We start from the raw sequence: 227,915 nt of genomic DNA on the forward strand, positions 1-227,915 counted from the left end.
ATCGATGAAGGTTTTCGCAGGCAACTCGAACCGGCTCCTGGCCGAAGCGATCTGCAATTATCTCAACCTGCCCCTGGGCAAAGCGACCGTCAGACGGTTTGCTGACCAGGAAATCTTCGTGGAAATTCAGGAAAACGTGCGCGGCGAGGACGTTTTCGTCGTCCAGTCGACATCGTTTCCAACCAACGACCACCTGATGGAACTGCTGATCATGATCGACGCCATGCGCCGGTCCTCGGCCCGCCGCATCACCGCCGTCATTCCCTATTTCGGCTATGCCCGCCAGGACCGCAAACCCGGTCCGCGCACGCCGATCTCTGCCAAGCTGGTCGCCAACCTCATCACCGAGGCCGGCGCCGACCGCGTGCTGACGCTCGACCTGCATGCCGGCCAGATCCAGGGCTTCTTCGACATCCCGACTGACAACCTCTACGCCGTGCCGATCCTGGCGCGCGACGTGAAGGAAAACTACGATTTGAAGAACGTCATGGTCGTATCGCCGGATGTCGGCGGCGTGGTGCGTGCGCGGGCACTTGCCAAGCGTCTCGACTGTCAACTGGCGATCGTCGACAAGCGCCGCGAACGCGCCGGCGAGTCCGAGGTCATGAACGTCATCGGTGACGTCACCGGCAAGGACTGTTTGCTCATCGACGACATCGTCGATTCCGGCGGCACGCTCTGCAATGCCGCCGAGGCGCTGCTCAAGAACGGCGCGACCAGCGTCACCGCCTATATCACCCACGGCGTGCTTTCCGGCGGCGCGGTTGCCCGCGTCACCTCGTCGAAGCTGAAGGAACTGGTGATCACCGATTCCATCCAGCCGACGACGGCAGTGCAATCGGCCCACAACATCCGCGTCATCTCGACCGCCAGCCTGATTGGCGAAGCGATCAACCGCACCAGCCAGGAAGAATCGGTTTCCAGCCTGTTCGATTGAAACAGTGCGGTATTTCATGCTGTCGGCAGATGCCGCGAAACACCGTTATTCGATGATCGGTAAAGATGGCGCCGCTTCACGCGGCGCATGGCCGGACAGCCGCGGATCATCGGCGACCTCGACGCGTCGCTCATAGGGCAGGAAGCCGGAGCGTATGTAGAAGGGCAGAGCCTGCGGGCTGTCCAGCGTGCAAGTGTGCAGCCAGAACCGCCGGATCGGGTGGCGCCAGGCATTTTCAATGGCGCGGTTCATCAACCAGCGGCCGGCCCCGGTGCCGATCAGGGCTGCGGACACGCCGAAGAACACCAGCTCGCACTCGCCGTCCTTGCGGAAGTCAAGCTCCAGCAGCCCTTCCGAGACGCCGCCGACCTCCAGAACGTAAAGCTCGACCTGCGGCGCGTGGATATTGGAAGCAAGTTCGTCGTCCGACATGGCGAGGCGAGAGAACCAGAGCCATTCGGCGCCGAGCTTCCGATAGAGTGCGCGGTAAGCGTCGAGGGCCAGTTTCTCCTGCCGGACCAGTTCCCATGGGCCCGCAACCTCCGCCCGCCGCTTCGGCTGCTCGACTATTTGCAACGATGTGACGATGGCAACGATCTTGTGCGCCGGAACGTCGTGATAGCCGTCTTCGAGCATGAGGGATTTTTCTTTCGGTCCTTGTCGGTCGTTCAAACACCACGGTTTAACAACGGTTTTTTAAGGCATTGTTTGAACAAGCTTATTTACCGTGCCCTTGTTGCCATCATGCACATCCTGGCCGTGCCGTCCAGACCGCCAGCCGGGATGAATATAGCCTAGCGCGAGCGCTCAAAGGATCATTGACGCAGGGGAATGGCGCAGGCTTCGCCGCCGGAAAACAGGCGGGAGCGCGTGAGGAACCGCCGCTCGCGGCCGTTGTCAAGCGAGAACATGCCGCCCCTGCCCGGAACGACATCGATGATCAGTTGGGTGTGTTTCCAGACCTCGAACTGGCTGGCGCTGATATAGACGGGAACGCCGCCGATCTCACCGAGCTTCACGTCATTGTCGCCGACGATGTAGTCGTCTGCCGGGTAACACATGGGCGACGAGCCATCGCAGCAGCCACCGGACTGGTGGAACAGGAGATGCGGATGATCCTGCTGGATTTCCTTGATGAAGGCGAGCGCCGCGTCGGTGGCGAGAACGCGCGGCTGGCCCTTGGTCGTGTCGGTCATGGTCGTTCCTTCCGGACCGGCTGAAATTGACGGCGGACTCGAGCAAACTCCCTCCCCTTGTGGGGAGGGTTGGGGAGGGGTCTTCTCTTCTTAACAAGGAACCCCTCCCCTCCGCTTCGCTGCAACCTCCCCCTTCAAGGGGGAGGTAAAACCTCAGAAGAAACCCAGCGCCTTCGGGCTGTAGCTCACCAGCATGTTCTTGGTCTGCTGGTAGTGATCGAGCATCATCTTGTGGGTTTCGCGGCCAATGCCGGACTGCTTGTAGCCGCCAAAGGCCGCGTGGGCCGGATAGGCGTGGTAACAGTTGGTCCAGACGCGGCCGGCCTGGATGTTGCGGCCGAAATTGTAGCAGCGATTGGCATCGCGGCTCCACACGCCCGCGCCGAGGCCGTAGAGCGTGTCATTGGCGATCTCGAGCGCTTCGGCATCATCCTTGAAGGTGGTGACGGACACGACGGGTCCGAAGATTTCCTCCTGGAAGATGCGCATCTTGTTGTGCCCCTTGAACACCGTCGGCTTGACGTAGAAACCGCCGGCGAGCTCGCCTTCGAGCGTATTGCGCTCGCCGCCGATCAGCACCTCGGCGCCTTCCTGGCGGCCGATGTCCAGATAGGACATGATCTTTTCCAGCTGTTCGCTCGAAGCCTGGGCGCCGATCATCGTTGCCATATCGAGCGGGTTACCCTGCTTGATTGCCGCGACCCGTTTGACCGCCTTTTCCATGAAGCGATCATAGATCTTCTCATGCACCAGCGCGCGGCTCGGGCATGTGCAAACCTCGCCCTGGTTAAGCGCGAACATCGCAAAGCCTTCCAGCGCCTTGTCGAGATAGTCGTCGTCCTCGGCCATGACGTCGGCAAAGAAGATGTTCGGCGACTTGCCGCCCAGTTCCAGCGTCACCGGAATGAGGTTCTGGCTGGCATACTGCATGATCAGCCGGCCGGTCGATGTCTCGCCGGTGAAGGCCACCTTGTTGATGCGCGGGTTGGTGGCGAGCGGCTTGCCGGCTTCGAGGCCAAAGCCGTTGACGATGTTGAGCACGCCCGGCGGCAGCAGGTCGCCCACCAGTTCGATCCAGACGAGGATCGAGGCTGGCGTCTGCTCGGCGGGCTTCAGCACGACGCAGTTGCCGGCGGCAAGCGCGGGTGCAAGCTTCCACGCAGCCATCAGGATCGGGAAGTTCCAGGGAATGATCTGGCCGACAACGCCGAGCGGTTCATGGAAGTGGTAGGCGATGGTGTCGTGGTCGATCTCGCCGATCGAGCCTTCCTGGGCGCGGACGCAAGACGCGAAGTAGCGGAAATGATCGATGGCGAGCGGCATGTCGGCTGCCATGGTCTCGCGCAGCGGCTTGCCGTTGTCCCAAGTCTCGGCCTTTGCCAGAAGCTCGATATTGTCTTCCATGCGCTGGGCGATCTTCATCAGGATATTGGCGCGCTCCGTCGTCGACGTGCGCCCCCACTTGCCCTTGGCGGCATGAGCGGCGTCGAGCGCCAGCTCGATATCGGCGGCTTCGGAGCGCGCGATCTGGCAGAGCACGCCGCCGGTGACCGGGGTGGTGTTGTCGAAATAGCGGCCGCTCACCGGTTCGCGCCATTCGCCACCGATGAAGTTGCCGTATTTTTCCTTGAACGGGTTTTCGACGATTTTCTGATGCAGCATGTGATTTCTCCTCCTGAAACAGATCCAACAATCTGCTGGGAGGAAAGGTGCGCCAGAACAGGTCAGGCAGATAGAGCGGCAGTGCACGCCGGAGCGGGCGAGTGTCTCAGATGTGCGACACCGAGATTACACGAAACATGCTGCAGCGCGGCAACGACGCCGGACTGGCATCCGGCCGGTCAATTGATCGAGAGCTTTTTCATTTTCCGGTAGAGCGTTGCCCGGCTGATGCCGAGCGTATCAGCAGCCAGGGAGACGTTGCCGTTGCTGCGCGACAGGACACGGCGAAGCGCGGCGCGTTCGGCATCGAAAAGATCCTCGCCCTGCCCCACCGGCGCTTCATCGAGAACGTCGGCGGCTGGTACACCGGCGGCAATGCGCCGGTCATCGAGATTGAGCCGGAGACGCGCCGCTCGGGTCGCGCCAAGCACGAGGTCATCCCGGTCGATGGCGAGCAGCGCCGGGCTGCTCTTGCCGTCGGCAGGGACCAGAAGGATGCGGGCGCCGTTGAAGGCGCGTCGAAAGAGATTGGCCTCGATCCGGGCGGCGGCATCGCGCACCGCCTGCGACATAAGCACCATCGCCATTTCGCCGGCGTCCTCCCGACAGGTGGAGATATCGATGGCGGCAGCGATCCGGCCGCAATGATCGCGGATCGGCGCGGTCGAACAGATGAGGCCCGTGTTGCAACTGAGGAAATGCTGGTCGCGCTGGATGACGACGGCGCGCTCGTCGGCGATCGCCGTGCCGATGCCGTTGGTGCCGACGCTCGCCTCGCTCCAGACGGTGCCGGACCAGAGGCCGAGCCCGCGAAAATCCTTGTCGTCGCCCGCTGCCCCCCGCCGCTCGAGTGCAACGCCGCTGCCGTCCGTGAGCAGCAGGCAACAGCCTGCCTTGCCGATCGTTGAAAACAGTCGGTCAAGTTCACCTTGTGCCTCTTCGATCAGATGCCCGGACTTTTCCCGCGCCGCGCGAAATTCACGCTCCGACAGCCGCAGCGGCGAACGGGCTTCCTCCGGAGAAAGGCCATGCACGGTCAGGCAGCGGCGCCAGGATGCCGCCACAGGCGAACTGGCGGCTGCCGACGCATGCTGTGCGACGGCGTGAACATGATCCGAATGATTCATCGGCTCTCCTCCCTGAGGGCTGACGCTGATGCAACTATAGGCATATTCGGCAAGACGTCCACCTCGACAAAGGTCAAAGGCAAAACGGACGCAATCTCATTCGGCCGCTACGCCCGTGGCATGCTATTGCGTGAACATGACGATGTGATAGGCAGCCTTGCTGTCTTCATCCAACCCGTCATGGTTTCCCGCGCAATGCTTCGTGAATTCTCGCTCAAGAGCCTTTTCATGGGCCTGCTCACCGCTTTCGTCGGTTTCGCCAGTTCCTTTGCCGTCGTCCTGCACGGGCTGACAGGGGTCGGCGCAACGGAGGCGCAGGCAGCGTCAGGGTTGATGGCGCTGTCGGTGTCGATGGGACTGTGCGCGATCGTGCTCAGCGTCGCGACCCGGCTGCCGGTCAGCATCGCCTGGTCGACGCCGGGTGCGGCGCTGCTTGCCAGTTCCGGCGCGGTGGCAGGCGGCTTCAACACGGCCGTCGGCGGCTTCCTGATCTGCGGCGTGCTGATCATTCTCGCCGGCCTGTGGAAACCGCTCGGCCGCGCGGTCGCGGCAATTCCTGCACCGCTGGCGAATGCCATGCTTGCCGGAGTCTTGATCGGGCTCTGCTTCGCGCCGGTCAAGGCGGTCGCCTTCAATCCGTTGTTGGGGCTGCCGATCGTTCTCACATGGGTGATCGTCGGCAGCGTCAACCGGCTGTTTGCGGTCCCCGCGGCTCTTCTCGCATTCGCTCTGGTGCTCGCCTTCGGCATCGATATGCCGGTCGACGCGATGGCGCGAGTTTCGGCGACGCTCATCCCGCATGTCGAATGGGTAAGCCCGCGCTTTACCCTCGCCGGCCTCGTCAGCATCGCGCTGCCGCTGTTCATCGTCACCATGGCCTCGCAGAACATTCCGGGCATCACCGTGCTCAAGGTCAACGGCTACGAACCGCAACCCGGGCCGCTCTTCACGACGACAGGCATCTTTTCCATCCTGAGCGCGCCCTTCGGCGGCCATGCGGTCAATCTCGCTGCGATCACGGCGGCGATGTGCGCGGGCGAGGATGCGCATCACGACCCGTCCCGCCGCTACTGGTCGGCAATCGTCGCCGGTGCGGGTTATGTCGTCTTCGGCCTCTTGGCCGCGTCCGTCACCGCCTTTGTCAGCCTGGCGCCGCCGATCCTCATCCAGGCTGTCGCAGGTCTCGCCCTCATCAATGCTTTTGCCGGCTCCGCAATGGCAGCCTTGAAGGAACAGGATAGCCGCGAAGCCGCAGCCGTCACATTTCTGGTAACTGCATCCGGGGTCAGCTTTGCAGGGATTTCGGGTGCCTTCTGGGGGCTGCTGGCCGGCGGTCTCATGCTCGCACTCGCCCGGTTCACCCGTTCGCGCGGACGCTAACGGGGCGGTCAGGCCGCCGCTGCGGAACGATCCCGAACCAGCATTTCTTCCGCATTCCCGGAGGCGGCCAGAACGACGGGAGCGCTGTTGACCACATGCTCGATCTGGCCGATCGGCATCGGCTTGCCGAACAGATAGCCCTGCACCTGGAGGCAGCCTTCACTGCGGAGAAACTCCATGTGTTCTTCGCTCTCGACGCCTTCGGCGAGGACCGGAATATCGAGGCTTTGCGCGAGGATGATGGTGGAGCGCACGATCGCCGCCGAATGCCGATTGCTCGTCACCCCATTGATGAAGGCACGGTCGATCTTGATCTTGTCGAACGGAAAGTTCTGCAGGGTTGAGAGCGACGAGTAACCCGTACCGTAGTCGTCCATGGCAATCTTGACGCCAAGCCCTTTCAGGCGACTGATGATATTCAGCGCGTGTTGCTGGTCGGCAATAATCCCCGACTCCGTGATTTCAAGCTCAAGGCGAGATGCATCGAGACCGGTCTCGACAAGAATTTCGCCGACGCGGGCCGGGAAGTTGGCATCGGCAAGCTGAGCCGGCGCAACATTGACGGCAATCTTGATCGGATTTGCCCACGACGACGCCTGCCGGCAGGCCGTCAGCAGCACCCAGTCTCCCAGTTGGTGAATGAAACCGTTCTTCTCGGCGACCGGAATAAACTCCGCGGGCGGCACCATGCCGCGCGCCGGATGATGCCAGCGCAACAGAACCTCGAACCCGATGACATCCCGGGTCAGCGAATTGTTCTGGTACTGATAATAGAGTTCGAATTCGTTGCGCTCGATACCCAGGCGCATATCCATGGCGAGAACACTGCGGTTGCGGGCGGCGTCGTCCATCGAAGGCTCATAGACCCGTATGGAATTCGACCCGGCTGCCTTGGCGCGATACATCGCAAGATCCGCCTGGGCGAGAAGTTCCTCCTGATTGCGGGCATCGACCGGAAACCGCGAAATGCCGACGCTGGTCCCGACCAAAAGGGTCCTGCCCTGCCACTCGACCGGCTTGACGATTTCGGCGATCAACCGTGAAGCAAAAGCCTTGACCTCCTGCTTCACGAAGACATTGGACGTGAGAGCGATGAACTCGTCACCGCCGATGCGGGCAATGAATTCACCCTCGCCCAGAACCTTGGACATGCGCTCGGCGATCGTGCGCAGTACGGCATCGCCTGCCGCATGCCCGTGCACGTCGTTGACATCCTTGAACCGGTCGAGATCGAACGAAAGCACCGCGACGCCGGCCGTATCGTCCTTCTGGCGCCGGATGACGTCATCGAGATGCTCGCCGAAAGCGACGCGGTTCGGCAGGCCGCTCAATGGGTCATGGAGCGACAGATGCCGGAAACGCTCCGCCGCCAGATTGCTGGAATGCAGATCGATGATATAGGTCGAGGCGCCGAGACCGAGCATCAGGCAGATCATCGCGAGAACCATGGCGAGCAGCAGGTTGTCGGGGATGAAAGCGGCGGACGGCTGGACCATCGGATCGGGAAGGACCGTCAATGCGGTCATGCCGGTGAAATGCGTGCTGACGATCGCAAGGATCAGGGCAAGCGCGCCGCCGTATTTGCAGAAGCGCGTTACCGGACGGGCGATCCGGCTGGCGGCGATGGCACCGAAACCCATGCCGAGAATAATCGACGCCAGATAAAAGCCGAAGTCCCATTCCATGCGGCCGGAGATCTGATAGGCCGCCATCCCCATATAGTGCATGATGGCGATGCCTGCTCCCAGGATGGCGCCGCCGAGTTCGATGGTCGGGCCGGTCTTGCGCATCGCGGTCACGAACAGGCCGAGCGTGGTAATGCCGATCGCGGCGCCCAGCGAAGACAATGTCAGGATCGGCTCATAGGCATGCCGCAGCAACGACCTGTAGCTCAGCATCGCAATGAAATGGGTCGTCCAGATGGTCGAGCCGCCGATGACCCCGCTCATGAACAGCCAGTTCAGCTTCTGCACGCCGGCGGTGCGCCTGACACGCGCATAGAGCCGCATCGTCAGTACGGAACCAAGAACGCACACCAGAGCGGCAAGCGCGAGCAAGCCGTAGTCATGATCGACTACGACACACGAAAGAATCTTGAGCATCGGACACCTGTTTTAAGCGTGGCCGCACCCTGTCAGGTAAACACTAAGAGAGATTAACGTGGTACGGACTTGCTCGGAGCACGGTTATCAAGCCCTAAACGATGTCGCACGCGGCGTGCGCAAGAGAAGGTAGGGCCCCTTTCACGCGGGTTTTTCCGCAAAACTCGCTCTTGCTTGCATTTCACAGCGTTCTCGGTTATGGACGCGCGTCCGCGCAGACACCCTTGGAGGCAAACGCGGATGAGGCGGTCAAAGGCCTCGGTTCATCCTGTCTTTTACAGACAAGCGGATGAGCTCTCCAAAAACACCAGAAAGGTACTGCCATGAGCCACGCATCCTACGAGCTCAAGGCCGAAACGCGCGAACGGGTTGGTAAGGGGTCCTCCCGTGAACTTCGCCGCAACGGTCTTATTCCTGCTGTCATCTACGGTGACAAGCAGACACCGATTTCCATCGCCCTCTCCACGAAGGAAGTCACCCAGAGAATTCACGCCGGTGGTTTCATGACCACGATCGCCACGATCGACGTTGGCGGCGAGAAGATCCGCGTCCTGCCGAAGGACTACCAGCTGGATCCGGTCCGTGACTTCACCATGCATGTCGACTTCCTGCGCGTTACCAAGGACTCGACGGTCACCGTCGAAATTCCGGTTCACTTCGTCAACGAAGAAAAGTCCCCGGGCCTCAAGGTCGGCGGCGTACTGAACATCGTTCGCCACGAAGTCGAACTGGTGGTTTCCGCCAGCGACATTCCGGAATTCCTGACGGCCGATCTTTCCGGCCTGAAGCTCGGCGACGGCATCCACATCTCGGACATCAAGCTGCCGAAGGGCGCGACTCCGGTCATCACCGACCGCGACTTCACGATCGCCACCATTGCCACCCCGGCCGGCGGCGTATCGGAAGCAGAAGAAGCCGAAACCGCATCCGAGTAATCGGCGCTTTCAAAGCTCGATCGACGACCCGCCCCATTTCCCATGGGGCGGGTTTTTTGTTGCTCGCCATCAGCGGCACCATTTTTAACCCGCACTACAACTAAAACTTTTTATCCTGCGATTTCAGTAACATTTAAGACTTTCATGATGTGTTGTCGTCGGGGGATTATTCCGGCTTCAGTGTACGAGAATCCTAATGGGACGCGAGACTAGCAGCACGATCGGGTGCATCCGATGATGCATTCTGTCGAGAACCGATTTATTGCCATTGTCTGTGGCGCGATGCTTATGTTCGTCGCCCCTCTCATCGTGCTTTTCCTGACCCTGTCATCGGAGCGCGTCGCCCGCGAACGGCTGCAAAACACGCAGATCCTCCTGGAGGCCGGCGCCCAGGCACTTGGCAAGCCCCTTTGGGATTTCGATGGCGACGGGGCGGAGCAGATCGCAAAATCTCTGAGCGCCAACGCCGACGTCCTCTGCGTTCACATCAAGGATAGCTCCGGAACCATCTCCGTACACATTCCCCCTGTACCCATCGATGCGAACGTGCCGCACAAGACCCTCGCAAAGGAGATCCTCTACCATTCGCAGGATGGCCAAAGATTGGTCGGCACCGTGGAAATCTGGGTCGCAGCGCCCGGCCTGCTGTCGCGCTTCAGCAAGGACGAGCTCACCGTCTTTGCCATTCTGGTCGTCGCCGTCGGCGTGGTTTTCGCCTCAGCCATCCTCGGAAACCGTATCACCGTGATCCGGCCGCTGATGCGCCTGACAGCCGCCATCGAAGCGACCCGGCGGCTCGGTTCGCGCCACCACGTGGACTGGACATCGGACGACGAAATGGGCACGCTCGCCCATAACTTCAACGAGATGCAGAGCAGGCTGGAGCGCGAGGAGACCGAGCTGAAGCTGGCGCACGATCGAGCGACCGACATCTATAACCTCACGCCCTCGATGCTGTTTTCGCTCGATACGGCCAATTGCATCACCGCCGTCAGCGACTACTGGCTGATGGCCACCGGCTATGGCCGCGATCAGGTGATCGGACGCACCTTCACCGATTTCGTCGACGAACACTGGCACGAGACCTACCGCGCACGTCGCAGCAACGGCAACGCAACGCATGCCAATATCTGCGAAGTCACCGTCCCGTTCATCAAGGCCAACGGCGAAACGATGACGGTGCTCATTCTGGAGATGAAGAGTGCCACCTGCGACGACCATGGCGGCCTCTCCCTGTCCGTGATGACCGACGTCACGGAGCTCAAGCAGGCCGAAAGCCGCAACCATGCGCAAGCAATCACCGATCACCTGACCGGCCTGCTCAATCGCCAGGGCTTCGAAGCAGCACTCGACGATGCCATCCGCAATGCCGACGAGACCACAACGGAACTGGCCTGCATCTTCATCGATCTCGACCGTTTCAAGTGGATCAACGACAATTTCGGCCATGCCGCCGGCGATGAGGTGCTGCGCCAGGTCGTCGCCCGCATCCGCACGACACTGCGGCCGGACGACACCATGTCGCGCCTCGGCGGCGACGAATTCGCCATTCTGGTCAATGCAGAGCGAGTCGAAGCCTTGGCAAGCGAGATCGGCGACCGCATCTGTGCCAGTCTGCACGAGCCGATCCTCGTCCAAGGGGCGGAGCTTTCGGTGAGCGCCAGCATCGGCATCGCGCTTTATCCTGTTCACGCGGCCAACGCCGCAGAACTGCTCCTGAAATCCGACATGGCTATGTATGCCCGCAAGCGCGACGGCAAGAACGGCATGCTCGTCTTCGACATCAGCATGCTAGACAGTGCCCGCGAACGCCACGAGATGGAGCAGAACATCGAGGCCGGTTTGAAGGAAGACTGGTTCGAAGCTTACCTGCAGCCGATTGTCAGCCTTTCCGACGGCCGCATCGCGGGCTTCGAAGCGCTGATGCGCCTGCACCATCCGGAAAAGGGGATCCTGCCGCCAGCCAAGATCATCGGCATTGCCGAGGAAACCGGCTCGATTGCCCGCATCGGCGAACGCGTGCTGGAAAAGGCGGTCAGCCATCTTGCGCGGCTGACCCAGCTCGAAGGAACGGAGGCGACCTATCTGGCCGTCAACTTCTCGCCGCCGCAGTTCGTGGAGACATTGCCGCACAAACTCGCAGCGTTGCTCCTGAAACACCACATCTCCCCTGCCCGGATCGTCATCGAGATCACCGAAGCCGTACTGATGCTTGACAATCCGGACGTCCATGCCGTGTTGAAGCAACTGAGCGAATTCGGCTGCCGCATCGCGCTCGATGACTTCGGAACGGGCTATTCGTCGCTCAGCTACCTCAACCGCTTCCCCGTCGATATCGTCAAGGTCGACCAATCTTTTACCCGGTCGCTGACGACGGGGACCGCCGATATCCGCCGCAAGAGCCGGATGCTGATCAAGGGCATCCGCACCATTTCCCATCAGATGGGTTGCACCGTCGTTGCCGAGGGTATCGAGACGAAGGAGCAGTGGGAGCTGCTGAGCAAGCTCGGCCTCGACTACGGTCAGGGTTATCTTTTCAGCCGGCCGATGCCGATCGAAAATATGTTACTGATGCTGGAAATGGAATCAGAAGCGAAGGCTACCAACCGCGCATGACGAAAATGAGAGAGAAACAGATATGAGACAATTCGCCTTCGCGCTCGTTTTTCTCCTGTCAGGCACGGCGCAGGCCGAGACGCTCAAACTGCTGACCGAGGAATATCCGCCTTATAATTTCAGCGAAAACGGTGCGGTCAAAGGAGCGTCGGTCGAGCAGGCAGAACTGATCATGAAGGCGCTCGACACGGAATATTCCCTCGAGATTCTTCCTTGGGCGCGTGCGCTGTCGCTGACGGAAAACCAGCCTTGGACCTGCCTGTTTACCACCGGCCATGACGACGAGCGCGACAAGCGTTTCAAATGGGTGGAGCCCCTGCTTGCCGATCATATGGTGATGGTGCGCAAGGCCGGGTCCGGCGTCAATCCGGCCAATATCGAGGAAGCCAAACGCTTCACCGTCGGCACCCAGCGCGAGGATTTTTCTGCCAACTATCTGAAAAAGAACAACTTCCCCAAGATCGATCTCGCCGCCGACATGGAGACGACGGAGAAGAAGCTTCTGAGCGGCCGCATCGACTTGATGATGACGTCCAAAAAGACCTTCGAGACCATGCGCGATCAAGGTCAGCCGCTTGAATCCGCCCTCGTGCTCGAGGGAAAACTATACGGCCTTGCCTGCAATCTCGCCCTGCCGGACAAACTCATTGCCAAGATGCAGGCAGAACTCGACACATTGATTGCCAACGGCACCCAGGACCGCATTTTCGCCAAATACGGCCTGCGATCGGACCAATAGCGGATCGCAGGCGGCACGGCGCCAGATGGGAAATAACGGGTTGTCTGTGCTAAACAGTTGACTTCCGTGCTCCGACGCGGTGCAAGACGGCTCTGTCCGACTGGTAGAGATATATCCATGCTGATTTTCGCAGGTCTCGGTAATCCCGGCCCCCAATATGCCGGCCACCGCCACAATATCGGTTTCATGGCCGTCGACGCGATCCAGCGGCACCATGGTTTTTCGCCCTGGTCGAAGAAGTTCAGGGCACTGGTCTCGGAAGGCGAGATCGGCGGCGAGCGTGTGCTTTTGATGAAGCCGCAAACCTTCATGAACCTGTCGGGCGAGGCGGTCGGTGAAGCCATGCGGTTCTACAAGCTTGAGCCGAAGGACATTCTGGCGATCTACGACGAGCTCGACCTCTTGCCCGGCAAAGCCCGCATCAAGACGGCGGGCGGTCACGGCGGCCACAACGGCATCAAGTCGCTCGACGCCCATTGCGGCAAAGACTATCGCCGCCTGCGGCTCGGCATCGGCCATCCCGGCTCGAAGGAACAGGTGCACAACCACGTGCTCGGCGACTTCGCCAAAGCCGATCGCGTCTGGCTGGAACCGTTGCTCGAGGCTCTCGCGGACAATGCTGCAATGTTGGTCAAAGGCGAGGATTCGCAGCTTCTGAACAAGCTGGCGCTCGCCACCGGCAGCAAACCGGAGCCCGAGCCGGCACCATCGAAACCGGCGGGAAAATCCCACATCCATCAGGCCCGCAACAGCGCACAGCCGAAGAAGTTGCCGACAACCGGACCGATGGCAGATATGCTGAAGAAACTGTTTGGCGACAAGGGGGACTAGCTTGTGCCGGCTGGTGACTTCGCCATCCGCCCGGCCATGGAGAACGACCTACAGCTGCTGCTTGCGCTCTACCGGCATCTCCATCCGGATGATCCGGAGATGGACCCGAACCTTTCCATCGAGCAGTTCGCCGAGATGCTGGCCCATCCCGGTATGACCGTCTTCGTCGGTCTCTCGGGCGAGATGATCAGTTCCACCGTGACCCTGATCGTCATTCCCAACCTTACCCGCGGCGGCAAGCCCTACGCGCTCATCGAAAACGTCGTCACTGACGCTCGATTTCGCAAGCGCGGCCACGCTGGCGCGCTGATCCGGCATGCCTTCGAATACGCCTGGCAAGCAGGCTGCTACAAGGTGATGCTTCTGACCGGCTCGCAGGACCCTGCAACGTTGAAATTCTATGAGGGCTGCGGCCTCGTGCAAGACAAGACCGGCTTCCAGATCAGGCGGCCGGCCTGCATCTGAGGCGCGAACGGATCACTCCTCCGGTTCCGTCGTGAACATCAGCGGGAAGCCCGCCTGCTTGCCGAGATCGGTCGCTTCCTTGGCCTTCGTCTCGGCGATGTCGCGGGCGCAGACGACGATGACGCAGACGCCGAGCTTATGGGCGGTCATCATCATCCGGTAGCCAGTCTCCTCGCTCATCCGAAACACGGCTTTCAGCACCATGATGACAAATTCGCGCGGCGTGTAGTCGTCGTTGAGAAGAATGACCTTATAAAGCTTCGGCCTTGCCAGCCTCGGCTTGGTCTTCGTTTTCGGTGTGAGTGCTGTATCGTTGTCCGCCATCGGGAATCCGCCCTTTAACTACAGGGAATGGAGGAGCGACCATTTTGCATAGCGAAGGGCTTTGAAGCAAGGCACACCACTTTGCCGCTTACCCTATAAAGCCTTCAAAATCGGACTTAGGCTTGACCTAGAGCCTAGTTTCCGCAAAAGGCACTGCAACAGAATTCGATCGGACAGGTTTCAAGGCCATGGGTTTCAAATGCGGTATCGTCGGACTGCCGAATGTCGGCAAGTCCACTCTCTTCAATGCGCTCACCAAGACCGCGCAAGCGCAGGCGGCCAACTATCCGTTCTGCACCATCGAGCCGAACACCGGCGAAGTGGCGGTGCCCGATCCGCGGATGCGCGCGCTTGCCGATATCGCCAAGTCGAAGGAACTGATCCCGACGCGCATTTCCTTCGTCGATATCGCCGGCCTCGTGCGCGGCGCCTCGAAGGGCGAAGGCCTCGGCAACAAGTTTCTCGCCAATATCCGCGAGGTCGATGCGACCGTACATGTGCTGCGCTGCTTCGAGGATGACGATGTCACCCATGTGGAAGGCCGCATCAACCCGGTCGGTGATGCCGAGACGATCGAGACCGAGCTTATGCTCGCCGATCTCGAAAGCCTCGAGCGCCGCACCGAGCAGACCCGCAAGCGCGCCGCCTCCAAGGACAAGGAATCGATGACGCTGCTGCCGGTCATGGACGCGGCCCTGAAGCTGCTTCAGGACGGCAAGCCGGTCCGCACGCTGCTGTCGACGCTGGATGCCGAAGAAAAGATAATCCTGCAGGGACTGAACCTTCTGACCGCCCACCCGGTACTCTACGTCTGCAACGTCGCCGAGGGCGACGCCGTCTCCGGCAACGCCCACACCAAGGCGGTCGAGGAAATGGCAAAGGCACAGGGCGCCGAAACCGTCGTTATTTCGGCTGCGATCGAATCCGAAGTCGCGCAGTTACCGGAAGAGGAAGCCAAGGAATTCCTCGAGGCGCTCGGCCTTCATGAAGCGGGTCTCGACCGACTGATCCGCGCCGGCTACAAGCTGCTCGACCTCATCACCTATTTCACCGTCGGCCCGAAGGAAACCCGGGCGTGGACAATCGAGCGCGGCACGAAGGCACCGGGTGCGGCCGGCGTCATTCACTCGGACTTCGAGCGCGGCTTCATCCGCGCCAACACAATCGCCTATGACGACTACATCGCCTTCAACGGCGAAACCGGCGCCAAGGAAGCCGGCAAGGCGCGCGACGAAGGCAAGGAATATGTCGTCCAGGACGGCGACGTGATCCACTTCCGCTTCAACACCTGATTCTTCGAAAACTCCTTCGCCGGCCATCGGAGACGCTTGCCGTCACCATGGCCGGCTGTATGTTGCCGGAAGACATATTTTGAGGAGTTTTTTCGATGCGCCTGATTCCCGCACTTCTGCTCTCCACCGCGCTCGTTACGCAACCGGTGCTGGCCGCGGAGATTACCCATGCGGGCGCCCAGCAGCTCGAGCAGAAATTCACCTCCTACCTGCCGGACAGCCTGGCGAAATCCGGCCTGGTCAAGGTTCGGCCGGGCACCACGGAGTATGAAGTCACTTTCGATCCGACAGTGCTTTTGAAGGATGTAGATCCGAAGACCTTCAGCATTTCCGGTTTGAAACCCTTTCTGTCGCTGATCCAGCCACTGGAGGACGGATTGTGGAAATTCTCCCAATCGGCAGATCTCGATGTGAAGGGGCAATTCACCGCCGGAACCGAGAAGACGGATTTCAGCTACAAGATCAATGCCTTCCGCATGGACGGCATCTACGATCCCGATATTCTGTATTTCAGGTCCGCGGAAATGACGGCCGACGGCATCTTCATGACCTCAAACTCCCCCATGCAGTCGGTCGAGGCGCGTTTCGGCACGATGAAGTCGATCATCGACAGCAAGCGGGCAACAGCCGATACCATCGATGTCCGCTCCAACGCGGCGATGGGTTCCTTCGCGGAGACCGTCATCGATCCGGCCAAAACACGCATTGATCTTTCTGCGGACAGCGTCACCGTTGACGCCGCTCTGAACGGCTTGGCTTACAGACCGCTTCAAGACATGATCTTTTTCGTGCTCGACAACGTCAAAACGAACACGATTGCCCCTGAGAAGCAGGCTCAGTTCAAGGAACTTTTCCGCGCGAACCTGCCAATGTTCGATGCATTGCTGGAATCCATCGACGTGGCAAACTTCAAGGTCGCCACTCCCACCGGTACCTTCGGCGCGGAGACCTTGCGCTACACAATCAATTCGAACGGCCTGAAAGATGGTGCAAAAGCCGGCCTCGGTATCGTCCTCGACAAGCCGTCCGTTCCACCAGGCGTCGTGCCGCAGGCCTTCATCGCGGCACTGCCGGAGACGATTACTTTTCGCGCCTCCTTCGAGAACCTCAACCTTGCAAGCGGGATCGGCTACTTCCTGGACCATGCCGATTTCAACGCCGAAAAACCCCTGACAGACGAGCAATCAGCCGCGGCTGGCCGTATCTTCCTTCCGGGCGGTGCGTTGACGATGAGATATGAGGACGTTTCTGCCCGCTCGTCGGTTTACGATATCAGCCTCTCAGGCACCACGACGCTCTACCCTGAACAGAAGGGGCGCCAAAACACCGACGTCACAGTCTACGCAAGGGATTTCGACAAGACGATTTCCTATCTGCAGCAGAATGCCCAGGCCGTTCCGCAGTTTGGGCAAGCGGCGTTTGTGCTTCTGATGGTCAAGGGGTTCGCCAAGACCGAATCCGATGGACGGCAGATGTGGAACGTCGTGGTCGATGAAAGCGGCAAGATGAAAATCAACGGCCAGGAACTGGCGATGCCGCACTGACATCGGTGACCTCCCCGCAGTTTCCAGCGACAAACCGGGATGCTAAGACGCTCCGGTAGGAGGACTTCTGCCCATGCTTCATTTCGAGGATTTTCCGGCCGGAACACGGTTCGAGTTCAAACCGGTGGCGGTCGAGGCCGAGGATATCGTCGCCTTTGCCGCCGAGTTCGATCCGCAGCCGATGCATCTGTCGGAGGAGGCCGGCAAGGCGAGCATTCTCGGCGGGCTTGCAGCCTCCGGCTGGCACACGAGCGCCATCATGATGCGCATGCTTTGCGACAGCTATATTCACCAGACGGCATCCGAAGGGTCGCCGGGCGTCAACAGCATGGAGTGGAAGAAGCCGGTGCTCGCCGGCGACACGCTGTCGGGCACCTGCACGGTCATCGAGGCGCGGACATCCCGTTCCCGACCCGAGATTGGCATCGTGCAGTTGCGGGGCGAGGTCATCAATCAGCGGGGAGAGACGGTAGCGATATGCGAGTATGCCAATATGATCCGCTGCAAACCTGCAGGAAGCGACGCATGAGGCTCTCTGACGTTCACCCCGGAGGTACAAAGGCGACGATCGGCAGCGTGGCCTTCACCGCCGAAGACATCATCCGTTTCGCCGAAAAATTCGACCCGCAACCGTTCCATCTCGATGAGGAAGCGGCGCGGCAATCACTCTTCGGCGGCCTCTGCGCCTCCGGCTGGCACACCTGCGCTGGCTGGATGAAATGTTTCGTGCCGTATTGGCTGGGCGAAATGAAACGGCTGGCGGCTGAGGGGATAGAGCCGCCGAAGCTCGGCCCCTCGCCCGGTTTCCGGGACATGCGCTGGCTGCGGCCGGTCTTTGCCGGCGATGTGATCACCTATTCCGTCACCTTCGTTGCGGCCAAGGATCTGGAGTCGCGGTCGGGATGGCGGATCAACACCATCCTGTGCGAAGGTGAGAACCAGAACGGCGAGGCCGTGATCCGGTTCGAAAGCAAAGTGATCGAGTTTCCCTGACGGGCGAACTTCAGTGACCTTCAAACTCGATGAGCGTCAGCACCTTGACGCCCAGTGCTTCGAGTTTCTTGCGGCCGCCGAGTTCCGGCAGGTCGATGATGAAGCAGGCGGCGACGATGTCGGCGCCCATCTGCTGCAGCAGCTTGGTCGCGCCCTCTGCGGTGCCGCCGGTGGCAATCAGGTCATCGACCAGAATGACCTTGTCGCCCGGCTTGATGGCGTCGCGGTGCATCTCCATCTCGTCGATGCCGTATTCGAGACTGTAGGCGATGCGCACCGTATCATGCGGCAGCTTGCCCTTCTTGCGGATCGGCACGAACCCGGCCGACATCTGGTGCGCCATCGCGCCGCCCAGGATGAACCCGCGCGCCTCGACCCCGGCAACCTTGTCGATCTTCGTGCCGGCAAAGGGATGAACCAGTTCGTCGATCGCCCGGCGAAACGCACGCGGATTGCCGAGAAGCGTGGTGATATCGCGGAACATGACGCCGGGTTTCGGGTAATCCGCGATGTTGCGGATGGAGGCGATCAGTTCCTGCTGGAGAGAAGAGCTCATGATGGAAGGCATGCCTTTGCGGACGTCTTAGGGAGACGAAGGCATAGCATCAAAGCCGGACATTTCTATAGTGGTTTCTTGGGCGACAGTCCGCCAGAGGCCGTTTCCAGCCGGCAGGCGCTGGAGCAGGACCGAATTTGCCGCCCTGCTCCCATGGCCGCCCGATCTACTGTGCGGGCGCCGTTGTCTGTAATTTTTCCTGCACTTTCTTTGCAACTTCGGGATCGGTCTGCGCCGCGGTGATGATGGTCTTGTATTCCTCGAGCGACATGTCGGGCGATTTTTCGACCGCGTTGATCATCTGCTTGTTGGCCTCGTTCTGAAGCTTCTGTTTGGCCGTCGCGTCCTTTTCCGCACCGATCTTGGCGGCGTAATCCTGCCGCACCTTGTCGACCTGCAGATAGGCGACGGCGAAGGCTTCGATCTTCTGGTCGCTGATGGCGGTGGGCGCTGTGCTCTGCATCGGCTGCGTGGCTTGCGGTTCAGAGGCCCCTTGGGCAAAAGCCGGCGAGTTGATGACGATCAGGCTCAGTGCGGCAGCGGTCAGCGCTGCCACCGGCATGTGGCGTTTAGTCATATGCTTTCCTTCCTTTAGTCAGTCTCAAGGCAGCTTTTAGCCGCCTTTCCGGAGCGGATAACCCCGCAGCCAAGGTAAGGACGGATCGGGCGACAATGTGACTACGACAAGGAAGGTTCAAGGCTATGTCGAGACAGGGCCGCCTGCGGCTTGCCTCTATTGCGATGGAGTAGGACGCCTGAAACGTGAACGCGACCTGCACAATCGAGGAACCATTCGACGGTATTTCCGGTTATAGTAGACGGCATTTCGCTTGCCGGACGAGCCCGAAGCGGAACGCCCAAAACGCAAGGAGGAGCATCATGCGATTGTTTGAATGCGGGACCCTCGTGCCCGGCTGCGACTGGCACACTCGCGCCGACAGCGACGCCGAAGTCGTCCGCCGCGCCGTCGAGCACATGCGCCAGGCACACGGCGAAACCCTGATCCGCGAAAACATGGTTGACAATATCAAGGCTCGCATCGTTGACGAAACGAAGGCAGCCTGACGTTCAGACCATCGACTGAAGCCGGGCAGCAAGCGTTGCCCGGTCGGCATTGAAATTGCCTTCCACCCATTGATCCTCAAGCATCGCCAGAACTTCGCCGACCCGCGGCCCGGCGGGAATTCCGGCGGCGAGCACGTCGGCACCGGTTAAAGGAAATACCGGCTTCTGCCAGCTTTCCGTTCGCCCCAGTAATCCCCAAAGGCGTGCCGTTTCAGGGAGTTGAGCCGGATCGTTTTCCGCCTTTTGCCGCGAGGAGGCGAGAGCGAGCCTCAAGCTGGTATCGAGGCCGTTTGAACCATGCCGATAGAGCAGCCGGGCGAAAGCCGTATCCGCAATCACGGCCGGCAGACGCGGTGCTTTCGCCCACGCGGAGAGGAAGGCCGCTTCCGCTTTCGAAAGGCGCAGCCGTTTCGCCATCGCGTCCAGCCGCTCCGCATCCGGCGGCACGATGGCCGCGAGCCGCAGCAGGGGTTCGGGCTGCCAGCCGAATGCCTGCTCGGCGGCAATCAGGGCCGGGATGGCGTCGATGCCCCATTTGTCGCTTTCCGGCAGAATTTCGCTCAGGACGCCCGCCTGGCGCATCCACAACAGCGCCCGGCCGGGATCCCTGGCTGCCAGCAGTTTCTTCATCTCCGACCAGACTCGCTCCGCCGAAAGCGTCGCCAGCTTGGAGCGCGCCTGCGCACAGGCGCGAAGACCATCCGCGTCGGGGCGCCCCGAGCCATAGTGAGCGAAGAACCGAAAGAAGCGCAGCACGCGCAGATAGTCTTCCGCGACACGATCGGCGGCCTTGCCAATGAAGCGGATATTGCGTTTTTCGATGTCGGCAAGCCCCCCGACGAGATCGATCACTTCCCCCTTGGCATTGGCATAGAGCGCATTGATCGTCAGATCCCGCCGCTCCGCATCAACTTTCCAATCCGTGCCGAAGGCCACCTCGGCGCGGCGGCCGTCAGTCTCGACATCGCGGCGCAGTGTCGTTACCTCGAACGGTGCGCCCTCGATCACCAGCGTCACCGTGCCATGATCGATGCCGGTCGGGACCGATTTGATGCCGGCTTTTTTGGCCCGGGCGATAACCTCGTCCGGCAGAAGCGTCGTTGCCATGTCGATATCGGCGACAGGAAGCCCCATCAGGCTGTTGCGCACGGCTCCGCCGACAACGCGGACCTCGCCGCCATCAGTATTGAGGAGATTGAAGACGCGCGTCAGCGCAGGCGCCGAAAACCAGGTTTCAGCGGCAACGGAGGTCATGCATAAAGCCTTTCGTACAACATACGGACGATGCCGGCAGTAATGCCCCAGATGTTCCGGTCGCCATAGGGCATACGGTAGAAATGCCGCTCCGCGCCCTGCCAGGTGGCACGGCCGCGGCCGTGGTTTTCCGGGTTCATCAGAAACGACAGCGGCACTTCAAAGACGGCATCGACCTCTTGGGGATTTGGCACGAGATCGTAGCCCGGCTGGACGACCGCAAGAACCGGGGTGATGCGGAAACCGGACATCGCCATGTAATACGGCAATCGGCCGACGGTCTCGACGAAACGCCGGTCAAGGCCGATCTCCTCTTCGGTTTCCCGCAACGCCGCGCGCTCCGGCGTATCGTCCTCGGGATCGATGGCGCCGCCGGGAAAGGCGACCTGACCGGAATGTTTGCGCATGGTTGCGGTGCGCTGGGTGAAGATGACGCGGGCTTCAGCACCGTCATCGATGACCGGCACGAGAACGGCGGCATCCTTGAGCTTCAGCGTTTCCAGATGGGGTATGACCTCCGGATTGAGCAGGAAGTCGCCATGCTCGCGCCAGGCGTCCTCGACCGGGCTACCGGATTGGCTGAGCGCTCTGCGGCGAAATTCACCGGCTGAAAACAGGACATTCGTCATATCGACAGCGCTTCCAGTTCATCGGCAGGCATGACCGCAAAAACCGCACCGCCGGAGCGGACGGCAAACATGTCGACCCCGTCGATCGTCTCCGTCTCGCCTAGTTCAACCAGATCATACATCACCGCACGCGAAACCAGCGCCTCCAACCGTCCGCGCACATGCAGATAGGGCTTCAATTCGCGGTTTTCGCCATGAATGACGAAGCGCAGTGCATGCTCCGGCCCTGCTTCGACAACGTCGCCGACATTGGTGCGGAAGGTCAGCACCTGCTCACCCTGTCGTTCCGTCCTATTCATCTCGACGGCGACGAAAGGCGCATCAGTGATGCGAATGCCTACTTTTTCCACAGGAGTTACGAGATAGGTCCTGCCGTCCTCGTCCTTGCGCAGGACCGTGGAAAACAGACGGACCAGCGGCTGCCGGCCGATCGGCGTGCCCATGTAAAACCATGTGCCGTCGGCGCGGATTTCCATGTCGATGTCGCCGCAAAAGGGCGGATTCCACCGGTCAACGGGTGGCAATCCCTTGTTTTGCCCGCCTGCCTGGCCGGCAGCGCGCGTGATCAGCGCCGCAAGGCCTGCCGCGTCGCCGCTCTGATGTATTTGGGCTTCCGCCATCGTTCCGTCCCGTTTGGCCCTATTCTTGCGTATTATAGACCACTGGCTTCACGAGATAGTGCTTCGGCGGCGTCTTGTCAGCCACCGAGCGGAGCTTAGATTGAAAAACAGAGACGGAAAGAGCGCTTTTCGCGATTCGGTACCGTTGCCGGCCACTGGAGACAGATGATGGGTGTGATGAAAACCACAGACGGCGCGGTTGATGAAAGGGCGATCATCGCCGCCGCGGAAAAGGCACTCGGCGAAATCGCCTTGATCCGCAAGGAAGTGGGCAAGGTGATCTTCGGCCAGGAAAGCGTTGTCGAACAGACGCTGCTTGCCGTTCTCTCCGGCGGCCACGCGTTGCTGGTCGGCGTGCCTGGCCTTGCCAAGACCAAGCTGGTCTCTACACTCGGCACGGTGCTGGGGTTGAATTCCAGCCGCATCCAGTTCACCCCCGACCTGATGCCGTCCGATATTCTGGGCTCCGAAGTGATGGACCAGGACGAGAATGGCCGGAGGTCCTTCCGCTTCGTGCCCGGCCCGATCTTCACGCAATTGCTGATGGCCGACGAAATCAACCGCGCCAGCCCGCGCACGCAGTCGGCGCTCTTGCAGGCCATGCAGGAATATCACGTCACGGTCGCCGGCCGGCGCAACGACCTGCCGCAGCCCTTCCATGTGCTGGCGACCCAGAACCCGCTGGAGCAGGAAGGCACCTATCCGCTGCCGGAAGCCCAGCTCGACCGCTTCCTGATGCAGGTGGACGTCGGTTATCCGGAGCTTGCCGCCGAGCGGCAGATCCTGCTCGAAACCACCGGTGTGTACGAGAACGAAGCCCGCGGCGTCATCGATGCCAGCCAGCTTCAAGGTATCCAGCACCTGATCCGGCAAATGCCGGTCAGCGAGAAGGTGGTCGACGCCATCCTGGCGCTGGTCCGCTCCGCCCGCCCCGGCAACGGCAATGCGACGACCGACAAGAATGTCGCCTGGGGGCCCGGTCCGCGCGCCGGCCAGTCGCTGATGCTCTGCGCCCGTGCCCGGGCGCTCTATGATGGCAGGCTCGCGCCCTCCATCGATGATATCATGGCGCTCGCCGAACCCGTTCTGCAGCACCGCATGGCGCTGACATTCGCGGCGCGGGCGGAAGGCATGTCGGTGCGTGACGTCATCACCGGCCTGGTCAAGCAAGCCAAGGGATAATGAATGACGGCCATAGGGCACATCGTCGAGCCGACACCGTCCGGAGAGGTCCTGTCCCGCGCGCAGAGCCGCGCCCGGCTGATCCCGGACTGCATGGTCGAGGCCAAGCGCATCGCCAATACGGTGATCTCCGGCTGGCATGGGCGCCGCAAGCGCGGCATCGGCGAGAATTTCTGGCAGTTCCGGCCCTATAGCGACGGCGAAAGCCTGTCGCGCATCGACTGGCGCCGCTCGGCCCGCGACGACCATACCTATGTGCGCGACCGCGAATGGGAGGCCGCCCACACGATCTGGCTCTGGGCCGACCTCTCGCCCTCGATGATGTACAAGTCGAAATTCGGCACCGTTTCCAAGGAAAGCCGAGCGCTGGTGCTGATGCTGGCACTGGCCGAAATTCTCGCCCGCTCCGGCGAGCGCATCGGCTGTCCCGGTGTCATGGAGCCCGTCTCGGCCCGCAATGCCGCCGAGCGGCTGGCGGCGGCGTTGATGCACACGCCGCTCTCCGGCGGTCTCCCGCAGACGGGCATGATCCGCGCCGTGAGCGACCTTGTGCTGATCGGCGACTTTCTCGATCCCGCCAATACGATCATGGCGCGTCTCGGGCCGCTTGCCCGGCGCGGCATGCGCGGCCATATCGTCGAGATCGCCGATCCGGCGGAGGAGAGCTTTCCCTATGCCGGCCGCACCGAGTTCACCGACCCGGAAACCGGCGAAACACTGACCGCCGGCCGCGCCGAAATCGTCCGCGACGATTACCGCCGCGCCTATCTCGCCCGGCGCGACAGCCTCGGCGAGAGCTTGCGCCATCTCGGCTGGACCTTCACGCCGCATCGAACCGACCACCTCGCCTCCGAAGCGCTGGTCGCGGTCCACATGTATCTCTCCGGCATGCCCGGGCGCGCCACCCATGGAGGCCAGTTGTGAGCTTCCTGCCCTTCGTCTTCGCCAATCCGATGATGCTCGCGGCGCTGGTCGCCCTGCCGGCGATCTGGTGGCTGCTGCGCATGACGCCGCCGAAGCCGATCGTGGAGGTGTTTCCGCCGCTCAGAATTCTCGCAGGCGTGCTGAAGCGGGAGGAGACACCGTCGAAAAGCCCCTGGTGGCTGACGCTGCTGCGCATGCTGATGGCCGCCGCCATCATTTTCGCGATTGCCGATCCGGTGTTCAATCCGCGCTCGAATACGCTCTCGGCCAGCGGTCCGCTGGCGCTCGTCATCGACAATAGCTGGGCAACAGCGACGGACTGGGAGCGCCGGGTGGAAACCGCCGAGGCTCTGATCGACGACGCGGAATCCAGGGATTTGCCGGTCTCGATCGTCTTCACGGCCGACACCGAACATAACGCGGTGCCAGGCTCGGCAGCCACAGCCCGTAATAGGCTGGCGGCCGCCTCACCGCAGCCGTTACGTCCTGACCGGCTGCCTGCGATCAACGCGTTGAAGACTGCTCTCGATGGGACGACGCCCGGCACACTGGCCTTCCTCACCGACGGCATGGAGGCCGGCGACGACAAGGTGATGACCGAGCTTGCGGCTCTTGCGCCCGCCAACTTCCGCCTGATCGAAGGCAGCGGCGATCAGGCCGTGGCCATCACCAACTCCGCCAACGACGCAGATTCCATGGTGATCAGCGCCAGCCGCCTGGATACCGCCAGCGCGCGCACGCTGCCGATCAGCGCCTATGACACGCGTGGACGGGCGATCGCCAACGGCTCGCTGTCCTTCGCAGCCGGCGAAGGTGTGGCCAAGGGAACGCTCGCCGCCCCCTTCGAACTGCGCAACGATTTCGCCCGCATCGCCATCGACGGCGCGGCGACCGCCGGCGGCGCCTTCCTGCTCGATGACGGCTTCCGTCGTCGCCGCGTGGCGCTCTTGAGCGGCGAGGCCCGCGACCAGTCGCAGCCGCTTTTGTCGCCGCTCTACTACATCAACCGGGCGCTGGCGCCCTATGCCGATCTCGTCCAGCCGAACGAAGCCGATCTGGCCGTCGCGATCCCGGATCTTCTGGCGCAGAAGCCGTCCATGCTGATCATGGCCGACATCGGCCGCCTGCCGGACGAGACCTATGCGCCGGTGACCAAGTGGATCGAGAACGGCGGCACGCTGATCCGTTTCGCCGGGCCGCGCCTTGCCGCCGCGCCCGCCGACGATCCGCTGGTGCCCGTCACCCTGCGTCAGGGCGAACGCGCGCTCGGCGGCGCCCTGTCCTGGTCGCAACCGCAACCGCTGGCCGACTATCCGGCGCTCAGCCCGTTCGCCGGCATGCCGCGGCCCGAGGGAATCCTCGTCAAGCGGCAGGTGCTCGCCGAACCGACCGCCGATCTCTCATCACGCACCTGGGCGAGCCTCGCCGACGGCACGCCGCTTGTCACGACAAAGGCGCAAGGGGCTGGCCGCATCATCCTGTTCCATGTCAGCGCCGAGGCGACCTGGTCGAACCTGCCGATCTCCGGCGATTTCGTCGAGATGCTGCGCCGGAGCGTGCAACTGTCGCGCAGCGGCGGGGTGGCGAGCGAAGGTGCTGCGCAGGGCCAGACGCTCACGCCCTACCGCCTGCTGAATGCCGACGGCGTGCTGATCAGCGAAACCGGCCGGGCGCGGCCGCTGGAAATCACGGCGGGCAAGCTGCCAGTCTCCAACGCCGAAAACCCGCCCGGTCTCTACGGCTCGGAAGAAGGGTTCACGGCTCTCAACCTCCTGCCCCGCGACACGCAGTTGAAGCCGATCGACGCGACCGGCCTGCCAATGGCCTACACCGCCGAACCGCTGATCGGCGCGGAAGCCTGGTCGCTGAAACCGTCGCTGTTTGCCGCCGCCCTCATTCTGCTGCTCATCGACACTGCCCTCGTCCTCTTCATGGGTGGGGCCTTTGCCCGATTGAGAATGCCGGCGGCCGTGGCAATCATGATCGCGTTGGCCGCAGGTTGCCTTGTTGCAATGCCCGGCCAGTCGCTTGCCGACGACAGCAGGCCCGGCGACGAGACGATTCTCGGGCGGCTCGACAGGACCCATCTGGCCTATGTCGTCACCGGCGAGGCCGAGGTCGATCGCCTTTCCGAACGCGGACTGGCCGGCCTCACCGAATTCCTGACCTATCGCACGACGCTCGAACCAGCCCCGCCCGTCGGGCTCGACATCGCTTCGGACGAGTTGTCGTTCTACTCGCTGATCTACTGGCCGATCTCCGCCAACGCGCCGATGCCGAGCCCGCAGGCGATCAGCCGCATCGATGCCTATATGCGCGCCGGCGGCACGGTTCTCTTCGACACGCGCGACCAGTTCTCCTCGCTTGGAACGAGCTCCGGCACCAGTCCGAATTCTGAGCGGCTGCAAGCGATCCTCGGCGATCTCGACATTCCGCCGCTGGAGCCTGTCCCGACCGACAATGTGCTGACCAAATCTTTTTATCTCCTGTCGAATTTCCCGGGCCGCTACAACGGCAGCCCGCTCTGGATCGAAGCACAGCCGGACAACGGCTCGCAGCCGACCGGCAGGCCGGCCCGCTCGGGCGACGGCGTTTCGCCAATCATGATCACCGGCAACGACTTCGCCGGCGCCTGGGCGATCGACAGCAATGGCGCGCCGCTTCTGCCGACCGTGCCGCCGGACGAGCAGCAGCGGGAATATGCCTACCGCTCCGGCGTGAATATCATGATGTATATGCTGACCGGCAACTACAAGGCCGATCAGGTGCACATCCCGGCCTTGCTAGAGCGGCTTGGCCAGTGAGGGCGCGCGGATGACACTCGATTTCTCGCCGCTCCTTCCTTGGCCGTTCATCGCCGTCCTCGCGCTGATCGCCGCTCTCCTGTCGGCCCTCGGGTTCTGGCGCGGCGTGCGCGGTGCGGCGTTCCGCACGGCGGCGCTTGCGGCGCTGGTGCTTGCGATCGCCAATCCGGTTTTCTTTCAGGAAGAGCGCGAACAGCTGTCCACCATCGTCGGCGTCGTCGTCGACCGCAGTCAGAGCCAGGGCAATGCCGGCCGGCGTGAAATGACCGATGCGGCGCTGGCGGCGCTCAAGCAGCGGCTAGCGAAATTCCCGCAAATCGAGGCCCGCATCGTCGAGGCGGCCGATGACGAGGACACCGAAACGCCCTCGACAAAGCTCTTCACGGCGCTGCAGACGGCGCTTGCCGATGTGCCGCCCGCCCGCGTCGGCGGCGCGGTCTTCATCACGGATGGCCAGATCCACGACGTGCCCGATATCAACCAGCCGCTCGGCTTCGATGCGCCGGTCCATGGCCTGATCACGGGCAAGCCGGACGAGTTCGACCGTCGCATCGAAGTGGTCAGCGGCCCGCGCTTCGGCATTGTCGGCGAGGAACAGAAAGTTACCTTCCGCATTGCTGACGACGGCGCAGCACCCGGCGGTACCGCCGAAGTGACTATCAGCCTCAACGGCAACGAGATCGCCAGGGAAATGGCCGAACCCGGCACCGACGTGCCGTTCACCTTCACCGTCCCGCGCGGCGGCAACAATATCCTCGAATTTGCCGTCGCCACGGTCCCGGGGGAAGTGACGGACGCCAACAACCGCGCCGTTCACGTCATCGACGGCATTCGCGAGAACCTGCGGGTGCTTCTGGTTTCGGGTGAACCGCATGCCGGCGAGCGCGCCTGGCGCAATCTTTTGAAGTCCGACGCTGCCGTCGATCTCGTGCATTTCACCATTCTCAGACCGCCGGAAAAGCAGGATGGCACGCCGATCAATGAACTCTCCCTGATCGCCTTTCCGACCCGCGAGCTTTTCGTCGAAAAGATCAAGGAATTCGACCTGATCATCTTCGACCGTTACCAGCATCGAGGCGTCCTGCCGATCCTCTACTATGACAATATCGCGCAATATGTGGAAAACGGCGGCGCGCTGCTGATCGCCGCCGGGCCAGAGCACGCGGGCGATGATTCGATCGCGACGACACCCCTTTCGGCTGTTCTCCCCGCCAATCCGACCGGCTACGTGAACGAGAAGGCCTTTTATCCGCGTCTTTCGGACGAGGGAAAGAAGCATCCCGTGACGCGCGGGCTGGAAGGAGCCGACAGCGAGCCGCCGCATTGGGGCCGCTGGTTCCGCACGGTGGATGTCGACCGACCGCTCGGCCAGACCGTGATGCAGGCAGCCGACGGCAAGCCGCTACTTGTGCTCAACCGGGTCGGCAAGGGCCGTGTCGCCATGCTGCTCTCCGACCAGGGCTGGCTCTGGGCGCGCGGCTTCGAAGGCGGCGGCCCAAGCGTTTCGCTCTATCGCCGCACTGCCCACTGGCTGATGCAGGAACCGGCGCTGGAGGAAGAAGCGCTGACGGCGCATGCCAGCGGCCGAACGCTGGAAATCGCCCGGCAGACGATCGCCGGCGATCCGGGCATGGCGACGCTGACCTATCCTTCGGGCAAGACGGAAGAGGTTGCGCTCAAGGAGGCCGAGCCCGGTCTCTACAAGGCCAGTGTTCGCACGACGGAAACCGGCCTGTTCGAAGTGAACAACGGCGAACTCAACACGCTGGTGCATGTCGGCAGCGTCGATGCGCCGGAGTTCAAGGCAACGATCTCGACAACGGAATTGCTCACCCCCTGGGCGGAGAAGACCAAGGGACTGGTGCGTCGTCTCGCCGACGCCGACGGTCCGGTGGACCTGCCGCCGATCCTGCCGGTGCGCGGCACGGTCCGCGTCGCCGATGATCAGCGCATGTCTCTGCGCATGACCGACGAGACAGTGCTGAAGGGCATCAATTCGCTGTCGCTGTTTGCCGGTTTCCTCGGCCTTGCCGCCCTGCTCTTCGTGCTCTCCGCCACCTGGCACCGAGAGGGACGGTGAGCGTCAGCGAAGCGGACGTGGCTAGCCACCGACAGTCTTCGTCGCGAGTGCCACGTGCTGCGGGCCTTTTTACTGGGCGGCGATCTTGGGCGTCGGCCATTCCTGGGATTGGCTGAAGACCTCCCGGATCTGATCACGCAACCAGACACTCGCCGCATCCTTGCCGGCATGCGCAGGCCAGACGAGGGTCACGGGCGGGAAGCGCAGGTCGATCGGAACGGGGCTGATGACCAGCCCCATGAGAGACGCGTATCGGCGGGCGATCCGGGCGGAGATGGTGGCGATCACCGGACTGGCCTTTGCCGTCGACAGGATTGACATGAAATCAGGCCCGGCGGCAACGACATTGAGGTCCGCTCCTGCAAATTCGAGCGCGTCTTCCACGCAGCCGTGAAGGCTCTCGCTCTGCGAGATGACCGCGTGATCGGCAGCGAGATAGTCGTCCAGGCCGACGGGAACGCCGAGCGAAAGCAAAGCGGGGTTGTAGCAACATTGCACATCCGCCTCGTACAGCACCTCCGAAACCTGGCGCGTGGCGCGCGAATAGGTGCAGCCGATCGCCATGTCGAGCGCGCCACTATCGATCATCGCATCGACCTGATCCGGCAGACAACCGCGTGCGAGAATCCGCACCCCGGGCGCAAGCTTGCGCAGCCGTGCCGTCAGATCCGGCAAAAGCAGAAGCTGCACCTCGGCTGACATGCCCAAGCGAAACACTCGGCTTTCTGTTGCCGGATCGAAGACATCGGCAGAAAGAAGAGCTGCCTGCGCCTGTCTCAAGGCGTTGCGTATCGGCCCCGCCAGCGTGCGGGCGCGCGCCGTTGGCTGCATGGTCTGGCCGACGCGAATGAAAAGCTCGTCCTCGAACAGCATGCGCAAGGTCGAGATATTATGGCTCATTGCCGGCTGGCCGATCTTCAGCCGCCGCGCAGCACGCGTGACGCTCCCCTCCTCCATCATCGCATCGAAGGCAATGAGGAGGTTGAGATCGAAGGTCCGCAAATTGAAATGATCGATAGATTGCATGACCAGTATCGATTTGATTGCTGATGGTCGCATAGTTACGTTTTCGGCAGGTGCTTGCAAGGCCCCTTCACGATATCTTGCTCAAGGAGTTCCACCATGCCGACCCGCCGCTCGGTCCTCAAGGCAACAGCCACCACCCTTCTCGCCGCCGCCTCTTCCGCGGCGCTTCCCGATCTCGCCTTTTCCAAAGCGCCGCTGAAAGGCGGCCAGGCGCCTGGCTACTACCGCCTGAAGGTCGGAGCCTACGAAGTTACCGCGCTTTCGGATGGAACCGTCGCCCTTCCGCTTGCAAAACTCTATGCCAACACGACTGTCGACCATGCGGAAGCAGCGCTCGCTGCCGCATTCCAGGGGGCCGCGTCGGAAACGTCGGTCAACGCCTATCTCGTCAATACCGGCGAACGGCTGGTCCTGATCGACGCCGGTACGGGCACCTTTCTCGGCCCGACGCTTGGCAGGTTGGTCGCCAACATCCAATCCTCGGGTTACAAGCCGGAAGAGATCGATGATGTCATCCTGACCCATGTCCATACGGATCATTCCGGTGGTCTTGTCGCCGAGGGCAAGCGCGTCTTTGCCAATGCCATCGTCCGCGTCAACCGTCGCGAAGCCGAATTCTGGCTCGATCCGAACGAGGAAAAGAAGGCGACGGCAGCCGTGAAGGAGCAATTCGCCCAGGCGCGCGCCTGCCTCACGCCTTACATCGAGGCGGAAAAATTCGAGATCTTCGGCGACGATGCCGAGGTCGTGCCGGGCTTCGCCTCCCTGCTCAGGGCCGGCCATACGCCGGGCCACAGCGCGATCGTGATCGAAAGCGAAGGCCAGAAGCTGATGTTCTGGGGAGATGTCACGCACGGCGACGTCCTACAGTTCGATGAGCCCGATGTGGCGATCGCCTTCGACGTCAACCAAGAGATGGCGGTTGCTGCGCGCAAGCTGGCATTCGAGCACGCCGCCGACGGCGCCTACCTGGTTGCCGGCGCCCATATCGCATTTCCCGGCATAGGCCATCTGCGCCGGGACGACACGAATTACGGTTGGGTCCCGCTGAACTACAGCCTTTAACACCAGCAAGGGGGCGTCATCGCCCCCTTCGCTTTTCCGGGTGATCATCCGTGCCAGCGAATTTCGCCCTTCAGCCGCGCGTGCACATCCTCTCCCATCGGCACGACGAGGACCCGGTTCGGATCGACCGGTCCCGGGAAAGTCAGCGCCGCATAGGCCACCTTCTCGAACCCGAGCGGCTGGTAATAGGGCGGATCGCCGACCAGGATGACGCCTTCCGAGCCCTTGCGCCGCGCCGCTTCGACGGCGATGCGGACCAGTTCCCGGCCGATGCCGCGGTTCTTGTGCGAGGGCCGTACGGCAAGCGGCCCGAGCAGATGGCCCTTGACGGAACCGGCAAGAACCGGGGTCATCCGCACCGAAGCGATGGTTTCGCCGTCGTCGGCGCAGACGAAGGACAGCGACAGGTCGTGCGGTCCCTGCTCGCGGATACGCGCGGCGGCGCGGGCGAACCGGCCGGGACCGAAGGCTTCTTCATTGATGATTTCAATTGCTGCGTCATGGGACGCGTCTTCGGTCAAATAGACGAGGTCGTGCTTTTTCATAAACATCAGAAAACCGTGCATGCGAGACGTATAGGGGTGATGGCTACGCCCAAGGCGTTTTCGGCATCAGCGTCGTCGCGGGTTTCCTGGAAAGAACATCGAATGTGAATCCGGTTGCATGAAAAAGGCTGGGAGGCCCGATAGCAGAAAAACGCCCGCTGTCAAAGCCCAAAACGCACTGTTCAGCATTTGCAGGCTAATGTGCGCCGCCACGACAGGCTATCTACAGGGCAACCAATACACGAACAGGCGGCACCCCCGCCGCAGGAGATCGATGATGGGCATGCTGGTTCACGGCGTCTGGCACGACGTCTGGTACGACACCAAGGAAACGAAGGGCCACTTCAAGCGCGCCGCCGCGCAGTTCCGCAACTGGATCACCGCAGACGGCTCGGCCGGCCCATCCGGCGATGGCAGCTTCAAGGCCGAGGCCGGGCGTTACCACCTTTATGTGTCGCTGGCCTGCCCCTGGGCGCACCGCACGCTGATCTTTCGCAAGCTGAAAAAACTCGAAGACCTGATCTCGGTCTCGATCGTCGATCCGCTGATGCTGTCGAAAGGCTGGGAGTTCAAGAACGAGATCGGCGGCACCGTCGACCATCTGTTCGGCTCGGAAGCGCTCTGGCAGGTCTATGTGAAGGCCGATCCGCACTACTCCGGCCGGGTCACGGTTCCTGTCCTCTGGGACAAGAAGCAGAACAAGATGGTCTCGAACGAGTCCTCTGAAATCATCCGCATGTTCAATTCGGCCTTCGACGGGCTGACGGGCTCGAAGGACGACTTCTATCCCGAGCAACTTCGAAGCGAGATCGATGACCTGAATGAGCGCATCTACAATGCGGTGAACAACGGCGTCTACAAGGCTGGCTTCGCCACGACGCAGGAAGCCTATGCGGAAAACGTCACGGTCCTGTTCAAGGTGCTGGACGAACTGGAAGAGCGCCTTTCCACCCGCCGTTATCTTACCGGTGACAGGATCACCGAGGCCGACTGGCGGCTGTTCACGACGCTGGTGCGTTTCGACCCGGTCTATGTCGGCCATTTCAAGTGCAACATCCGCCGCATCGCCGATTACACGAACTTGCAGGGCTATCTGCAGGATCTCTATCAGGTTTCCGGCGTCGCCGAGACGGTCAACCTGCGCCATATCAAGGAACATTATTACCGCAGCCACACGATGATCAATCCGACCGGCGTCGTCCCGGCCGGTCCGGAGCTTGATCTCGACATGGAACATGAACGCGAGAAACTGGCGGCCTGATTCTACCAGAAATCCGCTGGCGGCATTTGACCCGAAAGTTCCGCCAGTCGCCGGTGCGTGGCAGCCGTCGTATCCTTGGGAAGATCGTCGAGCGCGAAAAAGCCGGTCTCGACGATCTCCAGGTCCGGTTTGCGCGGCGCCGTCTGGCGGACATTGCGGCAGCGATAGAAGAGCACATGATCCCGCTTGCTCGTCAACCGATTGAAATAGACATGAAACAACTCAGGCGGATCGGTCAGTTCCAGATTGCCTTCCTCGCGCAACTCCTTGACCAGCGCCTCGAAAGCTGTTTCGTGCCGCTCCAGCCCACCGCCCGGCATGTGCCAGCCAGGCACGTAGGAGTGCCTGACCAGGAAAACCCGGCCATCGTCGTCAAAACAGGCGGCACGCACACCCATTGTCATGCCCCGCGCGAAGGCGAAATAGCCGTGAATCAGACGGGTAACGAGCCGCGTCTTCCAGCTGCGCATTTCCGGCGGCGGTTCCGTCATGCCGATCCGGTTCCTTTCATCAGTGTCTGGCCGAGGATAAAGCGCCCCGACTGATTCCCCTTTTCGGGAATATGCGCTAGGTACAAATTATGTTCAAACTCGCGCATATTTCCGACATTCATCTCGGGCCCCTGCCGGATCTTTCGTACCGTGAACTCGCATCGAAACGCATCACCGGCTTCGTCAACTGGCACCGCAACCGACGCAACCATCTGGTCGGCAACACGCTCAATCTGCTCATGGACGAGATCGAGCGTGTCGATCCGGACCACCTGGCGATCACCGGCGACCTGGTCAACCTCGCCTCCTCGCGTGAAATCGAGATCATGACCGAGTGGCTGAAGGAAGCCGGCGACCCGGAAAACATCTCGATCGTCCCCGGCAACCACGATGCCTATGTGCCGGGCGCCTACGAAAAGACCACCAAGGCCTGGTACCCCTATATGCGCGGCGAACGGGGACCGACGGAGTGGAACGAGGATTTCCGCTGCTATCCCTATCTGCGCGTCCGCGGCCAGGTGGCATTGATCGGCTGCTCGACCGCCGTCGCCACGCCTCCCTTCGCCGCCAGCGGTTATTTCGGCAGCCGCCAGGCGCGCGAAACCGTCAATCTCTTGCGCGCCGCGGGTGAAGCCGGGCTGTTCCGCGTGGTGATGATCCACCATCCGCCGATTCGCGGCGCGACCTCGATGTACAAGCGCATGCTCGGCATCCGAAGGTTTGCCGCAACGATTTCCGCCGGCGGCGCCGAGCTGGTGCTGCACGGACACACGCATCTGAACACGGTTTATTCCCTGAAGGGTCAGATCAAACCAGTGCCCGTCGTCGGTATCGCTTCGGCATCTCAAGGTCGTGGCGGCAAGAAACCGCCGGCGGGGTTCAACCTGTTTTTCATCTCGGGAAGCCCGGGGCACTGGAACCTGGTGCGCGAACGGTTTGAACTGACCATGGATGGCCATTCGGTGACGCTGGTCGAAACCACGCGCTTCTGATCCCGCAAGCGTTATCGTTACTCGCCAAAATGCCAAAAAACGCTATGCTTGGGGAAATATTCGGCGTTCGTCATCCGTCACATAGGACTGATCGGAAGACAGGACCGCTGGCGCCATCACAGACGTCACGCAATCCGGTTTCCGGGAGCAGTTTCAAAGCCAGGAGATGACCATGATCAATCGCAAGACCGCACTGATTGCCCTGTTTTCTGCCGTGTGCGCCTTTACACTTGGCCAAAGGGCCTGGGCCGCCGGTGAGGACACCACGACTCCTCCGGAAAAGACCCAGACCTCCACGGAATGCAAGGACGGAAAGGTCTGGGACAAGGAAAAGAAGGAATGCGTCGATGCCAAGAAGAGCGGGCTTGACGACGACATCCTGTTCAAGGCGGCACGCGAACTTGCCTATGCCGGCCAGTATGAAAACTCGCTGAAGGTTCTCGACGCCGTCAAGGACCAGGACAGCGCCCGCATCCTGAACTACCGCGGCTATGCCAACCGCAAGGCCGGGCGCATGGAGCTTGGCATGAGCTATTACAAGCGGGCGCTGCAGGCCGACGAAAACTACATCCTTGCCCGCTCCTACATGGGCCAGGCTTTGGTTGAACAGGGACAGATCGAAGAGGCAAAGGCACAGTTGATCGAGATTCGCGACCGCGGCGGCGAAAACACCTGGGCCTACCGCGCCCTCTTGGAAACGCTGGGCGGCGTTCGCCACTACTGATCATGCTCCGGCCGGGCGGCCTGGTTGCCCGGCCTTTCATCTGGCATTGGGAAAATGCCTTTGAAGCGGCAAAATATGCGCTCCCCGACGGCTGCCGACTTGCAGACCATGGGTCAAATGTTTCATATCAACCGGCGTGTATTTTCGACCCGGAACGAATAAAATCCCGTTCCGGAACGTTTCTTTGGAAGAGCAATGCGTCCAGCGGCAGAATCGAACGAATTCAGACGGGACTTGGTCAGTGTTCTGCCCAAGTTGCGCCGTTTCGCAATGACACTGACGCGCAATGCCGCCGATGCCGATGATCTGGTTCAGGAGGTCTGCGAGCGGGCGATCACCCGCAACCACCTTTGGAACGGCGAAGGGCGGCTGGAAAGCTGGATATACGCAATGACACGCAATCTGTGGATCGACGAAATCAGGAAGCGCAAGGTCCGCACCGGCGGCGGCACCGTCGATGCCTCCGAGCAGGACGAGTTGTCGATCGAGGCATCCGGCGAAAAGGCCGTTTACGCCAATCAGTTACACAAGATGATTCTGTCCATGCCGGAAGGGCTGGCGAGCGTCTTCGTGCTGGTGAATGTCGAAGGACACAGCTACCGCGAAGCCGCTGATATTTTGAAGATCCCGATCGGGACAGTGATGAGCAGGCTTTCGACGGCACGCATGCGTCTGGCCGCAATGATTACAGAGACGACGGAAAGGAGGGCCTGAACGTTGCAAAGCACGAAAGGGCTCGCGCTCGAAGTTCGTCTGTCGGCCTATCTCGACGGCGAAGTAAGCGAAGCGGAACGCAAGGAACTGGAACAGTTGGTGGCGCGCGACGACGAAGCCCGACTGCTTCTTGAAATGCTGAAATCCGGAAATGCCTTTGGCAACAAGGCGTTCGAAGAGTTTCTGCACGATCCGGTTCCGCTGTCGCTGGTGCGTCGGATCAAGCAAGGCCCGGGCGTCAATCCGAAAGCCGAGCGTGTCGTCAACGCCGCACCGCGCCAGGCGAAGGTCCGGCTCTGGCCGCGCGCGCTTGCCGCGTCGATCGCCTTGCTGCTGGTCGGCAGCTCAACCGGCTACCTTATCGGCAGGACCAGCAATGACGGCGCCCCGTCGATGAACGTGGCCGCAGCCCGCACCTGGCTCGACGACATCGCCGACTATCACCGTATTTATTCGCGGCAAACGGCGGAACATCTCGTTGAAGTGCCAGCCTCGGGCGACGCCAGGATCGAGAGCTGGCTTGCATCGAGCGTCGGCGTGAACTTCTCTCTGCCAGACCTGAGCGCGCGCGGCCTGACCTTCGAAGGCGCTCGACTGCTCGTCGCAGGTGGAAAGCCGGTGGCGCAGCTGATGTACAAGAACGAGGACGGCGACGTCTTCGCCATCTGTTTCCTGAAAAGCAAACCCGGCACATCCGACGGGAAGATGACGGAAAGCATACGCGACGATATCGCGATGATTTCCTGGCAGAAGAGCGGCGCGTCCTATGTGGTCGTTGGCCCGTCGGCCGACGCCAATCTGCAGCAGCTCGCCGATACTGTTTCGACAATGATCTGACGGCATCCCAGACATCACCGCAGCGCGAGTACCGGATACCGCGTCCGGGTGGGCGGGGTTTCCCGCTTGCCACCCCCTGGTATCGGGTCCATTATCTGTCGTGGTAGGAGTTGCCGCCACGCTCAAGGGAGCCCGTTGGCGAATGGCTCTTGAGGCGTGCGGCGATGAACTGCGTTCAATGCGGTTGTGAACTCCGAACCGGATTTGCCTTTTGCCCGAACTGTGGAGCAAAGCAGCCGAGACCTTGCCCTGAATGCGGCTATCTCTGCCTGCCGGATTTTGCCTTCTGCCCGCAATGCGGCACGGAGGTCACCGCCCGGCCGGCAACGGATAAACCGCGGCAATCCCATCCCCACCCGTCACCGATAGCCGCCGTGGGCACGGAAGCCTCGCCGGAGCCGTCCGGAGCCGACAAGCACGCCGATGCCGACCGGCGCACCGTCACGGTGCTCTTCGCCGATCTTTGCAACTTCACCACGCTGAGCGAACACACCGACCCTGAACTGCTCCAGACGCTGCAGAACGAACTGTTCGAGGAACTGACCGAGGCGGTGCAGACATTTGGCGGGTTTGTCGACAAGTTTATCGGCGATGCCCTGCTCGCCCTGTTCGGCGCGCCGCAGGCGCATGAAGACGACCCGGAACGGGCATTGCACAGCGCGCTCGAAATGACCCGCCGGGTGGCGCGCATCGCCGAACGGTGGCGCAACCGCGTCAGCCTGCCGCTTGCCCTGCATATCGGCGTGAACACCGGACCGGTGGTGGCCGGGGGCGTCGGCGCCGGCAATACCAAGACCTATTCGGTGACCGGCGATACCGTCAACACTGCGCAGCGCCTGCAATCGATGGCGGAACCGGGCGACATCCTCGTCGGCCCCGTTACCCACCGCCTCACCCGGCATGCCTTTTCCTTCAGCTCGCTCGGCACGCTGCCATTGCGCGGCAAGACCGAGGGTGTGCTGGTGCATCGGCTGATCGGCCGCATCGAGGCCGCGGCCAGTCCGCGCGGGCTGTCCACACTCGGGCTCAGCGCGCAGATGGTTGGTCGCGATGCGGAACTCGGCAGTCTGCTGCGCTGCCTCGATGCCGCTTGCGCAGGGGTTACGCAATTCGTACGGCTGACTGCTGAAGCCGGCGCCGGCAAGACGCGCCTGGTCACCGAATTCCTTGGCAGGGTGCGGAGCGAACCCCGTTTTGCCGATGTTGTCGTGCGTCAGGCGGCCTGCTCCTCTTTCGGCGAGCCATCATACGGCACACTCGCCGCGATCGTGCGGTGCGCCTACGAGATCGGTGCGAACGACAGCACGGACGACGCGCGCCGCCAACTCTCCAGCGGCCTCGACGCGCTCGACCTGGCGGCCGCGGACAGGGAGCGATTGATCCCGCTCTTCCTGTGTATTCTCGGTTTCGGCGATCCCGGCGGCATGCTCAAACACCTCGAGCCCGAGCAACTGCGGCGGCAGATTTTCTACGCCATCCGCACCATCCTCGAGCGCCGGCTCGAACGGGCACCGCTGCTTCTGGTGATCGAAGACCTGCATTGGGCCGACGCCGCCTCCCTTGAGACCTTGCGTTTTGCCATGGACCGGCTGGAGCGCAACCGGCTGATGCTGCTGACCACTCATAGGCCCGCATTCGAAACCGACAGGCTGAATTCTGCCAAGGCCAGCCTGACGATGCTGCGTCTCCCTCCCCTTTCCTCCTCCGACGGACATGACCTGCTTTCCGCCCTCTTTGGTACGGGCGGACTACCGGCACGGCTCTGCGACCGGATCGTCGAGCGCGCCGGCGGAAACCCCCTCTTTATCGAGGAGATCGTACGCAGCCTGATCGAAGTCGGCGGATTGCGGCGCAGCGGCGCACGCTGGGAAGCAACCGCCGAGGCGGCCACGGCCGACATTCCCCTCAACGTTCAGGCGATCATGCTGGCAAGGATCGACCGGCTGCCGCCGCCCATGCGCAAGCTCGCCCAGACGGCAGCGGTCATCGGTACACGATTCGATACATCGGTCCTCGAAGCCGTCTTCTCCGATTCGACCGAGATTGAAACGGGTCTCGATCACCTGTGCGAGGCGGAAATCATCGAGGAGGTGGCCGGCGGGACCACGACCTCGGCGCCCTCCTATGGCTTTCGCCAGACGATGCTCCATGAGTTGGTCTACGACAACCTGCTCCTGAAACGGCGTACCGAATTGCACGGGCTCATCGGCGAGACCCTCGAACGGCGATATGGCAAGGACCCGGACCGGCTTGAGGATCTCGCCCTGCTTGGCCATCACTTCGGACGCTCTGCGCAGAAACAGAAGGGAGCCAGCTATCTGATGGCCGCCGGCGACCGAGCTCGCATGGCCTATGCGAATGACGACGCGCTCCGCTTCTACCGCGGGGCGCTTGACGCGCTTGACGATCACCGTGACGGCGCCTGGATCGTACTCTGTGAGCGGATTGCAGATCTTTGCGGGCCGGCCGGCCAACGCGACAGGGCGATGGAATTTTACGGCACCGCGCTCAAGGCGCACCAGGACGCGGCCGATCGCACGGCGGCGGCACGGATATCACGCAAACTCGGCCGGCTGCTCTTCGATTCCGGCAATCGCGAGGCCGCGCGCAGCCGTTTTGCCGAGGCCGCTGCATTGCTGGAGGGCGCAAACGCCCCTATCGAACAGGCGCATCTGTTACAGGAACAGGGTCACCTCGCCTTCCGCACCGGTGACTATGCCAGCGCCATCAAATGGGCTGACGAGGCTTTGCGCTGCGCCGAACGGCTGCCGCCGCAACAGGACAGCGGGGAAACCACAAACGAAGCCACACTGGCGATCGCGCAGGCGCTCAATACCAAAGGGACGGCGCTCGCACGGCTTGGAAAGACAAGGGAGGCCGTCACGGAAGTCGAGCGCAGCGTCGAGGCAGCGCTCCGCTGCGGCCAGCTCAATGCCGCCTGTCGCGGATATACCAATCTCGGCGTGCTTTACACGATCATCGATCCAGCGCTCGCCATCGAGATTTGCGCACGCGGCTACGAGATGGCGAAACGGATCGGCGATTTCGGCTTCCAGGCGCGGCTGCTGACGAACATCGCCGTCGCCTACTGCACCTTCACCGATCGCTGCGCACGGGAGGGCATGCCAGCGGTTCACAAAGCGCTGGCGATCGACCGGGCGCTCGACCAGCGGGACCATCTGCCGGTGCCGCTCTTGGTGCTCGCACAGATCTATCAATGCCACGGCCAGCCGGACCTTGCCCGGCACCATTACATTGAGGCGCTCGAGGCCGCTCGTGATACCGGAGAGGCGCAATTGCTCTTTCCGTGCTATGATGGCCTGGCAACGCTCAGCCTCGACGCCAACGACATGGAAGAGGCGGAACGCTACTTCGATTTGGCGCAGGATATCTGCGCCCGGCACGATATCGATCCCAAGACACTGGTGATACTGCCGTTTCTTGACTAGCGGAGGAAATCAGCAATGGACCACCACCATAGCCAAAGCCCGTTGAAACCCGGCGACCGCGCACCGAATGTGGTGCTTGACGCAATCACTCACGGCGGCAAGATCGCCATCGACGACTTTCGTGGCCGCAGACCGGTCCTTGTCGGATTGTTTCGCGGCCTGCACTGCGCGTTCTGCCGCCGCCAGATCGCGGCGATGGCGGAACTCGAGACGCCCCTGCGCGACCAAGGCATCGACAGCCTGACAGTCGTCAACACACCGACCGAGCGCGCACGGCTCTATTTCCGCTACCATCCGATACCCAATCTGCTCGCCGCGTCCGATCCCGAACGGGTGTCGCATCGCGCCTTCGGCCTGCCCAATCTCGAATTCACCGAGGACGAGAACAAATGGCCGTACAAGGTCGGCATGGGCACGATGATGAGCATGCGCGTCGATCTCCCCGGCGAACTGCCCGAGCCGATGGACCCGATGGCCGCGTCCGAATTTCTCGACAAGCTGGACGGATACGAAGTCACAGATGAAGACCGTCAGATGAAGGCCGACGGATACGGCCAGCTGACAGGGGAGTTCCTTCTCGACAGGGACGGCATCGTCCGCTGGTGCTTCACCGAAGTCCCCGACGAGGGGCGCTACCTGTTCACAAGCCCCAGCCGGCAGGAACTGATGTCCGCCGCAGCTCAGCTTGCCGCATAGAGCGGAAGCCCCAGGGCACGATTCCCCAAACCGGAACAGATTTGGGGAATCGCTTGAAAGTTCACTTTCACGCGATCAAGACACGCGGATGGCGCAACCCGCATTTGTGCTCACAGTGGATCGGCGCTATCAGCACAGAAACAAGCCAAAAAGCGTGTATTTCACAAAATTTCTCGCCATGGTTTTAACGCTTTATTAAAACAATTTATTAACCACAAATCGCTAATGTACCGGTTCAGCAAGACAACTGGACACACAGCGCCGATTTTTGGCCTGCTGCCATGAAGGCACGCCCGACCCCCGGCCAGCTCCGGATGTCTTCGACATTCTCATCCCATTTGAAAACGTCGCTGGTGCTCATTTCGTGACCCCGGCCAGCAGAGGACTCAAAATGAAATCCGCACTGCGTTTTGGTATCGGCATGCGCCTTGGCATCGGCTTCGGCTTTCTCGTTCTGCTGATGCTTATTCTCACCCAGCAATCCGTTTCCAAGGTCAACGCGATCAACAGCGATCTCGCCGAGGTCAATGACGTCAACAGCGTCAAGCAGCGTTTCGCCATCAATTTCCGCGGCAGCGTCCATGATCGCGCCATCGCCATCCGCGACGTGACGCTGGTCGAGACGGCCGAGGAGCGCCACACGGCCGTTGCGTTGATTGCCAAGCTTGCCGACGCCTATGCCGTCAATGAAGCGAAGATGAAGGATATGATCGCCGCCGGCGCGTCCGATCAGGAAAAGACCATCCTTGCAGAAATCGCCGACATCCAGTCGAAGACCAACCCGCTCGTCGCGGACATTATTGCGCTGGAAGACAAGGGCGACAAGGCTGCCGCCAAAAAGATCCTGCTGGAGCAGGCGCGCCCGCTCTTCGTTTCATGGCTGGGTGCCATCAACAAGTTCATCGACTACCAGGAAGCACTCAACAAGTCCGTCGGCAGCGACGTCCGCACGACGGCGAGCGGCTTCGAAATGCTGGCGCTCGGTTCGCTGGCCGGGGCGGTGATTCTTGCAATCATCGCCGCCTACGTCGCCAGCCGGTCGATCACTGGGCCGATGGCCAAGCTGCAGGCGGCGCTTCGCCAGATGGCTGAAGGCAAGCTGGACAGCGATCAGGCACTCGATGCCCGCCGCGACGAGATCGGTGATCTGGCCCGTGCAGTCGGCGCCGTCCGCGATGCCGTCGGCGCGCAGGCAGCACGTCAGGCGGAAAGCGATGCGGAACGGACCGCCGCCGAGCGCGCCCAGATGGAACAGGCGGCCCGCCAGCGCGATGCCGAAGCAGCCCAGACGAACCATGCTGTTGCCCAGCTCGGTCAGGCGCTGGAAGAGATGGCGAACGGCAATCTCGAATTCCGCCTTACCCAATCCTTCGGTTCGGCGCTGGACGAACTGCGTGTCAACTTCAACAACTCGGTTGAAAAACTGCATGCGGCCCTGAAGGCGATCGGCGGCAACGCCTTCTCCATCGACGCCGGTGCCCGCGAAATCAGCGGTGCCGCCAACGATCTGGCCCGCCGTACGGAACAGCAGGCTGCGTCGATCGAACAGACCGCTGCGGCGCTCGACGAAATCTCCACCACCGTCAATGATTCGACCAAGCGGGCCGAAGAAGCCGGCATGCTGGTTGCGAAGACCCGCGAAAATGCCGAGCGCTCCGGCGAAGTCGTCAAGCGCGCCGTTGCGGCAATGGGCCAGATCGAAGGTTCGTCGAACGAGATCAACAACATCATCAGCGTGATCGACGACATCGCCTTCCAGACCAACCTGCTGGCGCTGAACGCCGGTGTCGAAGCCGCGCGTGCTGGCGAGGCGGGCAAGGGTTTTGCCGTCGTTGCCCAGGAAGTGCGCGAACTTGCCCAGCGCTCGGCGAACGCCGCCAAGGAGATCAAACAACTGATCAACAATTCCGGCGAGCAGGTCCGCTCCGGCGTCACCCTGGTCGGCGAGACCGGCAAGGCGCTGACTGAGATCGTTGCGGAGGTTCAGGAGATCAACCGCCACGTCAACTCGATCGTCGAATCCGCCAAGGAACAGGCCGTGGCGCTTAAGGAGATCAACGCCGCCGTCAACACCATGGATCATTCGACGCAGCAGAACGCGGCAATGGTCGAGGAAACCTCAGCGGCAAGCCAGAAGCTCGCAGCCGAAGCAGGCTCCTTGTCCGCCCAGCTTGCGAAGTTCCGCTTCGAAGGCGGCAGCGGCAGGCATGTGCAGACTGCCGGACCGTCATCGGCTCCGCGACCGTCGCCGGCCGGTGCGATGATCCGCAAGGTGGCTTCAGCCTTCGGTGGCAGCCGCGCTGCCGTCGCAGCCGCCCAGCCGGCTGACGACTGGCAGGAATTCTGATAGCCGGATCGGCACGCAAAAAGGGCCGCATCCCGTGAGGGTGCGGCCCTTTTTCATGCGAGGACTGCGATCCTCAAACGACCTCCAGCACCCGGTTCGCGGCGGAAACAATGGCCTCGAGAGAGGCCGCCACGATGTTGGTATTGATGCCGACGCCAAAGAGTTTGCCGCCCGGATACTCCACTTCGACATAGGCGATTGCCGCCGCGTTCGAGCCGTGTTGCAGCGAATGCTCGGAATAATCGGCAACCGACATTTCGACACCGAGATAGATCGACAGGGCATTGATGAAACCGTCGATCGGGCCTGTCCCCTTGCCTTCGATCCGCTTCGTTTCGCCCTTGTCGGTGATTTCAGCCGCCACCACGCGCACGCCCTTGTGCTCGCCCATCGGATAGGTGTGGTGGTCGACGAAGCGGATGCGAGCATTCGGCTGATCGACGTAACGCTCGATGAAGCGCGCGTGGATCGCCTTCGACGGCAATTCCTTGCCGTGTTCGTCGGTGATGCGCTGGATATCCTCGCGGAATTCGACCTGCAGATTGCGCGGCAGGTTGATGCCGTAGTCCTCTTGCAGGATATAGGCGATGCCGCCCTTGCCAGACTGCGAATTGATGCGGATGATCGCCTCATAGGAGCGGCCGACGTCCTGGGGATCGATCGGCAGATACGGCACTTCCCACAGCGGTTTGTTGGCAACCTTGATCGCCTTCATGCCCTTGTTGATCGCATCCTGATGCGAGCCGGAGAAGGCGGTGTAGACCAGTTCGCCAACGTAAGGGTGGCGCTCGGGAATGACCATCTGGTTGGAATATTCGTAGACGTCCTTGATCCGCTCGATATCCGAGCAATCCAACTGCGGGTCGATCCCTTGCGTGAACATGTTCAGCCCCAGCGTCACCAAGTCGACATTGCCGGTGCGCTCACCATTGCCGAACAGCGTACCTTCGACGCGGTCGGCGCCGGCCATCAGGCCGAGTTCGGTGGCGGCGATGCCGGTGCCACGGTCATTGTGCGGGTGCAGGGAGATGATCAGGTTCTCGCGGTTGTCGAGATTGCGGCACATCCATTCGATCTGGTCGGCATAGATGTTCGGTGTCGCCATTTCGACGGTCGAGGGCAGATTGAGGATCAGCTTGTTCTCCGCCGTCGGCTGGATGATCTCCGTCACTGCGTTGCAGATTTCCAGTGCGACTTCCAGCTCGGTGCCGGTGAAGCTTTCCGGCGAATATTCGAAGCGGAAACCGCCGCCCGCCTTGGCGGCCATGTCGGTGATCATCTTGGCGGCATCGGTGGCGATCTGCTTGATGCCCTTGACGTCCTTGCCGAACACCACGCGGCGCTGCAATTCACTGGTGGAATTGTAGAAATGGACGATCGGCTTGGTGGCGCCCTGCAGCGCCTCAAAGGTACGCGTGATCAGTTCGGGCCGGCACTGGACCAGCACCTGCAGCGACACGTCGGCTGGAACATTGCCTTCCTCGACACACCAGCGGGCGAAGTCGAAATCCGTCTGCGAGGCGGAGGGGAAACCGATCTCGATTTCCTTGAAGCCCATGTCGAGCAAGAGCTGGAACATCCGGGCCTTGCGGTCGTGGCCCATCGGATCGACCAGCGACTGGTTGCCGTCGCGCAGGTCGACTGAACACCAGATCGGCGCCTTGGTGATGGTCTTGCCCGGCCAGGTCCGGTCGGGAATGTTGATCTGCGGATAGGCCTGATATTTGACGGCAGCCTCGGGCATGCCCTGCTTGACGGTGTGGGATTTCATGATCATTGCGGCTTCTCTTCATGTCTGAGGCGCATTTCCCGCATGCAATAACCGATCGTGGGTCGCAATGCGATGGAAAATGCCGGCTCTTCGGGTTCTTTTCGTCTGCTATTCAGGGAAGGCAAGGAGCTGGGGCCGGTGGGCTTTCGGCCACCGGGCGCTCCTTCAAAGAACCCGGCAACCGCGCGTAAGGCCGAGAAGAAGAAGCGAGGCGCGCGAACGGTCCGCAATGGCGATGTGCCCGCGGGAAACCTGTTCGATGATTTGTGCGCCTGTGTTCGACATGAAGCGGTGTATAACCGGAGACGAGCGGAAGGGCAAGCGCAGATCGCCTTCATTGAAAATGTGGCCACTTGCAGCTACATTATCCCCATGACCCAGGTATCGATCCGCGAAGCCAAGAACAAGCTGACCGAACTCGCCCGCCGCGTCGAGGCCGGTGAGACGATCACGGTGACCCGCAACGGCAAGCCGGTGATGGAGCTTGTGCCAGTAAGGAAGAAGGGCGGGATCAACTGGGAGGGTCTAGCGGCCTACAAGAAGGAACGCGGGATCACGAATTTCTTCGGTGAAATTCCGGCGGATTTCGACGATCCGTTGCCCGAGGACTTCTTGATTACGCCGCTGCCGCCTTTCCCGGAGAAATAATCATGTCCCATCTGTTGGACACACATATCTTTATCGCGCTGATCGAAGATCGCTTTAAAGAGCTCCCCTTCGTCGTCCGACAAGAGGTTGAGGCGTCAGGCCATCAGCTTTACCTGAGTGTTGCCAGCCTTTGGGAAATTGCCATCAAATGGCGGATCGGCAAGCTGCCGCTGAAATCCACACTTGAGGGACTGCCCGATGCAGCAAAGCGCGCCGGCATAACCCTTTTGCTGATCAACGAACGCCACGCCCTTGCCCATGTCGAGCCCGAGCCGCCGACGCGCGATCCCTTCGACCGGCTTCTGCTCGCCCAGTGCGCAGTGGAAGATATGAAGCTCGTCACCATTGATTCCGCGCTCGCCGGTCACCCGCTCTCCGCGACGGCAAGCTGACAAACAAAAAACCCCGCCGGAAAACCAGCGGGGGTCGAAAGACTGTAAGTCGAAAAGCTCAGATATCGGCCTGCGACGTGATGATCCGCGAAACGAGGCCGTACGACTTGGCTTCCTCGCCAGACAGCCAGTAGTCGCGGTCGGTGTCCTTGGCGATCTTTTCAATCGGCTGGCCGGTAGCTTCCGAGAAGATCCTGTTCAGGCGCTCGTTCATCTTGAGGATCTCGCGGGCCTGGATCTCGATGTCGGACGCCATGCCGCGCGTACCACCGGACGGTTGGTGCAACAGAAAGCGTGTGTTCGGCAGGCAAAGGCGCCGCTCCTTCGGAGCCGCGACGTAGATCAGCGCACCGGCGGAGGCGACCCAGCCCGTACCGATCATCCAGACCTTCGGCTTGATGAACTTGATCATGTCGTGGATCGAATCACCGGATTCGACGTGTCCGCCAGGCGAGTTCACGTAGATACGGATATCCTCGTCACTGGCGGCGGCAAGCGCCACGAGTTGCGAGCAGACCTTCTGCGCCAGTTCCTGATTGATCGGGCCATAGATGAAAATCGAGCGCGACTTGAACAGATTCGCCTCGGTTTCTTTGCCCAAAGGCAGTTCCGTCTTCTTGTCGTCTTCGTCTTCGTTCATCCGCTGTCTCCCGCGAAATAAAATCAATTGTCCTGCCGCAGTCAGATAAGGCGACTCGACTGCGAAAACAATGCAACAAAAGCGGATGGGTATGAAAGCGCAATCAGCAGCGCATAGTATGGTAAAGACAAGAGGTAAGGCAAATGCCGTATGGACAGGAGAGCATTGCGACATAAGATGCCGGTGTCACGAATTCGCATCCGGCGGGACTGCCTCCCACACTCCCGCCCTCCAGTGGGGACCTCCATGAAAAGACGCCTTCTTCTTGCCGCATTGGCCTTCGCCGCTTCGACTGCTCCCGCCTTCGCCCATCTCGATCCGGCCGAGCACGGTTCGCTGATGGCAGGGTTCACCCATCCGCTTTCGGGCCTCGACCATATCCTGGTGATGATCGCCGTCGGCCTCTGGGCGGCGCAGATCGGCGGACGCGCGCTCTGGGCTATTCCAACCGCGTTCGTCGGCACGATGGCCTTCGGCTTTGCTCTGGTCATGACGGGCACTCAGCTGCCCCTGGTCGAGCCGGCAATCCTTGCTTCCGTTGTCGCGCTCGGCCTGCTGGTCGCCATGGCCGTGCGTTTGCGGACGGCTGCCTGCGCCGCCATTGTCGGCGTCTTCGCGCTTTTCCACGGCTACGCCCATGGCGGCGAGTTGGGTGCGGCGGGCGCCCTGCCCTTCAGTACCGGCTTCGTCATCGCGACGGCGCTTCTGCATGTGGCCGGCATCGGCCTTGGTCTCGGCATCAGCCGCTTGTCTTCCGGCGGAATCTTTTCCCGGCTCCTTGGCGGCCTGACCGCGTTTGCCGGCCTTGCGCTGATCTTCAACTGATCGCCGGCCTTCAAAAAGAAACGGCGGGCCAAAAGCCCGCCGTTTTCATTTCAGCCGCGACCGCGATAGGTCGGCACGCCCTGATCTGGCAACCAGACGCCTTCCGGCGGCGCACCCGTCTGCCAGAAAACATCGATCGGAATGCCGCCGCGCGGATACCAGTAAGCCCCGATCCTCAGCCACTTCGGATCGAGCAGTTCCACGATGCGCTTGGCGATATAGATCGAACAATCCTCGTGAAAGGCGCCGTGGTTGCGGAACGCGTGCAGGAAAAGTTTCAGCGATTTCGATTCCACCAGCCAATCGCCCGGCAGATAGTCGATGACGATATGAGCGAAATCCGGCTGCCCGGTCATCGGGCAAAGCGACGTGAATTCCGGCGCGGTGAAACGCACGACGAAGCCCATGCCGGCATTGCCGTTCGGCACACGCTCCAGTACGGCGTCTTCCGGGCTTTGCGGCGCAGCCACGTTCTGTCCGAGCTGCGAGAGGCCGGATACATCGGTTTTTGTCATTTTTTCATTCCTTCAACAACCTTGACCCTGATCCCGTGGGCCTTTTCGCCTTCCGGCTCGACATGGATGGTGATCTTCGCACCCCGATTGACCTCACGGATCGAGTCTTCCAGGCGATCGCAGATGTCGTGCGCGTCGCCGACGGGCATCGTGGCCGGAACCACCATGTGAAATTCGACGAAGATCGCCGGCCCGGCTTGCCGGGTCTTCAGATCATGCACCCCGAGCGAACCGGCCGCATGGGTCGCGATCGCCTGCTTGATGGCGGCCTCTTCTTCCTCGGATACCGCCCTGTCCATCAGCCCGTCGATCGAGCGCGCGATCACCTTCCAGCCCTGATAAAGAATGTTGCAGGCGACGACGACGGCAAGCAGCGGGTCAAGCACCGCATAGCCGCTGACGATGGCCAGCACAAGGCCGACCAGCACGCCCGCCGAGGTCACGACGTCGGACATGATATGATGTCCGTCCGCAGACAAGGCGGGAGAGCGGTAGGCTCTTCCGGCGCGGATCAGCGCATAGGCCCATATAGCATTGATGATGCCGGCCAACAAATTGATCGCCAGACCGAGCGCGGGCGTTTCCGGCAGCCTTGGCGACAGAATGGCCGGTATGGCTTCAGAAACGATCAACAGGGCGGCGACAACGATCAACACGCCCTCGATGACCGCCGAGAAATATTCGGCCTTGTGGTGACCAAAGGGATGACTGGCATCGGCAGGTTTGGCCGCATAGCCGATCACGACGAAAGCAACGATGGCGGCCACCACGTTGACGATCGATTCCAGCCCGTCGGACAGCAACGCCACCGAGCCGGTCAGCCACCAGGCGAGCATCTTCAGCCCCAGCACGGCAACCGCGATCGGGATACCCCAGAACGCCAGGCGCTGCGCCGCCGACACCTCCTGCCTCACCATTGCCTTCTCCTTGCACATGCAAACGAATTGCAAAAACCAGTTCTCTAGAACGCCGAAACCGCTGAAGCGGCGAGGAGCGCTTCAGCGGTTTCGGATAGCGTGCGTATGGTTCAAAGCGACCGACTTGTCAAAGCCTCGTTGGCAGAACAACGCATGGCGGCTCAAACACTGCAGTGGCTACGCAGCCTTGATCTTAGCTCGCTTGGCAAGATGCGCCACCACATTCTCGATCATCCGCATGCCGGCATCGCCACCGAGCGTCATGATCGATTCCGGGTGGAACTGCACGGCGGCGATCGGCTCCTTCATGTGCTCGATGCCCATGATCGTGCCGTCATCGCTCTCGGCCGTGATCATGAACTCGCGCGGCAGCGTCGAGGGATCGGCGAAGATCGAGTGGTAGCGGCCGACCGTCACTTCCTTGCCAAGGCCAGAGAAGACGATGCCGGGCTCGAGCACGCGGATGCGCGACGGCTTGCCGTGCATCGGGATGGCGAGTTGGCGCAGATCGCCGCCATAGGCTTCCGCCAGCGCCTGCAGGCCGAGGCAGACACCGAAGATCGGCAGGTCACGGGCACGCGCCTTCTTGATCGTCGCCTTGCAGTCGAAATCCTTCGGCATGCCGGGACCGGGCGACAGAACGACGAGATCCGGCTTCACCCTGTCGAAAATTTCCTCGGCGACCGGGGTGCGGACGGTCGTGACCGTCGCGCCGGTCTGGCGGAAATAGTTTGCCAGCGTGTGGACGAAACTGTCCTCGTGATCGACGAGCAGGATGTTGACACCGGTACCGACGGCGGCGACGTCGCGGCCCGCACCGCGGGTGTTGGCGGATTTTGCATCGCGGATCGCTGCGATCATGGCGGAGGCCTTCAGTTCGGTTTCGGCTTCTTCTTCTTCCGGATTGCTGTCGTTGAGCAAGGTGGCACCCGCGCGCACCTCGGCAATGCCGTCCTTGATGCGGATGGTGCGCAGCGTCAGACCGGTATTCATGTCGCCGTTGAAGCCAACCATGCCGATGGCCCCGCCATACCATGCGCGCGGGCTCTTTTCATGGGCTTCGATGAAGCGCATGGCCCACAGCTTCGGAGCACCGGTGACGGTAACGGCCCAGGCGTGGCTGAGGAAACCGTCGAAAGCATCCATGTCGTCGCGCAGACGGCCTTCGATGTGGTCGACCGTATGGATCAGGCGCGAATACATCTCGATCTGGCGGCGGCCGATGACCTTGACGGAACCGGGCACGCAAACTCTGGACTTGTCGTTGCGGTCGACGTCCGAGCACATGGTCAGCTCGGACTCGTCCTTCTTGGAATTGAGCAGCTTGAGGATCTGTTCCGAGTCGGCGATCGGGTCGTCGCCGCGCTTGATCGTGCCGGAAATCGGGCAGGTCTCGATGCGGCGACCGGACACACGCACGAACATTTCCGGCGAGGCACCGACCAGATATTCCTGATTGCCGAGATTGATGAAGAAGGAATAGGGCGACGGGTTGATCGCCTTCAGGCGGTTGGAGATTTCCGAAGGCTTGCTCTCGCAGCGCTCGAAGAACTTCTGGCCCGGCACGACTTCGAAGAGATCGCCGCGGCGGAAGCTTTCCTTCGCTTTGACGACAAGCTCGGCATATTCGCCCGGACGGTGATCCCCATGTGGCGGGATGCTGTCGATGGTTTGGAACGGCTCCGGCGCGATATCGCCGGCCTTTCCTTCCGTCGTCTTGCCGTCCTTGGCGAAATCATAGCGGTCGATCCAGGCCTTGGCGGCATAGTGATCGACGACGAGGATTTCGTCGGGCAGGAACAGCACCATGTCGCGCTGGTCGTCGGGGCGCTTCAGCTTCAGCTCGATCGCGTCGAACTGGAAGGCGAGATCGTAGCCGAAGGCGCCATAGAGCCCAAGGCTCGAATCTTCCTGTGAATAGAACAGGCCCGTGACGGCGCGCAGCACAGTGAACACCGTCGGGATCTTCGAGCGCTCTTCTTCGGTAAAGACCCGGTCCGGCGTGTTGATCGTCAGATCGAGACGCCGGCTCGTGGAGGCTCCAAGCGTGATGTCGGCGATCCCGGCGAGATGCTTGGAAATCATCGACAGCAACGCTTCGCCACGCTCGTTGTAGGCTTCGACCCAGAGCGAACGGCCGAACGAGGAGATCGCGAGCGGCGGATCGATGATCGCCGTGTCCCAGCGGGTATAGCGACCCGGATATTCATAGTTGGAGGAAAACACGGCTCCCCGGCGTTCGTCGAGCCGGTCGACATAGCTCGCGATCGCCTCGCCATAGGGCGCCTCGCGCCGCCGGCGGGTGACGGAAATGCCGCCCTTGGTGGTATAGGCTTCCGCACCGTCTTCAAGAATTGTCGTCGCCATTTTTCGCTCCGTTCAGGCCCGTCATTCCTGCGGCCCGAATACAAAAAAGCCGCCTCGAAACTTCCGGGCGGCTTATCGTCTCAATCACGCATGACTGGTCAAGGCCGCTTCAGCGAGCCCACCACCAGATCGAAAGGATGCGTGCCTGTGTCATGGCGAAATTGTTAGCGTGAGACGAAAGATTGCGCAAGCCGGCACCGGCGGAAAAATCAGTGGGCATTTTCTGCCGAATGCCGTTTTCCCGGATCAGGCAGGTAGTCTGGTCGACATCTGTGCCTGGACGCTCTTTGGGTCAGCGGCGAAGGCTGTCGCAACATTGCGGGTCAGTTCGCCCGGGAAAACCTCCTCCACCCCCGTTTCGACCGCGTCGAGCGTATCGCTGACAACTTCCAACGGCTGCAAACGTGGCTCCGGCAGGCTGCGGCCCATATCCGTCTCCACCTGCACTGGCATCGAGGCAACGACATCCGTTCCCTGCCCCTGAAGCTCAGCGCGGATCGAGCGCGTGGCCGCAAGTCCGGCAGCCTTCGAGGCCGAGTAAGTGCCGGCCGCTGGCAGCGTCACCAGCGAGAGGAAGGAAAGCACGTTGACGATGCTGCTCTGCCCGACCTTCGCCAGGATCGGTGCAAAGGCTTTCGACAGCGCCAGTATCCCGAAGTAGTTGACCTCCATTTCCTGCCGGGCGATCGACGTGTCGGGAGCGGAGATGGCACCCTGCCCGCCGGCAAAGCCGGCATTGTTGATCAACAGTGTGACATCTGTCGCGACCTTCGCAGCTTCTTCGATATCCGCTGCATTGGTGACGTCGAGTTTGAGCGCGACGAGACGTCCGGGATCGAGCGAAACGAGATCGGCAAGCGAACCCGGATCGCGGGCGCCGAGATAGACTTTCTTTGCACCCCGACGCAGGAGTTCGGACACGAACGCGCGGCCGATACCGCGATTGGCACCGGTCACGAGGGCAACGGCATTTTCGATTTTCTGCGGCATGAGTATATTTCCTTTTGCATGTGTGCGTATGCACTATTTAGATGATCAAAAAAACCGGAGATTTCCGGCTTTTTCATTCCTCAGACTGTGGCGCCCGCCGGAATGGCAAGGAGCATGCGGCGCAGTTCATCCGCACGCTCGGCTCCAACCAGTTCCACATATTCCGCCTGTGCGGCATGCCAGCATTCCACGCCTTCTGTCAGTTTCTTCTCACCTTGAGCCGACAGCATAAGCAGCAGCTTGCGCGATCCTTTGCCTTCGGGCTCGCTCACCACATAGCCATCGCGCTCCAGCGGCTTCAGCGCACGCACCAGTGTGGTGCGGTCCATGACCATTGTTTCGGCCATCTCCGACATGCCGGTCCTCCCCGCGTCCGCGATAAAGGCAAGCAACGAAAACTGCGTCGCCGTGATCCCCGCTTTGGCATAGTGCCGCTCAAAAAGCTGCGAGACGAAGCGCGCAGCCTGACGGATGGCGAAGCAGTTGCAGGCTGTGACGGACGACTGGCTTTTCATGAAGCACATCTATATGTGCATATGCACTTTGTCAATGGAAACTTCAGTCGTCAATAAAAAGGGAGCGACCTTCGCGGGCCGCTCTTCGATTGCGTACACCCGGCCAGCGCTTAGAAGCGTTGCGTCAAGGAGACCTTGAAGGTGCGTCCGGGCTCGGAATAGTACGCCATGCCGGGCGAGGCCGCGCTGAGAGTGACGTCGCGCACGCTGATGGCGTCGTAATATTCCTGGTCGAAAATATTATACACCCCTGCCCGCACCGCGAGGCCTTCGACCTGCTCCGGTCTCCACCAGCCGGTCAGATCGACAATGCCATATCCAGGCGCCTTGAGGGTGGCGTCCGAGTTATTGGACACTGCTTTTGCCGCAATGAAAGTCACATCGGCGCCCCAGGTTTCTGCGGCATAACCTGCCCCGAGAACACCCTTCAGCGGCGCAACGGAACCGAGCTTCACGTTCGTTTCGAGATCCTCGCCGTTGGCATAGGTGAGCGAGCCGCTGATGTGGAAGCCGGAAGCGAAAGACTTGTGGGCCGCAAGCTCGACACCGTAGATACGCACCCGATCGCGATTGATATACTGGGTAACGCCGAGCGGATAGGTGGCCGGATCCTGGACCGCCGCCGCCTCCACATCAATGAAGTTGCGGTAGCGGTTATAAAAACCGGTGATGCGCCCGCCGAAATTCTCGTCGCCGAGATTGGCGCCGATTTCGAACCCGTTGCTGGTTTCCGGCTTCAGATCGGGATTGCCGAGCCGCAGATAGGTGCCGGGACCGCCGTAATCGAGGTAGAGCTCGTTTGCCGTCGGCGAGCGGAAACCCACCGCCCACTGGGCGAAAAACTCGACATCCGTCGCTGCTTCGTATTTGGCAAGGAGCTTCGGCGAAACGGCGTCGCCGCTCTGGCCGGGAGGCAGGCCATTGTAATTTGGATTGGCAGTGTAGGCGGCCGTTTCCTGGGGCGACTGGTCGTACCAGTCGTAGCGCAGGCCGGGTGTCAGCGAGAAAGCGCTGTCGCCGATAGCGACCTCGTCTTCGAGATAGATGCCAAATTTCCGGCTGTCGACATCCGGCATGTCCGCCTGGTTGGTGTGCAGGAAATCGCAGGCCGGAACGGGGCTGGTATCGCAGCTGTCGTCGCCGGAGGAATATTGCGTCGTCTGGCCGACGGAGAAATCGCCGCCGAGCCGGACCATGTGATACAGCCCGCCGGTGTCGAACGCCTTTTCCATATAGCCGGCGCCGCCAACCGCACGGTTTTCCACCTCGCTGTTGCGCCAATAGTCGCCGACGACCGAAGTGGAGCGATAGCCCGATTTGCCGCTGTCGCGCGTCAGGTCCTGCCAATAGAAGACGGCGTTGGCCGCATCGATCAGCGCGTCGTCGTCCACGGCCTCGAATTCGTAGTTCAGCGAAACGCGGTCGCGCTTGATGTCCTCGTTGCCGTCCAGGTCGCCCGGCCGATAGTTGCCGAAGGTGCTTTGTTCGGTTCTGAGATCGATATCCTTGTCGCGATCGAAGCGCTCGCCGGTCAGGGTGAAGGTGTGGCCGGTATCGGTATATTGCTTGACCTTCACCAGCACGTTCTTCTGGTCGAAATCGGCGGGATTGGGCTCCGTGCGGCCGGGGCCGTAGATGTCGGATGTGCCGGCATTGTCCGTTTCATGGCCCTTCTTGTAGCCGCCCTGGAACAGAACCGCGATATTGCCGTAGCGGGCTGCGGCGGCGGCCGACGCTCCCCAGCTCCTGTCTTCGCTGTCATAGGTAAATTTGAAAATGCCACCCCAGGTGTTGCCCTCGCCGATCAGATCCTCCGGCTGCAGCGTGCGAAGCACGACGGCACCGCCGAGAGCGCCATCGCCGGCCCGGCTCGAATCCGCGCCGCGGACGATATCGGCTGCCGAAAGCGTGTCGAAATCGAAGCTGTCGATGCCGCCATCGGCATCGCGGGCGCCGTCATCGAGATAGGGAATGACGATGCCGTCGATCGTCGTCTGGACGCGCGCGCCGTCCAGACCGCGAATATTGACGCTGCCATTGGCCCGATTGAAGCCGACGCCCGGCTGCAGCGTGCGGCCGAGGTCTTCGAACGAGGAAACCTGGTTGTCCTGAATTTCCTCGGCCGTCGTTTCCGTCGCCAGCGGGGTGTCGGCAACACCAGTCACCTCGCCGCCCTTGACCGACAGTTTTTTCAGCACGGTCGCGCCTTCTTCCGCTTCAGCAGTGGACGCCGCGGCGTCCTGCGCCTGGGAAATATGGGGAGGCAAAGTGACGGAGAAAAACGCCGCACACGCCAACAGGGCCGCACGGCTATGCCGGGTATTCATGGACCAATCCTTTGATAAATTCACCGGGCTGGCTGTTGAGACACTCGGCTCAAAGGGCTGGCTAGGTATGCGCAACGAGGCGTCGGGGCAGCCGAAAGCTGCCTTCTGTCTTCATCGGTTAAAAAACATGACTCTTAGTGTCAACAATTAAATGCCATACTTTTGTCAAACTCCTGCCTCGCCATCGAAGGGCGTGCTGGATTGGCAACGAACCAGCGTCCTGCGGCTGCAATGCAACCATTCCCGCCCGAATGCGTTGTGACCGTGCCCCTGCCACCCGGCAGGACCGGAGTTCGTTCATGCACCTTCGAATCATCGCTTGCCTCCTGTCGGTCATCTTTCTTTCAAGCGCCAGCCTCCCCAAAACAGGTCCCCTCCCCGAGAAAAAGCCGGAAACAACTGAGACGACAAAGCCGGCTGAGAAGAAAATCGAAAAAGACGTGCCGGCACCGAGCAAGGACGAGACACCTCTTCCCACGCTGGAGGAGCCTCTGGACGAGAAACCCGAGGCCAAGCCTGAGCCGGTGCTGACGATCGAGCCGGAAGACGGCAAGGAATACGCCGCTTGTCTAACAGCGCTGAAACAGATCGGCGCCACCTTCAAGGAGGAGACGCGGATCGACGACGGCAAGGGCTGCGGCATCGACAAGCCGCTGACGCTCGAAACGGTTCTTCCGGGCGTGGCGCTGAAACCGGAAGGCAAGATGCGCTGCGAAACGGCGCTCGAACTCGCCCGCTGGACGAAGGAGGCGGTTCTGCCGGCAGCCAAGGTGGCACTCGAAAACGAAGGTCCGCTGACGGCAATCAACCAGGCATCAAGCTATGTCTGCCGGTTGCGTAACAACGGGACGACCGGGAAAATCTCCGAACACGCCCGCGGCAACGCAGTCGACATCGCCTCCTTCACCTTCAAGAGCGGCAAATCGGTCGAAATCCAGCCGCGCGACGAAGATTCGACCCTGATCGGCGCCTTCCAGCGGGCGGTGACGGCAGCAGGCTGCCTTTACTTCAAAACCGTGCTCGACCCGGGCAGCGACGAGGCCCACGAAAACCATCTGCATTTCGATGTGCTCGAGCGCAAGAACGGCTATCGCTATTGCCGGTAATGTCCATCCCTCTCGCAGCCGCGTGGATATAGTTGCGAGGCGCAGGCCTCTACCATCTTGCCCGCAGCGAGATCGAACCCCATCTGCTGAGAGCGTTGGCCTTGAACCCGGGCCGGCCCCTCATCGCAAAGGATTTTTCCATGTCCGTTTCCATGTATAAAATCTCGGTTCCCGTCTTCATCCGCGGGCTGAACGTCCTTGCCGGACTTCTCGACAAGGCCGAGGCCCATGCGGCCGAAAAGAAGTTGCCGCTGGTTGATCTGTTCAACGCCCGTCTCGCGCCGGACATGTTGCCCCTGTCCGGCCAGATCCAGCGCGTCAGCGACACGTCGAAGAACGCCATAGGACGCTTGACCGGTGTTCCCGCGCCAAGTTTTCCTGACGAGGAAAAGACATTTTCCGAACTCCGCGAACGCATCGCCAAGACGATCGCCTTTCTCGAAACCGTCAAGCCGTCCGATCTGGAGAAGAGCGAAGACAGGGAGGTGACGATCAGCTTCGGCAAGCTGAAGTTCACCTTCACCGGTGACGATTACCTTCTGAAATTCGCCCTGCCGAACTTCTTCTTCCACGTGACCACGACCCACGACATCCTGCGCAACCAGGGCGTAGCCGTCGGCAAGGTCGATTACCTCGGGCCTTACAGCTGAGGCTTTCAATCAATTTCCGAAAGGCCGGTAATCAAAAAGATCCCGTATGCCCTCTACGGGGTCTTTTGCGTTTAAAACAACCCCTCGATAAACCCCGCCTCGCTGAGGAAAATCTTCTCCGATGATGGCGTTCGCGGCAGGCCCGGCATGGTCATGATCTCGCCGGTGATGACCACAATGAAGCCGGCGCCGGCGGAGAGCCGTACCTCGCGGACGGGAACTGTGTGGCCCGTCGGCGCGCCCCGCAGGTTCGGATCGGTCGAAAACGAATACTGCGTTTTCGCCATGCAGATCGGCAGATGGCCGTAGCCCTGATCTTCCCAAGCGCGCAGTTGATCGCGCACGGTCTTGTCGGCGATCACTTCGCCGGCGTGGTAAATATCCTTGGCGATGGTCTCGATCTTGTGGAACAGCGACATGTCGTCGGGATAGAGCGGCGAAAACTGCGAGCGGCCGTTTTCCGCCAAGGCCACGACCTTGCGGGCCAGATCCTCGATGCCGGCTGAGCCCTCAGCCCAATGCTTGCACAGGATCGCCTCGGCGCCGAGCGTCGCGACGAAATTCTTGATCGCCTGTATCTCGGCCTCCGTATCCAGCGTGAAATGATTGATCGCAACGACGACCGGCACACCGAATTTCTTGACGTTCTGGACGTGGCGGCCCAGATTGGCGCAGCCTTTCCGGACAGCTTCGACATTTTCCTGGCCAAGGTTGTCCTTCTTCACCCCGCCGTTCATCTTCATCGCTCGGGCGGTCGCGACGATGACCGCGACATCCGGTTTGAGACCCGCTTTGCGGCATTTGATGTCAAAGAATTTTTCCGCCCCGAGATCGGCGCCGAAACCGGCTTCGGTAACGACATAGTCAGCGAGCTTCAGCGCCGTCGTCGTCGCCACCACGGAGTTGCAACCATGGGCGATATTGGCAAACGGGCCGCCATGCACAAAGGCCGGGTTGTTTTCCAGCGTCTGCACGAGATTGGGCTGCATCGCATCCTTGAGCAACACGGCCATGGCGCCGTCGGCCTTGATATCGCGGGCAAAGACCGGCGTCTTGTCGCGCCGGTACGCGATGATGATGTTGCCGAGGCGCGTTTGCAGGTCCTTGAGATCAGTGGCCAGGCACAGGATCGCCATGACTTCCGATGCGACGGTGATGTCGAAGCCGGTCTCGCGCGGATAGCCGTTGGCGACACCGCCGAGCGAGCCGACGATGTGGCGCAAGGCGCGATCGTTCATGTCCATGACGCGCCGCCAGGCAATGCGGCGGACGTCGATGTTCTGCTCGTTGCCCCAATAGATGTGATTGTCGATCAGCGCCGATAGGAGGTTATGCGCCGAGGTGATGGCATGGAAATCGCCGGTGAAATGGAGATTGATGTCCTCCATCGGCACCACCTGCGCATAACCGCCGCCGGCAGCCCCGCCCTTGACGCCGAAACAGGGGCCGAGCGACGCCTCGCGGATGCAGACAATCGCTTGTCTGCCGATCCGGTTCAGACCATCGCCGAGACCCACCGTTGTCGTCGTCTTGCCTTCACCGGCAGGCGTCGGATTGATCGCGGTAACGAGGATCAGCCGGCCGTCCTTCTTGCCTTTCTGCTGGGCGATAAAATCGGCGCTGATCTTTGCCTTGTCATGACCGTAGGGAAGCAGATGTTCCGGCGGTATTCCCAGTCCGCCGCCAATCTCCAGGATCGGCTTTTTGTTGGCTGCGCGGGCTATTTCGATATCGGATTTTACCTCGGCCATATGGTGTCTCTCCCCTTCCACCTTTTTTGGTCTGGGAGCATATGAGCGTGAACTGAAGGCGCTTGCCATCGTTTATTTGCCTTCGAACCCGCCGAAAGCAAAAAATCAGCGCAATTTTTGACGAAAACAAACAAAAAGACGGAACAACAGCGTCCTTCCGTCTCTATTCGATGAAAACGGCTTATCGCGCCAGAATATCGCGCATTTCAACGAGGTTGGAGCGGACGCGCAGGACATAGAAGCCGAGCGTTGCCAGATGGGTCGGCATGATCCAGCCATCTTCCTTGCCGTTCGAGATGATCAACGGCTGGATGCGCAGCGACGCACGCAGCTGCTTGATACTCTCTGCCCAGATCGGCGCCAGGCCACGCTGGGTGATGATCCCGTCGAAATCGGCGCCAGCCGCCGTCAGGACGCCGTAATAGCCATAGAGCTGCCCATAGGCGAACCAGAAACGGTCATCGGCCCGTGTATCGAACCAACCGCCGTTAAAATTTTCCGAGCGCTCGCGCAGCATCGCCGAGGTGCTGCCGATCGAGCTTGCGATCCGGTCCATGAATTCCAGGAAATTGTCCGCGCGAGCATCGAAAGTCGCGGAGCATTTGGCGAGTTCGTCGTTGAAGGTCCGAAGATCATTCATCGCCGCGCGATACTGCGACGGCGTCGGCGTCAGCGGGCCGAACGGCGACAGGCCGAAATACCAGTTGCTTTCCTCGTATTGCATCTTGCTGCGTACACTTTGCAGCAGCGGATTGATGCCGGACGTGCCGCGCATGCGAACAAGGGAATCGACAAGTTCGACCGTCGTGCGGCGCACCGCCTCGTTGACACCGCGCTGGAAGGACGCCTTGTTGTCGAACCACGGGGTGTGGTCCCAATCCATGCCGAACAGGCCGGCCTTGTAGAGGATCATCGACGAAATCCAGGCATTCTGATTGACATTGTAGTCGATCAGATCGGCGGTTACGTCGACGATGGCCGAACGCTCGCAGGTATTGGCGGGCGCCGTCTGGCCCGCGGCAACCTTAACCGGAAGACCGGCATCGTTCTTGCGCTCGGCAAAATTGTACGTGTTGACATAGTCAGGATTGAAATTCGTCCAGGCCTGCGTCTGCCAGATGAAATAGCCATAGAGCCCGATAAGCACCAGAAGGCCGATGCCGATCGGCCCCTTGATGATCCAGCTGCGGCCCCGGTACCAATTGCCGACGGCAATGAAGGGGAAGAGGATCCAGGCTATCACCAGGCCAATGCCGCGGCCGATCGCGGAAAACACACGCTGGAAAAACGCGACGATCGGATCAAGCATTACTGTCCTCCTTGAGCCCGTAAAGACGTTTACGGAACGCTACTTTGTCCTTGAGATATGTGCCGGTCAGCGTCGCCACAACATATTCCCTGAACTTTTCGCTGTAATGTTCATAGGCCGCATAAAACCCCTGCTTGTCGAAGACGAAGCGGGAGACGAAATCGCTCGGGTTCAACTGTGCGATCAGCCGGTTGGTGAGCCACTGGTCCGGGTGCTCGGGGGCGGCACGAACAAGCAGGAAGCGGTTTTCAGGCGCGACCTCCTGCATCTTGATGGTGCCTGACGCGGAAACCGTGCGGATCATAGTCTGCAGGAACGGATAGGCCCCATCCGACGATACCAGCGCCGAGTTGCGGTGCATCCAGGTCTGCAGCCAGATCGCGTCGATAGTGTTGAGGTCGGTTGTCGGATCAGCCTGGTTGACCAGCCCGCGCAGGATCATGTCCGCCCTGTGCTGATAGAGACCGGAACTCTCGACCCAGGAGGCCTGCGGCAGCTGCAGCCGGTTGGTCGACGCCAGGAATTCGTAGATGCGCTGGTGGTCCGAGAGACTGATATAACCGACCTGCCAGGGCCGCGAGCGGCGGAAACCCGGAACGGCCGGATCGCAGATGACCGTCGTCGTCTTCTCATCGAGAAAGACATAGACACCGCCGAAATGATTGGCCCAGAAGGCGTCGTGGCGAAACACGAGTTGGTCCGGCACGAGCGCATTCTCACGGATATCGCCGGTGACCTTCGCAAGCTCGACCATCCGGTTCAACATCACATCGTCGGCCCAGGCCGTCGGCACCGTCTTCAGTTGATCAACCAAGCTCCTCAGTTCGGCCGCCTTGCCCAGCATGTCCTCGGCTGACAGCACGCGAAAGTGCACTTCGTTGATCGACAGCAGGTCGTCGATATCGTTGACGGTCGAAACGGAATCCTCGATCTCGCCGTAGAGCGCATCCTTGATCGTCACTGCATTGATCGCGCGCGCATTGGCGGCGAAAAACTCGTGCATCAGCGCCGCCGTATTGGAAAAGCTCGTATGGACGACCGGAAGCTCCTCCTGCGCCGGCGTCATGATGATGAAGCGGCGGTTGACCCGATTCGGATCGAGATAATCGCGATCGCCAAGTTCATCGGCGATCTCTGGTGAAAACCCGGTCATGTCGATCTGGAAGGATGGAAGTGCCGTCGGGCGCAGGCCGAAGCCCTGCAGCGCCTTGTTGTAGCGCGCAATCAGATGCGGCTCGGAGATTTCGAGCAGGCGCCCATAGATGAGTTCGGCTTCAAGGAGGCGTTTCATGCGGCCAGCCGTTCAGTCAAAATCATGGATGGCCGGCCGGGTTGCCAGTTTCGTTCCGAACAAGATCATCCAGGTCGAGACGAAGCGCTGTCGCGATACTTTTGAAAACAGACAAACTTCCGTCCTTCTTGCCGGTTTCCAGCTCTGAAAGATACGCGGCGCTGATGCCGGACATCTCCGCGAGTTTTTTCGCCGACAGACCTCGGTGCTCGCGCCAGACCCTGATGGGATTTTCGCCATCGATTAACCGGCTGACAATCTCTAACGGGATCAATTCCTCCTCACCGCGCGCAAGCTTTTCACGAAAATCGCGAACCGTTTCCGCGTCTGCAAGGTCTTCTGCCAACTCGGCCTGCCTCACAAGATCCTCATAGTCCTGCTTGCTTAACAACACCAGCTCTTCGCCATTTGGCGTTTTGAAGGATACAGCCGAGTTCATGCTACATACCTCTATAAACGTCCCCGCGTGGGGCGATTTTCACAACATCGATAACAACACCTGCCTCGCTGAAAATCACGGGCCAATCGCCGACCCTCAATCGCAGATAGTCTGAGCCTTGCAGCCTCTTCACATTGTTCGCCATTGATGCCGGATCGACCGAATATTGTTGCAGTTTGTTCGTTATCCGCTTGGCATCCGCTTGCGGCATGCGATGCAACGCCGTCGCCGCCTGTTTGCTCAGAACAATTTTCTTCATGAAAACTACGGCCTTTTAAACCCGACAGCAAGGAAAATTAGCTCTCAGCAAATTCCCATCCTCACCACCGGCCATCCTTCCGCATCGCCTCGATCCGCGCGATCGCCTTCTCGCGCTGGCGTTCGCGGCGGATGATGTCGGCCACGGCGGCGTCGTCGGATTTGTCAGTGTAGCGGAATTCCGAGTCGGCGTAGCGGTTGATTTCCTGCATGACCATGGGAAGCGTGATCGGCCCGCGCAGTTCCTCGATCATTGCCTTTTTCTCGTCGTAGCCCTTGTGCATGAAGGCTCCCGGCGCGGCGAACCAGTCGTCGGGCAATTCCACATCCATCGCCCGCATCTTGATCGCATCGGTAATGTTCTTGATCGCCCGACCGGTGAAGCGCGGTTCGGCTTGCTTGATCATGTGCAGATACGAGCCGACATCGGCGAGCGTCTCGATCTTGCCTTCCTCTTTCTCGAACCGCTCCCAGACGGCAAGCAGGCCGTCCTCCTTCGGACGGGAATGCGCCTCGTAGGATTGCGCAACAGCCTTTTTGATTTCCTGTCCGGCGAACAGCTGGTGCTCTCCAAGCGGTATCTGGTGGTTCTTGCCGACCAAAAGCGCAAAAATGTCGATGTAATCGCCTTCCGACTGCGGCCCGTCGACCAGCCAGCGCGCGCCGGCGCGCTGGCGCAACGCATCGTCGACATTTTCCGGATAGTTGGAGAACATGCCGAACGTGCAATTGCCGCGGATCACCGTCGAAGCGCCGGCGAAACTTTCCATCAGAACCGCCGTCACCTCATGCTGGCCGGCCGACGCCCGGTCGTCTGAGCGTTTGGCCGCAACCTGATCGACGTCGTCGATGGTGCCGAAGCCGATGGCGCGCGGATTGACGACGTTGTTGACGAATTCCTTGCAGTTCTGGCCCGATTTGCCCTGATAGGAGGAAATCTGATCGACGCCGAAGTTCTCGTAGTGGAAGGCGTAGCCGGCGATCTCGCAGTAGTCGTTGAGCAAACCGGCAAGCATCTGGATCAGGATCGTCTTGCCCGTACCGGGCATGCCGTCGCCGATGAAGGTGAAGAGGAAGCCGCCGAGCTCGACGAAGGGGTTCATCTGCCGGTCGAAATCATAGGCCATCAGCATCTTGGCGAGCTTCAGCGCCTGGTACTTGGCGATATGGTTGCCGATGATCTCTTCCGGCTTCTTGAAGGTCATCACCAGCGGCTTGCGCTTGGCGCCGGGCGCGACGTCGAAGCCGTTCAGGGTGAAATCGTCCTGATCGAGCCGGATATGAACGTTTTCGAAGCTTGAAAGCCCGGTGAATCGCGCCTTGCGGCCGATCAATCCCTCTATCGCGACCCTGGCAAAGGCCCGGGCCCGACTCGTCAGCGCCGCATCGTCCGGCGCCCCGGCGATCGTCTTATCGAGGGCCGAGACCAGGCTTTTCAATGCGTCCTGCGGCGTATCGAACAGGAAATCAGGCTCGGCGCCATCCTCCACCGGCTCCCCTTCCCCGGCCAAAGTCGCACCGAGATAGGCGGCGAAGGTGAACGCGGCGACATAGGCGGATGCCGACAAAAGCGCCTTGAACTGGGCAGCATCGTCGCCAGACAGAGGTGCTGCGGCGTTGCGGGACTGCAGGCCTTCGAGATTGGTCTGGCGGGCAAAGACATCGGCAACCGCCAGAGCCACCTGCAGGCCGCGCCGCGAGCGATAGAGCAGTGCGTGCTGACCGGGAGACATCAGCGGATCACTTGTGCGAACCGACTGGATGGTCTTGGTCAGTTCCACCTCGCGGGTGCGGCGCTGGCCGCCGGTCGAGACGGTGGAGACGAAGCGGCGCCCGGTTCCCGCAAGCGCGGTCCTGGAGGCAGGATCGTCAGCTTCCAGGATGATGACCTTCGTCACCAGCCCCTGGGCCACCGCCTGATGCTTGGCGATGTCGTCCTCATGCAGTGTCGTCAAGCCCGCGTTCAGTGACATGGCCTCACACCTCGCTGATGACCTGGTTTCCGGAAATCACATGCACCTTGTAGTCGCCGAAAATCTGCGCGGCGTCGCCGGCGGCATAGAGCGCCTGATAGGCGTCGTGCGGCACCAGCGCATGTTTCTCATAGGAACTGACCCCCATGCGCGTCGCTTCGAGATTGTCGGTGTCGATATGGAATTCCTCGCTGGCCGGCGTCGACGACCAGAAGCCACGCTGGGCCGGTCGCTCGGCCTTGGAAAAGACCTCCTGCACCGTCCAGGTCAGAAGCCAGGCATTTTCCTGTTTGCGGACCTTGGAGAGTATCTCGTTGATCTTCGCATTGTTCTCGGTGATCCCGGCGGAATAGAACGGCCCGAGCACGATGCGGCGCAGCTGCTTCGGATGAAGTTCGGGAAAATCCTTGTCGAGATTGGTGGCGATCGTCACCGGCGTCAGCGAATAGGCGCTGTTCTTCAAAGCGAAATCATCGAAGCGGCTGGCCAGTTCCGGATTGAGCAGACCGCCGATCGGCAGGGGAATATCCACCTCCGGATTGAGCTTGCCGTCCTCCGTCACCAGCATCCCGACGATCTTTTCCGACGAATCCTCGATCATCGCCATGTAGACCATCGGCAGGGTGCTCGAGCCGTCAAAGGCACCCCAGCAGACGACGTAGTAGGGCCGCATCGTCTTCGGATTGACAGCGACCCGGATCGTCTCGGGCATGATGAAGGGCGAGAAGATGTCGCCCTTGCCGATCTGTTCGAGATAGAGCCGTTCGGCCATGCGCGACTGCAGCCCGGCCGGAAACGCCTTGTGGCGCAGGATGAAGTCGGCCATTTCCTGGCGCAGCGCGTCGGCTTGTGGAATGCCTGACAGCCGCTTTTCCGCTGACTGCCGGTCGTTTTCCAGCTCCAGCACGTTCTGGAACACCGGAAAGCCGCTTTCGGCGCGAGAAATGCGGAACTGCTCGATGAACCCGATCCGGTTTTCCCAGCAGGAGAAGGACGCTTTCAGCCGCGCAAGATAAGGCACGACCACTTCGCCGACCACCGTGTTGCGGTAAAGCGGCGAGTTACGGTCGCCAAGAAAGATTTCGAGCCCGCCGAGCGCCGCCCGGATGGAGGCGAAATACTGGCCGACGGGGCCTTCGGTTGCGGCGTTCATGCGAGGATGCCCGGAACATACGGAGAGTTACCCCCCTCTGTCACTTCGTGACATCTGCCCCCTTGTTCTTTTCCCAAACCAACTGTTGGCGAAAAGCGCTCTGGAACACGAAAGGGCTGCCACGCACTCCCGATCTCCCCCCTTGAGGGGGAGATGTCGGCAAAGCCGACAGAGGGGGGTGTCTCTTCTCCCCTCAAGCGTTCGCAAAAATGCATCACGAGTGCCGCCACTACTGCTTCACGTAATTCGCCGAATTGTGCTTGTCCATCACGGCCTGGAACCGCCGGGCAAAGGCATCGTCGGCAAGCTTCTTTCGGCGCTGGATGTCCTGCGTCGAGAGCATGTTCTTCTCGTGCATTTCCAGGAGATCGCCGATATGGCGCTGCGCGGCCGAGCCAATGCCGGCCATGGTCTCTTCGGCCGCGGTATCGACCTGGCTGCCGAGCGTGTTGATCTTGTGGGCGACATCCTGCTGCGCGGCGGTCTTCAACGAATCCTCAAGAGCCTTGTAGAGGACGATGCGCTGTTCGGTATCGATCGTCAGCTTGTTGATCAGCGTGTTCTGCGCGGCGATCTGGTTGTTGAGCGAATCGACGAAGGTCTGGAACATCGAGGTATAGCGCTCGAGCGTCTGGCTTTCGGCCAGAAGTTCCTGTTCCTTGGCCTGCTTCTCGTTATATTCGGTGGCCAGCACCGAGCGCTCGCCTTCAAGCTGGGTGCGCGACATCTGGTCGGTGGAGGCTGCGATCTTGTTTTCGATGTCCATCAACAGCGGGTTCAGTTCCTCGATCCGCTTCTGGGTCTCCTGAAGGTTCGCCATCGTGCCCTTGCGCCGTTCGATGACCTGCAGCAGGCTCTGCTCAGAGGTCTTGTATCGCTGTTCGAGAACGCCCTTCTGTTCCTTCAGAATGCCGACGATGGTGTCGGATTTGGCGAGCAGCTCCTGCAGATTGCCGGCAAGCGACATGTTGCGCACGCGGTCCGTGCGCATGCGCTGCGCGCTCTGCTTTGAGAAGACGCTGATGAACTTCTCATAACCCGTATAGCTCTTCATGCTCTCGAATTCGGCGCCGAAGACATTGGTTGCGTCTTCCAGACCGATGATCAGGTCGGCAATGTTGCCCTCCATCACCTTCTGCTGGTTGATGACGTCCTGGATACGGGCATTCTCGATGTCGAAATTCGCATCGCCCAATTTGGTGTCGGACTTGGCGAACTGGTCGAGCACGACGGCAGACTGATTCATCTTGCCGCGCATCTGTTCGACGATGCCGCGCGTTTTCTCGATCTCGCTCTCAAAATTCTGAAGTGTCGCCATCGTTTCCCCCTCTTGCTTCGGTGCAGACGCGCCGCGCAGGTCAATTATTCAGTCGTGACATCATTCATATAATGGGAGCAGCGATTTGAAGCACAAGTGCCCAACCGCCGATTTTCAGTTGTGCGTCACCTCTCATCCGCAACCTGCTTCGAAGGAAACGCTTTATTTCGTAGCTGTGGTCTTTAAATAGGCGATGACGTTTTCGATGTCCTGAGGCTTTTTCAGGCCTGCAAAAGACATCTTCGTGCCCGTCACCATCGCTTTCGGGCTGAGAAGATATTCGGCAAGCAGATTTTCGTCCCATACTTTGCCATCCGCGCCGAAGGCCTTCATGGCATCGGAATAGCCATAGCCGGCAAATGTCGCGACCGGGCGACCGACGACGCCCATCAGGCTCGGCCCGACCCGGTTCACCGGCTCGGACGCGGTATGGCAGGTGCCGCACTTCTTGAAAACCTGCGCCCCCGCTTCCGCGTCGCCACCGGCATGGGCAAGGCCCACCCAAAGACAGAGACAGGCACTCATCAGGACAAGACGCAGCGGCATCGGTGGTTTCTCCGGAGAACGAATGGGATGGCCGCCACCATGGCACGGCGTGATTGCCGTGCGATAGCCCGTCAGCCTTCGTTCATCACGTCTTCCCAGTGGCGGCGGCAGTAGACGACGTATTTCTCGTTGCCGCCGACATCAACCTGGGCGCCCTCGCGGACGACATTGCCGTCGGCGTCGAGCCGCGCCACCATCGTTGCCTTGCGGCCGCAATGGCAGATCGTACGGACCTCCCGCATTTCGTCGGCAATCGCCAAGAGCGCCATCGAGCCGGGAAAGAGCTTGCCCTGGAAATCTGTGCGCAATCCATAGGCCATAACCGGAATGCCAATACGATCGGCGACGCGCGCCAGCTGCCAGACCTGATCCTCGCCGAGAAACTGCGCCTCGTCGACGAATACGCAGGCAATTGTTTCTTCGGCATGCAGGCGTTCGACCAATGCATAGAGATCGTCGTCATGGGTGAAGGGAATGCCGTCCTCGCTCAGCCCGATGCGGGAAGATACTCGCCCCGTGCCGGCCCGGTCGTCGAAGGCGGCGATCAGGATGACGGTGCGCATGCCGCGTTCGCGATAATTGTAGGACGCCTGCAGGAGCATTGTCGATTTTCCAGCATTCATGGTGGCGTAGCTGAAATACAGTTTTGCCATGGCATCCTCTTCTTTATTCTGTTGATTGTTCATGAACAGACCGGGCAGAAGGCCAGACCACGAGCGCAAAAATCACAGAAAATCGACGCTTTGTGCCAGAACAAGAGTAATGCGACATCTCACGTCGTTTTACGCGGGCTGTCTGGCGAATGTCCCAATACACTTGGAGGCAACACCAGGGCGCTTGAATTGGCGGACATTTGGTGATTGGCTAAAATCATAAAAGGCAGGGGAATAAATACGATGAGCAGACTGACACTGAAATTCATGCTGACCGCGGCCGTATCGCTGGCTGCGCTGACCGCGAACGCTTATGCGGCCGAACCGGAAAGCTGCGGCACCGTCCGCTTTTCCGATGTCGGCTGGACCGACATCACCGCGACGACGGCAACCGTCAGCACGATCCTCAAGGGCCTCGGCTACGAGACGGACATCAAGGTCCTTTCCGTTCCCGTCACCTACCAATCGCTGAAGAACAAGGACATCGACATCTTTCTCGGCAACTGGATGCCGACGCAGGAAAATGACGTTCGCCCCTTCCTCGACGACAAGTCGGTGGAATCCTTCGGTCCCAACCTCGAGGGCGCCAAGTATACTCTGGCGACCAACGCCAAGGGTGCAGAGCTCGGCATCAAGGATTTCAAGGATATCGCAGCTCACAAGGATGAGCTCGACGGCAAGATCTACGGTATCGAGCCGGGCAATGACGGCAACCGCCTGATCATCGACATGGTCGACAAGGATACCTTCGGCCTCAAGGGCTTCGAAGTGGTCGAATCCTCCGAACAGGGCATGCTGGCGCAGGTCGCCCGCGCCGAAAAGGACAGCGCACCGGTTGTCTTCCTCGGCTGGGAACCGCACCCGATGAACGCCAACTTCAAGCTCAGCTACCTGTCCGGCGGCGATGACATCTTCGGCCCGAACTTCGGCGGCGCAACCGTGTTCACCAACGTGCGCGCGGGCTACACCACCGAATGCCCGAATGTTGGCAAGCTGCTGACCAATCTCAAGTTCTCGCTTCCGATGGAAAACGAGATCATGGGCAAGATCCTGAACGACGCCAAGGAGCCGGACGCGGCCGCCGCGGAATGGCTGAAGGCTAATCCGACCGCCATCGACCCCTGGCTTGCCGGCGTCACGACCAAGGACGGTGCCGAAGGATTGCCCGCCGTGAAAACAGCCCTCGGTCTCTGACCGGCGGACATGAGGCGGGGATGATCTCCCCGCCTTTTTTGAACCGATTTCCGTTTCGTTTTCCGGTATGGGATGTTTTTCGTGGATTTTTTGACCGAATATCGTGTTCCGATCGGCGCAGGGGCAAAGACCTTCGTCGATTGGCTCACCACCAATTTCGAACTGTTCTTCGATCAGCTCGCAAATTTTCTGTCCGGCGTTGTTGCCGTTCTGCTGTTCATCCTGCAGACACCGCATGCACTGGTCGTCGTCGCGGTTGTCACGGCGTTGTCTTGGTGGTTGCGCCGGTCGATCGGCATCACGCTGTTTACCTGTCTCGGGCTGCTCCTGATCATCAATCAGGGCTATTGGAAGGAAACGACGGAGACGCTGGCGCTGGTGCTTGCCGCCAGCTTTGTCAGCATGGCCGTCGGCATTCCGCTCGGCATCGTCGCGGCGCGCAGACCGGTGGTCTATGCCGTCATGCGCCCGGTCCTCGACCTGATGCAGACCATCCCGACCTTCGTCTACCTCATTCCGGCGCTGATCCTCTTCGGCCTCGGCATGGTGCCGGGCCTGATTGCAACGGTGATCTTCGCAATTCCCGCGCCGATCCGCCTGACTCGCCTCGGCATCATCTCGACGCCACCGTCTCTGGTGGAAGCAGCCGTTTCCTTCGGCGCAACGCCGTCGCAGGTGCTGCGCAAGATCGAAATCCCGTTTGCCATGCCGCAGATCATGGCCGGCCTCACCCAGACGATCATGCTCTCACTGTCGATGGTGGTCATCGCGGCTCTCGTTGGCGCCAACGGCCTCGGCGTGCCGGTACTGCGCGCGCTGAATACGGTGAACGTCGCCAAGGGCTTTGAAGCCGGGCTTTGCATCGTCATTCTCGCGATCATTCTCGACCGCCTGTTCCGCTCGTCCGATGAAGGAGAAGGCGCATGACCGATGCCGTCGTTTTCAAGAATGTCGACATCATCTTCGGCAACAAGCCGGAAGCGGCCATCGCCATGGTCGATCAGGGCAAGACCCGCGATGAGATCGGCGCCGCGACCGGGCTTGTGCTTGGTGTCGCCGATGCGTCGCTGACCATCACCGAGGGCGAAATCCTCGTGCTGATGGGGTTGTCGGGCTCTGGCAAGTCGACGCTGCTGCGCGCCGTCAACGGGCTGGCGCCGGTGGTGCGCGGCGAAGTGCAGGTGAAAACCAAGCACGGGACGATCAACCCGTACAAGACAAGCGCCAAGTCGCTGCGCGACTTCCGCATGCACGATGTCTCCATGGTTTTCCAGCAGTTTGCTTTGCTGCCATGGCGCACCGTGGAGGACAATGTCGGCTTCGGGCTGGAATTGGCCGGCGTGCCGGAGAGCGAGCGCAAGAAGCGTGTCGGCGAACAACTGGAGCTGGTCAACCTGACGAAGTGGGCCGGCCGGCAGGTCAAGGAGCTCTCCGGCGGCATGCAGCAGCGTGTCGGCCTTGCCCGCGCCTTTGCCACCGGCGCGCCCATCCTGCTGATGGACGAACCCTTCTCGGCGCTCGATCCACTGATCCGCACCCGCCTGCAGGACGAGCTCCTCGAATTCCAGCGGCGGCTGAAGAAGACCATCCTCTTCGTCAGCCACGACCTCGACGAGGCCTTCCGGATCGGTAACCGCATCGCCATCATGGAAGGCGGGCGCATCATCCAGTGCGGCACGCCGCAGGAGATCGTCAAGAACCCGGCCAACCAGTATGTCGCCGATTTCGTCCAGCACATGAACCCGATCACCATGCTGACGGCGATGGACGTGATGCAGCACGGCGTCAACCGGATCGACGGCGCGGCCGGCGTCACGGCGACCGCCAAGCCGACAACGCCGCTGATCGACATCCTCGACGCGATGTCGCGCCAGCCGGGCAGCATCGGCGTAGTCGACAACGGCGCCGTCGTCGGAACCATCAATGCGCAGAACGTCGTGGAAGGCTTGACCCGGCACCGCAACAGAAGTTGACCAGATCAGCCTGAATGCCAGTATAAAGGACGCCCGGGATCGCTGTCTCCGGGCGTTTGGCATTCAAGACCAAGAGGCAACTCCGATGGCCGAAAAACCTTCCGTGCTGCGCGAAACCGACGACGAGGCGCGCAAGCTTGCCCGCATCCTGTTGCGCTCCGCTCGCAGCGCCGCCCTCGCCGTCATCGAGCCGGCAAGCAACGGTTTTCCCTTCGTCAGCCGCGTGCTTCTTGGCATCGACACGGACGGGACGCCAGTCACGCTGGTCTCGGCTCTCTCGACCCACACCCAGGCATTGTCCGCCGATACCCGCTGCTCGCTGCTGACCGGCGAAGTCGGCAAGGGCGATCCGCTCGCCCATCCCCGTCTGACCGTTCAGTGCGAGGCCGAAAAAGTCGAACGCGACGGTGCGTCGCATGCCCGTATTCGCGCACGCTTCCTCCGCCGCCATCCAAAGTCGGAACTCTATATCGACTTTCCGGACTTTGCCTTCTTCAGGTTGCAGCCGGTGAAGGCCAGCCTCAATGGCGGCTTTGGCCGGGCCTATGCGCTTGATGGCGAAGACCTGCTCATTCGCTCGCCGGGAATCGACGATCTCGCAGCGATGGAAGAGCGGGCAATCGAGCACATGAACAGCGACCATCCCGATGCGGCGAGCCGCTATGCGCAGGTCTATTGCAAGGCCGAAGGTGCCGACTGGCGAATCTGCGGCCTCGATGCCGCCGGGGTCGATCTCGCCTCCGGCGATCAATTAAGAAGACTCGAATATGATGCACTATTGCAATCCGCGGGCGAACTGCGCATGATGCTGGTGAAACTTTACGGTTAAATTTACCCTACCTACCCCGATTTCTTGCAGTAGGAGGTTGTGCTTTTATTCATCACGTCTAATTATCGCTTATTCACAATCATGACCAAGCGTGATGTGAACCTCGCACGGAGTACGGAATGCAAACGATCTCTCCTCAGAAACACGGCAAGGCTGAAATAGCTGCGGAGTTTCTGTCGGCCATGGCAAACCCCAAGCGTCTGCTGATTCTGCGTTCACTGGTGAACCAGGAAATGGCAGTTGGTGTATTGGCAAACCAGGTCGGCCTCAGCCAGTCTGCCCTGTCGCAACATCTCTCGAAATTGCGTGCCCAGAATCTCGTGACCACCCGCAGGGATGCGCAGACAATCTACTATTCAAGCTCTTCGGATGCTGTCCTGAAAGTGTTGAAAACACTGACGGAAATCTATGGCGAAGAACCTGCCCCGGCCGAACGGGTCGCGCAGCGCCGTACCGCCTGATACGAATGGGGGCCGACCGCCGGTCCCCATTTTACCAACCCCGTCCCACCGCGTTTCGGTTCTCCCCAGGACATAAATCGCCGGTTTCATCGGCTTGGCGTTCCGATTCGGGTGAACCGTCCTTATATTAAGCCGGGTTGACCGGTCGCGTTGAACGCATGTGTCCAACGCGACAGGCAGCGTTCATGACTTCAGCCGAAGCGGCGACAATTGCCCTTGATCTGCCGTCCGTTCCAAAAGCGCCTCCCGAATCGCACGAAGAGGTTGTGCCGCGCTCGCAACTTCGCCGAGAACCCAATATGCCGATGTTTACGCGCCTTTGAGACTTGCCGTGCAGGATCGGCGCCATGAACACGATTGCCAAAAACCGGCCATCGCCGTCGACCGTCAGATGGGCGGTGCTCGGGACCGGCACCATCGCCTCCACCTTTGCCGAGGACATCCGTTTGGCCGGCAACGCCGAGCTTGTTGCCGTGTGCTCGCGGACGGCCGAGGCGGCAAGCACCTTCTCACAGCGCTTTGGTGGGCTTCGGATTCTACCCAACATCGAGGCTCTGGCATCCGACGCGGAGATTGACGCCGTCTATCTGGCAACGCCGAACACCACCCATTTCAAACAGGCGCAATCGCTGTTGCGCGCTAAAATACCTGTCCTTGTCGAAAAGCCATTGGTGACGACTGCGGCACAAGCGCAGCATCTGGCACAGCTGGCCGGGGAAACGAACACATTCGCCATGGAGGCTCTCTGGACCGTGTTCCTGCCGGCAGTCAGCCGGGTGCGCACCCTTCTTGCCGACAACGCGATCGGCGCTGTCACCGGCATTCGAGCGGAACTCGCCTATGTCAGAGCCTTCGACAGGGACAGCCGCTTCTTCTCGAAAGCGCTCGGCGGCGGCTCGCTTCTTGATCTGGGGGCCTATCCAATCGGGATAACGCTCGCGCTGTTCGGTTTTCCGCAAGCGGTGACCGGGCGGTGGCGCGCCGCACCCACGGGGGTCGACATGTCGGCCGAGATCAAGCTGGAATATTCCGGCTTCGATGCCTCCCTCTCCTGTGCATTCGATCGCAATGGCAGCAATCGTTTCATCATCGAAGGCGACCAGGGAAGCTTGGTGATCGACGCGCCATTCCTGCAGGCAAGCCGTGTCATCGTCACGAGAAATTCTGTTGCTCGTCATCTGGTGATCCCGCCCGGCTCCGGCCTCCTATCGGGCCTCGTCGGCAAGATGGGACGCAAGCTGCCCCTGCCCGGTCTGACGGTCCATGACCACGGCTACCCCGGCAACGGACTGCAGTTCGAGATCGAAGCGGCAAGCAAGGCCATCCTCGAGGGAAAATGCGAACAACCGCTGATGCCGCTTGGTACCAGCATTGCCGCGCTCGAGATCATCGAAACCGTACTGGCTCAGCCCGCGTCATAACCGCTCGGAGTATGATCCCGTTTGCCGGCATTCAGCGCCAGCACGATGTCCGTCAGGTGCAGCGCGGTCCCGCCCGAAAAGAATGGTTTGGTGTTTTGCCTGATCGCATCCGCCTGCGCAGCAATCCCGCGCACGAAATCGATCTGCGACGGATAGGCGGGCAGGACGTTTTTCTCCGCAGGACGCCGATAGGCCAACGGCTTTCCGGCCGTCAGACGAAATGCAAATTTCCGCTGAAACTGCCATTCCAGACGATCGATCAGGCGATGAAGCAGCGGTCGCCTCGCGCCCGCCAACTCGACATGGATCGGTGAGCGATTGTCCCAGAGATCACGCACGACGATGGTGCCCTTGTCGCCGACGATCGTCAGCGACCGGTCGCGCGGCATGGCAAGTCCGCTCGTGAGGCGGGCGACAAGGCCCGAGCGGAATGTCAGACAGCCGACGGAAAAATCCGGTCCGAGAGCGAGATTTTCGGTACCTGGTCCCTTGTTGGGAAAGGTCAGCGCGGAGAAAGCCGCGACATGCGCCACGGGACCGAACAGCGACACGAGCCAGCTTGTCGCGTAGCCCGCATGTTCCAGCGTGCAGCCGATTTCGAATTCGTGCACCGCCGGCCATTTCGCACCGGAGCGGCTTCGCCACTCCTGCCACTTGTCGAGGAAGACCGGTCCATCCTCCATTTCCGCGTAAACGAGGCGCGGTGTACCGATGACACCGGCGCTGAGGATTTCGGCGCAGTGCGCCCGGGCATCGCTGAGCGCGTTGGCCGGCGCGCCCGCCAATACCAGCTCCCTCGCGTCCGCCAGATCAACCAGTTCGCGCGCCTCATCCACCGTCATCGCCAGCGGCTTTTCGCAATAGACATGCTTGCCGGCGAGTAATGCCGCGTTGTTGACGGCATGATGGCTTTCCGGCGGCGTCAGGTTGACGACGATGGCAACACTCGGGTCCGCAAGCGCCTCCTCGCCAGAGGCGTAGGCGCGGACGTTCCAGTGGGCACAGAACTGTTGCAGCCGCACAGGATCAATGTCGAAGACACCGGCTAGCCGCAACTGCGGATGGTTTGCCAGCGTCGTCATGTAATAGTCGGCGACGAAACCCGCGCCGATGAAGGCGATGCCCGTCTGTCCGCTCATCGGGCATCCGCCAGGAAAGAGGCAATATAGACCAGCGGTGCATTCCAGTTGATCGTCATTTCGTTGGCTCCCCAGGCCATGATATCGTCGACATAGCAAGTCTGCGGCAGGCAGCCCTTGAGCCGTGCCTTCGACACGTCGTCGACCAGCGTCGAATTCGGTCCGCCCGCCAGTGTCCCGGCTGGCGGATTGGGAAGCGTGTCGTCGAGCTGATGGGCATACCAACGGCTATGCTGGTTCTTTGCAAAGACGCTGCCATAGCCGGTGACATAAGACATGTTCATGGCATTCCGCCCGAAGATGTAATCCATGCTCTCGCGGACGCCATTGAGGAACCGCTTTTCGCCTGTCAGGTCGTATCCCGCCGATACGACGATCATGTTTTGCAGGATCAGCTGGTTGGATCCCCAGTCATAGCGGTTGTTGGCCGGCCGATAAATCTGCCCGAAGGGTTCCTTCTTCTGCAGGCTCATGAAATTTCTGGCAGCCGAGACGACAGAGACGCGAACCATCGCCTTGTCCTCGTCCGGAAGCCTGTCGCCGTAGAGCGCCAGGTCGAGACGGCCGAGCCCCGCGACACTGCGCCAATCGAAGGCTCCGATGGCAGAAAAAACCGGCCCTGCCCAATGGATGGAGGTTTTCAACGCAGTGAGATACTTGGTCTCTCCGGTGGTGATATAAAGCTCCGCCGCCGCCCAATAGGTTTCGTCGGCAATATCGGTGTCGTCATAGTCACCGCCGCCCTGCAGGCCGTCCGACGTCGGCGCATAGAGCACCGGATTGGCAGCGGCGGCGAGCCAGGCCTTTTTCGCCGCGGCCAGCAGCGTTTCGGAGAACGCCTCGTCATAGGGCGCAAACAGCCGAGCGCCTTGCGCCGCCGCAGCCGCGAGATTGAGCGTCGCGGCCGTCGAGGGGCGATGCAATGCCCGCTCTTCTGGATCGAGATGCGGCAGCATCGGCACGTCGGTCCATTTCGTGTCGTGTATCTTGTGATGCACCATGCCGGCCAAGGGCTGGCCGTCGGGCACCATCATCTTTATCATGAATTCGAGTTCCCAACGGGCCTCATCGAGAATGTCGGGAACACCGTTGCCGTTTTCGGGAATGCGCGACAGGCTGTCGCTGATCACCGGCGACGCCCCTTTGCCGTAGACCACGCCGCGTTCGAACGTGCCAAGAAGTTGCGCCACCGCGATCCCGCCATTGACCACGTATTTGCCCTGATCGCCGGCATCGTACCAGCCTCCGGAGACGTCGAGCGCATAGTCGCAGGTCCAGTCCTCGCCGTAGAGTTCCGCCGCCACCTTGCCGGTCAGGCAGGTGACCTGCGCGTCACCCTGATTGGGGCTGTCCTGCAGGTGTCCGGCAGGACGGGCGTAGGCCTCCCCGGCGATATCGCCCTTGATCGCGATGCCGCTACGCTGCGGATAAAACCACGACAGCGCATCGACGCGCAATTTGCCGTAGACGTCGCGGCCAACAGAAAATGGGTAGCTCTTCCTGCCGCCGACAACCACGCGATAACCCTCGCCGGCCGTCGCAAAAGCGGAAAAATCGGCAATCTGGGTCTCAGCGCCAGCCGTTTCGTCGAAACCGGCCGGAGCCGTCATGCCCTCGCCCACCACCACACCCTGAGCATCTTCAAGCTTGAATGCCAGCGGTTTGGTGGCATCCGACAGGATCGTCGCCCGCTTCGGTCCATCGAGGAAATAGCCCGCCTGGTTGACAAGGGCCGGCAAGTCGCGCGCCACCTTTTTCGCCGCCGCCACGACCTCTTCGGGCTTGGCTTCTCTGATCGCCACGTCATCGAGGCAAAGCCGCCACGGCTTTTCGGCGCCGCCGAGATGAAAAATGATCTGCGCGGGTTCTGCCTCCATCGCTTTGAAGACGGTCGAGAACCCCTCCTCCCCGGCCTTGATCTCTGCATTGAATGTTGCCTGTGCCGTCCACGGCGCGGCATTGCGCTGAACCAGGACCGGGAAAATACGCTCGTCCTTGCTTTCGAGCATCATCTTCAACCGGTAGGACGCACCCGCAGCAAAGAGCAGGTCGTTGACGCCGAGCAGGCGATCCCAGGGCTCCCCGCCGGCTTCGATATCGGCGCACAACTTTCCGCGCTCGTGCGACAGCGCAACGCCGCCGGTTGCCCAGAAGCCGTCCTCGCCCTTTTCAAAGGCGCCATCAGTAATCATGTCGGCCGCGCGCGCCTGCGTGGAAAGAAAGACGAGAAGCGCAAGCGCCAGACTGGCCTGAAGTTTTGGCAAGATTTCCATCCTGAGCCCAGGTTACGGGAACGCGGCGCCACTCTCCGGCAAACAGGTTAAACTTCAGAAAATGCAGCGCAACAAGCCCTTGTTTGGATTGCTTCTGGACGAAGAAACCCGTGCCTCCCTCCAGCCATGAACCGCATTTGACCGTATCGGACCAAGGCTTGACGCTGAAAGGCACCCTGATAGTTTGACCATCAGGTAAAGATTCCGCTTCATCCACCTGGATTTGGCCGCCAGACACAAAAAACGCCACGGAGAACACGATGTCGAACCGCCTCACCGCCACACCCAACGATCTGCGCGCCTTCTGGATGCCGTTCACGGCCAACCGGCAGTACAAGAAAGAGCCGCGCATGTTCGTCAAGGCGAAGGACATGCACTACACGACCCATGACGGACGCCAGGTGCTCGACGGCACCGCGGGACTTTGGTGCGTGAATGCCGGTCATTGCCGCCCGCAGATCACCGAAGCCATTCAGCAGCAAGCGGGCGAGCTCGACTACGCACCGGCCTTCCAGCTTGGCCATCCGAAGGCCTTCGAGCTGGCAAACCGCCTGATCGACATCGCCCCCGACGGCACGGAGCATGTGCTTTACACCAATTCCGGCTCGGAATCGGTCGAGACGGCGCTGAAGGTGGCGCTTGCCTATCACAAGGTGAAGGGCCAGGGTTCGCGCACCCGCCTGATCGGCCGCGAGCGCGGCTATCACGGCGTCAATTTCGGCGGCATCTCTGTTGGCGGCATCGTTTCCAACCGCAAGATGTTCGGCACGCTTCTGACCGGCGTCGATCATATGCCGCACACCCATCTGCCGGAAAAGAACGCCTTCACCAAGGGCGAGCCGGAACACGGCGCCGATCTTGCCACGGAACTGGAACGCATCGTCACGCTGCATGACGCTTCGACCATCGCCGCCGTGATCGTCGAGCCGGTCGCAGGCTCCACCGGCGTGCTGATCCCGCCGAAGGGATATCTCCAGAAGCTGCGCGACATCTGTACAAAGCATGGCATCCTTCTGATTTTCGACGAAGTCATCACTGGCTATGGCCGCCTAGGCACGCCGTTCGCCGCCCAGTATTTCGATGTGAAGCCGGATATGATCGTCACCGCCAAGGGCCTGACCAACGGCGTCATCCCGATGGGCGCGGTCTTCGTCACTGCGGAAATCCACGACGCCTTCATGAGCGGCCCGGAGCACATGATTGAGTTCTTCCACGGCTACACCTATTCCGGCAACCCGATTGCCTGCGCCGCGGCCCTCGGCACGCTCGACACCTATCGCGACGAAGGCTTGCTCACCCGCGGTGCAGAGCTTGCTTCCTACTGGGCCGACGCTCTGCATTCGCTGAAGGACTGCCCGCACGTCATCGACATCCGCAATATCGGCCTGATCGGCGCGATCGAACTGCAGCCGATCGCCGGCGAACCGACCAAGCGCGCCTTTTCGGCCTTCCTCAAGGCCTATGAAAGCGGCTACCTGATCCGCACCACCGGCGACATCATCGCCCTGTCGCCACCGCTGATCATCACGAAGGCGCAGATCGACGAGTTGATCGACGGTATCCGCAAGGTATTGCAGTCCAACATCTGACTGAACAATATTTAGTCATTTCTTATGTTAAAAAACGGGCCGGAACCAACGTTCTGGCCCGTTTCTGCGCGACTGTTGAATAAATTCAACGCACTTGCTCAAAAATCCACCTTGCGAAATTGTCTACCGGTTCCTAAACGCTAGATTATTGGAGTCTACCCGTCCGCCAGAGACGGAAACCCAATGGGCTCGACTTGCTTTCGGCGGATCGGCATCAGGCCTCTCCGTCGAAGAATGGCGATTGTGCCGGCACGCGGGGAAGCAACCCATCCAAGGAGAAGCAAGATGAATTTCAAGACACTGACGGGCGCCACCCTCGTCGCCACGCTGGCCTTCGCGACGCTCGCCCATGCCGAGATCGTGATCGGGCTGATCGCCCCGCTGACCGGGCCGGTCGCGGCCTATGGAGACCAGGTGAAGAACGGCGCGCAGGTTGCGGTCGACCAGATCAACAAGAACGGCGGCATTCTGGGCGAGCAGGTTGTGCTGAAGTTGGCAGACGACGCCGGCGAACCGAAACAGGGTGTTTCGGCCGCGAACCAGGTTATCGCGGAAGGCATCCGCTTCGTCGTCGGCCCGGTTACCTCCGGCGTTGCCATGCCGGCATCCGACGTTCTCGCTGAAAACGGCATCCTGATGGTCACCCCGACGGCAACCACACCGGACCTGACGAAACGTGGCCTGACCACCATCCTGCGCACCTGCGGCCGCGACGACCAGCAGGCCGAAGTGGCGGCGGCCTATGTGCTGAAGCAGTTCAAGGACAAGCGCATCGGCATCCTCAACGACAAGGGCGCCTACGGCAAGGGCCTCGCCGATGCCTTCAAGGCAACGCTGAACGCCGGCGGTGTCACGGAGGTCTTCAACGACGCGCTGACGCCCGGCGAGAAGGATCTGAGCGCGCTCACCACCCGCCTCAAGGCGGAGAAGGTCGATGTGCTCTATTTCGGCGGCTATCACCCCGAAGCTGGCCTGCTGGTACGCCAGCTTCATGATATCTCGGCCGACATCCAGATCATCGGCGGTGACGGCCTCTCCAACAGCGAATTCTGGAGCATCGGTACTGACGCGGCTGCCGGAACCGTGTTCACCAACGCCGCGGACGCGCTGAAGAGCGAGAATTCGAAGACAGCCGTGGCCGCTCTCGAGGCGGCAAAGATTCCGGCCGAAGCCTTCACCCTCAACGCCTATGCCGCCGTTGAAGTGATCAAGGCCGGCATCGAGAAGGCCGGAAGTGCCGAGGACGCGGCAGCCGTGGCAACTGCCCTGAAGACCGGCGAGCCGATCACCACCGCCATCGGCAACCTCACCTATGGCGAGACCGGCGACCTGACCTCGCAGAGCTTCTCGCTTTACAAATGGGAAGACGGCAAGATCGTCGCCGCCGAATGAATGGAATGGCCATCAACGGGATCGGGCGCTTCGGCGCCCGATTTCTTTTTGGTCAACGGCCCACGCAGTCCACAGACACAAGCACCAATTTGTTGCAGTCTGCTATGCAATGTCGATCACCAGCAGCTATGCTGGCAGTAAGCCAATCCGCGGCAAGGCATTGAAGAGGCAGGACCACCATGAGCGAAAAACTTGAAAAGCTGATCGATCAAGGCACGGGCCGCGCGCCTGCCGATGTCGTGCTCAAGGGCGGTCGCTTCTTAGATCTGGTGACGGGTGAGCTTGTTTCGTCCGACATCGCCATCTGCGGTGACCGGATCGTCGGGACTTGCGGGACATATAAAGGCAACACGGAAATCGACATCTCCGGCAGGATCATTGTGCCGGGCTTCATCGACACGCATCTGCACATCGAATCCTCACTCGTCACGCCGCATGAATTCGACCGCTGCGTGCTGCCCTACGGCGTGACCACGGTGATCTGCGATCCGCACGAGATCGCCAACGTGCTCGGCACCGAGGGCATCCGGTTCTTTCTCGACTCGGCCCTTGAGACGATCATGGATATTCGCGTCCAGCTCTCGAGCTGCGTGCCGGCGACGCATCTGGAGACCTCCGGCGCCAACCTGCCGATCGAGAAGCTGCTGCCGTTCCGCGACCACGAAAAGGTCATCGGCCTTGCGGAATTCATGAATTTTCCCGGCGTCATCCACAAGGACCCGGTCTGCCTTGCCAAGCTCGAAGCTTTCCAGGGCGGCCATATCGACGGGCACGCACCGCTGCTGCGCGGGATGGACCTCAACGGTTACCTCTCGACCGGCATCCGCACCGACCACGAATGCACGACGGCAGAGGAAGCGCTCGAAAAGATCCGCAAGGGCATGCACATCCTGGTACGCGAAGGCTCGGTCTCCAAAGATCTGCACGCGCTGATGCCGATCCTCACCGAACGCCTGTCACCGTTCCTGGCGCTCTGCACAGACGACCGCAATCCGCTCGACATCGCCGAGCAGGGCCATCTCGACTACATGATCCGCGAGGCGATCGCGAAGGGAGTCGAGCCGCTGGCCGTCTACCGCGCCGCCTCGATTTCCGCCGCCCGCGCCTTCGGTCTCAGAGATCGCGGCTTGGTGGCGCCGGGCTGGCGCGCCGATCTCGTGATCATCGACAGTCTCGAAAACTGCAAGGCGGAAAAGGTCTTCGTTGCGGGCCGTCTCGTTACCGACGCGTTGTTCGCCACCCGCCGCCCGGTCGCTCCCGTCGGGCTCGACAGCGTCAAGGCAGGCCACGTCAATGCCGCCGATTTCGGCGTGCCCTACGCCGAGGGCGAAACTTCGGTGATCGGGGTGCTGCCGGGCAAGATCATCACCGAGCACCGGCGCTTCAAGCTGCCTGCATCGGGCAATCAAGCCGGTGTCGATCTCGGCCGCGATATCATCAAAGTTGCCGTCATCGAGCGCCACGGCGTCAATGGCAACCATGCCAACGGCTTCGTCCAGGGGTTCGGGCTGAAGAAGGGCGCGATCGCCTCGACCGTCGGACATGACAGCCACAATATCTGCGTCGTCGGCGTTAACGAGGACGACATGGCGCTGGCGGCAAACCGGCTCGGAGAGATCAAGGGTGGCTTCGTCGTCGTCGAGGACGGCAATGTGACCGGCGAAATCGCACTGCCCGTCGCCGGGTTGATGAGCCTTGAGCCCTATGAAAGTGTCCGCGACACGCTGCATCATCTGCGCGAGGCTGCCTTCGCGCTGGGGGCGACGCTGCAGGAACCGTTCCTGCAACTGGCGTTCCTGCCGCTTCCGGTCATTCCACACCTGAAGATTTCGGATATGGGACTGGTCGATGTCGACAAGTTTGTGCTGATTGGGTGAGAACGGCTTTGGCGGCTAACGCATCCTATCTTCGGAGATATCGCGAAAGCCGCTTAGCACGCGAACAACGGTCAAAGTCGTTTCGCCGCGCCTTCATTGTCACGCGCAATGTAACGCCATATCTCTATCAGATCGGCCTTCGCCTTTGGCAGCCGGTGGATTTCAAGCGCCACGAACAAACTTCGCCGAGGCCAGACGTGCTTCTGCCTTTGTGGCATCCATATCCATTGGCTCGGATTCACCGCTTGCGAAACCTTCATCGATCGCGGCCTTCAATGCCTGTAGTTTCGCAGCACGAAATTGCTCTCGCTCTTCCAACACGCGCAGACCATCGCGCATAATTTCGCTGGCACTGGAGTAACGGCCGCTTGCAAGGAGATCGCGAATGAAACGCTCGTAGTGAGCCTCGGTTTCAGGCTAACCGCCCACAAAATACATCCAGCGCCTCAAGCAAAATCTCGCCACCGTCCACCTTCGGTGCGAACCCCGGCATCGGCAAAACCTCGGTAAGGGCCACACTTTTCGGCAGATTCACAATCTGAGGTCCGCGGCGCAGATTGAAAACGAACAGTAGCTTTTCCCCGCCCTTTTCCCGCGTGAAAGCCAGGATATCCTGATTGGTTTCGAGGAAGGTCATGCTGCCGTCCAGAAGCGGCGCTTGCTTCTTTCGAAAGTCGAGCGTCTGCTGGTAGTGGGCGAGAACCGAATCCGTCACGCTCTCCTGCAGGTCCACAGCCAAAGCCCGGTGAACGTCCGGAACCGGCAACCAGGGCTTGGCGGTCGAAAACCCGGCATGGGGCGTCTCCTTCTCCCAGACCATCGGTGTGCGGCACCCGTCGCGGCCCTTGAAGGCCGGCCAGAAGCGGATGCCGTAGGGGTCGCGCAGGTCCGCCAGTTCGAGTTCGGCCTCCGGCAGAGCCAGTTCCTCACCCTGATAGAGGCAGATCGAGCCGCGCAGGGCGGCAAGAACGGAGATCGCCAGCTTGGCCACCCGCTCGCGTTCCTCCTCGGTCTGCGCGAAACGGCTGACATGGCGAGTGACATCATGGTTGGAAAAGGCCCAGCAGACCCAGCCATCGGTGACCGCATCCTGAAACGCGGCGACGCAGCGGCGGATATGGGTGGCTGTGAAATCCGGACCGAGCAGGTCGAAGGTGTAGCACATGTTGAGCTTGTCGCCACCGCCGGTATAGGCCGCTACCGTCTTCAACGAGCGAGCGCCATCGCCCACCTCGCCAACCGATGCCCGCCCGCCGAACTCGTCGAGCAGGGCACGAAAGCGCTGCAGGAAGCCGATGTTTTCCGGCTGCGTCTTGTCGTAGAGGTGGTTCTGCATGCCATAGGGATTGACGTCGGGCGCATCCAGCCCGATCGCATCTTCGTCATAAACCAGTGGCGGATTGTCCCGCAGTTCCTTGTCGTGGAAATAGAAATTCACCGTGTCGAGCCGGAAACCGTCGACGCCGCGCTTCAGCCAGAAGCGGACGGTTTCCAGCAAGGCTTCCTGAACATCCGGATTGTGAAAATTGAGATCGGGCTGCGAACCCAAAAAATTGTGCATGTAATACTGCTTGCGCACGCCATCCCATTCCCAGGCCGGGCCGCCGAAGATCGACAGCCAGTTGTTCGGCGCGGTGCCGTCCGGCTTCGGATCGGCCCAGACATACCAGTCGGCCTTGGGGTTGGTCCGATCCGAACGGCTTTCCTTGAACCAGGGATGCTGGTCGGAAGTGTGCGAGATCACCTGGTCGATGATGACCTTGATGCCGAGCTCATGCGCCGTCGTCAGCATCGCGTCGAAATCGGCAAGCGTGCCGAACATCGGATCGACATCGCAATAGTCCGACACGTCATAGCCCATGTCGGCCATCGGCGAGGTGAAGAACGGCGACAGCCAGATGGCATCGACGCCGAGGCTGGCGATGTAGGGCAGCCTCTGCGTCACCCCTTTCAGATCACCAGCCCCATCGCCCTTGGTGTCCTGGAAGGAGCGCGGATAGACCTGATAGATCACGGCGCCGCGCCACCAATCGGCATTGGATTTCAAGGGAGATGCCATCAAAAAACTCCGCGATCACAGGGATATGCAGCCCAAGATGTATCGTCGCCACAAGAGCGAGTAAACGGCCTTCCCCGTCGTTTCCGGAGATTGACGGCTGCCGATGCAAAAATGATGATGACCTGACTATTCTGCCAGCCACGACCTGCGGAGAAGCCAGTGCAGCGCCAGTTCCCCAAGACCTTTTCGCCCATCCGCCTGCGCCACAAGACGCTGCGCAACCGGATCGTCTTCGGCGCCCACACGGCCAACATGGCTGAAGACGGCCTGCCCGGCGCGCGTCATATCGGTTATTACGCCGAGCGGGCGATGGGTGGCGCTGCGATGATCGTGGTCGAGCCGATGCCGGTACATCCGGCAACGATCCTGACGCGCGGAAATTTCCGTCCCTGCGACGACAGCGTCATTCCGCATTTCAGAAGGGTTGCCGATGCCATCAAGGCGCATGGGGCCGTGGCGATCCAGCAACTCTATCACATCGGCAGCCACGGCGATTCCGACAATTCCTATCATCCGCACTGGTCGCCCTCGGGCAAGCCGAGCTACCACGACAGCGACGGCAGCCATGAGATGAGCGAGGCGGAAATCCTCGAAACCATCGACGCCTTCGTTCAAGCCGCGCGGCGCTGTCGCGAGGCCGGTTTCGACGGTGTCGAGGTTTGGGCGGCCTATCATGGCCTCACCGACCAGTTCTGGACGCCGTGGTCGAACCGGCGCGAGGATAAATGGGGCGGCTCGCTGGAAAACCGCACCCGCTTCTCCCGCGAAATCCTGAAGCGCATCCGCGAGACCTGCGGCGAGGATTTCATCATCGGCCTTGCCGTCAACGACGAACCGGACGTCGACGTGGCGCTGCAGAAACCGGACCTTGCCGAAATCGTCGCAATGCACGACGCTGAAAAACTGATGGATTACGTCACCTGCGGCTCGGGCAGTTATTTCGATTTCTACAAGATCATCCCGACCGTGCTCTATCCCGAGAAACTCGGCGTCGATCTGGCCGCACGCCTGAAAGCCGTGGTGAAGAACTGTCTGGTGACCGCCGAAAGCCATGTCCGCACGCCGGAAAATGCCGAGACCGTTCTCGGCGAAGGCCAGGCCGATCTCGTGTCCATCGTGCGCGGCCAGATCGCCGATCCGCATCTCGTCAACAAGGCGAAGGAAGGCCGGGCGGAGGATATACGCGGCTGTCTTTCCTGCAACCAGATGTGCTGGGGCCGGCGGTCGCGCGACTACTGGATCAGCTGCCTGATCAACCCTTCCGCCGGTCGTGAATTCGAATGGGGCGGCGATCGCTTTCAAAAGACGGATACGCCCCGCAGGGTGCTCGTTGTCGGCGGTGGCCCGGCTGGCCTTGAGGCGGCGCGTGCATCGGCGGAGCTTGGACATCATGTCACGCTCGCCGAAGCCTCCGACCGCCTTGGCGGTCATTTCCGGTTGGCAGGCCTGCAGCCGCGCCGCGCCCAGATCACCGACCTGATCGGCTGGTATGAGCGGCAGCTGGAAAGGCTCGGCGTCGATCGTCGCCTAAACACCTATCTCGAAGCGCCCGATGTCATGGATTTCGCGGCCGATGTCGTGCTGCTTGCGACCGGCTCGCTGCCGCCGGAAACGGGCTTTCAGCGCGCTTTGCCGCATATCGAAAGCCTGCCCGGATACGAACGCGGCAATGTCTTTTCCGCCGAAGCCGTGATGGCGCGGCAGGTCCGGCCCGGCAATCGGGTGATCGTGCTGGATGAAGGCGGCAACTGGAAGGGTTGCGGCACCGCCTGGAAACTTGCCGAGGATGGACACGAGGTCACCATTGTCACACCGGATGCAATGGTGGCCAAGGAGTTGCAGCGCACCGCCGCCGATTTCCCCTTGCGCCGTGCGCTTGCGAAGCTCGGCGTGCGGTTCGTCACCGAGACGGCGGTCCTGGAGTGGCACGGCAATGGCGCAACCCTGATCTCGTTCCTGGACGGCAAGGAACAGACGATCGAGGCGGATTGCCTTGTCACCGCGACCGCCAACCAGGCCGCCGACTGGCTGGCGCACGATCTCGATGCCTTGGGTATTTCCTACGAGCTGCTTGGCGACTGCGCGGCTCCTCGGCAGGCGCCCTACGCCATCTATGACGGCCGCAAGGCCGCACTGGAGATCAAATGACCGAAGACATGGTGACGTTCAGCCTTGGCGATGCGCGCGAATTCGCGGTCGTGGCCCTCCTTGGCGCCGGCGCAAGTCCAGCCATGGCCGCCTCCCTCGCCCGTGCGACGGTGGACGCTGATGCGCGCAAATCGACCGTCGGCTTTTCCCATCTCGTCGACTATCTGGAGAGCCTCGTCGCCGGACGCATCAATGGAAAGGCAAAACCAAAACGAACCGACCCCACTCCTGCCCTGATCCGCATGGACGCCGACGGCGGTATCGCACAACTCGGCTTTGATCTCGCCTTCGACAATCTTGTCGAAAAGGCCAGGACCTTCGGCATCGCGCTCTTCGCCCAAGCCAACAGCTACACCTCCGGCGAACTGGGCGACTACGTCTTCCGCTTGGCGGCCCACGGCCTTGCCGGTCTCGCCGCAACGAACGGCCCGGCGCTGATCGCCGGGTCCGGCGGTGCAAAACCGGTCTATTGCACCAACCCGCTTGCCTTCGCAGCTCCCCGCAAGAATGGTGCGCCGCTCCTCATCGATCAATCCTCCAGCGCCACCGCTTTCGTCAATATCCGCGAGGCAGCCGCCCGCGGTGAGCGGATCCCGGCGGGCTGGGCCGTCGATGCGGCCGGCCAACCGACCACCGACGCGAAAGAGGCAATGAAGGGCGCCATGCTCGCCTTCGGGGGAACACGCGGCGCCAATATCGCGCTGATGGTCGAAGTGCTGGCGGCGGGTTTGAGCCGCGCCAACTGGTCGCTCGATGCGCCGGATTTCATGAGCGGCGACAGGACACCCGGCAACGGCCTCACGGTCGTCGCCATCGCCCCCTCGCTGCTCGACGAAGACTTCGAAATCCGGCTCGACGCGCAGTTGACGCGGCTATCAACCGGCTACGGCATCCATATTCCCGGCGTATCGAAATTCGATGCCCTGAACCGCGCACGCGAGGACGGCATCCGCTTGCCTTCCGCGCTGGTAAGCCGTATCTCGGCTTTCGCAAAAGGGCATGACTAGCGGGGGAACCTTCATGGCGGGCAGGCTGCTTTCGATCGGCGAATGCATGGTGGAACTGATGCAGGCCGACGGTGATCTCCTGCGTAAGGGCTATGCCGGCGATACCTTCAACACCGCCTATTACGCCCGGTCTTTCCTGCCCAAGGACTGGTCCGTCGATTATTTCACGGCGGTCGGCACCGACATGGTGTCCGACGAGATGCTGGCCTTCATCGAAAAGACCGGCGTCGGCATCGGCCATATCCGCCGCGTCGAGGGACGTTCACCCGGCCTCTACATGATCCATCTGAAAGACGGCGAACGCAGCTTTTCCTACTGGCGCTCCGTTTCCGCCGCCAAAACGCTCGCCGACGATGCCGATCATCTGCGTAGGGCGATCGACGCCTCTGATATCCTCGTCTTTTCCGGCATCACCCTGGCGATCCTTGTGCCGAACGCCGCGGAGACACTGCTCTTAGAACTGCGCCGCGCCAAGGCTGCCGGCAAGCTCGTCGTCTTCGATCCCAATATCCGGCCGCGCTTGTGGGACGACAAGGCCCGGATGCTGGAAACCATCTCTGCCGGCGCCCGCGCCTCCAGCCTCGTCATGCCGAGCTTCGACGACGAAGCCGTGCATTTCGGCGACGCCGGTATCGCCGCAACGATCGAGCGGTATCGGGGGCTCGGCGTCGAAAACATCGTGGTCAAGGATGGGCCGAACGGCGTGACCTTGAGCTTCGGCGACAGCAAAACCGAGTTCGTCCCCTCGGCCAGAGCGGAGAAGATCGTCGATACGACGAGCGCCGGTGACAGCTTCAACGGCGCGTTCCTCGCCCGCTACGCCGTTGACGGCGACCCGGTTTCGGCCGCCCGGTTCGCTGCTGCAACGGCGGCGGCCGTCATCCAGCATCACGGTGCCCTGGTCGCCAGGGACAAGCTGCCGGCCGCATGAGAGCGCTCGGCATTTGATCGGTCCGGAGCCAAAAACGATCCGAACGGCACCGATCGACGCCAATTATCGCCCTATCCTGCGCTCATCGTCAGGACGAAGGATAGAACGATGATAAAAAAAACGATGGCAACCGCGGTTTTCGCAGGCGTAAGCATGGTTGCAGGCGCAGCTTTCGCGGCAGACTTTACGGTGACCAGCAGCGACTTCGCCTCGGGCAAGGTGGAGCAGGCACAATTCTGGAACGCCATGGGCTGCACCGGCGGAAACATTTCGCCGGAAATTTCATGGTCGAACGCGCCGGAAGGCACCAAAAGTTTCGTGGTAACGCTTTATGACAAGGATGCGCCGACGGGATCGGGATGGTGGCACTGGGTGGTTGTGAACATCCCGGCAAGCGCGACATCCCTGCCCGCCGGCGCCGGAAGCGACGCGGGCAAATTGCCCGAAGGGGCGATCATGACACCGACCGATACCGGCGCTGCCGGATATGGCGGTGCCTGCCCACCCGACGGCACGGAGCACGACTATACGATCACGGTGAAAGCGCTGGGCGTCGACAAGTTGCCGGTACCGGACGATGCCACGCCGGCGCTCGTCGGCTTCGTCAGCAACATGAACACGCTTGCGGTCGCGACCATATCAGCCAAGGGCAGCCGATAGGAACGCATGAGCGAAGACACCTTTCGCAACGAAGAGGATATGCCGCGCGGTGACAGCCGATTGCGGCATTCCGGCGTGCCCGGCGCATCGCCCGTCATCGCGGCAACACCGAAATCCGGTGAGACATCAGTGCCGGCGGATCACAGGATTTTTGTCCGTTCCTCCGTCGGTGCCGCCGCCCGCATCATCCAGCACAACCGGCTACGATATTCCAATATCGTCATCAACCGGCCCGTGATCATCCTTATCGAGCACGGGACGAAAATCCTGCGTAGCGGCGATTTTGAAGTGGCGATCAGGACGGGTGGCGCCGTAGCGCTATGCCAGAACCAGGTGTTTGATGTCGTCAACGAGGCTGACGCCGACGGCGCCTACCAGGCCCGGTGGATCGCCTTCGATCCCGATCTGCTTGCCCAATCTTCGCCAAAAAGCATGACACCGCGGATCGAGAGGGCACTGACGCTTGAGGCTCCGGCAAAGGGATTTCTCGATGCCTATCATCGGGCAACCCAAGCGATTGCCGAGCCGGACAGCCTGCCCGAGGCGATTGCTGTCCATCGGCTGAAGGAACTGTTGATCTGGCTCGATCTCTCGGGCGGCCGCTTCAGCCAATCCCGCCCGGCGGGATTTGCGCAGCGGATCAGGGATGTTCTGGCCGCGAGCCCCGGAAGCGATTGGTCCAGCAGAGAACTCGGCCGAACGCTCGGTGTTAGCGAAGCAACGCTTCGGCGCAAGCTTGCCTCGGAAGGCTGGGCCTTCCAGTCACTGCTCGCCGATGTGCGCATGTCTGCCGCCATGCAACTGCTGCAGTCGACGAATCTGCCGGTCCTGCATATCGCCCAGGAGGTCGGCTATGAATCGCAATCGCGGTTTGCCATGCGGTTTCGCGCCCGGTTCGGCTTCGCCCCGAGCGCCATTCGCGGCCACCATCGCTGACGCCAGAAAACCTACCGCTTTTTGCGGTTTTCGAACGGGTTTTCCGATGCCCTCAGATGGATGCGGATCGGCACGCCGGGCATCTGGAAATCGTTACGCAGCCCGTTGGTCAGGTAGCGGATATAGCTCTCCGGCACGGCGTCCGGCCGCGTGCAGGAGATCATGAAGCCCGGCGGACGGGCCTTGACCTGCGTCATGTATTTCAGCTTCAGGCGACGGCCGGAGACGGCCGGCGGCGGATGCTGCACCTGCTGATGCTCCAGCCAACGGTTGAGCTTCGCGGTCGAGATGCGGCGGTTCCAGACCTTGTCGGTGTCAATGATCGACTGCATCAGCTTGTCGAGGCCGTAACCCGTCTGGCCGGAAATCGGCACCGCGCGGATACCGCGGGCCTGCGGCAGGAGGCGCTCTGTCTTTTCGCGCAGATCGGCAAGCAGCGCCTGCGCGTCCTCGACCAGATCCCACTTGTTGAAGGCGAGGATTGCGGCGCGGCCTTCGCGGACGACGAGATCGACGAGCTGCAGGTCCTGCTTTTCAAAGGGGATGGTCGCATCGAAGACGATGACGACCGCTTCGGCAAAACGGATGGAGCGTAGGCTGTCGGCGACGGAGAGCTTTTCCAGCTTCTCCTGCACCCGCGCCTTCTTGCGCATGCCGGCCGTGTCGAACATCTTGATGGTGCGGCCGCGCCAGTCCCACTCGACGGAGATGCTGTCGCGGGTGATACCGGCTTCCGGGCCGGTCAGCAGGCGGTCTTCGCCGAGGAACCGGTTGATGAGCGTCGACTTGCCGGCGTTCGGACGGCCGATGATCGCCACCCGCAAAGGCTTGGTGTCGTCATATTCCGGCTCGAATTCTTCGTCTTCTTCCGCTCCTTGCTCACCGCGAAGATCGACATCGGTCTCGGCCTCGTCGATTTCCGGCGGGAAAGCGCGATCTTCGCCGAGCGCTTCGACGATCGCGTCGCGCAGGTCGATCATGCCCTGGCCATGCTCTGCCGAAATCGCAACCGGCTCACCGAGGCCCAATGTGAAAGCGTCGTAATACCCGCCGTCCGAGCCCTTGGCTTCGGACTTGTTGGCAACCAGCACGACCGGCTTGCCACGACGGCGCAGCATTTCGCCGAGCGTCTCGTCGGCCGGGGTCAGCCCATGCTTGGCATCGACGACGAAGAGCGTCAGGTCCGCCTCTGCGATCGCCGCTTCCGTCTGCGCCCACATGCGCCCCTGCAGGGTCTCAGGCCCCGACTGCTCGAGGCCGGCGGTGTCGATGATCGTGAAGCGCAGGTCCACGAGCTTGGCGTCGCCCGGCCGCCGGTCGCGGGTAACGCCCGGCGTATCGTCGACAAGAGCCAGCTTCTTGCCAACCAGACGGTTGAAAAGTGTGGATTTGCCGACATTGGGGCGCCCAACGATGGCGACGGTGAAGTTCATCAAGTCATCCTGTCTTCTTCAGAGCATCATGCTCTCATGTTTGTCTTCCAGACGTCCGGTCAGGACGCCTTGCCGCTGGCGGCGATCAGGTCGAGCAGCATCTGGGCGCGGTTGGCCAGATTGCGCGGGGTCTCGGCATCGTCGCTGATCTGCTGGAACCAGGTCTTGGCCTTGGCCATGTCGCCGGCCTTGTAAGCCGCAAGACCGAGCGCCTCGCGTGCCGAATGGCGCATGCCGTTGCCCGGTACGGCGAGTTGCTCGGCCTCGGCCGAAACCTGCTCATAGGTGCCGGTATCGACCAGCAGATAGGCTGCCCGCATCCTGGCTGCGTCACGCATCGCCTGCGGCAGGCTGCCGTCCTTGGCGATATCGGAGAAGACCTGAACGGCCGCAGCCACATCGCCCTTCTGCGCCTGCAGGGTTGCAGCGCGCATCTTCGCCAGCACCGGATAGGCGCCGTAACCATCCTTCTCCAGCGCCGTCAACGCTGCCAGCGCCTCGTCGGTCTTGTTTTCCTTCGACAGGGTCAAGGCCGCCAGAAACTGGTCACCCGACCGGGAGGCCGAGGTTTCATGCCAGTATTCGTAACCCACTTTGCCAATGGTTCCGAGAACGATGAGGATGGCGATCCCGATGATGACGCTGCCGAAGCGCGTCCAGACGGCTTTGACCTGCTCGGAGCGCAGTTCTTCGTTGACCTCGCGGATAAAGCTGTCGTCCTGGTTCGCCATTCCCTGTTCCGGTTGCCCGGCCTTCCCTGCAAAAATGAAAGTAAGATTGCGCGCTTCTACCGCATTTTGAGGCCGTTGTAAGGGGGCACGCGCATTTAGCCCCCTTTAGCTCATGACAATCGGGGCAACACCGATCAACCACGCATGCAGCTTCCAGACAAACAGGCCATAGGCGACAACACCGATGACCACCGCCAGCAGATCGTTGGATGCGGAACGGAACACCGGAAGCACTGTTTCGCCTGCCCGCTGCCGCCGCTTCAGCGAGATGCGCAGAATGACGGCCCAGGCGAGGAAAGAGCCGAACAGCAGCACGGAGGATGTCTCGCCATTGGTCAGCAGATGGGCGAGCGCCCAGATCTTGATCGACAGGATCTGCGGGTGCTTGACCGCGACGGCGATGCGGCCTGCCGGCAAAAAGCCGGCGGCGAGACAGATGAAGGCCAGCAACATCAAAAGCAACGAGATGTGCTTCAGGAAGACCGGCGGGTTGTAAAGCATGCCGGTGACCGCCCTCGCCTCGCCGAAACCGTAGATGATCAGCAGGAGGCCGACGAGGCTGATGACTGCATAGATGCCCATCCAGGCGCCCTTGCCCTGGCGCTCTATGACCGAGGTGCGCAGCCCCGGTGCCACGACGCGCACGAGATGCATGCCGAGAAAAATGACGATGCCCAGAAGAAGAAGTGTCATGAAGCCCATCCGTCGCTTGTGAGATTTTCTGCCTCTTCGCATAGCCGGATCAAAGCCAAGATTCCAGCACGATCAAAGGATTGCCTTATTCTTGCGGCAGGGGTCGCAAACCCGCATCCTCCGCCCCAAGGTTTCCGCATGCCCAGATTTTCCGCCGCTCCCGGCCTTGCTCTCGTATTGGCCCTGGTTCCCGCCCTCGCCCAGGCGGTACAACCACCGGCTACGGCAGGCCGAAAACAGCTTGTCATCATTTCCTTCGACGGCGCCCACGACAACAGGCTCTGGGAAAAGAGCCTGGAGATGGGCAAGCGGACAGGGGCGCATTTCACCTACTTTCTCTCCTGCACCTTCCTGATGACGCGAGCGGAAGGCGGCAAGACGTATCAGGCGCCCGGACAAAGGGCCGGACGCTCGAATGTCGGCTTTGCCCAGAGCCGGGAGGAAATACAGGATCGAGTGCGCTACATCTGGCAGGCGCACCAGATCGGCCACGATATCGGCAGCCACGCTTGTGGCCATTTCGACGGCAAGGGCTGGAACGCGGCGGACTGGAGACAGGAATTCACAGCCTTCCGCACGGCACTCTTGAATGCCTGGAAAGCCGGCGGCATCGAAGGCGAGGAGCCTGAGGGCTGGACGGATTTCGCGGAAAACGACATCAAGGGATTTCGCGCACCCTATCTTTCCTTAAGCGATGGCCTGCTGCCGGCGCTGAAAAAGACCGGCTTCACCTATGATGCAAGCCTCGTCACCAAAGGCCCCGGCTGGCCATCGGATGCGGACGGCATGCCGCGTTTCGGGCTGCCGCTGATTCCGGAAGGCCCGCAGCAGCGCCGGGTGATCGGCATGGACTACAACCTTTTCATCCGCCATTCGATGGGCGTGGAAAACCGCAAGGACAGCGCCGTCTTCGAAGAGCGCACGCTCGACGCCTACCGGAAGGCCTTTCAGTCGCAGTACCAGGGTGGCCGCATCCCGCTGCAACTCGGCTTTCATTTCGTCGAGATGAACGGCGGTGCCTATTGGCGTGCGCTCGACCGGTTCCTGACCGAGACTTGCGGCAAGCCCGACGTCGCCTGTGTCAGCTATGCCGAGGCGCTGCCGATGATTGCGAATGAGAAGAAGGCGGATCGCTCCGCCTTCTGATTCTTCTTCCTGCGAGTGCACCGCTCAGGGCTTGGCAGCCGCGAGCTCGCCGTCCGTTTCCTCACGTGCGAGGTAGCGCTGGTCGATGTCAGGCAGCGGCACATCGTCGACCGCCGCTTCGAAGGCTTTCAGGCGCTTGTGGATCGATAGAAGCTCGATGATCGTCGACCAGTAATTCACCAGATACTGGAACGAATTGCTGACCTCCCCAAATGCCGTGGCAATCTGCTGCCAGATACCGAGCGTGATCTGACCTGCCACAAATGTCGGAATAAGGATGAAGTTCAAGAAAATCGCGTCGAGCTGCCCATAAGAAAAGCGCGCAACGTTGAAATACGCGTAGTGCCAGTACATGCGGAAGTAATTGCGGCGCACATTGCTGTAGAGCTCCCTTACAGTCACCGGCAGCGCCCGATCCACATGATCCTCGCCATAGACAAGTTCCTTGCGATAGGCCGCCTCGACACGCTGGTTGCGGAAATTCAGCCCGGGCAGCTTGATGCCGGCGAGTGCCAGGAGCGCAGTGCCGAACATTGACCATGCGATCGCAAGCCAGAAAAGCGCGTGAGGAATGGCGCCGATGACCGGCAGATCGGAAACATGCTGTGACATGTTGAAAAGCAGCGGCAGGAAAACCACCAGCGTCATCACCGAGTTGATGAGCGTAACGCCAAGGCCTTCGAGGATGTTGGCGAAGCGCATCGTGTCTTCCTGAACACGCTGCGAGGCACCTTCGATATGCCGGAGCTTGTCCCACTTCGACATATAGAAATCATTCATCGCGGTACGCCAGCGGAACACGTAGTGATTGGTGAAGAAAGCCGTGACGACGTTCAGTGTGACGCCGACGAAGCCGATTTCCAGGAAGTTCAGTTGCAGCGCGTAGAACTGACCAGCAGTTATCCCTGGCTTTCTCGCTAGAGCGTCTTGCAGCAGGTCGAAGAACGGGCCGCGCCAATTGTTGATCGCAACAGATGTCTGCACCGCGAAATAGGCAATGAAAATAATGAAAGCCGTCCCCCAGATCGACCAGTTTACCCAGGGGTGATCTTTGGCGATCGTTTTCCAGGCGCCGCCGAAGATCAGCACGAAGATCGTGAAATAGAGATAGAACCAGAGGTTGTCGGAGGTAAAGAAGTAAGCGAGGCCGATCGGCGGCTTCTGCCCTGGAGCAAGGGGGGGCAAGCCGACCGCGGCGCCGATCTGTGGCCCTACCGTGTACCAGACAAGAATACAGATAATTGACCAGATCGCGCCAGAGGTGAAGAACAGCTTCGGATTGGGAAAAAAGGAATGAAACAAGGCGGCACTCACGTTTCTTGATGGGTCGGACACCCGATCTTCTCGATGCGCCGAACCTAGGGCAAAACACCCCACCTGCCAATCACGTCAAGCTAATGTTACCGTTATTTAATCGCGCGGCACTCAGCCACGCGCAGCGCTCACCTGGGTGGCGATGCGAGACATCTCCACCCAGGTGAGCGCTGCACAGAAAAGCAGCACGCCCGCCGCCAGCAGGGTCGGCGCGGTAAAACTGCCGCTGCCCTCGGCAAGCCAGCCGGCGACGAGCGGTCCGATAATCTGGCCGACGCCGAAGGCGGCGGTCATGAAGGCGAGCGCCTTGCGCGGGCTTTTGGGCGCCAGCGCGCGGCCGATCTGCAGGCCATAGGCGGTGACCATGATGAAGGTAGCGCCCAGCATCAGACCACCAATCAGCGGCGCATATGGTGAGGGAAGAGCCACTGCCAGAACAAGCCCGATAGCCTCAACCAGCAGGCCTGCAAGATAAACCCCAACGATGCCGAGCCGTGGCACGGCTCGGCGCCAGGCATGCACGGACACCGCGGCACTGAGGCCCGTGATCAGCCAGGCAAGGAACTCAACGGTGTGGTCGGTCGCGCCCTGGCGCGCCATGGCGACAAGGAAGGTGGCGGTGATGACGTAGCCGAAGCCGAAGAGGCCATAGGTGAGCGTGACGACGACAAGCGGCCGGGTCCAGACGAGCGGTTTTTCCTTCTCGCCGTTCCTATGCCCTGCCGGTCCTTCAGGCAGCAGCGCCGCCACGATGAGCGTGCCGAGACAAGCGATAACGGCGCCGCCGAACCAGGCGGCCTGCCAGCTCGCAAAATTGCCGAAGCCGCCAGCGGGCAACAGGAAGACCATCAGCGACGATACCGCGATGCCCATGCCGACACCGCCGAAATGCACTGACTGGACGTGCGGATCGGCGGCGGCCAGTCCCCTGCTCAAGACGATCGCCGAGGTGAAGATCATCGTGAAGGCGCTGGCCACACCGGCAAGGAAGCGGATGACGGAAAACAACAGCAATGACGATGTCAGCCCCATGGCCAGCAGCAGCAGCGCCGTCGCAACCAGCGCCGAAAGGGCTATCTGCCGCTCGCGCCCCGCTGCCCAGCCATAGCCTGCGGCAACGGCTCCCAGCAGATAGCCGATGAAATTGGCCGAGGCGATGAGCCCCGCATCTGCGGGTGTCAGGCCGATATCGGCCATCATACCGGGCAGGATCGGCGTATAGGAAAAGCGGCCGAAGCCCATGGCAACTGCCATGGCGATGGCGCCGGCAAAGGCAGTGGGAGCGAGGCTCCGGCGCAATGGGCGGTCCAGCGTCGTCATGCCCTATCTATCGCAATGCAGCATGCCGGTGACAAACGACAAAATTTGATGGTGTCGTTCAAAGGCGTGAATAGTAGCCCTTGCGGATCAACCCGGAAGGGTGACGACCAGAGGCCCGTTGCGCGTGACGACCACGGTGTGCTCGTATTGCACTGTCGGCGCACGTGGCTCGCTGAACAGCGTCCACTCGTCATCTCCGCCTTCGGCCCATTGCGCTCCGAGCGACAGGAACGGCTCGACTGTAAAAACCATGCCATCTGTCATCCGGCGCTTCTCGTGCTTGTCCGGCCAGGTGGCGATTTCCGTCGGCTCCTCATGCAGCGACCGGCCGACGCCGTGGCTCGCAAGATTGGTGACGAGCGTATAGCGGTTCTTCCTGGCAAAACTGCCGATGGCATTGCCGATCGCCGCCAGCGGCTTGCCCGCCTTGACTTCGTTCAGCCCGACCCACATGGCGCGCTTGCCGTCGCGGCAGAGCCGCTCGATCTGCGGCTTGACCGGCGGAACGGCGAAGGAGGCGCCGGTATCGGCGAACAGGCCATTCTTTTCGGCCGAGACATCGACGTTGACGAGATCGCCGGCCCTGATGACACGTGCGCCTGGGATGCCATGGGCGATCTCCTCGTTGACACTGATGCAGGTGGCGCCGGGGAAATTATAGGTGAGTTCCGGCGCGGAGCGGGCGCCGGCATCCTCGAGCACCTTGCGGCCGATCGCGTCGAGGTCCGCCGTCGTCATGCCGGGCTCGAGCGCCGCTCCCATGATCTGCACCGCATTGGCGCAGATGCGACCGATCTCCTTCAGCCGCTCCAGGTCTTCGTCGTTGTTTAGGGTCATTGTCTCTCGCTTTCGGCGGTCTATGTAACGCGCCGAAAGCGGCCGATCCAGACGTCAAATGCAGGAAAATCGCCGATTTCAGGCGGTTTTGGCCTGTTTCTTCTCCTCCGCCAAAGCCGCGCGCACCAGCGGCGCCACCTTCGTGCCGTAGAGTTCGATGCCGCGCATGATCTGGTCATGCGGCATCAAGCCGATCGCCATCTGCAAGAGGAACCGGTCGTTCTTGAAGATGCGCTGATGCCGGACGATCTTTTCCGCGACCGTTTCCGGATCGCCGAGGAACAGATTGCCGTTCGGGCCGATCGACTGGTTGAAATGCGCCCGACTAGTCGGCCCCCAGCCACGCTCGCGGCCGATACGGTTCATCACTTCGGCCTGCGGGCCATAGAACTGGTCGGCGGCTTTCTCGGTCGTGTCGGCAATGAAGCCATGCACATTGATGCTGGTCTTCAGCTTGGCGGCATCCTGCCCGGCCCGACGCGCGGCTTCGCGGTAGAGATCGAAGAGCGGCGCATAACGGGCCGGCTCACCGCCGATGATGGCGAGCGCCACCGGCAGGCCAAGCGCACCAGCCCGGGCCACCGATTGCGGCGTGCCGCCGACGGCGATCCACACCGGGAGCGGATCGTTGAGCGGGCGCGGATAGACGCCGCGGCCATTGATCGGCGCACGCTTCTCGCCGGCCCAGGTCACCTTCTCACCCTCGCGCATGGCAAGCAGCAGGTCCAATTTCTCGGCAAACAACTGGTCGTAGTCTTCGAGGTCGTAACCGAACAGCGGGAAGGACTCGATGAACGAGCCCCGGCCCGCCATGATTTCGGCGCGGCCGTTCGAGATCAGGTCAAGCGTCGCAAACTGCTGGAACACCCGGACCGGATCGTCCGAACTCAGCACCGTGACGGCGCTGGTGAGCTTGATATTTTTCGTGCGCGACGCAGCCGCCGCGAGGATCATCGCCGGCGCCGACGCGACATAGTCCGGCCGATGATGCTCGCCAAGTCCGAAGACATCGAGCCCGACCTGATCGGCCAGCTCGATTTCCTCGATCAGATGGCGCACCCGCTCCTCGCCTTCCCTGCCGCGCCCGCTCGGCGCCTCGGGATGAACGTCGCCGAATGTGTAAAGCCCAAGTTCCATGACTTCCTGCCTGTTTGTCAGCCCCGTGGGGCGCTGTTTCTTCGTCAGAAATAACCATCAACACGATCGGGCCACAGCGCGAAAGGCGAAACACGGCGTTTCTCCTGGCTCTCAAATCTGCCAGGGATTGAGGAGTTGGACACCCGTTCCCTGAAAGTCGCGGATATTGCGCGTTACCACGATGAAATCTGTATGAAGTGCGGTAGCCGCTATGAACGCATCCCGCTCTGGGCGCTTGTCTGGAACATGAAGAGTGGCACACGTCAGGGCAATCGGGAGATCAACATTCAATATGCGCCCCGCAAAGGCCGGAATGATCTGATCATCCAGCCAGTGGCGCATCTTGGCTGCTCGGAGCCGATCCCGCCTCGCAAGCAACAGGATACCGACTTCAAGCTCAAAAACAGTGATAACAGAAACAAAGAGGACTGATGGCGAAATCGTTTGCGACCAAGCGAAAACCGCCGGGTCGCACTTTCCCTTCTTCACCTTTCTCAGTTCCGAAAGCACGTTCGTATCCAGAAGATACATCAGGAAAAGTCGGGAATTTTCAAACCCCAACTATCGCCGAGTCGGGGTGGCTCGAAATCGATGTCGTCGTCGGCCGGCATAGACAGCAGCTCCGCGATGGTCTTTTCCTTCACAGGCTCGGCCTCCATCAGCCCGGTCAGCCTTCGATACTCTTCGATCGACAACAGTACGTGCGCCGGCCGTCCCCGGTCGGTGATGAAGACCGGGCCGTTTTCCGCAGCCTTTTTAGCGCGACCGGTATCCTGGTTGAATTCACGGCTCGAAAGAGTGGTGGCCATCAACGTCCTCCATCAAATTGTAGCAACGTTACTACATTTAATATCGGGCAGCAATGTTCCCTACCCTTCGCTCAACGTCCGCTTCACCGCGCTGCGCCACCCCTTCAATTTCCCGGTGCGGCATTTCTCGTCCATCTTCGGTTCAAACCGGCGGTCCCTTGCCCAGGATTTGGCGAAATCCTTCTGGTTCGGCCAGACTCCTGCCCGGCTGCCGGCAAGCCAGGCAACGCCAAGGGCGGTGGTTTCAAGGATGGTAGGCCGATCCACCGGGGCGTCGAGCAGATCCGAGAGCCGCTGCATGGTCCAATCAGACGCGACCATGCCGCCATCGACGCGCAGGACCGTTTCCTTGCCGTCGCTCTTCCAGTCCTTATGCATGGCGTCAAGCAGGTCGCGCGTCTGGTAGCAGACGGCCTCGAGGGCTGCGCGGGCGAACTCGGCCGGGCCGGTGTTGCGCGTCATGCCGAAGATCGCGCCGCGCGCATCCGGGTCCCAATGCGGAGCGCCAAGGCCGGTGAAGGCCGGAACCAGATAAACCTCCTGCGACGGATCGGCGTTTTCGGCCAGCGTACCGGCATCGGGTGCGGCCTTGATCACCTTGAGACCATCGCGCAGCCACTGTACGGCGGCGCCGGCAACGAAGATCGAGCCCTCCAGCGCATAGGTGGTTTCGCCGTCGAGGCGATAGGCGATCGTCGTCAGCAGCCGGTTCTTCGAGCGGACGATGTCCTGACCGGTGTTGAGAAGTGCGAAGCAGCCGGTGCCGTAGGTCGATTTCATCATGCCGGGCTGGAAGCAGGCTTGTCCGATGGTTGCTGCCTGCTGGTCACCGGCAACGCCCAAAATCGGGATTTCGGCCCCGAAAATCGAAGCCTCGGTCACACCGAAATCGGCCGCGCAGTCGAGGACTTCCGGCAACATCGCTTCTGGTACGCGCAAGATTTCGAGGAGATCGCGATCCCAGTCGTTGGTGGCGATGTTGTACATCAGCGTGCGCGAGGCATTGGTCGCGTCGGTGACGAAAGATTTGCCGCCCGTCAGCCGCCAGATCAGGAATGTGTCGATCGTGCCGAAGCAGAGTTCGCCCTTGGAGCCGCGGGTGCGCGCGCCCTTCACATTGGCGAGCATCCAGGAGAGCTTGGTACCGGAGAAATAGGGATCGAGCAGCAGCCCGGTCTTTTTCGTGAAGGTCTTTTCCAGCCCCTGTCGTTTCAGCTTGTCGCAATAGGAGGCGGTGCGGCGGTCTTGCCAGACGATGGCATTGTGGATCGGCTTGCCGCTCTCGCGCTCCCAGACGACGACGGTCTCGCGCTGGTTGGTGATGCCGATCGCCGAGAGGTCGCTCGCCTTGATGCCGGCCTTGCGGATAGCCTCCTTGATCGCCCAGACGACGGTATCCCAGATTTCCTCGGGATCATGTTCCACCCAGCCGGATTTCGGGAAATGCTGCTTGAATTCCTTCTGCCCGGAACCGATCACCCTCTGCTTCGCGTCAAAAACGATCGCGCGGCTCGAGGTCGTGCCCTGATCGATCGCGAGAACATATCCGCTCATTCTGCCCCTCCCAGCGTTTCTTGAGCCGGCCGATCTCTCCTCAAGACCGCAAGCCATTTCAAAAACTTCAATACGATACAAAAACGAATGTCAAACGAAAATAAAACGCAAGTCTGGGCGCTTTCACCGCTGCGGCAAAGCAAGAGCGACAACGGCAAAAACACAATTGTCACGCTGCCGGTTTTGGGCATAGTTTCAAGAATTGAATTAACAAGAAAAAGAGACCGCATGACGCAATCCGCCGGCAGCATCCGTTTCATTCTGAACGACCGGGACATCGCCCTGACCTCGGTGTCGCCAACCGGGATGCTGCTCGATTTTCTGCGTCTCGAACGAAGGCTGACGGGAACGAAGGAGGGCTGTGCGGAAGGTGACTGCGGCGCCTGCACAGTGCTCGTCGGGCGTCTTCAAGGCAAGGATCTCGTCTATGAAAGCGTGAACGCCTGCATCCGTTTCACCGGATCGCTTAATGCGACCCATGTCGTGACCATCGAGCATCTGGCGGCAAAGGATGGAGCGCTACACCCGGTTCAGCAGGCCATGGTCGACTATCACGGCTCGCAATGCGGGTTCTGCACGCCGGGTTTCGTGATGTCGCTTTACGGGCTGTGGCTATCGAAAGACAATCCCGGCCGCGCCGCCATCGAAAAGGCGCTGCAAGGCAATCTCTGTCGATGCACGGGCTACGAGCCGATTGTCAAAGCGGCCGAGGCCGTCGGCAGGACAAAGCCCGATGCCCTGTTCGACCCTCTGCTCAAGGAGCGGGAGGACATCAAGGCCCGCCTGAAGGCAATGCGCAGCGACGGCACCATCTGTCTCGGCGATGCTGGCGCCAGGTTGATCGTTCCGGGTTCGGCCACAGATCTCGCCGAAACCCTGCACACCTACCCGCAGGCCACCATCGTTGCTGGCTCAACCGATGTCGGCCTCTGGGTCACGAAACAGATGCGCGATCTCGACCCCGTCGTCTTCATCAACAGCATCGAAGATTTGCAGTCCATCCAAACCAATGGCAACGGGATCACGATCGGCGCGGGTGTGACCTACGCGGCGGCGTTCGAAGTCATCTCGGCGCATTACCCGACGTTCGGAGTTTTGCTCGACCGGCTGGGCGGCGAACAGGTGCGCAACGTGGGCACGATCGGCGGCAACGTCGCCAACGGCTCGCCCATCGGCGACACGCCGCCGCCGCTGATCGCGCTCGATGCAAGTGTCACGCTGCGATCGAAGGCCGGGCAACGAACCGTTCCGCTTGAGGACTATTTCATCGAATATGGGAGGCAGGATCGCAGGCCGGGCGAATTTGTCGAGAGCATCTTCGTGCCCAGCCTGCCGGACGGCGATTATTTCGCCGTCTACAAGATTTCCAAGCGCCGCGACGAGGATATTTCCGCGCTCTGCGGCGCCTTCCGTATCGCGCTTGACGGCGGCAACCGAGTGAAATCTGCACGGATCGCCTTCGGCGGCATGGCCGGAACGCCGAAGCGGGCGGCACATGTCGAAGCGGCTGTGATCGGGAAGCTCTGGAACGAGGAGACGATCAAAGCAGCGCAAACCGCATTCGAACAGGATTATCAGCCACTCACCGACTGGCGCGCCACGGCCGCCTATCGCATGCTGTCAGCGAAGAACCTACTCATGCGGTTTTTCCTGGAAACGTCGGGTGAAAGGACCGAGCTTGTTCGGTTCGAGGTGACGGCATGACTGGAGGCACCAGAGCTCTGAACTTGCCCCTCACCCTAACCCTCTCCCCGCAGGCGGGGAGAGGGGACGACGGAGATCGCCGCGCATCCCTTCTCCCCGTTCCAACGGGGAGAAGGTGGCCGACAGGCCGGATGAGGGGCGTGCTCCCCGCAGCATGGAGGGCAGCATGATGGACAAATCAACGTTCGAAGAGCGCAAGACGATTGCCGGGCCGATGCATTCGGCTCTTCGCCACGATAGTGCCCATAAACATGTGTCCGGCACGGCCGACTATATCGACGACATCCCGGAACCGGCCGGGACGCTGCATGGTGCACTCGGAATGACAGACCGTGCCCATGCCGAGATCGTCGCGATGGACCTGTCGGAAGTTGAATCATATCCCGGCGTCGTCTGCGTACTGACCGCTAGGGACATGCCACACTCCAATGACATCAGCCCCAGCCATCTCGATGACGAGCCGGTGCTCGCCGATGGCCTCGTGCAGTTTCACGGCCAGCCGGCCTTCGCCGTGATCGCCGAGACCCGCGACATCGCCCGGCGGGCAGCGTGCAAGGCGAAGATCACCTATCGCGACCTGCCGCATTTCACCGATATCCTCGACGCGCTCGAAAACGGCGCGGAGCTCGTTACCAAGCCGCTCACATTGCAGCGAGGCGATGCGGAGGCGGAACTGGAACTCTCGCCTCGCCGTTTGTCCGGTAGGATGCGCATCGGCGGACAGGAACATTTTTACCTCGAAAGCCACATCGCCTTAGCCATTCCCGGCGAGGACGACGAGATGACGGTCTGGTCCTCGACTCAGCATCCGAGCGAAGTGCAGCACATGGTCGGCCGTGTGCTCGGTGTTCCCTCAAATGCCGTGACGGTGCAGGTTCGGCGCATGGGCGGCGGCTTCGGCGGCAAGGAGACCCAGGGCAGCCAGTTCGCGGTTCTGGCGGCCGTCGCGGCCAAGAAGCTCAACCGCGCTGTCAAAATCCGCCCCGACCGCGACGAGGACATGGCGGCCACCGGCAAGCGGCACGATTTCCTCGTCGACTACGATGTCGGCTTCGACGATGAGGGTCGCATCCATGCGGTGAAGGCGAACTACGCCGCCCGCTGCGGCTATTCCTCCGATCTCTCCGGCCCCGTCACCGACCGGGCTCTGTTCCACGCCGACAATTCCTATTTCTACCCGCATGTAAAGCTGACGTCGCAACCCCTGAAAACGCACACCGTCTCCAACACCGCCTATCGTGGCTTCGGCGGTCCGCAGGGCATGATCGGTGGCGAGCGCATCATCGAAGAAATTGCCTATGCACTGGGCAAGGATCCGCTCGACATCCGCAAGCTGAATTTCTACGGCGAGAAAGGTTCGGGCCGCGACCTCACGCCCTATCACCAGCAGGTGGAAGACAACATCATTCACCGTATAGTCAAGGAGCTGGAGACGAGCGCCGACTATCAGGCGCGCCGCAAGGCGATCATCGACTTCAACACCACGAGCCGGGTGATCCGCAAAGGCATCGCGCTGACGCCCGTCAAGTTCGGCATCTCCTTCACCATGACCGCCTTCAACCAGGCGGGCGCGCTGGTGCATGTCTACCAGGATGGCTCGATCCACCTGAACCACGGCGGCACCGAGATGGGCCAGGGCCTCTATACCAAGGTGGCGCAGGTTCTGGCCGACAGTTTCCAGGTCGATATCGGCCATGTGAAGATCACTGCCACGACCACCGGCAAGGTGCCGAACACCTCGGCGACCGCCGCGTCGTCCGGCTCCGACCTCAACGGCATGGCGGCCTACGACGCGGCCCGCCAGATCAAGGAACGGCTTGTCGATTTCGCCGCCGAACGCTGGCAGACGGAGCGGGAAAACGTCACCTTCGTGCCGAACCACCTTAAGATCGGTGAAGAGCTGGTGCCCTTCCCGGACTTCATCAGCCAAGCCTATTTCGCCCGTATCCAGCTGTCCGCCGCCGGATTCTACAAGACGCCGAAAATCCACTGGGATCGCAACACCGGACGCGGCACGCCGTTCTATTATTTCGCCTATGGAGCCGCCGTCTCGGAAGTCTCCATCGACACGCTGACCGGCGAATACATGGTCGATCGCGTCGACGTGCTGCACGATGTCGGCAAATCGCTCAATCCCGCCATCGATATCGGCCAGGTAGAAGGCGGCTTCGTTCAGGGCATGGGATGGCTGACCACCGAGGAACTCTGGTGGGACGACAAGGGCCGGCTCAGGACCCATGCGCCGTCGACCTACAAGATCCCGCTCGCCTCCGACCGGCCGAAGATTTTCAACGTCAGGCTGGCAGAGTGGGCCGAAAATGCCGAAATGACCATCGGCCGCTCCAAGGCCGTCGGCGAGCCGCCCTTCATGCTGCCGATCTCGGTGCTGGAAGCGCTCTCCATGGCCGTCGCCAGCGTCGCGGACTACCGCGAATGCCCAAGGCTCGACACGCCTGCAACGCCGGAACGGCTGCTGATGGCAATGGAGCGCCTGCGCGCTGCCAAGGCTTGATGTGGTTGAGATGAACGTCGCCGTCGATTGCTTCGCTACATTCCTTGAGCGCGATTACAAGCTCGTGTCAAAGACAGACATCACGCCGGGAACGGCGGTAGCCATCCTGGCGCACGATCATGCGATCGCAGCCTTAGTCTTCGAAAGCTCCATACGGACCAGCGCATGCGCCGCCTCGCCTGCCGTTTCCATGTAGGACGGATCGCGGTGCAAGAGAACCACGGCAAAGCCGCCGTCCAAAAGCAGGACAATCTGGTGCGCAAGCGTTCGGGCTCGCGTCTCGAGCCCCACCGCTTCGAGCACGTCGTTTAACCAGTCTTCGACCCTTTTCTTGTGAGCCACACCGACCTTCATGGCAGGATGTCCGGGCATATTGGCAAGTTCAGCGCAGGTTCGCAGAAAGCCGCATCCCTTCCACCGGGGATGTCGCGCGGATTTGGCGAGGGCGTAAAAAACGCCGCGCACCTTATCTGCGACGTCGCCGTCCGCCTCGGAAAACCAGCGCTTGAACAATGCCAGATTGGGCTGATCTCGCCCGTTGAGATAGGCTGCGATCAGATCGTCCTTGCTGGCGAAATGATAGTACAGCGTTCGCTTTGTTACCCCGGCTTTTTCGGCGACAGCATCGACGCTGACAGCGCGAATCCCCTCGCTGTAAAACAGCTTGGCAGCAGCCGAAACGATGCGATCGCGCGTTGCAGGAACGGAGGGCGTCATATCTTTATGTATACCGACCAGTGAATATACACAAGGACGCATCTCACATAGGCTGCCCTGATCGAAACGGCAGGGAAACGCTCCATGACTGACGCGGATATGATGGCCGTCGAGATTGTCTGCGATGACGGCGTGATGCTTGGCGGCCACCTGTGGCCGCGCGCCGGCGGCACCGGATGCGGAAGGGTGCTCATCAACGCCGCAACGGGCGTTCTGGCACGTTACTATCATCCGTATGCACGATTTCTCGCACAACGCGGCTTCACCGTGTTGACCTATGACTATCGCGGCATCGGACGATCGCGACCCACGCGACTGCGTGGCTTTGACTGCCGCTGGGCCGACTGGGGCGAGCGGGACTTTGCCGCAGCGCTCGACTTTCTAAGGGCACGTGCACCAGACGGGCCAATGATGGTCGTCGGACACAGTATTGGCGGGTTCCTTCCCGGACTGGCCCGCAACGCGCCGCTGATCGACCGTATGCTGACCGTCGGTGCCCAATATGCCTATTGGCGCGACTATGCCGCCGCCCAGCGTATCTGCCTTTTCCTGAAATGGCACGTTGCGATGCCGGTCCTGACCGCCTTGTACGGTTACTTTCCCGGGCGCAAACTTGGCTGGCTGGAAGACCTCCCGGCTGGCGTGGCGAAAGACTGGAGCTTTCGGCGCGCCCGAATGGAGTTCAGCCATCCGCCAGCCGCCCGCGGCGAAGTTTTGCAACGCTTCGCCGCTGTGACTGCGGACATTCTCGCAATTGCAGTCACAGATGACGAACTCGCCACGACCTCAGCGATCCGCCGCGCTCTGCGATACTACAAGAATGCAGCATCTACCGAGGTGGCCCTGTCTCCCGGCGATCTCGGATCGGACAAGATCGGACATTTCAGCCTCTTTCATGAGAGGCACGCCGCCGATTTTTGGCTTGATACGCTGATCTGGCTCCGTGATGGCATAAACCCGTGGCCGGACAAGCCTTTTGGGCACGCGACGAGAAAGGTCGAACACGAGATATTCGAGAGCCGTTGCCACATCGATACAAGGGCCTGATGTGATGGCCGCACGTCCGGGACGCACAACCTTCCAGTCCTTCGAGAGAAAAAATCATGCAGTTCGTTCTCATCATCCATGACGTCGCCGACTATACAGCCTGGAAAACGGTCTTCGACGATGCCGCCGCGCTTCGGCGCGATGCTGGCGAAATGTCCTATCAGGTCCTCAAATTCGACGGCGACCCCAACCGGATCGTCCACTTCTCCCGGTGGCGCTCGCTTGACGCCGCAAGGCGGTTCTTCAAGTCGGACAGGCTTGTCGAAATCCGCGCAAAGGCCGGCGTGAACGCGCCGGAATTCATCTATCTCGACCAGTTGGAAAGTGGTGTGCTGGACGCGTCCCGGTAAAACGTGCTGCCATGACGGCAGCCGAAAACTGTGTCGGCATCGAGGCCTATCGCGTGAAATCCGAATCCTGACGCGGGTCGCGTCCATCCATGAAACCCATGTCCCGTTTCATGTAATCCGACATGGCGCCGAGGTCGAGTTTCGGGTAGCCGGGCCGAAGATAGTGAAGTGCGTTTGACAGCTGCAGACGCCAGCCTTCTACGCTACTACGTGGGATTGATTCATATTTTTCAATTGCTTGGCAATCCATGACGGCACCCGTGTCTTCGTGAATATGATTGCAGCATGCGCGCAAACATGCTCAAATTCCAATCGAACAACCGTCTGCATGCATCAAGAGAACTTATCCATGAAGATGTCGAAACAGTTTCCCTTGAATGCGCTCCGCGTCTTTGAAGCGGCCGCGCGGCTTGGCAGCTTCACCCGCGCGGGCGAGGAGCTCGGCATGACCCAGACGGCGGTCAGCTATCAAATCAAGCTGATCGAGGACAATGTCGGCGAACCGTTGTTCCTACGGCGGCCGCGGCAGATCACGCTGACGGAGGTTGGCCAGCGATTGGCGCCGCGCGTCACCGAAGCCTTCGAAATGCTGCAAGAGGCCGTTTTGTCGGCGCGCGGCGATGTGGACAGCGCGCTCCTTATCAGTTCGACTGCGACCTTTGCGTCTCAATGGCTCGCGCGGAATATCGGGTCCTTTCAGCTGGCTCATCCGAACATCGCCGTACGACTGACAACCAGCGACAAGATCATCGATCTCGCGACGGAGGCGGCCGACCTCGCCATCCGATCCGGCGTAGGCGTCTGGCCGGGTCTCGACAGCCATCCGTTGATGCGCATCGAGTTCACACCGATGCTCAGCCCGGCGCTCGCCGAGACGATCGGCGGCATCCACGAACCGCGCGATCTCCTGAAACTGAGGATCATCGATGCCGCCGATCCGTGGTGGCGGCTCTGGTTTGAAGCCGCCGGTGTCAGCGATCCGGATCTCGAAGGCAGGCCGACCAGCCGGCTCGGCGCACAGACCTTCGAGGCGCGTGCGGCGGTCGCCGGACAAGGTGTCGCCATTCTGACACCTGAATTCTACACGGACGACGTCGCACTCGGCAGGCTCTATCAGCCCTTCGAACTGCGCTGCAGCGACGGGCACGACTACTGGCTCGCCTATCCGCATGCACGCCGCAACACGCCGAAAATCCGCACCTTCCGCGATTGGATTCTGGGCGAACTCAATCCCGAGGCAAGCGGCTTGGGCAAATAGCGTTTGACGATGCAATCGCCCCTTCCCCCATCCTCTGTTTTTGCGCAAGGTGCGGGAGCGGAGGATGAAAGGGGACACTGAATGTATGAATTCGCTATCGCCTGGGACTGGCTCGCCTTCGCCGTCCGCTGGTTGCATGTGATCACGGCGATTGCCTGGATCGGCTCATCCTTCTATTTCATCGCACTCGATCTCGGGCTGGTGAAACGCGACCATCTGCCCGCCGGCGCCTATGGCGAGGAATGGCAGGTGCATGGCGGCGGCTTCTACCATATCCAGAAATACCTTGTGGCGCCCGCGACCATGCCGGAACATCTCACCTGGTTCAAATGGGAGAGCTACGTTACCTGGCTTTCCGGCTTTGCCCTGCTCTGTCTGGTCTATTACGGCGGCGCCGACCTGTTCCTAATCGACCGGCATGTGCTGGATATTTCCGCGATCTCGGCGATCCTGATCTCGCTCACCTCTCTCGGCATAGGGTGGGTTTTCTACGACCTGCTTTGCAAATCACCACTCGGCAAGAACACCTGGACGCTGATGGCATCCTCTATGTAGCTCTGGTGATCATGGCCTGGGGCTATACGCAGGTCTTCACCGGCCGCGCCGCCTTCCTGCATCTTGGCGCCTTCACCGCGACGATCATGTCGGCCAATGTCTTCTTCATCATCATGCCGAACCAACGCGTTGTCGTCGCCGATCTGATTGTCGGACGCACGCCCGACCCGAAATACGGCGTCATCGCCAAACAGCGCTCACTGCACAACAACTACCTGACCCTGCCCGTCATTTTCTTCATGCTGTCGAACCATTATCCGCTGGCTTTTGCCACTGCCTATAACTGGGTGATCGCCGCACTGGTCTTCCTGATGGGCGTCACCATCCGCCACTGGTTCAACACAACCCATGCCCGCAAGGGCAAGCCGACCTGGACATGGCTGGTCACGCTGCTGATCTTCATCCTGATCATGTGGCTATCCACAATGCCAAAGGTTCTGACCGGCGAGGATTCGGCCGAAGTGTCGCCGGCCTTCCAACAGTTTGCCTCCAACGCGCATTTCCCGGCGGTGAAGGATGCGGTTTCCACGCGCTGCTCCATGTGCCATTCTGCGGAACCGGTCTATGAAGGCATCAACCGCCCCCCCAAAGGCGTGACACTGGAAAACGACGCGGAAATCGCGGCCCACGCCCGGGAAATCTATATCCAGGCGGGCCGCAGCCACGCCATGCCGCCGGGCAACGTTACCGACATGACCAACGACGAGCGCAAGCTGGTGACGGCGTGGTTCGAAAGCTCGGTTTCGGAAGGCAACACAGAATGACCGCAACCCTCATTCGTGGACGCACCCTGAGTTTCAAGCACGCACCGGCGGGCTTGGAGGACAAGGACGCGTATGACTACGAGCCAGATGGCGCCCTTTTGGTCGAAGACGGCCTCGTCCTTGCAAACGGCAGCTATGACGCGGTGAGGGCGCAAGCGCCCGACAACGCAGTGGAAATCGATCACCGTCCTCACCTCATTTTGCCCGGCTTCATCGACACGCACCTGCATTTCCCGCAGATGCAGGTGATCGGCTCCTATGCCGCCAACCTGCTTGAATGGCTGAACACCTACACCTTCCCGGAGGAATGCCGCTTCGTCGAGACGGCACATGCGCAGCGTATCGCAACACATTTCTTCGACGAGATGGTGCGCCACGGCACGACCACGGCGGTCGCCTATTGCTCGGTGCACAAGACCTCCGCCGACGCCTTCTTCGCCGAAGCCCTGCGCCGCAACATGCGGATGGTGGCCGGCAAGGTGATGATGGACCGAAACGCGCCGCAGGGCCTGCTCGATACGCCTCAGACGGGATACGACGAGACCCGCGCAGTGATTGCCGAATGGCACGGCAAGGGCCGCAACCACGTGGCGATCACCCCGCGTTTCGCCATCACCTCGACACCGGAACAGATGTCGGCGGCGCAAGCCCTGGCGCGCGAATTTCCCGATCTGCACATCCAGACACACCTGTCGGAAAACCGCGACGAGATCGATTTCACCTGCTCGCTCTATCCCGAGGCCGCCGACTACACCGACGTCTACGCACGCTACGGCCTGCTTGGCCCGAAAACATTGTTCGGCCACTGCATCCACCTGTCGGAACGCGAAATGGACGCCATGAGCGAAACCGGCTCCGTCGCCGTCCACTGCCCGACCTCCAACCTCTTCCTCGGTTCCGGCCTGTTTCCGCTGAAAAAGCTGGCCAACCGCGAGAAACCCGTGCGCGTCGCCGTCGCCACCGATATCGGCGGCGGCTCAAGCTATTCCATGCTGCGCACGCTGGACGAGGCCTACAAGATCCAGCAATTGCAAGGCGAGCGGCTGAACCCGTTCGAGAGTTTTTACTACATGACGCTCGGCAATGCGCGGGCTCTATCGCTCGAAGACAAGATCGGCACACTGGAGCCCGGCACCGATGCCGATTTCATCGTGCTGAACATGGCATCCACGCCTGCCATGGCGCTGAAGGCGGAGGTTGTCAATTCGCTCGCCGACGAGTTGTTTTTGCTGCAGACGATGGGGGATGACCGGGCGATTGCCGAGACCTATCTGGCGGGGGTGGCGGCGAAGGCTGGGCTTTGAAAACACCCTCCCCTTGAGGGGGAGGTTCGGAGCGAAGCTCCGGGGTGAGGTGACCTTCAGCTTCATCCAATGGATCACCTCCACGCGCCGCCATGCGGCGACCTCCCCCTTCAAAGGGGAGGTAGAGCCACGTCTCATTGTGGAGGTTCAAAAATGAGTGTCGCAAAGATTCTGGGTCGCCACGAATGGGCGGAACGGCCGGACGTCTGGCAAGGCGAGTTCGAAGGCGGTCTCTATGGTGCCGATGTATCGGTCATGTTCTACACGACAGACGAGATCGGCGGCCGCCCCAAATTGCACAAACATCCCTATGCGGAGGTCTTCATTGTGCGGCAGGGCCGGGCCTTGGTCAGCGTCGGAACGGACGAGATCGAAGCGACGGCAGGCCAGATCGTTTTTGCGCCGGCGGGTGTGCCGCAAAAGTTCAGCAATCTCGGGCCTGGGCCGCTTAAAACAACCGATCTGCTCCTCGCTGAGGCCTTCTCGACGGAATGGTTGGAATAAAGGGCTCTTTTGAGTGGGGATCGCTCCGGTCAGGATCCGAAACCGATCTCTTCCACCATCGATCTGATCTTCAGAGCCTTCTCGAAGTGATCCAGCTTATGCGTACGGATCCACCATTCGGCCGCCTCCATCAGCAATTCGGGGTCATCATTTTTGTTCGCGAAGAAAGCATAGAAGGAGAGCCCGACACCGGGACCTTTGTCCGCAATCTTGCGATCGCAGACTGCCACGATTTTTTGTCTCAGGCTGGCTTTCATTCACTCGTCCGATACGCGATTTCCAATCCCCCTTGTGAGGGAGATTGGCCAAAGTGCAAGGGGGATAAGACCGATTGCCTATTCTTTCCAGGCCGTAACGGTCTGCGGCTTCACATCGGCCTCGCCGAGAACCAGCGTTCCATCGACCGGGCACGACCAAACCTCCGTCCCGTAGTTGAACGCAAACGTCACCCCGCCGCGCTTGCGCAGCCTGATATGATCCGGAAGCGCCACCGTTTCGAGGCCGGCTTTCGCCGCCAGGTGAGTCAGCGCCTGCTGCAACAGTTCCTGATCCGGCCAGCAGGCAAGATAATGATGCCCGTCTTTGGCCGTCAGCGCCGCATCGCCGTTGGCGAACCGCGCAAGCACATCGCCGTCCGTCTCGACATATTCCCGCCAGCGGATGGCGGCGCCTGAAACAGCGCCTGATACTGCATCGTCCAGCCCCGGACGCAGCGATGACACCTGCGTGACCCGAGCGCCCGTCAGCGCCGCGAGCGGCCCCGGCGGCAGATTTTCCGGAATGGCAAACTGGCGCGTGCGCGAGCCGGAGCGCGGGCCGTGGAGCACGATGCCCTCGGCTGCGCTGAAGGCCTGCAGGGCGGCTTCCGAGACCATCATCAGCGACGGAACGAGTACCAGCTTATAACCGTCCAGTGGTGCGCCCGGGGGCACGAAGTCGACGTTGAGGCCAAACTTGCGCACCGCTTCGTACCAGCGGAAGGCCAGATCGTGATACTGGAAATCCCTGCCCTGCGGCTGGATGACCGTGGCCCAATACGTCTCGTAGTCATAGACGATGGCGACCGGGGCTTGTTCGGTTGCCGGCAGCTCACCGGCTGCGGCGATCTCTTGGCCAACGATCTCGGCCTCGCGGCCGCCGGCGGAGAGTTCGTCCGAGCCCGGCAGGTTGAGGCCCGCATGCATCTGCTCCTGCGCGAACGGCGCCTGCCGCCAGCGGAAATAGCTGACGACTTCAGCGCCGTGCGCCAGCGCTTCCCAGCTCCACAGCCGCACCATGCCGGGCTTCGGCACCGGGTTCCACGGCGCCCAGTTCACTGGTCCGGGCTGCTGCTCCATGATCCAGAAACGGCCGCGGCCGACGCCGCGATAGAGATCGTGATGGAAGGGTGCGATATCGGGATGGGAGGTTTCCGCCCAGCGGTTCTTCTCCTCCTGGCTGAACGGGAACTTCTCGACGAAGCCGATAGGATATGAATCCCAGGAAGCAAGATCGAGGTTTTCGCCGACCTTCCAGTGGTCGAAATCGTTGACGAAGCCCATGAAATTATGGGTGATCCAGCGGCCGGGCGAATGCTTGCGGATGATCTCGCACTGCATCTTGTCATACGCGGCCACCTGCCCGGACTGGAAGCGCCAGAAATCGAGCCGCGCGGCCGGATTGGTCTCGGTGACGGCAAGGTTCGGCAGCACGACATCCTCGAAGCTGTTCACCTCCATCGACCAGAAGACATTGCCCCAGGCTTCGTTGAGCTGGTCGGTCGACTGGTAGCGGAGCCTCAGCCAACGGCGAAATGCCTTCAGGTCTTCCGGCCCCCAGGACTGCGTCGTGTCATGGCAGCCATATTCGTTGTCCGTCTGCCAGCCATCGAGCGCCGGGTGTTCGCCATAGCGCTTGGCGATGATCTCGACGATGCGGGCGCTCTCGCGCCACCAGACTTCGGAGGAGAAGGTATAGTGCCTGCGCGAGCCGAAACCGCGTACATGGCCGTTCTGATCGACCGGCGCAATCTCCGGATATTCGTCCATCAGCCACTTCGGCGGCGTCGCCGTCGGCGTGCCGAGCACGACCTTCAGCCCGGCGGCGCCCAACGTATCAATGGCCCGGTCGAGCCATGCGAAATCGATCTCGCCTCGCTTCGGCTCCAGCCGCGACCAGGCGAATTCGCCGATGCGCACGAAGGAAATGCCCATATCCCGCATGCGACGGGCGTCCTTTGCCCACCACGCCTCTGGCCAGTGCTCCGGATAATAACAAACGCCAAGCATTACTTCGTCAAATCCCCGTTGATGATGGCGACGCCCTCGGCGTCGAAGAGGTGGCAGGCCTTGGCCGGGATACCGATGCGGAAATCCGCGCCCGGATGTGCTGTGGCAAGGCCATCGGCCTTGACCGCGATGTCGGTGCCGTCGCCGAGGCTCACGTAGAACATGGTCTCGGAGCCGAGATATTCGGCCAGCCGGAGCTTTGCCGGCAGGGTGGCCCCTTCCTTCCCATCAGCATCGATATGCTCGGGCCGAATACCAAGCGTCACCGATTGGCCGTCGCTGACGCGGGCGTGTCCGGCCGGCAGCAGGATATCGACGCCGCCGGTCAAGGTGACGCGGATCTGATCACCGGCGGGTGAGGCCGTCGCCTTCATAAAGTTCATTTTCGGCGAGCCGATGAAGCCGGCGACGAAGAGGTTCTTTGGCCGGTGGTAGAGTTCCAGCGGCGAGCCGATCTGCTCGATCGATCCGGCGCTGAGGACCACAATCTTGTCGGCCATGGTCATGGCTTCCACCTGATCGTGGGTGACATAGATCATCGTCGCCTTCAGATCCTGATGCAGCGTGCTGATCTCGGTGCGCATCTGCACCCGCAGCGCCGCGTCAAGGTTCGACAGCGGCTCGTCGAACAGGAAGACTTCCGGGTTGCGCACGATGGCACGGCCGATGGCGACGCGCTGGCGCTGGCCACCGGAAAGTTGCGACGGCTTGCGGGCAAGCAGTGGCTCGAGCTGCAGCATCTTGGCGGCGCGCTGCATGCGCTTTTCGATCTCCGCCTTGTCGTGGCCGGTCATGCGCAGGCCGAAGCCGATATTGTCGGCAACCGTCATGTGCGGATAGAGCGCATAGGACTGGAACACCATCGCGACGCCGCGATCGGACGGGCCGACATGGGTCATGTCCTTACCGCCGATCTTGAGCTCGCCCGACGAGATTTCCTCAAGTCCGGCAATCATCCGCAACAGCGTAGACTTGCCGCAGCCGGAGGGACCGACGAAGACGCAGAACTCGCCGTCGGCGATGGAAAAATCGACGCCCTTGATGACGCTGACCGAGCCGAACTGCTTGGTGACATTGCGGAGCGTGACGTCAGCCATTGGCCCTGCCTTTCGATGAATGTTGAAATGTGGAAAACGCAGCGATCATCCCTTGGTCGCCCCCAGCGTCAGGCCGGCAATGAAATGCTTCTGCATCAGGAAGAACATCAGGACCGGCGGCATGGCGGCGACGATCGAGCCGGCCGAAACCAGGTGCCAGGCGGCGATCCACTGGCCGTTCAGCGAATAGAGCCCGGCCGTCACCGGCATGGCATGCTGCCCCTGTACCAGCACCGTCGCCCAGAAATAGTCGTTCCAGATGAAGGTGAAGACCAGAACCGAAAGGGCAGCAATCGCCGGACGCATCAGGGGAAGGACGATATAGCGGAAGATCCGCCATTCGCTGACACCTTCGACACGGGCGGATTCGATCAGTGCAAAAGGCAGCGACGTGATAAAATTGCGCATGAACAAAGTGCAGAAGCCGGTCTGGAACGCGATATGGAAGAGCACGAGGCCGGAGATGCTGTCATAGAGCCCCGCCCGCAGCGTCATGTCGCGCACCGGCACCATCAGGATCTGGAACGGAATGAAGTTGCCGGCGACGAACAGGAAGAAGATCAAAAGATTGGCGCGGAACTTGTAGACCGCCAGCGCGAAACCGGACAGGCAGGCAAGCCCGACTGCGCCGATGACCGTCGGGATCGTCACCTTGAAGGAATTGAGGATGTACCAGCCAATCGGCGAATCCCTGAAGACCGCCGTATAGTTCTCGATGCCGGCGAAGCGTGAGGGCATGCCGAAATAGTTTCCGGCGGCCAGATCTGCGGACGGCCGAACCGAGGTGATGGCGACGCCAATCAGTGGCAAGAGCCATAAGGTCAATGCGATCGGCAGGATGATCGTATAGGCGTGGCGCACCCAGGGGGCAGCTTTCTGGACAGGAGTGGGAAACATCAGGCGTGCCTTTCCCGCATCAGCATGCGCACGATGAACAGCGTGATGAAGACCATCATGATCATGAAGAGGACGACCGCGATCGCCGCGCCATAACCCATGCGGTAGCCATATTCCGACAAGGCCTGCTCATACATGTAGAAGGACAGCACGCGGCTCGAGCCGTAAGGGCCACCATCGGTCATGATCGAGACCAAGTCGAAGGAGCGCAGCGCACCGATGACGGTGACGACGATGGCGATGAAGGTCGCGGGACCGAGCTGCGGCAGGATGATGTGCCACAGCAGCGACCAGCCCCTGGCGCCGTCCATACGGGCCGCCTCCACCTGCTCCGGGTTGATGTTGTTGAGACCGGTCAGGTAAAGGATCATGCAATAGGCGATCTGCGGCCAGAGACCGGCGGCGATGATGCCGAGCGTCACGTAGCGCTCGTCAGCAAGGATCGCGATGTTTTGACCGGTCAGTGTCTTGATCAGAGCCGAGAGAAGGCCGAAATCCGGCGCGTAGAACCAGGTGAAGATCAGGCCGACGACGACCTGGCTGATGACGAAGGGAAAAAAGAACAGCGACTTGTAGAGCCGGATGCCGGCGACCGTCTGGTTGAGGAACAGCGCCACGGCAAGACCCGCGGGCACCGCGAGCAGGTAGAGCACCAGCCACAGGATGTTGTTTTTCAGCGAGGTGTAGAACGCTTCATCGTCGAGAAGCTCCACGTAGTTGGCGGCGCCGATCCAGGTTTTCGGGCCAAGCCCGTCCCAGTCGTAGAAGCTGATCCAGATCGACTGGAAGATCGGAATGATCACATAGATCGAAAACATGATTATCCCGGGCGCCAGAAACAGCCAGGGCGCCAGGCGCTGCTGGTTGCGTTTCCAGAAACCGGATGCCGCGGGAACGGTGCTGCTCATCGCTGCCACCCTTGCTGAAGTAGTTTGAAAACAATCGACCGTAGTCCCGGCGCTCGCCCCTCACCCTCTCCCCGCAAGCGGACAGAGGCGACGATCGAGACGCCGCTTGTTCCTTCTCCCCGTTCACGGGGAGAAGGTGGCCGCCGAACAGGAGGCCCGATGAGGGGCTGAAGCCTATGGACGTTACTTGTAGATGCGGCCGCGTGCCTTTTCGAGGCGTTCGAGGATCGCGTCGACATTGTCCGGCTTGACCATGAACTGCTGGAAGCCTTCCATGCCGGCCTTGGCCATTTCAGCCGGGGCGTCGCGGTCATAGAACTGGGCAAGCGCATAGGCGTTTGCCAGCATTTCGAAGCCGGCCTTCAGGAACGGATCTTCCGACTTAGCGGACTGGTTGTTGACCGGAAGCTGACCCAAGACCTCGTTCATCTTGGTCTGGGCCTCAGGCGTTGCCAGATAGGCGAGGAACTTGCGGGCATCTTCCTTGTTCTTCGCACCCGATGGGATGTGGAAGGACTCGGTCGGCGCGTCTTCGGCCATCGGGATGCCGGCGGTGATTTCCGGGAACTGCAGGAAGCCGATCTGCTCTTCCTTCAATCCGCCATCCTTCATCGCGGCCACGGCAAAGTTGCCCATCAGGTACATCGGCGCCTTGCCCTGGACGAACTGCGGAATGGCGTCCTGCCAGTCGATCGCCGCATGGTTTTCAAGGAAATAGCCGGGCTTCACCAGTTCAGCCCATTTCTCGAACACGGCCTTCACCTTCGGATCGGTGTAAGGAACCTTGCCGGCGGTGAGGTCCATGTGGAACTCGTAGCCGTTGACGCGCAGGTCAAGATAGTCGAACCAGCCGCCCGTCGGCCACAGCGCCTTGGTGCCGATCGCAAACGGCGTCATGCCGGCTGACTTCAGCTTTTCACAGGCGGCGACCAGTTCGGCCCAGTTCTTCGGCGGCGTGATGCCCTGCTCGGCGAAGATGTCTTTCCGGTAGTAGATGCCCCACTGATAGTAGGAATAGGGGATGCCCCATTTCTTGCCGTCGATTTCCATCGACTTGACGGCGGACTTCAGTTGGTCGTCCAGCTTGTTTTCGGTCCAGAGGTCGGTGACATCCTCAAACAGGCCGGCCTTGACGAAGGGGGCCATGCGGTTGCCGGAATACCAGGCAACGACATCGGGGGCATCTGCGGTCAGGAAGTTGCGGATAGCGGACTTGTAGCCTTCGTGGTCGAAATTGTTCCACTTGACGGTCACGTCCGGATGGGCAGCCTTGAAGCCTTCGAGCAGCGTTTCCATCGCCTTTTTCGGCGCCGGATCGGACTGGTCGGAGTTAATGACGAGTTCGCCGGCGAAGGCTGCGGACATGGTGAGCGCATAGCCGAGCGCGAGCCCGGTAGCGGCTTTAAAAGAAATCATTTTATCCTCCCAAGGATCAGCGTGTGGTGCCGTTGCCTCCTGCGGCTGTCTTGTTCCTCTTCCCGCATGAGCCGCTTGACCTTGCTGCCGAAACCCGCAATCTTCTTCCGACATTTCGGCATAGACTTCCGGTTTTCTAACATCAGCAGGATATGAAATGACACGGCGCCCGAAACTCGTGAACAGGCTCGGCGCAACACCGGTCCACCCGGAACGCGACCCGGCGCATCCGCTGGTCGTTTTCGGCGATCACCGTTTCTGCGCTGGCGACAATATCAACGTGCGGCGAATGGAAGGCCCGCACATGCATAGCCAGATCGAGCTGAATTTCGTGCTCGAAGGCGAGATGACCTATTGGTTCGACGGCCGCGAGCTCAGCGTCTCCGAGGGACGGCTATGCCTGTTCTGGGGCATGATCCCGCATCAGGTGACGGACATAAGGGAGCCGACCCGGTTCATCTGCCTCTATGTGCCAATGTCGGTCTTTCTGGCGCTGCCGAGCCTCAGCCGGTTCCGCGACGCAGTCTTTCGCGGCGCGATGATCGAGGCGCTCGATATCCGCCCCTATGACCGCGACATCTTCATGCGCTGGCGCGAGGAGCTTCTGTCGGGCGACGAGGAACTGGAACAGATCGTCCGTGAGGAACTGGGCGCCCGCGTGCGCCGCCTCGACCGCGAAGGCTGGCGCGACCTGCGCGAGCAGGGATCAGCCATCGCCTCCTTTGAGCATCACGACGCCGATCGCATGTTTCATGTCGAGCGGATGATGCGCTTCATCACCGAACATGCCTTGGAAAACATCACCGCCGAGGATGTGGGACGCGATGTCGGTCTCCATCCGAACTATGCCATGGGTATCTTCAAGCGGACTGTCGGCATGACCATCAACCAGTCGATTCTTCGCCACCGCCTCGATACTGCCCAGTCGCTGCTCATTTCCACAGATCTGCCGATCACGAGCGTCGCCTTCGAGGCGGGTTTCGGTTCGCTCTCCCGTTTCTATGAAGCCTTCCACGACCGGTTCGGCACGAAGCCCGGCACATTCCGGCGCCGCCTTGCCAAGCCTCCTCGGGCCCGCGAAGTGCACGCGACAGCCAATGGGCAAATTGGGCCACGGGACTGAAAGTCGCGCAATCAAAGAGGTAAATTTATTTTACCTCTTTTCCATCCAGCTCTTAACAACCGTTCGCGAAACATGGTATGGCCGGGCCATCCCTGAAGATGGAAGCCCGTGCCATGTCCAAGATCCTCGAAATCCGCGATCTCAAAGCCGCCGCCAAGCGCCGCGTGCCAAAGATGTTTTTCGATTATGCCGACAGCGGAGCCTGGACCGAAGGCACGTACCGCGCCAACGAGGAAGATTTTTCCAAGATCAAGCTGCGCCAGCGGGTGCTGGTCGATATGACCAACCGGTCGCTCGAAAGCACGATGATCGGCCAGAAGGTTTCCATGCCGGTCGCGCTTTCGCCGACCGGTCTGACCGGCATGCAGCATGCCGACGGCGAGATGCTGGCGGCGAAGGCGGCTGAGGATTTCGGGGTTCCCTTCACGCTCTCGACGATGAGCATCTGCTCGATCGAGGATGTCGCCTCCGCCACGACCAAACCCTTCTGGTTCCAGCTTTACGTCATGCGCGACCGCGACTTCGTCAAGAATCTGATCGACCGCGCCAAGGCGGCGAAATGCTCGGCGCTGGTGCTGACGCTCGACCTGCAGATCCTCGGCCAGCGCCACAAGGATCTGCGCAACGGCCTCTCTGCCCCACCGAAATTCACGCCCAAGCATATCTGGCAGATGGCGACCCGGCCACTCTGGTGCATGCAGATGCTGCAGACCAAGCGCCGCAGCTTCGGCAACATCGTCGGCCACGCGAAAAACGTTTCGGACCTGTCCTCCCTTTCGGTTTGGACGGCCGAACAATTCGATCCGCGGCTCTCATGGGAAAATGTGGCTGAGATCAAGGAGATGTGGGGCGGACCACTGATCCTCAAAGGGATTCTCGACGTTGAGGACGCGAAGATGGCGGCACGAACTGGCGCCGACGCGATCATCGTTTCCAATCATGGCGGCCGCCAGCTCGACGGAGCCCCCTCCTCCATCAGCATGCTGCCGAAAATCGTCGATGCGGTCGGCGACATGGTCGAGGTCCACCTTGACGGTGGTATCCGCTCCGGTCAGGATGTGTTGAAGGCGATCGCACTCGGCGCCAAGGGCACCTATATCGGCCGCCCCTTCCTCTACGGCCTTGGCGCCGGCGGCAAGGCGGGCGTGACACTAGCGCTCGATATCATCCGCAAGGAACTCGACATCACCATGGCGCTCTGCGGCAAGCGGGATATCCGGGATATCAATCGGGATGTGATTGCGGAGTGATAACGCCTATGCAGGCGTGACCGTCAGGCTGAAGCCGAGTGAAGTGTCGAAGGCTTGGGGTCTCCCTCGGCGCTCAGAGCTTTCAGACTTTGGCGCAAATAGTCCGTCAACTGCCTCGATAGGTCGAATAGCTGAACGGCGAAAGAAGCAACGGCACGTGATAGTGGCTCGTCGCATCGGCTATGCCGAAGCGCAGCGGGATGAGATCAAAAAAGGCCGGCTCCGGCAGGCTGGCGCCGGTCGCGCGCAGATAATCGCCCGCATGGAACAGCAGTTCGTAGGTGCCGACAGTAAACGCCTCTCCCTCCAGCATCGGCTCATCGAGCCGGCCATCGCTGTTGGTTTCGACCGTCCGCAGCAGGCGGCGCGTCTCTCCCTCGATCAAAAGCAGATCGATCTTCAAGCCCTGTGCCGGTTTTCCGAGCGCGGTGTCGAGGACGTGGGTTGTCAGGCGGCCGGATCTGCTCATCGGGATTTGCTCGCGCTCACACAGGGTTGGGAATGATGAAGGGCTCGTCGTAAAAGACTTCGACCAGATTGTTGCCCGGACCTTCGCGATCCACAACCAGGAAATCGCTGACCGCGCCGACGGCCATCAGGGGATGATGCCAGACGTTGGGGCCATAATTGACGCCCTGGTGCCCCGTTGCCAGAAAAACCCGCGGGAAACCCGGCTTGCCGCCGTCGTCTGGTGCGACGACGGCGAGCCACGGACCGCCGCCGATCGGTGAAAAGCTCTGCGAGCCAGAGGGGTGGCGTTCCATCATCATCAAGCTATAAGGGAAGCTGCGCGGCTGGCCGCGAAAAATATTGATGACTGCCCGGCCGCCTTCCCCAGTCACATCGACTTGCGCGAGCGCATGAAACCGCTCGGTCGAGCCGCCGTTGATTAGGCGCATGAATGCCGGGTCCGCTTCGATGACCGTGCCGAAGGGAGCGAAAGCGGCCTGCGTCAGAGGTTCAATCTTCAACAGGTGTGGCATCAGTCTGTCGATCCCGCCGCAAAAGCGCGTGGCGGCATAGTGTCAGGCATTGTCTTCTCCCGGAAGCATGGAACGTAAACGCAAGAGCGCAATCTTTTCGACCTGCGCTGAAGCCGTCTCAAATTCCTCTTGCCGGTCATTGTCAATCCGCCTTTCGAAGGCAGACAGAATATCGTCCTTGTTCAGCCCCTTCACGGCGACAATGAAGGGAAAGGCGAATTTTTCGATGTAGGCAGCGTTCAATTCGGTGAAACGAGCATGTTCGGAAGGCGTCAATCGGTCGAGCCCGGCGGACGCCTGTTCTGCCTTCGAGTCCTCGGTCAACTCTCCTGCGATCGCCAGCTTTCCTGCAAGATCGGGATGCGCCCTTAGAACCGCAAGGCGATCGACATGCGCGGCAGCACGGAACGCCGTCACGAGCACGGCATGCACGCCATCGGCTGTCAGAGTAACGTGCGGATTTTGATCGAAGGCCCGCTCCGCTACCCAGGGCGAATGCTCAAAGACACCGCCGAAGCGCGCGACGAAGTTTTCGCGTGCGCTCATCACAAACCGCCTTCCGGCTTGTGATGCTCGTACCAGTGCCGGGCGATATCGATGCGCTTGGGGGTCCAGACCTTCTCGTGGCCCAAGACATATTCGATGAAACGGGCAAGCGCCGCGGCCCGGCCGGGGCGGCCGACAAGGCGACAGTGGAGGCCGACATTCATCATCTTCGGGCTGCCCTCCTTGCCCTCTGCATAGAGCACGTCGAAGGTGTCCTTCAGATAGGTGAAAAACTGGTCACCGGAATTGAAGCCCTGCGGCGTCGCAAAGCGCATGTCATTGGCATCGAGCGTGTAGGGGATGATCAGATGCGGCTTGTCCTTGGCCAGGCCCGGCACCCAATAGGGCAGTTCGTCGGCATAGCTGTCGGAGGAATAGACGAAGCCGCCCTCCTCCAGAACGAGTTTCAGGGTGTTGTTCGACGGCTTGCCCTGATACAGGCCGAGCGGATGCGAGCCGGTCAGTTCCTTGTGCAGGCGCACGGCTTCGCGGATGTGCTTGCGCTCTTCCTCTTCCGGAAAATCCTTGTATTCGAGCCAGCGATAGCCATGGCTGGCGATCTCCCAGCCCGCTTCCTTCATCGCAGCGACCGCCTCCGGATTGCGCGCCATGGCGAGCGTCACGCCATAGACGGTCACATCGACATTGCGGCTCGTAAACATCCGCCAGAGCCGCCAGAAGCCGGCACGAGCGCCATACTCGTAAATGGATTCCATGTTGAGATTGCGCTGGCCGGGCCAAGGCTGCGCACCGACGATTTCTGACAGCAGTGATTCGGACGCCTTGTCGTTGTCGAGAATACAGCTCTCGCCGCCTTCCTCGTAATTGACCACGAACTGCACGGCGATGCGCGCATCGCCCGGCCACCGGACCTGCGGAGGATTGCGGCCGTAGCCGATAAGATCACGCGGATAAGATTGCTCTGCCATCAAATCACCCTTCGAATTTGCCGGAACGGTAGCATCCGGGGCCGGAAAATCGAAGTCCAAATGGCGGAAATCGTTGTCTATCCAAGGTGGGAACAAGCCTGCCCAACTGCAACAACCCAGTCTCTAATCAGCAATTCGCCTGAAGACGACGAGCGACGAGCGCCGCCTTGGTCCCGGAAGCGCGTGCCGGCATGTCCGATATCGCCGTTGTGCTCGCGCGCGCGCTGGCTGCAACCGGTCGGTGCGCCGACAGCTTGCCGAGCGGGTGCTGCGAATGGACACGCAGCGGTGCTCCGGCCTCAGGCTCGATAAAGAGCGCAAGGCTGGAAATCTTCAGCGGCTCGTTCAGAAAAGTCCCGAAAAATTCGCGCAGCGCCGTCTCGAAGCGGGCGTTGAGATTGGGGTGAACCGGTCCCGTCAGCATCATGTGAAAGCGAAACTCGTCCATCACATAAGGGTAGCCCCAGCGATGCAGGTTGGAAAACTGCGGCGCCGTTAGCCGGTCCGGATCCCGCCGCTCGATCTCCACGTCACTCAGCGGCGCACGAAACGTGTCGAACGCCTGGACGACCGAGGCGGCAAGGTGGTTCATCTCTTCACAGGGAACTGAGGGCGCCAAACCATAGAACTCGCCAAGCCTTGCGATTTCCATGCGGGGAATTTCGAACGGCGTCACGGTGCTGGCAAAATGCATCAGGGATTTCAAGAGCGCCGCTTCGCTGGTTTCCGCGTGAAGCCGGAACGGCGCCTTGATCGTACCGTGAAAACCGTAGCGGCGCGGCACGGCCGTATGGAACGCCAGTTCCTGCCGGCTGAAGCCAGCGATCGAGGGCGCTTCCGGCGCTTCGCCGGAATAGACGTTGCGGCCAAGCCAGCTTGCCGCTGCGACCGACAAAGGATCGTAGATCGACGGCGTATAATAGATGGCGTACCGCATCGGCACCGCTCCGTTGCAACTCAATCTGTGACCGGGGCGTAAGTGATTTGCGTGACAGAATGACGAAGGATCACGGCCGCCAGCCGGCCACGAACGGTAAACTCAGTCCGGAAAACACGGATTTCTCGCCAAAAACCCGCAAATTGTGTCGGAACCAACCAGCCTATCCTTCGTTTTGTCCGCGGTACACCAAAACGGAGAAGAATCGTGACTTACCAGGATACCAATCTTCAGGACGCCGACATCAGGGAAACCCACGATCTGATCGCCAGCGACAAGGTCGAGGGCACCCGCGTTTATGGTCAAGACGGCGAGCAAATCGGCTCGATCGAATGCGTCATCATCGAAAAGCGCAGCGGTCGAGTCTCCTACGCCGTTGTCGCTTTCGGTGGCTTCCTCGGCATGGGCGAGGACCATTATCCTATCCCGTGGGCCAAGCTCAGCTACGATGAAAACCTCGGCGGCTATCGCACGGATCTGACACGCGAGCAGGTCGAGAACGCACCGAAATACCACAGCGACGAAGAGTACCACTGGAATCGGGAAAACGGCCGCCGCGTCTATGACTATTACGGCGTCCCGCCCTACTGGATGTAGTCTCTCCCGAATGCTCACGGCCCCGCTGTTTGAACTGAAGGTAAGGCGGTTGCTGGGCCTTTGTTTTTTCAGAGTTTCAACAGGTCGAGATGCGACTTGCAGCGGAACGACGCAGGCAGAGTGTCATCGGGTTCGCCGCAGATTTCACCGATCACGCTCGCCGCCAGACGATGCGCGATGCCGAAGCTGATCTTGAAACCGCCCGTCAAGGCGCGGATCCGCCGGTGATCCGGGTGGCGTCCAACCATCGGATCGCGCCCTATGGCCTTCGGACGCACGCCAGCCCAGCGTTCTATCACCGACGCGTCGCGAATGAGCGGTACCAGCTCTGTCGCGCGGGCCAAAAGGGTATCCAACTGCTCGTCTGTTGAAAAAGGCGCCTCGAAGGTGTTTTCGCTGGTGCTGCCGACGGCGACCATGCCGTTTTCATGCGGCACGATATAAAGCCCATCCGTGAAGACGACCGGTAAGCTCGGATCAATATCGGCTTTGAGCAGCGCCGCCTGCCCTTTGACGCCCGTACCGGTCGAAACGGGCGCATTCGCCAAACTGTCCAGCAGCGGAAACGCGCCAACGCCGTTGGCAAGGATGCAGTCGCCAAAAGCCTCCGCGCGGCCATCGGCGAAGTCAGCGCGTCCCGCGACCACGTCGATATGAACGACATCCCACCCCTCTTCGATCTGCACATACCGCGAGCGGCGCAGATAGGTGGAGAGCATGGCAAGGTATGGCCGGGCGGCGACCCTTGCGGCGAGTGTGTCGAACACTACGCCGCTTTCTGCAAAGGCGCTGTCAAGCCAATCGTCGACGGGAGGCTGGTCATGGACATGCCAATGGAATTGCCTGTTCCCAGCGCGCCAGTTGACGAGCGCGTCCTGCTGATGGCGAAGGGCGATGCCGCGCAGATGCGGCTTGGCCAGAGGCATGAGGCGGCCTGAACGGCGATAGCCCGCCGAAAGGCCGGTCTCGGCCTCAAGCGTTGCAATCTCACTTTCCAGCGAAACGAGGGCGTCGAACTGAAACTGCTTCTTGGCATTCCACCGGTCCGGCATATGCGGCATCAGCGCGCCGAGTACACCGCCGCTCGCGCCCGCGCCGATCGCGGCGCGCTCGACCAGCAGCGTTTTCAGTCCGGCCCGCTCGGCCATCACGCCGGCCCAGAGCCCCATGATGCCGCCGCCGATGATCAACAGATCCGTCATCGATTGACCTTCTCAGATAGGGAGATTATCGGTTCGCCATGACCCGCGAGAACCTGGAAAATACGGCAGTGCCTGATCGGCAAACGCTTGAGTGGCACGAGGGCGATATGCCCTATTCGCAGGAATTTGGCGACCATTTTTATTGCCGCGAGGATGGCCGACAGGAATGCGGCCATGTGTTTCTCTCTGGCAATGGTCTGCCGGGGCACTGGCAGCGGCCGGGTGAATTCCGTATCGGCGAGCTCGGCTTCGGCACCGGCCTGAACTTCTGCGAAACCTGGCGGAAATGGAAAGAGACGCGCCCCCAAGGAGGGGAGCTTCATTTCGTCTCATTCGAACGCTTTCCGATGCGCCCCGGCGATATCGACAGGGCATTGTCACGTTGGCCGGAAATCGACGTCGAACGGCAAACCCTCGTTGCGCAATGGCCAGAGAAGCCGAGTGGATATGTCACTCTCGACGTCGGCAGTGATATTCGCCTCACCGTCGTCTGCGGCGTCGCCTTTGACGAGATCGCCCGCTTTTCCGGCATGTTCGACGCCTGGTATCTCGACGGCTTCGCACCCCGGCGCAATCCCGATATGTGGTCGGAAGAGCTGATGAGACTGGTCTGCGACAAGACGGTCGATGGCGGCACGTTCGCCACCTATGCCGCCGCCGGCTTCGTCCGCCGCAATCTTGAGGCGGCCGGCTTCGCCATCGAGCGACGGCCCGGCTTCGGAGCCAAGCGCGAAATGCTCTGCGGCGTGAAATCGACATCCCACGTCGCTTAAAAACCAGCCCGCGCAATCATCCTTCTCTGCCAAGGAAGTTTGCTGTCGCAAATGGTGGCGCATGCCGAGCGTTGAATCTGCACGATGATTTTCTATCCAAATCGATGGAAAAGCCATGAGCGAGAACGAACCTCCGCACTCCTCTCTGACCGACACAGATGCTCCCATGGAACGCCGCCGACGAACCGGCGGGCGTGGCGCGGACCGGTCGCGCAAGAGTACGGGCGGTTCGAAATATCTCAACCTCGTCAATACGATGACGAAATCCACTGTCCTGACGGAAGAGGCGCTGGAGGCCGTGCACGTTGCCTCGCTGACGATCCTTGAGGAAGTCGGCATGGACGTCATCCTGCCCGAGGCACGCGCCCGCATGCAGGCTGCCGGGGCCGACGTGACGCCCGGCACCGACCGGGTCCGCTTCGATCGCGGTCTGATCATGGACATGATCTCGTCCGTACCTTCCAGCTTCACGATGCATGCCCGCAACCCGATCCGCAATGTCGAGATCGGTGGCGACAATCTGGTCTTTGCACAGATCGCGTCCGCCCCCTTCGTCGCTGATCGCGAAGGCGGACGCCGGGCCGGAAACCAGGAAGACTACCGTAAGCTGGTGAAGCTTGCCCAATCCTACGACATCATCCACACGACCGGCGGCTACCCGGTCGAGCCGGTCGATATCCATGCCTCGGTACGCCATCTCGATTGCCTCTCCGACATGGTGAAGCTGACCGACAAAGTGTTTCACTGCTATTCGCTCGGCCAGCAGCGCAACCTCGACGCCCTGGAAATCGCCCGCATCGGGCGCGGCATCACCGCCGAACAGATGGACAGCGAGCCCTCTCTTTTCACCATCATCAACACCTCCTCGCCGCTGCGCCTCGATGGACCGATGCTGCAGGGCATCATCGAAATGTCGTCGCGCAGCCAGGTCGTCGTCGTCACACCCTTCACCCTGGCGGGTGCCATGGCGCCGGTGACGATCGCGGGCGCCGTGGTCCAGCAAAATGCCGAGGCGCTGGCGGGTATCGCCTTTACCCAGATGGTCCGGCGCGGCGCACCGGTCATGTATGGTGGCTTCACCTCGAATGTCGACATGAAGACCGGCGCACCCGCTTTCGGCACGCCGGAATACATGAAGGCCGTGATTGCCGGCGGCCAGCTCGCGCGCCGCTACAAGATCCCCTACCGCACGTCGAATACCAATGCGTCGAACACGCTCGATGCGCAGGCCGCCTATGAATCCGCGCTGTCGCTCTGGGCGCTGACACAGGGCGGCGGCAACTTCATCATGCATTCGGCCGGCTGGAGCGAAGGCGGGCTGACGGCATCCTTCGAGAAATTCATTCTCGACGTCGATATGCTGCAGATGGTCGCCGAGTTCCTGAAACCGCTCGACGTCAGCGAGGATGCGCTTGGTCTCGACGCCGTTCGCGATGTCGGCCCGGGCGGCCACTACTTCGGCACGGCTCATACGCTCGCGCGGTATGAAACGGCCTTCTACTCGCCGATCCTGTCGGATTGGCGCAATTTCGAGACATGGACCGAAGCCGGGCGGCCGACGACCTATGATCACGCCAACCGCGTCTTCAAGGAGAAACTCAACGAATATGAGCGCCCACCGCTCGATCCGGGTATCGAGGAGGAACTCGACGCCTTCGTTGCCCGCCGGAAAGCCGAGGGCGGCGTTCCGACGGACTTTTAGCGGAAAGTGGTCAGTGGGACATCGCCGAGCGGACCGACGAGATCAGCTTGTCGGTCGGAAGGTTGCTGTAATCCTTGCATATTTCCACCATGGTTTTTGCGCGCGTGGCGGGAGAGAGTATGGAGCGCAAGTGGCCCAGCGTCTGCGGCGCGGCACAAAGCACGAGGCGGTCGAAGGCCCCTTCCTGCGCATACATATCGAGCTTGCTCGCGACGTCTGACGTAAACTTCTGTTGTATTTCGCGCACCGGGTCGCTCGAATATTCCATCGCCGAGCGCCCGTGACCAACCGACGAATGGCTCCGTCCCGGCTTGTCGGCCATGATGTCCTGGGCACGCTGGGTATCCAGCTGAAAAATCTCCTGCTCGGGACTTTGGTGTCCGTCTTTGAAAAAATTCACTCCCTTCAACAGACGTGCCTGATTTCCATCGGCGGCAAGGATCCATGTCGTCGTCATCGTCGTTTACTCCTCGAGCATAACCACCCCAACGTTCACATGGCGCAACACCTGCGGCGAGGCGAAATGAACGCGCAACGCACCTAGCTGCGGGAACGAGGCACCTAAAAATGCCAACGTGCAGGACAAAGGAAGGTTCCCGAAAATATCACAAATTCGGGGATGGGGCAAAGGTGACAACCGCATCTACATTCTCCTCGAATCAACGCCTATGGTAGGCGGAATCACAATTTGGCCGATCGCATGCCCGAACCGCTGAAGAACCTCCTATATCCCGCGCTCGTCGCAACCATGGCGGATCATATCGCCGTCAACGCAGGTGCTTCTGCTTTCGACAAGGCGCGTTTTATCGATCTCGCCACACGCGACATGCAGCAACTGGAACTGATGCAGCGGTCGATCCAGATTCGCGATGCGCTGGTTGAAACCCTCCCGACCGAGTTTGCCAAAGCAGCGGCCATCCTGTCCGCGTGCCTGCCGCAGAGCGGAGACTCGGGCCTAACAGGCTGGGCGCTCTTGCCGGTCAGCCAATTCGTGGCACAAAGGGGGCTGGATGATTTCGATCTTTCGCTCGCGCTGCTGAAAGAACTGACGCCGCATTTCACCGCTGAATTCGGCATCCGCCCTTTCATCCATCTCGATCAGGAACGGGCGCTGGCGACAATTGGCAACTGGACGGCAGACCAGAATCACCATGTTCGCAGGCTCGCCAGCGAAGGCACGCGGCCACGCCTTCCCTGGGCCATGCGGCTGCCCGCTTTGATGCGCGATCCGCAGCCGATCCTGCCGGTCCTCATTGCGCTTCTGGATGACCCGGAGGAGTATGTGCGCCGCTCGGTTGCCAACGGCCTGAACGACATCGCCAAGGATCATCCGGATCTGGTCGCCGATTTCGTGGCACAACATGTCGATGGCGCGTCGGCGGAGCGGCGGCAATTGCTGCGCCACGCCTCACGAACGCTGTTGAAAAAAGGACACGCGGCGGCTCTGGCGAACTTCGGCTTTGAGCCGCCCTGCGACATCACAGCAGCTTTGAACATTGAGACTAACAGCGTGGATTTCGGTCATTCGCTCGCCTTCACGCTCGCCATCACCAATCGGGGTGCTGCCCCGCAACAAGTGATGATCGACTACGCGATCCACCATCGCAAAGCCAATGGCGGCCTCGCGCCCAAAGTCTTCAAGTGGAAGAACCTCACGCTCAAAGCCCTTGAAACCGTGAAAATACCTCGCCAGCATGCCATCCGCACCATCACCACGCGGCAATATTATCCCGGCGGCCACCGGCTCGAAATCCTGGTAAACGGCGCAATTCTGGCAAGCGGTGAGTTTCAACTCGTCATGCCATGAGGGCACCCCTCTTCGCACCTGCAAAAACTATCACTTGACTTTTGACGGTAAAACAACGACATCGGGGCAGCGTCACCTTCTGGCCGCCGCGTGAGCGAGCCCTGCGGGATTTCACCGATCCGTACCGAAGGATAAGCGCACCAGAGAATGTCTTGCCAAACGCGGCAAGATGCAGCGCAGACAGCTTAATCAACCCACAAGTTCCCAAATCACGCGGGGTTCTTGACGCAAGGCGAAACCGGAACCGCATGGTGCAGTTCCGGCGATGTTCGTTTTGCGCCCCCGAAAAGGTAATACATTGACCACTTTTAAAGACCTTGGCCTCTCCGAGCATGTTCTTTCGACCCTCTCCTCCCTGGGGTTCGAAACGCCGACGCCAATTCAGGCTGAAGCGATCCCGCTCGTGATGGAAGGCCATGACCTGATCGGTCTCGCCCAGACCGGCACCGGCAAGACGGCCGCTTTCGGCCTGCCGATGATCGAAAAGATGCTCGCCGACGGCAAGCGTCCCGATCCGCGCAACATTCGCGCCCTCGTTCTTGCTCCGACCCGCGAACTGGTGAACCAGATCGCCGCGAACCTGAAGGACTTCGTCAAGAAGACCCCGATCAAGATCGGCCTCGTCGTCGGCGGCGCATCGATCAACAAGCAGTCCGAGCAGCTCGCCCGCGGCGTCGACATTCTCGTCGCCACCCCCGGCCGCCTTCTCGATCTCGTCAACCGCCGCGCCGTGACCCTGACCCAAGCCCGCTACCTCGTTCTCGACGAGGCCGACCAGATGCTCGACCTCGGCTTCATCCACGACCTGCGCAAGATCTCCAAGCTGGTGCCGAAGAACCGCCAGACGCTGCTGTTCTCGGCCACCATGCCGAAGGCAATTGCCGAGCTTGCAGCCGAATATCTGAGCAACCCGAAGCGCGTCGAAGTCTCGCCTCCGGGCAAGGCTGCCGACAAGGTCGAGCAGTATGTTCACTTCGTTGCCGGCGCCAGCCAGAAGACCGAAATCCTCAAGAAGACGCTGACCGAGAACCCGGATGGCCGCGCCATGGTCTTTTCGCGCACCAAGCACGGCGCCGAGAAGCTGATGAAGCATCTGGAGCATGTCGGCTACTCTGTCGCTTCGATCCATGGCAATAAGAGCCAGGGTCAGCGCGAACGGGCTCTCAAGGCATTCCGTGACGGCGAGACACGCGTTCTCGTCGCAACCGACGTCGCCGCGCGCGGCATCGACATCCCGGGCGTCACCCACGTTTACAATTATGACCTGCCGGAAGTGCCGGACGCCTATGTGCACCGTATCGGTCGTACCGCCCGTGCCGGCCGCGACGGCATCGCGATCGCCTTCTGCGCTCCGGACGAAATCCGCCTGCTGCGCGATATCGAACGCCTGATGAAAATCGACATCGCTGTTGCGAGCGGCGAAGTTCCCGCCGATCGCGCTCGCCCGAAGGGGGCCCGCGGCGGCAATGGCGCCCGCAACGCGTCGCGTCCGGCCGGTAATGGACACAACGAGCGCCGCCCCCGCCCGCAGGGCGGCAGCGACAACGCGCACCGCGCTGAACGGTCGGCTCCGAGCCCTTTTGCAGGTGACGACCTTCTGGCAACTGGCGAAGGCCAGCAGAAGAAGCAGCACCGCAAGGGCCAGGGCCCGGCGGCCCAGGCGGCCCATGAGCAGGCACTTGCCAAACGCCCCGGCGGCAACCGCAATGGACGCCCCGGCCAGAAGCAGGGCGAATGGCGCAACCGCAACCACGGCGCCGCTGGCAACCAGAACCGCGAAGGCGGCAATGGCGCCGGTGCTCAAGGGCAGCGCCGCCGGGCCAACGGCAACGGACCGCGCCGCGACGAGGCATAAGCCTCGTCTATGCGTCCAGCGAACTGAAAGCGGCGGGCTCGACCCGCCGTTTTTTATGTGGCGACGGTACCGTCTTGCGATTGGTGAGATAGACACCGGTCACCGCGATCACCGTTCCAACGATCATCGGCAGTGTCAGCGCCTCATCGAAAAACAGCCAAGCCTGCGCGGCGGCGAGCGGCGGCACCAGATAGATCAGCGAGGCCGCCCGCGACACCTGCCCGCGCCGAATCAAATAGAGCAGCAGCGCTATTGCCCCCATCGACAGGCCGAGTACCGCCCAGCCGAGCGCGGCAAATAACTGCACGCTCCAGACGACCCGCATCTCCTCCAGGAAAAATGCCAGCGGTACCGTAACGATCAGCGCGCCAACATATTGCAGTGTCGCGATCGAGCGGATGTCGCCGTCCTGCAGATGCCGCTTCTGATAGATCGTGCCGTAGGTGACGGCCGCCATGCCCAGAACGTTGATGATCACCGGGAACAGGTGGATCGGCGTCGCGCCCGTGTCGATCGCCATTACCTTCGGCACGACCGCCAGTGCAATACCGAGAAAGCCGAGAATCAGACCAAGCCTCTGCTGGCCCGACAGGTTTTCACCGATCAGGGCGGGGGCCACGGCCGCCGTCATCAACGGCTGCAGTCCGGCAATAATACCGGAGATTGCCGCCGGAACGCCTTGCCCGATCGCCCACCATACGGCGCCGAGATAAAGCCCGTGCAGGAAGATTCCGGAAACGACCGCATGCCCGGCCGCCGTCCATGTTTTCGGCCAGGCGGCTCCAGTCGCGAGACAGAAGCCGATGAAAAGTAGCGTGGCGAGCAGGTAGCGCAGCACCAGGAAGGTCAGCGGATCGGCGTAGATGCCGGCATATTTCGCCATCACCCAACCCGTCGACCAGAGCAAAACGAAAATGGCCGGAGCCAGGCGTTCGAGAGTCATGCATGCTCCTGATGCGATTTCGTGATCCGCGCCTTGCGTAGAGCGGTGCGGGATGATGGTCAAAGCAAAATTCCTGATCTTTAACTTCAACGATCTACGCAAAAAGCCATTTTTTTCATGCGCAAAAAATAGGCAGACTTATCCTCTGCGACGGGGAGTTTTATCGGCGTTCGAAATCACACTGATGATTGCGAATCAAGACTGCTTAAACATGCATCGCCTCAACCGCCAAAACGCGGCCTCCAGACCAAAAAAGCGGCAATCCGGCGTTGAAATTTCTTTTGCCTTCCAAGGAGCATGCTTCTTGCATTGCCCTTGTTGTTGTACTCAAATGGCAAAAAAAGGGGACCACACCGTTGGCATTTGACGAAATGATGAATGCGGACAATAGCCCGCGCCAGCCTTACTCGACTTACAATGATTGGTACGCCAGCCAGGACAGGGCCCGCCTGATTGCAAAATCAAAAGAGGCCGAAAACATCTTCCGCAAGACGGGGATTACCTTCGCGGTCTACGGACACGCCGACAGCTCCGAAAAACTCATCCCCTTCGACCTGATCCCGCGCATCATTTCCGGCCGCGAATGGCGCAAGCTGGCGCAAGGCATCGAGCAGCGGGTCATCGCTCTCAACGCTTTCCTCGACGACATCTACCACAAGCAGGAAATCATCAAGGCGGGCCGCATCCCGCGCGAGCTGATCGAGCGCAACGAAGCCTTCCTGCCGCAGATGATCGGTTTCCGGCCGCCGGGTGGCGTCTATACACACATCGTCGGCACGGACATCGTGCGCACCGGTGAAGATCAGTTCTATGTTCTGGAAGATAATGCCCGCACCCCGTCCGGTGTCAGCTACATGCTGGAAAACCGTGAGACGATGATGCAGATGTTCCCGGAACTCTTCCATCAGAACCGCGTCCGCCCGGTCGAGAACTACCCCTATCTGCTGCGCCACAGCCTCGCGTCGCTGGCGCCTCCCGGCTGCGATGGAAAACCGCGCGTCGCGGTGCTCACGCCCGGTATCTACAACTCGGCCTATTACGAACACGCCTTCCTCGCCGACATGATGGGTGTCGAGCTTGTCGAAGGCTCGGACCTGCGCGTCATCGACGGCAGGGTGAAGATGCGGACGACGCGCGGCTACGAGGCGATCGACGTGCTTTACCGCCGCGTTGACGACGATTATCTCGATCCCCTCACCTTCAAGCCCGAATCGGCGCTCGGCATTCCAGGGATCATGGATGTGTATCGCGCCGGCAACATCACCATCGCCAACGCACCGGGTACCGGCATCTGCGACGACAAGGCGATCTATTCCTATATGCCGGAGATCGTCGAGTTCTATACCGGCCGCAAGGCTCTGCTGGAGAACGTGCCGACCTGGCGTTGTTCGGAACCCGACAGCCTGAAATATGTGCTCGAAAATCTTGCCGATCTTGTCGTCAAGGAAGTGCACGGTTCCGGCGGCTATGGCATGCTCGTCGGCCCGACGGCTTCCAAGAAAGAGCGCACCGTTTTCGCCGAAAAGCTTAAAACCCGGCCAGCAAACTACATTGCGCAGCCGACCCTTTCTCTCTCGACAGTGCCAATCCTCGTCAACAAGGGCATTGCTCCGCGCCATGTGGATCTGCGCCCCTATGTCCTGGTCTCCGACAAGGTGCAGATCATTCCGGGCGGACTGACCCGCGTGGCTTTGAAGGCTGGCTCGCTGGTGGTGAATTCCAGCCAGGGCGGCGGCACCAAGGATACCTGGGTTCTGGAGGACTGACACGCATGCTTGGAAGAACCGCAAACGGCCTTTACTGGATGTTCCGCTATATCGAGCGGGCCGAAAACAGCGCCCGCCTGATCGATGCCGGCCTGCGCATGTCGCTCACGCGCTCGCAGGCGACGGAAGACGACTGGGACGGTGTGCTGCAAAGCTCGGGTGTCCGCGACATCTATGACGACCTCTACGAAAATCTGACCAGCACCGACGCGATCGACTTTCTGCTGCGCGACAAGGCGAACCCTTCGAGCGTGATGTCGTGCATCGACTCAGGCCGCAACAACGCCCGTATGGTCAGAACGGCGCTGACACGAGAAACCTGGGAAGCCACCAACGAATGCTGGCTCGACCTGAAGACAATGCTGGCCCGCCGGGTGAAAGCCGCGGACCTGCCTGAGGCAATCGACGCGATCAAGCGCAAGACTGGCCTGATCCGCGGCGCATTCCACGGCACCATGCTTCGCAACGAAATTTTCAATTTCTCGCGCATCGGCACCTTCATCGAACGCGCGGACAACACGGCGCGCATTCTGGATGTGAAATACTACGTGCTGCTTCCGGCCGTCTCGCAGGTGGGTTCCTCGATCGACAACGTGCAATGGGAATCGATCCTGCGATCGGTCTCGGCACATCGCTCCTACGGCTGGGTCTACGAGGCTGAATACAAGCCCTCCCACATTGCCGACTTCCTGATCCTCAACGGACGCATGCCGCGCTCTCTGGCCTATTGTTATGAAAAGATCGCCAGCAACCTCGGCTATCTCGCCCGTGAATACGGCGAAAGCCATGCAGCGCACGCAACCGCCGAGGAAACCCTGGCGTCGCTGCGCAGTCATTCTATCAAGGATGTGATGGACCAGGGTTTGCACGAATACATCGAGAACTTCATCAGCCACAACAACCGTCTGGGACAGGAAATCTCCGACGGCTACCGGTTCTACTAGGGTATCGGTCGGGGGAAGACACATGCGTCTGAAGATCAGCCACACCACCGAATATACCTATGACGAGCCGGTGCAATATTCGCTGCAGCGTCTGCGGCTGACGCCGCTGACCCAGCCCGGCCAGACCGTCATTAGCTGGGAGACCTCCGTCGAGGGCGCCCATATGGAGGTCGGCTACGACGACCATTTTGGAAACCGGGTCAATCTGGTCAGCGTCAATGGCGACCAGACGTCCATTCGCATCACCGCCAGCGGCGAAGTCGAGACTGAGGACAAAGCCGGCGTATACGGTGTCCACCAGGCCTATGCGCCGCTCTGGCTTTACCTGCGCGAGACACCGCTGACGAAGATGACGAAGCCGATCCGCAATCTTGCCAAGGCAATGAGCGGCGATACGGATCTTGCCAAGATGCATGCGCTGATGGGCAAGATCAATGAGATTGTCGAATACAGCCCGGGCGAAACCGGAACGGAAACGACGGCAGAGGAAGCCTTGCAAAAGAAGAGCGGCGTCTGCCAGGATCATGCGCATATCATGATTGCAGCCGCTCGCACGCTCGGCCTGCCCGCCCGCTACGTCTCCGGCTATCTGATGATGGAAGACCAGCCCGAACAGGCGGCAAGCCATGCCTGGGCGGAAGTGCATCTGAACGGTCTCGGATGGGTCGGCTTCGACGCCGCCAACAACCTCTGCCCCGACGATCGCTATGTCCGCATCGCCTGCGGCCTCGACTACCGCGATGCAGCGCCGATCTCCGGGCTCGTTCATGGTTCAGCAACGGAAGCCCTGAAGGTGGCGGTGACTGTGGAGCAGCAGGAACAGAGCCAGACGCAGAGCCAGTAAATTATCGTGCCTATGACGAGGCGGCCAAAGCAACGACGTGACCTCTCGCACCATAGTCGAGAATTGCTTGGTCGGCGGTCATCACCGGCACCTGATGGAAGCGTGCTGTGGCAACGATTATCCTGTCGGCGGGATCGGCATGAAAGCCTCCGGGCAGCCGAACACTGCCGACTGCAATCGGAGCTTCCAAGGGTGCAAGCGCAACGCCGGGCAGCGCCAAGGCTCGGCTGATCCATCGTCCGACGTCGTCGCCAAGCGCAATGCGACCTTTTTCGGCCAGCATGGCGATTTCCCAGGGCGTTATCGCTGAAATCAGAATACGGCTTCGCCGCGTCATGTCATCGATAACTTGCCTGGCCCGCTCGCCAAGACGAGGATCGTCCTGGACAGCCCAGATTAACACGTGCGTGTCGATGACGATCAATTGGCTGCGTCCCATTCACTGGGTGCGATCACCGGCGAAAAGGGATCCTCATAGGTCAGCACGCTGCCCTTCATCGCTCCGATGATACTGGCATGCCCGGCAGCATCCGGCAGCGGTGAAAGCACGGCGACAGGTTTCCCGCGCTTTGTGATGACGATCGATTCACCGTCATCCGCCATTTGATCGATGAGATTCAGGCATTTTGCCTTGAACTCGGCAGCGCCGATCGCCTTTCCGTTCATGACCACATCTCCTGTACATATATACAGAAATATAGTCATTTTTGGCCGATGGCGCAACCGAGCCATGGAATAGAAAAGGCGGAACTCAGTTCCGCCCTCTGATTTCGAATGCAGTACAGATCAGTGGCTGTCCCTGCCGACCGCGTTTCCACGACATCCCTTGAGGAAGTCGAGGTCGGCGCCGGTATCGGCCCCCTCGACATGCTGCTGGTGCAGCCAGGCATAGCCGGAAGCCGGCAGATCATGGTTCGGCTGCCATTCGGCGAGCCGCCGCGCCAACTCCTCCTCGGAAATGTCGAGATGCAGGCGACGGTTCGGCACGTCCATCTCGATCATGTCGCCGTTCTTCACCACGGCGAGCGGTCCGCCGACCGCCGCTTCCGGCGAGGTGTGCAGCACGACGGTGCCATAGGCCGTGCCGGACATGCGGGCGTCGGAGATGCGCACCATGTCGGTAATGCCCTTCTTGAGCACCTTCGGCGGCAGACCCATGTTGCCCACCTCGGCCATGCCGGGATAGCCCTTCGGCCCACAGTTCTTCATGACCATGACGCAGGTCTCGTCGATGTCGAGGTTGTCGTCGTTGATCTTGGCCTTGTAGTCGTCGATGTCCTCGAACACCACCGCCCTGCCCCGGTGCACCATCAGATGCGGCGAGGCAGCCGACGGCTTCAGCACCGCGCCCTTCGGCGCGAGATTGCCGCGCAGCACGACGATACCGCCCGAAGACGTCAGCGCCTTTTCGGCAGGCAGGATGACGTCCTCGTTCCAGTTGACGACGTCCTTGACCTCGTCCCACATGGTTTCGCCGGACACCGTCAGCGCATCCTTGTGCAGAAGGCCCGCTTCACCGAGGCGCTTCAACACCACCGGCAAGCCGCCTGCATAGAAGAACTCCTCCATCAGGTACTTGCCCGACGGCATCAGGTTGACGATGGTCGGCACGTCGCGGCCGCAGCGGTCCCAGTCATCAAGCGAAAGATCGACGCCGACGCGGCCGGCGACGGCGAGCAGGTGGATGACGGCGTTGGTCGATCCGCCGATGGCCGCATTGGTCCGTATGGCGTTCTCGAATGCCTCTTTCGTCATGATCTCGGAGGGCTTCAGGTCGTCCTTGACCATCTGGACGATCCGCCGGCCGGTGAGCTGCGCCATGACCTTGCGGCGGGAATCGACCGCCGGGATCGCGGCGTTGCCGGACAGCGCCATGCCGAGCGCCTCAGCCATGGATGCCATCGTGGAGGCCGTGCCCATGGTATTGCAGGTACCCGACGAACGGCTCATCGAGGCTTCTGCCTCGAGGAACTCGGCCTGCGTCATTTCGCCGGCCTTCACCATCTCGGAAAACTTCCACAGATGCGTACCCGAGCCGACGCGTTCACCGCGGAAATAGCCGTTCAGCATCGGGCCGCCCGTGACGACGATCGAGGGCAGATCGACTGAAGCCGCACCCATCAGAAGCGACGGGGTGGTCTTGTCGCAACCGACCATGAGCACGCAGCCGTCCATGGGTTGGCCGCGGATGGCTTCCTCCACCGCGAGCGCGGCAAGGTTGCGGTACATCATCGCGGTCGGGCGGAAGGTGTTTTCGGATGCCGAGAACACCGGTACCTCCAGCGGGAAGCCGCCAGCCTCCCACACGCCTGCCTTCACCTTTTCGGCGAGCTCGCGCAGATGACCGTTGCACGGCGTCATATCCGACCACGTGTTGAGGATGCCGATAACCGGACGTCCGTCGAACAGGTCGTGCGGATACCCCTGGTTCTTCAGCCAGCCGCGGTGATAGATCACGTCGCGGCTCGTACCGCCGTACCATTCTTGCGAGCGCAGCTTGCGCGGCCACTCAGCTTTCTTCTTCATTGTCTTCGTGTCCTTTGAAGTGCAGGACCGGCAAATGCCGATCCGGCGAAAAATGCTTACGCCAGCGTGTAGGCGGTCTTTACGACGGTGAAGAACTCGGCCGCATACTTGCCCTGTTCGCGCGAGCCGAAGCTCGACGCCTTGCGACCGCCGAACGGCACATGGAAGTCGACGCCGGCGGTCGGCAGATTGACCATCACCATGCCGGCTTCCGAATTGCGCTTGAAATGCGTCGCATGCTTGAGGCTCGTCGTCGCGATACCGGCCGACAGGCCGAACGGCGTGTCGTTGGCGACAGCGAGCGCTTCCTCGTAATCCTTGACCCGGATCACGGACGCGACCGGGCCGAAAATTTCTTCGCGCGAAATCCGCATCTGGTTGGTCGCTTCGGTGAACAGCGTCGGCTGCAGATAGAAACCGGGGTTGTCGCGGGAGATCGTCTCGCCGCCAAAAGCAAGCTTGGCGCCCTCTTTCTTGCCGATGTCGATATAGTCGGTATCGGTGGCGAGCTGCCGCTCATCAACGACCGGGCCGATATGGGTCCCCGCCTTCAATGCATCGTCGACGACCAACGTCTTCAGCTTGTCGGTCAGGGCCGCGACGAACTTATCGTGGATGCCTTCGGTGACGATCAGCCGCGACGAGGCCGTGCAGCGCTGGCCAGTGGAGAAGAAGCCGGAATTGGCGGCCGCCTCAACGGCGACGGTGAGGTCCGCGTCATCCAGAACCACCATCGGGTTCTTCCCGCCCATTTCCAGCTGGAACTTGCGGTTATGCTCGATCGAGGAGGCGGCGACGCGCTTGCCCGTGCCGGTCGAGCCGGTGAAGGTGATGCCGGCCAGATCCGGGCTGTCGAGCATTGCCTGGCCGACGATCGAGCCCTTGCCCATGACGAGGTTCAACACGCCCTTCGGCAGGCCGGCGCGATTGAGGATGTCGGCGATCGCCCAGGAGCAGCCGGGCACCAGTTCGGCCGGCTTGAACACGACGGTATTGCCGTAGCAGAGCGCCGGCGCGATCTTCCAGGCGGGAATGGCGATCGGGAAATTCCACGGCGTGATGATGCCGATGACGCCGATCGGCTCGCGGGTAATCTCGACGCCGATGTTTGGACGCACCGACGGCAGAACTTCGCCGGCAAGTCGCAGGGCTTCGCCTGCAAAGAAGTCGAAGATCTGCGCCGCGCGGATGGTCTCGCCGATCGCTTCCGGCAAGGTCTTGCCCTCCTCACGAGCAAGAAGCCGACCCAACTCGTCCTTGCGGGCCATGATCTCGTCAGAGGTCTTCCTCAGGATAGCGTGGCGCTCGAGGATGCCGGAGCGCGACCAGGCCGGGAACGCGGCCTTGGCGGCGGCAATGGCGGTCTTGGTGTCGTCGGCACTGGCGCTGGCGTAAAGACCGACCACTTCGTTGGTGTTGGACGGATTGATGTTCTCGACGCCGTTCGTGCCGACCCATTCGCCGGCAATCAGGTTATGATGGAGTGTCATGGGCTTAAAGCCTCCTTGGTTTGCGCGAGCGCCCAATAATCGGCACCCGCAGTCAAATGCGTGACGGGATTAGAGCTGGCCGATCGTGACTTCATCCTCGCCGGCGATCGCCAGCGTATTGCGCAGCGGCAGACCGAATTCCGACGCCTCGATCTCGAAAATATCGCCAGCTTCCGTCTTGATGCCATCACCGAAGGACAGCGTCGCCGTGCCGAACATGTGGACATGCACATCGCCCGGCGCGCGGAAGATACCGTATTTGAAGTGGTGATATTCGAGGTTGGCGAAGCTGTGGGACATGTTGGCCTCCCCCGACAGGAACGGCTTTTCCCACAGGACCGCGCCGTTGCGGATGATGCGCGAGGTGCCGCGAATATCGCTTGGCGCTTCGCCGACACGGATTTCCGGACCGAAGCTCGCGGGACGCAGCTTGGAGTGCGCGAGATAGAGATAGTTGACGCGTTCCGTCACGTGATCGGAAAACTCGTTGGCGACGGCAAAGCCGATACGAAACGGCGCACCTTTGTCGGAGATGACGTAGATGCCGGCCATTTCCGGTTCCTCGCCGCCATCCTGTGCGAAGGCGGGGGAGACGAGATCGTCGCCCGGTGCTACCGTCTGCGAGCCGTTGCCCTTGTAGAACCACTCGGGCTGCACGCCCTTTTCGCCAGGTTTCGGCTTGCCGCCTTCGAGGCCCATCTTGAACATCTTCATCGTGTCCGTCGCGCCCTCTTCCACCTTGGAGACGGCTGCATGCATGGCGTCGCGGGTCGCAGCCGAGCCGAGATGGGTAAGGCCCGTGCCGGTCAGGTGCAGATGCGCGGCATCCGGATGGGTGATCGGCGGCAGGAACAGCCCCTTGGCGTAGACGTCCTGAAGATCGACTTCGTCGCCGAGGCCGTGCGCCTCGACGACAGCTTTCAGACTCTTGCCGGCATTGGCAGCTTCCATTGCCAGCGCATAGACGCTGGTCGCCCCCTTCACCGCCCGGGCGCCCTCGCCCAATTCGCGAACGGCCACCGTGATCGAGCCATCATTGTTCTTTACCTGGGAAATCAGCACAGCCTTGTCCTTTTCTAGATCCGGGCTGTTTTTCGGCGTCAAGCGGCTGGCTTTCGGCAACAACAACCCATTGGGAGACGCATGAGCGCTCCCATTCATGGCGGCAAAGCCGCCGTTTTCGTCATGATGCGCGGGCCGGAGCGCTATCGCCTAGTGTAAGCGCGAGAGACGCCCCGGCACCAAGATTTGCTTCGACCGGCCAAGCCGGCGCCGCGGGACGGAGCGAAACCGGTCAGCCCTTGTTCTTGTTGTAGACGTCGAAGAACACGGCAGCCAGAAGCACGAGGCCCTTGACGAGCTGCTGGTAGTCGATGCCGAGACCCATGATCGACATGCCGTTGTTCATGACGCCCATGATGAAGGCGCCGATGACGGCACCCGTGATCTTGCCGACGCCACCCGATGCCGATGCGCCACCGATGAAGCAGGCCGCGATCACGTCAAGCTCGAAGCCGACGCCGGCCTTCGGCGTAGCTGAGTTCAGACGCGCCGCGATGATCATCCCGGCAAGAGCCGCAAGCACACCCATGTTGACGAAGGTGTAGAACGTCAGCCGCTCGGTGTTGATACCGGAGAGCTTCGCCGCCTTCTCGTTACCGCCCATCGCGTAGATGCGCCGACCAATCGTCGAACGGGTCGTGACGAAGGTGTAAAGGGCAATCAGAAGCGCCATCACCACGAGGACGTTCGGGAAGCCCTTGTATGTCGAAAGCTGGAACCCCAGGAAAATGGCCACGGCGCTGATGATCCCCATTTGGAGAACAAAGAAAGCGAAGGGCTCGTTTTCTGTTCCATGCAGATCGTTGGTCCGGCGGTCCTTGATCCCGTAGTAGATCGCCAATGCGACCAGCACCAGCACAGCCACCAGTGCGAAGAAATTGGCGATGACACCCGGGAGAGGATTGAGGAAATAGAGGAAGTCCGGAATGAAGCCGGTCGACAACAGCTGGAAATCCTTCGGGAAAGGCCCGATCGGCCTGTTCTGCAGCGCCAGATAGGTGAGACCGCGGAAGACGAGCATGCCGGCAAGAGTGACGATGAAGGCCGGAATTTTCCGATAGGCGACCCAATAGCCCTGGGCTGCCCCGACCAGTCCGCCGAGAGCCAGACACAACGGCACGACGATGGAGAAATGCAATCCCCACTTGACGAGCATGATCGCCGAAAGGCCGCCCGTAAACGCGACGATCGAGCCGACGGAAAGGTCGATATGGCCGGCAACGATGATCAGCAGCATTCCGAGCGCCATGATGACGATGAACGAATTCTGCAGCACGAGGTTGGTGAGGTTGACGGGCTTGAACAGCACGCCATTCGTCAAGAACTGGAAGAACAGCATGATGACCACGAGTGCGACAAGCAGGCCGTATTCGCGGATATTGTTCCTGAGATAGTCCCCGATGGAGGGCGTGGTTTTCGGAGCGCTGGTTTCGGCGACCATTAGTGTTTCTCCCCGGAGCGCATGATGGCGCGCATGATGGATTCCTGGCTTGCTTCTTTTTTCGAAAGCTCGGCGACGATGCGACCTTCGTTCATGACGTAGATGCGGTCGCAGGTTCCGAGAAGCTCGGGCATTTCCGATGAGATCATCAGGATGCCTTTGCCTTCTGCGGCAAGCTGATTGATGATGGTGTAGATTTCGTACTTCGCCCCGACATCGATGCCGCGTGTCGGCTCGTCGAGGATCAGCACTTCAGGCGTGGTAAACAGCCATTTGGACAGAACGACCTTCTGCTGGTTGCCGCCCGACAGGTTCACGGCCTCCTGATAGATCGAATGGGAACGGATACGCAACTTCGACCGGTAATCGGTCGCGACCTTCCGTTCCTTGTGGTCATCGATCACGCCGCCGTTTGCCACCGCGTTGAGATTGGCAAGCGTCGTGTTGTGCATGATGTTGTTGTTCAACACCAGCCCGAGCTGCTTTCGATCTTCCGTCACATAGGCAAGACCTGCGTTGATCGCACGCGGAATGGTGCTCACGTCGACCTGTTTGCCATGCATGAAGACTTCACCGGTGATCTTGTGCCCCCAGGATTTGCCGAAGATGCTCATCACTGTTTCGGTCCGGCCAGCACCCATCAGACCCGCAATGCCGACGACTTCGCCGGCTCGGACGTTGAAATTGACATTGTGCAGGAACTGCCGGTCACGGTGTTGCTGGTGGAAGACGTTCCAGTTCTTCACCTCAAGCAGCATCTCGCCGATCTTCGGCTCGCGCGGCGGATAGCGGTCTTCCATATCGCGGCCGACCATGCCCTTGATGATCCGGTCCTCGCTGATGTCCTCGTTGTGACAGTCGAGCGTTTCGACGGTCCCGCCGTCGCGCAGGATGGTGATCTTGTCGGCGACCTTCTTGATCTCGTTGAGCTTGTGCGAAATGATGATCGAGGTCATGCCCTGCTTGCGGAATTCCATCAGCAGCTTTAGCAGCGCGTCGGAATCGGTCTCGTTGAGCGAGGCCGTCGGCTCGTCGAGGATCAGCAGCCTGACCTTCTTGGAAAGGGCTTTGGCGATTTCCACCAATTGCTGCTTGCCAACGCCGATATCCGTGATGCGCGTCGTCGGCGGCTCCTTGAGGCCGACTTTGGACAGAAGTTCCTGCGTTCGCGAGAAGGTCTGCGGCCAATTGATGACGCCGTTGGTGGCGATCTCGTTGCCCAGAAAAATGTTTTCGGCGATTGAGAGCAGCGGAACGAGCGCCAGCTCCTGATGGATGATGATGATGCCGAGATGTTCGCTGTCGGAAATCGTCGAGAAATTGCGAACTTCGCGGTCGTAATGGATTTCGCCATCATAGGTACCGGCGGGATAGACACCGCTCAACACCTTCATCAGGGTTGATTTTCCGGCTCCGTTTTCGCCGACAAGCGCGTGAATCTCACCCTCGCGAACCTTGAGATTGACATTGTCCAAGGCCTTTACGCCCGGAAACGTCTTGGTGATGCCCCGCATTTCGAGAATGATGTTGTCCATGTTCAGGTATTCCTGCGGCAGTCCGTGAATGATGAGGCCAAACAAACCAACAATACAAAGTCCCTCATCAAGATAAAAGGGCCCGCAAGCAATCGCGGGCCCCAAATGGAAGAGGCGGGATCAGTTGTTGATCTGGTCTTCCGTGTAGTAACCGGCGCCGACCAGAACTTCCTTGACGTTGGTCTTGTCGACGGAAACCGGCTTCAGAAGGTAGGACGGAACAACCTTGACGCCGTTGTCGTAGGTCTTGGTGTCGTTGATTTCCGGCTCCTTGCCACCCATGATGGCGTCCGTCATGCTCACGGCAACCTTGGCAAGCTCGCGGGTGTCCTTGAAGACCGAGGAATGCTGTTCGTCAGCAAGGATCGACTTGACCGACGGCAGCTCGGCGTCCTGACCGGTGACAACAGGCATCGGCATGTCGCCCGAGCCGTAGCCAACGCCCTTCAGAGCGGAGATGATGCCGATGGACAGACCATCGTAAGGCGACAGAACGCCATCAACCTTGGCATCGGTGTAGGTCGAGGAGAGGAGGTTTTCCATGCGGGCCTGTGCAACGGCACCGTCCCAACGCAGCGTACCAACCTGGTCCATGCCCATCTGGCCGGACTTCACTTCAATCTTCTTGGCATCGATCAGCGGCTGCAGAACCGACATTGCGCCATCATAGAAGAAGAAGGCGTTGTTGTCGTCCGGCGAGCCGCCGAAGAGTTCGACGTTCTTCGGCGCGGTGGCGCCATCAAGCTTCAGGCCGTTGACCAGCGAGGTTGCCTGGAGCACGCCGACCTGGAAGTTGTCGAAGGTTGCGTAGTAGTCGACATTGCCCGAATCGCGGATCAGGCGGTCGTAAGCGATAACCTTGACGCCGGCGTCATGGGCCTTCTGCAGGATATCGGACAGCGTGGTGCCGTCGATGGCGGCGATGACGAGAACCTTGGCACCCTTGGTGACCATGTTTTCGATCTGAGCCAGCTGGTTCGGGATGTCGTCGTCAGCAAACTGCAGGTCCGGGGTGTAGCCGGATTCCTTGAACAGCTTTTCCATGGTCTCGCCGTCGGAAATCCAGCGGGTCGAGGTCTTGGTCGGCATGGAAATGCCGACGGTGCCCTTGTCCTGGGCGACCGCCGGAACGACGAACGACGCCACGCTGAGCGCTGCGGCGGCGAGAAGCGAAGTAATCAATTTCATGTATCTCTCCCTGAGTGTTGATCCAGGCAAGCTGTCCGGCCGGCCTCGATATGTGCAGCGCTTCGCGTAGCCGAGAGACGAAAATCCTCGGCGGAGGTTTAAGGGGTGAAAGAAAGCCCTCCCAGGCCCTACACGCTCCCAAGCACGCGGCGCACATGGCGGCAAACTGGAATCAAAGATCATAACTGTCAAATACAATATGGGTGTATATTTATAACAATTTTGATATAGTAAGACAGAACAGTGTGATTTTTCGCGAGAGCGAAGGCATTTTTCTCGGAAGGCGGGTAAAATATGGACGATCCGGTACTACACTCATCCGTTCCAGTGGATTATTCAGACCGTGGAATTTTTCGCTCCGGCTTGAAACTGAGTCACCTGCAGCTGATTCTCGCCATCGAAGACCACGGTCAGATCAGCGCTGCGGCAGACGCGCTGAGCGTATCCCAGCCCGCGGCCTCGCGCATGCTCGGAGAAATCGAGGCTATTCTCAAGGCACCGCTTTGCGCCCGCATCGCCCGCGGCGTCGAATTGACGCAATATGGAAGAGCATTGGCCCGGCGGGCCCGGACGATCTTTCTGGAACTGCGGGAGACGGCGCGCGAGATCACCGAACTGAAGACCGGAAGCGGCGGCTCCGTATCGCTCGGCTCCGTCACCGGCCCCGCCCTCAATCTTGCGGTTCCAGCTGTCCGCCAGGTATCGACCGCCTACCCCGGCATCGAGATCAACATCCAGATCGAAAACAGCAATGTGCTCGTGCGCGAACTCCTCTCCGCTCGGCACGACTTCGTCATCGGCCGTATACCCGACGACATGGACCCGCGACAGTTCAACCTGATTGAGATCGGCGAGGAGGATGTCTGCCTGATCGTGCGCGACGGCCATCCGTTGCTCGACAAAGCCCTTGTCAGTTCCGCCGATCTCCCTGGCTATGACTGGGTCTTCCAGCCACAGGGAACACTGCTGCGCCGAGCCGTCGAGGACAGCTTCCTGTCGGCAGGAACGCCCCTGCCCGCAACCATCATCAACACCTCGTCGATCATCCTGACAGTCTCGATCGTCCGGCACACCAATGCGATAGCCCCGGTCGCTCGCGACGTCGCCGATCTGATTGCCAGCAATGGAAGCCAGGCGGGCGAGATCCGCATTCTGCCCACCGATTTCAACATCAAGATCCGCCCCTATAGCCTGATCACCGCGCGCGGTCGCGCCCTGCCGCCGAGCGCCAAGCTTCTTTACGATCTGATCCTCAAGCAGAGCACGGCGTGATCAGGCCCGCAAAACCTTCCCGTGCTTTGATATCCGCGGAAAAGGGAGAGCGTATGTTCGGGATGTCGGTGTTCCAGTCGGTGCTGGAGCGGTTGAAAGCTGAGGAAGACGAGGACGGCGCAACCCACCAAGAGCTGGCGCCGTCTGCGAACATCCGTGGCCTCAACGCCGGCTTTGTCGGCAACCTCGCGTCATCTGGCATGGCCGACGGGGACGCAGTGCGGCGCGCCTATTTCGATACGTCGAGTGAGGATATGCTCGCTCCGCCAAAACCGGCGCCCAAGCCTGTCATGCCGGATCATCTTTGCCGCATTCGCCCTGAGCAGATTGCCGCTGACCTGGGGTTGACAGACACGGAAACCCCAACGGGTCTGGCAGACAAACGTCGGCGCTTCGCCGCTGAAAACCACCCCGACCGCCATCATCCGGACTTCCGGGGCAATGCGACCATCCGCATGAAGATCGCCAACCTGCTGATTGACGAGGCACAGCGGCGCCTGCGCCTGACGCAGAGGAACTAACGGATCAGACGGAGTCGTCCGTCTTTGTCTCTTCGACAACCTCGGCCTTTGGCTTGAAGAAGATGATCAGAACACAGCCGGCATAAGCCGAGACGGCCAGGAAAATCATCCCCCAGGTATTTTCTCCCTGCCAGAATTCAAACGCCGTCCATGCCGCACAGAAGGCGACGATCAGAAGCCGAACCCAGAGCGGCCGGTAGAACGCATGGTCCGGGTCGATGAACTTGATCATGGGAAAGCGTCCTTGAGAGTTTGGCAAGCCTTGAGGCCCACAACAATGATAACAGCTTTATGTCCAAAAAGGCGGCTGCCGCAAGGGAGCATCGGTTTACCCGCTTGACGGCAACGCGACAAATAGAATAATTATTCCGAAAATAACAGACATTACTTTTTCATTCCGATTTCAAGTGTGCCGGAGGAGTATGCGGCATGCCCGGGCTCGGAAGAAAGCGGCGGGAGAGGGACCACCACGCCGGCTCCGATAGAGCGGTTGCCGGGCGCCTGAAAATCACATCGAACGCCAGAGCAAAGCCGACTTCCACCACGCCTGTCCGGAGTGAGCGTCATCACTTCGCCCCTTCGCGGCGATCCGCCGCCCGTCAAAAAGAGATGTAACATGACTGTCAGATTTGGTCTTCTCGGCGCCGGCCGCATTGGCAAGGTTCACGCCAAGGCCGTCAGCGGCAACCCCGATGCGGTTCTTGTCGCGGTGGCAGACGCCTTCCCGGCCGCCGCCGAAGCGATCGCCAAGGCCTATGGTTGCGACGTCCGCACGATCGAAGCGATCGAAAAGGCTTCGGATATCGACGCAGTGGTGATCTGCACGCCGACAGACACGCATGCCGACCTGATCGAGCGCTTCGCCCGCGCCGGCAAGGCAATCTTCTGCGAAAAGCCGATCGATCTCGATGTTGGCCGCGTCCGCGAATGCATGAAGGTGGTCGAAGAGACCAAGGGCAAGCTGATGGTCGGTTTCAACCGCCGCTTCGACCCGCATTTCATGGCCGTTCGCAAGGCGATCGACGACGGCAAGATCGGCACTGTGGAAATGGTGACGATCATCTCGCGCGATCCGGGCGCCCCGCCGGTCGACTATATCAAGCGCTCCGGCGGCATTTTCCGTGACATGACCATCCATGACTTCGACATGGCGCGTTTCCTGCTCGGCGAGGAACCGGTCGCCGTGACGGCTCATGCGGCCGTTCTCGTCGATCCGGAAATCGGCAAGGCAGGCGACTATGACAGCGTTTCCGTCATCCTAGAAACCGCGTCCGGCAAACAGGCGATCATCTCGAATTCCCGCCGCGCCACCTATGGCTACGACCAGCGCATCGAGGTGCATGGCTCGAAGGGCGTCGTCTCGGCGGAAAACCAGCGCGCCGTCTCGATCGAAATCGCCAATGGCGACGGCTATACCCGCCCGCCGCTGCATGATTTCTTCATGACGCGCTACACCGAAGCCTATGCCAACGAGATCGCCAGCTTCATTTCCGCGATCGAAAAGGGCACCAAGATCACCCCTTCGGGTGCCGACGGGCTGGCAGCCTTGGCGCTGGCAGACGCCGCCGTGAAATCCGTTGCCGAGAAGCGCCAGATCCGCGTCGACGCTTAAGGAGCGTTAGGCCTGATCCACGAAGAAGGGCCGGGTTTTCGCCCGGCCTTTTGTTTTGATTGCAGTCACCACCAAAAAGCCCCCCAACCTTCTCACGCCGTGTCCCCTCCCGTCGGAAGCGGCCGAAAAGCCGCAATGTCGTGATCCATGTCGGTCAGCGCCCGGTCGAGGTGGCCGTCGAATACCAGTCTCTGCTCATCGAAAATGACGGAAATTTCCGGCCGCCCCTGCAGGCGCACCTCGTGCGACTGCTCAAGGCCTTCGTCGATGCCCCTCTGCAGCAGATCGAAATAGCGCGTTCCCGGCCCGGTGATGAAGATCGGCATGCGATCATAGAAGCTGAGCAGTCGGGAAAGGCCGTTGCCGAGCGCAAGGCCCGCCTGGCGGAAGGCGTAACCCGCCATCCGGTTTCCCTGCCGCGCGCTCGTGGCGATCTTGTCCATTTCGACAAGCGGCACGAACTTTGCCGGGATCGTATCCGGCGGAACCTCGAAGGCCGAGCGCAGAATTCCGTAAAAGCCGGCGGACGCCTCGATGCAACCAAACGAGCCACAGCGACAGAGGCAACCATTGGCCGCATGCAGCATGTGCCCAAAATTGGGCGCCGTCACCTCGAGCTCGCCAAACCGGTCCTTGCGGGCAATGCCAAGCCCTATGCTGTGACCAAGCGACAAAGCCGCAAGCGCGCGGAACGAGCCGCTCTCAGCCGTATCCGCCTTCATCCCCAGTGCCTGCGCGACCAGCAAGGTCTCGTTGTTCACGGTCACCTTGGCGCGCCATTCCGGCTGCAACAGGGAGGCAAAATCGATCTGCTCTCCGCCAAACACCGGTGACCATAAAAGCCGCCGGCCATCGGCATCGACCGTTCCCTTGCTGCTGATCGAAACGGCGAGAACCTGTGACTTGTCCAGGCGCGACCGGTCGATCAACCGGTCGAGTGCCTCAAGAAACCCATCGGCGAAATGCTTCGTTCCGGCAACCTTGCTATTGCGCGCATCCTCGAAGCGGTCGATCAGGCGCCCGGAATAGTCGACGAGGGAATATTGAACCACGTCCGAGGATATTCTCACCGCGATGAGGAACCCGCTATCCCGGCGTTGCGCGAACAGCACGCGTGGACGACCCCGACCGGAATGCGCCTGCTGCTCGGTCTTCTCGATGACTTCGGCCCGTTCCAGTTCAGCGGTGATCGCCGAAACGGTTGCCGAGGCCAACCCGGTCTGTTCGGAAATATCCGTGTGCGACAGCGGCCCCATGCGCCTGAGCGCCGCAAGCACGAGTGCGCTGTTCTGCTGACGTACCAGTTCGGTGCTGGATTTGGTCAGCATTGCGCATTCCTGTTATTATCGGTGATTCTCACAAACACATGCTCCTCCCAAAGCATCTGTCCGGTGCAACAGCCTTTGTCAAAGCCTTGTTGACAGCCCCAAAAAACTCTGACATCTATTTTCTCGACTGTCGAGAAAAAACTCTTTCGGGTTGACGGCAGGATTTTTTTGCTGGCCAGGGGCCGTGCGGGAGGTTCGCACGGGCGGCCAGCGGCCATTTGGGAGGACTTCATGAAATCAGTTTTCAAACTGATGGCAGGTGTTGCCATCATCGCATCCATGCATTCCGCAGCCATCGCCAAGGACCTGGTGGTCGGCGTTTCCTGGTCGAACTTCCAGGAAGAGCGCTGGAAAACCGACGAAGCCGCGATCAAGGCCGCCCTTGAAGCATCCGGCGACAAATACATCTCGGCTGACGCACAGGCTTCCGCCGCAAAGCAGCTGACCGACATCGAATCGCTGATCGCACAGGGCGCCAACGCCATCATCGTTCTGGCCCAGGACAGCGAAGCCATCGGCCCGGCGATCGAAAAGGCCGCCGCCGAAGGTATCCCGGTCGTCGGTTACGACCGCCTGATCGAAAATCCGGCCGCCTACTACATCACCTTCGACAACAAGGAAGTCGGTCGCATGCAGGCCGCCGAAGTGTTCAAGGTGAAGCCGGAAGGCAACTACGTCTTCATCAAGGGTGCATCGACCGATCCGAACGCCGACTTCCTGTTCTCCGGACAGATGGAAGTGCTGAAGGAAGCCATGGACGCCGGCAAGATCAAGAATGTCGGCGAAGCCTACACCGATGGCTGGAAGCCTGAAGCTGCGCAGAAGAACATGGAGCAGTTCCTCACCGCCAACGACAACAAGGTCGATGGCGTCGTTTCGTCCAACGACGGCATGGCCGGCGGTGTAGTCGCGGCTCTCGAGGCCCAGGGCCTCGCAGGCTCGGTTCCGGTTTCCGGCCAGGACGGCGATAAGGCCGCTTTGAACCGCGTCGCGCTCGGTACGCAGACCGTATCGGTCTGGAAGGACTCGCGTGAACTCGGCAAGAAGGCCGGCGAAATCGCCGTAGCGCTTGCTGGCGGTGCTGCCATGGATGCCATCGAAGGCACCGTCAAGTTCTCCGGTGGCCCGAAGGGCGTCGAGATGAACTCCTTCTTCATCGCGCCGCAGCCGATCACCAAGGACAATCTGAACGTCGTCATCGACGCCGGCTGGATTTCCAAGGAAGAAACCTGCCAGGGCGTCAAGGCCGGAACCGTTGCTGTCTGCAACTGATCCGATCCCGAGCATGGGTCTGTAAGGTTCGGTCACGAGCGCCGCAGCGACACCGTTGCGGCGCTTCTCCGATGTCCGGCACCTTGAACGACAAGAATAAGGGGGAGTACTCAGAAAATGGCTCACACCACCATAGCCGCGCCGTCCAGCAGCATACGCCAAACACAGGGCACGGCCTTACAGCGATTTCTGCAGGCGACGGAAATAGACACACGGCTTCTCGGCATGATCGCGGCCCTGCTGATCATCTGGCTCGGCTTTCAGATTTCGACCGGCGGACTTTTCAGCGGGCTGTTCCTGACCCCGCGCAATCTCTGGAACCTTACGGTTCAGGCAGCCTCCGTCTCGGTCATGGCAACGGGCATGGTGCTGGTCATCGTCACCCGCAACATTGACCTGTCCGTCGGCTCGATCCTCGGCTTCGTCGGCATGATCATGGCAATCACCCAGGTCAAGATCCTGCCGCCCCTCATCGGTTTTGATCACCCCGCCACCTGGATCATTGCGCTCACCATCGGCATCTTGCTCGGAACCGCCATCGGCGCGTTTCAGGGCATGATCGTCGCCTTCCTCAATGTGCCCTCCTTCATCGTCACGCTCGGCGGACTGCTGGTCTGGCGCGCGGGCGCCTTCCTGGTCATCAGCGGCGCAACTGTCGCACCGATGGATACGACGTTCCGCCTGATGGGCGGCGGCGCGGAAGGATCGATCGGCGCCACCGCGAGCTGGATCGTCGGCGTCGTCGCCTGCCTCTTCATCGTCGCGTCGATCATCAATTCGCGCAAGCAGCGCAAGCGGTTCGGTTTTCCACTGCGTCCGATGTGGGCGGAATATTTCCTCTCGGTCGTCGGCTGCGTCATGGTGCTCTGTGCCGTCTGGGTGCTGAACAGCTATTACATGCCGGTCAACCTCGCCAAGAAATTTGCTGAGGCCCACAACATTCCCTGGCCGGAGGGTGGGCTGCAGATTCCGCTCGGCATCGCTATCCCGGTCCTGATGGCCGTGGGTATCGCGATTGCGATGAGCTTCCTCACCACCCGCACCCGCTTCGGCCGCTATGTTTTCGCCATCGGCGGCAATCCGGAAGCAGCCGAACTCGCCGGCATCAAGACCCGTTGGGTCACCGTGCGCATCTTCGCATTGATGGGCGCACTCTGCGCCATCGCCGCGGCGATCTCCACCGCCCGCCTCAACGCCGCCACCAACGCGCAGGGCACGCTCGATGAGCTCTATACGATCGCTGCGGCCGTTATCGGCGGCACGTCGCTCGCCGGCGGCATGGGAACGATCGCAGGTGCCGTTCTCGGCGCAATCGTGATGCAGTCGCTGCAATCGGGCATGGTGCTTCTGCGTGTAGACACCCCGCTGCAAAGCATCGTCATCGGCATCGTGCTGGTCATGGCCGTCTGGCTGGATACCGTTTATCGCGGCCGAGCCAAGTAAGAGGAGTTCGAACAATGACGGAACAACGCACTCCCCTCGTGGAAATGAAGAACATTTCCATATCCTTCGGCGGCATCCATGCTGTCGACAACGCCTCGGTCGATCTTTACCCGGGCGAAGTCGTGGCCCTGCTCGGCCATAACGGCGCCGGCAAATCGACGCTGATCAAGATCCTGTCGGGCGCCTACAAGCGCGACGCCGGAGAAATCCTGATCAACGGAGAGCCGGTGCATATCAGCAACCCCCGCGACGCCAAGAAATACGGTATCGAGACGATCTACCAAACGCTCGCCGTTGCCGACAACGTCGATGCCGCCGCCAACCTCTATCTCGGCCGCGAGCTCAGAACCCCCTGGGGCACGCTCGACGACGTCGCGATGGAAGCCAAGGCGCGCGAGGTGATGGGGCGGCTCAACCCGAACTTCCGCCGCTTCAAGGAGCCGGTGAAGGCGCTGTCTGGCGGTCAGCGCCAGTCGGTGGCGATTGCCCGCGCCATCCTGTTCGATGCCCGCATCCTGATCATGGACGAGCCGACGGCAGCACTCGGGCCCCAGGAAACGGCGCAGGTCGGCGAGCTGATCAAGCAATTGAAGCGCGAAGGCATCGGCATCTTCCTGATCAGCCACGACATCCACGACGTCTTCGATCTCGCCGATCGCGTCTCGGTGATGAAGAACGGCCAGGTCGTCGGCCATGCCCGCACCGAAGATGTCACCAAGGACGAGGTACTCGGCATGATCATCCTCGGCAAGGTCCCGCCCAAAGCCATCCCCGGCCCGGGTGCCATGCAGACGGCGTGAACTTAAGCTCTCTGAAAATCGAATGCCGCGCTCCAGAAAGCGCGGCATTTTTGTTGGCAGGCAAGCGGCCAGCTTTTCCGACGAAGACGCTGTCCCGCTCCACCCGTATTGCCTCCGTAGGAGCCCGGACGCCCCGCATCCCTTGAAGCGATGGCAGCACCGGTCGAGAAAGCACCTGACGTGACCGCCCTCGCCGACGCCAGACAGCAAACTCGGGATTTTCCTTTCAAAGCTGCGCATTGACCATTGATGCGCAGCATTTCCTAGGCTATGAACCGCTCACAGCCTGCTTCGGCGGTTAGAGACCGCCGCGGATGCACCCGTAGCTCAGCTGGATAGAGTGTTGGATTCCGATTCCAAAGGTCACAGGTTCGAATCCTGTCGGGTGCGCCATTTCCTTCCAAGACCCGGATAAATCCAAAGACCAGACGACGACGGTATATCGGCTGCCACTTGCGGATATCGCAGATCGCTCAGTGATGTACTGCGGGAGATTAGCGGGGGGGGTTCGAGGGCGCTTTTTTTGGTCGTACAGCTTGTAGTGCCGCCGACGGCTTCGAGCCGCACGATCATTGCAGTGCTGGACGTATCACGTCCGTCGAGTTTTGCCAGCCGATCGTCCTGCCGCATGCCTAACTTGAAGACGGCCCTCATCCCTTTGTGTGAATAGTTGTCGCGCTCTGTTTATGAGATAATTGCGCGGACGCCGAGGGCAACCGCGAGGCGCTTGCATCTCAGCGTGAACGCTTTTCATCACAACGAAGCACAAACCAATTCCAGTGATTGGTGTAAGTTTGCTTATGAGGCGCGATCATGAGGATCTATGCGGCATTGCTTATCGGAGTCGCCATAGTGGTGTGCACCCCACATAGTCGGTACGTTAACTTGCCTGGATATGCCTACAAGACCGACCCGACTTGCAGGCGCACTCAATCGATCTCCAAGTTCGATAGGCACTGTGATTATCCGAGGCTTGGGTTTCCGGACTTCGTGCCGCCGATAATTGGAATCGTCGGAATTTGAGCTGAGGCGAGCGAAGTCTCCCGCCAATACCCGCGCATTGTTCCTTCCAGCTGATCGCCACCGTCCGCGATCCGATTGGTCTGTACAAGAAATTTGGACCCGCGAGTGCCACTTCGGGATACAGCGCCAGACAAGACACCGTGAATCCTGCACCTAACGGGCACGGCCCGGCCACCGCCGCAGACATCAACTCCGCGCCGGCAAAGCGGGGCGCGTGCCCCCAGGTCGTCCCATTTACGCCAGGTGGCTGAATCGGGCAACCTGCGCACCCTTCATTAGGCTGCGAAAGTTCGGTCCGCTCACATGCACCAATGTCTTGTGATCACCGCCCTCGAAATAGACGTCGCTGGCGTTGCCGAGGCTTTCGTCGAGGATCACCGGCACGTCGTAGGCCGATCCGATGGGCGGCACCGCCCCAGTGTCGCAATCGGCGAAAAGCGAGCAGACCTCCTCCTCCGAAGCGAGGCCAAGACGCCTGTTCATCACATCCTGCAATGTGGAGAGCTCGATCCGGTGGGTGCTCGGGACAACGGCTAGGACGTATCCCATTTCGTGATGCACGACCACGGATTTGGCCAACCTGTTGCCCGGGACATGAGCCGCTTGCGCCGTCTGGCTGGTTGTTGCCGTGCGGTGATGAGGGACGGTGTCATAGGCGATGCCCTCACCATCGATATAGTCCTGAAGTTTCCTTGCGATCGTCATCGTAGCCACCTCTCATGTTGCGTGGTGACGCGTGAAAACACATTTTCCTCTCATCACTTGCGAAGTCAACGATGAAGAGGCCGCCACCGATATGGGCCGCGGCTCGGTTCGATCGACGGGCAACCTCGATGCTACGCGTGCGGTGATCCATCTCGCTGACTAAGGTCAGCTGCGATCAATCACATCATCCGCCTCCCCTCCACCGGCCTGACATTCTGGTTCATGCGGAACAGGTTTTGCGGGTCATACTGGCGCTTGATCTCCGCAAGCCGTTTGTAGTTGTCGCCATAGGCCACCTCGACGCGGTCGACCTCGTCTTCGGGCATGAAGTTGATATAGGCCGTTCCCGCTGAATAGGGCGCTGCCGCGTCGAAGAGCTGGCGCGCCCAGCTGATGCATGGCGGGTCCATTGCCGGCTCGCGCCAGCGGGCATGAACATTCATGACGAAATGCGAATTCCGCTGTGGGAAGGCTGTAGCACTGGTGGCAACGCGGCCGACGGCACCGCCAAGGTGAGCGATGAATATCTCGCATTCCGGTCCGGGCAGCTTGCCGATCGCATCGATCAGGATCCTGATCGATGGGTCTGAAAGTGCGATGAAGTCATGGCTTTTCCAGTAGTTGCGGGCGCCGGGCGTCAGCAGCGGATCGAAGGCCTGCTGCCAGCCGGTAAACGGGTTGGGACCGACGACATCGGCAATCGGGTTGCCGATCGAGCGCAGTCGCTGCGTCGCCTTCTCGCCTTCCGCCATATCGCCGCAATAGCACATGGCGAGAACCAAGATCTCCTTGCCATGCCACTCCTGCGGAAGGAACGGCAGCGGTGGCGCCTGACGCATGACCACCCAGCAGGTAAGCTCGTCCGGCGCCGCTTCGAGAGCCTCCCGGTATTGCTGAAGAACCGTCTGCGCGTCGGCGAACGGATGCACCACGAGGCCCGAGAGGACCTGCGGGCCGAGTTCGTGGAGTTGGAACTCGAACGCCGTGACGATACCGAAATTCCCGCCGCCGCCCCTCAGAGCCCAGAACAGGTCCCCGTTTTCCGTCAGGCTTGCACGCACCAGTTCACCATTCGCCGTTACGACATCCGCCGAAACGAGGTTGTCGATCGTCAGGCCCAACTTGCGCGTGATCCAGCCGAAACCGCCGCCAAGCGTAAGGCCTGCGATGCCGGTCGTCGAGTTGATGCCGGTCGGCACCGCCAGCCCGAATGATTGGGTTTCCTTGTCGAGATCGGCGAGCGTCGCCCCCGGTTCGACCCATGCCCGCTTTGCCGCGACATCGACACGCACCGACTTCATCGGCGACAGGTCAATCATCATACCGCCATCACAGACCGCGTTGCCGGCAATGTTGTGCCCGCCACCGTGCACCGAAACGAGCAGCTTGTTGTCGGCTGCAAATCGCACCGCATTGACCACGTCGGACGCCCCGGCGCATTGCACGATCAGCGCCGGCCTGCGGTCGATCATCGCGTTCCAGATCGCCCGCGCCTGGTCATAAGAAACATCGCTTGCTTCCAGCACCTTGCCGCGCAGACCGGCCGCAAGCGCCTCTATGGCCGCCGCGCCGACCCATGTCTTTCCTGCTTGCAGATTCATGAGGCTCATATCGTTCATGATTCGCTCCTCCCAAGGTGAACCATGCCCCAGCAGGCGAAATATTGCGCCTTTCTAATGTACAGTGCAAGGCGCGGTTCGGGACACGTCGGGAGACCAGCTGAAATATGCTACAGGTGTTAGTATCGTCCGAGTAAGCGACGATCGGCTCCCAGCTTCACGCCGATGCCGCCGCTCGCACAAAGCCCTTGCTGGCGACCATTAGGTTCTTCGTGTAGGCCTCCCTGATCCGCCCCGCGACGAGGTCGCCGGACGACAGCCGCTCGACAACCTTGCCCGATTTCATCACCGCAAGGCGTTCGCACATGTGGGTGACGACGCCGAGGTCGTGACTGACCATGATGTAGGTGAGCCTGCGGTCGCGACGGACCTGTTCGAGCAGGTTGAGGACCTCGGCCTGTACCGAGGCATCGAGCGCGGATGTCGGCTCATCGAGGAGCATGACCTGCGGCTCGATGATAAGAGCGCGGGCAATGGCGATGCGCTGGCGCTGGCCGCCGGAGAGCTGGTGCGAATAGCGAAAGCGGAAGGACGAGCCGAGGCCGACTTCGTCGAGCGCACGCAGGATGCGGCGCTCCGCGTCCGGCACGCCATGAATGGCCAGAGGCTCCTGCAGCAGCCGATCAACCGTCTGGCGGGGATGCAATGAGCCATAGGGATCCTGGAAGACCATCTGGACTCGGCGGTAGAAGGCCTTGTCGCGACGCCGCGTATCCAGCGCCTTGCCATCGAGCAGGATCATTCCGCCGATCACAGGCGCAAGCCCCGCAATAGCCCGCAACAGCGTCGATTTTCCCGATCCGGATTCGCCGACGAGACCGAAGGATTCGCCAGATGCCACGTCGATGCTGACATTGTCCAGCGCCAGAAAATCGTCGTAGGAGACGGTCAGGTTTTCCGCCGAGATCGCCGCCGTCATGCCGCCCACTCCGGCTTGCGGTCGAGCACGGGCAACGGGTGTCGGTCGGTGCCGAGCGTCGGCATGCAGTTTAGCAGCCCCTGCGTGTAGGGATGTTTCGCGTTCGCTAGTTCGGCGGCCGCGATCTCCTCGACGATCCTTCCGGCATACATGACGATGACCCGGTCGCAAAAGGAAGAGACCAGCCGCAGATCATGGGAGATGAAGATCAACCCCATGCCGCGTTCGGAGACGAGCTTGTCGAGGATCCGGAGCACGTCGAGCTGGACCGTCACATCAAGCGCCGAGGTCGGCTCGTCGGCGATCAGCAGTTCGGGGCCTGCGATCAGCATCATGGCGATCATGGCGCGCTGTCCCATGCCGCCGGATACCTCATGCGGGTGCAGGTCGAAGACGCGTCCCGCATCGCGGATCTGCACCGCCTCCAGCATGGCGATCGCCCGGTCGCGGGCCTCGCGCCTGCTGACATTTTCATGGGTGCGCAACGTCTCGACGATCTGGCGGCCGATGCTCATCACCGGGTTCAGCGAATATTTCGGATCCTGCAGGATCATGGCGATGCGGCTGCCGCGCAGGCTGCGCCTGACCTTGCCGGGTGCCGTCAGCACGTCAATGCCGTCGAAGTTGAGCGTCTTCGCCGAAATGCGGGCATGCGCAGGCGTCAGCCCCATGATCGCCCTGCCTGTCTGCGATTTTCCTGATCCGCTTTCACCGACGATGCCAAGCCGTTCGCGCCCAAGCGTGAACGAGACGCCACGCACGGCCTCGATCAGCCCGGTACGGGTCGGAAACGAGACCCTGAGATCGTCGACCGTCAGCATCGGGTTCATTGGCCGCTCTCCCGCGGGTCGAGCGCGTCGCGCAGGCCATCACCCAGCAGGTTGAAGCCGAGGCTGACGACAAGGATGGCGATCCCGGGCATGGTAGCGACCCACCACTGGTCGAGAATGAAGCGCCTGCCGGCCGCGATCATGGCGCCCCATTCCGGCAGCGGCGGCTGCGCGCCGAGACCGAGGAAGCCAAGGCCGGCCGCCGTGAGGATGATACCGGCCATGTCGAGGGTGACACGAACGATCAGCGAGGAGACGCACATCGGCATGACGTGGCGCAGCACGATGCGGAACGGCGAGGCACCCATCAGCCGGACGGCAGCGATGTAATCGGAATTGCGGACCGTCAACGTCTCGGCGCGGGCGATGCGGGCATAGGGCGGCCAGGAGGTGATGGCGATCGCGATGATGGCGTTCTGAATGCCCGGGCCCATGGCGGCAACGAAAGCGAGCGCCAGAACCAGCTTCGGGAACGCCAGGAAGATATCGGTGATCCGCATCAAGACCGCATCGATCCAGCCGCCGGCATAACCGGAGACGGCACCCACCAGCAGGCCGATGGGGGCAGCGATGATCGCAACAAGAACGATGACAAGTAACGTCAGTCGCGATCCATGCAGCAGGCGGGAGAGGATGTCCCTGCCCTGATCGTCGGTGCCGAGCAGATAGCCTTCGCTCCCCGGCGGCAGCAGCCGTGCGCCGGCAAGATTGCCGATGACCGGCGAATGCGGCGCCAGCGCATCGGCGAAGATCGCAACCAGAATGAGCAACAGGATGATGCCGAGCCCGGCGACCGCCAGCCTGTTGGCTGAAAACTGCCGCCAGGTCATATAGGCTCGGCCGAGACGCGCCTGCAGACGCGATTGCGGCCGGTCGGACATCAGCCATTCGCGGCGGCTCATCGAACTGGACTGGCTGATCTCGCTCATCGCGCGCGCGTCCTCGGGTCAAGCGTCCGGTAGAGAAGGTCGGACAGGATATTGATAGCGATGAAGACAGAACCGATGACGATCGTGCCGCCCAGCACGGCGTTCATGTCGGCGTTCTGCAGCGAATTGGTGATGTAGAGACCAAGCCCCGGCCAGGCGAAAACCGTCTCAGTCAGCACCGAGCCTTCGAGCAAGCCGGCATAGGAGAGCGCAATCACCGTCACCAGTGGCACGGCGGCATTGCGCAGCGCATGCGCCCAGATGATGCGGGTTTCCGAAAGGCCCTTGGCACGGGCAGCGACGATATATTCCTGCGCCAATTCGTTCAGCATGAAGCTGCGGGTCATGCGGCTGATATAGGCCAGCGAGAAATAGCCGAGCAGGCTTGCCGGCAGAATGATGTGGCGGAAGACGTCGCGGAAAACGTCCCACTGCCCCTGCCAGAGCGAGTCGATGAGATAAAGCCCGGTCACCGGCGTAAAACTGTATTCATAGACGATATCGATGCGGCCGGGAAAGGCGACCCATTTCAGCCGGGCATAGAACAACAGCAGCGAAAGCAGCGCCAACCAGAAGATCGGCACGGAATAACCGACGAGGCCGATGACACGGACGATCTGGTCGGCGATCGAGCCGCGTTTGACGGCAGCCAGCACACCGAGCGGTACGCCCAAAAGGCTGCCGATGATCGTGCCCAGGGTCGCGAGTTCCAAGGTGGCGGGAAAGACGCGGCGGATGTCGGTCATGACGGGATTGGTGGTCAGGACCGACGTGCCGAAATTACCGGTCAGAGCGTCGCGGACATAGATATAGAACTGCTGGTAGAGGGGCTTGTTGAAGCCCAAAAGTTCCCGCGTCCGCTCGACGACATGGGCCGGCGCCCGGTCGCCTAGAATAGCGAGCACCGGATCGATCGGGATGACGCGGCCGATGAAGAAGGTCACGGCCAGCAGGCCGAGATAGGTCGTGACGATGATGACCAGGAAACGCAGCGCGTTTCCCGCCCAGCCATTGGCGCGGGCGCGTCTGCGCCCGGCCAGTTGTGTGGTTTCAGGAAGGGTCACCGGCCGTCCCCGGCCTATTCCTTGGAAACGGTGAAGACGTAATTGGTGTCGAAGCTCGGTCCGAGCTTGAAGCCCTTCAGATTGCCGCGATAGCCGGCGACCTCCGTCTGTTGGAAGATGATCACGAACGGGCTGTTTGCGAGCACCTTCTTCTGAAGATCCTTGTACATTTCGGCGCGCTTAGCGGCATCCTTCTCGAGCAGGGCAGCCTTGCTCTCATCCGTCCATTCCTTCGGCACGTCCCAGGTGTTGCGCCAGGCGAGCGTCTTCACCTTGCCTTCGTCGGAATTGTCCGGATTGACCGTGAAGGTCTCGGCATTCGAGTTCGGATCAAAGTAATCCTGCCCCCATTGGCCGATATAGATGTCGTGCGTGCGGGCGCGGTACTTGGTCAGCGTCTGCTTGCCGTCGCCGGGGATGATTTCCATCTTGATGTTGGCCTGGGCGAGCGTCTGTTGAATGGATTCGGCAATGCCGGTGATCGGTTGCGTGTTGCGCACGTCCATGGTCACCGAGAAGCCATCGGCAAGCCCTGCCTTGGCGAGCAGTTCCTTGGCCTTGGCGACATCGAGCTTGTAGGGGCTCTCATTGAGTTCGCCGAGAACGCCCTTCGGCAGGAAGGTCTGGTGGATCTCGCCGATGCCCTTGATCAAGGTCGAACCGATCGCGTCATAGTCGACCAGATATTTGAAGGCTTCCGCCACTTCCGGCTTGGCGAGATTCTGGTTCTTCTGGTTGAGGCTGAAATAGTAAACGGTGCCCTTTGGCGCGTTCGTCGTCTTCAAATCGCCGTTCTTCGAAACGGCGTCGAAGTCGCCCGGCTCGAGATTACGCGCTACATCGATGTCGCCGGCTTCCAGCGCAAGGCGCTGGCCGGAGCTTTCCTTCATGTGACGGTAGATGACGCGAGCAAGCGGTGCCTTGTCGCCGTAATAATTGTCGTTGCGCTCCATCACGACCACTTCGTTGGCGCGCCACTCACGCATCTTGAAGGCGCCGGAACCGGCGTAACCGGTCTTCAGCCATTCATTGCCGAAATCGTTGTCGTATTTGTATTCGTCGGACGGCGTGACGGCCTTGACATGTTCGAGAACCAGCTTCTTGTCGACCACCGATCCGACAGTTGCAGTAAGGCAGTTCAAGACGAAGCTCGGCGCATAGGCCTTGTCGACGGTGAAGACAAAGGTGCTTTCGTCGACCGCCTTCGCCTTTTCGGTGATGTTCTCACCCGTCAGACCAAACTGGGTAAGGATGAAGGCGGGGCTCTTGTCGAGCTTGACGACGCGCTCGAAGGAATAGGCGACGTCCTCGGCCGTCACAGGATTGCCGGAGGCGAATTTCAGGCCGGGCTTCAGCTTGAACGTATAGGTCAGGCCGTCATCCGAAACCGTCCAGCTTTCGGCAAGATCGCCAACGACCTTCGAGGTGTCGTTGAGGTCGAGCCGGACAAGATAGCTGTAGGTGTTGGCCGTGACTTCCGCCGTTGAGAGTTCGAAGGCTTCGCCCGGGTCCATGGTGATGATGTCGTCTATCGCCCAGCCCTCGACCAGGGTATCGGCCGGCGTCTCGGCGAAAGCGGGGGCGCCTACCATCAGGATCAGCGACAGGGCGGCGCCGGCGGTCAACATTCGGACATGCTTGTTCAGTGCGTGCATCATCGTTCCGTTCCCTCTTTTTTGAGCCCGTGCGGGCCTTTGTTTTCGGTCAAGCGGCTTCGTGCCAGGCTTGAGCCAAAACGCGTAGCCAGTTTTCCCGGCACAATTTCGTGAGTTCGGCATCACCATATCCGGCAGCCCTGAGGGCAGCAATCAGGTTCTGATTGCCTGCCGCGTCGCCGATTTCTTCCGGGATGGTCGCACCGTCGAAGTCCGATCCGAGCGCCACGCAATCAATGCCCATGCGCTCGACCATGTAGTCGACATGTCGGACCATGTCGGAGAGCGGCGTCCTGGCATTCTCCTGACCGTCGGGCCGCAGCATCGTGGTCGCATAGTTGAGCCCCGCCAATCCCTTGCTATCGCGGATCGCATCGAGTTGCCGGTCGGTGAGGTTGCGGGCGACGGTGGTCAGCGAATGCGCGTTGGAGTGGCTGGCAATCAGCGGCTGCTCGGTCGTTGCCGCCACGTCCCAGAAGCCCTTTTCAGTGATGTGGGCAAGGTCGATCGCCATGCCGAGGCGGTTGCATTCGCGCACCAGGTTGAAGCCGGCATCCGTCAGACCAAGCCCGGTATCCGGGCCCATGGGGAAGGCGAAGGGCACGCCGTGACCGAAGATATTATGACGGCTCCAGACCGGCCCGAGCGAGCGCAATCCGGCGGCGTAGAATGTTTCGAGGGCTGTGAGATCCGCCCCGATCGCCTCGCAGCCTTCCATATGCAGCACGGCGGCGAAGATGCCCTGCTGCATCGCAGCCCTGATGTCGGCCGTCGAGCGGCAGAGTTTCCATGCTCCGGCGCGATCCAGCCGCAAGGCGATGGCGGTGAATTCCAGCGCGATATCGAGAGAGGGCTGCCGATGCAGCGGCTCGGACAGCGGCGTGTTGTAATGGCCATTCCCGTCCGGCGTCTTCAGCACCAGATGCTCCGACGGAATATAGATTGCCGACAGACCGCCGGCAAGACCGCCCCGTTTGGCGCGGGGGCCGTCGATGTGGCCTTCACCCGTTCCGTTCACAAATTCATGAACCGGATCGGCGCCGTTCTTGGCATTGTTCCAAAGCCGCAGCAGCACATCATTGTGCCCGTCGAAAACCGCCTGCATTCAATAATTCCTGTCCTGCCTGATGTTCCAATGGGCGGACGCCCATTTTTGTCCAGTTGGTCAAGAACACGATGCTAGTGAATCGCACGGAGAATAACAATGTGGCATCGACAAAATTCAACACTCTGAAAATGCTGATGGAATAAAGACTTACACCACAGCAAACGGATTGCGATATGCAAGAAACAGCTAATTTTGAGATCCGAAAAACAGCCGGAATTCAAAATAGGGTGTCATGCTGCTCGAAAATCTGGCATGGGCTTGCTGTTCACAAACGGGGGTTTCAACGATGACCGCTGGTCTGCAGCTTCGGAACAACAAGGCGCCGCGTCGCGCGATCACTGGGGCACGATGACCGGGCAGCAAGAACGTCCCCGCTTTCACCTGCTCGGCGCCCTCCTGCGCGCCGTGTCAACGCTCGCCATTCTAGGCTTTGCCGCCTGGGGGGCGGTCGCCCTCTTCTATCAGGCTCCCGGCCCCTCGCCCGTCAGGCTCGCAACCGCGGCTCTATGGGTCGTTGTCTCGCTGGCAGTGCTCTTTGCCTATCTGCGCTGGCGCTCGCGGCTTGCCGCTCTGATCTATCCGGCGATGATTGCAGCGTTGCTCTTCTGGTGGGGCTCGATACCGGCCAGCAACGACCGCGACTGGGCCGACGAAGTCGGGCAGATCCCCGCGGGCGTGGTCAACGGTCCGGAAGTGACGCTCGCCAATGTGCGGAATTTCGACTGGCGGACATCGACCGACTACACGGTACATTGGGAAAACCGCACCTATGATCTCGACAAGATCGCCTCGGTCGATCTGCTTCTCTCTTATTGGTCGAGCCCGGCGATCGCCCATACGCTGGTCTCCTTCGGCTTCGAGGACGGCAATTTCGTCACCTTCTCGGTGGAAATCCGCAAGGAGAAGCATGAGAGCTTTTCGGAGATCGGCGGTTTCTTCAAGGAGTTCGAGACCAGCGTGATTGCCGCCGACGAGCGCGACATCATCAGGGTCCGCACCAATATCCGCAAGGAGGACGTCTATCTCTACCGCGTCAATATGCGCAAGCCCGCGATGCGCTCGCTGTTCATGGCCTATGTCGAGGAGGCGAACGGCCTCGTCGAAACACCGCGCTTCTACAACACGATAACGGCCAATTGTACGACGATCGTCTTTGCGATGGTCAGCCGCATCGTCCCCGGCCTGCCGATTGACTACCGGCTGCTGTTCTCGGGCTATCTGCCCGCCTATATCGTGGGCGTGAACGGCTTTGCGCCGGGCTTCACGCTTGAGCAGTTGCGCGCAGGGGGAGCAATCAGTGCACGGGCGCAAGCCGCGGATACGGCGCCGGATTTCTCCCGCCGGATCCGCGAAAATGTGCCGGGCATTGCCCCTTTGACGCAGCCATAAAGCAGCCTAAACTATTGCGGCAGACAACAGGAAATCCCGTATGAACCTCAAGGAGTTCGCAAGCCGGCTGGAGCTTTCGCAGACGACGGTCAGCCGCGCCCTCAGCGGTTATCCCGAGGTGAAGCAGGCGACCCGCGAACGCGTGCTGAAAGCCGCGCTCGAATATGGCTACCGGCCGAACACCAGCGCGCTCGGCCTTGCCACCGGCCGCGTCGGCGCGATCGGCATCGTCCTGAAGGGCGGCGGCGAGTTCGGGCCGCATACGAGCGAGTTCATGGGCGGACTGGGCGGGCGGCTGCAGCAGGAGGAGATCGACATCCTGGTCTCCACCGTCGATTCGCAAGAGGCAGAGTTGTCCACCTATCGGCGACTCGCCGCCAGCAAGCGCGTCGATGCCGTCATCCTGCATTCGCCCTTCCTCGACGATCCCCGTATTGCCCTCCTCACGTCGCTGCGCCTGCCCTTCCTCGTGCACGGGCGCACCAATACCGGCGGCAATTTCGGCTGGCTGGACATCGACAATTTCGGCGCGGTGCGTCAGGCGACCAGGCATCTGCTCGATCTCGGCCATCGCCGGATCGCGCTACTCAACGGCTATCGCGGCCGGATTTTCGCCGAGCACCGGCAGGAAGGCTACCAAACCGCGCTTGCCGAGCGTGGGGTTGCCATCGATCCGGCGCTGACAGGGCATAGCGAATTCACCGACGAGATGGGGTTCCGGCTGATGCAGGGCTTCCTGAAGCTTGACCGGAAGCCGACGGCGGTTGTTGCCGGCTCGATGATGTCGGCGCTTGGCGCGATGCGAGCCATCCGGATCGCGGGAATGAAGGTCGGCGACGACATTTCGCTGATCGCCCATGACGACGTCTTTCCGTATATCAGCCCTGACCACCTCGTCCCGACGCTATCGACGACGCGGTCCTCGATCCGCGCAGCCGGTGCGCGAATCGGCGAAATGGTGCTGGAGCTTCTGCAGGGAACACCAGCCGAAACCCTGCGGGAGGTCTGGCCGGTGGAACTGGTCATCCGCAACTCAACAGCCGCAGCGAAGCGGAACTGACGTCACACCGCGAGTTCACGACGCTCCTTCTCCGTGAGCAGGGCAAGATCGAGCACCTTCTGCAGATCGGCTGCGTGCCGGAAGCTCGGCTCCTGCGTTTTACCGGCCCTGATCGCATCGATGAAACGCTGGTAATTCGTCAGCACGGTTCCCGCGTCGATATCCTTCCAGAGACCCTTTTCGATGTCTTCGCCGAGGCATGCGCGAAGCGTCGATCCGTCTGGCGTGTGGATAACCTCGATCGCCCCCTTGTCGCCATGCATGCGCAGGCGCAACTCGTTGAGGTGCCCGGTCGCCCAGCGGCTGGCATGGATGACGCCCATGGCGCCATTGGCGAACTCGGCGGTCATGGTAAAGCTGTCATTGGCGTCGAGATCGTAGTCGCCGATCCGGTTGCCGGGCGCCTTGTCGAAGGTCTTCAGCCGCGCAAAAACCTGCTCGATGTCGCTCGCCGCGCCATAGCCGGCAAAATCGAGAATATGAATCCCGACGTCGCCGAGCACGCCGTTTGAGCCGTGTTTGGTCGAAAGCCGCCAGAGCCATTGCGATTCTGTCGCCCAGTCGCCCCAGGCCTTGGAGACCAGCCAACTTTGCAGATAGGAGGCCTCGATGTGGCGCACCTTGCCGATCTCGCCGGCGAGCACCATCTGGCGCGCCTTCTGGATTTCCGCGACGTTGCGGTAGGTCAGGTTGACCATCGTCACCAGACCGGACTTCTCCGCCGCCGCCGCCATCTCGTCGGCCTTGGCATAGTCCTCGGCCAGCGGCTTTTCACAGAGCACATGCTTGCCGGCGGCCAGAAGTTTCAGCGTCGTCGGATAGTGGATCTTGTCCGGCGTCACGTTGGCAACCGCATCGAACCCACCCCAGGCGATTGCCTCGTCGAGCGAGGTGAAGGTCTTCGTGATCTCGTGACGCAGCGCGAAGGCCTGCACCCGGACGAGATCGACATCGACCGCAGCAACGAGCTGCACACCCTTGATGGTCGCAAAATTCATGGCATGGGTGTTGGCCATGCCGCCGGTTCCAAGAATGAGAAGACGGATGGGCTTCATCACTTGTACCCCTGTTCGCCTGCCTGATGCAGCTTCGGCCCGCGCTCGACGATCGGCTCCAGCGCCTGTTCGACCGGCACGTTCGGCGCATCGTGGATGGCGCTGTAGGTGCCTTGGCGGTTGTAGGCCCACCGCACGGAATTGCGCAGCACCTTGTGGACGTTGGCATCGTGATAGGTCGGATAGGTCTCGTGGCCGGGGCGGAAATAGAAGATGTTGCCGGCGCCGCGCCGCCAGGTCAGGCCCGAGCGGAACACTTCGCCACCGGCGAACCAGGAGATGAACACCGTTTCGAGCGGCTCCGGCACGGAGAACTGCTCGCCGTACATTTCCTCGTTCTCGAGCACGAAATTCTCGTCCAGCCCCTCGGCGATCGGATGGCGCGGGTTGATGACCCAGACCCGCTCGCGCTCGCCCGCCTCGCGCCATTTCAGGGCGCAAGGGGTTCCCATCAGCCGCTTGAACGGCTTGGAGAAATGGCCGGAATGCAGCACGATCAGGCCCATGCCTTCCCAAACGCGCCTGGCGACGCGCTCGACGATCTCGTCGGCCACCGCGCCGTGATCCTTGTGGCCCCACCAGAGCAGGACATCGGTCTTTGCCAGGCGCTCGACGCTCAGGCCATGTTCCGGCTCCTGCAGGGTCGCCGTCGTCGCCTCAATGCCGACGTCGGCGTTGAGCGCCGCAGCGATCGTGTTGTGCATGCCGTTCGGGTAGATTTCCCGCACGACCGCGTTTGTCTGTTCGTGGATGTTTTCACCCCACACGACTGCCTTGATGGTCATGACCAATCCTCTTCCTCGTTTCATCGATCAGCGATCGATGAAATTGAAACCGCTTTCAATTTGAAGCGATAGAATCCACGAAGCGCTTTTGCAAGCGAAATTCCGAGGCCGAGAACAGTTTAGTGGAAGGTGGATTTGGAGAAGAGATTGAGCACGACAACCCCGGCGATGATCAGGCCAAGCCCCAGAACGGCAGCAAAATCAAGCTTCTGGCCGAATACAAGATAGCCGGCAAGCGAGATCAGCACGATGCCGAGCCCGCTCCAGATCGCATAGGCAATGCCGACAGGAATAACCTTCAGTGTATAGGAGAGGAAGTAGAAGGCGACGGCGTAGCAAACCACCATCACAAGCGTCGGGAGGAGCTTGGTGAAATGCTGGGCCGCCTGCATCGCCGACGTGCCAAGCACCTCGAAGACGATGGCGAGCACGAGCATGGCATAGAGCATGGTGGGGTTCATCTGGCGCTCCGACGACGGCTACTGCTGGGAAAGATTGATCAGCTGCGCCCGCATCACCTGGCGCGTTGCCGAATCGATATCGTGGCTCTTGAGTAGATCCGCCAGCCACAGACCATCGGCGGCAAGCCGCGCAAGCAGGCATCCGGCCGAAGAATCGGTGCCGACATATTCGTCGGCGCGATCCGCCACCCATTGCCGCCAGCGCTCCCGCAATTGCGGCTCGGACAGTAGCGCGATGGTCAGCACCTGCCAGCCCTGCGCATCGACCTCGTCCTGCAGCGCAAAGACACAGGATAGATAGGCGCGCGTAAAGCGGCCATGCGCAACGGCATCATTGCGCATTTCCTCGGCGATCGTCCGGTCGAGCTTGCCGGTCAGATCGTCGAACAATCCATCCAGCAGCGCCATCTTGTTGGGGAAGTGATGCAGCAATCCACCCTTGCTGACGCCTGCTGCCTGCGACACCGCATCCAGCGTCACGCCCGCCGCGCCCTGCTCCAGAGACAGGCGCGCGGCGACCTCCAGCAATTGCTGGCGAACGCGTTCGGGTTGTTTCCGGCGATGATGAGCTATAGACATGGCCATATAAGATACCGTCTGGACGGTTTGTCAAGAAAATTCATGGACCCCGCCTCGAGGCGCGATCAATCGCCGCAACGCTCATGCTGTCGCGAAAACCATTGGAACGGAAAAGTTCGTCACGCTACAAGTGACAACAATCAAGGACAGTGTGATGACGGACGCGCAGACGGAAACACTTTACAATGCGATCGGTGGTGACGGCACGGTGCGGGCGCTGACACATCGCTTTTACGAGCTGATGGAAACGCTGCCGCAAGCGGCCCGCTGCCGCGCCGTGCATCCGGCCGATCTCTCCGGCAGCGAAGAGAAATTCTACGAATATCTGACCGGCTGGCTGGGCGGACCGCCGCTTTATACCGACAAGCGCGGCCACCCCAGGCTGAGAAGCCGCCATTTCGGCGCGGCGATCGGTTCACAGGAGCGCGACGAGTGGCTGCTCTGTTTCACCCAGGCACTGGAGGAAACAGTCTCGCATCCGCAGTTGCGGTCGATCATCCTGGAGCCGGTGACGCGGCTTGCTCACCATATGCAGAACAAGGACGAATAGACCATGCAGAACGGCCAGTTGCGACCGGCAATCCTCTTTGTTGCCGGACTGATGGGACTGTTTGGCGTCGTCAGCGCCGCTGCCGCGTCGCATGGGGCCGATCCACGCCTGCTCGGCGGCGCCTCGGCGATGTGCCTGGCGCACGCCCCTGCCCTCGTCGCTCTCTATGCCGCCTGGCCGGTGATGCGGACGGCGGCGCTCGCCGCACTCCTGCTTTCAGCCGGCACGGCCCTGTTTGCCGCCGATCTCACCGCCCGGCATTTCCTCGGCCACGGCCTGTTTCCGATGTCGGCACCAACGGGCGGCGTGCTGATGATGCTTGGCTGGCTGGCGGTCTCGGCCGGCGCGTTCTTCAAGCGCACGGAAATTTAGTCCCGTCGCTTAGTCACGCGGGATCCGGCCGAACCGCAAAAGGTTCCCATGCGGATCGTGGATATAAAACTCTTCCATGTTCCAGGGGCGCAGGGCCATCTCACTCAGGCGGTCAACACCCCTTGCGGCGAATTCGCGATGGAGATCGGCGATGCCACCCCCGCGCAGATAGACGGAGGTCTTCTCGCACAGGCTACGGTCGTCGATCAGCCAGAAATGCAGTTCCATGCCGTCGCGGCGCAGGATGAGGTAGTCCTCCGTCTCATAAACAAGCGTGCCGAATCCTAGCTTGTCCCGATAGAAGGACAACGTTTCGGGGATGTTCAACGACGGCAGGACCGGCAGAACCTCGATACGGTCATCGTCTTCAATCTCGGTCATCAAGCGCCCTCGACGACGGAGAACCCTTCGAATTTCGGCGGCCCGAGATACATCGCCCGGTTATCGGCAGCGCTCTTGTGCGCCGCGCGAAAATTTTCCGATTTGGTCCAGGCGGCAAAGGCGTCGCGGCTTTCCCAAATCGAGCTCGAGACGAACAGCGTATAGCCTTCCTCGGCAACGGTTTCGCCGCGCAGCAGCCGGAACTCCTTGAAACCCGGCACTTCGGCGAGGCTGGAATCGCGGCCTTTCCAGACAGTTTCGAAAGCCTCTTCGTGACCGACTGCAATTTTGAACCTGTTCATGGCAAAATACATGCTACACCCCTCAAGCCCTGTCCTTGGTGCGCGCGGCAACGGCCGCACGCGACGGAAACGGCAGGATATTGTCCCCGCGCTCAGGTGCAACCCCGAATGCATTGCGAGCTGGCCGACGCGACTGCCGGGCGGGAAACTCCGTGACGTTCGGATTGTCTTCAACAATCTGCGCTCGGCGCGACAGCAGTTCGTAAAGTTCCGGAACCAGCCCATCGCCGATCTGCGATGCCAGCTTGTGCAGGCCGATCATCGTAAACTGATCGGGACGCTCGTTTTTCATCATCATCTCCGCGGAATCCGGACACGCGAAACCGCGCCGGGAAAATCGTCCTGTGGCGATCAGCCGGCGTTGTTTCGGCTCGCCTTCAGATCCAGAAACGCCCGCTCCAGGCTCGACTTGCTGCCGTTGCGGAGCGGCACGAATGCCTTGCCCCACTTCTTGCAGCCGGTCTTTACCCTGAGGCACGCATCATGGCTGATACAGTCGATGGGGCAAAACACACAGTCGACCGACGGAAGGATATTGTCGATGCGGGAAACCGCCTCGCGCAGCCCGCCATCATGATGGATCAGCTCGGCACCATGGGAGCTGGCGATCTGGCGCAAATGCGCCACCTGGCAATCACGACCGCCGACATAGAGGAAGCTGCGCCCCTCAAGCTGCGATTTCTGCGCGCCGGCGGAGGACTGTGCATTCCGCGCTTCGGCCTCCCGGCCCTGCTTCTGCTTCGGCTTGAGCTGATGCCGTTTGTCACCCATGTCAGTCTCCGCTTTGTTTCGGAATCGCCGTCCGGCTGGTTGTGGGTGAACCCTATTTAACCTGATAAAAAGAGTAAAGTATAAAGATGACTATTTTTGTCATATTTTTAATTGCGACGCTCCACCTTCTCGCCTCGTCGTCCCGCATGCCACAATTCGGGCGCCAGGCGCCTGCCGGCGACGTAGCTACCTGCCAAACTGCAACGGGATGTTGAAAGCCCAACTGCCACGGTTAGCGGCGTCCGGAATTTTCGGAAACGGCTCCGCCCCGCGAACAGCATCCAACGCGGCCTCGTCGAGAACGGGTGAACCGGAGCTTTTTGAGATTCTCACATTGCTGACCCCGCCATTGGCCAAGATGGTGAAACTCACTTGAACGGTACCCTTGATACCTGCGCGATCTGCTGCCTTGGGATAGCGGAAATGGCGCTGCACCTTTGACCGAACCTTGCCCTTGTAGTTGCTCTCAGCCGCATTCCCGAGCGCTTGCGATTTGGCGCCCTCCTTGCCGCTACTGGAACTCGCGACAGCGTTCTCGACTCCATCTGCCTGTCCCTTATTCAGGGGTTCCATCTGCTTGCCAGCGTCCCCCGCCCTTTTCTTGACAGATTTCTTCTTCGGCCTTTCCTTCTCAGGCTCTTTCTTCGGTTCCGGCTTCTTTTCCGGCTCCGGCTTTACAATCTCTTCCGGCTTCTCTTCTGGAACCACCGTTTCCGCCGGCGCCACCGTTGCCGTAATTTCCGGCTGTGCCGCCACGACCGGCGAGATTTCTTCTGCGGGAAGAATCACATCGGCCTCGGTCGGCACGATGTCGCTCGGGGTCTCGGCCGTGATCTCGGACAGGATCGGCGGTACTTCCGCCACCTCGAAGGGCGTTGGCTCGACCTCTTCGGGTTCAACTTCCTCCGGCTCCACCGCTTCTGTGGGATCGCCCGCCTGGATCATTTCCTCGAAGGCATTGCCGAGGACCGCCACTTCCATGGCCTCGCCGCCTGCGACCATCGCCTGCTCCGGCGGTTTTTCGCCGGGCTCGAACAGCTTGGCAGCACCTGCGTGCGCCAGCAGCGAGAGGACGATCGCCCCGGTCCATTTTACCGTATTGTTCATCACAGATACCGATGAGAAAACCGCATCAGCCCTTCAGCTCGACGGACGACCTGGATCCGGTCTTCAACACCTTCATGCATGCGTCCTTGGCGACACCCTCGCCGTCACAGACCGGAGCATCGTTGATCAAGAGGCTCTTCACTGCCTCGCATTTCGTTCCCGAAAGGTCGAACTGGCGGACCTTGGTCTTGCCGGCTGGCAGATCGCGGAAATCGAGAACCGCCATCCGCTCAACCAGTCCTTTTTCATCGAAGAGCACGAATTCGAAGGAGACCTTGGAAAGCGATTGCGGCAGGCCATTGCCGGCCACGAATGTCAGCTTGCAGCCCTTGTCGGACGACGCCAGATCATTGATCTCGACCGTCAGATTGCCGGGCGTCCCCGCATCCTGAGCCAGAGCGGCCGTGCCCGGATAGACGGCAGCGAACAGGGCCAAGGGCAGCAGTCGATCGAATTTCATCATTGTCTATCCACTCTCTGAGCTGGTGTCGTGGGCGCGGATGAAAACCGTTCGGACGGCTTCACCGCCGGCACGTGATTTCCGCCCGGCAAATTAAACTTGACTACAAAAATCCTGTATTGCGTCCATAATAAAAGATGAGTAATGAAGTCAAGATACTAATCGCAATGACCCGGCTTGAGAAGGGGAGCAATCCCCGGTTTTCGGCCGCCATGATCAGGACAAGAAGCCTGTGACACCGAACAATCCAGATGCCGTATCGGCTTCCTTGCCGGCCAGCCAGACGCAGCGCGTCATTGACAGCCGCGATCTCTTTCGTGGCGGAAACGAAATCCTGATCTCGCATGACGGCGCCATCTACCGCATGAAAATTACCCGCCAGGGCAAACTTATCCTGAACAAATAGGCCATTCACATGACCCAAACGACCCGTCCGACCCCGTCTGAAATTCGCGCCTACCGGGCAGCCAACCCCAAGATGCGCGAACGCGATATCGCCGCTCAGCTGGGCATTTCGGAAGCAGCCCTCGTCGCCGCCGAATGTGGGCTGACCGCTGTTCGCATCGACGGGGACGTCAACCGTTTCCTCGAGCGCGCCGCCGAACTCGGCGAAGTCATGGCGCTGACCCGCAACGAAAGCGCGGTGCACGAGAAGATCGGCGTGTTCGAGAACATCACCCCCGGCAAACATGCCTCGATCGTGCTCGGCGAGAACATCGATCTGCGCATTTTCCCGGGCGCCTGGGCACACGGCTTTGCGGTGACGAAAACCGATGGCGACGCGGTGCGCCGCAGCCTGCAGTTCTTCGACAAGCAGGGAACCGCCGTCCACAAGGTGCATATGCGCTCCGCCTCGAACCTGAGCGAATACCAGAACATCGTCGAAGCCTTCAGGCTGGAAGACCAATCACAGGAATTCGTTGGCGAGGCCGCCGTTGACAGCATCGAAGGCGAGCTCGAACAGGTGGATGTTGCCGTGCTGCGCAACGAATGGAGCAGGATGACCGACACCCATCAGTTCCACGGCCTCTTGCGCAAGCTGAAGCTCGGCCGCCGGCAGGCGCTGCAGTCGATCGGCGAGGATTTCGCCTGGAAACTGCAGCCGGAAGCCGTGGAAGAGATGATGCGCGAATCCGCCAGGGTCGAGTTGCCGATCATGTGTTTCGTCGGCAATCACGGCACTATCCAGATCCACTCCGGACCACTCGCCAACATCGAGACGATGGGTCCGTGGCTCAACATCATGGACCCGACCTTCCACCTGCACTTGCGCAGGGATCATCTCGCCGAAATCTGGGCTGTTCGTAAACCGACGGCCGACGGCCATGTCACCTCGCTGGAAGCGCTCGACGCCAAGGGCGAAATGGTCATCCAGTTCTTCGGCAAGCGCAAGGAAGGCTTCGCCGAGCGCCCGGAATGGCGCTCAATCATGGAAAACCTCGCCCGGCTCGACATCACCGCGGCAGCCTGAAGGAGCTGGCCATGAAAACTCCCTATGATTTTCGCCGGCTGCGTTCCTGGGAACTGGCTCTGGCTCTTTTTGCAGTGTCCACACCGTTCGTACTGCCGATCACGTCGCCGCCCTCCTTCGTGCGTGCAGCCGTTGCGCAGGACATGCAGCAGATCGACACCTCCCGCCTCGTCTCCGTTGGCGGTGCCATTACCGAGATCGTCTATGCGCTCGGCGAAGAGGGCAAGCTCGTCGGCCGCGATTCGACCAGCGTCTATCCCGAAGCGGCACTGAAGGTTCCCGACGTCGGTTACATGCGGCAACTGGCTCCGGAAGGTGTCATCGCCACCAATCCGACCGCCATCATCGCAGTCGAGGGCAGCGGCCCGCCGGAGACGCTGAACGTTCTCAAAGAGGCGAAAATCCCGTTCCAGACGGTTTCGGAGACATTCGATCGCGACGGCATCCTGGCAAAGATCAAGACCGTCGGCGACTTCCTCGGCGTGCCGGACAAGGCGGCAGCGCTGTCTGAGAAGGTTCAGGCCGGCCTTGACGCCGCAGTCGCGGACGCAGCCAAGCGTCCGGAGAGCGAGCGCAAACGGGTGATCTTCATCCTGAGCACCCAGGGCGAAAAGATCATGGCGTCGGGCACCGGAACGGCTGCAGACGGCATCATCGCGCTTGCGGGCGCCGTTAACGCGACCGGCAGCTTCCCGGGTTACAAACCGCTGACCGACGAAGCGATCATCGAGGCCAGGCCTGATGTCGTGCTGATGATGTCTCGTAGCGGCGGCCATGCGGCGACCGATGACGAGCTCTTTGCCCATCCCGCCCTCAGCCTGACGCCCGCAGCCAAGACCAAGGCAGTGATCCGGATGGATGGCCTGCATCTGCTCGGCTTCGGCCCGCGCACGGCGGGCGCGGTGCGCGAACTGAACGCGGCGATCTACGGAAAACCGAATGCCTCACAATGAAATGGCGGCAGGTGATGGCCGGTCGCGGTCATTCGCGGCACGTTTGAAATCCGAATGGCACATGGGCGACCGGTCGCGGCTGGCGCAGGTGTTGATCCTCGCGCTGATCGCGCTGGCGGCCGCGATGTTTGCCGCCTCCATCATGACCGGTGCTGCCGACGCGTCGCTCGGCAACGTCCTGCGTTGGCTTTTCGGTGTGGAAGGCGCAGAACAGGCGCTGAGCGCCCGCGACCGCATCATCATCCTCGATATACGCCTGCCGCGCTCTGTCATGGGCCTTCTGGTCGGCGCCTCCCTCGCCGTGTCCGGCGCAATCATGCAGGGGCTCTTCCGCAATCCGCTGGCCGACCCGGCACTCGTGGGCGTCTCCTCCGGCGCGAGCCTTGGCGCGGTTCTGATGATCGTGCTCGGCAGCTCCGTTTTTGGCCCGATGTTTGCGGTTTTCGGATTCTACGCTCTACCGGTTGCCGCATTTCTCGGCGGCCTTTTCACGACACTCCTGCTCTACCGGATCGCGACACGCAGCGGCCAGACCTCGGTCGCAACCATGCTGCTTGCCGGCATCGCGCTCAGTGCGCTGGCCAACGCCGTCACCGGCGTTCTCATTTTCATCGCAGACGACAAGCAGTTGCGCGATCTGACCTTCTGGGGCCTCGGATCGCTCGCCGGCACCAACTGGACGAAGATCCTCTCCGCCGGGCCGATCATCCTCATTTCGCTCGCCGTCGTGCCCTTACTGGCGCGAGGCCTCAACGCCCTGACGCTCGGGGAAGCGGCCGCCTTCCATATGGGCGTCCCGGTTCAACGGCTGAAGAATATCGCCATCGTCAGCGTCGCGGCCTCGACCGGCGCCTCGGTCGCCGTCAGCGGCGGCATCGGCTTCGTCGGCATCGTCGTGCCGCATGTGCTGCGGCTGATCATCGGGCCGGATCATCGCTATCTCCTGCCCGCGTCGGCCCTGCTGGGCGGGACGCTCCTGATTTTCGCCGACATGATCGCGCGGACCATCGTGCCGCCGGCGGAACTGCCGATTGGCATCATCACGGCTTTTGCCGGCGCCCCGTTCTTCCTGTGGATCCTGCTGCGCGGGCGCTCCCACATGGGACTTTGAGGACAGATCATGATCAAGGCCAGCAATCTCTCCGTCCGGCTTTCCGGAAAACAGGTGCTGCACGGCGTCAACATCGAGGCCGCGGCTGGTCAGTTGACGGCCATCGTCGGTCCGAACGGCTCCGGCAAGACCACCAGCCTCAAAGCGATCGCCGGCGAACTCTCCTATGACGGCACCGTCAGCATCAACGGTCATGACATTTCGAGACTGAAGCCGTGGGAACTCGCCTTGAAGCGCGCCGTCCTGCCGCAATCGACCGTGATCTCGTTTCCTTTTACGGTACGCGAAATAGTTCGCATGGGGTTGTCCGTTGGTGCGAAGACCGGTGCGGATGAAACCGACCGGATCGCCAGGGAGGCGCTGGAGGCGGTCGACCTGTCGGGTTTCGCCGGTCGCTTCTACCAGGAGCTTTCCGGCGGTGAACAGCAGCGCGTGCAGCTTGCCCGTGCCCTCTGTCAGATTTGGGAACCAGTTCAGCATGGAGAACCCGCGTTCCTGCTCCTCGACGAGCCGGTCTCCAGTCTCGACATCCGCCACCAGCTGACGATCATGCGGCTAGCCCGGGATTTCTGTCAGCGCGGCGGCGGCGTGATCGCCATCATGCATGATCTCAATCTCACCGCCATGTTCGCCGACCGGATGATCATGATGAAGAGCGGCCGCGTTCGTGCGGCTGGGCGCCCGAACGAGGTGATGACCGACGCCATCATGGAAGCGGTTTTCGGCTGCGCCATGCGCGTCAACGCCACACCGGCTGGCAGCGTCCCTTTCGTCCTGCCCCATACGGCGCTCGGCTAGCGCATCGTTCCGCCGTTCCCGGTGGAACCAAACACCTTCCTGCGCGTTGAGGTCGCGAACCCTGACAGGGTGGTGATTTCACATGTCGGCACGACTGCACGCCGGGGTTGCCGTGAAACCGCACTCCCGGCACAGATAGGAGTTTTCATCATGGCAACAGGTCTCTTTTCCGGTTCCAGCGCAAAGAAGCGCTTCGTCGATGCGCCGATCGAAGATCAGATCAATGAGCTCCGCGATGAGATCGCATCACTTGCGAAACTCCTGTCACAGCGCGGCTCGGAAGCCTCGAAAGACGTTCGGACAAGAGCCCATGATGCACGCGAGCACGCGGAAGCCGGCCTGCACGATCTGATTGAAAATGGCGAGCAACTGTTCGCCGAACTGCGCAATCGCTACGCGCTCACCGAAAAGCAGGTGCGCCACACCGTTCGCGAACATCCCGTCGCGACCCTCGGTGCCGCGGCTGCCCTTGGTCTTTTGATCGCCGCTCTTCTCCGCCGCTAGCCCAATCCTGACGGCGGTCGTCATCGGCGGTTGCCCATCGTATCCAAAAGCTGGCAAACGGCGACTTTGCCAGCCGAACTTGCGTTCTTGTCCTTGGAGAAAAACATGGGTCCCTTGGCCGCAATGCTTTCGGCTCTCATACTGACAGACATCGGCGTTACGGTAGCGCGCTTCAAGCGGAACGGGGCCTTGTGGCTGCTGGCGTCCCTGTTTTTTCTGACCGCCTATATTTTCGCCCTCGTCGCAGGCGCGATCTATTTCAGCGCATTGTATACGCCGCTGACGGCCACCATCATCCTCGCAGTCATCTCCCTGGTCATAGGCCTCGTCATCATCGGCATCATGTACGCGCTCAATGCGCGGGACCAGCGTATCGCAGCGGACAAGCGCCGGCGCTCGCAGGCGCAAACCAGTCTGGTGGTCGCCACGGCTCTGACGCTGTTCCGCAAGCAACCACTTCTGGCTGCCGGTCTCGCGGTCGGGCTTGGAGCCGCTCTTGGACTGATGAGGAAGTCAGGCGACCGCGATCGCTCCTGACGGTGTCAGGATAGATCAGAGGGGAAGACGGATGATCGCCGTCAATCCTGCAGGCAGGTATTCGACTTTCGCCGAACTGCCCATCACCTTGCCGAGGCTACGCTCGATCAGGATCGAGCCGAAGCCGCGCCTCGCTGGCTCGCTGACAGGTGGGCCGCCCACCTCTGTCCAGGTCATATGCAAGACACGGTGGCCATCCTCATCAACCCCGCGCGCCGTGACGACGACCTTGCCGTTCGGAACCGAGAGAGAGCCGTATTTTGCGGCATTGGTCGCCAGTTCGTGCAGAACCAGCCCGAGGCCGACCGCCTGGTCCGGCCCGAGCAAAATCTCGTCCTTGTGGATTTCGATCTGTCGTCCGTAGTCGCGTACATGCGGCGCCAGTTGTTTGGCCAGCAAAGCCGAAAGGTGAATGTCACCCCATTCATGGTCCGACAAAAGTCCGTGCGCTTCCGATATGGACTGAAGCCGGCCGGCGAATGCCGTCATGAATTCCTGCGGATCGCTGGTTTGCCGCAATGTCTGTCGGGCCAGCGACTGCAACATCGCCAGCGTGTTCTTGACGCGGTGATTGAGTTCGCGCAGCAGCAGCCGGGTGCGCTGCGTCGAAACTTGTTCCTCCGTCACATCAATATTGACGCCGAGAAAAAGCGTCGGTTTGCCCTCGGCATCACGTTCATGCACACGGCCACGGCCAAGCAGCCATCGCCCGGTGGAGGCGACCCGAAACGTGCCGTCATATTCCTCGTCCTGTGCCATGGCGGACCGCAGCTTCGAGAACGTTGCCATGCGATCTTCATGATGGATGGCAGTAAAAATGTCCCTCGCCTGAACAACCCCGACCGGTTTCATGCCAAACATGCGCAGCATCGCGGGATTGCAGGAGACATTGCCGGAGCGGACGTCCCACAGCCAGCTGCCGACATTGGCCGCATCGAGCGCCATGGCGTGGCGCTGCTCCTCGCGCGAAAGCGCTGCCTCTTTCAAGGCCCGCTGGCGCGCTTCGTGCTTCAGCTTAAACAATGAGGCCGCAAGACGCGAGAGACGGCGCAATTGTGTGAGAAGATGCGGCGTGACGTCGTGGCGCGGCTTGACATCGTAAACACAGATCGAGCCGACCGGCTGTTCGTCGATAACCAGCGGAACGCCGGCATAAAACCGCAAAACCGGCGCACCCGCCACCCGCGGCTGGCTGGAAAAACGAGGGTCGGTCGAAGCGTCGCCGACGACAAGCACGTCATCCAAACGCCCGGCGATCGTATGCATGCAAAACGATCCCGCAGACAGCGCCTGTGTCTCGCTGGTTCCGACCGTTGCCTTGAGCCATTGATGCCGTGCATCGACGAGCGTTACCAAAGCAATCGGCGCGCCGAAAAGATCGGCGGCCATCTCGGCGAGCTCCTGGAAATCGGCGTCCGGCACGGCCATGTCCGGGACGACAGAACGCAGGACATCAAGCCGTTGCGGCGATGTCAGAACGGCCGCCATCGCCGCCGCCAGGTCGCTATTCTTTTTGTTCATGAACTTCCACACCCGGCCCCGGGCGCCGTCGCTGACTTGTGCCCGCTACATCTCCCTGCAGCGCGTCTGTCGCTGTTTCTGCACGATTGTGAACCCCGGTGCAATCAAGCCCGCCGCATCAGGGCGCTCTGCGAAAAGACGTCCGCCAAATCTGAGGAAGATACTGGCGGACGCGACATGTCTGCGGTCAGGAAACGAAAGCCCGCGAGGTAATGGGCGCCGATGTCGCATCAGGCCCATACTCGCTCTCGCCGGTGACCTGCAGAATATCCTGAAGGCGCTGGCGGGCGCGGTTGACGCGGCTTTTGATTGTTCCAAGCGCACAACCGCAAATCTCCGCCGCCTCCTCATAGGAAAAGCCGGAAGCCCCGACCAGAATTATCGCCTCGCGCTGATCCGGCGGCAGCTTCTCCAGCGCCCGCTTGAAGTCCTGAAGATCGAGCGAGCCATATTGGGCAGGATGCTGGGCCAGCGTCTCGGTGAAATAGCCGTCGCTATCTTGCACTTCGCGCCCACGCTTGCGCATCTGGCTGTAGAGTTCGTTGCGCAGAATGGTGAACAGCCACGCCTTCATGTTGGTGCCCATCTCGAAGTGGTCCTGTTTGGCCCAGGCCTTCATGATGGTGTCCTGAACGAGATCGTCGGCCCGGTCGTGCCGGCCGATCAACGACATGGCGAACGCACGCAGGCTTGGAAGGGCTGCGAGCATTTCACGCTTGAAACTCGGTTCCTCAGAGGTCATGCCACCACTCATTCCGCCACATCCGGCATCGACTGGCGCTCGACCGCGTCGAGCTTCTCAAGCAGGTCGAGGAACCGGTCCGGAATGGCTTCTTCCTGTACAGAAAGATAGAGCGCGCGGAGCTTGGTTGCAATCTGTGCATTCGGATTATCGGCGCGCACTGGCTTTGCCACATCGCGCCCGGCCCCAATTTTGTTGGTCATAAAATTAAAATACCTTCAGATGTTCGTCTGGCACCATAATGCACCGCGAAAAAAATCGTTCCCTCCAAAGGAACCTTTTTTTTCTGGTGGCGTTGTCCGCCTGTCATGGCCATCTCCTCGGCCAGATTGAGGGAGTTCATAATGTCACTTTCCACCCGGATCGCTCCGTTCCTGCCCTATTTGCGCCGATACTCTCGCGCCCTGACCGGATCGCAGACATCGGGCGACGCCTATGTCGCGGCCGTTCTGGAAGCGTTGATCGCAGATGTCTCCATTTTCCCGGAGGCGAGCAGTGACAGGGTCGCGCTGTTTCAACTCTATACAAAGATGTTCGGTTCCTCCTCCGTTTTGATCCCCGAGCCAGTTTCGCCCTTTGCCTGGGAAAAACGGACGTCGATCAATCTCGCATCCGTCTCGCCGCTGGCACGCCAGGCGTTCCTGCTCGCGTCCGTCGAAGGCTTCCGCACAAGCGAGGCGGCAGAAGTTCTCGGCACCACCGAGAGCGGCATGAACGAGTTGCTTGAGCGCGCCTCAGAGGAGATTTCGCGCCAGGTCGCCACCGACATCATGATCATCGAGGACGAGCCGCTGATTGCCATCGACATCGAACAGATGGTCGAGAGCCTTGGCCACCGGGTCACCGGCATTGCACGCACCCGGGATGAAGCCTTGACGCTGTTCAAGGCGACGCGGCCGAGCATGGTGCTTGCCGATATCCAGCTCGCGGACGGCAGTTCCGGCATCGATGCGGTCAATGATATCCTGAAGAACACGTCCATTCCGGTGATTTTCATAACGGCGTTCCCGGAACGCCTGTTGACCGGCGAACGGCCTGAGCCGACCTTCCTGGTCACCAAGCCGTTCAACCCGGACATGGTCAAGGCGCTGATCAGTCAGGCGCTGTTCTTCAACGAATCCACCAAGGCCGCAGCCTGAGACCCGTTACGCCCGGAACGCCGGGCGAACGATCTCATTGTGAAATACACGGGGGGAGCGCCTCGGCGCCCGCGGTGAACACGTCGATTTTGGCCGGCCCGTTTCGCATCGGAGAGCCGATCGGACGGGGCCGTTTTTGTCGTTAACACGGGAGCTGGGCAAGCAGTCAATCGGAGAATGGAAGGCGTAACGCGTGGCCAATGCAGGCAGTTCAGCCCCCCTCAGGACCGGCGGCAAACCAAACGCGGCCCTGATGGAGCTGGTCTTGAAGAAGTCCGGTTTGGGCTATCTCTATCAATCTGACGATCTCGGCGTCGTTCTTTCCGGAAACCTGCCTCGAGTCCTGCAGTCGCTGGCAATGGGCCGGCAGGCGGACGAGGAAGTGTTCGGATCCGAGGAAAGCGCCCGCCTGACCGCTTTGAAGCGGGACGTCGCCACCCGAAATGCCCCTGCCTCGACAGAAATCGATGTCACATCTCCGACCGGCGTTCTGACCTATCGGATCGATATCGAGCGCATCGATTCCATGGGCATGACCGGTGTTCTGTCCGTGATCACCGATATCTCCGAGACCCGTCGCCGCGAACGCGTCCTCAAGACCCTGCTGCGTGAGCTCAGCCATCGCTCGAAAAACCTCCTGGCCATCATCCAGGGTATCGCCACCCAGACCGCGCCAGGCACTTTCGCTCGACTATTTCCTAAGCAAATTTCGCGGACGCATTCAATCGCTTGCCTATTCCCAGGACCTCGTGACCGATTCCAGCTGGCGCGGCGCCTATCTCTTCGCCCTGACGGAGCGGCAATTCAGCGCCTATTGGCCGGCGACCGAAAACCCGATTTCCGTCAGCGGCATTGATGCGCACCTGTCGCCGAATGCGGCGCTGCACATCGGCCTTGCCTTGCATGAGCTGATCGTCAATTCCGCCTCCTACGGCGCGATTTCCGCCGGTGTCAATTCGCTGACGATCGACTGTTTCGAAACACTGCTGGATGATCAGAAGGCGATCGAACTGGCTTGGATCGAACACCTGCCACCCGCATCAGCGTTGCAGAGTGACGCTGACGACCACACTTTCGCACGCACGGTGCTGGAACGCGTCGTGCCGATCGCCGTCGGCGGCAAGGCCATGTACATGACCACGCCCGACCGCATCGAATACCACCTGACCATTCCGTCGCGGGAATATGAGATCATTACCCGCGTCGAGGAGTAAGCAGGTCCAAGAAGGCGGCAGATCCCTAACGCGATGATTCTCTGCAAAAAGAACAGCCAGTGTCCGGGGAAGACACTGGCTGATATCGACAACTCACCGAGGGGGCGTGTGAGTTGAGTGCCGGATCATTGTTGGAGTGTTCGCATTGGGGGCGATGCGAACGCCTGTCCGGACACGGCATAAACGGGACTGTCGCAAAAAGGTTCCGCACCGGTTTCTTTTTTCCGAAAATTATCGTCAAAGCGCTTCCAACTCGGCCCGATGTTTGTAGAGGCTGAGAAACTTGCGAAAGTCGCGATCATAGATCTCTCTCCACGCCGGATTGGGATGACGTTCCTGCCCGCCGGGCGACATCGCAGGTCCCGCAGTTCCAAGGTCCGGATAGAGATCACCTGCAACCGCCGCGACCATGGCAGTGCCAAGCAGCACCGCGTCGTTTGTTTCAGGCACCACGACGGTGCAGCCCGTCACGTCGGAATAAAGCTCCATCAAAAGCGGATTGCGCACATGCCCGCCTGTGACATGCAGGGTATCGAGATCGTAGCCGGCCTGCTTCATCATCTCGAGAATATGGCGTATCCCGAGGGCGATGGCGACGCAGGTGCGCCAATAGAGCCGGCACAGCGCATCGAATGAACTGTCGAGCGTCAGGCCGCTGATGACGCCGAGCGCATGCGGGTCGGCGAGCGGCGAACGGTTGCCGTGGAAATCCGGAAGCACATGGAGCCGTGAGGCAAACTCCGCACCATGGGCGGCGCGCAGTTCCTGAATGCGCAACACGATGCGGGCGTGGATTTCCACATCCGGCTCGCCGCCGGCACTGTGGCTGCGCACGACATGATCGAGCAGCGCGCCCGTCGCCGACTGTCCACCCTCGACCAGCCAGCTGCCTGGAAATACAGCCTCGAAATAGGGGCCCCACATGCCGAAGCCCGGCTTCATGTCCTTCGAAAAGGCAACGATGCAGCTGGAGGTACCGGCAATCAGGGCGAGCTGCCTTTCGAGCCTGTCCGGCGCGCCGGCAAATTCACCAAGAACGCCGATGGCTCCGGCATAGGCGTCGATCAGCCCTGTCGCCACCTCGCATTTTTCGTGCAGCCCGAGTTCGGCCGCTGCCGCAGCCGTCAAGTGTCCCGTCGATTGTCCGACCGGCAAGGTTTGCTCCGGCAGGCCACCTCGCTCACGCAGATCCTCCAGGCCGATCATGGACAGGAATTCCTCCTGCCAGCCGTTCGCCCTGTGAGAAAGGTAGTTCCATTTCGCAGTCAATGTGCAGCGCGAACGCGCCGGGTTGCCGGTCGCCCGCCAGGACAGGAAATCGGCCAGATCGAAGAAGTATCCCGCCTTTTCCCATTGCTGCGGCAGGCTCTGCTTCAGCCACATGAGCTTCGGCATTTCCATTTCCGGCGACATGACCCGACCTGAATGATTGAGCACGGGATGTTCGGTCGCGGTGCAGAAGTCAGCCTGCTCCAAGGCGCGATGGTCCAGCCAGACGATGGTGTCCCAGCGTGGATCGCCCTTGCGATTGACGGACAAAGGCGCGCCGTTCCTGTCACGCACGACCAGCGAGCAGGTGGCATCGAAACCAATGGCGGCGATAGCCTCGGCGGGTACACCTGCCTTGGCACGGGCGGTTTTTACGGCGATGCAGACGGCAGTCCAGATATTTTCGGAATCATGCTCGGCGTGATTTTCCTCGGGCCGGTTCATCGCGATCGGATAGTCAGCACGGGCCAACTGCTTGCCACACCTGTCGAAAATGCCGGCGCGGGCACTGCCGGTTCCAACATCGACAGCAACAATCAGATCGCGCATTAAACTGCGCTCCCGTCCGTTTGTTCTTTACGGACAAAATGGATCAATTCCCGCATGTCGTCAAACAGGACGTCAGGAGAAAGCCGCCTGAGCGTAGTGAGATGCCGCTCGGACCTCGCATGCGAGGCGCCGGCAAAGGCAAAAACCCGCATTCCGGCAGCCTGGGCAGCCTCGATACCGGCCGGGCTGTCCTCCACGACGATACAGTTTTCCGGCGGCGTGGCCATTTCCGCAGCAGCATGCAGGAAGAGATCGGGCGCGGGCTTGCCGCGCTCCACCATCGTCGAGCTGAACAGGTAAGGATCGAGCTTGTCGATCAGCCCGGTGATTGTCAGCGACAGCCGGATGCGTTCCATCTGGCTGGAAGAGGCGACACAGCGCGGGATGTCGAGTTGATCGAGCGCGGTCGCAATGCCAGCCACGGGCTGCAACTCCTGCCGGAAGCGCTGGTAGAGATCGAGACGCATTCGCTCAAGAAAATGGTCGTCCACCGCAAGTCCGTACTCCTCGTGCAGGATGTCCGTCGTCGTCTTCAGGCTTTTGCCGAGAAAACGCTCGGTTGCCTCCTCGGCATCCATATCGACGCCGGCCTTGCGAAGGACCCGCACGAGCACATCGATCGACAGAGGTTCACTGTCCACCAGAACGCCGTCGCAATCGAAGATCACAAGTTTAGGCGGATGGTGCATGCTCATATCCGTCAAGTCGCCGCTTGCGCGCCAGGACGGCAGCACAGTGCGGCCGCGACGTTACGCGAGGGCCTGAGCGTCATGACGTCATTCTCCAAGTTTTCCATTGAGATAGAGCTGAAGCGTTGCCCGCGTGCCCTTTTCCCAAAGCGTCCGCAACGCATGTGCAAACCGCGTCTGGAACAGTGATGATTGCGCAACTTCACCGAAGATATCCGAAAGCGCAAGGAAGGCTTGTGGATCGTCCTTGGCTTTCACCGCCGCGGCATGCAGCCGGTCGGCGCTGGCGTCGTTGAAGGTGATCGCCCTGCCGCTATCGGTGGTTCCGGCGAAGTAGCGGCACCAGAGCGCCGACACGAGCGACAGCCCGATCACATCCTCGCCGCGCCGCAGCCGGTCGGCCGTCGTCGGCAGGATGAATTTCGGCTGGCGGTTGGAGCCGTCCTGAGCCAGACGCGGGATGGTGTCGCCAATCTTCGGATTGAAGAGGCGTTTCTCGACTTGGCTGAAATAGGCATGCAGATCGGTATTCGGCACCGGAGGGATGACCGGGATGATCTCGTCGCGCTCCAGCTTCGCCAGGAAGGCGCGGACCGTCGCGTCCTCCATTGCTTCATGGACGAAATGAATGTCGAGAAGCGCCGCCGGATAGGCGATCGCCGCATGGCCGCCATTGAGGATGCGGATCTTCATATGCTCGTAAGGTGCGACATCCGGAACGAACTGGACGCCGACGGTTTCGAGCGCCGGGCGGCCCGCGGGAAAATGATCCTCCAGGACCCACTGCTTGAATTCTTCGCAGAACACCGGCCAGTTGTCGTCAATGCCGTAATCGTCAGCGACGATGCCGACCTCCCGTGGTCCGGTCGCCGGCGTAATGCGGTCGACCATTGCATTCGGGAAGGCGACATTGGCTTCGATCCAGTTGGCAAGCGCCGGATCGGACAGGCGGGCAAGACCCGAAACAGCCGCATGGGTGACTTCGCCATTGCCCGGAATATTGTCGCAGGACATGACCGTAAACGGCGCGATGCCTTTGTCCTTGCGCGCTTTCAGGCCGGCGATGATCAAGCCAAACACCGTTTTCGGATCGGAGGGATTCTGGCTGTCGGCAACGATGGCCGGATGGGCCGGATTGAACGTGCCGGATGCGGGGTCGATGAAATAACCACCTTCGGTGATCGTCAGTGAGACGATGCGGATCGCGGGATCGGTGAGCTTCGCGATCGTAGCTGTCGCATTGCCGGGCCGCAGATAGTCGATCATCGGCGCCGTGACACGGGCGGCACTCCTGGTGTTGTCCTGCTCGACGACCGTCGTCAGGAAATCCTGTTCTTCGAGCTTCGCCCGCATTGCCTCGTCGGAGGGCAAAACGCCTGCGCCGACGATCGCCCAATCGAGGTCCTTGCCGGTGTTGAACAGATCATCGAGATAGATCGCCTGATGGGCGCGATGAAAATTGCCGACACCGAAATGGACGATGCCCGCCTTCAGCTTTGAACGATCATAGGCCGGGATGGCGGCCGTCGCCTTGATGGCATCGAGATTGGCGAGCGAAAGTTTGGTCGTCATGTCTTCATTCCTTTCGACGAGCTTTGATCAGCTCATCCAGTTGCCGCCATCGACATTGTAGGTCTGCGAGACGACATAGTTGCTTTCAGCCGAGGCGAGGAAGATCGCCATGCCCGTCAGGTCTTCGGCGGTGCCCATGCGTCCGAATGGCACTTCGGCAGCGACCAGCCTCTTCTTTTCGCCGAGCGGCCGGTTCTCGTATTTGGCGAACATCGCATCGACGCCATCCCAATGCTCGCCATCGACGACGCCGGGCGCGATCGCGTTGACGTTGATGCCGTGTTTGATGAGGTTCAGGCCCGCCGACTGGGTGAGGCTGATCACCGCCGCCTTGGTGGCGCAATAGACGGCGACAAGCGCCTCGCCGCGACGGCCCGCCTGGCTTGCCATGTTGATGATCTTGCCGCCGCGTCCCTGCGCGATCATCTGCCGCGCCGCCGCCTGCATGGTGAAGAGCGTGCCGGAGACATTGATCGAAAACAGCCTGTCGTAGCTGTCGCGGGTGATCTCGACGATCGGGGAGAGGTCGAACAAGGCTGCATTGTTGACAAGGATATCGAGGCCGCCGGCCTTCGCGACGACCGCCGCGATCGCCGCATCGATCGAGGCCTGGCTGGTCACATCCATTTCCACAGCATAGGCCGACGACCCGAGCTCGTCCGCGGTCGTCTTCGCTCGCTCGAGATTGATATCGGCGATCGCGACGGACGCCCCTTCGCGGATGTAAGCCTCGGCGAAAGCGCGGCCGATACCGCGCGCCGACCCGGTGATCAGCGCGCTTTTTCCCTGTAAACGTGTCATCGAATTGCCAGTCCCTTGTCATTGAAGCGGTGAACGCGGCCCTCGTCGGGCGTCAGGAAGACCTGGTCGCCATGGTTGACCGCGAAATCGCCGCCGACGCGGGCCGTCACCAGACCGATGCCCTCGACATGAATATGCAGGAAGGTGTCCGAGCCGAGATGTTCGGCGACGCCGACCACACCGCGCCATGTCCCGGATTGCGTCGACAGTTGCAGGTGTTCGGGGCGGACGCCGATGGTATGGGCGTTGTACGGTTTGGAGAATTCGCCGGTCGCGAAGTTCATCCGCGGCGAGCCGATGAAGCCGGCGACGAAGAGATTGTCCGGCCGGTGATAGAGATCGAGCGGCGACCCGACCTGCTCGATGTTGCCGGCATTGAGCACGACGATCTTGTCGGCCATCGTCATGGCTTCGACCTGGTCGTGGGTGACGTAGATCATCGTCGTCTGCAACTGATGGTGCAATTCGCTGATCTCCAGCCGCATCGTGCCGCGCAGCGCAGCGTCAAGATTGGACAGCGGTTCGTCGAACAGGAAGGCCGAAGGTTCGCGCACGATGGCGCGGCCGATGGCGACACGCTGGCGCTGGCCGCCCGATAGCTGGCCCGGACGGCGGTCGAGATAATTCGTCAGGTTGAGGACGCGCGCCGCCTCCGTCACCTTCTTGTCGATCGCGCCGTGATCGAGCTTGGCCATCTTCAGCGGAAAGGCGATGTTGTTGCGCACCGACATATGCGGATAGAGCGCATAGGACTGGAACACCATGGCAAGACCGCGCTTGGCGGGTGCCGCCCCGGTGACATCGCGGCCGTCGATCTCGATGATGCCCGAGGTGGTGTCCTCCAGACCGGCGATCAGGCGCAGCAGCGTCGACTTTCCGCAGCCCGAGGGGCCGACGAAGACGACGAACTCGCCGTCCTTGATCGTGAGGTCAATGCCCGGAATGACCTGCGTCGCGCCGAAGGATTTGTTGACCTTTTTCAGTGTGATATTGCCCATGCGTGCTCTCCCCAAGTCTTTTCGTCAGTTATTTCACGGCGCCGAAGGTCAGGCCGCGGACAAGTTGTTTCTGGCTGAACCAGCCCATGATCAGGATCGGCGCAATCGCCAGCGTCGAGGCGGCCGACAGCTTCGCCCAGAACAGCCCCTGCGGTGAGGAGAAGGAGGCGATGAAGGCGGTGAGCGGTGCGGCGTTGGTGGTGGTCAGACGGATCGTCCAGAAGGCCTCGTTCCAGGCAAGGATGATGTTGAGCAGCATCGTCGAGGCGATGCCGGGCACCGCCATCGGCGTCAGCACGTAGATGATCTCGCCCCAGAGCGAAGCGCCGTCCATGCGCGCCGCCTCCAGGATCTCGCCCGGAATTTCGCGGAAGTAGGTATAGAGCATCCAGATCACGATCGGCAGGTTGATCATGGTCAGCATGAAGGTCAGGCCGATGCGGCTGTCGAGCAGGCCGAAGTCGCGGAAGATCAGGTAGATCGGCACGAGCACGGCGACGGCCGGCATCATCTTGGTGGAGAGCATCCACATCAGCACGTCCTTGGTCTTCTTGGTCGGCGAGAACGCCATCGACCAGGCCGCCGGCACCGAGATCAACAGCGCGAGCAAGGTCGAGCCGACCGACAGGATGACCGAGTTCATGAACGGCTTGAAGTAGTCCTTCTGGGTCTGCACCTCGACATAGCTTTCGACGGTGCCCGACGGGATCAGGCTAAAACCCTGGATCGCTTCGGTTTCCGATTTGAAGCTGGTGATGATCGTGTAGAGGATCGGGAAGAAGATGATCAGCGCGACGATCCATGCGGCGATGGTGAAAGCGACGGTTCTTCTGGTCGAGACTGCGCGGGCCATGGTCCTGCCTCCCTTATCTGTCGAGGTTCTTGCCAACGGCGCGCATCAGGAAGAAGGCGACGATATTGGCGAGGATGACTGCAATGATGCCGCCGGCCGAGGCACCGCCGACGTCGTAGCCGAGCAGCGCGGTGCGGTAGATCAGGAACGGCAGGTTGGTGGAGGCGTAGCCCGGTCCGCCATTGGTGGTGACGAGGATTTCCGCATAGACGCCGAGCAGGAAGATCGTCTGGATCAGGATGACGACGGTGATCGCGCGGGCCAGATGCGGCAGCGTCAGGTAGATGAACCGGTTGACGAAATTGGCGCCGTCCATCTCGGCGGCTTCCTTCTGCTCGCCGTCGAGCGACTGCAGCGCCGTCAGAAGAATAAGCGTTGCAAACGGCAGCCACTGCCAGGCAACGATGATGATGATCGACAACAGCGGATACTGCGCGAACCAGTCGACCGGCTGCAGGCCGAGCGCCCGGCTCATATCGGCCAGCACGCCATAGCCCGGATGCATGATCATGTTCTTCCAGACCAGGGCTGCCACCGGCGGCATGACGAAGAACGGCGAGATGATCATGATCCGCACGATCCCCTGGCCCAGCATCGGCTGGTCCAGCAGGAGCGCGATCGCCACCCCGCCGATGACGGTGATGAACAGCACGCCGACGACGATGACCAGCGTGTTCCAGATCGACTGGAAAAAGGCCGGATCCGTGTAGAAATACTGGTAGTTGAACAGGCCGGCGAAGCTGACATTGCCCGGATTGAGCAGATTGTAGTTCTGGAACGAGAACCACAGCGTCATCGCCAGCGGCACGATCATCCAGATCAGAAGCAGCCCGACCGACGGGGCCACCATGAGGCGCGCAAGCGCCCGCGTATTCTGTGTCGCCATTGGAACAACCCTCCCTCTGATGCCGGTACAGGCGCCCGCCCCGCCGGGAGGGCTGCAAGCCGGTCTTCTTTGTTTTTCCTCAAAAAAACCCTGACGTCAGCCGCAGTGACTTCACAACGATTGACGTCAGGTTCCAGTTGACGACCCGGATGGTAGGCTCGGGTCGCCCGTCCTTGGGAAGGAACCTACTTGATGTAGCCGCCGCGGGTCATTTCGCGGGTGGTTACCTGCTGTGCCTGTGCAAGCGCGTCATCCACGGTCATCTGGCCAGCCAGCGCCGCCGAGAAAAGCTGCCCGACCGTCGTGCCGAGGCCCTGGAATTCCGGGATGGCGACGAACTGGACACCGACGTAAGGGACCGGTTTCACGGTCGGCTTGGTCGGGTCAGCCGCATTGATCGAATCCAGCGTCATTTTGGCAAACGGAGCCGCCTTCTGATACTCGGGATTGGCGTAGAGCGAGGAGCGCGTGCCCGGAGGAACGTTTGCCCAACCTTCCTTCTCAGCGACGATGTCGAGATAATGCTTGCTGGTAGCCCAGGAAACAAACTTCTGGGCGGCTTCCGCCTTCTGCGTGCCGGCAGGAACGCCGAGCGACCATGCCCACAGCCAGTTGCCGCGCTTGCCAAGACCAGTGTCTGGAGCAAGAGCGAAACCGACCTTGTCGGCAACCGTGCTATCCTTCGGGTTGGTCACGAACGATGCAGCCACCGTGGCATCGATCCACATGCCGCACTTGCCCTGCTGGAAGAGCGCCAGATTTTCGTTGAAGCCGTTGGACGAAGCGCCCTGCGGGCCGGCGTCGTTCATCAGCTTGACGTACATGTCGAGCGTGTTCTTCCATTCCGGCTGATCGAACTGGGGCTTCCAGTTCTCGTCGAACCAGCGTGCGCCGAAAGCGTTGGACGTTGCGGTCAGGAACGCCATGTTCTCGCCCCAGCCGGCCTTGCCGCGAAGGCAGATGCCGCTGATGTCGGCCGCACGGTCGGTCATCTTGCGGGCCGCTTCACCGATGAACTCCCAGGTCGGGGCGTCAGGCATGGTGAGCCCTGCCTTCTCCATCAGGTCCTTGCGATACATGATGAACGAGCTTTCCCCGTAGAACGGAGCCGCATAGAGCTTGCCGTCCGCGGTGAGGCCGGAGCGAATGGCCGGAAGCAGGTCGTCGACGTCGTAGTCGGCGCCGAGATTGTCGAGCGGCAGGAGCCAACCCTGCTTGGCCCAGATCGGAACTTCGTAGGTGCCGATCGTCAGCACGTCGTACTGGCCGCCCTTGGTTGCGATATCCGTGGTAACGCGTTCGCGCAGCACGTTCTCTTCGAGGGTGACCCATTCGAGCTGAATGTCAGGATTTGCCTTGGTGAAGTCGTCCGTCAGTCCCTGCATACGGACCATGTCGCCATTGTTCACCGTGGCAATGGTGAGGGTTTCGGCTTGGGCCAAACCCGCAATGACGACTGCCGAGCACGTGCCCAGCAAAAAAGTTTTCAAGTTCATATATCTTCCTCCCAGAAGAGTTATGAGCATTTGCCTTGCTCGTGGGCAATTACTCACGCCTTTGCAAAAAATGTCAATTGCCATTCGTTGCTGCACTGCAGAAACGAATGGCTAAACACTTGGTATCTCTAATGAATATTTATGGGTATTCGCTCACTGAGTGAGCAAGAACTCGGCAGTTGCCTCATCCGTAATGAGACCGTTGATCACCCGCCCCTTGAGGGCGGCGCTCAGTGCCAGGTGTTTCCGCTGGCCTTTGGCGATACCGATGACGCTCGCCGAATCACGCGACGGCAAGGGCACGCTGGCGACGCGCTTGTTGATGCTGCCGGACATCATCTGGCCATTGCGGTCGAACATCCAGCCGCAGATTTCTCCGGCCGCTCCCTCGTCCATCAGCCGCATCATTTCATCATGGGCAAGAAAACCGTCTTCGCACAGCGGCGCCCGCTCGCCAAGTTCACCGACGCCGACGAACGCGACATTGGCTTCCGCGCCAAGCTGCAACGCCGATTTGACGAGTGCCTGATTGTGAAGCACCACCCGCTCCTCCGGCGAAGAGACGAGAACCGGCAGCGGCATCGGAAAATGCCGCGCCTTGATGGCATCGGCCATGCTGAAGATGACGTTGTAATAGGCAGCAGAACCGTCGGGACCGATATTGCCGGTCAAGGAGACGATGCGGTGCTGGGGACATTCCATCGCCGGCAATTGATCGATCGCCGCCTTCAGCGTGCGCCCCGTGCCGATGGCAAGGATGATCGGATCGGTCGATTTCAGCCAGCGCTCGATTTCGGCGGCACCCGCCTCGGCAATGCCGACGGTCGTCGAGGACGATCCGGGATCACTCGGCACGATGTCCACTTGCCGCAGATCATATTTTTCCTTGAGCCGCTGCCCGAGTTCGAGGCAGGCGGCGATCGGATGATCGAGGCGAACCTTGATCAGACGTTCGGCCATGGCAAGCGAAACCAGCCGCTGCGCCGACTGCCGCGAGATCCCCATGGCGGACGCGACTTCATCCTGCGTGCGCCCGGCGACATAATAAAGCCAGCCGGCGCGCGCGGCATCGTCGAGCCTGTTGTTTGCTTCCGGTCTGCGCGCCATCGTCCTATACTCCTTCGAAAAGGTGCTGACATCTTTTCCCGCCTTCTGTCAAATACTGACCGCTGGCATGTGATTGCAAGCACGTTGAAACCCTTGCGCCACCGCGATTCCAACGTTTTCATTTTTTGAATTTTTACCGTTTGATAAAAAAATAAAGCGTGTTACCGTTTCATCATCCTAAGGCACGACATTTGGGAGCAATAAAATGGGAACGACTGAAACTGGAATAGTGAGCGGACGCCTGTCGCCCGCCGAATACGATAAGAATTTTTCCGATCTGCATCCGCCGCTCGACGAGCATGAAGCGCTGGTCGCCTCCGATCGCTGCTACTTCTGCTACGACGCGCCCTGCATGACGGCCTGTCCCACCTCCATCGATATCCCGCTGTTCATCCGGCAGATATCGACCGGAAACCCGATCGGGTCGGCCAACACCATCTTCGACCAGAACATCCTTGGCGGCATGTGCGCCCGCGTCTGTCCCACCGAGACGCTCTGCGAGCAGGCCTGCGTTCGCAACACGGCTGAGCACCGGCCGGTCGAGATCGGCAGGCTGCAGCGTTACGCCACCGATATCGCCATGCGCGACAATGTCCAGTTCTACGAGCGCGCCGAGCCAACCGGCAAGAGCATTGCCGTCATCGGCGCCGGTCCGGCCGGCCTCGCCTGTGCCCATCGCCTCGCCGTCAAGGGCCACGACGTCGTCATCTACGACGCCCGCGAAAAGGCCGGCGGCCTCAACGAATACGGCATCGCCACCTATAAGACCGTCGACAGCTTTGCCCAGAAGGAAGTCGACTATGTCCTGTCCATCGGCGGCATCGACATGCGCAACAGCCAGATGCTGGGCCGTGACTTCTCGCTGAGCGACCTGCTGTCCAAGCATGATGCCGTCTTCCTCGGCCTCGGCCTTGCCGGCGTCAACGCGCTGCGTGCCGAGGGCGAAACGGCGGAGGGCGTCGAAGATGCGGTCGATTTCATTGCGGCTCTCCGGCAATCGGAAACCAAGTCGGATATCCCGGTCGGCCGCAGGGTCGTGGTTCTGGGCGGCGGCATGACCGCAATCGATGCGGCTGTGCAGGCAAAGCTGCTGGGCGCCGAGGAAGTGACCATCTGCTACCGCCGCGGCAAGGAGCATATGAACGCCTCCGAGTTCGAGCAGGATCTCGCCGCCTCCAAGGGGGTGGCGATCCGCCACTGGCTGCAGCCGAAGCGCATCCTCAGCCGCGACGGCAAGGTGGCCGGCATCGAACTCGACTACACGACGCTCGAGAACGGACGCCTCACCATCACCGGCGAAACCGGCGTGATCACCGCCGATCACCTGCTGAAGGCAATCGGCCAGACCTTCGAGGCCGACGGTCTCGGCACCATCGCCCTGCAATCCGGCCGCATCGTCGTCGATGCCGAGGGCCGCACGTCGCTGGAACGCGTCTGGGCCGGCGGCGACTGCATTCTGGGCGGAGAAGACCTGACGGTTTCCGCCGTCGCACAAGGTCGCGATGCGGCCGAATCGATCAACCGGGCTCTCGCCGCTGCCACGCAGCCGGCCGTCGCCGTCGCTTGAAGGGGAGAATGAACAATGGCTGATCTCCGCAATAACTTCGTCGGCATCAAGTCTCCGAACCCGTTCTGGCTGGCCTCGGCGCCGCCGACCGACAAGGCGTACAACGTCGAGCGCGCCTTCAAGGCAGGCTGGGGCGGCGTGGTCTGGAAGACGCTTGGTGAGGAAGGCCCGCCGGTCGTCAACGTCAACGGCCCGCGCTATGGCGCGATCTGGGGCGCCGATCGCCGGCTTCTCGGCCTCAACAATATCGAGCTCATCACCGACCGCGATCTCTACACCAACCTGCGCGAAATGAAGCAGGTGAAGATGAACTGGCCGGACCGGGCGCTGATCGCCTCGATCATGGTGCCCTGCGAGGAAAATGCCTGGAAGGCGATCCTGCCGCTGGTCGAGGAAACCGGCGCCGATGGCATCGAGCTCAACTTCGGCTGTCCGCACGGCATGTCGGAACGCGGCATGGGCGCTGCGGTTGGACAGGTGCCGGAATATATCGAGATGGTCGTGCGCTGGTGCAAGCAGTATACCCGCATGCCCGTCATCACCAAGCTGACGCCGAACATCACCGACGTCCGCAAGCCCGCCCGCGCCGCCAAGGCCGGCGGTACCGATGCGGTATCGCTGATCAACACGATCAATTCGATCACCTCGGTCAATCTGGACACATTCTCGCCGGAACCGTCGATCGATGGCAAGGGCAGCCACGGCGGCTATTGCGGCCCGGCGGTCAAGCCCATCGCGCTCAACATGGTGGCCGAGATCGCCCGCGATCCCGAAACCTACGGCCTGCCGATCTCCGGCATCGGCGGCATCACCACTTGGCGCGACGCGGCAGAGTTTCTGGCGCTTGGCGCCGGCAACGTCCAGGTCTGCACCGCGGCCATGACCTACGGCTTCAAGATCGTCCAGGAAATGATCACCGGTCTTTCGAACTGGATGGATGCCAAGGGCCATCGCTCGCTCGACGATATTTGCGGCCGCGCGGTCCCCAATGTTTCCGACTGGCAGTACCTCAACCTTAACTACGTCGCCAAGGCCCGCATTGACCAGGATGCCTGCATCAAGTGCGGCCGCTGTCACATCGCCTGCGAGGATACTTCGCACCAGGCGATCACCCAGTATGTCGACGGCGTCCGGCATTTCGAGGTGATGGAAGACGAATGCGTCGGCTGCAATCTCTGCGTCAACGTCTGTCCCGTGCAGGACTGCATCACCATGGTCGGCCTTGAGCCGGGCACGCTCGACGAGCGCACCGGCAAGGTCGTCGATGCGAACTACGCCAACTGGACGACCCACCCGAACAACCCGATGGCCCGCCAGGCCGCGGAATAAGGGGCTTTTTTTTTGAATGCTCATCGACCGCCTCGACGCAAACCGAGGCGGTCGATTGTCATTGATTGACGCCGCAAACCTGTTATGGAACGGTCGCTGCGATCTACTGCAGCGCCCCAAAACAGGAGGCGACCATGTCACACAAAACCTTCCACGACGTGAGCTTTTGAGGTCACGTCCAAGCGACGCAAGTCTTTCCCTTCAGAAACCAACGTCAAGACCGGCAACCGGTTCGTTCACGGCGACGTCGAACTGATCGAGAAACTCGGCCGCAACGATCCCTGCCCCTGCGCTTCGCGGAGGCGGTTTCAAGAACTGCTGCCTGAAATCCGGCCGTTATGACGGCATCGAGCGGGACCACTACTTTTAGAGATAGGAACTGAACGACACGTGCAGGCGCTCGGCTGAAATTCGGGCGTCTGCGGTCCGGGTTTGGAAAAGCATCTCATTTTTCGCCGCCAAACGAGACAAACGACGCTCGCGATAACGGATTGGACACGAAATTGCGACGCAGCGTCCACAAAACGTGCGTTGCCCCTTGCCGCGAACTCGTCAATAAGAGGCCAAAGCAATATGCGGCGCTTCGCCGCCAACTCCGGATGTCTGTTTGAAGGTCGCCTCATCTAGAACGCGCAAAAGGCTGCATCTGCTGACAGGCGCTTGCCTGGGATTGTTCCTGCTGACCCATTTTTCCAATCACGCCCTCGGCCTCGTTTCGGTCGAGGCGATGGAAAAAATGCGTTGGGGTTTCAACCTGTTCTGGCGGAGCTGGCCCGGCACGATTCTGCTTTACGGGTCGCTGCTTGTCCATTTCCTGCTGGCGCTCGAAAGCCTGTACCGCCGGCAAACCTTGCGCATGCCTGTCCGCGAGGCGCTGAAGATCATCTTCGGGCTTTCGTTTCCCTTCCTCATCGTCGGCCATGTGGTCAGCACCCGCGTCGAATGGATGCTGACGGGCTCTGGCGACGGCTACTACGAGATGCTGCCGATACTCTGGTCGAGCACTTTTGCCGCCACACGGCAATCGCTTGCCCTCGTTCTCGCCTGGTCGCATGGCTGCCTCGGCGCATGGTTCTGGATGCGCGGTCGCAGCTGGTATCCACGTTATTTCCTGTTTTTCTATTCCTTCGCTGTCCTCGTTCCGCTGCTGGCGCTGCTCGGTTTCGCCGTCGCGGCACGGTCACTGGAGGGCGCGCTGCCGTCCGATGCATGGTTCATGGTGCACCGCACTCAGCCGGAAATCCTCGGACAAATCCGGCTCTCCATCATTGCTGGCCTGTTGGCAATGATTGGCGGAACGCTGATCCTGCGTGCAATTCCGGTGCGGGGAAAGGTCAAGATCACCTATCCCGACCGCGCCATCTCGGTCGCGAAGGGCTTTAGCGTGCTTGAGGCGAGCCGCGCCGCAGGCATACCGCATATCTCGATCTGCGGCGGCCGCGGCCGCTGCTCGACCTGTCGCGTGAGGGTAACCGAGGGCCTGGATCGGCTGCCGCCGCCAAACGAGGCCGAGAGGGCAACGCTCACGCGTATCCGCGCGCCCGACGATGTCCGCCTCGCCTGCCAGCTGCGGCCGAACCACAACCTGTCGATCGCGCCCATTCTCGGAGCCGACAATATCGGCCTCAAGGCACAGCCAAGCGAGCAGGAAGCAGCCGGACGTGAGCGCCGCATTGCCGTGCTGTTCTGCGACCTGCGCGACTTCACCCTGCTTGCCCAGAAGCAATTGCCGTTCGATACCGTCTTCCTGCTCAACCGCTATTTCGAAACCATCGGCGAGGCTGTCGAAGGATCGGGCGGCGTGATCGACAAGTTCATTGGTGACGGCGCGCTGGCGATCTTCGGGCTGAGCAACAACATCGAGGAAGCCTGCGCCCAGGCACTGGCCGCGACCGTTCGCATCGCCAGCGGCGTCGATGTGCTCAACCGCAGTTTCATGAGCGAACTGGACAAGCCGCTGCGCGTCGCCATGGGCATGCACGCCGGACCCGCGATCATCGGTCAGATCGGCTATGGCAAGGCCTCGTCGCTGACCGCGGTCGGCGACACCATCAACGCCGCGAGCCGACTGGAAGGGTTTGCCAAGGAATACGATGCGCAGTTGGCCGTTTCCGCCGACGTCGTGCGCTATGCCGGGCTCACGGTCGATGACCGCGAGAGCTACAACATCTCCATTCGCGGCCGCGCGGGCACACTCGAAACGCTGATTGTCCAGAATGCGGCGGAGATCGAAGTCATGATGGAGGCCGGGAAGCGCCAGAGAGAGACACAGAACTGACGAGGGTCAGGACACCACCGGTTGCGGCGCGAGCGCTGGCGGCAGTTAAGCGCTCCCCTCCTTGATTTCCAGGCCGCTCACGAACAACTGCTCGAGAAACCGTGCGGCGTCTTCAAATCGTCCGTCGCCTGAGCGCTCCTCCCCAAGCACGCCGCGCACCTGCACATCGAAATCGGCATAATGCTGTGTCGTCGACCAGATGGCAAAGATCAGGTGGTAGGGATCACATTTGGCGATCTTTCCGGCCTTTGCCCAGGCCTGGATGACCTCCACCTTCTCATCCACCAGCGTCTTCAATGGCCCCTTCAACTCGTCCTCGATATGCGGCGCACCCTGGAGGATTTCGTTTGCGAACAGCCTGCTCTCGCGCGGAAAGTCGCGGGCCATTTCCAGCTTGCGGCGGATGTAGCTGCGAATCTCGGAGACCGGATTTCCCTCGGCATCGAACTCGCGCAGCGGATCGAGCCAGCTGTCGAGCACCCGGTCGATCAGTGCCCGGTGCATCGCTTCCTTGGTGCGGAAATAATAGAGCAGGTTCGGCTTCGACATGCCCGCCACATCGGCGATCTGATCGATGGTGCTGCCGCGAAAGCCGTGGGTGGCGAACACGTCCAGCGCCGCCTCCAGAATCAGTTCTTCCTTCTCCTCCTGGATGCGGGTTCGCCTTTGTGTTCGGGCTGCCCTCGGAAGTACCATGTTTCCCCCTGTCTTCTCACCAATCGCCGCCTGCGCGCGGCTTGAAAACGCCCGAAAACCGCTTGATCTAAAAATTCGGACGGCAATTCCGTTTTTTCTGTTTTTCGTCTTGAGTGCGGCAACGGAAGTTGTAATGTTTTACCAACCGGTCAAATTATCAGTCAGTTCAATATCAAACGCAACGGCTGATCGCAGGGCAATCGAAAAAACCAGATGGCCCCGATTCGACCGACGGGAACAAGGGGATGCGCGCGCCACGTGCCTCCCGCAAAAAATGAGGAGAGCCGCCATGGTAGCAGCACCGGGCGAGAACATGCGTGTCAATGCGGACCGTCTTTGGGATTCGCTGATGGACATGGCGAAGATCGGCCCCGGCATTGCCGGCGGCAACAACCGCCAGACGCTGACGGACGAAGACGGCGAAGGCCGCAAGCTCTTTCGGACCTGGTGCGAAGACGCCGGCTTGACCATCGGCGTCGACAGGATGGGCACGATGTTTGCCACCCGTCCCGGCACCGATCCTGACGCCCTGCCTGTCTATGTCGGCTCCCATCTCGACACGCAGCCGACCGGCGGCAAATATGACGGCGTGCTTGGCGTGCTCGGCGCGCTCGAAGTCGTCCGCACAATGAACGATCTCGGCATCAAGACGAAGCACCCGATCGTCGTCACCAACTGGACCAACGAGGAAGGCGCGCGTTTTGCCCCCGCCATGCTTGCCTCCGGCGTTTTTGCCGGTGTCCATACGCTCGACTACGCCTATGACCGCAAGGACCCGGACGGCAAGACCTTCGGCGACGAGTTGAAGCGCATCGGCTGGCTGGGTGACGAAGAGGTCGGCGCGCGCAAGATGCACGCCTATTTCGAATATCATATCGAGCAGGGTCCGATCCTCGAAGCCGAGGAAAAGACCATCGGCGTCGTCACCCACTGTCAGGGCCTCTGGTGGCTGGAATTCACGCTGACGGGGCGCGAAGCGCATACCGGCTCGACACCGATGAACATGCGCGTCAACGCCGGCCTTGCCATGGCGCGCATCATCGAAATGGTTCAGGCTGTCGCTATGGAAAACCAGCCGGGCGCCGTCGGCGGGGTCGGCCAGGTGTTCTTCTCGCCCAACTCCCGCAACGTGCTGCCCGGCAAGGTCGTTTTCACCGTCGATATCCGCTCGCCGGACAAGGCGAAACTCGACCGCATGCGTGCGAAAATCGAGGCAGAGGCGCCGAAGATCACCGAGCCTCTTGGTGTCGGCTGTTCCATCGAGGCGATCGGCCATTTCGCGCCGGTCACCTTTGATCCGACGCTCGTCACGGCGGTACGCACCGCCGCCGAAAAGCTCGGCTACAGCCACATGAACCTCATCTCCGGCGCCGGCCACGATGCCTGCTGGGCCGCCAAGGTCGCGCCCGCCACCATGGTCATGTGCCCCTGCGTCGGCGGCCTTAGCCACAACGAGGCGGAAGACATCTCGAAGGAATGGGCATCGGCCGGCTGCGATGTGTTGTTCCATGCGGTCGTCGAGACGGCGGGGATTGTGGAGTGAAGGATGCTCATGTTCGCAAGACACCTCGACGCACTGGAGTTCGTGCTGCTGCTAGGCGTGATTCCGGCGATGGCCATCTGGTTCATCATCGCTTTCCGCGCCGCGGTCAGAGCGGACACTGCAACAGTCGGACCACGGACCTGAGGAGAAAATGTGAAATCTAAGGCCCAGGAATGACTGAGTTGTACCCGATGGATCAAAGCCTGACCATTGAGCTGTCGCTGGCGGAGACACTAGTTCTGTCAGATTGTCTTGATCGGTTGACGCGGCAAGAAAGTCTGACTTCGTTGATAGACAAGCCCGAGCAGATCGCGCTTTGGTCGCTCGATTGCGCATTGGAGAAGATCAATCCGATCATCTTCGATGCCGACTAACCCAAACACCTTCAGGAAGCGAAATCGCGTATTACGAGAGGTACAGACGAATGAGCACAGTCATCAAGGGTGGAACGATCGTCACCGCCGACCTCACCTACAAGGCCGACGTCAAGGTGGATGGTGGCAAGATCGTCGAAATCGGGCCGAATCTCTCCGGCGACGAGACGCTGGACGCCACGGGCTGTTATGTCATGCCGGGCGGCATCGATCCGCACACCCATCTCGAAATGCCCTTCATGGGCACCTATTCCTCCGACGATTTCGAAAGCGGCACGCGCGCGGCCCTCTCCGGCGGCACGACCATGGTCGTCGATTTCGCGCTCCCCTCGCCCGGCCAATCGCTGCTCGAAGCGCTGACCATGTGGGACAACAAGACCTCGCGGGCCAATTGCGACTTCTCCTTCCACATGGCGATCACCTGGTGGAGCGAGCAGGTGTTCAACGAGATGGAGACGATCGTCAAGGACAAGGGCATCAACACCTTCAAGCACTTCATGGCCTACAAGGGTGCGCTGATGGTGGATGATGACGAGATGTTTTCCTCCTTCCAGCGCTGCGCCGCCCTCGGCGCTCTGCCGCTCGTCCATGCCGAAAACGGCGACGTCGTCGCACAAATGCAGGCAAAGCTGCTCGCCGCTGGCAATAACGGCCCTGAGGCGCATGCCTATTCCCGCCCCGCCGAAGTCGAAGGCGAGGCCACCAACCGGGCGATCATGATCGCAGACATGGCCGGCGCACCGGTCTATATCGTGCACACCTCCTGCGAGCAGGCGCACGAAGCCATCCGCCGCGCGCGCCAAAAGGGCATGCGCGTCTATGGCGAACCGCTGATCCAGCATCTGACGCTCGACGAGAGCGAATATGCCAATCCCGATTGGGACCACGCCGCCCGTCGCGTCATGTCGCCCCCCTTCCGCAACAAGCAGCATCAGGACTCGCTCTGGGCCGGCCTTGCCGCAGGCTCCCTACAGGTGGTCGCGACCGATCACTGCGCCTTCACAACAACACAAAAGCGCTTCGGCATCGACGATTTCACCAAGATCCCGAACGGCACCGGCGGGCTTGAAGACCGCATGCCGATGCTCTGGACCCATGGCGTCGCCACCGGTCGTATCACCATGAATGAGTTCGTCGCCGTCACCTCGACGAACATCGCCAAGATCCTCAACATGTACCCGAAAAAGGGTGCGATCCTGGTCGGTACCGATGCCGACATCGTCGTCTGGGACCCGAAGCGTTCGAAGACGATCTCGGCCGCCAGCCAGCAATCGTCGATCGACTACAATGTCTTCGAGGGTAAACAGGTGACCGGCCTGCCGCGCTACACCCTGACCGGCGGCGTGGTGGCGATCGAGGAATCGACGATCAAGACCCGCGAAGGCCAGGGCAAGTTCATCGGCCGTGAACCCTTTACCGCCGTCAACAAGGCGCTTTCTACGTGGAAGGAAATCACCGCACCGCGCAAAGTCCAGCGCACCGGCATTCCGGCAAGTGGCGTATAACGAATCCACATGTCGGATCAGCCGCTTAACACCCCCCTCTGTCGCTTCGCGACATCTCCCCCTCAAGGGGGGAGATCGGGAGGCTGCGGCACGCCTATCCCCCAACCATCAGACAAAGCGCGCGCGGCCGACTGTTCATCCCTGCACGTAGTCCGCGTGAGGTTGATCCGTCACACCCGGCCAATCTCCCCCCTTGAGGGGGAGATGTCACGAAGTGATAGAGGGGGGTATCGCCGCAGCCGCATCAGCCGCCATATTTCAAGCCGGAACCACCCCGTCCAATTCCGGCAAAAGCACGACGCTCTCCTGCTCCTTCGGATCTGTCCGCGCAATGACCGCCGAACAGGGCTGGTCCGACAGATTGGCCGGCAGATGCGGAACGCCGGCCGGGATGTAGAACATCTCGCCGGCGCGCACGATGGCGTGGTGTTCCAGCCGGTCGCCGTACCAGGTGTGCGCCTCTCCCGACAGCACGTAGATCGCCGTCTCGTGGCTTTCGTGCAGATGAGCCTTGGCCCGGCCGCCCGGCGGGATCGTCAGAAGATGCATGCAGATGCCGGTCGAACCGACCGCTTCGGCGGAAATGCCTTCGAAATAGTTGAGCCCCTGCTTGCCGTCATAGGTCTGACCGGGGCGGACGATCCGGCAGGTCGGTCTTGATGATTGCAACATATCCACATCTCCCGAGCAGCAACATCGCGCGCAGCATACCTCATTCGAAAAATATGAAGTACGACTATCGAAGGCAGACAGCCGAATGACGACACAGCAAATTTCCAGGCAATGGCATTCAGGACGGAGCGCACCGGATCCAATGACAATCACACCAGCATCCGTCGTCTCGGCCCGTAATCTCGGCCTAACCTTCGAGACCAATGACGGCCCCGTCAATGCGCTGACCGGCGTCAATCTCGACGTCAACAAGGGCGATTTCGTCTCCTTCATCGGCCCCTCGGGCTGCGGCAAGACGACCTTCCTGCGCGTCATCGCCGATCTGGAAAAGCCGACGTCCGGCACGATCACCGTCAACGGCACGACACCGGAAGACGCCCGCAAGAACCGCTCCTACGGTTACGTCTTCCAGGCGGCTGCCCTTTATCCCTGGCGTACCATCGAAAAGAACATCGCCCTGCCGCTCGAAATCATGGGTTATAGTGCCGCGGACCAGAAAGCCAGGATCGAGCGCACGCTGGATCTCGTCAATCTGACAGGCTTCGGCAAGAAGTTCCCCTGGCAGCTTTCCGGCGGCATGCAACAGCGCGCTTCGATCGCCCGCGCGCTCGCGTTTGATGCCGACCTGCTGTTGATGGACGAACCTTTCGGCGCGCTGGACGAAATCGTCCGCGATCATCTGAACGAGCAATTGCTGAAGCTCTGGGACCGCACGAACAAGACCATCTGTTTCGTCACCCACTCCATTCCCGAAGCCGTCTATCTTTCCACCAAGATCGTTGTCATGAGCCCCCGCCCCGGCCGCGTCACCGACGTCATCGAGTCCACCCTTCCCAAGGAGCGCCCGCTCGATATCCGCGAAACGCCGGAGTTTCTGGAGATCGCCAGCCGGGTGCGCGAAGGCTTGAGAGCGGGGCATAGTTATGACGAGTAGAATTTCGGCTTTTGCGGCAAAGACCCCTCCCCAACCCCTCCCCACAAGGGGGAGGGGTTTGACCGAGCCAGCCTTCCTCTTCCAGCATCCCGCAACAGACAAGGCTGCTGTAGCCACTACCCGTTGGAATACGACATCGAGCTATGTCCACGCGCGTCATTCACCGAATTGCGTTTCTGGCGCAGCGGGCGCCGCGGGTCTTCCCCTCCCCCTTGTGGGGAGGGTGGTGAGCGAAGCGAACCGGGAGGGGTCTTTCTTGCCTCACTCGAATATCGACCCAAGGACCCGAACCAGGGCAAAGAAGCTTCGCACCGAACTGACCGAGGCCGAAGCGGCGATGTGGAACATGCTGCGAGACTTTCGCGCGCGCGGCGCGCGTTTCAGGCGGGAAACGCCAATTGGACCGTATATCGCGGATTTCGCCTGGCTATCCGCTCGCATCGTCGTCGAGGTAGACGGCGATAGCCACGAGACCTTGTCCGGAAGAAAGCATGATATCCGCCGCGACAATTTCCTGAAAAGCCAGGGTTTTACTGTCCATCGTTTCGACAATGCTCAAGTGATCGACGGCCCGGAATTCGTTTTCCTGACGATCGAGCAAGCGATCGCGGGCTCGCTGAAGAAGGAGCCGAGCCAATGAACCCCTCCTTCATCCTCTGGCTCGCCGCCTCCATGGCCATATTCCTCAGCGCCGCGACGGCCTCGCGCTACTATGTCGCCAGCAACAACATCCTCATCCTGCTCTTCTCCCTTGGTCTTTATTGCATCGGCAACCTCATGATGGTGCGGTTGATGCGCGAAGGCGGGCTGGGGCTTGCCATTTCCGCGTCTGCCATCGCCCAACTTCTCTTGGTCAATCTCATTGCCTTTGCCATGTTCGGCGAGCGGCTGACGCTTTCGCAGATGGCCGGCGTCGCCCTCGGCGTCGTTTCCATGGCGCTGATGCTGCTGCCGTCGAGCGGGAAGGCTTGAACATGGAGAAGCCCAACTTTTTCAACGACAGGATCATGCCGGTGGGGGCCATCCTGCTTGCCCTGCTGGTCGTCTGGTATATCGCCGTCATCTTCCTCAATGCGCCGTTCGAGCGCGATACCGCCGCACGCGCCGGAACACCGATCACCTTCTCGGAAATCCTGCCGAAAACGATGTTCCAGCAACGGCCTGTTCTCCCCGCCCCCCATCAGGTGATCGCAGAAATCTGGGACACGACCGTCAACAAGCCGATCACGTCGAAGCGCAGCCTCGTCTACCACGCCTGGATCACACTGTCGGCGACGCTGCTCGGCTTCGGCATCGGCACCCTGCTCGGCATTCTTCTCGCTGTCGGCATCGTCCACAACCGGGCGATGGATCGCTCGCTGATGCCCTGGGTCATCGCCAGCCAGACCATTCCCATCCTTGCTATCGCACCGATGATCATCGTCGTGCTGAATGCGGTCGGCATTGCCGGTCTGTTGCCGAAGGCGCTGATCTCCACCTATCTCAGCTTCTTCCCGATCGTCGTCGGCATGGTGAAGGGGCTTCGAAGCCCCGAACAGATCCAGCTCGACCTGATGCATACCTACTACGCGAGTCCGTCCCAGACATTCTGGAAGCTGCGCTGGCCGGCGTCCATGCCCTATCTGTTCACCTCGCTGAAGGTCGCCATCGCCATTTCGCTCGTCGGCGCGATCGTCGGCGAACTGCCGACGGGTGCCGTATCCGGCCTCGGTGCCCGCCTGCTTGCCGGCTCCTATTATGGCCAGACCGTACAGATCTGGTCGGCGCTGTTCATGGCGGCGGCCCTGGCTGCAACGCTGGTGATCATCGTTGGCCTTGCCCACACCGCCGTCCTCAAGCGCATGGGGATCAAGCCATGAATTCCGGTCTTCTCATCGGCGCCCTCGCCTTCTGGCTCGTTGCCTGGGCCATCAACGAATGGCTCGTTCGCCGGAAGTTTGCAAATCGAACCGCAGCGCGGGCCGCAAGGCTCGCCGTGCCGCTGATTTTCGGCATCACCATTCTCGTGCTCTGGGAAGGCCTCGTGCGCGGGCTGAACGTACCCTCCGTTCTGCTGCCGCCGCCATCGATGATCTGGGCGCGGCTGATCAACTCGCTGCCGACGCTCTGGGCCGATTTCCGCCAGACGTTCCTGAAGGCCGTTATCACCGGCTATGCACTCGGCTGCGGCCTCGGCTTCCTCGTTGCGATTACCATCGACCGTTCGCCTTTCCTGCAAAAGGGCCTGCTGCCGCTTGGCAATTTCGTTTCCGCCCTGCCCGTCATCGGCGTTGCGCCAATCATGGTCATGTGGTTCGGTTTCGACTGGCAGTCGAAGGTGGCGGTCGTTGTGATCATGACCTTCTTCCCCATGCTGGTGAATACCGTGTCCGGGCTTGCGGCGACGAGTTCGATGGAGCGGGACCTCATGCGCACCTATGCGGCAAGCTGGTTCCAGAGATTGATCAAGCTTCGGCTGCCGGCGGCATGGCCTTTCATCTTCAATGCGCTCAAGATCAATTCCACGCTCGCGCTGATCGGTGCCATCGTCGCCGAATTCTTCGGCACCCCGATCGTCGGCATGGGGTTCCGGATCTCCACGGAAGTGGGGCGCATGAATGTCGACATGGTTTGGGCAGAAATCGCCGTCGCGGCGGTGGCTGGCTCCGCGTTTTACGGGGTGGTGGCACTCATCGAGCGCGCCGTCACGTTCTGGCACCCGTCTGTCCGTGGTGGACAGGCGTAACAAAGTCCGCCTGTCCGTGGTTGGGCAGGCACAACAAAAATGAGGGAACTGACATGAAGACAAGACTTGCATCTCTGCTGCTGGCAAGCGCTTTTTCGCTGTCCGCATTCCAGGCGATCGCCGCCGACAAGGTGGTGTTGCAGTTGAAATGGGTCACCCAGGCCCAGTTCGCCGGCTACTATGTTGCCAAGGACAAGGGCTTCTACGAAGAGGAAGGCCTCGACGTCGAGATCAAGCCGGGCGGCCCGGATATCGCGCCTCCCCAAGTGATCGCCGGCGGCGGCGCCGACGTCGTCGTTGACTGGATGCCGTCGGCGCTTGCGACCCGCGAGAAGGGTGTCGCTCTCGTCAATATCGCGCAGCCGTTCAAGTCTTCCGGCATGATGCTGACCTGCCTGAAGGAATCCGGCGTCGCCACGCCTGCTGATTTCAAGGGCAAGACACTCGGCGTCTGGTTCTTCGGCAACGAATATCCGTTCCTCTCCTGGATGAGCCAGCTTGGCCTCAAGACCGATGGCGGCCCGGATGGCGTCACGGTCCTGAAGCAGGGCTTCAACGTCGATCCGCTGATCCAGAAGCAGGCGGCCTGTATCTCCACCATGACCTACAATGAATACTGGCAGGTCATTGACGCTGGCATCAAGCCCGAGGATCTCGTGACCTTCAAGTATGAAGACCAGGGCGTCGCGACGCTCGAGGACGGCCTCTATGCACTGGAAGACAAGCTCAAGGACCCTGCCTTCAAGGAAAAGATGGTCAAGTTCGTGCGTGCCTCGATGAAGGGCTGGAAATATGCCGAGGCCAATCCGGATGAAGCAGCCGGCATCGTACTCGAAAACGATGCGACGGGCGCCCAGACGGAAGAGCACCAGAAGCGCATGATGGGTGAGATCGCCAAACTGACAGCCGGCTCGAACGGCGCGCTCGACGAAGCGGACTTCAAGCGCACCGTCGCTTCCCTGCTCAAGGGCGGCTCCGATCCGGTCATCACCAAGGAACCGGTCGGCGCGTTTACCCACGAGATCACGGACGCTGCCCTGAAATAGGCCGCGACGTACCATTTTAAGAACGAAACGCGCGGACCGACACCGCGCGTTTCTCATTTGCAACACTCACCAGCCGCTTCTGGCCACAAAACGACACAAACGAAAAGTTGTATTGATGGGACTCAACAAATAAAATAATGAGGCACCATTCTTGTTTGGTATCTCCTTGCATAGCCGAAAGGCGCTCACTAAATAGAGCCCCGTGGCATTTTGAGGAGGATGCGGGGGAAATTTTTCGCTTATCGAGACCGAAGCGGTATTTTCTTCCCTTCCAGCAGTAGACGACGACACGTCCTTTTCTTGGAAATGTGCGGCGTCAGCGAACTGAACTATCCGGAATTTGAGGAAAGTGAGCCGATGGCCCGTAACAAGACATTTGCGTTTGGTGTTTCTGCTGCCCTGATGCTGACTTTCATTTCGAGCGCCGCATTCGCGGATGAAGCCACCGCGCCCAAGGCCGAGCAGGCACTGCCTTCAATCGTCATAACCCAGGTTGAGAACAAGCCCGTCGTCGATCGCGTGGTGGCAACGGGCGCCATAAAGGCCGTGGAGGAGATCTATGTCTCTCCGCTGGTTGACGGGCTCTCAATCCGCACTTTGAACGCCGATGTCGGCGACCGGGTCGAAGCCGAAAGCACGCTGGTGACGTTGAACGAGGACATGTTGCTCCTGCAGAAGAGCCAGTATGCCGCAAGCCTCGCCAAGGCAAATGCGTCACTCGCACAATACCAGGCACTCCTTGCCGAAGCCCGGGCCAACGCCGAGGAAGCTGTGCGGGTAAGCGGGCGGTCCATGAAACTCTCGGAAGCCGGAACCATCTCCACGGCCCAGCGCGATCAGGAAAAGGCCGCGGCAACCGCGGCGTTGGCGCGCGTCAACTCGGCTGAACAATTTGTTGCAGTGGCCACGGCGGAGATCAAGGTCGTCGAAGCCCAGATATCCGATCTGGACCTGCGCCTCGCCCGCACCGAGGTCAAAACGCCGGTCAGCGGCATCGTCTCGGCAAGGAAAGCCAAGATCGGCGCAATCGCCAATGGCACAGGCGAACCGCTGTTCACGATCATCCGCGACGGTGCGGTGGAAATGCAGGCTGATATTACCGAGTCCGACCTCATCAAGCTTGCCATCGGCCAGAGGGCCAAAGTCACGCTCGCGGACGGCAAGACCGAAGTTGACGGCAAAATTCGCCTGATTTCACCGATGGTGGACGCGCAAACGCGGCTTGGGACCGTTTACATCAGCCTTTCCGAACCCGAGAAAGCCCGGGTGGGGATGTACGCCGATGCGCAGATCATCATCGAGGAAAAGCAGGCCATCGTCCTGCCCCTAACAGCCGTTACAGTCGGCCACGACGAAACGGTCGTTCGCAAGGTCGATGACGGCATCGTCCACCTGACACCCGTGACCACCGGCATCCAGGATGGCGAGTTCATCGAGATCACCACTGGCCTGAAACCGGGCGACAAGGTGGTCGCCAAGGCCGGCGCCTATGTGCGCGACGGCGACAAGATCAATCCGGTGACATCCGCCGCCACGGCGACCAATTGACGGGAACAGCGGAATGAATTTTTCAGCTTGGGCAATTCGCAATCCGATCGCGCCGATCCTGGGCTTCGTATTGCTGATGTATCTCGGATATCAGTCGTTCAACACGCTGCCGATCACGCGTTTCCCCAACATCGACGTGCCGATCGTCTCGATCAGTGTCAGCCAGAGCGGCGCGGCACCGGCCGAGCTCGAGACGCAGGTGACCAAGGAGATCGAGGACGCGGTTGCCGGCATTTCCGGCGTCGACCACATAACCTCGACCATCAGCGACGGCCTGTCCACGACCGCTGTCCAATTCGAGATGGACGTGCCGACCAACCAGGCGGTGCAGGACGTCAAGGACGCCATCGACCGTATCCGCAGCGATCTTCCCGCCTCCGTCGAGGAGCCGATCGTCGCCAAGATCGATGTCGAGGGACAGGCGATCCAGACCTTTGCCGTCTCCTCCCCCGGCATGACGTTGGAGGAAATCTCCTGGTTCGTCGACGATACGATCAAACGCGCGCTTCAGGGCCAGAGCGGCATCGGCCGTATCGACCGCTACGGCGGGGCTGACCGCGAGGTTCGAGTCGAACTCAACGATGCACGTCTGAACTCCTACGGCATCACCGCCGCGGACGTGAACAACCAGTTGCGCAAGATGAACACCGACCTCGGTTCCGGCCGCGGCCAGGTGGGCGGCAGCGAACAGGCGATCCGCACGCTCGGCGACGCACGCTCGGTCGAAGGCCTGGCAAGCACGATGATCGCCATGCCGAATGGCAGGTTCGTCCGCCTTTCCGAACTCGGCAAGGTGACCGACACCTACGAGGAGCCGAAGTCGTTTTCCCGTTTCAACGGCAATCCGGTCGTCACTTTCGCGGTCTTCCGCTCGAAGGGCGCCAGCGAAGTGACCGTTGCCGAAACGGTGGAAAAGACGCTGAAGGACCTGCGGGCGAAAAACCCTGACGTGTCGATCGAACTGGTCAACGATTCCGTCTACTACACCTACGGTAACTACGAGGCGGCAATCCATACGCTGCTCGAAGGCGCCCTGCTGGCGGTGGCGGTCGTTCTCCTGTTCCTGCGCAACTGGCGGGCAACGCTGATTTCGGCGATGGCCTTGCCGCTTTCGGCCATACCGACTTTCTGGGTCATGGAACTGCTCGGCTTCTCACTGAACCTGGTGAGCTTCCTCGCCATGACGCTTGCGACCGGTATTCTCGTCGATGATGCCATCGTCGAAATCGAGAACATCGCCCGGCACATCAAGATGGGTAAGTCGCCCTATAAGGCCGCCATCGAGGCCGCCGACGAAATCGGCCTAGCGGTCATTGCGACGACCTTCACGATCATCGCGGTGTTCGTGCCGGTCTCGTTCATGCCGGGCATCCCGGGCCAGTATTTCATCCAGTTCGGCCTGACGGTCGCAGTCGCCGTATTCTTCTCGCTGATGGTCGCCCGCCTGATCACGCCGGTCATGGCCGCCTATCTGATGAAGTCTGGCGACGGCGACGGCCATCACGAGGACAACGACGGCACGTTGATGCGCGGCTATACGTGGCTGGTGACGGTAACCACCAGTCGCTGGTACATGCGTTACACGACGCTCCTTGCAGCAATCGCCTTCGTGATCGGGTCCGTTTTCCTCCTCATGACGGTTCCCGGCAGCTTCCTGCCGCCGGAAGATGCCTCGCGCGTCGTGCTGTCGGTCGAATTGCCGCCGGACGCCATGCTGGACAACACGGACAAGACGACGGCGCAGATCTACGACAAGGTCAAGCATCTCGACGGTGTGGACGACGTCTTCGTCCTCGGCGGCGCCTCGCCGAAGGGCGATCTCGAACTGCGGCGCGCGACGATCAGCATCATGCTCGCGAAGCTCGATCATTCCTTGCTCAACAGGGTGGTGAACGACGTTCTCGGCCACACCCCATTGATCGGCCAGTATCTGCCCAAGCTGCCGCCGGCCGGCCGCATCACTCCGCAGGCCGAGATCGAGAAGCAGGTCTATGCCGCCGTCCGTTCCATTCCGGACGTCCGCATCCTGAAGCTGAACGACCGTGGCGAGCGCGACCTGGCATTCAATCTCCTGTCGAAGAGCGACGAGGACCTGAACAAGGCCGTTGGCATGCTTGAAGCCAATCTGCGCGACGAGCCGCTGCTTGCCAATGTCAGCCCGGACGGCGCCTTGCCGCGGCCCGAACTGCAGATCCGCCCCCGCGCCGATCAGATGTCGCGGCTCGGCATCATGACCTCGCAGATCGCCGACGTCCTTCGCGTCGCCACGATCGGCGACATCGATGCGGCGCTGACGAAGATTTCGCTCGACGACCGGCAGATTCCGATCCGCGTCCAGGTGGATACGAACTTCCGTACCGACCTTGCTGCCATCCGCAACCTGAAGGTCCAGACGGCAGCGGGCGCGCTGGTGCCGATTTCGAGCGTTGCGGACATCAACTACTCGGAAGGCCCAAGCTCGATCAAGCGTTACGACCGCTACCGCGTCGTGACGATGGGCGCGGACCTGCCGATCGGCGTGGCGCTCAACTCGGCCTCGGATCGTTTCAAAGAGGTTGCCAAGGAAACGAAACTGCCCGCAAGCGTGCAGTTCCTCGAAAGCGGTGATGCGGAAGTACAGGCGGAAATGGAACAGGGCTTCGGCAACGCCATGCTGCTCGGCCTGATGCTGGTGCTCGTGGTGCTCATCCTTCTGTTCAAGGATGTCATCCAGCCGTTCACGATCCTATTCTCACTACCACTCGCCATCGGCGGTGTTGCGATCGGCCTTATCGTTACGCAGAATGCCATGTCGATGCCCGTGCTGATCGGCATCCTGATGCTGATGGGGATCGTGACCAAGAACGCCATCCTGCTCGTCGATTTCGCCATCGAGATGATGCATCAGGGTATGGAGCGGACCCACGCCATGGTCGAAGCCGGCCGCAAGCGCGCGCGCCCGATCATCATGACCTCGATCGCCATGTCGGCAGGCATGCTGCCGTCGGCGCTCGGCGTCGGCGAAGGCGGCTCGTTCCGCGCGCCGATGGCCATCGCGGTGATCGGCGGCATTATCGTCTCGACGGTGATCTCGCTGGTGGTCGTCCCGTCCTTCTTCCTGATCATGGACGATCTGTCCCGCCTGCTCGGCTGGATCTTCGGTCGCATGGTCGGCAGCAAGGAACAGGAGACGGAGCCTCTGGAAAATGTCGCGCTGACGGAAATCGTCGCCGACCAGAGCAAGACGATCGGTGAATTGCAGGAGCGGCTCGACAAGCTGGAAGGCCCGAAGCGCAGTGGCAACGTCATCCATCTCGCCGCGGAATGAGGTAACCCAAACAGAAAGGCCGGCCGCATCGTATGCGGCCGGCCTTTCTCGTTGAGGCGACTGGCTTCAGAGCCCGCCTTCGACGCGCAGGAAATCGACGATCCTGTCGATGCCGTCGCCGCGCTTCATGTCGGAAAACACGAATGGCCGCTCGGCACGCATGCGATTGGCATCTCGCTCCATCACCTCGAGATCGGCACCGACATAGGGAGCCAGATCCTTCTTGTTGATCACCAGCAGATCGGAACGGGTGATGCCGGGTCCGCCCTTGCGCGGGATTTCCTCGCCCTGGCAGACTGAAATCACATAAATGGTGATGTCGGCAAGATCCGGCGAAAAGGTCGCCGCCAGATTGTCGCCACCGGATTCGATGAAGACGACGTCGAGATCGGGAATACGGCGGTTGAGGTCGGCAATCGCCTGCAGGTTGATGGTCGCGTCCTCGCGGATCGCCGTGTGCGGGCAGCCGCCGGTCTCGACGCCGACAATCCTGTCGGAGGGCAGCGCCTGCATGCGCACCAAAGCTTCCGCGTCTTCCTTTGTGTAGATGTCATTCGTGACGACGGCGACGGAGTAGGTCTCGCGCATCGCCTTGCAGAGCTTGTCGGTCAGCGCCGTCTTGCCGGAGCCGACAGGACCGCCGATGCCGACGCGAAGCGGGCCGTTCGCAGATTTCATCGTAGTATTCCTTTCTCGAAATTGAATTCGTGGCCGTCAGGAACGGAAGAGCCGCGAATGCAAGGTCTCATGGCGCAGCGCCGCTATGTCGGCAAGAATTGTAGCAGAACCGAGATCGTCCAGTGTGCTCGATGACGCCCGTGCCGCCGTTTCGGAGATCACAGGCTCCAATTCGGCAAGAACGCCCACGCCGTGCTTCTGGCCAGTCACGCCGCAACGGATTGCCACCGATACGAGGTTGGATGCCGTGGCGTGCAAATAGGCGGCCAAAGCAGGCTCTAGCCCGGTATTGTGCGCCCCGGCGACAGCGCCGACCGCGACCGGATAGGCGACAGCACCGATCAGGGTATCGAGCACCGGATGCGGCCAATGTCCCGCTGCGCTGAGAAAAGCCTCTCCCTGCAACGTCATTTCCATATGGCGTTCACGCGAACCGGCCAGAGCTTCGGCCAGTTCGCGCACCGCATCAAGCCTCGGCGGATCATCATAAGCCCGATAGCTCTCCGCCAGAAGTACCGCGTCATTCCAGCTCGAACCGTGGCGGATCAGTGCTTCCAGCCATCGCCTTAAAGCAGGAGCATCGGTGATCAAACCGTCGTGAACAGCCTGCTCGAGCCCGCCGGAATAGGAGAATGCGCCCACCGGGAAAGCCGGCGACAGCCATGTCACCAGCCTGAGCAGCGCCCGCGTATCTGCCTGCTCAGTCATGGGCGCTATGATGGCCGCCATGTCCGTGGGAGTGTCCATGGGAATGACCGTGGTCGTGCCCGCCCGAACCATGATAGGCGCCGCGCATCGGCTGGAATGGTTCCGTCACCTCACCCACCGTCGCCCCCAGTCCTTCGAGCATCGCCTTGATCACCGGATCGCGCAGGATCAGGATCCGGTCTTGCCGGATTTCCGCAGACAGGTGCCGGTTGCCGAGATGCCAGGCGAGTTCGATCAGGTGCAGCGGGTCGCGCGGTCGGATATCGTATAGCGGCTCCTCAATGGCGGCGATGCGGACATACTCGCCTGTATCCAGCACCAGGAGATCGCCGTCGGCGAGCATCACCGGTTCTTTCAGGTCGAGCATCACCACGTCGTCGTTGTCGAGGTGCAGCAGTTTGCGGCGCAAGTGCCGCTGGTCATGAGCAAGCGCGATCGTGTGCAGCGGCGTCTTGTCCGCCGGGCCAGGCGACAGAATCTGGGTCGAGCGGTACGGCATTCAGAGAACCTCGACCTTGTCTGAGTGAACAACCTCGATGCGGCCATCCGCCACCAGTTCCGCCGTCGCCTTCTGGAAGGCGACTATATGCGGTTCGGCGAAATGCGCCTCCAGCGCCTCGCGGTTCTTCCACTGCTCGACGAAGACCAGCGTGTCCGGTTCGCCGGGCTTCTGGTAGAGATCGTAGAAAATGCAGCCCGTCTCCCTGCGCGTCCCCTCGATCAGGGGAGCGGCATCAGAAACAACCTCGGCCCCCTTGCCGGGGTGGGTCTTGAGATGGGCGATGACGTAGATCATGTGAACCTCGGAATGCTTTCGTTCCACTGTAGCCATAAAAAAATCCGGCGCCAGACCAAAGAGGCCCGGCACCGGATTTCAGATCGACACCACGGCTCGGCTCAGGCTGCGAGCTTTTCCGACTTCAGTGCTTCCAGGATGTTCTGCGGCGAAGAAACGCCATAGGGATCGCTGTCGCAATTGTCCGAATAGCCCTCCTCCTCGAACCACTGTTCGACCGCGCCATCATTGATGATGGCCGCATAGCGCCAGGAGCGCATGCCGAAACCGAGATTGTCCTTGGCGACCAGCATGCCCATCTTGCGCGTGAACTCGCCGGAGCCGTCCGGGATCAGCTTGACATTTTCGAGGTTCTGCGACTTGCCCCAGGCGTTCATGACGAAGGCGTCGTTGACGGAGATGCAGTAGATCGCGTCGATGCCTTGGGCCTTGAATTCACCGGCCAGCTTTTCGAAATCGGGAAGCTGATAGGTCGAGCAGGTCGGCGTGAAGGCGCCCGGCAGTGAGAAGAGAATGACGCGCTTGCCGGCGAAATAATCGGCGGAGGTCACGTCCTGCCAGCGATAGGGATTCGGCCCACCGACGGCCTCGTCACGGATGCGCGTACGGAAGGTTACGGACGGCACTTTTCTGCCAACGATCATAGCTATCTCCTTGAAATTGCGCTTCCCGCGCGGCGGGTCTTGGGAGGAACCACCCGGCGCAGGACTCGAAGCTGCGCTTTTACAACAAGCCGTGCTGCGATGCAGCACAACACATGAAAGTCGCTTCGCATGGCTGCCATGCGCCAGGCGCATGGCAGAAAGTCCATCCGCCCTGGAGTACCTGCCCCTCTCCCCGTCGAACAGCCGAAAACATCCCCGCGCGCCGCCGCCGTGGTTTTTTCAAACATGCACTCAATCGGACGGGGCACTGGAAACCGTCTCTAATGAATAAGTATATGTGACGCTTTCCAGCGCCCCGCTTGGCGTTCTCTCGCGATCGTCGTGTCGCAGGTCTCCGGTGCCGGCATTCAACATCGCAGCTCCGGTACGTCACGCGTCCCATCCCGACATGTGTGCCCCACAGGCACGCCCGCCCCAGAAGGACGGAGGGGATCCATTTTCCGGGGGCTCTCCTTCCGGTCTGCCTGACGTTCGCAACCTCCTCATCGAAGGCCACGAGGTTTCCCGTGGAGCGCCCGACCTGCCTCGCCGCTAACGTCTTGCGGTGTATCCGTGACAGGACGCCATGATCATCGCACGGCTTTCCAGGCGGGGATTTTCGGGGATCGGCGGGGATGAAATTCTGGAGCAAAGGCTGCCCAGGTCGGCTTTTCCCCGTGTTTCTTGCTCGATTCGCCACATTTCGTGGACTTGATTGGAGAGGGGACGAAAATAAGGATGATGGCGCAAGCGAGAATCAAGCAGCGCGTCGCTGATCACGGATTTCAGTTAGATATCAAGCCATTCGTCTGGACCGCGGATCCCGACAAAATCGTCGCCGCTCCGCGGACACCAAGTGTTGGATTCAATCTGTCGTGATCGGCGAGGCCATCTGTTTCCGGTCAGCAGTCCCGGAAGGACTGCGTTGGGTGGAAGCCGTCATCCAGCGATGCCCGCGGCCGACGCGGTCAGGATGAGCTTGCGGACGGCATGCAGGTCGCTGACAACGCCCGTGCATAGGGACAGGATTTCTGGCGTTGGGCTAAGAAGATCGGGGACCATAAAAGTCATCATTCCGGCAGCTGATGCGGAGCGAACCCCGTTGTAGGAATCTTCCAGAGCCAGGCATAGAGCGGGGTCCACACCGAGACGTTTCGCGGCCGTCAGGAACGGGTCGGGCGAGGGTTTGCTGGCGACATAATCTCCGTGTCCGATGACCGCATGGAATCGGTCGGCCAAGCCATGAGCGGAGAGATGGCTCTGCACAGTAGAGTGGGCCGACGAAGTCGCGATACATCGAGGCATCTCGAGTTGGTCAAGAAAGTCGAGCAGTTCGACGACGCCGGGCTTTAGCCGGAGTTGCGTGGCGGCCAGCAACTCGAAATGGCCGATCATCTGTGCGAAATACTGGTCTATGGGGAAATCTGATCCCATTTGTTCCAGAAGCAATACTCTGCTCTGGACCCAGGGCACTCCTATGGTGCGTTGAATAACCGCTGTCGGTAGGTCGTGACCCCCAACGGTTGCCGCCGCCAGAAACGCCTCTTGATAGAGTGTCTCCGTATTGAAAATCAGCCCGTCCATGTCGAAGATCACGGCGACTGGCATATGAGGAAGCTTCATTTTCTATGTATAGTTGATCCCCAGCGGCTCGGCAACAGCATGCACTAGGCACGGAACGCGTTGGAGCGTTTGGTCTCCTTCGGGCCGATTTTCCGCGTTGGATCGTCGCCCGGAAGCGGACACGACGCCATGTCCGTTAAACGACCCGTTGGGACTGCCCTACCGCTCTCAGTTGTCGCGCGGCCCCAGGCGAACATTTAGTCTAGCGGATTCTCTCACCACCGCCGCCGACACTAGAACAGGAAATACCGCTGTGCCATTGGCAGCACGGTTGCCGGTTCGCAGGTCAGAAGCTCGCCGTCGGCGCGGACCTCGTAGGTTTCCGGATCGACCTCGATATGCGGCGTCAGGCTGTTGTGGATCATCGAATGCTTGCCAATGCCGTGGCGGGTGTTCTGCACCGCCACCAGTTCCTTGGCGACCCCGAGACGGCCCTTGAGGCCCGCATCGAGCGAGGCCTGGGAAACAAAGGTGACGGAGGAATTCGTCCGGTTCTTTCCATAGGCACCGAACATCAGGCGATAATGCACCGGCTGCGGCGTCGGGATCGAGGCGTTGGGATCGCCCATCGGCGCTGCCGCGATCGAGCCGCCAAGCAGCACCATGTCGGGCTTGACGCCGAAGAAGGCCGGATTCCAGATGACCAGATCGGCGCGCTTGCCGACTTCAATCGAGCCGACCTCGTGGCTGACGCCATGGGCGATTGCCGGGTTGATCGTATATTTGGCGATGTAACGTTTGACGCGGAAATTGTCGTTCTCGCCGCTCTCCTGCGTGAGCCGCCCGCGCTGGCGCTTCATCTTGTCGGCCGTCTGCCAGGTGCGGATCGCCACTTCGCCGACGCGGCCCATGGCCTGGCTGTCGGAGGAGATGATCGAAAAGGCGCCGATGTCATGCAAAATGTCTTCCGCCGCGATCGTTTCTTTGCGGATACGGCTTTCGGCAAAGGCGATGTCTTCCGGGATGGACGGCGACAAATGATGGCAAACCATCAGCATGTCGAGATGTTCGGCCAGCGTGTTCTTCGTGTAGGGCCGTGTCGGGTTGGTCGAGGACGGGATGACGTTCGGCTGGCCGCAGATCTTGATGATATCCGGCGCATGACCGCCACCGGCGCCTTCGGTATGGAAGGCATGGATGGTACGCCCCTTGATTGCAGCGATCGTGTCTTCCACGAAGCCGCTTTCGTTCAGCGTGTCGGTATGGATCATCACCTGCACGTCATATTCGTCGGCAACCGAAAGGCAGCAATCGATGGCGGCCGGGGTCGTGCCCCAGTCCTCATGCAGCTTCAGCGAGCTTGCACCCGCAAGCACCATCTCGACGATGCCAGCCGGCAGCGACGCGTTGCCCTTGCCCGCAAGCGCGAGATTCATCGGGAAGGCGTCAAAACTCTCGATCATCCGTTCGATATGCCAGGCACCGGTGCAGGTCGTGGCGAGTGTCCCATGCGCAGGGCCGGAGCCGCCGCCGAGCATCGTGGTGATGCCACTCATCAGTGCCTCTTCGATCTGCTGGGGGCAGATGAAGTGGATGTGGCTGTCCATGCCGCCAGCCGTGACGATCTTGCCCTCGCCGGCGATCGCTTCCGTCGAAGGACCGACGATGATGGTGACTCCTGGCTGCGTGTCCGGATTGCCCGCCTTGCCGATCCCGACGATGCGGCCATTCTTCAGGCCGATATCCGCCTTGACGATACCGGTATGATCAACGATCAGCGCGTTGGTGATGACGGTATCGACGGCCCCCTCGGCGCGGGTCACCTGGCTTTGCCCCATGCCGTCACGGATGACCTTGCCGCCGCCGAACTTCACCTCGTCGCCATAGGTGGTGAAATCCTTCTCCACCTCGATGAAAAGCTCCGTATCGGCCAGCCGAACCTTGTCGCCGGTGGTGGGGCCGAACATATTGGCATAGGCCGCGCGCGACATTTTGTAGGACATGGGTATCAGGCTCCCTGAGCAAAAGCGGATAGATAATTTTGATCGAGGCGCATGAGGCGCCCCTTTGAAACCAACGCGTCGACATACCGGCGCTCGGCCGCGAACGGATGCCACTCCCAGCCGGCGTGGCCGAAGCCGGCAAGAACAACGCGGTCACTCGGCCGCATCCAATGCGCCAGCACCTCGGCAATGACGATCAGGCCACTGCTCGGCACGAGGTATTCACCAGGATCGTAGTGCACCACCTCTGCATCGACGCTTTCATGGGTGGACGCTGGAACGACGTGGAACGACCGGCCGGTCGCCTTGGCGAAGGCCCGAAATCCATCGGTGTAGTCATCGCAAAGATCATGGAGGTCCGGGTGACGTTCCTCGATTACTGACCGCAACTGCCGGAACTTGTCTGCAGCCCGTACGCACCAGATTTCGCGTGCCTGCCGCACGGCCGCATTGGTTTTCCACCGGCCACCACCCAGCATCGCCATCGCCGGGCGTCCGGTGTTGCAGACGGCGACAATATCGGTTTTCTCGCCACCCGCCCAACGGCAGTCGTTGAAGCGGATCACCAGATCAGCCGCATCGATGACGGGCACCGCACCTTCCGGTACCGGCCCGTTTCCGACGATCATGATGGTCCGGCTCACCGTCACTTATCGCCTCTCAGTTTCCAAGGCCTTCGGTCAGGCTTTTCAGTTCCGCAGTGCGCTTCTTTGTGAGGTCTGCAAGGCAACCGGAAACCAGCATCGGCTCCATCGACCCGCCCCGCGCCTCCAAACCGGCGAGCTCGCACTGGCCGTCGCGATAGCCGATCCAGGCGCGCTGCGCCTTCTTCAGCGCTTCAACGGCACCAACATAGTTAGGGTCGATCTCACCGAGTTCCTTGTCGGTCTCCTGCATCGCCGTCATCGTCGTCTTGTAGACCGCATTCAGCTCCTTGTCGGTCGCTTCGTAGTCCTTGTTGGCGCAAATGTTCAGATCCGACTGGGTCATCGCATTCTGGCAATCGACCTGCGGCTCGTCCTGCGCCAGTGCAAGCGGCGCAGAGGCCAGAAAGCCCGCCATGATAACGCTTGCAGGATGGAGCCGGTTCATAGCTTGCCCATGACCTTCTGCTGGAAACCGTAGACCTCGCGCTTGCCGGCAAAAGGAATGAGCGTCACGTTGCGTGTCTGCCCGGGCTCAAAGCGCACTGCCGTTCCCGCGGGAATGTCGAGGCGTTTGCCATGCGCCACCGCCCGGTCGAAAGACAGGCCGGCATTGGTCTCGGCGAAGTGATAATGGCTGCCGACCTGGATCGGCCGGTCGCCCGTGTTCGAGACCTCGAGCGTGACGGTCTCCAGACCGGCATTCAGCTCGATCTCGCCGCTGGCGGCAATGATTTCACCGGGGATCATGATCTATCTCTCCTGTTCAGGCCGCCTTGATCGGCGCGCAGCCGTCCGGCTTCAAAACGCGTTCGGTGGACGCCGGGAACTTGCGCAGTCTGGCCGCCGGGCGAACCGGGCGACGGACGAGTTCTCCCGCACAGTTCGGGCAATGCCCGTCGAGAACCTCGGATGCGCATTGCGTGCAGAAGGTGCATTCGAAACTGCAGATCATCGCTTCGCGACTGCCCGGTGGCAGATCCTTGTCGCAGCATTCGCAATTCGGTCTCAGTTGCAGCATCGCCCGCTCCTTCAGCGAATAGGCTCGTGGACGGTGACGAGCTTGGTACCATCGGGAAACGTTGCCTCGATCTGGATATCGTGGATCATCTCCGGGATGCCCTCCATCACCTGGGCGCGGGTGATGACATGGGCGCCCGCCTCCATCAGGTCTGCGACGGAGCGGCCATCGCGCGCGCCTTCGACGACAAAATCGGTGATCAGTGCGATCGCCTCGGGATGATTAAGCTTGACGCCGCGCTCCAGGCGCCTGCGGGCAACCATCGCCGCCATCGAAATCAGCAGTTTGTCTTTTTCGCGAGGAGTGAGATTCATGCGCGGCCACCAAGCTTGCGTGTCGATTACAGGTTCCAGACTTTCGGCACAGAGGCGCCCTTGCGCAAGTGCGAAATGACCGGGATGAGGATTTTTCTGAGCGCGAAGCCGTCGGCGGCGACGAGGCGGGCAATCAGCTTGTCCTGTCCGGCAACGTGATAGTGGCTGATCCCGCCAATTGCATCGCCGATCAGAGCACGCAGTTTCTCCGCCTGCTGCTCGCAGTCCATGCCGCTGTAGAAGAGCGTGGCAAAAGCCACTTTCCCGCCGAGCGTGGCGGTCTCCTGCGTCAGCGCGGCGATATCGTCATTCAGGCGCAGATTTTCGGCATGCAGCAGAATTCCACCCTTGCGGATACGCCAGCAGTCCTGAAACAGCCCCGTCCGCATCATCTCGCCCATGGCCTTTCGCCCCAGCAGGATGGCCTCGACGGCCAGGAACTCGCCACCCTCGGCGATGTCGACATCGAGCCGGCGCGACAGAGAGGCGCGGTCGAACAGGATCGTCTCCTGCGGCAGCCAATGCACCGTCGCGTCAACGCCAACCGCGATCTTCGCCGTGACGGCCGTCGTTCCGGCGCTGGCCTTGTAGATTTTCTCGCAAGCCTGGGTCGTCAGGGTGAGATGCGTGCCCTCTCCGGCCGAAAATTCCCACTCCATATGGTCGCCGCCGGTTAGCCCGCCGGAACTGTTGATCAGCACCGCTTCCATCGTGGCGTCGAACGTATCGGGCAGCCTGATCTTGGCGCAGCCTTCCTGATAGAATTCGGCGAGCCGCGTGCGCCCGGCAAATGGCTTTGCCACCAGCCGTCCCTTGCCCCACGCTCTTTGGGGAGCGATTGCCGCCGCTTCAGCCATAAAGTCCGCCGTTAAACTGTCAGGTGGCGGCGTGCTTCCGGCGTGTCCAGCGTCTCTGCCGGCCCCTCATGCACGATCTCGCCCCGATCCATGATATAGACATGGTCTGCAAGCTCGCGGCAGAAGTCAAGATATTGTTCCACAAGCAGAATTGCCATCCCCGTGGAATCGCGCAGATACCGGATCGCCCGGCCGATATCCTTGATGATCGACGGCTGGATGCCCTCCGTCGGCTCGTCGAGAACGAGGATCTTCGGCCGCGTCACCAGCGCGCGGCCGATTGCCAGCTGCTGCTGCTGCCCGCCTGATAGGTCGCCGCCGCGGCGGCCGAGCATCGAGCGCAGAATCGGGAAAAGATTGAAAATATCCTCCGGAATGAACCGGTCCTTGCGAGCGACCGGCGCATAGCCCGATTCCAGGTTCTCCTTGACCGTCAGCAACGGAAAGATTTCACGCCCCTGCGGCACGAAGCCGATGCCGTGCCTGGCCCGGTTGTAGGGCGCCATACCGTTCAGCGGGGTATCATTGAAGGTGATGGTGCCGGCACTCGGCCCATGCTGGCCGGTGATCGCCCGCAACAGGCTGGTCTTGCCGACGCCGTTACGCCCGAGCACGCAGGTGATCTTGCCCATCGGTGCCGTGATGGAAACCCCGCGCAAGGCTTGGGCAGCACCGTAATGAAGATTGATATTGTCGACCGTCAGCATACTTTTTCCTCTTCATCATTCCTCTTTGCATCTGGCCCAAGAAGAATGAACTTGCCGCCGCTACACCTCCCCCTTGAGGGGGGAGGTCGCAGCGAAGCTGCGGGTGGGGGTGACCCGTTGTTTGGCACAAGAAGTCACCCCACCCCGTCGCGCGCCGACCCTCCCCCTCAAGGGGAGGGTAAATGCGTCACCGCCCCAGATAGTTCTCGATCACTTTCGGATCGTTGCTGACGAAATCGATCGAGCCTTCGGCCAGCACCGAACCTTCCGCCAGGCACGTGACCTTGACGCCGAGATCGCGGATGAAGCCCATGTCATGCTCGACCACAACGACCGAGCGGGTCTTGGCGATTTCCTTGAGCAGGATCGCGGTTTCGGCGGTTTCGGCGTCGGTCATGCCGGCCACGGGCTCGTCGACCAGAAGCAGCTTCGGCTCCTGCGCCAGCAGCATGCCGATCTCCAGCCACTGCTTCTGGCCATGCGAGAGGTTGGCAGCGAGGTCGTTCTTGCGAGCCGTCATGCGGACGGTTGCGAGGATTTCCTCGATGCGAGCCTTGTCCTCAGCCGTCAGGCGGTAAAACAGCGTTGCGAAGACGCTGCGCTTCCGGTTGAGCGCCAGTTCGATATTGTCCCAGACCGTATGGCTTTCGAACACCGTCGGCTTCTGGAATTTCCGGCCGATGCCGAGCTGGGCGATGTCGGCTTCGTCTTTCTTGGTCAGATCGATATCGCCGTTGAAGAAAACCTGGCCGGAGTCCGGCCGGGTCTTGCCGGTGATGATGTCCATCATCGTCGTCTTGCCGGCACCGTTCGGGCCGATGATGGCCCGCAATTCGCCGGGTTCGACCACGAAGGACAGCGAGTTCAACGCCTTGAAACCGTCGAACGAAACCGAGACACCATCGAGATAGAGAAGGCTGCGCGAAGTCTTTTCATCCATGGTCTTACTCCGCAGCCTGGGGTTCGAGGGAGGCAAGCCGGCTTTCGGCCTCGGCTGCCGCCTTGTCCTGATAGGCCTGCTCGACAGCGTCGGCTTGTCTCTGTTCCTTGCGAGATGCGACGAACTGTTGGACCGTGCCGACAACACCCCTGGGCAGGAACAGCGTCGTTGCCACGAACAGGGCACCGAGCGCAAACAGCCAGAATTCCGGGAAGGCGGCGGTGAAGATGCTCTTGCCGAAATTGACGAGGACGGCGCCGATGATCGGTCCGATCAGCGTGCCGCGCCCGCCGACCGCCGTCCAGATGACCACTTCGATCGAGTTTGCCGGCGCGAATTCACCGGGGTTGATGATGCCGACCTGCGGCACGTAGAGCGCGCCGGCGACGCCAGCCATCATCGCAGAAACCGTGAAGATGAAGAGCTTCATGTTCTCCACCCGGTAGCCGAGGAAGCGGGTGCGGCTTTCGGCATCGCGCACGCCGACCAGCACCTTGCCGTATTTGGAACGGACGATGGCGGAGCTCAGGATCAACGCCAGAGCCAGGGCGATGGCGGTTGCCGCAAACAGCGTTGCGCGTGTGCCGGCGGCCTGGACGTTGAAGCCGAGGATATCCTTGAAATCGGTGAGGCCGTTGTTGCCACCGAAACCCATCTCGTTGCGGAAGAAGGCGAGCAGCAGGGCGTAGGTCATCGCCTGGGTGATGATCGACAGATAAACGCCGGTGACGCGGGAGCGGAAGGCGAACCAGCCAAACACGAAAGCCAGCAAGCCGGGCACCAGCAGCACCATCAACGCGGCGAAGGCGAAATGGTTGAAGCCGGACCAGTACCACGGCAGCTCGCTCCAGTTCAAAAACACCATGAAATCGGGCAGCAGCGGGTTGGCATAAACGCCCCGGTCGCCGATCTGGCGCATGAGGTACATGCCCATGGCATAACCGCCGAGCGCGAAGAATGCGCCGTGGCCGAGCGAAAGGATGCCGCAATAGCCCCAGACGAGGTCGAGCGCGAGAGCAAGCAGGGCGTAGCAGAGGTACTTGCCGACAAGAGGAACCAGATGACTCGGGACATGGAAGAAGTTGCCTTCCGGTATCAGAAGGTTGGCAAGCGGCACGAGAGCTGCCGCTAGAAGGATAAGCGCCACGGCCCAGAGGATTTTCTTCTCGTGCCGGCTGAACAGCATTTGCGTAATCATTGTTCGATCGCCCTTCCCTTGAGCGCGAACAGGCCGCGTGGCCGCCGCTGAATGAAGAGAATGATGAAGATGAGGATGAGGATCTTGCCCAGCACCGCACCGGCATAGGGTTCGAGGAACTTGTTGGCGATACCGAGCGTCAAGGCGCCGACCAGCGTGCCCCAGAGATTGCCGACGCCACCGAAGACCACGACCATGAAGCTGTCGATGATGTAGTTCTGGCCAAGATTGGGCGAGACGTTGTCGATCTGGCTGAGCGCCACGCCGGCCATGCCGGCGATGCCTGACCCCAGGCCGAATGTCAGCGCATCGACCCAAGGCGTGCGGATACCCATGGACGACGCCATGCGGCGGTTCTGCGTCACGGCGCGCATCTGCAGGCCGAACTTCGAACGCTTGAGGAGCAACAGCAGCGCGGCGAAGACGCCGAGCGAGAAGACGATGATCCACATACGGTTGTAGGTGATGGCCAGGCCGCCGACATCGAAGGCGCCCGACATCCAGCTCGGATTGTCCACCTGCCGGTTGGTCGGCCCGAAGATCGTGCGGATCGCCTGCTGCAGGATCAGCGATATGCCCCAGGTGGCAAGCAGCGTTTCGAGCGGACGGCCATAGAGCCAGCGGATGACGCTACGCTCGATGCCGACGCCGACCAGACCGGTAAAAAGGAAGGCGGCAGGGACCGCGAAAGCGAGCGAATAGTCGGTCAAACCGGGCGCAACGGCGTTGATCGTCTGCTGCACGACATAGGTGGTATAGGCGCCGAGCATGACCATTTCACCATGCGCCATGTTGATGATGCCCATAACGCCGAAAGTGATGGCAAGGCCGATGGCAGCGAGAAGCAGAACGGAGCCGAGCGACAGGCCATACCAGACGTTCTGCGCCACGTCCCATATGGCAAGACTGGTTTTGATCGAGTTGATATTCTGCTCGATCGACGGCTTCAGGTCTTCAGGCGCATTGTCCAAAGCCGCGGTCAGGATCGTCAGCGCAGCGCGATTTCCGCGCGCGGCGATCGTGTCGATGGCGGCTTTCTTGTCTTCGGCGCTGGCGTCGGTCTTGAGCAGGATCACCGCCCGCGCCGCTTCCATGCTCGCCTTCACCTCGGCGTCCTTCTCCTGCGCCAGTGCGGAGTTCAACAGGTCGAGATTGTCCGGATTGGCATCCTTGAGCAGGTCCTGCGACGCCGTCAGACGGGCGGTCCGATCGGGACTCAAAAGCGTCAGCTGGCTCAGTGCCGCGCCGATCGCGCCGCGCAGGCCATTGTTCAGTTTGATTTTAGCGAGATTGCCCGGAGCGTCGGCCACAGGGGCAGCAGTCAGGACGTCGAGGTAGGCGCCATCCGCCGGTCCTGCGAGATAGACGGAGCCGCCGGTCTTCGGCGCGTAAAGTTTGCCGTCGCTGAGGTTTTGCAGGATTTCGGCAACCTTGGCGTCGCCCGAAGCCGCAAGTGCCTTGACGGCCTCAATCTTCTGGGGAAAGCCGCCGGCGCCAAGCGCATCGACCAATGGCCGAATATCTTCCTGCGCACGCAAACCGGTTGCAAGGCAACTGACCAGCAGGCAGAGAGCAACAAGGAAGGTCTGGATGGCGCGATACATGAGCTCTTCGTGTTCCGTTGGCTGGCGCCGCTAATTCCGGCGAGTGCTTGACCGCTGACGCTGCTGCTTAAAGTTTCCGCAATGCGCTCGTCCGACAATCAGATCGGACGGATGCGGCGTCGGGAACCATGTCGTCACCCTTCACTCATGCAGAAAACATGCCAGCACACCGTGGGGCAGATAGTCCTCCGTCCGGGCGGGAGGTCCGAACGGAGGGGTATTGGTGTCAGATCGAAAGGTGAATGTATGATTTGGGGAAACGGCGGTCAGGCCGTTTCCGGATTATATTGGCCTTGATGAAATCAGGAGCCCTTGCCACCGCACTTGCCGGTTGCAACGTTGAAGTTGCCGCAGGACATCGGCTTGCGCCAGTCGGAGATCAGGTCCTTGGAATCGGGCAGGTAGTCGGACCATTCGTCGCCGACGACGGCAGGCGTCTGCTGGACGATTTCGAATTGGCCGTCTTCCTGGATTTCACCGATCAGCACCGGCTTGGTGATGTGGTGGTTCGGCATGACGGTGGAATAGCCGCCCGAAAGGTTCGGAACGCTGGTGCCGATAATCGTATCGAGAACTGCATCCGTGTCGGTGGTGCCGGCGGCTTCGACGGCCTTCACCCAGGCGTTGAAGCCGATATAGGCGGCTTCCATCGGATCGTTGGTTACCCGCTTGTCGTTCTTGGTAAAGGCGTGCCATTGCTTGATGAATTCGGCGTTGACCGGAGCATCGACGGACTGGAAGTAGTTCCAGGCAGCCAGATGGCCGACCAGCGGCTTGGTGTCGAGACCGGCAAGTTCTTCTTCGCCGACCGAGAAGGCGACGACCGGAATATCGGTAGCCTTGATGCCCTTGTTGCCGAGTTCCTTGTAGAACGGGACGTTGGCATCGCCGTTGATGGTCGAGACGACGGCGGTCTTCTTGCCGGCCGAGCCGAATTCCTTGATCTTCGCCACTTCTGTCTGCCAGTCGGAGAAGCCGAACGGCGTGTAGTTGATCAGGATATCCTCTTTCGGGACGCCCTTGGCGATCAGATAGGCTTCGAGGATCTTGTTGGTCGTGCGCGGATAGACATAGTCGGTGCCTTCAAGCACGAAACGCTCGACGCCTTCCGTATTCATCAGGTAGTCGACCGCCGGAATGGCCTGCTGGTTCGGCGCGGCACCCGTGTAGAAGATGTTGCGCGAGGATTCTTCACCCTCGTACTGGACCGGGTAGAAGAGCAGCGAATTCAGCTCTTCGAAGACCGGCAGAACGGATTTGCGCGACGACGAGGTCCAGCAGCCGAACACGGCCGCGACCTTGTTGACGGAGATCAGCTCGCGCGCCTTTTCGGCAAACAGCGGCCAGTCGGACGCCGGATCGACGACGACGGCTTCAAGCTTCTTGCCGAGTAGGCCGCCCTTCTTGTTCTGCTCTTCGATGAGCATCAGCATGGCGTCCTTGAGCGTCGTCTCGGAAATGGCCATGGTGCCCGAAAGCGAGTGAAGAACGCCGACCTTGATCGTGTCTTCGGCAGCAAAAACGCCGGAGAATGCGGTCGTGGCAAGCGCACCGGCCAGGAACGCGCTCATGACATGAGATTTGATTTTCATTGTGAACCCCTCTCGTTCTTTGACGACGGCTCTTGGGAGACCTTTACCGTTCGTAAAGGAACTATCCATTGGGGGCGGCGAAACCTGTATACGTCAATTGACGTAGACCCGGGGGCGAAGTGTGCAATGCAGCACCTTTAAGGATCACGATCTTCTGTGCTACGACTTTATTGCGG

At 61.0% G+C, this 227,915-nt stretch carries 218 protein-coding genes, 1 tRNA gene and 2 pseudogenes; 98 read left to right on the top strand and 123 right to left on the bottom strand.

Annotated elements, in window-relative coordinates; all coding sequences use genetic code 11:
• The first annotated feature begins 4 nt into the window (after positions 1-4).
• Complete coding sequence (locus tag WI754_RS19685; protein ID WP_037127174.1) at positions 5-937, top strand: ribose-phosphate pyrophosphokinase; 933 nt, start codon at positions 5-7, stop codon at positions 935-937.
• A gap of 45 nt (positions 938-982) precedes the next feature.
• On the opposite strand, the gene WI754_RS19690 is transcribed toward WI754_RS19685, so the two are convergent.
• From WI754_RS19690 to WI754_RS19705, 4 genes are all read right to left on the bottom strand, one after another.
• The gene (locus tag WI754_RS19690; protein WP_349435115.1) at positions 983-1,573 is read right to left on the bottom strand and encodes a GNAT family N-acetyltransferase; all 591 of its coding nucleotides are present in this window, start codon (positions 1,571-1,573) and stop codon (positions 983-985) included.
• Between the two features lie 179 nt (positions 1,574-1,752).
• Entirely contained in the window at positions 1,753-2,133 is a 381-nt protein-coding gene (locus tag WI754_RS19695) for a DUF779 domain-containing protein (RefSeq protein ID WP_349435116.1), read from the bottom strand.
• A gap of 153 nt (positions 2,134-2,286) precedes the next feature.
• Positions 2,287-3,795 (bottom strand): aldehyde dehydrogenase, encoded by a 1,509-nt coding sequence (gene adh / locus WI754_RS19700; RefSeq protein WP_349435117.1) that lies wholly within the window; start codon positions 3,793-3,795, stop codon positions 2,287-2,289.
• Between the two features lie 179 nt (positions 3,796-3,974).
• A complete protein-coding gene (locus WI754_RS19705) occupies positions 3,975-4,922 on the bottom strand; it encodes a helix-turn-helix domain-containing protein (RefSeq protein ID WP_349435118.1) in 948 nt (315 codons plus the stop codon).
• A 195-nt stretch (positions 4,923-5,117) separates the two neighbouring features.
• Between WI754_RS19705 and WI754_RS19710 the strand changes: the two genes are divergently transcribed.
• Positions 5,118-6,302: a benzoate/H(+) symporter BenE family transporter gene (locus tag WI754_RS19710; RefSeq protein WP_349435119.1), complete on the top strand. Its 1,185-nt coding sequence runs from the start codon at positions 5,118-5,120 to the stop codon at positions 6,300-6,302.
• An 8-nt stretch (positions 6,303-6,310) separates the two neighbouring features.
• Here the strand turns inward: WI754_RS19710 and WI754_RS19715 are convergent, their stop codons facing one another.
• Positions 6,311-8,404 (bottom strand): EAL domain-containing protein, encoded by a 2,094-nt coding sequence (locus WI754_RS19715; RefSeq protein ID WP_349435120.1) that lies wholly within the window; start codon positions 8,402-8,404, stop codon positions 6,311-6,313.
• 323 nt (positions 8,405-8,727) lie between these two features.
• Between WI754_RS19715 and WI754_RS19720 the strand changes: the two genes are divergently transcribed.
• From WI754_RS19720 to WI754_RS19740, 5 genes are all read left to right on the top strand, one after another.
• The gene (locus WI754_RS19720; RefSeq protein WP_349435121.1) at positions 8,728-9,339 is read left to right on the top strand and encodes a 50S ribosomal protein L25/general stress protein Ctc; all 612 of its coding nucleotides are present in this window, start codon (positions 8,728-8,730) and stop codon (positions 9,337-9,339) included.
• 234 nt (positions 9,340-9,573) lie between these two features.
• Positions 9,574-11,955, top strand: coding sequence for an EAL domain-containing protein (locus WI754_RS19725; protein ID WP_349435122.1), 2,382 nt, complete (start codon positions 9,574-9,576; stop codon positions 11,953-11,955).
• 22 nt (positions 11,956-11,977) lie between these two features.
• Positions 11,978-12,694, top strand: a complete 717-nt coding sequence (locus tag WI754_RS19730) for a transporter substrate-binding domain-containing protein (protein ID WP_349435123.1) — start codon at positions 11,978-11,980, stop codon at positions 12,692-12,694.
• Positions 12,695-12,811: 117 nt separating this feature from the next.
• On the top strand, positions 12,812-13,525 hold the full coding sequence (gene pth / locus WI754_RS19735) for an aminoacyl-tRNA hydrolase (protein ID WP_349435124.1): 714 nt from the start codon (positions 12,812-12,814) through the stop codon (positions 13,523-13,525).
• Positions 13,526-13,528: 3 nt separating this feature from the next.
• A complete protein-coding gene (locus tag WI754_RS19740; protein WP_349435125.1) occupies positions 13,529-13,990 on the top strand; it encodes a GNAT family N-acetyltransferase in 462 nt (153 codons plus the stop codon).
• 12 nt (positions 13,991-14,002) lie between these two features.
• Here WI754_RS19740 and clpS read toward each other — a convergent pair whose 3' ends face one another.
• Complete coding sequence (gene clpS, locus WI754_RS19745; protein ID WP_349435126.1) at positions 14,003-14,314, bottom strand: ATP-dependent Clp protease adapter ClpS; 312 nt, start codon at positions 14,312-14,314, stop codon at positions 14,003-14,005.
• A gap of 188 nt (positions 14,315-14,502) precedes the next feature.
• Here clpS and ychF point away from each other — a divergent pair, with 188 nt between their 5' ends.
• From ychF to WI754_RS19765, 4 genes are all read left to right on the top strand, one after another.
• Complete coding sequence (gene ychF / locus WI754_RS19750; protein WP_349435127.1) at positions 14,503-15,606, top strand: redox-regulated ATPase YchF; 1,104 nt, start codon at positions 14,503-14,505, stop codon at positions 15,604-15,606.
• Between the two features lie 95 nt (positions 15,607-15,701).
• Complete coding sequence (locus WI754_RS19755) at positions 15,702-17,150, top strand: hypothetical protein (RefSeq protein WP_349435128.1); 1,449 nt, start codon at positions 15,702-15,704, stop codon at positions 17,148-17,150.
• Positions 17,151-17,223: 73 nt separating this feature from the next.
• Positions 17,224-17,679 (top strand): MaoC family dehydratase, encoded by a 456-nt coding sequence (locus tag WI754_RS19760; protein ID WP_349435129.1) that lies wholly within the window; start codon positions 17,224-17,226, stop codon positions 17,677-17,679.
• Positions 17,676-18,143, top strand: a complete 468-nt coding sequence (locus tag WI754_RS19765) for a MaoC family dehydratase (RefSeq protein WP_349435130.1) — start codon at positions 17,676-17,678, stop codon at positions 18,141-18,143. The genes WI754_RS19760 and WI754_RS19765 overlap by 4 nt, the downstream gene beginning before the upstream one ends.
• A 10-nt stretch (positions 18,144-18,153) precedes the next feature.
• Here WI754_RS19765 and WI754_RS19770 read toward each other — a convergent pair whose 3' ends face one another.
• Positions 18,154-18,699, bottom strand: coding sequence for an adenine phosphoribosyltransferase (locus WI754_RS19770; protein WP_349435131.1), 546 nt, complete (start codon positions 18,697-18,699; stop codon positions 18,154-18,156).
• A 166-nt stretch (positions 18,700-18,865) separates the two neighbouring features.
• Positions 18,866-19,276, bottom strand: coding sequence for a DUF4168 domain-containing protein (locus WI754_RS19775; RefSeq protein WP_349435132.1), 411 nt, complete (start codon positions 19,274-19,276; stop codon positions 18,866-18,868).
• A gap of 302 nt (positions 19,277-19,578) precedes the next feature.
• On the opposite strand from WI754_RS19775, the gene WI754_RS19780 reads away from it, so the two are divergent.
• Entirely contained in the window at positions 19,579-19,764 is a 186-nt protein-coding gene (locus WI754_RS19780; RefSeq protein WP_349435133.1) for a DUF1059 domain-containing protein, read from the top strand.
• Positions 19,765-19,767: 3 nt separating this feature from the next.
• Here the strand turns inward: WI754_RS19780 and WI754_RS19785 are convergent, their stop codons facing one another.
• Genes WI754_RS19785 through WI754_RS19795 form a run of 3 tightly spaced genes read right to left on the bottom strand, consistent with a single transcriptional unit; the run spans position 19,768 to position 22,267 of the window.
• Entirely contained in the window at positions 19,768-21,018 is a 1,251-nt protein-coding gene (locus WI754_RS19785) for a CCA tRNA nucleotidyltransferase (RefSeq protein ID WP_349435134.1), read from the bottom strand.
• Positions 21,015-21,647, bottom strand: a complete 633-nt coding sequence (locus tag WI754_RS19790; protein ID WP_349435135.1) for a CoA pyrophosphatase — start codon at positions 21,645-21,647, stop codon at positions 21,015-21,017. The genes WI754_RS19785 and WI754_RS19790 overlap by 4 nt, the downstream gene beginning before the upstream one ends.
• Positions 21,644-22,267 (bottom strand): DUF1285 domain-containing protein, encoded by a 624-nt coding sequence (locus tag WI754_RS19795; protein WP_349435137.1) that lies wholly within the window; start codon positions 22,265-22,267, stop codon positions 21,644-21,646. The genes WI754_RS19790 and WI754_RS19795 overlap by 4 nt, the downstream gene beginning before the upstream one ends.
• A 168-nt stretch (positions 22,268-22,435) precedes the next feature.
• On the opposite strand from WI754_RS19795, the gene WI754_RS19800 reads away from it, so the two are divergent.
• The 4 genes from WI754_RS19800 to WI754_RS19815 are packed head-to-tail and all read left to right on the top strand — an operon-like array spanning position 22,436 to position 29,257.
• Entirely contained in the window at positions 22,436-23,449 is a 1,014-nt protein-coding gene (locus tag WI754_RS19800) for a MoxR family ATPase (RefSeq protein ID WP_349435139.1), read from the top strand.
• A gap of 3 nt (positions 23,450-23,452) precedes the next feature.
• Positions 23,453-24,373, top strand: coding sequence for a DUF58 domain-containing protein (locus WI754_RS19805; protein ID WP_349435140.1), 921 nt, complete (start codon positions 23,453-23,455; stop codon positions 24,371-24,373).
• A gap of 29 nt (positions 24,374-24,402) precedes the next feature.
• The gene (locus WI754_RS19810; RefSeq protein ID WP_349437884.1) at positions 24,403-27,177 is read left to right on the top strand and encodes a DUF4159 domain-containing protein; all 2,775 of its coding nucleotides are present in this window, start codon (positions 24,403-24,405) and stop codon (positions 27,175-27,177) included.
• A 10-nt stretch (positions 27,178-27,187) separates the two neighbouring features.
• On the top strand, positions 27,188-29,257 hold the full coding sequence (locus tag WI754_RS19815; RefSeq protein ID WP_349435141.1) for a hypothetical protein: 2,070 nt from the start codon (positions 27,188-27,190) through the stop codon (positions 29,255-29,257).
• Positions 29,258-29,326: 69 nt separating this feature from the next.
• Here the strand turns inward: WI754_RS19815 and WI754_RS19820 are convergent, their stop codons facing one another.
• The gene (locus WI754_RS19820) at positions 29,327-30,283 is read right to left on the bottom strand and encodes a LysR family transcriptional regulator (RefSeq protein ID WP_349435143.1); all 957 of its coding nucleotides are present in this window, start codon (positions 30,281-30,283) and stop codon (positions 29,327-29,329) included.
• Positions 30,284-30,379: 96 nt separating this feature from the next.
• Here WI754_RS19820 and WI754_RS19825 point away from each other — a divergent pair, with 96 nt between their 5' ends.
• Positions 30,380-31,348, top strand: coding sequence for an MBL fold metallo-hydrolase (locus WI754_RS19825; protein ID WP_349435145.1), 969 nt, complete (start codon positions 30,380-30,382; stop codon positions 31,346-31,348).
• Between the two features lie 44 nt (positions 31,349-31,392).
• On the opposite strand, the gene WI754_RS19830 is transcribed toward WI754_RS19825, so the two are convergent.
• On the bottom strand, positions 31,393-31,893 hold the full coding sequence (locus WI754_RS19830) for an N-acetyltransferase (protein WP_113005775.1): 501 nt from the start codon (positions 31,891-31,893) through the stop codon (positions 31,393-31,395).
• Between the two features lie 277 nt (positions 31,894-32,170).
• On the opposite strand from WI754_RS19830, the gene WI754_RS19835 reads away from it, so the two are divergent.
• Positions 32,171-33,154 carry a glutathione S-transferase family protein gene (locus tag WI754_RS19835; RefSeq protein WP_349435146.1) on the top strand — a complete coding sequence of 328 codons (984 nt, stop codon included), beginning with the start codon at positions 32,171-32,173 and terminating at the stop codon, positions 33,152-33,154.
• A gap of 2 nt (positions 33,155-33,156) precedes the next feature.
• On the opposite strand, the gene WI754_RS19840 is transcribed toward WI754_RS19835, so the two are convergent.
• Positions 33,157-33,645, bottom strand: coding sequence for an NUDIX domain-containing protein (locus WI754_RS19840; protein ID WP_349435147.1), 489 nt, complete (start codon positions 33,643-33,645; stop codon positions 33,157-33,159).
• Between the two features lie 89 nt (positions 33,646-33,734).
• On the opposite strand from WI754_RS19840, the gene WI754_RS19845 reads away from it, so the two are divergent.
• The 7 genes from WI754_RS19845 (at position 33,735) to WI754_RS19875 (ending at position 43,404) form a co-directional block, all read left to right on the top strand.
• Positions 33,735-34,637: a metallophosphoesterase gene (locus WI754_RS19845; protein WP_349435149.1), complete on the top strand. Its 903-nt coding sequence runs from the start codon at positions 33,735-33,737 to the stop codon at positions 34,635-34,637.
• Between the two features lie 166 nt (positions 34,638-34,803).
• On the top strand, positions 34,804-35,361 hold the full coding sequence (locus WI754_RS19850; RefSeq protein ID WP_349435151.1) for a tetratricopeptide repeat protein: 558 nt from the start codon (positions 34,804-34,806) through the stop codon (positions 35,359-35,361).
• Between the two features lie 195 nt (positions 35,362-35,556).
• Entirely contained in the window at positions 35,557-36,075 is a 519-nt protein-coding gene (locus WI754_RS19855; RefSeq protein ID WP_037127137.1) for an RNA polymerase sigma factor, read from the top strand.
• Positions 36,076-36,078: 3 nt separating this feature from the next.
• Positions 36,079-36,912, top strand: coding sequence for an anti-sigma factor (locus tag WI754_RS19860; RefSeq protein WP_349435152.1), 834 nt, complete (start codon positions 36,079-36,081; stop codon positions 36,910-36,912).
• A gap of 164 nt (positions 36,913-37,076) precedes the next feature.
• A complete protein-coding gene (locus WI754_RS19865) occupies positions 37,077-40,361 on the top strand; it encodes an adenylate/guanylate cyclase domain-containing protein (RefSeq protein ID WP_349435153.1) in 3,285 nt (1,094 codons plus the stop codon).
• A 15-nt stretch (positions 40,362-40,376) separates the two neighbouring features.
• A complete protein-coding gene (locus tag WI754_RS19870; protein WP_349435154.1) occupies positions 40,377-41,057 on the top strand; it encodes a redoxin domain-containing protein in 681 nt (226 codons plus the stop codon).
• Between the two features lie 391 nt (positions 41,058-41,448).
• Positions 41,449-43,404, top strand: coding sequence for a methyl-accepting chemotaxis protein (locus WI754_RS19875; protein ID WP_349435155.1), 1,956 nt, complete (start codon positions 41,449-41,451; stop codon positions 43,402-43,404).
• 73 nt (positions 43,405-43,477) lie between these two features.
• Here the strand turns inward: WI754_RS19875 and leuA are convergent, their stop codons facing one another.
• Positions 43,478-45,181 carry a 2-isopropylmalate synthase gene (gene leuA, locus WI754_RS19880; RefSeq protein WP_349435156.1) on the bottom strand — a complete coding sequence of 568 codons (1,704 nt, stop codon included), beginning with the start codon at positions 45,179-45,181 and terminating at the stop codon, positions 43,478-43,480.
• A gap of 366 nt (positions 45,182-45,547) precedes the next feature.
• On the opposite strand from leuA, the gene WI754_RS19885 reads away from it, so the two are divergent.
• The gene (locus WI754_RS19885; protein ID WP_349437886.1) at positions 45,548-45,823 is read left to right on the top strand and encodes a type II toxin-antitoxin system prevent-host-death family antitoxin; all 276 of its coding nucleotides are present in this window, start codon (positions 45,548-45,550) and stop codon (positions 45,821-45,823) included.
• 2 nt (positions 45,824-45,825) lie between these two features.
• Positions 45,826-46,215 carry a type II toxin-antitoxin system VapC family toxin gene (locus WI754_RS19890; protein ID WP_349435157.1) on the top strand — a complete coding sequence of 130 codons (390 nt, stop codon included), beginning with the start codon at positions 45,826-45,828 and terminating at the stop codon, positions 46,213-46,215.
• Between the two features lie 58 nt (positions 46,216-46,273).
• Here WI754_RS19890 and WI754_RS19895 read toward each other — a convergent pair whose 3' ends face one another.
• Positions 46,274-46,855: an ATP-dependent Clp protease proteolytic subunit gene (locus WI754_RS19895; RefSeq protein ID WP_349435159.1), complete on the bottom strand. Its 582-nt coding sequence runs from the start codon at positions 46,853-46,855 to the stop codon at positions 46,274-46,276.
• Between the two features lie 246 nt (positions 46,856-47,101).
• Here WI754_RS19895 and WI754_RS19900 point away from each other — a divergent pair, with 246 nt between their 5' ends.
• Positions 47,102-47,680, top strand: a complete 579-nt coding sequence (locus WI754_RS19900; protein ID WP_349435160.1) for a HupE/UreJ family protein — start codon at positions 47,102-47,104, stop codon at positions 47,678-47,680.
• A 50-nt stretch (positions 47,681-47,730) separates the two neighbouring features.
• Here WI754_RS19900 and queF read toward each other — a convergent pair whose 3' ends face one another.
• From queF to WI754_RS19930, 6 genes are all read right to left on the bottom strand, one after another.
• The gene (queF, locus tag WI754_RS19905) at positions 47,731-48,195 is read right to left on the bottom strand and encodes a preQ(1) synthase (protein WP_349435161.1); all 465 of its coding nucleotides are present in this window, start codon (positions 48,193-48,195) and stop codon (positions 47,731-47,733) included.
• Positions 48,192-49,112, bottom strand: coding sequence for a cation diffusion facilitator family transporter (locus WI754_RS19910; RefSeq protein WP_349435163.1), 921 nt, complete (start codon positions 49,110-49,112; stop codon positions 48,192-48,194). The genes queF and WI754_RS19910 overlap by 4 nt, the downstream gene beginning before the upstream one ends.
• Before the next feature lie 177 nt (positions 49,113-49,289).
• A complete protein-coding gene (locus tag WI754_RS19915; RefSeq protein WP_349435164.1) occupies positions 49,290-51,479 on the bottom strand; it encodes an anthranilate synthase in 2,190 nt (729 codons plus the stop codon).
• A gap of 246 nt (positions 51,480-51,725) precedes the next feature.
• Complete coding sequence (locus WI754_RS19920) at positions 51,726-52,469, bottom strand: SDR family oxidoreductase (RefSeq protein ID WP_349435166.1); 744 nt, start codon at positions 52,467-52,469, stop codon at positions 51,726-51,728.
• An 80-nt stretch (positions 52,470-52,549) separates the two neighbouring features.
• Positions 52,550-52,984, bottom strand: a complete 435-nt coding sequence (locus tag WI754_RS19925; protein ID WP_349435168.1) for a MarR family winged helix-turn-helix transcriptional regulator — start codon at positions 52,982-52,984, stop codon at positions 52,550-52,552.
• Between the two features lie 110 nt (positions 52,985-53,094).
• On the bottom strand, positions 53,095-55,311 hold the full coding sequence (locus WI754_RS19930) for a TonB-dependent hemoglobin/transferrin/lactoferrin family receptor (protein WP_349435169.1): 2,217 nt from the start codon (positions 55,309-55,311) through the stop codon (positions 53,095-53,097).
• A 299-nt stretch (positions 55,312-55,610) separates the two neighbouring features.
• Between WI754_RS19930 and WI754_RS19935 the strand changes: the two genes are divergently transcribed.
• Both WI754_RS19935 and WI754_RS19940 read left to right on the top strand, forming a co-directional pair.
• A complete protein-coding gene (locus WI754_RS19935; RefSeq protein WP_349435171.1) occupies positions 55,611-56,417 on the top strand; it encodes an extensin family protein in 807 nt (268 codons plus the stop codon).
• Positions 56,418-56,557: 140 nt separating this feature from the next.
• Positions 56,558-57,067: a DUF1993 domain-containing protein gene (locus WI754_RS19940; RefSeq protein WP_349435172.1), complete on the top strand. Its 510-nt coding sequence runs from the start codon at positions 56,558-56,560 to the stop codon at positions 57,065-57,067.
• A 71-nt stretch (positions 57,068-57,138) separates the two neighbouring features.
• Here WI754_RS19940 and WI754_RS19945 read toward each other — a convergent pair whose 3' ends face one another.
• The 10 genes from WI754_RS19945 to WI754_RS19990 all read right to left on the bottom strand — a co-directional run bounded on the left by WI754_RS19945 (position 57,139) and on the right by WI754_RS19990 (position 67,758).
• Positions 57,139-58,818 (bottom strand): formate--tetrahydrofolate ligase, encoded by a 1,680-nt coding sequence (locus tag WI754_RS19945; RefSeq protein ID WP_349435174.1) that lies wholly within the window; start codon positions 58,816-58,818, stop codon positions 57,139-57,141.
• A 181-nt stretch (positions 58,819-58,999) separates the two neighbouring features.
• Positions 59,000-60,127, bottom strand: coding sequence for a DUF2333 family protein (locus WI754_RS19950; RefSeq protein ID WP_349435176.1), 1,128 nt, complete (start codon positions 60,125-60,127; stop codon positions 59,000-59,002).
• Positions 60,120-61,418: a DUF6638 family protein gene (locus WI754_RS19955; RefSeq protein WP_349435177.1), complete on the bottom strand. Its 1,299-nt coding sequence runs from the start codon at positions 61,416-61,418 to the stop codon at positions 60,120-60,122. Before WI754_RS19955 ends, WI754_RS19950 begins: the two co-directional genes overlap by 8 nt.
• 22 nt (positions 61,419-61,440) lie before the next feature.
• Positions 61,441-61,857 carry a helix-turn-helix transcriptional regulator gene (locus tag WI754_RS19960; RefSeq protein ID WP_349435178.1) on the bottom strand — a complete coding sequence of 139 codons (417 nt, stop codon included), beginning with the start codon at positions 61,855-61,857 and terminating at the stop codon, positions 61,441-61,443.
• A gap of 1 nt (position 61,858) precedes the next feature.
• Positions 61,859-62,116, bottom strand: a complete 258-nt coding sequence (locus WI754_RS19965) for a type II toxin-antitoxin system RelE/ParE family toxin (RefSeq protein ID WP_349435180.1) — start codon at positions 62,114-62,116, stop codon at positions 61,859-61,861.
• A gap of 61 nt (positions 62,117-62,177) precedes the next feature.
• Positions 62,178-64,088, bottom strand: a complete 1,911-nt coding sequence (locus tag WI754_RS19970; RefSeq protein ID WP_349435182.1) for an AAA family ATPase — start codon at positions 64,086-64,088, stop codon at positions 62,178-62,180.
• 4 nt (positions 64,089-64,092) lie between these two features.
• On the bottom strand, positions 64,093-65,241 hold the full coding sequence (locus WI754_RS19975) for a hypothetical protein (RefSeq protein WP_349435183.1): 1,149 nt from the start codon (positions 65,239-65,241) through the stop codon (positions 64,093-64,095).
• A gap of 229 nt (positions 65,242-65,470) precedes the next feature.
• Positions 65,471-66,559, bottom strand: a complete 1,089-nt coding sequence (locus WI754_RS19980) for a hypothetical protein (RefSeq protein WP_349435185.1) — start codon at positions 66,557-66,559, stop codon at positions 65,471-65,473.
• A 162-nt stretch (positions 66,560-66,721) separates the two neighbouring features.
• Entirely contained in the window at positions 66,722-67,105 is a 384-nt protein-coding gene (locus WI754_RS19985) for a cytochrome c family protein (RefSeq protein ID WP_349435186.1), read from the bottom strand.
• A 71-nt stretch (positions 67,106-67,176) separates the two neighbouring features.
• Positions 67,177-67,758, bottom strand: coding sequence for a thymidine kinase (locus tag WI754_RS19990; RefSeq protein ID WP_349435188.1), 582 nt, complete (start codon positions 67,756-67,758; stop codon positions 67,177-67,179).
• Positions 67,759-68,001: 243 nt separating this feature from the next.
• On the opposite strand from WI754_RS19990, the gene WI754_RS19995 reads away from it, so the two are divergent.
• The 6 genes from WI754_RS19995 to WI754_RS20020 all read left to right on the top strand — a co-directional run bounded on the left by WI754_RS19995 (position 68,002) and on the right by WI754_RS20020 (position 73,636).
• Positions 68,002-68,952: a choline ABC transporter substrate-binding protein gene (locus WI754_RS19995; RefSeq protein WP_349435190.1), complete on the top strand. Its 951-nt coding sequence runs from the start codon at positions 68,002-68,004 to the stop codon at positions 68,950-68,952.
• An 81-nt stretch (positions 68,953-69,033) separates the two neighbouring features.
• Positions 69,034-69,879, top strand: a complete 846-nt coding sequence (gene choW, locus WI754_RS20000) for a choline ABC transporter permease subunit (RefSeq protein WP_349435192.1) — start codon at positions 69,034-69,036, stop codon at positions 69,877-69,879.
• Positions 69,876-70,925 (top strand): choline ABC transporter ATP-binding protein, encoded by a 1,050-nt coding sequence (choV, locus tag WI754_RS20005; RefSeq protein ID WP_349435194.1) that lies wholly within the window; start codon positions 69,876-69,878, stop codon positions 70,923-70,925. Before choW ends, choV begins: the two co-directional genes overlap by 4 nt.
• Positions 70,926-71,010: 85 nt before the next feature.
• Positions 71,011-71,754, top strand: coding sequence for a HugZ family protein (locus tag WI754_RS20010; protein ID WP_349435195.1), 744 nt, complete (start codon positions 71,011-71,013; stop codon positions 71,752-71,754).
• A 119-nt stretch (positions 71,755-71,873) separates the two neighbouring features.
• Complete coding sequence (locus WI754_RS20015; protein WP_349435196.1) at positions 71,874-72,215, top strand: metalloregulator ArsR/SmtB family transcription factor; 342 nt, start codon at positions 71,874-71,876, stop codon at positions 72,213-72,215.
• Positions 72,216-72,562: 347 nt separating this feature from the next.
• Complete coding sequence (locus WI754_RS20020) at positions 72,563-73,636, top strand: Gfo/Idh/MocA family oxidoreductase (RefSeq protein ID WP_349435197.1); 1,074 nt, start codon at positions 72,563-72,565, stop codon at positions 73,634-73,636.
• Here the strand turns inward: WI754_RS20020 and WI754_RS20025 are convergent.
• The 3 genes from WI754_RS20025 to WI754_RS20035 are packed head-to-tail and all read right to left on the bottom strand — an operon-like array spanning position 73,621 to position 77,307.
• Positions 73,621-74,775 (bottom strand): Gfo/Idh/MocA family oxidoreductase, encoded by a 1,155-nt coding sequence (locus tag WI754_RS20025; protein WP_349435198.1) that lies wholly within the window; start codon positions 74,773-74,775, stop codon positions 73,621-73,623. The genes WI754_RS20020 and WI754_RS20025 overlap by 16 nt on opposite strands.
• Complete coding sequence (locus WI754_RS20030; RefSeq protein ID WP_349435199.1) at positions 74,772-77,048, bottom strand: glycoside hydrolase family 9 protein; 2,277 nt, start codon at positions 77,046-77,048, stop codon at positions 74,772-74,774. Before WI754_RS20030 ends, WI754_RS20025 begins: the two co-directional genes overlap by 4 nt.
• Positions 76,957-77,307: a hypothetical protein gene (locus WI754_RS20035; protein ID WP_349437911.1), complete on the bottom strand. Its 351-nt coding sequence runs from the start codon at positions 77,305-77,307 to the stop codon at positions 76,957-76,959. Before WI754_RS20035 ends, WI754_RS20030 begins: the two co-directional genes overlap by 92 nt.
• Before the next feature lies 1 nt (position 77,308).
• Here WI754_RS20035 and WI754_RS20040 point away from each other — a divergent pair, with 1 nt between their 5' ends.
• The 3 genes from WI754_RS20040 (at position 77,309) to ade (ending at position 81,906) form a co-directional block, all read left to right on the top strand.
• A complete protein-coding gene (locus WI754_RS20040; RefSeq protein ID WP_349435200.1) occupies positions 77,309-78,637 on the top strand; it encodes an aspartate aminotransferase family protein in 1,329 nt (442 codons plus the stop codon).
• A gap of 285 nt (positions 78,638-78,922) precedes the next feature.
• Positions 78,923-80,029: a branched-chain amino acid ABC transporter substrate-binding protein gene (locus WI754_RS20045; RefSeq protein ID WP_349435201.1), complete on the top strand. Its 1,107-nt coding sequence runs from the start codon at positions 78,923-78,925 to the stop codon at positions 80,027-80,029.
• A 179-nt stretch (positions 80,030-80,208) separates the two neighbouring features.
• Complete coding sequence (gene ade, locus WI754_RS20050) at positions 80,209-81,906, top strand: adenine deaminase (protein ID WP_349435202.1); 1,698 nt, start codon at positions 80,209-80,211, stop codon at positions 81,904-81,906.
• 162 nt (positions 81,907-82,068) lie between these two features.
• On the opposite strand, the gene WI754_RS20055 is transcribed toward ade, so the two are convergent.
• The gene (locus tag WI754_RS20055) at positions 82,069-82,293 is read right to left on the bottom strand and encodes a type II toxin-antitoxin system ParD family antitoxin (RefSeq protein ID WP_349437888.1); all 225 of its coding nucleotides are present in this window, start codon (positions 82,291-82,293) and stop codon (positions 82,069-82,071) included.
• Between the two features lie 25 nt (positions 82,294-82,318).
• Positions 82,319-83,965: an alpha-glucosidase family protein gene (locus tag WI754_RS20060; protein ID WP_349435203.1), complete on the bottom strand. Its 1,647-nt coding sequence runs from the start codon at positions 83,963-83,965 to the stop codon at positions 82,319-82,321.
• Positions 83,966-84,124: 159 nt separating this feature from the next.
• On the opposite strand from WI754_RS20060, the gene WI754_RS20065 reads away from it, so the two are divergent.
• From WI754_RS20065 to WI754_RS20085, 5 genes are all read left to right on the top strand, one after another.
• The gene (locus WI754_RS20065) at positions 84,125-86,113 is read left to right on the top strand and encodes an FAD-dependent oxidoreductase (RefSeq protein WP_349435204.1); all 1,989 of its coding nucleotides are present in this window, start codon (positions 84,125-84,127) and stop codon (positions 86,111-86,113) included.
• Entirely contained in the window at positions 86,110-87,120 is a 1,011-nt protein-coding gene (locus WI754_RS20070; protein WP_349435205.1) for an Ldh family oxidoreductase, read from the top strand. Before WI754_RS20065 ends, WI754_RS20070 begins: the two co-directional genes overlap by 4 nt.
• A 13-nt stretch (positions 87,121-87,133) precedes the next feature.
• Entirely contained in the window at positions 87,134-88,051 is a 918-nt protein-coding gene (locus WI754_RS20075; RefSeq protein ID WP_349435206.1) for a sugar kinase, read from the top strand.
• Between the two features lie 123 nt (positions 88,052-88,174).
• Positions 88,175-88,711: a YbhB/YbcL family Raf kinase inhibitor-like protein gene (locus tag WI754_RS20080; RefSeq protein ID WP_349437889.1), complete on the top strand. Its 537-nt coding sequence runs from the start codon at positions 88,175-88,177 to the stop codon at positions 88,709-88,711.
• Between the two features lie 6 nt (positions 88,712-88,717).
• Entirely contained in the window at positions 88,718-89,647 is a 930-nt protein-coding gene (locus WI754_RS20085) for an AraC family transcriptional regulator (protein WP_349435207.1), read from the top strand.
• 11 nt (positions 89,648-89,658) lie between these two features.
• Here the strand turns inward: WI754_RS20085 and der are convergent, their stop codons facing one another.
• The 3 genes from der to WI754_RS20100 all read right to left on the bottom strand — a co-directional run bounded on the left by der (position 89,659) and on the right by WI754_RS20100 (position 92,504).
• On the bottom strand, positions 89,659-91,080 hold the full coding sequence (der, locus tag WI754_RS20090) for a ribosome biogenesis GTPase Der (protein ID WP_349435208.1): 1,422 nt from the start codon (positions 91,078-91,080) through the stop codon (positions 89,659-89,661).
• Between the two features lie 59 nt (positions 91,081-91,139).
• On the bottom strand, positions 91,140-91,811 hold the full coding sequence (locus tag WI754_RS20095) for a tetratricopeptide repeat protein (RefSeq protein ID WP_349435209.1): 672 nt from the start codon (positions 91,809-91,811) through the stop codon (positions 91,140-91,142).
• 105 nt (positions 91,812-91,916) lie between these two features.
• The gene (locus tag WI754_RS20100; RefSeq protein WP_349435210.1) at positions 91,917-92,504 is read right to left on the bottom strand and encodes an NnrU family protein; all 588 of its coding nucleotides are present in this window, start codon (positions 92,502-92,504) and stop codon (positions 91,917-91,919) included.
• Between the two features lie 138 nt (positions 92,505-92,642).
• On the opposite strand from WI754_RS20100, the gene WI754_RS20105 reads away from it, so the two are divergent.
• Positions 92,643-93,650, top strand: a complete 1,008-nt coding sequence (locus tag WI754_RS20105) for a polysaccharide deacetylase (RefSeq protein WP_349435211.1) — start codon at positions 92,643-92,645, stop codon at positions 93,648-93,650.
• A 24-nt stretch (positions 93,651-93,674) separates the two neighbouring features.
• On the opposite strand, the gene sbmA is transcribed toward WI754_RS20105, so the two are convergent.
• The 7 genes from sbmA to glpK form a co-directional block, all read right to left on the bottom strand.
• A complete protein-coding gene (sbmA, locus tag WI754_RS20110) occupies positions 93,675-94,952 on the bottom strand; it encodes a peptide antibiotic transporter SbmA (RefSeq protein ID WP_349435212.1) in 1,278 nt (425 codons plus the stop codon).
• A 123-nt stretch (positions 94,953-95,075) separates the two neighbouring features.
• Positions 95,076-96,284 (bottom strand): MFS transporter, encoded by a 1,209-nt coding sequence (locus tag WI754_RS20115; RefSeq protein ID WP_349435213.1) that lies wholly within the window; start codon positions 96,282-96,284, stop codon positions 95,076-95,078.
• Positions 96,285-96,371: 87 nt separating this feature from the next.
• A complete protein-coding gene (map, locus tag WI754_RS20120) occupies positions 96,372-97,121 on the bottom strand; it encodes a type I methionyl aminopeptidase (RefSeq protein ID WP_349435214.1) in 750 nt (249 codons plus the stop codon).
• A gap of 78 nt (positions 97,122-97,199) precedes the next feature.
• On the bottom strand, positions 97,200-98,258 hold the full coding sequence (locus tag WI754_RS20125; protein ID WP_349435215.1) for an LLM class flavin-dependent oxidoreductase: 1,059 nt from the start codon (positions 98,256-98,258) through the stop codon (positions 97,200-97,202).
• 111 nt (positions 98,259-98,369) lie between these two features.
• Entirely contained in the window at positions 98,370-98,792 is a 423-nt protein-coding gene (locus WI754_RS20130; RefSeq protein ID WP_349437890.1) for a type II toxin-antitoxin system VapC family toxin, read from the bottom strand.
• The gene (locus WI754_RS20135) at positions 98,789-99,070 is read right to left on the bottom strand and encodes a type II toxin-antitoxin system Phd/YefM family antitoxin (protein ID WP_349435216.1); all 282 of its coding nucleotides are present in this window, start codon (positions 99,068-99,070) and stop codon (positions 98,789-98,791) included. The genes WI754_RS20130 and WI754_RS20135 overlap by 4 nt, the downstream gene beginning before the upstream one ends.
• Before the next feature lie 57 nt (positions 99,071-99,127).
• Positions 99,128-100,621 (bottom strand): glycerol kinase GlpK, encoded by a 1,494-nt coding sequence (gene glpK / locus WI754_RS20140; protein ID WP_349435217.1) that lies wholly within the window; start codon positions 100,619-100,621, stop codon positions 99,128-99,130.
• 228 nt (positions 100,622-100,849) lie between these two features.
• Between glpK and xdhA the strand changes: the two genes are divergently transcribed.
• Positions 100,850-102,325 (top strand): xanthine dehydrogenase small subunit, encoded by a 1,476-nt coding sequence (gene xdhA / locus WI754_RS20145; protein WP_349435218.1) that lies wholly within the window; start codon positions 100,850-100,852, stop codon positions 102,323-102,325.
• A gap of 169 nt (positions 102,326-102,494) precedes the next feature.
• Positions 102,495-104,837 carry a xanthine dehydrogenase molybdopterin binding subunit gene (gene xdhB / locus WI754_RS20150; protein WP_349437891.1) on the top strand — a complete coding sequence of 781 codons (2,343 nt, stop codon included), beginning with the start codon at positions 102,495-102,497 and terminating at the stop codon, positions 104,835-104,837.
• A 117-nt stretch (positions 104,838-104,954) separates the two neighbouring features.
• Here the strand turns inward: xdhB and WI754_RS20155 are convergent, their stop codons facing one another.
• On the bottom strand, positions 104,955-105,554 hold the full coding sequence (locus WI754_RS20155) for a TetR/AcrR family transcriptional regulator (protein WP_349437893.1): 600 nt from the start codon (positions 105,552-105,554) through the stop codon (positions 104,955-104,957).
• Between the two features lie 84 nt (positions 105,555-105,638).
• Between WI754_RS20155 and WI754_RS20160 the strand changes: the two genes are divergently transcribed.
• From WI754_RS20160 to WI754_RS20185, 6 genes and pseudogenes are all read left to right on the top strand, one after another.
• On the top strand, positions 105,639-106,601 hold the full coding sequence (locus WI754_RS20160; RefSeq protein ID WP_349435219.1) for an alpha/beta fold hydrolase: 963 nt from the start codon (positions 105,639-105,641) through the stop codon (positions 106,599-106,601).
• A 56-nt stretch (positions 106,602-106,657) separates the two neighbouring features.
• Entirely contained in the window at positions 106,658-106,951 is a 294-nt protein-coding gene (locus tag WI754_RS20165; protein WP_349435220.1) for an antibiotic biosynthesis monooxygenase, read from the top strand.
• Between the two features lie 349 nt (positions 106,952-107,300).
• The gene (locus tag WI754_RS20170) at positions 107,301-108,209 is read left to right on the top strand and encodes a LysR substrate-binding domain-containing protein (protein ID WP_349435221.1); all 909 of its coding nucleotides are present in this window, start codon (positions 107,301-107,303) and stop codon (positions 108,207-108,209) included.
• A gap of 81 nt (positions 108,210-108,290) precedes the next feature.
• Positions 108,291-109,528 (top strand): annotated as a pseudogene (locus WI754_RS20175) (urate hydroxylase PuuD).
• Positions 109,525-110,832: a guanine deaminase gene (guaD, locus tag WI754_RS20180; RefSeq protein ID WP_349435223.1), complete on the top strand. Its 1,308-nt coding sequence runs from the start codon at positions 109,525-109,527 to the stop codon at positions 110,830-110,832. The pseudogene WI754_RS20175 and the gene guaD overlap by 4 nt, the downstream one beginning before the upstream one ends.
• 153 nt (positions 110,833-110,985) lie before the next feature.
• Positions 110,986-111,336 (top strand): cupin domain-containing protein, encoded by a 351-nt coding sequence (locus WI754_RS20185; protein WP_349435224.1) that lies wholly within the window; start codon positions 110,986-110,988, stop codon positions 111,334-111,336.
• Positions 111,337-111,365: 29 nt separating this feature from the next.
• Here the strand turns inward: WI754_RS20185 and WI754_RS20190 are convergent, their stop codons facing one another.
• The 6 genes from WI754_RS20190 to WI754_RS20215 form a co-directional block, all read right to left on the bottom strand.
• Positions 111,366-111,593 carry a DUF6500 family protein gene (locus tag WI754_RS20190; RefSeq protein ID WP_349435226.1) on the bottom strand — a complete coding sequence of 76 codons (228 nt, stop codon included), beginning with the start codon at positions 111,591-111,593 and terminating at the stop codon, positions 111,366-111,368.
• A 78-nt stretch (positions 111,594-111,671) separates the two neighbouring features.
• Positions 111,672-113,603 (bottom strand): beta-galactosidase, encoded by a 1,932-nt coding sequence (locus tag WI754_RS20195; protein WP_349435228.1) that lies wholly within the window; start codon positions 113,601-113,603, stop codon positions 111,672-111,674.
• On the bottom strand, positions 113,603-114,700 hold the full coding sequence (gene ugpC / locus WI754_RS20200) for a sn-glycerol-3-phosphate ABC transporter ATP-binding protein UgpC (protein WP_349435229.1): 1,098 nt from the start codon (positions 114,698-114,700) through the stop codon (positions 113,603-113,605). Before ugpC ends, WI754_RS20195 begins: the two co-directional genes overlap by 1 nt.
• A 45-nt stretch (positions 114,701-114,745) precedes the next feature.
• Positions 114,746-115,597 carry a carbohydrate ABC transporter permease gene (locus tag WI754_RS20205; RefSeq protein ID WP_349435230.1) on the bottom strand — a complete coding sequence of 284 codons (852 nt, stop codon included), beginning with the start codon at positions 115,595-115,597 and terminating at the stop codon, positions 114,746-114,748.
• Positions 115,597-116,505: a sugar ABC transporter permease gene (locus tag WI754_RS20210; protein ID WP_349435232.1), complete on the bottom strand. Its 909-nt coding sequence runs from the start codon at positions 116,503-116,505 to the stop codon at positions 115,597-115,599. The genes WI754_RS20205 and WI754_RS20210 overlap by 1 nt, the downstream gene beginning before the upstream one ends.
• A 183-nt stretch (positions 116,506-116,688) precedes the next feature.
• Positions 116,689-117,921 (bottom strand): extracellular solute-binding protein, encoded by a 1,233-nt coding sequence (locus WI754_RS20215; RefSeq protein ID WP_349435233.1) that lies wholly within the window; start codon positions 117,919-117,921, stop codon positions 116,689-116,691.
• A 157-nt stretch (positions 117,922-118,078) separates the two neighbouring features.
• Here WI754_RS20215 and WI754_RS20220 point away from each other — a divergent pair, with 157 nt between their 5' ends.
• Together WI754_RS20220 and WI754_RS20225 are read left to right on the top strand one after the other, a co-directional pair.
• Entirely contained in the window at positions 118,079-119,044 is a 966-nt protein-coding gene (locus WI754_RS20220; protein ID WP_349435234.1) for a helix-turn-helix domain-containing protein, read from the top strand.
• A gap of 113 nt (positions 119,045-119,157) precedes the next feature.
• The gene (locus WI754_RS20225) at positions 119,158-120,294 is read left to right on the top strand and encodes an alpha-hydroxy acid oxidase (protein WP_349435236.1); all 1,137 of its coding nucleotides are present in this window, start codon (positions 119,158-119,160) and stop codon (positions 120,292-120,294) included.
• Positions 120,295-120,400: 106 nt separating this feature from the next.
• Here WI754_RS20225 and uraH read toward each other — a convergent pair whose 3' ends face one another.
• From uraH to WI754_RS20250, 5 genes are all read right to left on the bottom strand, one after another.
• Positions 120,401-120,763 carry a hydroxyisourate hydrolase gene (gene uraH, locus WI754_RS20230; protein WP_349435238.1) on the bottom strand — a complete coding sequence of 121 codons (363 nt, stop codon included), beginning with the start codon at positions 120,761-120,763 and terminating at the stop codon, positions 120,401-120,403.
• Between the two features lie 16 nt (positions 120,764-120,779).
• Complete coding sequence (locus WI754_RS20235; protein ID WP_349435239.1) at positions 120,780-121,277, bottom strand: ureidoglycolate lyase; 498 nt, start codon at positions 121,275-121,277, stop codon at positions 120,780-120,782.
• Between the two features lie 42 nt (positions 121,278-121,319).
• Complete coding sequence (gene uraD / locus WI754_RS20240) at positions 121,320-121,823, bottom strand: 2-oxo-4-hydroxy-4-carboxy-5-ureidoimidazoline decarboxylase (protein ID WP_349435240.1); 504 nt, start codon at positions 121,821-121,823, stop codon at positions 121,320-121,322.
• Complete coding sequence (gene puuE, locus WI754_RS20245) at positions 121,823-122,752, bottom strand: allantoinase PuuE (RefSeq protein WP_349435241.1); 930 nt, start codon at positions 122,750-122,752, stop codon at positions 121,823-121,825. The genes uraD and puuE overlap by 1 nt, the downstream gene beginning before the upstream one ends.
• A 127-nt stretch (positions 122,753-122,879) precedes the next feature.
• Positions 122,880-123,689, bottom strand: coding sequence for a DUF1045 domain-containing protein (locus WI754_RS20250; RefSeq protein WP_349435242.1), 810 nt, complete (start codon positions 123,687-123,689; stop codon positions 122,880-122,882).
• Between the two features lie 207 nt (positions 123,690-123,896).
• On the opposite strand from WI754_RS20250, the gene WI754_RS20255 reads away from it, so the two are divergent.
• The gene (locus WI754_RS20255) at positions 123,897-124,286 is read left to right on the top strand and encodes a PRC-barrel domain-containing protein (protein WP_349435243.1); all 390 of its coding nucleotides are present in this window, start codon (positions 123,897-123,899) and stop codon (positions 124,284-124,286) included.
• A 68-nt stretch (positions 124,287-124,354) separates the two neighbouring features.
• Here the strand turns inward: WI754_RS20255 and WI754_RS20260 are convergent, their stop codons facing one another.
• Positions 124,355-125,488 carry an FAD-dependent oxidoreductase gene (locus WI754_RS20260; protein ID WP_349435244.1) on the bottom strand — a complete coding sequence of 378 codons (1,134 nt, stop codon included), beginning with the start codon at positions 125,486-125,488 and terminating at the stop codon, positions 124,355-124,357.
• A 38-nt stretch (positions 125,489-125,526) separates the two neighbouring features.
• Between WI754_RS20260 and mnmD the strand changes: the two genes are divergently transcribed.
• Complete coding sequence (mnmD, locus tag WI754_RS20265) at positions 125,527-126,261, top strand: tRNA (5-methylaminomethyl-2-thiouridine)(34)-methyltransferase MnmD (RefSeq protein ID WP_349435245.1); 735 nt, start codon at positions 125,527-125,529, stop codon at positions 126,259-126,261.
• A 115-nt stretch (positions 126,262-126,376) separates the two neighbouring features.
• The gene (locus WI754_RS20270) at positions 126,377-127,963 is read left to right on the top strand and encodes a trimethylamine methyltransferase family protein (protein WP_349435246.1); all 1,587 of its coding nucleotides are present in this window, start codon (positions 126,377-126,379) and stop codon (positions 127,961-127,963) included.
• A 10-nt stretch (positions 127,964-127,973) separates the two neighbouring features.
• On the opposite strand, the gene WI754_RS20275 is transcribed toward WI754_RS20270, so the two are convergent.
• On the bottom strand, positions 127,974-128,420 hold the full coding sequence (locus WI754_RS20275) for a host attachment protein (RefSeq protein WP_349435247.1): 447 nt from the start codon (positions 128,418-128,420) through the stop codon (positions 127,974-127,976).
• A 243-nt stretch (positions 128,421-128,663) separates the two neighbouring features.
• Between WI754_RS20275 and WI754_RS20280 the strand changes: the two genes are divergently transcribed.
• The gene (locus tag WI754_RS20280) at positions 128,664-129,770 is read left to right on the top strand and encodes a DNA alkylation repair protein (RefSeq protein ID WP_349437894.1); all 1,107 of its coding nucleotides are present in this window, start codon (positions 128,664-128,666) and stop codon (positions 129,768-129,770) included.
• 298 nt (positions 129,771-130,068) lie between these two features.
• Positions 130,069-131,625, top strand: a complete 1,557-nt coding sequence (locus WI754_RS20285; RefSeq protein WP_349435248.1) for a DEAD/DEAH box helicase — start codon at positions 130,069-130,071, stop codon at positions 131,623-131,625.
• Positions 131,626-131,632: 7 nt separating this feature from the next.
• Here the strand turns inward: WI754_RS20285 and WI754_RS20290 are convergent, their stop codons facing one another.
• Positions 131,633-132,568 carry a DMT family transporter gene (locus WI754_RS20290; protein ID WP_349437895.1) on the bottom strand — a complete coding sequence of 312 codons (936 nt, stop codon included), beginning with the start codon at positions 132,566-132,568 and terminating at the stop codon, positions 131,633-131,635.
• Positions 132,569-132,939: 371 nt separating this feature from the next.
• Between WI754_RS20290 and WI754_RS20295 the strand changes: the two genes are divergently transcribed.
• From WI754_RS20295 to WI754_RS20305, 3 genes are read left to right on the top strand one after another with little or no spacing between them, the layout of a single operon-like run.
• Positions 132,940-134,334: a circularly permuted type 2 ATP-grasp protein gene (locus WI754_RS20295; RefSeq protein WP_349437896.1), complete on the top strand. Its 1,395-nt coding sequence runs from the start codon at positions 132,940-132,942 to the stop codon at positions 134,332-134,334.
• A 5-nt stretch (positions 134,335-134,339) separates the two neighbouring features.
• Positions 134,340-135,278: an alpha-E domain-containing protein gene (locus WI754_RS20300; RefSeq protein WP_349435249.1), complete on the top strand. Its 939-nt coding sequence runs from the start codon at positions 134,340-134,342 to the stop codon at positions 135,276-135,278.
• 22 nt (positions 135,279-135,300) lie between these two features.
• Complete coding sequence (locus WI754_RS20305) at positions 135,301-136,122, top strand: transglutaminase family protein (RefSeq protein ID WP_349435250.1); 822 nt, start codon at positions 135,301-135,303, stop codon at positions 136,120-136,122.
• A gap of 10 nt (positions 136,123-136,132) precedes the next feature.
• On the opposite strand, the gene WI754_RS20310 is transcribed toward WI754_RS20305, so the two are convergent.
• The 8 genes from WI754_RS20310 to chvE form a co-directional block, all read right to left on the bottom strand.
• On the bottom strand, positions 136,133-136,546 hold the full coding sequence (locus tag WI754_RS20310; RefSeq protein ID WP_349437897.1) for a type II toxin-antitoxin system VapC family toxin: 414 nt from the start codon (positions 136,544-136,546) through the stop codon (positions 136,133-136,135).
• The gene (locus tag WI754_RS20315) at positions 136,543-136,788 is read right to left on the bottom strand and encodes a type II toxin-antitoxin system Phd/YefM family antitoxin (protein WP_349435251.1); all 246 of its coding nucleotides are present in this window, start codon (positions 136,786-136,788) and stop codon (positions 136,543-136,545) included. The genes WI754_RS20310 and WI754_RS20315 overlap by 4 nt, the downstream gene beginning before the upstream one ends.
• Positions 136,789-136,908: 120 nt before the next feature.
• Positions 136,909-138,648 carry an L-arabinonate dehydratase gene (gene araD, locus WI754_RS20320; RefSeq protein ID WP_349435252.1) on the bottom strand — a complete coding sequence of 580 codons (1,740 nt, stop codon included), beginning with the start codon at positions 138,646-138,648 and terminating at the stop codon, positions 136,909-136,911.
• A gap of 56 nt (positions 138,649-138,704) precedes the next feature.
• On the bottom strand, positions 138,705-140,138 hold the full coding sequence (locus WI754_RS20325) for an aldehyde dehydrogenase family protein (protein ID WP_349435253.1): 1,434 nt from the start codon (positions 140,136-140,138) through the stop codon (positions 138,705-138,707).
• A gap of 69 nt (positions 140,139-140,207) precedes the next feature.
• Positions 140,208-141,200: an AraD1 family protein gene (araD1, locus tag WI754_RS20330; RefSeq protein WP_349435254.1), complete on the bottom strand. Its 993-nt coding sequence runs from the start codon at positions 141,198-141,200 to the stop codon at positions 140,208-140,210.
• A 232-nt stretch (positions 141,201-141,432) separates the two neighbouring features.
• A complete protein-coding gene (gene mmsB / locus WI754_RS20335) occupies positions 141,433-142,641 on the bottom strand; it encodes a multiple monosaccharide ABC transporter permease (RefSeq protein ID WP_349435255.1) in 1,209 nt (402 codons plus the stop codon).
• Positions 142,641-144,176 carry a multiple monosaccharide ABC transporter ATP-binding protein gene (gene mmsA, locus WI754_RS20340; protein ID WP_349435256.1) on the bottom strand — a complete coding sequence of 512 codons (1,536 nt, stop codon included), beginning with the start codon at positions 144,174-144,176 and terminating at the stop codon, positions 142,641-142,643. The genes mmsB and mmsA overlap by 1 nt, the downstream gene beginning before the upstream one ends.
• A 120-nt stretch (positions 144,177-144,296) precedes the next feature.
• On the bottom strand, positions 144,297-145,364 hold the full coding sequence (gene chvE / locus WI754_RS20345; RefSeq protein WP_349435257.1) for a multiple monosaccharide ABC transporter substrate-binding protein: 1,068 nt from the start codon (positions 145,362-145,364) through the stop codon (positions 144,297-144,299).
• 294 nt (positions 145,365-145,658) lie between these two features.
• Here chvE and WI754_RS20350 point away from each other — a divergent pair, with 294 nt between their 5' ends.
• Together WI754_RS20350 and WI754_RS20355 are read left to right on the top strand one after the other, a co-directional pair.
• Entirely contained in the window at positions 145,659-146,636 is a 978-nt protein-coding gene (locus WI754_RS20350) for a LysR family transcriptional regulator (RefSeq protein ID WP_349435258.1), read from the top strand.
• A gap of 53 nt (positions 146,637-146,689) precedes the next feature.
• The gene (locus tag WI754_RS20355) at positions 146,690-147,157 is read left to right on the top strand and encodes a hypothetical protein (RefSeq protein WP_349435259.1); all 468 of its coding nucleotides are present in this window, start codon (positions 146,690-146,692) and stop codon (positions 147,155-147,157) included.
• 4 nt (positions 147,158-147,161) lie between these two features.
• Here the strand turns inward: WI754_RS20355 and WI754_RS20360 are convergent, their stop codons facing one another.
• On the bottom strand, positions 147,162-147,389 hold the full coding sequence (locus WI754_RS20360; RefSeq protein WP_349435260.1) for a hypothetical protein: 228 nt from the start codon (positions 147,387-147,389) through the stop codon (positions 147,162-147,164).
• Between the two features lie 384 nt (positions 147,390-147,773).
• Between WI754_RS20360 and iolG the strand changes: the two genes are divergently transcribed.
• A complete protein-coding gene (gene iolG / locus WI754_RS20365) occupies positions 147,774-148,769 on the top strand; it encodes an inositol 2-dehydrogenase (RefSeq protein WP_349435261.1) in 996 nt (331 codons plus the stop codon).
• 92 nt (positions 148,770-148,861) lie between these two features.
• On the opposite strand, the gene WI754_RS20370 is transcribed toward iolG, so the two are convergent.
• Entirely contained in the window at positions 148,862-150,097 is a 1,236-nt protein-coding gene (locus tag WI754_RS20370) for an ROK family transcriptional regulator (RefSeq protein ID WP_349435262.1), read from the bottom strand.
• A gap of 231 nt (positions 150,098-150,328) precedes the next feature.
• Between WI754_RS20370 and xylF the strand changes: the two genes are divergently transcribed.
• The 4 genes from xylF (at position 150,329) to WI754_RS20390 (ending at position 154,005) form a co-directional block, all read left to right on the top strand.
• Positions 150,329-151,369, top strand: a complete 1,041-nt coding sequence (gene xylF / locus WI754_RS20375) for a D-xylose ABC transporter substrate-binding protein (RefSeq protein ID WP_349435263.1) — start codon at positions 150,329-150,331, stop codon at positions 151,367-151,369.
• A gap of 117 nt (positions 151,370-151,486) precedes the next feature.
• Positions 151,487-152,812, top strand: coding sequence for a sugar ABC transporter permease (locus WI754_RS20380; protein WP_349435264.1), 1,326 nt, complete (start codon positions 151,487-151,489; stop codon positions 152,810-152,812).
• 14 nt (positions 152,813-152,826) lie between these two features.
• A complete protein-coding gene (locus WI754_RS20385; protein ID WP_349435265.1) occupies positions 152,827-153,612 on the top strand; it encodes an ATP-binding cassette domain-containing protein in 786 nt (261 codons plus the stop codon).
• Between the two features lie 316 nt (positions 153,613-153,928).
• A tRNA-Arg gene (locus tag WI754_RS20390) sits at positions 153,929-154,005 on the top strand.
• Between the two features lie 864 nt (positions 154,006-154,869).
• On the opposite strand, the gene WI754_RS20395 is transcribed toward WI754_RS20390, so the two are convergent.
• The 8 genes from WI754_RS20395 to WI754_RS20430 form a co-directional block, all read right to left on the bottom strand.
• Complete coding sequence (locus WI754_RS20395) at positions 154,870-155,340, bottom strand: aminoacyl-tRNA deacylase (protein WP_349435266.1); 471 nt, start codon at positions 155,338-155,340, stop codon at positions 154,870-154,872.
• A gap of 179 nt (positions 155,341-155,519) precedes the next feature.
• Entirely contained in the window at positions 155,520-156,959 is a 1,440-nt protein-coding gene (locus tag WI754_RS20400; protein WP_349435267.1) for an FAD-binding oxidoreductase, read from the bottom strand.
• 157 nt (positions 156,960-157,116) lie between these two features.
• Entirely contained in the window at positions 157,117-157,878 is a 762-nt protein-coding gene (locus tag WI754_RS20405) for an ABC transporter ATP-binding protein (RefSeq protein ID WP_349435268.1), read from the bottom strand.
• Positions 157,875-158,708 (bottom strand): ABC transporter ATP-binding protein, encoded by an 834-nt coding sequence (locus WI754_RS20410; protein WP_349435270.1) that lies wholly within the window; start codon positions 158,706-158,708, stop codon positions 157,875-157,877. Before WI754_RS20410 ends, WI754_RS20405 begins: the two co-directional genes overlap by 4 nt.
• Positions 158,705-159,637 carry an ABC transporter permease gene (locus tag WI754_RS20415; protein WP_349435272.1) on the bottom strand — a complete coding sequence of 311 codons (933 nt, stop codon included), beginning with the start codon at positions 159,635-159,637 and terminating at the stop codon, positions 158,705-158,707. The genes WI754_RS20410 and WI754_RS20415 overlap by 4 nt, the downstream gene beginning before the upstream one ends.
• Positions 159,634-160,701: an ABC transporter permease gene (locus WI754_RS20420; RefSeq protein ID WP_349435274.1), complete on the bottom strand. Its 1,068-nt coding sequence runs from the start codon at positions 160,699-160,701 to the stop codon at positions 159,634-159,636. Before WI754_RS20420 ends, WI754_RS20415 begins: the two co-directional genes overlap by 4 nt.
• Positions 160,702-160,715: 14 nt before the next feature.
• A complete protein-coding gene (locus WI754_RS20425) occupies positions 160,716-162,359 on the bottom strand; it encodes an ABC transporter substrate-binding protein (protein ID WP_349435275.1) in 1,644 nt (547 codons plus the stop codon).
• 46 nt (positions 162,360-162,405) lie between these two features.
• On the bottom strand, positions 162,406-163,461 hold the full coding sequence (locus WI754_RS20430; RefSeq protein WP_349435277.1) for a dipeptidase: 1,056 nt from the start codon (positions 163,459-163,461) through the stop codon (positions 162,406-162,408).
• 255 nt (positions 163,462-163,716) lie between these two features.
• Between WI754_RS20430 and WI754_RS20435 the strand changes: the two genes are divergently transcribed.
• Together WI754_RS20435 and WI754_RS20440 are read left to right on the top strand one after the other, a co-directional pair.
• Positions 163,717-164,853: a DUF4105 domain-containing protein gene (locus WI754_RS20435; protein WP_349435279.1), complete on the top strand. Its 1,137-nt coding sequence runs from the start codon at positions 163,717-163,719 to the stop codon at positions 164,851-164,853.
• Positions 164,854-164,893: 40 nt separating this feature from the next.
• The gene (locus tag WI754_RS20440; RefSeq protein WP_349435281.1) at positions 164,894-165,913 is read left to right on the top strand and encodes a substrate-binding domain-containing protein; all 1,020 of its coding nucleotides are present in this window, start codon (positions 164,894-164,896) and stop codon (positions 165,911-165,913) included.
• 2 nt (positions 165,914-165,915) lie between these two features.
• Here WI754_RS20440 and WI754_RS20445 read toward each other — a convergent pair whose 3' ends face one another.
• The 4 genes from WI754_RS20445 to WI754_RS20460 form a co-directional block, all read right to left on the bottom strand.
• Positions 165,916-166,968, bottom strand: coding sequence for a Gfo/Idh/MocA family oxidoreductase (locus WI754_RS20445; RefSeq protein WP_349435282.1), 1,053 nt, complete (start codon positions 166,966-166,968; stop codon positions 165,916-165,918).
• Positions 166,968-167,753, bottom strand: coding sequence for a ThuA domain-containing protein (locus WI754_RS20450; protein ID WP_349435283.1), 786 nt, complete (start codon positions 167,751-167,753; stop codon positions 166,968-166,970). Before WI754_RS20450 ends, WI754_RS20445 begins: the two co-directional genes overlap by 1 nt.
• A gap of 119 nt (positions 167,754-167,872) precedes the next feature.
• Positions 167,873-168,214, bottom strand: a complete 342-nt coding sequence (locus WI754_RS20455) for an SMR family transporter (protein ID WP_349435284.1) — start codon at positions 168,212-168,214, stop codon at positions 167,873-167,875.
• Positions 168,215-168,232: 18 nt separating this feature from the next.
• Positions 168,233-168,793, bottom strand: coding sequence for a TetR/AcrR family transcriptional regulator (locus WI754_RS20460; RefSeq protein WP_349437898.1), 561 nt, complete (start codon positions 168,791-168,793; stop codon positions 168,233-168,235).
• Between the two features lie 154 nt (positions 168,794-168,947).
• Here WI754_RS20460 and WI754_RS20465 point away from each other — a divergent pair, with 154 nt between their 5' ends.
• The gene (locus WI754_RS20465; protein WP_349435285.1) at positions 168,948-169,343 is read left to right on the top strand and encodes a group II truncated hemoglobin; all 396 of its coding nucleotides are present in this window, start codon (positions 168,948-168,950) and stop codon (positions 169,341-169,343) included.
• 3 nt (positions 169,344-169,346) lie between these two features.
• The gene (locus tag WI754_RS20470) at positions 169,347-169,715 is read left to right on the top strand and encodes a DUF423 domain-containing protein (RefSeq protein WP_349435286.1); all 369 of its coding nucleotides are present in this window, start codon (positions 169,347-169,349) and stop codon (positions 169,713-169,715) included.
• A 9-nt stretch (positions 169,716-169,724) separates the two neighbouring features.
• Here the strand turns inward: WI754_RS20470 and WI754_RS20475 are convergent, their stop codons facing one another.
• The 6 genes from WI754_RS20475 to WI754_RS20500 all read right to left on the bottom strand — a co-directional run bounded on the left by WI754_RS20475 (position 169,725) and on the right by WI754_RS20500 (position 172,739).
• Positions 169,725-170,096 carry a VOC family protein gene (locus WI754_RS20475; protein WP_349435287.1) on the bottom strand — a complete coding sequence of 124 codons (372 nt, stop codon included), beginning with the start codon at positions 170,094-170,096 and terminating at the stop codon, positions 169,725-169,727.
• Complete coding sequence (locus WI754_RS20480; RefSeq protein WP_349435288.1) at positions 170,096-170,410, bottom strand: antibiotic biosynthesis monooxygenase; 315 nt, start codon at positions 170,408-170,410, stop codon at positions 170,096-170,098. Before WI754_RS20480 ends, WI754_RS20475 begins: the two co-directional genes overlap by 1 nt.
• A gap of 10 nt (positions 170,411-170,420) precedes the next feature.
• Positions 170,421-170,690: a hypothetical protein gene (locus WI754_RS20485; RefSeq protein WP_349435289.1), complete on the bottom strand. Its 270-nt coding sequence runs from the start codon at positions 170,688-170,690 to the stop codon at positions 170,421-170,423.
• Between the two features lie 59 nt (positions 170,691-170,749).
• A complete protein-coding gene (locus tag WI754_RS20490) occupies positions 170,750-171,169 on the bottom strand; it encodes a DUF2325 domain-containing protein (RefSeq protein ID WP_349435290.1) in 420 nt (139 codons plus the stop codon).
• Between the two features lie 186 nt (positions 171,170-171,355).
• Complete coding sequence (locus tag WI754_RS20495) at positions 171,356-172,276, bottom strand: energy transducer TonB (protein WP_349435291.1); 921 nt, start codon at positions 172,274-172,276, stop codon at positions 171,356-171,358.
• Positions 172,277-172,301: 25 nt separating this feature from the next.
• Entirely contained in the window at positions 172,302-172,739 is a 438-nt protein-coding gene (locus WI754_RS20500; RefSeq protein ID WP_349435292.1) for a hypothetical protein, read from the bottom strand.
• 229 nt (positions 172,740-172,968) lie between these two features.
• On the opposite strand from WI754_RS20500, the gene WI754_RS20505 reads away from it, so the two are divergent.
• From WI754_RS20505 to WI754_RS20535, 7 genes are all read left to right on the top strand, one after another.
• A complete protein-coding gene (locus tag WI754_RS20505) occupies positions 172,969-173,142 on the top strand; it encodes a hemin uptake protein HemP (protein ID WP_349435293.1) in 174 nt (57 codons plus the stop codon).
• 9 nt (positions 173,143-173,151) lie between these two features.
• A complete protein-coding gene (locus WI754_RS20510; protein WP_349435294.1) occupies positions 173,152-174,207 on the top strand; it encodes a ChuX/HutX family heme-like substrate-binding protein in 1,056 nt (351 codons plus the stop codon).
• 11 nt (positions 174,208-174,218) lie between these two features.
• Positions 174,219-175,160, top strand: a complete 942-nt coding sequence (locus WI754_RS20515; protein ID WP_349435295.1) for a hemin ABC transporter substrate-binding protein — start codon at positions 174,219-174,221, stop codon at positions 175,158-175,160.
• Positions 175,147-176,271, top strand: a complete 1,125-nt coding sequence (locus WI754_RS20520; protein WP_349435296.1) for an iron ABC transporter permease — start codon at positions 175,147-175,149, stop codon at positions 176,269-176,271. Before WI754_RS20515 ends, WI754_RS20520 begins: the two co-directional genes overlap by 14 nt.
• A gap of 9 nt (positions 176,272-176,280) precedes the next feature.
• Entirely contained in the window at positions 176,281-177,069 is a 789-nt protein-coding gene (locus tag WI754_RS20525) for a heme ABC transporter ATP-binding protein (RefSeq protein WP_349435297.1), read from the top strand.
• 150 nt (positions 177,070-177,219) lie between these two features.
• Positions 177,220-177,573 carry a hypothetical protein gene (locus tag WI754_RS20530; RefSeq protein WP_349435298.1) on the top strand — a complete coding sequence of 118 codons (354 nt, stop codon included), beginning with the start codon at positions 177,220-177,222 and terminating at the stop codon, positions 177,571-177,573.
• A 105-nt stretch (positions 177,574-177,678) separates the two neighbouring features.
• On the top strand, positions 177,679-178,110 hold the full coding sequence (locus WI754_RS20535; RefSeq protein ID WP_349435299.1) for a hypothetical protein: 432 nt from the start codon (positions 177,679-177,681) through the stop codon (positions 178,108-178,110).
• 15 nt (positions 178,111-178,125) lie between these two features.
• Here the strand turns inward: WI754_RS20535 and WI754_RS20540 are convergent, their stop codons facing one another.
• The 4 genes from WI754_RS20540 to WI754_RS20555 form a co-directional block, all read right to left on the bottom strand.
• Positions 178,126-179,631: an HWE histidine kinase domain-containing protein gene (locus tag WI754_RS20540; protein ID WP_349435301.1), complete on the bottom strand. Its 1,506-nt coding sequence runs from the start codon at positions 179,629-179,631 to the stop codon at positions 178,126-178,128.
• Positions 179,632-179,818: 187 nt separating this feature from the next.
• Positions 179,819-180,373: an RNA polymerase sigma factor gene (locus WI754_RS20545; RefSeq protein WP_349435302.1), complete on the bottom strand. Its 555-nt coding sequence runs from the start codon at positions 180,371-180,373 to the stop codon at positions 179,819-179,821.
• Between the two features lie 8 nt (positions 180,374-180,381).
• On the bottom strand, positions 180,382-180,576 hold the full coding sequence (locus tag WI754_RS20550) for a NepR family anti-sigma factor (RefSeq protein ID WP_349435303.1): 195 nt from the start codon (positions 180,574-180,576) through the stop codon (positions 180,382-180,384).
• Positions 180,573-180,716, bottom strand: coding sequence for a hypothetical protein (locus WI754_RS20555; protein WP_349435304.1), 144 nt, complete (start codon positions 180,714-180,716; stop codon positions 180,573-180,575). Before WI754_RS20555 ends, WI754_RS20550 begins: the two co-directional genes overlap by 4 nt.
• 1 nt (position 180,717) lies before the next feature.
• On the opposite strand from WI754_RS20555, the gene WI754_RS20560 reads away from it, so the two are divergent.
• A complete protein-coding gene (locus tag WI754_RS20560; RefSeq protein ID WP_349435305.1) occupies positions 180,718-181,512 on the top strand; it encodes a response regulator in 795 nt (264 codons plus the stop codon).
• 670 nt (positions 181,513-182,182) lie between these two features.
• Positions 182,183-182,726: pseudogene (locus WI754_RS20565) on the top strand (sensor histidine kinase); the annotation flags it as partial.
• 237 nt (positions 182,727-182,963) lie between these two features.
• On the opposite strand, the gene WI754_RS20570 reads toward WI754_RS20565, so the two are convergent.
• The 9 genes from WI754_RS20570 to WI754_RS20610 form a co-directional block, all read right to left on the bottom strand.
• Entirely contained in the window at positions 182,964-184,544 is a 1,581-nt protein-coding gene (locus tag WI754_RS20570; protein ID WP_349435307.1) for an FGGY-family carbohydrate kinase, read from the bottom strand.
• Positions 184,544-185,239 carry an HAD family hydrolase gene (locus WI754_RS20575; protein WP_349435309.1) on the bottom strand — a complete coding sequence of 232 codons (696 nt, stop codon included), beginning with the start codon at positions 185,237-185,239 and terminating at the stop codon, positions 184,544-184,546. The genes WI754_RS20570 and WI754_RS20575 overlap by 1 nt, the downstream gene beginning before the upstream one ends.
• An 81-nt stretch (positions 185,240-185,320) precedes the next feature.
• Positions 185,321-186,805: a mannitol dehydrogenase family protein gene (locus tag WI754_RS20580; protein ID WP_349435310.1), complete on the bottom strand. Its 1,485-nt coding sequence runs from the start codon at positions 186,803-186,805 to the stop codon at positions 185,321-185,323.
• A 27-nt stretch (positions 186,806-186,832) separates the two neighbouring features.
• Entirely contained in the window at positions 186,833-187,606 is a 774-nt protein-coding gene (locus WI754_RS20585; RefSeq protein WP_349435311.1) for an L-iditol 2-dehydrogenase, read from the bottom strand.
• Complete coding sequence (locus tag WI754_RS20590) at positions 187,603-188,604, bottom strand: ABC transporter ATP-binding protein (protein ID WP_349435313.1); 1,002 nt, start codon at positions 188,602-188,604, stop codon at positions 187,603-187,605. The genes WI754_RS20585 and WI754_RS20590 overlap by 4 nt, the downstream gene beginning before the upstream one ends.
• 28 nt (positions 188,605-188,632) lie before the next feature.
• On the bottom strand, positions 188,633-189,457 hold the full coding sequence (locus tag WI754_RS20595; protein ID WP_341486962.1) for a carbohydrate ABC transporter permease: 825 nt from the start codon (positions 189,455-189,457) through the stop codon (positions 188,633-188,635).
• Between the two features lie 13 nt (positions 189,458-189,470).
• Entirely contained in the window at positions 189,471-190,343 is an 873-nt protein-coding gene (locus WI754_RS20600) for a sugar ABC transporter permease (protein WP_341486963.1), read from the bottom strand.
• 185 nt (positions 190,344-190,528) lie between these two features.
• Positions 190,529-191,839 carry a sugar ABC transporter substrate-binding protein gene (locus tag WI754_RS20605; protein ID WP_349435316.1) on the bottom strand — a complete coding sequence of 437 codons (1,311 nt, stop codon included), beginning with the start codon at positions 191,837-191,839 and terminating at the stop codon, positions 190,529-190,531.
• 153 nt (positions 191,840-191,992) lie between these two features.
• On the bottom strand, positions 191,993-192,946 hold the full coding sequence (locus WI754_RS20610) for a sugar-binding transcriptional regulator (protein WP_349435318.1): 954 nt from the start codon (positions 192,944-192,946) through the stop codon (positions 191,993-191,995).
• A 205-nt stretch (positions 192,947-193,151) separates the two neighbouring features.
• On the opposite strand from WI754_RS20610, the gene WI754_RS20615 reads away from it, so the two are divergent.
• The 3 genes from WI754_RS20615 to WI754_RS20625 all read left to right on the top strand — a co-directional run bounded on the left by WI754_RS20615 (position 193,152) and on the right by WI754_RS20625 (position 198,120).
• A complete protein-coding gene (locus WI754_RS20615; RefSeq protein ID WP_349435320.1) occupies positions 193,152-194,513 on the top strand; it encodes an NAD(P)-dependent oxidoreductase in 1,362 nt (453 codons plus the stop codon).
• A 15-nt stretch (positions 194,514-194,528) separates the two neighbouring features.
• Positions 194,529-195,842: an NAD-dependent dihydropyrimidine dehydrogenase subunit PreA gene (gene preA, locus WI754_RS20620; protein ID WP_349435321.1), complete on the top strand. Its 1,314-nt coding sequence runs from the start codon at positions 194,529-194,531 to the stop codon at positions 195,840-195,842.
• A gap of 607 nt (positions 195,843-196,449) precedes the next feature.
• A complete protein-coding gene (locus tag WI754_RS20625; RefSeq protein ID WP_349435322.1) occupies positions 196,450-198,120 on the top strand; it encodes an adenylate/guanylate cyclase domain-containing protein in 1,671 nt (556 codons plus the stop codon).
• Positions 198,121-198,165: 45 nt separating this feature from the next.
• Here the strand turns inward: WI754_RS20625 and WI754_RS20630 are convergent, their stop codons facing one another.
• The gene (locus WI754_RS20630) at positions 198,166-198,816 is read right to left on the bottom strand and encodes a TetR family transcriptional regulator C-terminal domain-containing protein (RefSeq protein WP_349435324.1); all 651 of its coding nucleotides are present in this window, start codon (positions 198,814-198,816) and stop codon (positions 198,166-198,168) included.
• Positions 198,817-199,105: 289 nt separating this feature from the next.
• On the opposite strand from WI754_RS20630, the gene WI754_RS20635 reads away from it, so the two are divergent.
• From WI754_RS20635 to hydA, 4 genes are read left to right on the top strand one after another with little or no spacing between them, the layout of a single operon-like run.
• Positions 199,106-200,359 carry a Zn-dependent hydrolase gene (locus WI754_RS20635; protein ID WP_349435326.1) on the top strand — a complete coding sequence of 418 codons (1,254 nt, stop codon included), beginning with the start codon at positions 199,106-199,108 and terminating at the stop codon, positions 200,357-200,359.
• Between the two features lie 9 nt (positions 200,360-200,368).
• Complete coding sequence (locus WI754_RS20640; protein ID WP_349435327.1) at positions 200,369-200,503, top strand: hypothetical protein; 135 nt, start codon at positions 200,369-200,371, stop codon at positions 200,501-200,503.
• A 47-nt stretch (positions 200,504-200,550) separates the two neighbouring features.
• The gene (locus WI754_RS20645; RefSeq protein ID WP_349435328.1) at positions 200,551-200,733 is read left to right on the top strand and encodes a hypothetical protein; all 183 of its coding nucleotides are present in this window, start codon (positions 200,551-200,553) and stop codon (positions 200,731-200,733) included.
• Positions 200,734-200,783: 50 nt separating this feature from the next.
• Complete coding sequence (gene hydA, locus WI754_RS20650; RefSeq protein ID WP_349435329.1) at positions 200,784-202,238, top strand: dihydropyrimidinase; 1,455 nt, start codon at positions 200,784-200,786, stop codon at positions 202,236-202,238.
• Positions 202,239-202,496: 258 nt separating this feature from the next.
• Here hydA and WI754_RS20655 read toward each other — a convergent pair whose 3' ends face one another.
• Positions 202,497-202,910 carry a cupin domain-containing protein gene (locus tag WI754_RS20655; protein ID WP_349435330.1) on the bottom strand — a complete coding sequence of 138 codons (414 nt, stop codon included), beginning with the start codon at positions 202,908-202,910 and terminating at the stop codon, positions 202,497-202,499.
• A 142-nt stretch (positions 202,911-203,052) separates the two neighbouring features.
• Here WI754_RS20655 and WI754_RS20660 point away from each other — a divergent pair, with 142 nt between their 5' ends.
• The 8 genes from WI754_RS20660 to WI754_RS20695 all read left to right on the top strand — a co-directional run bounded on the left by WI754_RS20660 (position 203,053) and on the right by WI754_RS20695 (position 212,470).
• On the top strand, positions 203,053-203,844 hold the full coding sequence (locus WI754_RS20660) for an ABC transporter ATP-binding protein (RefSeq protein WP_112848048.1): 792 nt from the start codon (positions 203,053-203,055) through the stop codon (positions 203,842-203,844).
• A 58-nt stretch (positions 203,845-203,902) separates the two neighbouring features.
• Positions 203,903-204,484: an endonuclease domain-containing protein gene (locus WI754_RS20665; RefSeq protein ID WP_349435332.1), complete on the top strand. Its 582-nt coding sequence runs from the start codon at positions 203,903-203,905 to the stop codon at positions 204,482-204,484.
• The gene (locus WI754_RS20670) at positions 204,481-204,816 is read left to right on the top strand and encodes a hypothetical protein (RefSeq protein WP_112856968.1); all 336 of its coding nucleotides are present in this window, start codon (positions 204,481-204,483) and stop codon (positions 204,814-204,816) included. Before WI754_RS20665 ends, WI754_RS20670 begins: the two co-directional genes overlap by 4 nt.
• A 2-nt stretch (positions 204,817-204,818) precedes the next feature.
• Positions 204,819-205,703 carry an ABC transporter permease gene (locus WI754_RS20675; RefSeq protein WP_349435334.1) on the top strand — a complete coding sequence of 295 codons (885 nt, stop codon included), beginning with the start codon at positions 204,819-204,821 and terminating at the stop codon, positions 205,701-205,703.
• Entirely contained in the window at positions 205,700-206,569 is an 870-nt protein-coding gene (locus tag WI754_RS20680) for an ABC transporter permease (protein WP_349435336.1), read from the top strand. The genes WI754_RS20675 and WI754_RS20680 overlap by 4 nt, the downstream gene beginning before the upstream one ends.
• Before the next feature lie 53 nt (positions 206,570-206,622).
• Entirely contained in the window at positions 206,623-207,615 is a 993-nt protein-coding gene (locus tag WI754_RS20685; RefSeq protein ID WP_349435337.1) for an ABC transporter substrate-binding protein, read from the top strand.
• Positions 207,616-207,972: 357 nt separating this feature from the next.
• Positions 207,973-209,163 (top strand): efflux RND transporter periplasmic adaptor subunit, encoded by a 1,191-nt coding sequence (locus WI754_RS20690; RefSeq protein WP_349435338.1) that lies wholly within the window; start codon positions 207,973-207,975, stop codon positions 209,161-209,163.
• 13 nt (positions 209,164-209,176) lie between these two features.
• Positions 209,177-212,470, top strand: a complete 3,294-nt coding sequence (locus tag WI754_RS20695; protein WP_349435339.1) for an efflux RND transporter permease subunit — start codon at positions 209,177-209,179, stop codon at positions 212,468-212,470.
• A gap of 66 nt (positions 212,471-212,536) precedes the next feature.
• Here WI754_RS20695 and ureG read toward each other — a convergent pair whose 3' ends face one another.
• The 18 genes from ureG to urtA form a co-directional block, all read right to left on the bottom strand.
• Positions 212,537-213,148: an urease accessory protein UreG gene (gene ureG / locus WI754_RS20700; protein WP_349435341.1), complete on the bottom strand. Its 612-nt coding sequence runs from the start codon at positions 213,146-213,148 to the stop codon at positions 212,537-212,539.
• 36 nt (positions 213,149-213,184) lie between these two features.
• Positions 213,185-213,856, bottom strand: coding sequence for an urease accessory protein UreF (locus tag WI754_RS20705; RefSeq protein ID WP_349437899.1), 672 nt, complete (start codon positions 213,854-213,856; stop codon positions 213,185-213,187).
• A complete protein-coding gene (gene ureE / locus WI754_RS20710; RefSeq protein ID WP_349435343.1) occupies positions 213,849-214,355 on the bottom strand; it encodes an urease accessory protein UreE in 507 nt (168 codons plus the stop codon). The genes WI754_RS20705 and ureE overlap by 8 nt, the downstream gene beginning before the upstream one ends.
• Positions 214,356-214,652, bottom strand: a complete 297-nt coding sequence (locus WI754_RS20715) for a putative quinol monooxygenase (protein WP_349437900.1) — start codon at positions 214,650-214,652, stop codon at positions 214,356-214,358.
• 101 nt (positions 214,653-214,753) lie between these two features.
• A complete protein-coding gene (locus WI754_RS20720; protein WP_349437901.1) occupies positions 214,754-215,293 on the bottom strand; it encodes a peroxiredoxin in 540 nt (179 codons plus the stop codon).
• A gap of 942 nt (positions 215,294-216,235) precedes the next feature.
• Positions 216,236-216,904: an HAD family phosphatase gene (locus WI754_RS20725; protein ID WP_349435344.1), complete on the bottom strand. Its 669-nt coding sequence runs from the start codon at positions 216,902-216,904 to the stop codon at positions 216,236-216,238.
• A gap of 248 nt (positions 216,905-217,152) precedes the next feature.
• Positions 217,153-218,862, bottom strand: coding sequence for an urease subunit alpha (ureC, locus tag WI754_RS20730; protein WP_349435345.1), 1,710 nt, complete (start codon positions 218,860-218,862; stop codon positions 217,153-217,155).
• Between the two features lie 5 nt (positions 218,863-218,867).
• Positions 218,868-219,512 (bottom strand): Urease operon accessory protein, encoded by a 645-nt coding sequence (locus WI754_RS20735; protein ID WP_349435346.1) that lies wholly within the window; start codon positions 219,510-219,512, stop codon positions 218,868-218,870.
• A gap of 10 nt (positions 219,513-219,522) precedes the next feature.
• On the bottom strand, positions 219,523-219,924 hold the full coding sequence (locus tag WI754_RS20740; RefSeq protein ID WP_349435348.1) for a lysozyme inhibitor LprI family protein: 402 nt from the start codon (positions 219,922-219,924) through the stop codon (positions 219,523-219,525).
• A 26-nt stretch (positions 219,925-219,950) separates the two neighbouring features.
• Positions 219,951-220,256, bottom strand: a complete 306-nt coding sequence (locus WI754_RS20745; RefSeq protein WP_349435349.1) for an urease subunit beta — start codon at positions 220,254-220,256, stop codon at positions 219,951-219,953.
• Between the two features lie 16 nt (positions 220,257-220,272).
• Positions 220,273-220,527, bottom strand: coding sequence for a DUF1272 domain-containing protein (locus WI754_RS20750; RefSeq protein WP_349435351.1), 255 nt, complete (start codon positions 220,525-220,527; stop codon positions 220,273-220,275).
• Positions 220,528-220,538: 11 nt separating this feature from the next.
• Positions 220,539-220,841, bottom strand: coding sequence for an urease subunit gamma (locus tag WI754_RS20755; protein ID WP_037126742.1), 303 nt, complete (start codon positions 220,839-220,841; stop codon positions 220,539-220,541).
• Between the two features lie 26 nt (positions 220,842-220,867).
• The gene (locus tag WI754_RS20760) at positions 220,868-221,698 is read right to left on the bottom strand and encodes an urease accessory protein UreD (RefSeq protein WP_349435353.1); all 831 of its coding nucleotides are present in this window, start codon (positions 221,696-221,698) and stop codon (positions 220,868-220,870) included.
• 11 nt (positions 221,699-221,709) lie between these two features.
• A complete protein-coding gene (gene urtE / locus WI754_RS20765) occupies positions 221,710-222,405 on the bottom strand; it encodes an urea ABC transporter ATP-binding subunit UrtE (protein WP_349435354.1) in 696 nt (231 codons plus the stop codon).
• Positions 222,406-222,592: 187 nt separating this feature from the next.
• The gene (gene urtD / locus WI754_RS20770; protein ID WP_349435355.1) at positions 222,593-223,345 is read right to left on the bottom strand and encodes an urea ABC transporter ATP-binding protein UrtD; all 753 of its coding nucleotides are present in this window, start codon (positions 223,343-223,345) and stop codon (positions 222,593-222,595) included.
• A gap of 4 nt (positions 223,346-223,349) precedes the next feature.
• On the bottom strand, positions 223,350-224,543 hold the full coding sequence (gene urtC, locus WI754_RS20775) for an urea ABC transporter permease subunit UrtC (RefSeq protein ID WP_349435356.1): 1,194 nt from the start codon (positions 224,541-224,543) through the stop codon (positions 223,350-223,352).
• Entirely contained in the window at positions 224,540-226,147 is a 1,608-nt protein-coding gene (urtB, locus tag WI754_RS20780; protein ID WP_349435358.1) for an urea ABC transporter permease subunit UrtB, read from the bottom strand. The genes urtC and urtB overlap by 4 nt, the downstream gene beginning before the upstream one ends.
• Positions 226,148-226,449: 302 nt before the next feature.
• Positions 226,450-227,718 (bottom strand): urea ABC transporter substrate-binding protein, encoded by a 1,269-nt coding sequence (gene urtA / locus WI754_RS20785; RefSeq protein WP_349437902.1) that lies wholly within the window; start codon positions 227,716-227,718, stop codon positions 226,450-226,452.
• Positions 227,719-227,915: the final 197 nt, after the last annotated feature.

Source organism: Pararhizobium sp. A13 (genome assembly GCF_040126305.1).
In the GTDB taxonomy this organism is placed as follows: domain Bacteria; phylum Pseudomonadota; class Alphaproteobacteria; order Rhizobiales; family Rhizobiaceae; genus Pararhizobium.

What these genes read in the sequence shown, in the direction of transcription:
- WI754_RS19685 (WP_037127174.1), top strand. Translation starts at nt 5, where the DNA reads ATGAAGGTTTTCGCAGGCAACTCGAACCGGCTCCTGGCCGAAGCGATC.
- WI754_RS19690 (WP_349435115.1), bottom strand. Translation starts at nt 1,573, where the DNA reads ATGCTCGAAGACGGCTATCACGACGTTCCGGCGCACAAGATCGTTGCC.
- WI754_RS19695 (WP_349435116.1), bottom strand. Translation starts at nt 2,133, where the DNA reads ATGACCGACACGACCAAGGGCCAGCCGCGCGTTCTCGCCACCGACGCG.
- adh (WP_349435117.1), bottom strand. Translation starts at nt 3,795, where the DNA reads ATGCTGCATCAGAAAATCGTCGAAAACCCGTTCAAGGAAAAATACGGC.
- WI754_RS19705 (WP_349435118.1), bottom strand. Translation starts at nt 4,922, where the DNA reads ATGAATCATTCGGATCATGTTCACGCCGTCGCACAGCATGCGTCGGCA.
- WI754_RS19710 (WP_349435119.1), top strand. Translation starts at nt 5,118, where the DNA reads ATGCTTCGTGAATTCTCGCTCAAGAGCCTTTTCATGGGCCTGCTCACC.
- WI754_RS19715 (WP_349435120.1), bottom strand. Translation starts at nt 8,404, where the DNA reads ATGCTCAAGATTCTTTCGTGTGTCGTAGTCGATCATGACTACGGCTTG.
- WI754_RS19720 (WP_349435121.1), top strand. Translation starts at nt 8,728, where the DNA reads ATGAGCCACGCATCCTACGAGCTCAAGGCCGAAACGCGCGAACGGGTT.
- WI754_RS19725 (WP_349435122.1), top strand. Translation starts at nt 9,574, where the DNA reads ATGATGCATTCTGTCGAGAACCGATTTATTGCCATTGTCTGTGGCGCG.
- WI754_RS19730 (WP_349435123.1), top strand. Translation starts at nt 11,978, where the DNA reads ATGAGACAATTCGCCTTCGCGCTCGTTTTTCTCCTGTCAGGCACGGCG.
- pth (WP_349435124.1), top strand. Translation starts at nt 12,812, where the DNA reads ATGCTGATTTTCGCAGGTCTCGGTAATCCCGGCCCCCAATATGCCGGC.
- clpS (WP_349435126.1), bottom strand. Translation starts at nt 14,314, where the DNA reads ATGGCGGACAACGATACAGCACTCACACCGAAAACGAAGACCAAGCCG.
- ychF (WP_349435127.1), top strand. Translation starts at nt 14,503, where the DNA reads ATGGGTTTCAAATGCGGTATCGTCGGACTGCCGAATGTCGGCAAGTCC.
- WI754_RS19755 (WP_349435128.1), top strand. Translation starts at nt 15,702, where the DNA reads ATGCGCCTGATTCCCGCACTTCTGCTCTCCACCGCGCTCGTTACGCAA.
- WI754_RS19760 (WP_349435129.1), top strand. Translation starts at nt 17,224, where the DNA reads ATGCTTCATTTCGAGGATTTTCCGGCCGGAACACGGTTCGAGTTCAAA.
- WI754_RS19765 (WP_349435130.1), top strand. Translation starts at nt 17,676, where the DNA reads ATGAGGCTCTCTGACGTTCACCCCGGAGGTACAAAGGCGACGATCGGC.
- WI754_RS19770 (WP_349435131.1), bottom strand. Translation starts at nt 18,699, where the DNA reads ATGAGCTCTTCTCTCCAGCAGGAACTGATCGCCTCCATCCGCAACATC.
- WI754_RS19775 (WP_349435132.1), bottom strand. Translation starts at nt 19,276, where the DNA reads ATGACTAAACGCCACATGCCGGTGGCAGCGCTGACCGCTGCCGCACTG.
- WI754_RS19780 (WP_349435133.1), top strand. Translation starts at nt 19,579, where the DNA reads ATGCGATTGTTTGAATGCGGGACCCTCGTGCCCGGCTGCGACTGGCAC.
- WI754_RS19785 (WP_349435134.1), bottom strand. Translation starts at nt 21,018, where the DNA reads ATGACCTCCGTTGCCGCTGAAACCTGGTTTTCGGCGCCTGCGCTGACG.
- WI754_RS19790 (WP_349435135.1), bottom strand. Translation starts at nt 21,647, where the DNA reads ATGACGAATGTCCTGTTTTCAGCCGGTGAATTTCGCCGCAGAGCGCTC.
- WI754_RS19795 (WP_349435137.1), bottom strand. Translation starts at nt 22,267, where the DNA reads ATGGCGGAAGCCCAAATACATCAGAGCGGCGACGCGGCAGGCCTTGCG.
- WI754_RS19800 (WP_349435139.1), top strand. Translation starts at nt 22,436, where the DNA reads ATGGGTGTGATGAAAACCACAGACGGCGCGGTTGATGAAAGGGCGATC.
- WI754_RS19805 (WP_349435140.1), top strand. Translation starts at nt 23,453, where the DNA reads ATGACGGCCATAGGGCACATCGTCGAGCCGACACCGTCCGGAGAGGTC.
- WI754_RS19810 (WP_349437884.1), top strand. Translation starts at nt 24,403, where the DNA reads ATGATGCTCGCGGCGCTGGTCGCCCTGCCGGCGATCTGGTGGCTGCTG.
- WI754_RS19815 (WP_349435141.1), top strand. Translation starts at nt 27,188, where the DNA reads ATGACACTCGATTTCTCGCCGCTCCTTCCTTGGCCGTTCATCGCCGTC.
- WI754_RS19820 (WP_349435143.1), bottom strand. Translation starts at nt 30,283, where the DNA reads ATGCAATCTATCGATCATTTCAATTTGCGGACCTTCGATCTCAACCTC.
- WI754_RS19825 (WP_349435145.1), top strand. Translation starts at nt 30,380, where the DNA reads ATGCCGACCCGCCGCTCGGTCCTCAAGGCAACAGCCACCACCCTTCTC.
- WI754_RS19830 (WP_113005775.1), bottom strand. Translation starts at nt 31,893, where the DNA reads ATGAAAAAGCACGACCTCGTCTATTTGACCGAAGACGCGTCCCATGAC.
- WI754_RS19835 (WP_349435146.1), top strand. Translation starts at nt 32,171, where the DNA reads ATGGGCATGCTGGTTCACGGCGTCTGGCACGACGTCTGGTACGACACC.
- WI754_RS19840 (WP_349435147.1), bottom strand. Translation starts at nt 33,645, where the DNA reads ATGACGGAACCGCCGCCGGAAATGCGCAGCTGGAAGACGCGGCTCGTT.
- WI754_RS19845 (WP_349435149.1), top strand. Translation starts at nt 33,735, where the DNA reads ATGTTCAAACTCGCGCATATTTCCGACATTCATCTCGGGCCCCTGCCG.
- WI754_RS19850 (WP_349435151.1), top strand. Translation starts at nt 34,804, where the DNA reads ATGACCATGATCAATCGCAAGACCGCACTGATTGCCCTGTTTTCTGCC.
- WI754_RS19855 (WP_037127137.1), top strand. Translation starts at nt 35,557, where the DNA reads ATGCGTCCAGCGGCAGAATCGAACGAATTCAGACGGGACTTGGTCAGT.
- WI754_RS19865 (WP_349435153.1), top strand. Translation starts at nt 37,077, where the DNA reads ATGAACTGCGTTCAATGCGGTTGTGAACTCCGAACCGGATTTGCCTTT.
- WI754_RS19870 (WP_349435154.1), top strand. Translation starts at nt 40,377, where the DNA reads ATGGACCACCACCATAGCCAAAGCCCGTTGAAACCCGGCGACCGCGCA.
- WI754_RS19875 (WP_349435155.1), top strand. Translation starts at nt 41,449, where the DNA reads ATGAAATCCGCACTGCGTTTTGGTATCGGCATGCGCCTTGGCATCGGC.
- leuA (WP_349435156.1), bottom strand. Translation starts at nt 45,181, where the DNA reads ATGATCATGAAATCCCACACCGTCAAGCAGGGCATGCCCGAGGCTGCC.
- WI754_RS19885 (WP_349437886.1), top strand. Translation starts at nt 45,548, where the DNA reads ATGACCCAGGTATCGATCCGCGAAGCCAAGAACAAGCTGACCGAACTC.
- WI754_RS19890 (WP_349435157.1), top strand. Translation starts at nt 45,826, where the DNA reads ATGTCCCATCTGTTGGACACACATATCTTTATCGCGCTGATCGAAGAT.
- WI754_RS19895 (WP_349435159.1), bottom strand. Translation starts at nt 46,855, where the DNA reads ATGAACGAAGACGAAGACGACAAGAAGACGGAACTGCCTTTGGGCAAA.
- WI754_RS19900 (WP_349435160.1), top strand. Translation starts at nt 47,102, where the DNA reads ATGAAAAGACGCCTTCTTCTTGCCGCATTGGCCTTCGCCGCTTCGACT.
- queF (WP_349435161.1), bottom strand. Translation starts at nt 48,195, where the DNA reads ATGACAAAAACCGATGTATCCGGCCTCTCGCAGCTCGGACAGAACGTG.
- WI754_RS19910 (WP_349435163.1), bottom strand. Translation starts at nt 49,112, where the DNA reads ATGGTGAGGCAGGAGGTGTCGGCGGCGCAGCGCCTGGCGTTCTGGGGT.
- WI754_RS19915 (WP_349435164.1), bottom strand. Translation starts at nt 51,479, where the DNA reads ATGGCGACGACAATTCTTGAAGACGGTGCGGAAGCCTATACCACCAAG.
- WI754_RS19920 (WP_349435166.1), bottom strand. Translation starts at nt 52,469, where the DNA reads ATGCCGCAGAAAATCGAAAATGCCGTTGCCCTCGTGACCGGTGCCAAT.
- WI754_RS19925 (WP_349435168.1), bottom strand. Translation starts at nt 52,984, where the DNA reads ATGAAAAGCCAGTCGTCCGTCACAGCCTGCAACTGCTTCGCCATCCGT.
- WI754_RS19930 (WP_349435169.1), bottom strand. Translation starts at nt 55,311, where the DNA reads ATGAATACCCGGCATAGCCGTGCGGCCCTGTTGGCGTGTGCGGCGTTT.
- WI754_RS19935 (WP_349435171.1), top strand. Translation starts at nt 55,611, where the DNA reads ATGCACCTTCGAATCATCGCTTGCCTCCTGTCGGTCATCTTTCTTTCA.
- WI754_RS19940 (WP_349435172.1), top strand. Translation starts at nt 56,558, where the DNA reads ATGTCCGTTTCCATGTATAAAATCTCGGTTCCCGTCTTCATCCGCGGG.
- WI754_RS19945 (WP_349435174.1), bottom strand. Translation starts at nt 58,818, where the DNA reads ATGGCCGAGGTAAAATCCGATATCGAAATAGCCCGCGCAGCCAACAAA.
- WI754_RS19950 (WP_349435176.1), bottom strand. Translation starts at nt 60,127, where the DNA reads ATGCTTGATCCGATCGTCGCGTTTTTCCAGCGTGTGTTTTCCGCGATC.
- WI754_RS19955 (WP_349435177.1), bottom strand. Translation starts at nt 61,418, where the DNA reads ATGAAACGCCTCCTTGAAGCCGAACTCATCTATGGGCGCCTGCTCGAA.
- WI754_RS19960 (WP_349435178.1), bottom strand. Translation starts at nt 61,857, where the DNA reads ATGAACTCGGCTGTATCCTTCAAAACGCCAAATGGCGAAGAGCTGGTG.
- WI754_RS19965 (WP_349435180.1), bottom strand. Translation starts at nt 62,116, where the DNA reads ATGAAGAAAATTGTTCTGAGCAAACAGGCGGCGACGGCGTTGCATCGC.
- WI754_RS19970 (WP_349435182.1), bottom strand. Translation starts at nt 64,088, where the DNA reads ATGTCACTGAACGCGGGCTTGACGACACTGCATGAGGACGACATCGCC.
- WI754_RS19975 (WP_349435183.1), bottom strand. Translation starts at nt 65,241, where the DNA reads ATGAACGCCGCAACCGAAGGCCCCGTCGGCCAGTATTTCGCCTCCATC.
- WI754_RS19980 (WP_349435185.1), bottom strand. Translation starts at nt 66,559, where the DNA reads ATGGCGACACTTCAGAATTTTGAGAGCGAGATCGAGAAAACGCGCGGC.
- WI754_RS19985 (WP_349435186.1), bottom strand. Translation starts at nt 67,105, where the DNA reads ATGCCGCTGCGTCTTGTCCTGATGAGTGCCTGTCTCTGTCTTTGGGTG.
- WI754_RS19990 (WP_349435188.1), bottom strand. Translation starts at nt 67,758, where the DNA reads ATGGCAAAACTGTATTTCAGCTACGCCACCATGAATGCTGGAAAATCG.
- WI754_RS19995 (WP_349435190.1), top strand. Translation starts at nt 68,002, where the DNA reads ATGAGCAGACTGACACTGAAATTCATGCTGACCGCGGCCGTATCGCTG.
- choV (WP_349435194.1), top strand. Translation starts at nt 69,876, where the DNA reads ATGACCGATGCCGTCGTTTTCAAGAATGTCGACATCATCTTCGGCAAC.
- WI754_RS20010 (WP_349435195.1), top strand. Translation starts at nt 71,011, where the DNA reads ATGGCCGAAAAACCTTCCGTGCTGCGCGAAACCGACGACGAGGCGCGC.
- WI754_RS20015 (WP_349435196.1), top strand. Translation starts at nt 71,874, where the DNA reads ATGCAAACGATCTCTCCTCAGAAACACGGCAAGGCTGAAATAGCTGCG.
- WI754_RS20020 (WP_349435197.1), top strand. Translation starts at nt 72,563, where the DNA reads ATGAACACGATTGCCAAAAACCGGCCATCGCCGTCGACCGTCAGATGG.
- WI754_RS20025 (WP_349435198.1), bottom strand. Translation starts at nt 74,775, where the DNA reads ATGAGCGGACAGACGGGCATCGCCTTCATCGGCGCGGGTTTCGTCGCC.
- WI754_RS20030 (WP_349435199.1), bottom strand. Translation starts at nt 77,048, where the DNA reads ATGGAAATCTTGCCAAAACTTCAGGCCAGTCTGGCGCTTGCGCTTCTC.
- WI754_RS20040 (WP_349435200.1), top strand. Translation starts at nt 77,309, where the DNA reads ATGTCGAACCGCCTCACCGCCACACCCAACGATCTGCGCGCCTTCTGG.
- WI754_RS20045 (WP_349435201.1), top strand. Translation starts at nt 78,923, where the DNA reads ATGAATTTCAAGACACTGACGGGCGCCACCCTCGTCGCCACGCTGGCC.
- ade (WP_349435202.1), top strand. Translation starts at nt 80,209, where the DNA reads ATGAGCGAAAAACTTGAAAAGCTGATCGATCAAGGCACGGGCCGCGCG.
- WI754_RS20060 (WP_349435203.1), bottom strand. Translation starts at nt 83,965, where the DNA reads ATGGCATCTCCCTTGAAATCCAATGCCGATTGGTGGCGCGGCGCCGTG.
- WI754_RS20070 (WP_349435205.1), top strand. Translation starts at nt 86,110, where the DNA reads ATGACCGAAGACATGGTGACGTTCAGCCTTGGCGATGCGCGCGAATTC.
- WI754_RS20075 (WP_349435206.1), top strand. Translation starts at nt 87,134, where the DNA reads ATGGCGGGCAGGCTGCTTTCGATCGGCGAATGCATGGTGGAACTGATG.
- WI754_RS20080 (WP_349437889.1), top strand. Translation starts at nt 88,175, where the DNA reads ATGGCAACCGCGGTTTTCGCAGGCGTAAGCATGGTTGCAGGCGCAGCT.
- WI754_RS20085 (WP_349435207.1), top strand. Translation starts at nt 88,718, where the DNA reads ATGAGCGAAGACACCTTTCGCAACGAAGAGGATATGCCGCGCGGTGAC.
- der (WP_349435208.1), bottom strand. Translation starts at nt 91,080, where the DNA reads ATGAACTTCACCGTCGCCATCGTTGGGCGCCCCAATGTCGGCAAATCC.
- WI754_RS20095 (WP_349435209.1), bottom strand. Translation starts at nt 91,811, where the DNA reads ATGGCGAACCAGGACGACAGCTTTATCCGCGAGGTCAACGAAGAACTG.
- WI754_RS20100 (WP_349435210.1), bottom strand. Translation starts at nt 92,504, where the DNA reads ATGACACTTCTTCTTCTGGGCATCGTCATTTTTCTCGGCATGCATCTC.
- WI754_RS20105 (WP_349435211.1), top strand. Translation starts at nt 92,643, where the DNA reads ATGCCCAGATTTTCCGCCGCTCCCGGCCTTGCTCTCGTATTGGCCCTG.
- WI754_RS20115 (WP_349435213.1), bottom strand. Translation starts at nt 96,284, where the DNA reads ATGACGACGCTGGACCGCCCATTGCGCCGGAGCCTCGCTCCCACTGCC.
- map (WP_349435214.1), bottom strand. Translation starts at nt 97,121, where the DNA reads ATGACCCTAAACAACGACGAAGACCTGGAGCGGCTGAAGGAGATCGGT.
- WI754_RS20125 (WP_349435215.1), bottom strand. Translation starts at nt 98,258, where the DNA reads ATGGAACTTGGGCTTTACACATTCGGCGACGTTCATCCCGAGGCGCCG.
- glpK (WP_349435217.1), bottom strand. Translation starts at nt 100,621, where the DNA reads ATGAGCGGATATGTTCTCGCGATCGATCAGGGCACGACCTCGAGCCGC.
- xdhA (WP_349435218.1), top strand. Translation starts at nt 100,850, where the DNA reads ATGACGCAATCCGCCGGCAGCATCCGTTTCATTCTGAACGACCGGGAC.
- xdhB (WP_349437891.1), top strand. Translation starts at nt 102,495, where the DNA reads ATGGACAAATCAACGTTCGAAGAGCGCAAGACGATTGCCGGGCCGATG.
- WI754_RS20155 (WP_349437893.1), bottom strand. Translation starts at nt 105,554, where the DNA reads ATGACGCCCTCCGTTCCTGCAACGCGCGATCGCATCGTTTCGGCTGCT.
- WI754_RS20160 (WP_349435219.1), top strand. Translation starts at nt 105,639, where the DNA reads ATGACTGACGCGGATATGATGGCCGTCGAGATTGTCTGCGATGACGGC.
- WI754_RS20165 (WP_349435220.1), top strand. Translation starts at nt 106,658, where the DNA reads ATGCAGTTCGTTCTCATCATCCATGACGTCGCCGACTATACAGCCTGG.
- WI754_RS20170 (WP_349435221.1), top strand. Translation starts at nt 107,301, where the DNA reads ATGAAGATGTCGAAACAGTTTCCCTTGAATGCGCTCCGCGTCTTTGAA.
- guaD (WP_349435223.1), top strand. Translation starts at nt 109,525, where the DNA reads ATGACCGCAACCCTCATTCGTGGACGCACCCTGAGTTTCAAGCACGCA.
- WI754_RS20185 (WP_349435224.1), top strand. Translation starts at nt 110,986, where the DNA reads ATGAGTGTCGCAAAGATTCTGGGTCGCCACGAATGGGCGGAACGGCCG.
- WI754_RS20190 (WP_349435226.1), bottom strand. Translation starts at nt 111,593, where the DNA reads ATGAAAGCCAGCCTGAGACAAAAAATCGTGGCAGTCTGCGATCGCAAG.
- WI754_RS20195 (WP_349435228.1), bottom strand. Translation starts at nt 113,603, where the DNA reads ATGCTTGGCGTTTGTTATTATCCGGAGCACTGGCCAGAGGCGTGGTGG.
- ugpC (WP_349435229.1), bottom strand. Translation starts at nt 114,700, where the DNA reads ATGGCTGACGTCACGCTCCGCAATGTCACCAAGCAGTTCGGCTCGGTC.
- WI754_RS20205 (WP_349435230.1), bottom strand. Translation starts at nt 115,597, where the DNA reads ATGTTTCCCACTCCTGTCCAGAAAGCTGCCCCCTGGGTGCGCCACGCC.
- WI754_RS20210 (WP_349435232.1), bottom strand. Translation starts at nt 116,505, where the DNA reads ATGAGCAGCACCGTTCCCGCGGCATCCGGTTTCTGGAAACGCAACCAG.
- WI754_RS20215 (WP_349435233.1), bottom strand. Translation starts at nt 117,921, where the DNA reads ATGATTTCTTTTAAAGCCGCTACCGGGCTCGCGCTCGGCTATGCGCTC.
- WI754_RS20220 (WP_349435234.1), top strand. Translation starts at nt 118,079, where the DNA reads ATGACACGGCGCCCGAAACTCGTGAACAGGCTCGGCGCAACACCGGTC.
- WI754_RS20225 (WP_349435236.1), top strand. Translation starts at nt 119,158, where the DNA reads ATGTCCAAGATCCTCGAAATCCGCGATCTCAAAGCCGCCGCCAAGCGC.
- uraH (WP_349435238.1), bottom strand. Translation starts at nt 120,763, where the DNA reads ATGAGCAGATCCGGCCGCCTGACAACCCACGTCCTCGACACCGCGCTC.
- WI754_RS20235 (WP_349435239.1), bottom strand. Translation starts at nt 121,277, where the DNA reads ATGCCACACCTGTTGAAGATTGAACCTCTGACGCAGGCCGCTTTCGCT.
- uraD (WP_349435240.1), bottom strand. Translation starts at nt 121,823, where the DNA reads ATGAGCGCACGCGAAAACTTCGTCGCGCGCTTCGGCGGTGTCTTTGAG.
- puuE (WP_349435241.1), bottom strand. Translation starts at nt 122,752, where the DNA reads ATGGCAGAGCAATCTTATCCGCGTGATCTTATCGGCTACGGCCGCAAT.
- WI754_RS20250 (WP_349435242.1), bottom strand. Translation starts at nt 123,689, where the DNA reads ATGCGGTACGCCATCTATTATACGCCGTCGATCTACGATCCTTTGTCG.
- WI754_RS20260 (WP_349435244.1), bottom strand. Translation starts at nt 125,488, where the DNA reads ATGACGGATCTGTTGATCATCGGCGGCGGCATCATGGGGCTCTGGGCC.
- mnmD (WP_349435245.1), top strand. Translation starts at nt 125,527, where the DNA reads ATGACCCGCGAGAACCTGGAAAATACGGCAGTGCCTGATCGGCAAACG.
- WI754_RS20270 (WP_349435246.1), top strand. Translation starts at nt 126,377, where the DNA reads ATGAGCGAGAACGAACCTCCGCACTCCTCTCTGACCGACACAGATGCT.
- WI754_RS20275 (WP_349435247.1), bottom strand. Translation starts at nt 128,420, where the DNA reads ATGACGACGACATGGATCCTTGCCGCCGATGGAAATCAGGCACGTCTG.
- WI754_RS20280 (WP_349437894.1), top strand. Translation starts at nt 128,664, where the DNA reads ATGCCCGAACCGCTGAAGAACCTCCTATATCCCGCGCTCGTCGCAACC.
- WI754_RS20290 (WP_349437895.1), bottom strand. Translation starts at nt 132,568, where the DNA reads ATGACTCTCGAACGCCTGGCTCCGGCCATTTTCGTTTTGCTCTGGTCG.
- WI754_RS20295 (WP_349437896.1), top strand. Translation starts at nt 132,940, where the DNA reads ATGATGAATGCGGACAATAGCCCGCGCCAGCCTTACTCGACTTACAAT.
- WI754_RS20300 (WP_349435249.1), top strand. Translation starts at nt 134,340, where the DNA reads ATGCTTGGAAGAACCGCAAACGGCCTTTACTGGATGTTCCGCTATATC.
- WI754_RS20305 (WP_349435250.1), top strand. Translation starts at nt 135,301, where the DNA reads ATGCGTCTGAAGATCAGCCACACCACCGAATATACCTATGACGAGCCG.
- WI754_RS20315 (WP_349435251.1), bottom strand. Translation starts at nt 136,788, where the DNA reads ATGAACGGAAAGGCGATCGGCGCTGCCGAGTTCAAGGCAAAATGCCTG.
- araD (WP_349435252.1), bottom strand. Translation starts at nt 138,648, where the DNA reads ATGAAGAAGAAAGCTGAGTGGCCGCGCAAGCTGCGCTCGCAAGAATGG.
- WI754_RS20325 (WP_349435253.1), bottom strand. Translation starts at nt 140,138, where the DNA reads ATGACACTCCATCATAACCTGATTGCCGGCGAATGGGTCGGCACGAAC.
- mmsB (WP_349435255.1), bottom strand. Translation starts at nt 142,641, where the DNA reads ATGGTCGCCGAAACCAGCGCTCCGAAAACCACGCCCTCCATCGGGGAC.
- mmsA (WP_349435256.1), bottom strand. Translation starts at nt 144,176, where the DNA reads ATGGACAACATCATTCTCGAAATGCGGGGCATCACCAAGACGTTTCCG.
- chvE (WP_349435257.1), bottom strand. Translation starts at nt 145,364, where the DNA reads ATGAAATTGATTACTTCGCTTCTCGCCGCCGCAGCGCTCAGCGTGGCG.
- WI754_RS20350 (WP_349435258.1), top strand. Translation starts at nt 145,659, where the DNA reads ATGGACGATCCGGTACTACACTCATCCGTTCCAGTGGATTATTCAGAC.
- WI754_RS20355 (WP_349435259.1), top strand. Translation starts at nt 146,690, where the DNA reads ATGTTCGGGATGTCGGTGTTCCAGTCGGTGCTGGAGCGGTTGAAAGCT.
- WI754_RS20360 (WP_349435260.1), bottom strand. Translation starts at nt 147,389, where the DNA reads ATGATCAAGTTCATCGACCCGGACCATGCGTTCTACCGGCCGCTCTGG.
- iolG (WP_349435261.1), top strand. Translation starts at nt 147,774, where the DNA reads ATGACTGTCAGATTTGGTCTTCTCGGCGCCGGCCGCATTGGCAAGGTT.
- WI754_RS20370 (WP_349435262.1), bottom strand. Translation starts at nt 150,097, where the DNA reads ATGCTGACCAAATCCAGCACCGAACTGGTACGTCAGCAGAACAGCGCA.
- xylF (WP_349435263.1), top strand. Translation starts at nt 150,329, where the DNA reads ATGAAATCAGTTTTCAAACTGATGGCAGGTGTTGCCATCATCGCATCC.
- WI754_RS20380 (WP_349435264.1), top strand. Translation starts at nt 151,487, where the DNA reads ATGGCTCACACCACCATAGCCGCGCCGTCCAGCAGCATACGCCAAACA.
- WI754_RS20385 (WP_349435265.1), top strand. Translation starts at nt 152,827, where the DNA reads ATGACGGAACAACGCACTCCCCTCGTGGAAATGAAGAACATTTCCATA.
- WI754_RS20395 (WP_349435266.1), bottom strand. Translation starts at nt 155,340, where the DNA reads ATGACGATCGCAAGGAAACTTCAGGACTATATCGATGGTGAGGGCATC.
- WI754_RS20400 (WP_349435267.1), bottom strand. Translation starts at nt 156,959, where the DNA reads ATGAACGATATGAGCCTCATGAATCTGCAAGCAGGAAAGACATGGGTC.
- WI754_RS20405 (WP_349435268.1), bottom strand. Translation starts at nt 157,878, where the DNA reads ATGACGGCGGCGATCTCGGCGGAAAACCTGACCGTCTCCTACGACGAT.
- WI754_RS20410 (WP_349435270.1), bottom strand. Translation starts at nt 158,708, where the DNA reads ATGAACCCGATGCTGACGGTCGACGATCTCAGGGTCTCGTTTCCGACC.
- WI754_RS20415 (WP_349435272.1), bottom strand. Translation starts at nt 159,637, where the DNA reads ATGAGCGAGATCAGCCAGTCCAGTTCGATGAGCCGCCGCGAATGGCTG.
- WI754_RS20425 (WP_349435275.1), bottom strand. Translation starts at nt 162,359, where the DNA reads ATGATGCACGCACTGAACAAGCATGTCCGAATGTTGACCGCCGGCGCC.
- WI754_RS20430 (WP_349435277.1), bottom strand. Translation starts at nt 163,461, where the DNA reads ATGCAGGCGGTTTTCGACGGGCACAATGATGTGCTGCTGCGGCTTTGG.
- WI754_RS20435 (WP_349435279.1), top strand. Translation starts at nt 163,717, where the DNA reads ATGGGCTTGCTGTTCACAAACGGGGGTTTCAACGATGACCGCTGGTCT.
- WI754_RS20440 (WP_349435281.1), top strand. Translation starts at nt 164,894, where the DNA reads ATGAACCTCAAGGAGTTCGCAAGCCGGCTGGAGCTTTCGCAGACGACG.
- WI754_RS20445 (WP_349435282.1), bottom strand. Translation starts at nt 166,968, where the DNA reads ATGAAGCCCATCCGTCTTCTCATTCTTGGAACCGGCGGCATGGCCAAC.
- WI754_RS20450 (WP_349435283.1), bottom strand. Translation starts at nt 167,753, where the DNA reads ATGACCATCAAGGCAGTCGTGTGGGGTGAAAACATCCACGAACAGACA.
- WI754_RS20455 (WP_349435284.1), bottom strand. Translation starts at nt 168,214, where the DNA reads ATGAACCCCACCATGCTCTATGCCATGCTCGTGCTCGCCATCGTCTTC.
- WI754_RS20460 (WP_349437898.1), bottom strand. Translation starts at nt 168,793, where the DNA reads ATGTCTATAGCTCATCATCGCCGGAAACAACCCGAACGCGTTCGCCAG.
- WI754_RS20465 (WP_349435285.1), top strand. Translation starts at nt 168,948, where the DNA reads ATGACGGACGCGCAGACGGAAACACTTTACAATGCGATCGGTGGTGAC.
- WI754_RS20470 (WP_349435286.1), top strand. Translation starts at nt 169,347, where the DNA reads ATGCAGAACGGCCAGTTGCGACCGGCAATCCTCTTTGTTGCCGGACTG.
- WI754_RS20475 (WP_349435287.1), bottom strand. Translation starts at nt 170,096, where the DNA reads ATGACCGAGATTGAAGACGATGACCGTATCGAGGTTCTGCCGGTCCTG.
- WI754_RS20480 (WP_349435288.1), bottom strand. Translation starts at nt 170,410, where the DNA reads ATGTATTTTGCCATGAACAGGTTCAAAATTGCAGTCGGTCACGAAGAG.
- WI754_RS20485 (WP_349435289.1), bottom strand. Translation starts at nt 170,690, where the DNA reads ATGAAAAACGAGCGTCCCGATCAGTTTACGATGATCGGCCTGCACAAG.
- WI754_RS20490 (WP_349435290.1), bottom strand. Translation starts at nt 171,169, where the DNA reads ATGGGTGACAAACGGCATCAGCTCAAGCCGAAGCAGAAGCAGGGCCGG.
- WI754_RS20495 (WP_349435291.1), bottom strand. Translation starts at nt 172,276, where the DNA reads ATGAACAATACGGTAAAATGGACCGGGGCGATCGTCCTCTCGCTGCTG.
- WI754_RS20500 (WP_349435292.1), bottom strand. Translation starts at nt 172,739, where the DNA reads ATGATGAAATTCGATCGACTGCTGCCCTTGGCCCTGTTCGCTGCCGTC.
- WI754_RS20510 (WP_349435294.1), top strand. Translation starts at nt 173,152, where the DNA reads ATGACCCAAACGACCCGTCCGACCCCGTCTGAAATTCGCGCCTACCGG.
- WI754_RS20515 (WP_349435295.1), top strand. Translation starts at nt 174,219, where the DNA reads ATGAAAACTCCCTATGATTTTCGCCGGCTGCGTTCCTGGGAACTGGCT.
- WI754_RS20520 (WP_349435296.1), top strand. Translation starts at nt 175,147, where the DNA reads ATGCCTCACAATGAAATGGCGGCAGGTGATGGCCGGTCGCGGTCATTC.
- WI754_RS20525 (WP_349435297.1), top strand. Translation starts at nt 176,281, where the DNA reads ATGATCAAGGCCAGCAATCTCTCCGTCCGGCTTTCCGGAAAACAGGTG.
- WI754_RS20530 (WP_349435298.1), top strand. Translation starts at nt 177,220, where the DNA reads ATGGCAACAGGTCTCTTTTCCGGTTCCAGCGCAAAGAAGCGCTTCGTC.
- WI754_RS20535 (WP_349435299.1), top strand. Translation starts at nt 177,679, where the DNA reads ATGGGTCCCTTGGCCGCAATGCTTTCGGCTCTCATACTGACAGACATC.
- WI754_RS20540 (WP_349435301.1), bottom strand. Translation starts at nt 179,631, where the DNA reads ATGAACAAAAAGAATAGCGACCTGGCGGCGGCGATGGCGGCCGTTCTG.
- WI754_RS20545 (WP_349435302.1), bottom strand. Translation starts at nt 180,373, where the DNA reads ATGACCTCTGAGGAACCGAGTTTCAAGCGTGAAATGCTCGCAGCCCTT.
- WI754_RS20550 (WP_349435303.1), bottom strand. Translation starts at nt 180,576, where the DNA reads ATGACCAACAAAATTGGGGCCGGGCGCGATGTGGCAAAGCCAGTGCGC.
- WI754_RS20555 (WP_349435304.1), bottom strand. Translation starts at nt 180,716, where the DNA reads ATGAACTCCCTCAATCTGGCCGAGGAGATGGCCATGACAGGCGGACAA.
- WI754_RS20560 (WP_349435305.1), top strand. Translation starts at nt 180,718, where the DNA reads ATGTCACTTTCCACCCGGATCGCTCCGTTCCTGCCCTATTTGCGCCGA.
- WI754_RS20570 (WP_349435307.1), bottom strand. Translation starts at nt 184,544, where the DNA reads ATGCGCGATCTGATTGTTGCTGTCGATGTTGGAACCGGCAGTGCCCGC.
- WI754_RS20575 (WP_349435309.1), bottom strand. Translation starts at nt 185,239, where the DNA reads ATGAGCATGCACCATCCGCCTAAACTTGTGATCTTCGATTGCGACGGC.
- WI754_RS20580 (WP_349435310.1), bottom strand. Translation starts at nt 186,805, where the DNA reads ATGACGACCAAACTTTCGCTCGCCAATCTCGATGCCATCAAGGCGACG.
- WI754_RS20585 (WP_349435311.1), bottom strand. Translation starts at nt 187,606, where the DNA reads ATGACACGTTTACAGGGAAAAAGCGCGCTGATCACCGGGTCGGCGCGC.
- WI754_RS20590 (WP_349435313.1), bottom strand. Translation starts at nt 188,604, where the DNA reads ATGGGCAATATCACACTGAAAAAGGTCAACAAATCCTTCGGCGCGACG.
- WI754_RS20595 (WP_341486962.1), bottom strand. Translation starts at nt 189,457, where the DNA reads ATGGCCCGCGCAGTCTCGACCAGAAGAACCGTCGCTTTCACCATCGCC.
- WI754_RS20600 (WP_341486963.1), bottom strand. Translation starts at nt 190,343, where the DNA reads ATGGCGACACAGAATACGCGGGCGCTTGCGCGCCTCATGGTGGCCCCG.
- WI754_RS20605 (WP_349435316.1), bottom strand. Translation starts at nt 191,839, where the DNA reads ATGAACTTGAAAACTTTTTTGCTGGGCACGTGCTCGGCAGTCGTCATT.
- WI754_RS20610 (WP_349435318.1), bottom strand. Translation starts at nt 192,946, where the DNA reads ATGGCGCGCAGACCGGAAGCAAACAACAGGCTCGACGATGCCGCGCGC.
- WI754_RS20615 (WP_349435320.1), top strand. Translation starts at nt 193,152, where the DNA reads ATGGGAACGACTGAAACTGGAATAGTGAGCGGACGCCTGTCGCCCGCC.
- preA (WP_349435321.1), top strand. Translation starts at nt 194,529, where the DNA reads ATGGCTGATCTCCGCAATAACTTCGTCGGCATCAAGTCTCCGAACCCG.
- WI754_RS20630 (WP_349435324.1), bottom strand. Translation starts at nt 198,816, where the DNA reads ATGGTACTTCCGAGGGCAGCCCGAACACAAAGGCGAACCCGCATCCAG.
- WI754_RS20635 (WP_349435326.1), top strand. Translation starts at nt 199,106, where the DNA reads ATGGTAGCAGCACCGGGCGAGAACATGCGTGTCAATGCGGACCGTCTT.
- WI754_RS20640 (WP_349435327.1), top strand. Translation starts at nt 200,369, where the DNA reads ATGTTCGCAAGACACCTCGACGCACTGGAGTTCGTGCTGCTGCTAGGC.
- WI754_RS20645 (WP_349435328.1), top strand. Translation starts at nt 200,551, where the DNA reads ATGGATCAAAGCCTGACCATTGAGCTGTCGCTGGCGGAGACACTAGTT.
- hydA (WP_349435329.1), top strand. Translation starts at nt 200,784, where the DNA reads ATGAGCACAGTCATCAAGGGTGGAACGATCGTCACCGCCGACCTCACC.
- WI754_RS20655 (WP_349435330.1), bottom strand. Translation starts at nt 202,910, where the DNA reads ATGTTGCAATCATCAAGACCGACCTGCCGGATCGTCCGCCCCGGTCAG.
- WI754_RS20660 (WP_112848048.1), top strand. Translation starts at nt 203,053, where the DNA reads ATGACAATCACACCAGCATCCGTCGTCTCGGCCCGTAATCTCGGCCTA.
- WI754_RS20670 (WP_112856968.1), top strand. Translation starts at nt 204,481, where the DNA reads ATGAACCCCTCCTTCATCCTCTGGCTCGCCGCCTCCATGGCCATATTC.
- WI754_RS20675 (WP_349435334.1), top strand. Translation starts at nt 204,819, where the DNA reads ATGGAGAAGCCCAACTTTTTCAACGACAGGATCATGCCGGTGGGGGCC.
- WI754_RS20680 (WP_349435336.1), top strand. Translation starts at nt 205,700, where the DNA reads ATGAATTCCGGTCTTCTCATCGGCGCCCTCGCCTTCTGGCTCGTTGCC.
- WI754_RS20685 (WP_349435337.1), top strand. Translation starts at nt 206,623, where the DNA reads ATGAAGACAAGACTTGCATCTCTGCTGCTGGCAAGCGCTTTTTCGCTG.
- WI754_RS20690 (WP_349435338.1), top strand. Translation starts at nt 207,973, where the DNA reads ATGGCCCGTAACAAGACATTTGCGTTTGGTGTTTCTGCTGCCCTGATG.
- WI754_RS20695 (WP_349435339.1), top strand. Translation starts at nt 209,177, where the DNA reads ATGAATTTTTCAGCTTGGGCAATTCGCAATCCGATCGCGCCGATCCTG.
- ureG (WP_349435341.1), bottom strand. Translation starts at nt 213,148, where the DNA reads ATGAAATCTGCGAACGGCCCGCTTCGCGTCGGCATCGGCGGTCCTGTC.
- WI754_RS20705 (WP_349437899.1), bottom strand. Translation starts at nt 213,856, where the DNA reads ATGACTGAGCAGGCAGATACGCGGGCGCTGCTCAGGCTGGTGACATGG.
- ureE (WP_349435343.1), bottom strand. Translation starts at nt 214,355, where the DNA reads ATGCCGTACCGCTCGACCCAGATTCTGTCGCCTGGCCCGGCGGACAAG.
- WI754_RS20715 (WP_349437900.1), bottom strand. Translation starts at nt 214,652, where the DNA reads ATGATCTACGTCATCGCCCATCTCAAGACCCACCCCGGCAAGGGGGCC.
- WI754_RS20725 (WP_349435344.1), bottom strand. Translation starts at nt 216,904, where the DNA reads ATGCCAGTCGCCGTGATCTTCGACATGGACGGGCTGATTTTCAATACG.
- ureC (WP_349435345.1), bottom strand. Translation starts at nt 218,862, where the DNA reads ATGTCCTACAAAATGTCGCGCGCGGCCTATGCCAATATGTTCGGCCCC.
- WI754_RS20740 (WP_349435348.1), bottom strand. Translation starts at nt 219,924, where the DNA reads ATGGCGGGCTTTCTGGCCTCTGCGCCGCTTGCACTGGCGCAGGACGAG.
- WI754_RS20745 (WP_349435349.1), bottom strand. Translation starts at nt 220,256, where the DNA reads ATGATCCCCGGTGAAATCATTGCCGCCAGCGGCGAGATCGAGCTGAAT.
- WI754_RS20750 (WP_349435351.1), bottom strand. Translation starts at nt 220,527, where the DNA reads ATGCTGCAACTGAGACCGAATTGCGAATGCTGCGACAAGGATCTGCCA.
- WI754_RS20755 (WP_037126742.1), bottom strand. Translation starts at nt 220,841, where the DNA reads ATGAATCTCACTCCTCGCGAAAAAGACAAACTGCTGATTTCGATGGCG.
- WI754_RS20760 (WP_349435353.1), bottom strand. Translation starts at nt 221,698, where the DNA reads ATGGCTGAAGCGGCGGCAATCGCTCCCCAAAGAGCGTGGGGCAAGGGA.
- urtE (WP_349435354.1), bottom strand. Translation starts at nt 222,405, where the DNA reads ATGCTGACGGTCGACAATATCAATCTTCATTACGGTGCTGCCCAAGCC.
- urtD (WP_349435355.1), bottom strand. Translation starts at nt 223,345, where the DNA reads ATGGATGAAAAGACTTCGCGCAGCCTTCTCTATCTCGATGGTGTCTCG.
- urtC (WP_349435356.1), bottom strand. Translation starts at nt 224,543, where the DNA reads ATGATTACGCAAATGCTGTTCAGCCGGCACGAGAAGAAAATCCTCTGG.
- urtB (WP_349435358.1), bottom strand. Translation starts at nt 226,147, where the DNA reads ATGTATCGCGCCATCCAGACCTTCCTTGTTGCTCTCTGCCTGCTGGTC.
- urtA (WP_349437902.1), bottom strand. Translation starts at nt 227,718, where the DNA reads ATGAGCGCGTTCCTGGCCGGTGCGCTTGCCACGACCGCATTCTCCGGC.